Below are 225,705 nucleotides of genomic sequence, written 5' to 3'. Positions count from 1 at the left end.
AAAGATCCGCCGCGACGTGACCGAGGACCAGCCCGGCATCCCGCTCACCCTCGACCTCAAGGTGATCGACGCGGACACCTGCAGACCGCTGCGCAACGCGGCCGTCGACATCTGGCACTGCAACGCGACGGGCGTCTACTCGGGCTACGAGTCGACCGGCGGCGGCCCCGCCCCCACGGGCCCGCCCCCCTCCGGCACCCCGACCGGCACCCCCACGGGCGGCCCGCCCGGTGGCGGCGGCGGACACCAGGAACCGACCGACGACGACCGCTTCCTGCGCGGCACCTGGCACACGGACCGGCACGGCCAGGTCACCTTCAGGACGGTGTTCCCGGGCTGGTACCAGGGCCGTTGCGTCCACATCCACGTCAAGGTCCACGTCGACGGCGAGTGGACGGACGCGGGCTACGAGGGCGGCCACACCTGCCACACCGGCCAGTTGTTCTTCGACGAGAAGTCGGTCATCGCGACGTCGGTCCTGGAGCCGTACGTCTCGAACACCGCGACCCGCACGACGCTCACCGAGGACGGCATCTACCCCCAGAACGGCCACGAGGGCGGCCTGCTCTACCTCAAGTACGACCGGCGGCACATCGGGCGGGGCGTGCGGGCGCGCCTGACGCTGGGGGTGGCGCCGGACGAGACGAACGACGGGGAGGGCGGCGGAGGCCCGGGCGGCCCCGGCCCGTCGGCTTCGGCTTCGCCGTCGGCCACGACAGGCTGACGAGCACACTGACCTCGTACGTCCCACCGGCCCCCCGCCATGGAAACCTCGCAGCGGACGCACAGGAATATCGATGTGCCTGCACAGAGGCAGGGCGTGTCATGGACGTACGAGGTCGGACCGCCCGGCCCCGTGGACCATGGGAACGCCGGGAGGAAGCGATGGGATACATCGTGCTCGCACTGCTGTTGATCGTCGGGGCGGCGTTCGCCGTCGTCGTACAGCGGCGCTCGCACCGGGCACGGGGCGTGTCCGACCTGTCCGACCTGGACGCGGAGGTCGAGGCCAGCGGCTGGGTACTGCGACTCGGCGCGAGCCTGTCGGTCCCCGAGGCGAGGATCTGGGCGGGGGCCGGCGAGACGGCGACCCGGGCACTGACGGATGCCGCCGAGTGCCACCGCGCGGCCGGCGCCCAGCTCTCCGCGGCCCACACGGCGGACGAGTACGCCGAGGCGACCCGCGTGGCCAAGGAGGGCCTCGCCCATATCGCCACGGCGCGGGCGGCGCTGGGAGTGGCCGTAGCGGCGTGAGAGATCAACTGCGGTTGCGACGCTGCCACCAGCGGCGTCCGCGCGGTGGCACGACGGGCGCGGCACACGTACTTGCCCCGACCGCCGTTCCTGGACAGCGGCTGCCGGGCCCATGGATCCGCGCAGGCGGCTCCGGGGGCCCGAGCTGAGCACGCGAGCCTCGGGTCACCTTCGCGAGCCGATGCCTGCCAGGAAGTCGGTGACGAGCTGCGCGAGTTCGGTGGGGCGCTCTTCGGGGATCAGATGGCCGCAGCCGGGAAGTATGACGCCCTCTGCTTCAGGGGCGAGTCGCCGGACGAAGTCGATCATGTGCTGTCCGAGTGAGCGTTCACCCGCAATGGCCAGGACCGGAACGGTCAGGGGTACCTGGGCGGCGTCGCGGATCTGGTCGGCGTCGGCCCAGGTGTTGACGTAGTACGCGCAGCTGGACCGCACCGCGTCGTCGTCGCCGTACGCCTTCACATAGACGGCGATGTCCTCATCGGTGAGGGAGCCCGGGGTGGCCCGGCACATCTGGGTGAGTACCCAGGTGAAGAAGGTCTCCTGCCTGCCTCCGCCGATGAGCTGTTGGGGGAGCTCCGGGGTGGCCAGGAAGGGGAAGAACCACAACGGGTTCCAGGACCTGGAGAAGTTCAGAAGATCCTCGCCTCCGGCTCCGGGGATGCTCGCCTCCAGCGCGGTGAACGAGACCACCCGGTCACGTGCGGTGGCGGCCAGGTGGTAGCCGATGGGCGTGCCCCAGTCGTGCCCGATGACATGCGCGCTCGCGATGCCGAGGTGATCGAGCAGGTGGCGGATGTCGGCGGCGGCGGTGGCCACGTCGTAACCATCGGCGGGCCGCTCGGTCTCCCCCCATCCCCGCAGGTCCGGAGCGATCACCAGGTGGCGCTCCGCGAGCACCGGGATCAGGTGGCGCCATTCGTACCAGGTCTGCGGCCACCCATGGAGCAGGACGACGGGATCTCCGGCGCCCGCGGTGACCCAGTGCATCCGTAACTGCTCGATGCCGGCGTAGTGATGCTCAAGTGCCACGAATCGCTCCTCACATCCCGTTGGAAGACCGGTGTCGATCGTACTGAGGCTCCTGGCGCGCCTGCTCGGCATTCACACGCCGGGCCCGGTGGGATACCGCCGCTCCGGCCTTCTCCACCGTCCGCAGAATTCTCCGCAGCCGCGGCAACCTTCTTGATCCGCACGGCCACTGAGGAGTCGTAACCCCCCACACCGCACACGTACTTAAGGACTCCCCGTGGCAACCCCCTCCCACCGCCGCTCCCTCCGCAAGCGCCGCACGATCGTCGTCACCGCCGCCGCGGCCGCCGCGGGCATCGGTGCCGGCATCCTCGTGCTCAACGCGAACGCCGCCAGTACCACCGCGACCGTCGACCTGTACCACCAGACCCTCGCCGCCAAGGACGGCTGGGCGTCGTCCGGGACCGGTACCACCGGCGGCGCGAAGGCCGATGCCGCGCACACCTTCACCGTCAGCACCCGCGCCCAGCTCGTGAAGGCGTTGGGGTCCGCCAGTGACACCACCCCGCGGATCGTCAAGATCAAGGGCACGATCGACGCCAACACCGACGACTCCGGCAAGAAGCTGACCTGCGCCAACTACTCGGCAGGGACCGGGTATTCGCTGTCCGCCTACCTCAAGGCCTTCGACCCCGCCACCTACGGCACCTCCAAGCTGCCGTCCGGTACGCAGGAGAAGGCGCGGGCCGCCGCGCAGACCAAGCAGGGGAAGAACATCATCTTCCGGGTGCCCGCCAACACCACCGTCGTGGGCGTGCCCGGCACCAAGGCCGGGATCACCGGCGGCATGTTGCAGATACAGAGCGTGGACAACGTCATCGTGCGGAACCTGACCTTCGCCGCCACCCAGGACTGCTTCCCGCAGTGGGACCCGACGGACGGGGACAGCGGAAACTGGAACTCGCAGTACGACGCCGTGACCCTGCGCGGTGCCACGCACGTCTGGGCCGACCACAACACGTTCACGGACGCGCCAGGGCTCGACACCTCCGACCCGACGTACTACGGGCGCCAGTACCAGATCCACGACGGCGACCTCGACATCACCAAGGGCTCGGACCTGGTGACCGTCGAGCGCAACCAGTTCACCAACCACGACAAGACGATGCTCATCGGCAGCAGCGACACCGACAGCGTCGGCAAGCTGCGCGTCTCCATCCACCACAACGTGTGGAAGGGGATCGTGCAGCGCGCTCCGCTGGCCCGGATCGGGCAGATTCACATCTACAACAACTTCTACGACACCACGAACCTCAACGGGTACGTCCTCCAGTACAGCGTCAACTCCCGTGCCAAGGCGCAGGTCGTCGCCGAGGACAACTACTGGAAGATTCCCGCGAGTCAGAAGACGAGCAAGCTGTTCAGCGGTGACGGGACCGGGTCCATCGTCGGCGGCGGCAACCTCGTGAACGGAACCGCCACCGACCTCGTCGCCGCCTACAACGCCGCCAACTCCAAGAAGCTGAAGACCACCGTGAACTGGACCCCGACCCTCACCGCCGGACTGGAGACCTCCGCCAAGAACCTGCCGACGGAGCTCGCCACCACGACCGGGGCCGGGGTGCTCAACTAGCCTGAGGCCAAAGGAAGTTGCCTCAGATCAGCCAGAGCAGCCCGTTCCCGCCCAGGGTCGTGCCGCTCTGCTGGGTGAGGCCGACCGTCGGTCCGGTGAACAGCTTGGTGCCCGTGGCCGTCGGGTGGGAGGTACCACCGGGGAAGACCCAGACCGCGCCGGTGGAGTTGTTCTCGCCGGCCGCGCTCACGAACAGCTCCGGCTTGCCGTCCTTGTTCACGTCCCCGACCGAGACCGTCGTACCGAAGAAGTCGTCGGTCTCGGAAGCACCGGGGACGCCCGCGGTGTCCTGGGAGAAGGAGTACGAGCCGCCGCCGAGCGCGCCCGTGCGCCGGCCCGGGATCACCGTCACGTTTCCGGCCCGGCTCTTGCCGGCGAGGCTTTCGAAGGGGGCGCCTACGACGATGTCGGCGAGCCCGTCACGGTTCAGGTCGGCCACGGTCAGGGCGCCGCCGAACTCGTCGCCCTTCTCGCTCGCGCCGGGCACCCCGGTGGTGTCCTGGGTGAGCTGTACGGGCGCGGTGCTCGCCGCGATGCCCTTCGCCGTGCCGTAGTAGAGCAGCACGCGTCCGCCCAACGCGCCGTCCACGCCCGCGACTTCGGGTTCCCAGGGGTCGCCGACGACGAGGTCGGCGTACCCGTCGCCGTTGACGTCTCCCGACGCGGCGATGAGTCCGTTGCCCCGCTTCGGCTGCATGACGGTGGTGGCCGGGTCGACGTAGACCTCGCCACCGCTCAGGTCGCTGAGGCCTTCGGTGGTGAGGGCCAGGTCGAGCACGGTGTCGCCGTCGAAGTCGCCGAGCGCGACACTCGCCGGGGAGGCGGTGTTCTGGTCGGGTGCGGTCGAACCGAAGGTGCCGGTGCGGCTGAACGGTCCCTTGAAGACCAGGGTGCCCTCCGATCCGGCGACCGCGACCTGCGTCCTGCTGCCCGCGCCGATGCTCAGGGCGGCCAGGTCGATGCCGAACCGCTTCAGGTAGTCCGACGGCGCCGGCAGGTCGGTGGCCGTGGTCAGCCCGCTCTTGCCGCCCCACAACACGGTGACCAGGCCCGCGTCCGTGCCGCGGGCCGTGTCCTCGTACGGTGTGGAGACCACGAGGTCCGCGTAGCCGTCCCGGTTGAGGTCGGCCGTCGCGGTGGCGGAGCCGAACCCGTCGCCCGTCTCCGCCGTGCCCGGTACCCCGGCGGTGTTCTGGGTGATCGTCTTACGGTGGGAAGCCGACAGGCCCGACGAGGCCCCGTACAGGATGACGACCGCGCCCGCCCCTTCCTTGCCGGCCACGTTCGCGCCGGGCGCGGGCAGGACGGCGTCGCGGTACCCGTCGCCGTTGAAGTCGCCGGGGACCGCTCCGTGGACCGCGAACGCGGGTGCGGCGGGCAGCAGCGAGCCGCCGGCCAGCGCCGCGACCACCGTCGCCACGGTTCTCCATCTGCCCCTGGCCGTCCGTGACTTGAGCATGCGAGTCCCCTCCCACCCCGGGCGCGTCCCCTGTGCGCCGACAACTGACGCGCAGTGTAAAGGCCCTGGCTGTGCGGGAGTTGGATTCCCAGGAGCAGGTGCTCAGGAGCAGGTGCTCAGGAGCAGGTGCTCAGCTGTCGTACGTGCCGTCCCACGGCGGCCCGAAGCAGTGCCGGTCCGGGTACAGCTCCGCCCAGCTGCCCTCCTCGTCCTCCTCGACCAGCAGGCCGAACAGGACGCCGTCGACGGTGCGTTGGAAGGGGCGGATCGCGATGTCGGTGTAGCTGCGGCGGGGGAGGGCGCGGAGCAGTTTCGCCAGGTGGATGCGGGCCTGGGAGAGGACCGAACCGTCGCCGTGCGGGGCGCGTTGCTGCTCGGCCCAGGTGCCGGCGCACCAGATCTCCGAGTCGCGGTAGCGGCCCGCGGCGTCGAAGGTGTGGAGCACCGTGTAGAGACGTTTCTGCTCTTCCCAGCCGTCGTCGGGACGGAAGCCTTGGGGGAACGCGTAGGTGACCGACGCCAGGAACTGGCCGTCCGCGTAGCGGCCGACGGCGCCGCTGCGTTGGTTCGGCTCGTAGGCGATCGGAATGACCTCGGGGACTGCCATGGCGGAACCTTACGGGTTGGCGCGAACACGTCTACGACGGGGTCGGTCAGCGAGACCGTGCGACCTCGCCGAGTTGCCCCTGGGTCAAGGGTGGCACCTCGATCGGGTGGGCCGCACCGGCCCGCAGACCGTCGAGGAAGAACGCCAGGCAGCGGCGCCAGGCGTCGGGCGCCGTCTCCATCGATTCCCGGATCACCTGGGACATCGCCCAGATCAGGGTGACGAGGTCCTCCGGTTCGAAATCGGGGCGCAACTGCCCGCTGTCCCGGGCCCGTTGGATGAGCAGCTCGGCGAGCTGGAACCCGCGGTGGCAGGCCTTCTCGACCTCCGGCGCCGCTCGGAACCGTTGCGCCAGCGCGTCGTTGAGGCCGCGGTCCTCGGCCTGGAGCGCGAACAGCCCCTCCAGGTACGCGACGAAACCGTCCCAGGCGTCCGGGGCCGCCAGCGCCGTCTCGGTGATCCTCTCCAACGTCGCCAGTCGCTCGGGAAAGATCGCCTCCCAGAACGCCTCCCGGCTCGGGAAGTGGTTGTACAGCGTGCCGATGCTGACCCCGGCCCGCCGCGCGATCTCCTCCAACGGCGCGTCCAGTCCGCGCTCACCGAACAACTCCGTTGCGGCGACGAGCAGTTTGGCGCGGTTGCGGGCGGCGTCGGCCCGCAGGGGTTTGGGAGCGGGCGGGGGATCGGGCTGGTGCATGACGTCATCATACGGAACTTGAGATGGGCCTCAGGTTCCGTGCTACGGTCGGAGAAGTAAGTTGAGGTGTGCCTCAATTTAACGCCTCAGGTCAGCCGTGTCCGTGAACCCGCCCCGGAAGGCTCCGCCATGCCCGCATCACCGCAGCCCAAGATCGCCGTCGTCCTCGGGGTAGGCCCCGGCCTCGGCATGTCCATCGCCCACCGCTTCGGCCGCGAGGGGTATGCCGTGGCCCTGGTGTCCCGCAGCGACACCCGGCACGCCGACTACGTCGCGTCACTCACCGCCGCGGGCGTCGAGGCCGCGTCCTACGTCGCCGACGTGCGCGACACCAAGCAGCTCGGCTCGGTGCTCGACACCGTCGCCGAGCGGTACGGCCGTGTCGACCTCGTCTACTACGGGCCGGGCGCGGTCGACGAGGGCGCCTGGCCGAAGCCGATCACCGAGGCCGAGTCCGCCGACGTCCGGGAGGCGATGAGCTGGATGTATCCGGCCGTCGACGTGGTGGGCAGGGTGCTGCCCGGCATGGTCGAGCGGGGTGGCGGCGCGCTGCTGTTCGCGGGCGGGCTCAGTGCCGTGGTGCCGATGCCCGGCCTCGGGGCGCTCGCCGTGTCGTCGGCCGCCCAGCGCAACTACGCCCTGACGCTCAACGCCGCGCTCGCCGACAAGGGTGTCTACGTCGGCAACCTGGTCATCGGCGGACTCATCGAGCGCGGCGACATCCACCACCTGGTGACGTCGAACCCCGAGCAGTTCGGGAACGTCGGCGACCGGACCCTCGACCCGGACGAAATCGCCGACGGCGCCTGGGAGTTGGTGGCGCGGCGGGACCGGGCGGAGGAGACGTTCAGCGTGCTCGGCTGAGGAGTTCCAGCCGAGCACGCCGGGTCAGGCCTGGTCGCCGCCGAAGCGCTCCTTGTACGTCTCCAGGTCCTCGTCCGTGAGCTTCGCGAAGAGGACCGGGGGGACGGTGAAGGGGGTGCCCGCGGGGACCGCGGACAGGGACTTCGCCTCTTCCTGCGAGACCCAGGTCGCCGTGTCGGCGGGCAGCGCGAACGCCGCTCGCATCGCCGCCGAGGACGACGGGATGAAGGGTTCCGAGACCACCGCGTAGAGGTGGATCAGGTTCATCGCGGTGCGGAGGGTGAGGGCCGCGGCCTCCGGGTCGGTCTTGATCTCCAGCCAGGGGGCCTTCTCCTCCAGGTAGGAGTTGCCGGCCGACCACAGGGCGCGGAGTGCCGCCGCGGCCTTGCGGAACTGGAGGGACTCCATCTGGGTCTCGTACTCGGCGAGCAGGTCCGCGGTCTGTTCGCCCAGCCTGGTCTCCGCCTCGCCCGCTGCCGCGCCGGCCGGGACCTCGTCACCGAAGCGCTTCTTCGAGAAGGAGAGGACCCGGTTGACGAAGTTGCCGAGGGTGTCGGCCAGGTCCTTGTTCACCGTGGCGGTGAAGTGCTCCCAGGTGAACGACGAGTCGTCGGACTCGGGGGCGTTGGCGATGAGGAAGTAGCGCCAGTAGTCGGCCGGGAGGATGTCCAGGGCCTGGTCGGTGAAGACGCCGCGCTTCTGGGACGTGGAGAACTTGCCGCCGTAGTACGTCAGCCAGTTGAAGGCCTTGACGTAGTCGACCTTCTTCCACGGCTCGCGTACGCCGAGCTGCGTGGCCGGGAACATCACCGTGTGGAACGGGACGTTGTCCTTGGCCATGAACTCCGTGTAGCGGACGGTCGCGTCGCTCTCGTACCACCAGGACTTCCAGTCGCGCGTCTCACCGGCGGGGGCCGCGTCCGACCACTCCTTCGTCGCGCCGATGTACTCGATCGGGGCGTCGAACCAGACGTAGAAGACCTTGCCCTCCGCGGCCAGTTCGGGCCAGGTGTCGGCGGGGACCGGGATGCCCCAGTCCAGGTCGCGGGTGATCGCGCGGTCGTGCAGGCCCTCGGTGAGCCACTTGCGGGCGATGGAGGACGCGAGCTGCGGCCACTCCTCCTCGTGGGCCGCGACCCACTCCTCGACCTCGTGCTGGAGCTTCGACTGGAGGAGGAAGAGGTGCTTGGTCTCCCGGACCTCCAGGTCCGTGGAGCCGGAGATCGCGGAACGGGGGTTGATCAGGTCGGTCGGGTCCAGGACGCGGGTGCAGTTCTCGCACTGGTCGCCGCGGGCCTTGTCGTAGCCGCAGTGGGGGCACGTGCCCTCGACGTAGCGGTCCGGGAGGAAGCGGCCGTCGGCCGGGCTGTAGACCTGGCGGATCGCGCGCTCTTCGATGAAGCCGTTCTCGTTCAGGCGGCGGGCGAAGTGCTGGGTGATCTCGAGGTTCTGGGGGGAGGAACTGCGGCCGAAGTAGTCGAAGGCCAGCGCGAAGCCGTCGTAGACCGCCTTCTGCGCGTCGTGCGCCTGCGCGCAGAACTCCGCTACGGGGATGCCCCGCTCCTTCGCGGCCAGCTCCGCCGGGGTGCCGTGTTCGTCCGTCGCGCAGATGTAGAGGACGTCGTGGCCGCGCTGGCGGAGGTAGCGGGAGTACACGTCCGCCGGGAGCATGGACCCCACCATGTTGCCCAGGTGCTTGATCCCGTTGATGTACGGAAGGGCGCTGGTGATGAGGTGTCGAGCCATCGGGGGGCTGCTCCCAGGTCGGTCTGGCTGGTGCGTTCTGTGTCTCGCGAACGCGTCTTGCGAACCTTGAAATCGTATCCGACATGGGTGTGCCGCCCGCCTCCCGTTTTACGGGGTGGGAAGCGGGCGGCACATGGCCTGCGGGTACTGCCCTGTGGTTACGGGCGCCAGTCGATCAGTACGCCGTCGTAGAGCTCCGCGTCCGTGAGCTCCAGGGGGGTCGGGCCCGCGTGGAAGAAGGCCGTGTTGTCGGTCTTCAGCTTGCGGAGGTAGTCGAAGGCCTTGTTGTCGTGGTCGCCGAACGCGACGAACGAGAAGAACACGGAGGCGTGGGACTTCGCGGCGTCCGTGAGGGACTGGGTGGCCGGGGTCTTCGCGTCCGGGGCGCCGTCCGTCTGGAAGACGACGAGGGCGGGGGCGCCGGGGGTGGCGTTCTTGTCGTAGTGCGTGAGTACGGCTTCTACGGCGGCGTGGTAGCTGGTGCGGCCCATGCGGCCGAGGCCGGCGTGGGCCTCGTCGATCGCGTTCTCGGGGGAGGCGGGGGTGAGGTCCGTGGTGCCGTCGACCTCGGTGGAGAAGAAGACGACGTGGACGTTGGGGGTGGGGTCGGGGTCCAGGTGGGTCGCCAGGGCGAGGGTCTGGTCGGCGAGGGCCTGGGCGGAACCGTCCTTGTAGTACGGGCGCATGCTCGAGGAGCGGTCCAGGACGAGGTAGAGCTTCGCTCGGGTACCGGTGAGGCCGGCCTTGGCGAGAGCGGCGGCGGCGGAGCCGGCCCCTTCGGCCTCGGCTACGCCCTCGGCCTCGAAGATTTCCCCACCCGCACCGCCCGTGACGCTCTCGTCGTCGAGTGCGGGTGGCCCCTGTGGGGCGTCCTCGCCGTCGGCGGCCGCGGCCAGGGGGGCGGGCACGGCAGCTTCCGCGTCCACGTCCACGTCTGCGGCGACCGGTTCCGCCGCAGGTTCGGCAACGGGTTCCGCCACCGGTTCCGCGACAGGCTCGGGGGCGCTGACCTCGGCCGCGACAGGCTCGACCACTGGCTCAGCCACCTCGGCAGTCACCGGTTCCGCGGCGGTCTCCGGCTCGGGGGCGGTGTCTACGACGGGCTCGGCCTCCGGCACCGGCGTGACCTCGGCGACCGGCTCGACCTCGGCCTCCGGCGTCACCTCAACCACAGACTCGGCTTCGACCTCGGCCTCGGCGACCGGCTTGGCCTCCGCTTCCGCTTCCGCCTCCGGCGTCACCTCTACTACAGGCGCGACTTCCACCTCAGCCGCGGCAACCGCCTCGGTTTCCGCGACCGTCTCCGCCTCGGCCTCCGGCGCCACCTCAGCCGCAGGCTCGGCTTCTACCTCGGGCTCGGCGACCGGCTCAGCAACAGCCTCAGTCGCCGGCTCAACCACGACCTCGGTCACCGGCTCGACAACAGCCTCAGCGGTCGGCTCAACCACGACCTCGGTCACCGGCTCGGCGACAGCCTCAGCGGTCGGCTCAACCACGACCTCGGTCACCGGCTCAGCAGTCACCTCGGTCACCGGCTCGGCGACAGCCTCAGCGGTCGGCTCAACCACGACCTCGGTCACCGGCTCAGCAGTCACCTCGGTCACCGGCTCGGCGACAGCCTCAGCGGTCGGCTCAACCACGACCTCGGTCACCGGCTCAGCAGTCACCTCGGTCACCGGCTCGGCAACAACCTCCGCAGTCGGCTCGGCAACAACCTCCGTCGCCGTCACCGACTCCCGCTCTGCCGCAGCCCCGGTGCCCTCCGCGCCCTCCGCCGACGTCGTCGGCTTCGGGACCGACACGTTGTCGAAGGCCAGCGCCACGAGCTCGTGCTCGTCGTCGTCCTCCAGCGTGGAGGACGGGCGGGGTTCCGGAACCGTTGCCGCGGGTGACGGCTTCGGCGTCGAGGTGAGGTCGGGTTCTGTGGAGGGGGACGGGACCTTCGCGTCCGGCTCCGCAGCCACCGTGGTCGGCTGCTCTTGCGAAGGAGTGCGTTCCGCACCCTCTGCTCCGGCGGCACGCTCCTTGCGTGACCTGCCGAATGCATTCCGCAGGAGAGTGAGAATGCCCATGTGCGCAACCCTTCGCGTGAGTTGAAGCCGTCAATCCCTGGCCAGGACGGACACGTAAGGTTAGCGGCCCCGGACGGCGATCTTCGGCAGGGGCGGAACCCCTGCCGGGACGATCACCGGGTTGAGCGTGCCTTTTGTGCCTTGCGCGCCCTCCGGATCCGGTCGGGAGCGAAGGCGTCGATGGTTCCAGCGCCCTGTCCCGGGGTCTCGTTCCAGCCGTTGATCGTGCCGGCGAGGTCTCCGAGCCGACGGTCACCGGGTGGTACGTCGATCTGGAAGTGGGACTCCTTGACGGGGCTGAAATCGCCTCCCCAGGCGACGACTTCGCCGCAGTCGGCCAGGATGTCCTGTATGACGACGAGTTCCTGCTCGGTCATGCCGGTGCCCGCCTGCGCGCCGAGCGGGTAGAAGAGCGGCCGTACGGCGATGGCCGTCCCGGAGAGGTAGTTGCTCTCGAAGGCGGCGCCGATCCCGCGCCGGGTGGTGTGCCCGGTGAGGTCGCCGGGGCGCAGCATGTCGACCTCGTAGGCGAAGCGGCGGGCGATGTGGAGCAGCACGGTGGCCACGTCGCCGTGGAGCAGGGGAACTTCCACTCCTGCGGCGCCTTCGACTCTGAAGCGGGTGGCGCGGTCGATCACGGGCCAGTGGTTCGAGGAGGTGGTCCCGGTCCAGGCGGTCGGACCGTTCGCCGGCACGGCGGCCGCGGCGGTGCCGGTGTCGTAAAGAACCGCTCCGGCCGCCAGCCCGGTACCGAGCAGGAGGGCTTGACGGCGGGTCAGCCGGGTTGCAGACGCCTCGTTCACGATGTGTGTCCATTCCTGTGCTTGTCGCGGATGACGATGACGGCGCAGACGAGAGTGGCGGCGATACATGCGTAGATGAGGGGGTTCACGAATGCCGGAACGAAGCTGTAGGTGCGTCCGCTGTTCCAGTGACAGGTGGCCGTGAGCGGGAAGACGCGCTGCTCGAACCAGTTCGCGTTCCGGGGCCATCGGATGGCTTCGTTGCCGCATCCCTTCGCGAAATCGACCGGGACGACGAACCAGAAGAGACTGAAGGCGTAGACGAGCACGGAGGTTCCCGCCGAGAACAGGAGCCCGGGAAGCCGGCGCTTTCCCGCGTGCCACTGCTTGATTCCCCATCCGAAGAGCAGCACCGGTGCGATGAGAGCTGTCAGGACTACGACAGCGAGGAAATTCAGCATGCTGTTGCCTTCCGGGCGGGGCGCTCTAACTCTCCAACTCTGCCCGCGACGCGATCGCTTCGGCGAATCCCTGGCAGAATTCGGTCAGTTTGTCCGTGGGGAGGCCACTCGGCGGCACGAAGAACACGGTCCCCGCGGTGCTCTGGATGAGAAACAGCCGACCGCCGACGACGACGGGGTCGGCTTCCAGGAGGAGTGAGGTCATGGCTATGGCGGTGGCGTTGCCGCGCGTGCCGTTGAACCGCCGGTCGAAATAGTCGGTGAAGCGGGACTTTCCGCCGTTCCCCAGGTAGTGGTCCTGGACGACGGCCGTGATCGACTCCCCGTTCCGGACGCGTTCGGCGATGAGGTAGGCGTCGGCGTCGACGACCATGTCGCTGTAGCCGAAGGTCGAGGCGACGTCGATCTTCCCCAGCCGGTCCTGGCAGTAGGTGTAGCCGGAGGAGTAGCTGTCGCTGTCGCGGCGCCATTCGCCGTAGAAGGTGTAGAGGTCTCCCGCCCATCCTGAGACGTCGCCGGCATTGGGGATGGCGTTGCTCAGTACCGGTTTCAGGTAGTGCCCGTTGACCGAGGCCATGAGGTGCTGGACGTCGAGCGGGAAGCCGGAGAAGGGGTCGACGAAGTCTTTCCTGACGGTGAATCCATGGTCCTCGGCGTACTGCACGAAGTCCCGGTCGACGTCACCGATGAGGGAGGTCCACTTCAAGTTGGCGTAGCTCTCGTGACGCACGTACTCCATGACGAGCCGGTTCGGATCGCCGTTGTTGTACTGCTGCGCGAGTTCGTAGAGTTCGTCGATGTAGGCCGCGAAGCCCGTCGCCGGGTCGGTCGGGCTGTTCACGCTGTCCTGCCCCTTGTCGCCGGTGGGGCGGTGGGCGTCGGCGTCGAGGCCGAAGGAGTCGGTGCCGTTGGTCACCGTGTACTCCTTGATCTGGTTGAACGCCCAGTTCTGCGGCAGCGGGAATCCCAGATTGCCGGAGAAGCCGGTGGACATACCGGATACGAAGGAGTAGCGGGCGTCCGTCGCGTTGGTGACCTGGGCGCACACGTTCCGCGATCCGTAGACGCCCATCACATAGCGTTTTCCTCTGGTCGAGAGGCCGGACTGGACACCCTGGAAATACTCGATGATCTTGGGCATCTCGTCGCTGGTGGCGTCGTAGTCGCAGGCGAAGTAGATGACGGCGCTCCGGTTGAAGCCGAAGTGCACGGCCTGGTCGTGGGCCAGCAGTCCGTCGTCGTATCCGTGGCTCCAGTCGAAGTCGGAGTAGGCGCGGGCGGCGCCCTGGAAGATGGGGAAGACGTGCAGGCCGGCGCCGAAGATGTCGGCGAGTTCGCCCTCTTCGAGGATCTTGGAACCGCCGCCCGGCGATTCGTTGATGTACCGGCCGACGTACCGGTAGCCGTCCGCGTACATCTTGCTGCCGCGGGACGGGGTGATGGTGTACGCGGTGTCCGAGGCGTTGACGGAGCGGTCGGGGTCTCCGGTGGAGATCAGGAGCTGCGCCCAGGTGGCGAAGTCGCCGTAGTGGTTGACCGGCAGGGCGGAGAACGTCTGGAACTGGGTGACGAAGTCGGTGAGTTTGTCGTCGAACGTGCTCTTGAAGGACGTGTTCCAGGGGATGCCCTTCGAGTCGATGACGGGCTGGTTGAAGACGCAGGCGGCGGAGAAGAGCTGGACGAAGATCCCGCTGTCGCCCACGGTGACGGGGTGGGTCTTCAGCGCGGCCTGGGTCGCGGGGCCGAAGGTGCCGGTCGCCTGGTCCTCGGCGATCCCCAACTCCAGTTGGATCGCCTTCATCAGTGCCTGCTGCACGTCGCGGGAGAAGTGGCCGTCGGCGGGGCCGATGGTGAAGGTGCTCTTGGTCCAGTAGCGGCTGTTGAGCCATTGCTGGATGGAGCGCACCTCGTCGGTGCCGCCCGCGAGGACCACGTAGGCGTCCATGTTGAGAACGGCCTTGAACACCTTGGCCTGGGTCGTGCTGTCCTGGGAGAGGCCCATGTCGGACTTCATCCCGTTGATGCCGGCGGCCGCGTCCGTGTCGTAGGAGGAGACGCCGTAGTCGCCGCCCCAGTAGCCCTTGCAGAACAGGCCGTGGCGGAGGATGCGGACGATGTTCGGCTTCGTGTTCCAGCCGAGGGTGAGGTTGCCGAGAGCGGCGAGCCGGCTGAGGGTGCCGGCGCCGAAGTTCGCGACGACGGGGCTGATGCCGAGTTCGGACTGAAGGCCCATGGTGAGGCTGTACATGGTGGCCCAGCCGGTTTTTCCGTCTTCCGGGCACGCCTGATAGCCGGAAACACTCTTGTAGGTGGCATTGACCCATTGCTGAGCTTCGAGGACCTTTTGGTCGGCCATGCGCTGCCTTTCTTGAATTGTCTCGTTCAGGGCGTGCTGATGAACGAGCGGAAAGGGCGGAGCGGAGTGGAACAGCGAATTCCGGATTGTGCCGTGAATTCTGACTGGATGGCGCTGCTTGTCGGTCGTTGAAATTACCGTCGATGATCGTCGCGGTCAACGGATTAATAAAGGGAGGGAATCGCCCGATTCAACTGATGGCTTATTTGTTGCTGTACAGGCGGGGGCAAGTCTGGTCGGGCCGCAGTTCAGTGCGGCGACGCGATCGCCCGTGCCGCCGCCACTTCCTGCCGCAACGGCTCCAGCACGCTCTCCGCAGGGCCCGTGAGATCCGTACGGACCTCCACCAGCACCTCCGACTCGCGTACGCCCTCCGACAACTCCCGGAGTTGGAGCGCCACTTGGGTCACCTCGGCCGGTGACGGTGACGGCGCTCCGTGTTTCACCCGCACCCGCGCCGCCGTCGTCGCGTCGACGATCCGCTCTACGGCCACGACGAGCGGGAGCCAGCCGGCGGCCAGGCGGCCGGTGGGCGGGGGTTCGGTGAGGGCGCGCTGGAACTCCGTACGGATGACGGACAGGTCGCGGTAGAGGCGGCGGCGCATACGGGCACGGGCGGCCGGGTCCACCTCCGTACCGGCAGCGACAGTTCCCGTGTCGGTGCCGGCGTCCGACGTGCCGAACGCCGACTCCACATACGCCGCCGTGTCCGCCACCGCCTCCGCCAACCGGTCCCCCACCCGTGTGTGCCAGCTCTCCGGCCAGAGGAGATAACCGGCCACCAGCGCGATCCCGCAGCCGATCAGGGAGTCCACCAGGCGGGGGAGCAGCAGCGCCGTGCCCTGGTGGTTCAGGACGTCGGAGAGGAGCAGGATCACCGGGGTGATCGCCATCGTCTGGTAGCCGTAGCCGCGCGGGGTCAGGGCCGGGATCAGGGGAGCCAGGAGGAGCAGGACCAGCACGTCCCACCAACCCCGCGGCACCACCGACAGCACCGCCGCCGCGATCACCAGCCCCGCCACCGTGCCGAGCGCGCGCAGCAGCGCCCGGGAGAAGACCGAGCCGAAGTCGGGCTTCAGGACGAAGGTGATGGTCAGGGCGACCCAGTACGAGCGCGGTACGGGGAGGGACGACACCAACACCTGTGCCAGGCCGATACAGACCGCCAGGCGCAGGCCGTAGCGCCAGGAGCCCGAGGACAGCAGGACATTCCGTGCTGCCCTCGCCGTGCGGATGCGCAGCGCCGCCGGGCGGCCCAGGCGGTCGTCGATGCCCCTCGGGTCCACGTCCGGGGCCGTGACGACCTCGGCCGCGTGGCGCAGGGCGTGGTCGACCGCGCGGGTTGTCTCGCCGGTCGGAGTGGGGAGGTCGAGGCCTATCGGGCCGGTGTAGCCCGTCTCCACGGCGTGCGCGAGGTGGCGGACCGCCTCGCGGATCTCGGGTGGGAGCGGTTCGCCGGACTGGTGGACCGCGGGGGCCGCCTCCACCACCGGCGTGATGGCGTTCAACTGGGCCAGCAGGCGGGTCAGTTCGGGGCTGCTGCCGTGGTGGCGGGCTCGGCGGGCGAGGACGAGGTCGTACGACTGGTTCAGGGACTGGGTGACGGCCTGGCGGGCCGCGTCGTAGCCGGCCGTGGGGTCGTCGCCGCATGTTGCCAGGAGGTCGGCGACCGTGCGGTACGTGTTCGCCACCGCCGATCGTTCCGGGATCCCGGAACGCAACGGCCAGGCCAGCAGGGCCAGGAGGAGGACCAGGAGGCCGCCGCCGGACATCAGGGCGGGGGCCAGCCACCACGCGCCGGGGAGCGGAAGTCCCGCGCCGATCACCGAGTTGAGGAGCAGCAGCAGGCCCGATACGGAGGCCACCGCGCCGATCGTCGAGATCATCCCGGAGACGAGCGCGATGCCGGTGAGCGCGGTGACCGCGTACCAGCCGTGGCCGTACACCGCGGAGCCGAGCGTGACGCCGAGCGCGCCGAAGAGCTGGGGGATCGCGATGTTGAGGATGCGCATGCGGTACGCATCGGCGGTGTCGCCGATCACGCCGGAGAGGGCACCCATGGAGGCGAGGGCGCCGTAGGCCGTCTGTCCGACGGCCAGGCCGATGGTGAAGGGGAGGGACATCGCGACGGCGGCGCGGGCGATGGCCGGCCAGTTGAGGGGGGCCTGCTGCGGTTGGAGGTTCCTCACCAGCCAGTCGGGAGGTGTGAGGCCGATGGGGAACTCGCGGGACATGCGCCCATTATGAGCGGCCCCCTCGCCTATTCGTGCTGGTGGAGTGTGATGTCGACCAGCAGCGCGCGGTGATCGCTGTCGGCGATGTCGAGGAAACGGGCGCTGTTCGCGGAGAAGTCCGGGGACAGCAGGACGTGGTCGATCTGGGTGCCGAAGGTGGGGGTGAACCGCTCCGGCCAACTGGGGGTGCGGGGATGCCCGGCCATCCGGGCCGCGTCGCGCAGACCGGTGTCCAGGATGCGGCGGAAGGCCGCGTGGTCCTGGGAGGAGTTGAAGTCACCGGCCAGGATCGTGGGGGTGGCGTGGTCGGAGGCCGCGAAGGTACGGAGCCTGCCCAGCTCGCGGCGCCAGAGACCGACCTGGTTCGGCAACGGGGGCATGGGGTGCGCCAGTTGGAGCCGTACGGAATGACCGGCCACGTCGGCCACCGCGCCCGGCATGCCCATCGTGCCGGTGACGCCCTTCGTGCCCTTGAGCGGGAAGCGGCTCAGGATGACCGAACCGTGCGAACCGGCCGCCGCCACCGCCTGCCGGTACGGGAACTCGGTGCCGAACTCCTTGTGCAGCGTGGCCTGGCAGGTGTACTCGCACTCCTCCACGAACACCACGTCCGGCCGTTCCCGCCGGATCACCGGCACCAGGGAGCCCGTCCCCTGCCCGAACTCCACGTTCGAGGTCAGGACGCGGAGTTCGGCGATCGCCGGCCCGCTCGGGTCGGCGCTCTTCCCGTACGGCTCGATGAACCACGCCAGCAGGCCCAGCAGCGCGACGCCCCAGACGAGGCCCAGCCGCCAGCGGGTGAAGAGCGAGAGGAACAGGCCGAGGCCGGTCGGGGCCAGCAACCAGGGGAGGAACGCGAGGAGTTGGGGGACGGGAGTGATGGCGTCCGTGTCGGCCGTGCGGCAGCCGATGACCACACTCACGCCGATGAACAGCAGCCTGGCGCACCATCGCCAGAAGCGGCGGGCGCGGTGGCGCTCGGGCACGAAGTCGGCGGCGGTCCACTCGGTGGTCGCGGTGCCCAAGGGGTTACCTTCCGCCGGTGGACGCAGATGCCCGAATCATCCCACGTGTGCCAGGAACTCCCCCAGGATCTCGTTGAACTCCTCGGGGCGCTCGAGGTTCGGCAGATGGGCAGCGCCCTCGATCACCCGCAGCGTGGAGTCGGGGAGCGCCGCGTGCATCGCCTCCGCGTCGGAGACGGGGGTGTAGGTGTCGTCGGCGCCCACGACCACCAGGGCCGGGACCGTCACCCGGGTCAACAGGTCGCGGTAGTCGGGGCGTTGGGCACGGGCGCGCAGGGCGGCCGCGGCGGACCCGGGGTCGGTGGCCGTCATCATGCCGTGGACGTGCGCCTTGACCTGCGGGTCCGCGTGCGGCGCCACCATCCGCTCCAGCACCTCGTCGGCGTAACCGCGCATGCCCTCGCGGAGGAGCCGGTCGGCCGTCGTGTTCCGGGTGCGGGCCGCCTCCGGGGTGTCCGCCGACGGGAAGGTGTCGGCGAGGACCAGACCCCGGACGCGGTCGGGGAACCGGGCGTAGCAGTCCATGGCGATCTGGCCGCCCATCGACAGCCCGGCCAGCACGAACGTCTCCACCCGCTCCTTGTCCAGCAGGGCCTCGATGTCGGTGGCGAAGCCCGAGAAGTCGGTGACACCGGGGGACGAGCGGGAGCGGCCGTAGCCGCGCAGGTCGGGGGCGAGGACCCGGCGGGCGGGGGAGAACGCCTCGATCTGCGGGGTCCACATCGTGTGGTCGAAGGGGTGGCCATGGATGAGGACAAGAGGGAGATAGGGGGAAGTAAGGGGTGGCATGCGATCGACCCTAGATCCGCTCAACTCCTCGGTGCAATAAAATCTTTGCTCTCGGTGCAATGCGCCGTGACGAGAGACGTGGAGAGGGGTGGCCCCGTGGGCGACTACCGGCGGATCGCCGACCGCATCGCGGACGACATCGCCTCCGGACGGCTCCGGCCGGGCCAACGGCTGCCCCCGCAAAGGGCGTTCGCCCGTCGGCACGGGATCGCGGGTTCCACGGCGGGGCGCGTCTACGCCGAACTCGTGCGCCGGGGACTGGTGGTGGGGGAGGTCGGCCGCGGCACCTTCGTGCGGGCCGCGGCGGCGCGGCCGTACGGGCAGGCGATCGTCGAGGCGGCGACCACCGCCCCGGTGAACCTGGAGCTCAACTACCCTTCCGCGCCAGGTCAGTCGGAGCTGGTGGCCCCCGCGCTCGCGCCGCTCCTCCGCCCCGACGTCCTGACCGAGGCCCTGCGCCCGGCGGCCGCGACCGGCACCGCGGCAGCGCGCGAGGCCACGGCCGATCTGCTCGCCACGCCCACCTGGCGTCCCGCCCCCGACCGCGTCCTCTTCAGCGGCAACGCCCGGCAGGCCATCGCCGCGACCCTCGCCTCTCTCGTCCGGCCGGGCGGCCGGGTCGGGGTCGAGCCGTTGACGTATCCGCTGGTCAGGGAGATCGCGGGGCGGCTCGGGGTCGTGCTGGTCGCGTTGGAGGCGGACGGGGACGGGCTGCGCCCGGAGTCGGTCGTCGCCGCGCATCGCACCGCGCCCCTCTCCGCGCTCTATCTCCAGCCGACGCTCCACAACCCGACCTCCGTGACGACCAGTGAGGCGCGGAAGCGGGAAATCGCCGATGTGGTGCGGGAGTTGGGGCTGCCCGTCGTCGAGGACCGGATCTGGTCCTTCCTCCATCCGGACTCCCCCGCGCCGCTCGCCGCCTACGCCCCCGGGCTCGTGCATGTCGTCGACGGCCTGTCGAAGCGGGTCGCGCCGGGGCTCACCGTCGGGTTCCTCGTCGTGCCGGAGGGGCGGGCCGAGGCCGTGGGTGCCGCGATTCGGTCGGGTGGGTGGAGTGCGGGGCGGTTCGCGCTGGAGGCGGGGGTGCGGTGGATGGGGGACGGGACCGTGGGGCGGCTGGTCGTGGCCAAGCGGGCGGACGCGGCGGCCCGACAGCGGCTCGTCGCCGAGGAGTTGAGCGGGTTCGCCGTACGGGCCGATCCGCTGACCTATTACGCCTGGTGGGAGTTGCCCGTGCCGTGGCGGGCCGACACCTTCACCGCCGCCGCCGCTGCGCACGGGATCGCGGTCACGCCCGGGACCGCCTTCAGTGTCGATCCGAAGGTGACCCCGGACGCGGTCAGACTTGGGCTCGCGTCGGCTGCTGTGCCCGATCTGCGGCGGGCGTTGCGGACGCTCGCCTCTCTCGCAGGAGGCGCAGGAGCAGGAACTCCCGTACCGGGCGGGCGTATCGGGTGAGCCAGGCCAGCGCGGCCACCGTCAGACCCACGCCCAGCAGGAGCCAGGCGACCTTGCGCAGGGTCGCGGTCAGGGCGTCGTAGATCGCGCCGCCCGCCGCCCCGGAGAGCTCGGCCGGCAGGTCGGCGACGGTGAAGTGGCGGCCGATCGCGAGCGCGAGGCCGAGCAGCGCGCCGCCGAGGGCCGTGCCGAGCGCGGTCGCGGTGATCGCGCGACGGCGGCGCACGGCGACGGCGATACCGGTGACGGCGAAGACGGCGGCGGCCACGGGGAGCCAGAAGCCGGCGACCTCGAGCACGTGGAACTCCCTCCGGAGCGGGCCCAGTTCACCGGCCGGGAGAACCTCGACCCGGGTGTGCTGGACGGGGATGTTGTTCGCCAACGGGAGGTTCTCGTGGGCGAGTTGGTGTTTGACCCGGGCGGTGACGGGGGCGAGGTCGACGGTGACCGTGCCGGACCGTCCCTCGTCCTGCAGGGCGTTCAGTACGGCGTCGTGCGTGACCCGGTTGCCCTCGTCCCAGGCCACGCGGAAGGCCTCGGTCGTGGTGAACGAGCGCATCGCGTCGTGCACGAACGGCGCCATCACGCCCTGGGTCGCGCTCATCCGGACCCCGCCGACCCTGGCTCCGCCGACCTGGACCCCGCCGATCCGCACCTCGCGCAGGATGCCCTCGCCGACGGTGTCCGCGATCGCGTTCCGTACGGCCGGGTCCGCGGCCAGCGGAGCCATCGTCGTGACGTAGCGGCCGGAGTCGGTCAGGCCGTACGCCGCCCAGGCCGCCAGCGCGCCGAAGGGCGTGAGGAGGCAGGAGAGGGCGACGAGGACGGCCGACAGGGCGCTCCGGAGACGTGGGGGCACCTCCTCAGGACACGGCCGGGGGGCGTCGTATGCGAGCGGGTCGCGGCTTTTTGACTGCATATGGGTTAAATGTCAAACCGAATGGGTGGGGGTGGTCCCGGAACCCTTGGCGGAACTGGGGAGTCCGCTCTCGGGTGGAGGCTTCACCCGAACGGGTGTTTCCTGGAGCTGGGGAGAAGGAGGCCGATCATGCGCACCACTCCGGCCCTGCGGACTCTGGCCGCGGCCCTGCTCACCGGTGGCACTCTCGCCGTCGCGGCGGCGGGCACCACGGCAGCGGCAGCACCGACCACGTACGCCGAAGGACATGGCGGTGGCGGCGGTGGCGGCAGTCCGATCTGGGGCACCATCGTGTCCCGCACGGAACTGAACGTGCGGGAGTCGCCCACCACCCACTCACCCGTCGTCGACGCGCTCTCACCCGGCAGTCAGGACCGCGTCCAATGCGTGGTCAGGGGACAGAGCGTCAACGGAAATCCCGACTGGTACTGGCTCGTCGGCGCGCAGGCCTGGGCCAGCGCCGCGTTCGTCGACACCGGCGGCCAGGGCGTGCCGTCCTGCTCGGACCCGTGTCCGGGCTGGAGGGACGGCGGCAACGACTCCAACCGGGGCGGCGACAACTCCGGCTGGAACAACGACAACAGCTCGTCCTCGTGGAGCACGTCGGCCTCCGGGTCGAGCGCCTCGGGCTCCTGGAGCTGGAGCGCGTCCGGTTCCTCGACCGGCGGCGGCATCTGGAGCTGGGCGCCGTAGGGAAGGGATCGTAGGGAATGACGTGGGCCCCGGCACCAACTCGGTGCCGGGGCCCACGTGTTGCTGTCTTGTCCGTGTCGGGTCAGCGGATGCGGTTGCCCTCTCCGTCCTCGCGTGTGTAGTAGCGGTAGAAGAAGACCAGGAAGACGGCCGCCGTGGTCGCGAGACCGATGGCCGTGGAGCGCAGCACGCTCTCGCCGGTCTGGCTGTAGAGGAAGCCGAGCGCCGCGCCCGCGAAGCCGGACTTGACCAGCGAGTGCAGCTCGCGCTTCAGCAGCGGTGCGAACCGCGCCACCGCCAGGCACAGCACGATGAACGCGAGCGCCGTGACGAAGCCGAACAGCAGGTTCCAGCCCGTGATGGGGCCGCCGCTGCGACGGTTGGCCGCCGCCCAGTAGCCGTAGACGAGTCCCAGGACGACCGGGATCGCGATCTTCGCCACGCGGTGGACGCGTGCGTCGAAGATGTCGGGCAGATTGCTCGTGAATCCGCCCCGGCCGGTGGTGTTGCCCGGGCCGGTCATTCCGCCGGGCGTGGGTGCCGCATGAGCCATGAGAGCACTCCTCTCTCTCCCCGTACTACCAATGCACACCCCGGCGGAGGCGGTGGCAAGTCGGCGTGCGCCCTCCGTTGCAGCGTGTTTCGCTGGGGCGCATGAAGCTCGTACTCTTCGGCGCCACCGGCATGGTCGGCAGCCGGATCGCGACGGAGGCGTCGGCCCGCGGCCACCAGGTCCTGGCGGTCAGCCGCTCCGGCCGGTCGCCCGTCCCCGGGGTCACCGCCACGGCGGCCGACGCGACGGACCGGGAGAAGGTCGCCGAGGTCGCGCGCGGCGCCGACGTGGTCGCCTCCGCGTGCGTGCCGCCCCGCGACGGCAGCGATCCGCGCGGCCCCTTCCTCGCCCTGAACGAGGCCCTCGTGGCGGGCGTCCGCGCGGCCGGTGTCGGACGGCTCATGGTGGTCGGCGGCGCCGGCGGCCTGGAGGTCGCCCCCGGCCAGGCCCTCAGCGACCAGCCCGGCTTCCCCGAGGCCTACCTCCCGGAGGCCCACGCCCACCGCGACGTCCTCGCCTACTACCGCACCCTCGACGACCCCGACTGGACCTACGTCTCCCCCGCCGCCGAGATCGCCCCCGGCACCCGCACCGGCCGCTTCCGCGTCGACGGGGACCAGTTCATGACCGACGACCAGGGCCGCAGCCTCATCAGCGCCGAGGACTACGCGGTCGCCTTCGTCGACGAGCTGGAGCGGCACGAGCACCCGCGCGCCCGGATGTCGGTCGCATACTGACACCGTGAGCGGCCGCGGACACAGACCGGTGCGCTACGGCGACCTCGGGCGCTCCCCGCTCGACGGCGACCCCGACGCGATCCGGCGGCAGCACCTGCTGCGGGTGCGCGGGCGGAGCGTCGCCTGGATACCCCCGCTGCTGGTGCTCATCAGCATCCTGCTGGTCGACTGGTACACCGGCGGCGAGTTCCGGACCGTCTCGTGGATCGTGCTCGTGCCCGGGATCGCCGCGGCCATCTGCGGGGTGCGGGGCACGGCCGTGTTCGCGGTGCTCGGCCTCGCCACCTACGTCCTCGCCGACCACGCCTGGCCGCGCCAGTACCAGACCGGGCTGCCCGACTTCATCCTCGTCGGCGTCGGCGGCGCCCTCGCCGTGCTGGCCTGTGTGGTCCGGGTCCGCGGCGAACGCCGGATGCTGCGCATGCGGGACGTCGCCGAGACCACCCGCCGTACCCTGCTGCGCCCGCTGCCGCCGGGCTGGGGCGGCCTCGACCACGCGGCCGTCTACCTCGCCGCGGACGCCTTCGCCCGCGTCGGCGGCGACTTCTACGACATCCAGCCCGGCCTGCACGGCACCCGCGCCCTCGTCGGCGACGTCCAGGGCAAGGGGCTCGGCGCGGTGGAGGCGGCGGCCGCGCTGCTCGGCACGTTCCGCGAGGCGGGGTACCACGAGCGGGAGCTCGCGACCGTCGCCGCGCGGCTGGAGACCCGGATCCACCGGCACGGGCTGCATCTCGCCGCCCTCGACCGCGAGGACGACGACCGCATCGACCGGTTCGCGACAGCCGTCCTGCTGAGCTTCCCCGTCGCCGAACCGGACACCGTCGAGGTCGTCAACTTCGGTCACGAACCCCCGCTGGTGGTCGGCCCGCACGGCGTACGGTCCCTGCCGCCCGGGCACGGACTCCCGCTGGGGCTGGGCGAGTTGGCGCACATGGACGGCCCACCGCCGACGCTACGAGTGGCCCTCGCCCCCGGTGAGACCCTCCTCGTGGTCACCGACGGGGTGACGGAGGCGCGGGACGGGGCGGGCGTCTTCTACCCGCTCAAGTCCCTTGTCACGGAAGGTGTGTCGGCCGATCCGCACCTCGCCGACCCGGACCGTCTGGTCGCCTACGTCCGTGACGGCACCCTGCGTCACAGCGGCGGACATCTCGCCGACGACACCACGATCTTCGCGGTACGGCGGTCCTGACATCACCCTTTGCAGCAGCAGAGGTTGAGCAGAGGTTACGGTGCTGAGGTACGAAGTGAATGATGTGATCGCTGTGTTCGACGGTTCGGGGGAGGGCGTATGCCTGGAACGGTGCTGCTGCTCGCGGCCTCGCCGGTGGGCAAGGGCCGACTGGTGGACGCGGCCTCCGTACTCCCGGTCCTCGCGGCCGTCGACCCCGCCGTCCTGGCCGGCACCGACACCGCCAACGTTGTCGAACTCGCCGACCCGTTGGAGCCGCAGGCCGTACTGACCCGGTTGCGGGCGGCGGCCACGGCACCGGGTCCGTTGACCGTGTTCGTCACCGGTCAGCTCCAACTCGACCGGAAACAGCACCTTCCGCACCTGGCCCTTGCTCGTACGACCCCGGCGACCGTCCGCTACACCGCGTTCCCGTGGGCCTGGGTCCGGGAGGAGTTGCGCCTGCGCGCACCCGGGACGACGACGCTGCTGCTCGACCTGCACACGGATGCGGAGACCTGGCAGTGGCTGCACACGCATCCCCTCGACTCGGGCCGCACGAACGCCGTTTACGGTCGCATCGCCCCGCCTCCCGCTCGGCGTAGCGTGTCTGTCCCCTCGTACATGAAGGCGGTCGCGACGATCCTGCGCAGCGGGTGGCGTCCGCCGGTCGAGCAGTTGCATCAGCAGGCGGTGGAGCGGCTTGGGGCGGAGACGTATGCGGATGTGGTGTTGTCCGCGCCGGGTGTCGGTGCGCCGGGGACCACCGGGGCGGGCGTCCCCGGGGGCTTCGCCCCCAGACCCCCATCGGCCCTGAAGGGGCCTCGTCCTCAGACGCCGGACGGGCTGGTTTTCGCCGGCCTGAGTGGAGAGAGTGCGCCGCAAACCCCGGGGAGTGCAGGGCGAGGCCAGGACGGCGTGCCGCCAGGGCAGGAAGGTGCAGGGCGGAGCCATGACGGCGTGCCGCGAGCTCCGGAGGGTGCGCGGCGTAGCCCTGACAATGCGACGCCGAGCCAGGACAGTGCGCCGCAAACCCCGGAAGGTGCGCGGCGAACCCGGAGCAGCGCGGCGCGAAGCCAGGAGGGTGCACGGCCGGACCAGGAAGGTGCGCGGCAAGGGCGGAACAGTGCGCCGGCAGGCCCAGAGGGTGCGCGGCGAAGCCGATATGGCGCGCCGCCAAGCCCCGGCAGCGCGCCGCCAAGCCCCGGCAGCGCCCCGCCAAGTCACGACAGCACCCCGCCAAGACACGACAACGACCCGCACCTCGCCGTCGCCTCCGCCGCGCAAGACGGGCGTCACCTCGACGCCGACGCCCTCGCCGCCGAGCACGAGGAAGCCGCCGTGCGGGCACACGGCCAGGGTTCTGAAGAAGCGCTGCACTGGACCGAAGTGCGGGCCGATCTCGCGATGTTGGCGGGGGATCCGGTGCGGAGTTGTCGGGCGTGGATTGCGGTGGCGGGCGCGCGGTTGGCGGCGGGGCAGGCGCCCGGTACCGCTGTCGTCGAGGCTGCTGTTGATCGGGCTCATCATCAGTGGGGGTTGATTCAGGAACCCGTACCCGCCCGTGAACTCGGGCTCGCGCTCGCCGAGTTGAGGGGACGCGTGCCGGGACGGCGGAAGGGTGCCCTGGATCATGTGCGTCAGCAGTTGCGGCAATTGCAGTCGCAGCCGCTCAACTCGTGAAGTCTCGTGAAGCTCCCTGAATCTCCCTCCCCTGGAGTCAACTGCGGTGCCATGATGGTGTGTTAAGGCTGAGGGGGATGGAGTGGCCGACCAGAGGATTCGCATACGGCTGGACGGGACCGAGGACGCGCGTGACGTCGGCGCGCTGATGGCGTGGCTGGAGCGGGAGGGACCGCTGGAAGAGCGGTTGCGCGCGGGCGAGTTGCAGGTCCGTGAGGCGCGGCCGAGTGGGGCCGAGCCCGGGGCGCCCATGGGCGTCGGCTCGGAGATCGTCGTGGCGCTCGTCAGTTCGGCCGCTGCGCCCGTCTTCAACCAGCTGGTGCAGGACATCAGTCGGGCTGTCGCGGCCTGGCGGAACAACCGTCGGGAAGTCGAGCACGGAGAACCGCCGCAGGTGGACGTTGATGTGGTGTCCTCCGACGGCAACGGGTAGCCCGGTGTCCGACTTCGACCCGCGGGGGAAGACGAACCGGGCGCTGCTGGTCGGGGTCTCGGAGTACGACATCACCGTGCCGCCAGACGGCGTGCCCGGCCATCTTCCGGCCGTCAAGCTCAACCTGAACCGGCTGCGGGACGTGCTGCCCAGGGGCCGGATCTTCGGCGACCACGAGGTGCGGGTGCTGCGGTCGCCGACGCTCGGCGAATTCCACCGGGCGCTGCGCGCCGCCACCCAGGAGGCCGAGGGCCTGCTCCTGGTGTACTTCGCCGGGCACGGCGCGATCCCCGCCGCGGGCGACGAACTGTTCCTGCAGATGCGCGACGCGACCGTGGTCGCGGGCGGCCCGGCCGTGTTCCCCGACGCCGAGATGGTCACCACGATGCTGACCATGCTCGCCGTCGGCCCCGCCGAGCGGATCGTGGTGATCCTCGACTGCTGCTTCGCCGGCAACGCGGGCTGGATCTGGGAGAACTTCCGGGACAAGCGGCGCGTGCTGCTGCAGATGAGCGTGCAGGCCAACCACCGTATCGACGCGGGGGACGGCACGCGGCCGACGCCGTTCACCGAGCGTCTCGTACGGCTCCTCGACCGGGACGGCGAGGTGCGGTTCGTAGAACTCTCCAGACGATTAGGGGAGTTGATGCGCCAGGACGGGTACGAGACCATGCGCGGTGATCCCTGGGAGCCGCGCGGGCGGTGGGAACCCGAGGAGGACGTCCTGCTGTCGGCCCGGCCGGTCGTGCCGGTCGTGCCGGTCCCGCCGGTCGTGCCGGTTGGGGACGGAGCGACTGATACTTCGGACGGAACCGGTCCTGAGACGGTGGTGTCGGTGTTCCGGCGGGGCTGGGAGGCGCTGCTCGACCTGCTGCGGACCTGTGGCGGTGTCGTCGCCGGATGGGTCGGCCGGCTCTGGGCCCTGTCGAGGGCCGCGACCCGGATCACCCTGGTGCTCGCTCTCGTCGCCCTGGGACTCGGCTCGTACGGCATCTACACCCTCGCCGCCTCCACCCCCTCCTGCGGGCCGCCCCTCGAACTGCGCCTGCTCACCGACCCCGACCTGGAGCCCACCGTCCGTACGGCCGCCGACGCGTATCTCACCTCGGACGCGAACACCACCGGCGACGGCTGCCGGCGCAGCGGCATCACCGTCTACAGCGCGAGCTCCGCCGATGTGGTCACTGCGCTGCAGCGGCAGTCGGACGCCTGGCAGGAACCCCACCACGAGGACACTGATCCGCAGCGCGACATCGGTCCGCAGCCGGACATTTGGATCCCGGCCTCGGTCGCCGACGCCGCCCGGGTGACCGCCAACCAGGACGTGGACTCCGTCGTCGCCCTCACCACGGACGCCAAGCCCCTCGCCTACTCGCCGTTGGTGCTCGCCGTGCCGAAGAACCTTGCCGGCGAGGGCAGTTCGGGTAGCGGCCTGCGGCTGAACGAACTCATCACCGTGTTGCGCGGTCGGGCGCCGGACGTCGAAGTGAGCCGTCCCGACCCGGAGTTCACCGACGCGGCACTGCTCGCGACCATGGGGCTCTACAACCGCTCGGAGCCCCGTACCGCCGAAGGCCTGGTGCGCTCGCCGGGGCCGCCCTCCCCCACGGCCGCCGACCTGCTGTGCACCTTGCCCGACGACTCGGACGCGGACCACCGGACCGCCGCCCTGGTCCCCGAGTTCCTGCTGAAGAGCGGGGTCGGCTGCGACCGGGCGACCCGGGTGGACCGGGTCGCCGAGTACCCGGACGACGCGCCCGGTATCGAGCCTGCCTTCGTCCGCGTCGGCTGGCAGGGCGCCGACCGGGACCAGGAGGCGCGGGGCGCGGCGGTCGAGGACTTCCACCGCTGGCTCGCCGGGAGCGGCGGCCGGGCCGTGTTCGCGGCGGACGGCTTCCGCTCGGCCGGCGGCGACCGCCCTCTGCTCGCGCCCCCCTCGCCCGGCACCGGTGTGGATCCCACGCCCGCGGATCTGTCGGCCGGTGCCCGTAAGCAGCAGGCCATGGAGGACGCGCTCAAGGACTACCGCAGTGCCGACGGGGACGGCCGGGTGCTCTTCCTGATCGACGACTCCGGTTCGATGGGCGCCCTCTGGGACGGGCCGAGCGGTGGCCGCGGGCTGGTGAAGCAGTCCCTCGGCGGGCTCGGCGGCGGCGACAAGTACGGGGTGTGGGGCGTCTCCGGGCTGGCCCCCCATGACCCGCCGTACAAGGTGCTGCTCGCCTTCGGCCCGAATACGCGCACGGCCGCCGAGAGTGCCATCGACAAGGCCAAGGTCCAGGACGCCGAGGCCGACCCGCACGCCGCGCTGCTCGCCGCGCTCGACTACCTGGCCGAGCACAGCGCCGACGACGAGCGGCCCCGGTTGATCGTGTACGTCACGGACGACGAGGACAACAACCGGCTCACTGGCGCGAATCTGGACGCCGTACTGAAGAAGGCGGGGTTGGTGAAGGTGCCGGTGGCGATGGTGTCGTTGGTGAGCGGCGGCTGCGACAAGGGCAAGCCGGACGAGCGGATCTCCGACGTGAGCGGCGGTCGCTGCCTGGACGCCGACACGGATCTCGGCGCGAGCCTGCACGACGAGGTCGCGCGCACCGGAACGGGGACGGAATGATGGCCCGACGGCGGTACGCGGTACTGCTGACCCTGCTGCTGGTCGCCGGGTGCAGCGGCGGCCACTCCTCGGCGGGGACGGTCCCCGACGAGGGGCCGGGCGAGATCGTGGTGGCCAGCGGCCGGGACGTCACCGGCAAGAACGGCATCCGCGAGCAGCTCATCGAGGCCTGGAACGATCAGCAGAACAAGGCGGGGACCGGTTACCAGGCCCGGCTCGTCGAACTCCCCGGCAACGCCGACGAACAGCGCAGCCAGCTGCTCGGCGCCCTGCAGTCCGGGAGCGCCGACTACGACGTGGTGAACCTGGATGTCACGTGGGTGCCGGAGTTCGCCGCCGCGCGTCTCGTCCGGCCGCTGCCGGCCGGCACGCTGGACGCCGATGTCATCAAGTCCGTCGCGGACACGGCCCGTTGGGACGGCAAGGTGTACGCGGAGCCCTTCAACAGCGATGTCGGGCTGCTCTTCTACCGGAGCGATCTGCTGCGGCGGGCAGGTGTGTCGCAGTCCGATCTGAAGAAGGGCATCAGCTGGACGCAGCTCCAGGTCCTGAGCCGTGCCGTCACGAAGAAACTGCCTGGCGTCGCGGGCTGGACCACGCAGCTCGGCGCCTACGAGGGCCGTACGGTCAACGCGATCGAGGCGTTCGCGTCGGCGGTACCGGACTTCGAGTTGACCGACGGCGACGGCCACTACGACGCCTCCGTGGGGGAGTTGACGGCCGGCATCACCGAACTGCGCACCCGCACCGACCCGTCGTACACCCTCCCGGACGCCTTCCACTCCGACGAGGCCGAGTCGCTCGGCGACTTCGCGGACGGCCGGACGGAGTTCCTGCGGCAGTGGCCGTATGCCTACCGCACCCTGTACCAGTCGTTCGGCACGGACCAGCTGGGGGTCGCCCCGCTGCCGGGGCGCGCGGTGCTCGGCGGGCAGAACCTGGCGGTGACCGAGTCGTCCGGACGGGCGGCCAAGGCGGCCGAGTTGATCACGTACCTCACCGGCCGGCAGAGCGAACGCTGTCTGCTGGACGCGGGGTTCGCGGCGACCCGCACCTCCGCCTACGTGGACAACAACGTGACCTGCGGTGTGGGCGGCGCCGGGCAGACGCCGTCCGCCTCCCCCACCGGCGAGAGCACCGACCCGATGCCGCGCGACGCGGCCGGGCGTCCCGCGTACGCCCGGACCACGCTGCTTCTCGCGCTGCGGAAGGCGGTTCAGCGTCCGGGCACTCCGCTCTACGGCGCGTTCACGCAGACGTTCAGCGCGCAGTTGGGCCCGCTGTTCCGGGACGACCGTCCCGGCGACGCGGCGCTGGCACGGCAGTTGGACGCGGCGCTGAAGAAGGCGCTGCCCAACTGACCGGACCGGCAGCGGTCAGTTCGTGAGGTAGGACAACGCGCCCGAGACCAGGGTCCGTACCCCCGGTGCGACCGTCACCAGGTCCGGGGCGAACTCGGGGCTGTGGTTGCTCGGGACCGCGTGGAACTTCTCCATCAGGTCCGTGCCGGGCGCCGCGTCCCACACGTCCGCCGGGGTGCTCGTCACGAACCAGTAGGAGTACGGGACGCCCTCGGGGACCAGCCGGGGGAAGTCCTCGCTGCCCGTCGCCGGGCCGGGGTCGAAGACCGTGCCCGCGCCGAGGACCTCGGTGTGCACGGCGGCGATCCGGCGGTCGGTGTCCGCGTCGTTGACCATCGTGGGGAGGCTGGTGCCGATGGTCACCTCGGGCTCGCGCGGGCAGCCCGCGGCGAGGCACTCGCCGGACGCGATACGGCGGATCGCGGCGATCATCCGCTCCCGCACGTCGTCGGACTGGGTGCGCAGGTTGAGGGAGATCCGGGCCCCGGTCGGGATGATGTTGTGCCGGGTGCCCGCCTCGATACGGCCCACGGTCAGGACCGCGGAGTCACGGGCCGCGATCTCCCGGGAGACGACCGTCTGAAGGCGGGTGACGAGGTACGCGGCGGTGACGACCGGGTCGACCGTCGCCTCGGGACGGGAGCCGTGGCCGCCGAGGCCGTGGACGACGATGTCGATGTCCGTCGAGGCCGACATGATCAGGCCGGGCACGTGCGGGTAGAACCCGGCGGGACCCGGCGCCGCGTGTTGGCCCAGCACCACGTCCGGACGCGGGACGCGCTCGTACAGACCGTCGGCCACCATCGCCGCCGCACCCGAACCCGTCTCCTCCGCCGGCTGCCCCACCAGCACCAGCGTCCCCGACCAGGTGTCCCGCCCGGCCGCCAGCGCCTGCGCGGCACCGGCCAGCCAGGTCACGTGCAGGTCGTGCCCGCAGGCGTGCATCGCGCCGGGGACGGAGGAGGCGTACGACAGCCCCGTCTCCTCCTGCACCGGCAGCGCGTCCATGTCGGCGCGCAGCAGCACGGTCGGGCCGTCGCCGTTGCGCAGCACTCCGGCGACGCCCGTGCCGCCGATGCCCTCGACGGTGTCGTAGCCCGCCCTGGTGAGGCGTTCGGCGAGCTTCGTGGCCGTGCGGTGTTCGAGGCCGGACAGCTCGGGGTGCCGGTGCAGGTCCCGGTAGAAGTCCTCGAGGTCGGCGACCGGGAGGTCGGCGGTGAGGTCCAGTGCGGTGCGCGCGGCGGGGGAAGTGGTCACGGGGGCAGCGTATGCGGGCCGGATGGGACGGGGCCCGGGCGGTCGCGGCCGTGGGGCGGGGACGGGACTGCTCACGATCGGGTTCCAGTCGTCCGGTGTGGGAGATGCCACGACCGGGACGTGCGACCGGAGTACTGCTCGGTACATCCTTCTGACCAGGGCGATCGATCCCGAATTGGGCGGGGGAACCGTCCGGCGTCACCCACCCTTCACCTCGGGGCAACCCTGCAGATTCCTGACCATCCGTATGGTCATCGCTCCCAGAGAGCGCTTTCGCCAGATGTACGGAGGTACCCCCATGGGTCGTCCCGAGCGACCGGTCGACCCGCGGGCGGGTGCCGTGCAGGGGCTCGCGCACGCGTTGCGGGAGCTGCGCCGGGCCGCGGGCGGCCCGTCGTACCGGACGATGGCGAAGGTGGCGGGTTTCTCGGCGACCACGCTGTCCCAGGCCGCGGCCGGCGAACGGCTGCCGACGCTCGCCGTGGTCGAGGGGTACGTGCGGGCCTGCGACGGCGACCCGGCGGAGTGGGGCCCGCGCTGGAAGGAGGCCGAGGCGGAGGCGAACCGCGCCGCCGAGGCGGCGGAGCCGGACGAGGACGCCCCGGCGCCGCCGTACCGGGGCCTGGCCCGCTTCGAACCGGCCGACCGGCACCTCTTCTTCGGCCGGGACCGGATGATCGCCGACCTCCACGCGCTGGTCCGTGACCACCGTTTCGCGGTGCTGTTCGGCCCGTCGGGAAGCGGCAAGTCGTCCCTGCTGCGGGCCGGCCTCATCGCGCGGCTCCAGGAGGAGATCGCGGCCGGCACCTGCCCGGCGAGGCTGCGCATCCTGACCCCGGGGCCGACCCCCGCCACCACCTACGGCCACCTCCTCACCCCCGCCCCCTCCGAACCGGAGAGCTGGGTGGTGGTCGACCAGTTCGAGGAGATCTTCACCCTCTGCCACGACCCGGCCGAACGCTCCCGCTTCATCGACCTGCTGCTGGCCGCCCGCGACGAGAACACCCGCCTTCGCGTCCTGGTCTCCGTCCGCGCCGACTTCTACGCCCGCTGCGCCGAACACCGCGGCCTGGCCGACGCGCTGCACGGAGCCGCGCTGCTGCTCGGCCCGATGACGGCGGAGGAGTTGCGCGAGGCGGTGGTGGGCCCGGCCCAGGCGGTCGGCTGCCTGGTCGAACGCACCCTGACCGCCCGCCTGTTGGAGGAGACCCTCGACGAACCCGGCGGCCTCCCGATGCTCTCCCACGCCCTCGCGGAAACCTGGCGCCGCCGCAAGGGCCGCCTCCTCACCCTCTCCGGCTACGAGGCGGCAGGCGGGGTGAGGGGCGCGATCGCGGCAACCGCCGAGCAGGTCTACGGCACCCTGTCCCCCGCCGAGTCCACCACAGCCCGCCACCTCCTCCTCCGCATGATCGTCCCGGGCCAGGGCACCCCGGACACCCGCCGCCCCCTGACCCGCACGGAACTGTCGGAGTGGTCGAACCCAGCGGTCCCGGCAGTCCTGGAACGCCTGACCCGAGCCCGCCTCCTGACCGCCGACGAGACCGGCGTCCACCTCGCCCACGAGGCCCTGATCACCTGCTGGCCCCGCCTCCACGACTGGATCGAACAGGACCGCGAGCGCCTATGCCACCACCGCATGCTCACGGACGCGTCCCGCACCTGGCTGGACCACGACAAAGACCCAGGCACCCTGTACCGAGGAACACGCCTGTCCCGAGCGGAGGAACTGTTCGGGGAAGGGGCCGGGGGTCGGGACGCGCGGCAAGGTTGGTGGCGTGCGGCCGGAGGTGACGGTGCAGGTCGTGCGACTGGCCAGCCGACCACTTACGCGACCAACACCCTCAGGCCCAACCCCCTCAGGGGCGCGGGGAACTGCGCGACCAGCCCCCACGCTCCGGCACCCGACATCGAACCCAAGCCCACCCCGCCCCACTCCAACACCCTTAGGCCCAACCCCCTCAGGGGCGCGGGGAACTGCGCGACCAGCCCCCACGCTCCGGCACCCGACATCGAACCCAAGCCCACCCCGCCCCACTCCAACACCCTTAGGCCCAACCCCCTCAGGGGCGCGGGGAACTGCGCGACCAGCCCCCACGCCCCGGCACCCGACACCGAACCCAAGCCCCCCACCCCCACCACCCCCCTGACCACCCCCGAACGCGCCTTCCTCACCGCCGCGCTGGCTGCCCGTGATGCCGAACACCGCACAGCCACCCGAACAAGCAGACGCCACCGCATCCTCACCGCGTCCCTCGCCACCGTCCTAGCCATAGCCGTACTGACAGCAATCGCCGTATGCCACGAACGGGCCGACAACGAACGCCAACGCACCCAGACCGCCGCCCGCCGAATCGCCGACGTGGCGGACGGCCTACGGACCACAGACCCCCGTACCGCCCTCCAACTAGGCGTAGCCGCCTGGCGGACAGCCCACTTGCCGGAGACCCGACGCGCGCTACTCGGCTCGCTCGCCCAGGCGGAGACGGACGCCTTCAGCGACCCCACTCCCGGCGACAACCCCCGGCGGGCGCTCGCCGACAACGGCCGCACACTCCTCGGCGCGTCCGGCGACACCTGGCACACCTGGGACGTGACCACCCACCGAGCCACCGGTTCGGGCCGGGTCCCCCGCGGCACGGTGACCGACGCCGACCCCTCCGCCCACATCCTCGGAGTCACCGAGGACGACGGCGGCCTGCGGCTGTGGAACACGCGCACCCGCCGCTGGACCGGCCCGTCCGCCTCCCACGACCTCGCTGACATCCACTTCACCGGCGACGGACGCACCTTCCTCACCACCGAGGGCGACCACGTGCGCCTGCGCTCGGTCGCCGACGGCCACGTCACCTTCGAGGCCCGGGCACCGGACGCGGACCTCACCGCCGTCAGCGCGGACGGCCGTACCGCGGCCGCGTGCTCGGCGGGAACCGTGCACATATGGAACACGGTCAACTCCACTCCGGTGAAAGGGACTTGGCAGCAAGTCCCCGCCCTCTGCGACGCCGACCCCGCCGTCCTCACCCTGTCCGGTGACCGTCTGGCCGCCGCCACCGACACCGGACTGCGCGTCTGGAACACCGCGACGGGCCGCACGGTCGCCGACCTCCCCGACGCCGGTGTGCAGTACGCGTCCTTCAGCCCGGACGGCACCTTCATGGCGACGGCGGACGGTTCGGAACTCCGGGTCTGGCGGCTCACGGCCCCCGCCACCCCCGTCTTCCGCCACGACCTCGACAACCAGAACCTCTACGGCGGCCTCGTCTGGGACCACGACGGCCACACCCTGCGCTACCTGGAGGGCGGCACCGTCCACACCCTCGACCTGGGCGAGGCGGTCACCTCCGCATGGCACCCCACCACGCTGAACGACATCCGCTTCAGCCCGGACGGCTCCACCTACGCCACCACGCGACGCACCGGCGACCACTACCTCTTCCGCCTCTACGACACCGCGACCGACCGCCTCCGCCACACCTTCCCGCCGGTCCCCGTCCCCGTCTCCGCGGACCCCGCCCTCCCGACCGTCCCCGCCGACACCCTGCCCCTGATGGCCTTCGGCCCGGACGGCACCCGGTTCGCGTACGGCGTCTCGGCGCCGGGCCGCACCGCGGTGGCGCAGCCGTTCGGCCTGTGGGACATGACGCACCGGCGGCCCCTGGCCTCGCTGGACCTGCCAGGCGGCGCGGTCGTCGCGATCACGCTCGGGCCGGACGGCGGTCACGCCCTCTACGCCGTCCGAACCTCCGCCATCGGTGAACTCACCGATGAGACCTGGGACTTCGCGCGCGGCCGCAGGACAGCGGTCCTCACCGGCGTCACCGGCAGCCACCTCGCGGTCCGCCCGGACGGCGGGCTCCTGGTCGGCGAGGGCAGGGTGGCCCGGTCGCCCTCGGGCCGGTCCACCGGGCACGACCTCGTGCAGGGCGGCCAGATCGGCGCGCTCGCCTTCAGCGCCGACGGCTCCGCGCTGGCGGTCGGCGACCAGACGGGCCGGGTCGACCTGTGGGACGGACAACTGCGCCACCGCGACGGCATCCTGCGCAACGTCTTCCCCGCCGCGATCGGCACCCCCCTCCTCGGCACCGCCCCGGAAGGCGTCTCGGCCGTCGCCTTCAGCCCCGACGGCCGCACCCTCGCGGTCGGCGGTGGCGGCGGCAGCCTGCAGCTCTGGGACGTGGCCACCCAACAGCCGCTCAGCAGCGCCCCGTTGACGACCCCGGGCGAGGCGATCACGTCGCTGGCCTTCAGCCCGGACGGCAGCACGGTCTACGCCGGCAGCGCCCACGTCCCGCTCCAGCGCTACGCCGTGGACCCGGCCCGGGCCCTGGCACGGGTCTGCGCACGCACCGGGAACGCGGAGCTGACGCGGGCGCAGTGGCGGACGTACGTACCGGACGCGCCGTACCGCCGCATCTGCTGATCCGGCGGATACCTCTCACCCGTACGGCCCAGCTCACCCGGCCACGTCCGCACGGCGCTGATCCACTGATGAGGAACGAAGAAAACAAGGGGGCCGGTAGTACCCACTAGGACCCACCGAAGGAAGTGCCGCCCATGGCTGTTCCCGAAGCCACCCTCGCCATCAACTTCACCCAGGGGCTGAACGACGCCTGGTCGAAGGTCGCGCAGTTCGTGCCGAAACTCGTCGGCTTCCTGGTCATCCTGGCCATCGGCTGGTTCGTGTCGAAGATGATCGCGCGCGTCCTGGACCGGGTGCTGCGCAAGGTCGGCTCGGAGAAACTCTCCGAACGGGCCGGTACGGAACGGTACTTGCGGGACTCCAAGTACGACATGACCGGCATCGTCTGCAAGATCGTCTACTACGCGCTGATGCTGATCACCCTCCAGCTCGCGCTCGGCGTCTTCGGCTCCAACCCGGTCAGCACGATGATCAACGGCATCGTCGCCTGGCTCCCGCGCGGCATCGTCGCGGTCGTCCTGGTCGTCGTCGCGATGGCCATCGCCAACGCGGTCCGGGGCATCGTGGGCAGCGCCCTCTCCTCCATGTCGTACGGCAAGATGCTCGCGACCATCGTCTGGGCCTGCATCATGGCGCTCGGCGTGATCGCGGCCCTCGGCCAGGCGGGCATCGCCACCTCGGTCACCCAGCCGGTGCTCTACGCGGCCCTCGCGACCGCGGCCGGCATCCTGATCGTCGGCGTCGGCGGCGGCATGATCACCCCGATGCGCCAGCGCATGGAACGCATGCTGATGGCCGCCGAACGCGAGACCACCAACGCCAGGGGCAGCCTCACGGCCTACCAGTCGGGCCGCCAGGACGCGATGACGAACCAGCCGGCGCGGGAGCGGACGGACATGGGGACGGACATGGGGACCGATGGACGACGGGACATGCCCGGGTCGTCGGGCATGCCGGGATCGTCAGGCATGTGACCTGCGTAGATCTGTAGAGATCTGTGGGGAGCCCTACGGGGCCGCGTGGAGATGCAGAACCCGCGTGGCCTGGTGGGCCGGACCGGGCTCGGCCGCTTTGGCCGGGCTCGCGTTCGCCGCTCCGATCAGGGCGGCTACGGCGATGACGGCGGCGCAGAATCCTCTGACGTAACGCGCGGACATACCTACCTCGCAACGACAGTGACAGCGACGAATTAAACACGCTTAATGCGTGCCTAACTTAGAGGGTCCGGGTGCGCAACGGGAAGGGCTTCAGGGCGAGTTGAGTCACCGGAAACCCTTTTTCAGTCACCACGGCGCTGCTCGGGGAGCAGCCCGTGCCGGTGCACAAGCCAGCTGATGGCGGTCAGCCTGCACACCGCGTAGTCGTGGCCGACCGGCTCCCGCCAGTCCAGTTCCGCGAGCGCGTCCAGGAAGCCGAGCGCGTAGTCCGTGAGGTCGGCGTGGTCCGGGGGCGGGGGCGTCAGATCCGGGCCGCCGGCCGCGAGGCGTTCACGCAGTTCAGCCACGTGCTGATCTACGGCGGCCACGAAGGCGGGCTCGAACGCGAACTCCGCGAAGCGCGGCGCGTACGAGTCGCTGATCTTGGCCAAAGGGGACATTTCTCCACCGTACGTTACGGACGTTATGGAGAGTTCGTGATTCTCATCACCCGGGCGGGGTCAAGTAGTTACTCTCGGCGACAGGCCGGTAACTACTCGGAGGTGACTGTCGCATGGTCCACGTTCGCCAACTCGACCCGAGCGCATCCCCGTTGGACTACTTCGGCTATGAATGCCGTCGTTTGAGGGAGGCGGCGGGTCTCACGCTGGAGGGCCTCGGCAAGATCCTCTTCTGCACCGGCTCGCTCATCGGACAGATCGAGACGGCGCAGAAGGTCCCGACCCGGAACTTCGCCGAACGCCTCGACGCCGCGTTCATGACGGACGGGTCCTTCACCCGCATGATCGGCATGGTCCTGCGGAGCCAACTCCCCAACTGGTTCCAGCCGTACGCGGAGATGGAGGCGAAGGCCGCCTTCATCTCCACGTATCAGTGCCAGGTGGTGTACGGACTGCTTCAGACGCCGGAGTACGCGGCGGCGGTGCTGGCCGTCGACTACCCGGACAAGCTTGAGGAGATGGTCGCGGCACGGATGGAGCGGCAGCGCATCCTGGAGAAGAAGCAGCCGCCTGCGGTCTGGGTCGTCCTGGACGAGGCCGTACTGCTCCGGGAGATCGGCGGCCGTGAGGTCATGCGCAAACAACTCGCCCGTCTGGTGAGCTTTCGTGAGAACCCCTGGGTGAACATTCAGGTGCTGCCGTTCTCCGCAGGCGCGCACGCCGCGACTATGGGTTCCTTCAATCTCCTGCGCTTGGACGACGACCCCGACATCTACTACTCCGACGGCTACGACCAGGGGCACATGACCGCCAACCCGGAAGTCATCAGGGAACGTTCGGTCGGATACGCTCGCTTGCAGGCCACTGCCCTCTCGGTGGAGGACTCGGCCGACCTGATCGCGCGCGTGATGGAGGAACGTTATGGAGACCGGGCGGAAGACGTGGCGTAAGTCCAGTTACAGCGGCAGCAACGGCGGTGACTGCGTCGAGTGCGCCCCCATCGGTGCTACGGAGTGGCGCAAGTCGTCCTTCAGCGGCACCAACGGCGGCGAGTGCGTCGAGGTCGCCGCCAGTGCTCCTTGCGTCGCGATCCGTGACTCCAAGAACCCCGGCGGAGCCGTTGTCACCATCAACCGCGCCCACTTCGAGGAATTCATCAACTCACTCTCGATGTAACTGAGTTACCAGCCAGTCTGTAACTCGGCTTACTGGCATCATTAACCGCATGGTGAGACGGGACGACCCGGAAGTCATCGGGCGCAGGGTCCAGCAGTTGCGGCACGAACGCGGGCTCACCCAGCGGCAGTTGGCCGAGCCCGCCTACACGCCCGCGTACATCTCCACGCTTGAGGCCGGCCGGGTCCGCCCCTCCGACGACGCGTTGCGCCACCTCGCCGAGCGACTCGGCGTCGCCTACGAGGAGTTGGCGACCGGCCGCCCCGCCCACCTCGCCACCGAACTCCGCCTGCGGCTCACCGAGGCCCAACGCACCCTGGCCACAGGGGAGTCGGAGGAGGCCACCGAGCAGTACGCCGACCTCCTGGAGGAAGCGGTGTCGCTCGGGCTGGCGGACGAGGAGGCGGTGGCGCTGCTGGGACTCGGCGAATGCGGCCTGGACACCGGCGACTTGACCGCCGCCCGCGAGTACTTCGAGCGCGCCGAACACCGCCTGGCCGACGAACCGCTCCCGTCCCGCGTCCCGGCGATCCGGGGCCGCGCGGTCGCCCACTACCTCACCGGTGAACTCCGTTACGCCGTCTACCTGTTGGAGTCGACGCTCGACGAGCTGAACAGGGGCGGCCTGCACGACCCCGACGCGCTCCTGCTGCTCTACGCGAGCGCGATAGGCCCGTACATGGACATGGGCGCGCACGCGAGGGCGGCCCAGGCGGCGGAGTTGGCGCTGGCACTCGCGCCGCAGGTGGCGGACCCGGCACTGCTCGCGCGCATGCACCGCTCGGTGGCGCGGACACTGATAGCGGAGGGCAAGGTGGCGGAAGCGGACGCCTCCCTCGCGAAGGCCGCCGATCTGTACCGTCAGCTCCAGTTCCGTACCGAACTCGCCAACTGCCACTGGATGCGCGGCTACGTCTACGCCCAGGACGGCGAACTGGAGCGCGCCGAGGTCGAGTTGAGACAGGCGCTGGCCATGCTGACGGCGAAGCGCGCCGCGCTCTACAGCAGTCAGGTCGCCGTGGAGCTGGCCGACGTACTCCACAAACGCGGCAAGTCCGACGAGGCCGCCGCCCTCCTCCACGACGTCCTCAGCGACCTCAGCTCCGAACGCGGCGCCCTGCACTCCGCCGCCGCCCACCGCCTCCTCGGCATCATCGCCGAGGACTCCCGCGACACGGACGCGGCCGAGGAGCACTACGTCCGCGCCCTCAGCCTGCTGGAACGCGCGGGCGCCGCCGGCGACCTGGCCGACCTCTGCCGCATGCTCGGCGACCTGCTCCGCCGCACCGGCCGGGTCGAGGCAGCCCTGGACGCCTACCGCACCGGCCTCGGCCACCGCACCGCCCCCGGCACGACAACCCTCGGCCCGGCCCCCGCACAGCCTCCTCTTTGACAAATCGGGGATACCGCACAGCGCCGACGGTTACCGTGCGACGGACGAGTCGTAGCCGTAGTGGTGTGAAACGGGATGAGACAGGCGCGTGCGGGTGCAGAACGAACGGACGGTCGCCGACGGCCTGCGCCTGGCCGTACGCGCCATGGTCTACGCGGTCCTGGGCGGCGTGGCGCTGATCGCGATCGCGACGGTCGTCTCGGTCCTCGGCCCGATGGTGGCGATCGACCTCTACACCCCTGCCGTAGCGGCCTGGTGGACGGTCTTCACGGCGGTCGCCGTCCAGGGCGTCCCCTTCCTGCTGCTGGGCACGGTGGTGTCGGCGGCGATCGGAGCGTTCGTCCCGGAACGGGTGTTCACCCGCCTCCTCCCGCGCAACCAGGCCTTGGCGGTCCCGATCGCGGGCGCGGCAGGCGTCGTACTCCCCGGCTGTGAATGCGCATCGGTACCGGTGGCGAGCAGCCTGATGAGACGGGGCGTGGCTCCGGCGGCGGCTCTCGCGTTCCTGCTCTCGGCCCCGGCGATCAACCCGGTCGTCCTGGTCGCCACATCGATCGCGTTCCCGAACCAACCGAAGATGGTGCTGGCCCGCTTGGTGGCCTCGCTGGCGACGGCGGTGGTGATGGGCTGGCTGTGGGCGAGATTCGGCAGGGAGGAATGGCTACGCCTCCCAAAGCGCGCGCAGACGACCTCCTCCTCCCCGACGGGCGTGAAGGCCTTCGTGGCAGGCCTGCAGCACGACTTCCTGCACGCGGGAGGCTTCCTGGTCCTGGGTGCGGCAGCGGCGGCGACCTTCAACATCGCCGTACCCCGCTCGATCCTGGACATCTTCACGGGTTCGTCCTGGCTGTCGCTCCTGCTACTGGCCCTGCTGGCAGTGGTGTTGTGCGTATGCAGCGAGGCGGACGCGTTCGTGGCGGCCTCGCTGAGCGGCTTCTCCCCGGCGGCGAAACTGGCGTTCATGGTGGTGGGCCCGATGGTCGACCTGAAGCTGATCGCCCTCCAGGCAGGCACGTTCGGCCGCGCCTTCGCCTTCCGCTTCTCTTCGACGACGTGGCTGGTGGCGGTGGTCAGCAGCACGCTGGTGGGTTGGTGGTTGCTGTGAGGCGCTACGGCTCGGCGGTCCTGCTGCTGCTGATGGGCGGAGCGGTCCTACGGATCTCCCTCTTCAGCGAGCTGTATCTCCGGTATGTGCAGGCGGCGTTGAGGCCGTACCTGGTCGTGTCGGGAGCGCTGCTGATCCTGCTGGGTCTGGCAGCGGCGGTGAGGGGGATGCGGCAGAGGGAGCACGAGGAGGAGGGCGAGGAAGAGGAGGGGGAGGAAGAGAAGGGAGAGGAGCACGCCCACGACCACTCCCACGGCGGCCCCCGCATCGCCTGGCTGCTGACGCTCCCGGCCCTGGCGCTCCTGCTGTTCCCTCCCCCCGCACTGGGCTCGTACAGCGCGTCACGCGAGGAGGCACAGCGTGCGGCGCAGGGCGTGGGCACGTTCCCCGCCCTCCCCGCCGGAAAGGTGCTGGACATCTCGGTCGCCCAGTACAGCTCCCGCGCGATCTACGACACCGGCCGCTCCCTCAAGGGCCGCACCCTCCGCATGACCGGCTTCGTCACCCACGGCTCCAACGGCACCTGGTACCTCACCCGCCTCCTCGTCACCTGCTGCGCGGCCGACGCGACGATCAGCAAGGTCGAGATCCGGGGCGACGAGGCCGACGGCGCTCCGCAGACGGACAGTTGGGTCACGGCCACAGGCACGTGGATCCCCAAGGGCAAGCTCGGGACGGACGGCGCGTGGCCACCGATCCTCAAGGCGACGACGGTGAAACAGGTGAAGGAACCGGCTGACCCGTATGACAAGCGTTGACGCATTCTGGAGGTTCGGGTGATTCCTGCGCGTTAAGGTGCCTCTGATGCGCTGGGTGTGGAGCGTGTCACGCATCGCTACGAAACAAAGGCCGCCGGGAGTGCTGTGCGGCCGTGCATCTGGGGGGCCTCATGCACGAGATGGTCAAGGGTGGGAACGTCGGTCTGGCGTCGCTGAGCGAGGACGTCGGCTCGGTGATGATGAGCCTGAGCTGGGGAAGTCCGACGGGAGAGGGCGACGCGGACGTCTCCGTACTGCTGCTCACCGCGGACGGAAAAGTGCGCAGCGACGGGGACTTCTACTTCTACAACAACCCCGTCGCAGCCGACGGGAGCGTCCAGTTGCTCGGCAAGGCGCCGACGGCGGACGGCAGCGAGGACCGGATCACGTTCGATCTGACCGCTATTCCGGCGGGTGTTGAGCAGATCGTTGTAGCGGCAAGCCGTTATGAGAGCGCCCGTTTCTCCGAACTGCAGGATCTGCGGCTGACGTTGGCCGACGGCTCCGGTGAGAGCCTGCTGCGCTTCTCGATCGATGATCCCGGCGAGGTCAGCGCGCTGCTCTTCGGCGAGTTCTACCGGCGGGGCGGGGACTGGAAGTTCCGGGCGATCGGACAGGGCTACGAGTCCGGACTGGCGGGCGTGGCAACGGACTTCGGCGTCGACATCGACGACGACGCGGGCGAGGAGAGTGCGCCTGACACTGAGGTTGAGGCCGAGGTTCTTACGCCGGAAGCCGTCTCCGTGATTCCCGCGCAGCCGTCCAGTCCCGCGGTCGAATCGGTACCCGAGGTGGGGAGCGGGACCGAGGCAGCTCCGCGTCCCGCCCGTCCTCGTACGGCCAAGAAGAAGGTCACCCTGCCGAAGGTGGCCAAGAAGTCCCTCGCCGAGAACGACTCCTGGCGGGGTGCCCGGCTCTTCCCGGCCTCCGCGCTCAAGAGCGACCACGAGCGGGAGACGCGGGCGACCTCCGTGCTGCTGTCGGTGATGGCCCAAGTGCCGGAGTTCGGGCGGCGGTTGACGGCCGCGTTCGGGGCACCGGTCGGGCGGATGGAGACGTTCACCGAGGTCACGCTGCCCAACGGCGAGTCGCCCCGGCGGCCCGACGGGGTGATCCGGGTCGAGCGGGCGGGCAAGCTGTGGACGGCGCTCGTCGAGACGAAGACGAACGGCAACCCGCTCAAGCCGGACCAGGTGCAGGCCTACGCCGACATAGCGGCCCGGCGCGGATACGAGGCCGTCATCACGCTCTCCAACGACGTGGAGCTGGAGGGCAGCCCGCTGGTGGAGGTCAAGCTCGACGGGCGGCGCAAGCACAAGGTGGCGCTCTGGCATCTGTCCTGGGCCGAAGTCGCCCACCAGGCACAGCTGTTGATCCGGCACGAGGGGGTCGGCAACGCGGCGCACGCCTGGCTGCTCCAGGAACTGCTGCACTACCTCCAGCACGAGAACTCCGGTTGCCACGGCTTCCAGAACATGGGCCGCTCCTGGGTCCCGGTGCGCAACGCGATCGACGCCGAGACCCTGTGCCAGGGAGACCCGCGTGCGGTGGAGGTCGTGGAGAGCTGGGAACGGCTGGTCCGGCAGGTGTGTCTACGGCTGGGCGGCGAGCTGGGGGAGAAGGTACTGCCGGTGCAGCGGGCCAAGCGAGGTACCGACCCGGCATCGCGACGGGCGGCGTTGGCCGACCGGCTCTGCTCCGAAGGCCGACTCGACGCCGAACTCCGTATCGAGGGCACGCCCGGTGTCCTCGCCCTCTGCGCCGACCTGCGCACCGGCAAGCTGCGCACGTCCATCGAGATCGACGTACCCGACCAGGGCTACCCCCTCACCTGGGCCAAGCGGTTGGTCCGTCGGCTCGCCGAGGCACCGGCCGACCTGCACGTCGAGACCCTCCTGGAGGGCCAGACGGGCGGCCCGCGCGGCACGCTGGAACGCCTGCGCCCCGAACCGGCCGACATCCTCCCCAAGAACGGAGCACAGATCAGCGGCTTCCGGCTCTCCCTCTTCAGGGGCATGGGCAACACCCGGGGCACCGCGGAATCAGGCTTCATCCGCAGCGTCGACGAATCCGTGGACCGCTTCCACGCGAGCGTGGTGGTGCATCTGGAAGGGCGTTCGGCGCGGGCCCGTCGACCCGTCGACGCCTAGATGGTGCGGGTCAGGGCGTTGATGACGGCGCATAGTGGTGGGCCAGGCTGGTGGCGAGGTCGCGGAGGTGAGCCCTGGCCTCGGTGGGGCCGTGCACGGTGATGGCGCTCCCGAACGGCAGGAGTGCTCGCACGTCCTCCAGATGCAGGAAGCGGATCGTCACCTTGTGGCCGGTGGCGGATTCTTCGCGGTCGTGGTCATGGTCGTCCGGGACGAGTCGTAGGCCGAAGATCCGTTGCGCTCGCGCGATCTGGGTCTGGTCGATGGTGGCGCTGACCTCAACCGCGTGGTTGTGCTCCCACTGATCAACGAGCGCTGCGGCGACGGTGGCCAGGGTCTGGCTCTCGCGGATCCGTCGTGGCCGGTCGACTTCTTGCCACGTCGTGATCCGTTCGAGTCGGTACATCCGTGGCACGCCGGCACGGTCGGCGACGAGGTACCAGATGCCGGCCTTGGCGAACAGCCCGTAGGGATCCACGACCAGGTCGCGTGGGCATGACTCGCGTGGGCTGTCGTACTCGATCCGTAGCCGGCGACCTCGCCGCACCGCGCCGATCAGCGAAGCCGGAGTCGTGCCGGAAGCTCGTGCCTGACGCCAGGGACGGCTGTCCACGTGCACGACGTCGGTGAGCGGCAGGAGCTCATGAACTCGACGTGACTGTGCGGCGGCGATCTTGGAGAGAGCGCGCCGGCTCTCGACCGATGCGTCGAGCTCCGCACGTTGCTTCTCGTCCAGCCCGGTGAGCGACAGCTGATCACGCTCGCCCGGTGTGAGTCGCGTGAGGTCGAGCCCGGACCCGGGCAGCATGGTCACGCCTCCGAGGCGGCCCCGGTGTGCGGTCACCGGCAGACCGGCGTCGCGGAGCCAGTTCAGGTCTCGGGTGACGGTTCGAAGTGACACCCCGAGCGCCGAGGCGAGTTCCCGCGTGGTCACGGCATCCCTCGACTCGAGGAGCAGCATCAGGGAGAAGAAGCGGTCCGGGGTCACCCACCGATTTTTTCAGGAATTGCGACATGATGCGGCGCATATCCCGGTCAGGCTGATGGACGCGTACCTACGACCTGCGAGAAGGAACAACCATGACCACCACATCCGTCGTGTCCATCGTCTATGTGAACGACGCTCCCGCCGCAGCTCGCTTCTACGGCGACCTCCTCGGCATGAGCCCCTCGTTCGAGACTTCGGGATACATCACCTTCGACCTCGGGCCGGGCGCTGACCTCGGTCTGTGGTCCGGCCAGTTCGAGGATCTGGCACCGGACGTCCCGCGCACCAGCGAGGTGTGCGTGGCCATCGACGGTGGACCCGACGAGCTCGACGCGATCTTCAAGCGGTGGCAGGCCAAGGGGGTCACGATCCTGCGCGAGCCTCATGACGCGGGGTTCGGGCCGACCTTCCTCGCAGCCGATCCGGACGGGAACCGCATCCGCGTCGCACCGCGGGGCTGAAAGGCCGCAACGCGGCTCGTGAAGCGGTGCCGGACAACTACACCTAGATCTGCACCCGCCCCTGCTTCTGCACATCCGTCAGCCGCTGCGCGCCGATTTCCGACGCCTGGCCCATCGCGTCCACCGGCACGTTCCCCAGGCCGCCGTTCGTGACGGTGATGGTGTCGTCGCCGATGCGGACGGCGGCGGTGTCGAGGGTGAGGGTGGACCGGTCGCCCTCGGGGGTGGTGCCGGTGAGGGTGAGGTGGAGGCCTTCGCGGGCGTCGCCGACGTTGGGGAGGGTGGCCTCCGTGACCGTCACGGTCTGGGTGCCGGAGCGGGTGGTCGTCGCCGTGAAGTTCGCGCACTTCTGGGGGAGGGTGCGGAGCCAGTCCAGGGTGCGGTTCACGTCCTTGGGGGCGAACGCGGCCACCTGGTAACGGAGTTGGGCCTCGTCGTCGAGGTCGTCCAGGGTGGTCACCGCCTGGGTGGTGGCGGGGGTGCCGAGGAGTTCGTCGGCGTAGAGGGCGTCCAGGAGGCGTTGGCAGTCGGGGGTGTTCGTCTTCGCCTTCAGCAGGGTGTCCCGCCACGTCGCCGTGCCCTGGGTCGGGGTCCAGGGGGCGCCCAGGTCGGCCTCCTTGATCAGCGCGGCCTGCGCCTGGGCCGGGGTGAGGACGGGGGCGGCGGCCGGGGACGCGTGGGCGGCGGGAGTCGTCCGCACGGCCGAGGGGGAGGGGGCGGTCGTCACCTCGTGCAGGATGGCCTCGTTCGCACAGCCGGCCGCGGTCAGCGGGGTGCCCGCGGCGAGTATCGCGGTGAGGAGGAAACGGGCCGGGGTACGGGTCATCGGGGGTCCCTCCTGGGGCACGGGGTGCGTTCCCCCAACGGCACCACCGCCCCGGCCCGCCCACCAGCGCGCCGGGCCGTCCGGGTGAGTGCCAGTACGTCGGTCGGGGGTCGGGTGCGGCCCGGTGGGGGCTGGCCGCGCAGTTCCCCGCGCCCTTAAAAACAGGGCATCAGCGCCACCCCCCCCAGGGGCGCGGGGAACTGCGCGCCCAGCCCCCACGGTGCCGCACTCGAAATCCGCAGGGTGCCGGCGCTCAAGTCGCCCCAAGCGCCACCCCCGTAGGGGTGCGGGGAACTGCGCGCCCAGCCCCCACGGTGCCGCACTCGAAATCCGCAGGGTGCCGGCGCTCAAGTCGCCCCAAGCGCCACCCCCGTAGGGGCGCGGGGAACTGCGCGCCCAGCCCCCACGGTGCCGCACTCGAAATCCGCAGGGTGCCGGCGCTCAAGTCGCCCCAAGCGCCACCCCCCTAGGGGCGCGGGGAACTGCGCGGCCAGCCCCCACCGGGCCGCAGCCATTCGAATCGTCATTAGCCGACCTGCCGCGTCCCGCCTACTGTCGGAGACACCCGCAGCGAGCCCACGCCCCCCTGGAGACCCCCATGTCGAAGATCCTCTTCGTGCTGACCGGCGCCGACCACCTCACCCTGGCCGACGGCACCCAGCACCCCACCGGCTACTGGGCCGAGGAGGTCGTCACCCCGTACGAGGCATTCAAGGCGGCCGGTCACGAGGTCGTCGTCGCCACCCCCGGCGGTGTCGTACCGCCCGTCGACCGCGGCAGCCTCGCCCCCGACTACAACGGCGGCCAGGAGAACGCCGACCGGGTCGCGGGCGTCCTCGCGTCGAGTCCCGAGCTCCAGCACCCGGTCAAGCTGACCGAGGTCGACCTCGCCGACTACGCCGCCGTCTACTACCCGGGCGGCCACGGCCCGATGGAGGACCTCGCCGTCGACGCCGACTCCGGCCGCCTCCTCACCCTGGCCCTCGCCTCCGGCAGGCCCCTCGGCGTGGTCTGCCACGGGCCCGCCGCGCTGCTCCCGGCCACCGAGGAGGACGGTACGAACGCCTTCGCCGGGCGGCGCCTCACCGGGTTCACCAACGCCGAGGAGACCCAGGGCGGCCTCGCCGCAAAGGTGAAGTGGCTGCTCCAGGACCGGCTCGTGGAACTCGGCGCCGACTTCCAGGAGGGCGAGCCCTGGGCCCCGCACGTCGTGGTCGACGGCAACCTCGTCACCGGCCAGAACCCGGCGTCCTCCGCCCCGGTCGCCGACGAACTCCTCAAGAAGCTCGGCTGACGGATCTCGGCTGACTAATTCCGTCGCCGAAGCCGTCGTACGACTGCTACCGTCCGCCGCATGAAGCGCGCCAAGCCGTTCCCGTCCTCCTGGACGACGACGCCGGACCCTGTCCCGGCGCGCTGACTGCTGACTCAAGTCGAAGCCCCGGGGCGAGTGCCCCGGGGCTTCGTCGTCGCCGGATTCCTCGCCCCGCCCGTCGTAGAGCGAGGTACCCATGAGCGAGAAGAACCCGATCGAGAAGAACCCGCACGACCACCGACGTCTCGGCCGCGAGCTCGACCTCTTCGACACCGACCCCCTGATGGGCGCGGGCCTGCCGTACTGGCTGCCCGACGGCGCGACCGTACGGCATGAACTGGAGGAGTACGTAAGGGAGTTGGAGCGCGCCGAAGGGTACCGACACGTGTACTCGCCCGTGCTCGGCAAGCGCGAGCTGTACGAGATCTCCGGGCACTGGTCGCACTACAGCGTGGACATGTTCCCGCCGATGAAGCTGGGTGGTGAGGAGGTCGTACTACGGCCCAGTCTCTGTCCCCACCACGCCCTCATCTACCGCTCCCGGTCCCACAGTTACCGCGAACTACCCCTCCGTATCGCAGAGTTGGGCGGCATGTACCGCTCCGAACCCTCCGGCGTCCTCGGCGGCCTGACCCGCGTCCGAGCCATCCAGCTCAACGACGCCCACATCTTCTGCACCCTGGACCAGGCGGTGGACGAGGCCCGCTCCGCCCTCGCCCTCATCACCCGCGCCTACGCCGACCTCGGCATCCACGCCTCCCGCCACCGCCTCTCCCTCCCGGGCGAAGGCGGCAAGTACGTTGCGGATCCGGCCCTTTGGCAGCGAGCCACCGCACTGCTCCGCGAGGTTCTCGACGACTCCGGCATCGCATACGAGTCCGCCGAGGGCGAAGCCGCCTTCTACGGCCCGAAGATCGACGTCCAGATCACCGACGCGGCCGGCCGCGAGGCCACCCTCTCCACCGTCCAGATCGACTTCCACCAGCCCGAACGCTTCGACCTGCACTACATCGGCGCCGACGGCGCGAAACACCGCCCGGTGATGGTCCATCGCAGCGTCATCGGGAGCGTGGAACGGGCGGTGGCGCATCTGCTGGAGGAGCACGGGGGTGCCTTTCCGGCGTGGCTGGCGCCCGTGCAACTGGTCGTGCTGCCGGTGTCGGACGCGCAGGCGGGACCGGCGTACGACCTCCTCCGCCAAGCCGAACTCCTCGGTCTGCGCGCCGAGTTGGCCTCCCCCGACCAGGGCAGCCTCGGCGCCCGCATCCGAGCCGCACGCCTCGTCCCGTACCAAGCGGTGATCGGCGAACGCGAAGCCGCCGACGACCTGGTCGCCGTACGACTGCGGGACGGGCGGCGGATCGAGCCGCTCGCGCCCGCCGAACTGCTGCACCACATCGCCACCCGGGTCGAGGCGCGCGGCACCGCGCTGTGGCCGGATGCGTAAGGTCACCCTTGAACCGCCTTGAACCGGCTCAGCTGCCTTGAACTGCCTTGATTCGCCGAACCGTCCCCGAGAGGAGCCTGACGTGACCGGTCAGCCCATCCCCGTGATCATCGACTGCGACACGGGGGTCGACGACGCCCTGGCGCTGCTGTTCGCCGTCCGCCACCCGGGCCTGGACCTGCGCGCGGTCACCTGCGTCGCCGGGAACACCGATGTCGACCAGGTCGTACGGAACACGCTGATCGTGCTCGACCACGCGGGCGCCGGTGACATCCCGGTCGCGCGCGGTGCGGCCCGGCCGCTGATCGAGCCGGCGCGTTCGGCGGCGCACGTCCACGGGCAGGACGGCATGGGCGACATGGGGCTGCCCGACTCCACCCGCACGCCCGTCGACGTGGACGCGGTGACACTGCTGCGCCGCGAGATCCTCGCCTCGCCGACCCCGGTCACGCTCATCCCGACCGCGCCGCTGACGAACATCGCGCTGCTGCTCCGTACGTTCCCCGAGGTCACCCGCAACATCGAGCGGATCGTGTTCATGGGCGGCGCGGTCGCGGTCGGGAACGCCACACCGGTCGCGGAGTTCAACGTGTGGCACGACCCGGAGGCCGCCGCGATCCTGCTCACCGCCGGGGTGCCGATCACGATGTACGGGCTGGACGTCTTCGAGCGGGTGCAGGTACCGGCCGCCGATGTGCAGCGGCTGAGGGAGAGCTCGGAGCCCCGGCTGAAGCTGGCCGGTGACCTCCTCGCCCACCGCGACCCGGCCGCGTCCGGCGACCCCACCCCCACCGGCGGCCTCGGCGACGCGGGCGCGGTCTGCGCGGTCGCCGACCCGGGCGGCCTCACCACCCGGCTGCTGCCGGTCGAGGTCTCCCTCGCTCCGGGACCGGGCCGAGGCCAGACGATCGTCGACCGGCGTGCACGGCACGGAGAGTCCGAGATCCATGACGGCGCGCGTGAACAGGCCCTGGTGGACGTGGGGTTGGACGTGGACGTGGAGCGGTACGTGAAGCTGTGGCTGGAGACGGTCGAAGGGTAAAGGGCTCGGTCGGCTCACCGGGAGTGCGGAGGAAACGGTTAGGGATACACTCCTTAGGGGTGTATCCCTAACCGTTTCCGTTCAGGAGGGCGCGTGCCGCGTCACGCAAGGCCGGACAAGCCGTCGCGTCTCTTCGACCGTGGTGCCGAATGGGACGCGCTCAGCGCTTTCGTGAACCGGCCGCTGCCCCACGCCATGCTCGGCATCGTCAGCGGCCGACGGCGCATGGGGAAGACGTACCTCCTGCGGGCTCTCGTCGAGCAGTGCGGGGGCTTCTACTTCGGGGCGACCGCCGGGACCGAGGCCGAATCGCTCCGGCAGTTCAGCGCGGCCCTGGCCGAGCACCAGGGTTCTCCGGTGCCCTTCACCTTCGCGACCTGGGACGACGCGATCTCGTTTCTCTTCGGTCTCGCCGTGCCGGGGCGCGGGGACAACCCGTTCCTCGTCGTCATCGACGAGTTTCCGTACCTGGTGAAGGTGGCGCCGGAGCTTCCCTCGCTCATCCAACGTGTGATCGACCGCTTCCAGGTGGACGAGAGCCGCATGAGGCTCCTTCTCTGCGGTTCGGCGATGTCCGTCATGGGAGGGCTGCTCGCCAGCACCGCTCCCCTGCGCGGCCGGGCCCAGCTCGAACTCGTCGTACGTCCCTTCGGCTACCGGGCCGCGGCGGACTTCTGGGGTGTCTCCGACGATCCCGCGCTCGCCGTAAGGCTGCACGCGGTGGTCGGTGGCACCCCCGCGTACCGCCGTCAGTTCCTGGCGGACGACATCCCCGCCGGTCTGGGGGACTTCGACGACTGGGTGTGCCGGACCGTCCTCTCGCCGTTCAGTCCGCTCTTCCGTGAGGCGCGCTATCTGCTCGCCGAGGAGGCCGACATCCGGGACACCGCGCTGTACCACTCGGTCCTCGCGGCGGTGGCACAGGGCAACACCACACGAGGCGGCATCGCGGGCTACATCGGCCGTAAGTCCGTCGACATCTCGCATCCGCTGAACGTCCTGGAGGACAGCCATCTGCTGGCACGCGAGGCGGACATCTTCCGGGCCGGAAAGTCGCAGTACCGCATCACCGAGCCGCTGATCAACTTCTATGAGGCGGTCATGCGTCCGGCCTGGGCGCGGCTGGAGAGCGGACAGGCCGCCGAGGTCTGGGGACAGTCGGCGGAGCGCTTCGCCGCGCAGGTCGCGGGACCGCATTTCGAGGCGGTGTGCCGGGAGTACGTGCTCGGACCCGGGCGCTCCCTGCTGAGTACGTCGTTGGGGGAGGTCGGCTGCGGTGTGGTGGCCGACCCGAAGGAGCGCCGGCAGATCGAGATCGATGTGGCCGTCGTCGAATCGGGGTCCGGAGCCGGCAGTCCCGCGGTCACGCTGCTGGGTGAGGTGAAGTGGGGGACCGTCATGGGGGTGAACCATCTGGAACGCCTGGGTCGGGCCAGGGAACTCCTTGCCGGCCGGGGCATGGACACGACACGGTGCGGGCTGGCGTGCTTCAGCGCCGTCGGCTTCAGCGACGCTCTCCGTGCCCGGGCCGAAGGAGGCGGTGTGCTGCTGATCGGCCTCGACGAGTTGTATGGCCGTGCGACGCCGACGGCGCTGATGCCCTGAACGAACCCCGCCACTCACCAACCCTGAGATGGGCGCAAGCGGCGGGGGTCCGGAGAGGTACGACTACCGGGATACGGCTGTCCGGATACGGCTACGACTGCGAAGCCCGCCGGCGACGAGTGGCGACCACGATCGCCGCGCCGCCCGCCAGCAGGACCGCCGCGCCGCCGACCAGCGTGCCGGTGTTGCTGCCGCCACCGGTCTCCGCGAGGTCACCGCCTCCGCCGCCGTTGGGTGAGGGGGCCGCCGCCGGAGTGGTCGACTCGGAGGTGGCCGGGGTCGGGGTGGCGGACTCCGGGGTCGACTCGGAGGCGCTCGGGGTCGGGGTCGAGGAGTCCGAGGCCGGCGGGGTGGACTCCGGGACCGACGGGGGGACCGAGGCCGGGGCCGACGGGGACGGGGGCTGGGACTCGGTGGTCGTGCAGTCCTTCGTGCCGCCGTTCCAGGCCGCGATCAGTTTGTCCTTGATGACCGTGTGGTCGGGGCCCTTGGGCAGGTCGCCGTGGACGAGGCCGTCGCCGGCGGCGGGGTTGCCGTCGAACTTGACCGCGCCGCGGTAGAGGTCGATCTGCGCGAAGCAGCCCTCGTCCGGCACCGCGATGTCGAGCGAGTCCGTCTGGCCCTTCTTCACGGTCACCGTGTCGAAGTCGACGAAGACCTGCTGCCCGGAGGTCGCGAAGGTCGCGCCGTGGGCGATGTACGAGGCGAGCGAGGCGGTGCAGGTGGACGCGTCACCGGCGGTGCGGACCTTGATGTGGATCTTGCCGTCGTCGGTGGGCTTCAGGTTCTGGTCGTCGACCTTGACCGAGGGGAAGAAGTCCGTGCCGTTCAGCGAGAACTGGCAGCCCTCGGTCTCGGTGACCGTGCCGGCGCCGGAGCCGGGCCGGTAGTGGCCACCGGACTCCCAGCCGTCACCGCCACCGCCGTGGGCCCAGGCGCCGGAGGCGGCGCCGACGGAGGCTGCGGCGAGGGCGAGGGAGGCGGCGCCTGTCCCCAACAGGCGACGCACGGTGACACGACTCGCTATGGACATACTTATCCCATCTTGGCCTGGCAAGGAGTGGAGGAGCTGAGCAGCGAAGGAAACACTGGGCTCATAGGTCACATGCGCCACAGCGTGTGCACATCGTGGGTCTACCGGAAGTTGACTGTCAACTTCCGTCAGCGCAGCGGGAATTCATAAGGAGACCACGTGCCCGACCTGTCCTCCCGTGACCCGGACTGGTGGCGGCAAGCCGTCGTCTACCAGGTCTATCCGCGCAGTTTCGCCGACGCCGACGGCGACGGACTCGGGGACCTCCAGGGCATCACCCAGCGCCTCGGTCATCTCGCCGCGCTCGGCGTCGACGCGCTCTGGCTCAGCCCGTTCTACCCGTCCGAACTCGCCGACGGCGGCTACGACGTCGCCGACTACCGCGATGTCGACCCGCGCCTGGGCACCCTCGACGACTTCGACGCGATGGTCGCCGAGGCGCACCGGCTCGGCCTGAAGGTCATGGTCGACATCGTGCCCAACCACACGTCCCGGCTGCACAGTTGGTTCCAGGAGGCGCTCGCCGCCGCGCCCGGTTCCGCGGCCCGCGACCGCTACGTCTTCCGGGACGGGCGCGGCGAGGACGGCCAACTCCCGCCCACCGACTGGCCGTCGGTGTTCGGCGGCAGCGCGTGGTGGCAACTCCCGGACGGGCAGTGGTACTTGCACCTCTTCACGCCCGAACAGCCCGACCTGAACTGGGACAACGAGGAGGTGCGGGAGGACTTCCGCACCACGCTCCGTTTCTGGTCCGACCGGGGTGTCGACGGCTTCCGCGTCGACGTCGCCCACGCGCTCGCCAAGGACCTCACCGAGCCGCTCCGCGACGTGGGCCCCATCGCGGCGAACTCCGAGGACGTCCTCGACTCGATCCCGCCGGGCAGCCACCCCTACTACGACCGCGACGCGGTCCACGAGATCTACCGCGACTGGCGGCGTACGGTCCTCGACACCTACACCCCGCCCCGCATGGCGGTCGCCGAGGCCTGGGTACCGGCCGCCCGCCGTGCCCTGTACGCCCGCCCGGACGAACTCGGCCAGGCCTTCAACTTCGAGTACCTGGAGGCGGGTTGGGACGCGGACGAACTCCGCGAGGTGATCACCGGCTCGCTCGCCACGGCCCGCGCGGCGGGCGCCTCGGCCACCTGGGTGCTGTCCAACCACGACGTCGTACGCCACGCCTCGCGCCTGATGCTGCCGGCGGGCACGGACCCCAACACCTGGCTCCTGTCGAACGGCCATACGCCACCGGTCGATACGGCGGCGGGCCTGCGCCGGGCCCGCGCCGCGACGCTGCTGATGCTGGCGCTGCCCGGTTCGTCGTACGTCTACCAGGGCGAGGAACTCGGTCTGCCCGAGGTCGCCGACCTGCCCGTAGAGGTCCTCCAGGACCCGATCTGGGAACAGCAGGGCCACACCCACAAGGGCCGCGACGGCTGCCGGGTACCGCTCCCCTGGACGTCGACCGGTCCGTCGTACGGCTTCGGGGCGGGGCCCGCGTGGCTGCCGCAGCCGGCGAGTTTCGCGGCGTACGCCGTGGAGGCACAGGACGGGACGGAGGGCTCGACGCTGGAGCTCTACCGCACCGCGCTCCGCCTGCGCCGCAAGCTGCTCGACGGGGAGGAGCTGACCTGGGCCCCGGACAGCGTGCCCGGGGTGCTGCACTTCGCGCGCTCCGACGGCTGGCGGTGTGTCACCAACCTGTCGGACGTGCCGGTCGCCCTGCCGCCGGGGGAGGTGCTGCTGAGCAGCGAACCGGCGGCGGGCGATGGGCAGTTGGGACTGCTGGCGCCTGACACGACCGTGTGGCTGGGGTTGTAGCGGGTTCACCCCACGGTCGGGGTCTGGCTGGCGCTGGGTGACGCCTCGCCCGGGAGGACCGGCGGCTGGGTGGTGCTGTTCACCGGCGGGGTGAGCACCACCTCCGGCTGGCCCGCGGCCGGGGGCGGCGGGGTCAGGTCCACGGCAGGCAGCTTCGGCGGGGTCGTCTCCTGGAAGAGGACCTGGCTGAAGTTGACCAGGCCGGTGTCCTCCATCACCGTGATGTGGTCCAGAACCGTCGCGTTGGCCTGGTTGGCCAGGACCCGCACCAGGGTGTTCTCGGTCGTTCCGCGGATCTTCGCGATGGTGGCGAAGATCGAACCGTGCGTCACCCGCAGGATGTTGGCGAAGTCCGTGTCGAACTGCTTGCCGCTGTCCCCGTTCAGGGTGTTGATGAACCCCTGCTGCTGCGGGCTGGGCTGGTTCGGGATCGTGATGTTGAGCATGGGGGCGATCTTGCGGACGGTGGAGTCCAGCGCCGCGTGCCCGTCGATCAGGTGCTTGCTCGCGGTGATGACCGCAGGGCTCGCCCCCTTCTTCAGTCCCATCTGGCCGACGGGGTACTCCCACAGCCCTGCCGCACGCACCTTGACCACGAAGTCGCGGTCGGCCTCGGTCAGCGGCCCCCACTGCGTGTTGGCGATCACGCGTGCGGGAGCGCTGGAGACCGTGGTCACGCCCAGCATTGCCGGATAGGCGAGGGCGACGAGGGTCAGGCTGAGGGCGCCGCCCACAACCATCGTTCCCGTCGCGTTCCGCGAAAAGCGCACCGTACCTCCTGTGTCGTGGACCGCCCGTCGGCGGTACGGACAGTCAGAAGTACGGATCGGGGAAGCGCGCGAAGTCTTTGGTTTTGGTAAAGCCCGAGTGGGGCGCGTCACAAGTGACGGGGGGTGGCTCCGGTTGTCGGGGCATCAACTCCGGGCGCGGGCGCGGGCGCGGGCCCGAGTCCTGGGTCTCCACCCCAACCCGGTGGACTACCGCCTGGCCCGCGTCGCCGAGCTGACGGGTCTGGACCCGGGCACACCCCGGCACGCGGCCCTGGCGGGCTCGTGTCAGGCGAACTGACCGGGCTGGTAGTCGCCGGCGGGCATCGTGAGCATGACGTTCATCCGGTTGAAGCTGTTGATGAGGGCGATCAGCGAGACGAGTGCCATGAGCTGCTCCTCGTCGTAGTGCTTGGCGGCGTTCGCCCACACGTCGTCCGACACCCCGCCGGCCGCGTCCGCGATCCGGGTCCCTTCCTCGGCCAGCTCCAGCGCGGCGCGCTCCGCCTCGCTGAACACGGTCGCCTCCCGCCAGGCGGCGACGAGGTTGAGCCGCACCGCCGTCTCACCCGCGGCGGCCGCGTCCTTGCTGTGCATGTCGGTGCAGAACCCGCACCCGTTGATCTGGCTCGCCCGCAGCTTCACCAGCTCTTGCGTGGCACGGGGCAGCGACGAGTCGTCGATGACCTTGCCCGCGGCGATGAAGTGCTTCAGCGCCTTGCCGGCGAGCGGACTGCCGAAGGGGTTCAGTCGAGCACCCATGGTGGGCTCCTCTGTTCTGTCGTGGCTGGTGGTTACACAGCTCTGACGGAACGGGGGGCCGTGAATGTGACAGGGGCTGAATGTGACCTGGGTCTCGGGGCGAGGTCAGGGGCGGGGGTGGAGGGCGCCGGTTCGTATCGCCTGGAGGAGGTGGGTGAGGGAGGTGGGCGTGGTGGTGAGGTGGGTGGTGGGGGTGTCGGATTCGCGGAGGCGGATCGTGGTGGGGGTTGCGGCGAGTTCGACGCAGTCGTTGCCCTCGCCGCCACCGGAGTAGGACGACTTCTGCCAGCCGATTTCCACGCAGGCCTTGCCTTCACCGCCGCCGGAGAACGATGACTTCTGCCACTGGGCGGGGCTGGTCATGGCTGATCCTCACAAGTCCTTGGCCAGTTGGTGAATGAGGTCGCGAGACTGCTTGGGAGCGAGCGACTCTCCCTTCACCTTACGGAAGAGCCTTCGAAAGTGCTCCAGTTGGGCTTCGGAGTAGAGGAACGCGGTGCCGTGCGGAGCGTCGCGCACGACGGTATCCAGCCGGGGCACCACTCCGCCCAGGTAGACCATCGCGCCACCGGCCCCTGCGAAGGCGTCCAAGTCGAAAGGGATGACCCGCACTGTGACGTGTTCCGCCTCCGACAACTCCAGGATTCGGGTCAGTTGGGCGCGGAAGGCGAACCGGCCAGCCACCCGGATGCGAAGCGCAGCCTCGTGGATCACGGCCTCGTAGGGGAGGGGGTCGGGCCCCTCGATGATGACCTTCCGCCTCATCCTGTGGGCCACCCGGTGATCCAGCTCGTTCTCTGGGAACTCCGGGTTCATGTACGAGAACAAGTCCCTTGCGTAGGCCTCTGTCTGGAAGAGACCGGGTACGTGCATGACTGCCACGTCGTGGCGGAACGTCGCGTGGTGATCCAACTCGGCGAGGTCGGAGTAGGCGGTGGGAAGGACGCCCCGGTACTTCTCCCACCAGCCGTCGGTCCGGTCTGTCGCCATGGCCACGAGCGCACCGACCAATTCGCTGTCCGCACAGGCGAAATTGGCGGCAAGCCGGCGCACGGTCTCTTCGCTGACCCCGGCGACGCCGGACTCGATCTGGCTCAGCCGCCCCGCGTCGGTTCCCAGCGCCGCCGCCGCTTCGCGTCCCGTGAGCCCGGCTGCCTCGCGGAGTTTCTGCAGTTCGGCGCCTAGGCGCGCCTGGCGCGCGGTGGGTTGCCTTCTGCGCGGCATGGGCTCTTCCCCGTTCCTCAACGGCCGTGGGGCGGTGCCCCGTTCGGGGGCAGATTACGGCAACAGCTTGCGGAGGACCAATGTTGGACCCTACTGTCAGTGACGCGCCGCACACGTTGCGAAACGCCGAGTCACCGGAAGCGCACCGCTCCGTCCTGCCATGGCGGCTGCGGCACTGCCACCGCCACCCCGAACGTCAACTCCCCACCACCCAAACGGAGTTCACGCGTGCCCGAAACCGAACACCCCGCCCCCTGGGAGTACTCCCTCAACATCCCCAACGACCCCCGCTCAGTCACCGTCTGCCGCCGCACCCTCCGCCTGATCCTCACGATGCGCGGACTGATCGCCCTGGTCGACACCGCCGAACTCCTCGCAACGGAGCTGGTGGGCAACGCTGTTCGCCACACGGAGGGCCCCGCCGCGCTACGAGTCTCCTGGTCGCCCAGCGTCCTCCGCATCGGCGCCTGGGACGCGAACCCCGAACTCCCGGAGCTCCCACGTGAGTTGACCGCGATCACCGACCTGGAGGAGGGCCGAGGCCTCGCCCTGGTCAAGGCCTGCGCCGACATCTGGGGCTGGCAACCCCTGTCCAGGAACGGCCACCGGGGCAAGTACGTCTGGTGCGAACTGGGCCGCTCGGTTTGATCGTCCCGCTGCTGAAGACAAACGAAGGAGCATCATGGGTTTCGTCAACTACTTCCCTGGCCGAGGCCACCTCATGGAGAGGGCGTATCTCGAAGGTCAGGCCGAGGGCAAAGCCGAAGGGCAGGCCGCAGGCGAGGCCGCGTTGATCCTGCGCCTGCTGGAGAAGCGTGGAGTCCTTGTCTCCGAGGGCGTCCGGGAGCGTGTCACGTCCTGCATCGACCTCGACACCCTCACCCTCTGGTTCGACCGGGCCCTGACGGTCACAGTCGCCGAGGATCTGTTCGTCGAAGAGGTGGAGGGCGCGGAAGGTTCAGTGGACGCCAACCCCTGACCCGCCCCCCTGGCCTTGACCGTCAACTACCCGTCGTTGACGGAATGTTGACCGGTGTATGGCACAGCATTGGCGAACCCCCGCTATACGTTCGGCCCCATGCCACCACTCCCCCCACACCCCCAGCAGCGGGCCCGCCAGCAGGCCCCCCTCCCCGTCCTCCCGTACCGCAAGCCCACCAAGGGCCGTGACTACTGGGTGCTGAACGACGTGCTTCCGGACGCGGATGCCGTACGGGAGCGGTGTCTCGCGAAGGACGACTGGGTCAAGGGGTATCCGTACACGTCGGAGACCTGGCCGGGGCTGCGCACCATGCCGGGGCTCGAGCCGGCCGAGTTGGGGCGGATCGAGCGGCTGGTGAAGCAGGCGATCGGGGTCAAGGAACTGTGGGTGGAGAAGGCGCCGGGTGGTGGCACCCTCAACCACAACTGCATCCAGGTCGTGGGAAAGGGCGAGAGCGAACCCCGCCCGCACACCGACTCCCGCGCCCTGTGCCGGTACGCCGCCGTGCTGTACCTCAACCCCTCCGTGCCGAAGGACTGCGGCACCAGTTTCTACCGGCAGCACCTGCCGGGCGGACGCCTCGGCGGCAACGTCGTGCAGGCCCCGCACAACAACCTCGTCGAGGCGTTGGGTACGCGGTTCGTGGCGCCGGACGCCTTCGAGGAGGACGTGCGCGTGCCGCACAAGTACAACAGCCTGCTGCTCTACCACGCCAACCTCGTGCACAGCGCGACCGGTTACCACGGCAGCACGCTGGAGGAGAAGCGGATGACCGCCGTCTTCTTCTGGATGGCCTGAGTACCGCATGGCCTGACCCCAACACCCCCGTTCCTACGGCGACTTCCGCCCTCGCCCCGCCGTCAGCGCCGCCCCGAACACCATCCCCACCGCGATCGCCGTGACGATCGTGACCAGTTTCAGCAGGTCGCGGAAGCCCTCGATGACATGCCCGCCCGCCAGCGTCGTCAGGCCGCGCATGCCGAGGGAGCCGACGGTGAGGGTGAAGAAGCCGGGGAGGAGCAGGACCAGGCGGGGTGGGCGGTGCTCGGAACGGGCCAGCAGTGTCGCCGCCGCCGACAGCACCGCCGCCGCCACGAACGTTCCGCCGACCTCCCCCACCAGCTTCGTGAACAGCGACTGCACGCCCACCGTGACGTAGACGAGGACGAGCAGCGGCCAGTACAGGCGGCGCGGGACGGCGAAGGCGAGGACCGTGCCGGCGGTGAACACGATCCAGCCCAGGAACAGTGCCCAGCACGCCATGTCCGAGTCCGCCGCGATGTCCCAGAGGGCGTGCGTGGAGGTGCCTGTGGCGAACACGCCCAGCAGCACGCCCAGATACAGCTGCACCAGCAGGAACACGGCGTAGACGAGGCGGATCGCCCCGGTGGTGATGAGGCCGGCGGCCAACTCGGCCGTGGCCGCGCTCAGATAGTCGCCGGGGACGAAGAAGAAGAGGGCCGGCAGCATCAGCAACACCGGGCCGCCGTGGGACGGTTCGCGGGCGAACACCTCAAGGGCCACCACCGACACGACCGTTGAGACGACCAGCGGCAACACCTTGGCCAGGCGCGGGAGTCGGTCCGCCGTGATCGCCAACGCCGCTGCGATCGTGGCCAGTACCGCCGTCGCCCCGACCTCGTACCAGGTGGGCTGCATCAACGGCGCGAAGCCCAGCGAGAACAGCACGATGCCGAGGAACTTCAGCGGCCAGGGGTAGGGGGCGGGGGCGTTCTCGATCCCGGTCAGCCGTCGGTCCGCCTGCGTGACACCGAGGTCGCCCTTCTCGATGTCCGTCAGCAGGGGCTTCAGCGCCGTGACCTGGTCCAGGCGGAACACCTCGGGGAAGCCGCGCACGGTCACCGTCCGTGTCCCGCCCCCGGCGGTGACCGTGAGCGCCGCCGCGTCCGGGACCAGCAGCAGAGACGCCTCACCACCCAGCGCCCGGGCCGCCGAACGCACCGAGTCCTCGATCAACTCGGCGCCCTCACCGCTGGACCGGAGCAGCAGACGGGTCAACCGGGCCAGGAACGTGGTGAGTTCGTCGAGCGCGGCGGGGGCCGTGCGCTGTTGCTCCACGACCGCCTCCGTTACGCAGCCCCCCGGCGCGACACCTGTGTCCAGAAAGTGTGACACTTCCGGTGAAAGTGTCACACTTTTTCGAACCACCCCCCCAGCCTGTACGGTCCGGACCCGCCCGGCATCCCGGCCCCCGCCCCTCACCCGAACGGCGCACCCGACCTGCGCCCGCGCCCGCCGCCGCAGAGCCTTGCGACACCAGCCGGAAGTCACCCCCGAGGGAGGGCCCGTGGCCTCGATGGACGTCCCCGCCGACCTGCCGAGACCGGTGCCGGCAGCGCGTACGGCGACGAGAGCCCGGCCCGCGCCCACCCTGACCTGGGTCACCCTGGCGCTGATGACGACCTCGTCGGTGGCGAGCCTGCGGGCCGCGCCGACGATGGCCGTGTACGGCCTGGCCTGCGTGTTCCTCTACCTCGCCCCGGCGGTCGTGTTCCTGCTGCCGACCGCGCTGGTCTCGGCGGAACTCGCCTCCGGCTGGAGCGGCGGTGTCTACCGCTGGGTCAGCGAGGGGCTGTCGAAACCGCTCGGATTCCTCGCCGTGTGGTGCCAGTTCGCGATGACGATCTTCTACTACCCGAGCCTGCTCGCCTTCGTCGCGAGCACCATCTCGTACGTCATCGACCCGGCCCTCGCCTCCAACGGCCTCTACAACAGTTCCGTACGGACGCGGGCGTCCTGGACGGCCTACGGCTGACCGGCACCGGAACCGTCGCCGACCGCCTCTGGTCCCGCCCCGCCGTCACCGTCCTCGGCATCGACTGTCCGCCGGTGGTCGGCTCTGCGGCGGCCGTACCGGCGACCGCCCGCGCCCGCGTCAGCCTGCGCGTCCCGCCCGGCACGGACCCCGGCGTCGCCCGCGAGGCACTCACCAAACACCTTACGGACGCGGCCCCTTGGGGTGCGAGGGTGACGGTCGAGACGGAGGGCACCGGCTCCCCGTTCCGCGCGGCCGCCGACGGCCCGGCGTACACCGCGCTCGGCACCGCGATGGAGCAGGTCTACGGCAGACCCCTCGCCTTCCTCGGCCAGGGCGGCTCCATCCCGCTCTGCAACGTCCTCGCCGAGACCTACCCCCGCGCCGAGATCATCCTCATGGGCGTCGAGGAACCCCGCTGCCTCGTCCACGCCCCGAACGAGAGCGTCGACCCCTCGGAGATCGAGCACATGGCGCACGTGGAGGCGCTGTTCCTGCGGGAGTTCGCGAAGGCGCGGCAGCGGTAGGGGACTCAGTACCGCAGCGCCGTCCCGACGTCCGCCTTCACGCCGCCCGACAACTCGCGGTTGCTGCGGGCGGTCGCCGTAGCGGACTTGTGGGCCGGGACGTGGGAGACGATGACGACGACGGTGTCGAGCAGATTGCCGCCCTCGTCCTTGAACTCCACTTGCACGGCGAAGGACTTGGCCGAGCCGTCGGTGTTGTCGACGGTGACCTCGACGGTGCTGCGTCCGCCCGAATCCGTGGCGGGGAGGCCGAGTTGTACGGCGTCCTTCGCGTCGACGCCGTTCTTCACGTTGTCCAGCTTGCGGCCGGCCTCGGCGGTGGCCGACGCGATCGCGCCGGTGGCCTGCGCGCCGATGGACGCGACGGCGGAGGCGGCCTTGCCGGCGACGGAGGAGGGGGTGCTGTCGTCGGAACAACCGGTCAACCCGGCCAGACCGGTCACGCCGAGGGTGACAGCTGCCGCCGCCCGCACCGCACCGCGCCTGTTCCAGGCCATGTCGCCTCCATGAGTCGGGTCGTCCCTCCAGTGAAGGGCCGATGCGGTACGGCCGCATGCCGGCGTCACCCGAACGGCACCGCACTGCTCGCGGCCCCGGGCCGTCGGGGATGCGCTGGAAGTCACACGCGCGGAGGAGGCAGGGGTGACGGAACTCGACCGGCTGCGGGCGCGGGTGGCCGAACTGGAGGCGGAGCGGCGGCCGCGGCACCGGGTGCGTTCGCTGGTCGCCGTGGTGCTGGTGATCGTCGGGTGTGTCCTCGCTCCGCTCGGCGTCGTGGCCGCTTGGACGGCGGACACGGTGGGGGACACGGACCGGTATGTGAGGACGGTCGCGCCGCTCGCCTCCGACCCGGACATCCAGAACGCCGTCGCGAACCGGGTGACGTCGGCGGTGATGGGCCACCTCGACCTCACCGCCCTGCTGTCCGGTGCGGCGCCCGACCAACGCCCGCTGCTGGAAAAGGCGTTGGGGGCGCTGGGCGGTTCGCTGGAGGACTCGGTCCGCGCCTTCGTCCACGACAAGGCGCAGGCGGTCGCCGCCTCGGACGCCTTCGCGACCATCTGGAAGGACGCGAACCGCCGTGTCCACAGCGCTGTGGACAAAGCTCTGACCGGCAGTGGCGGTGGTGCGGTACGGCTCGACGACGGCGCGGTGACGCTCGACGTGGGGCCGGTGGTGGACCAGGTGAAACAGCGGCTGGTCGACGAGGGGATGACGGTCGCCGGGAAGATCCCCGCGATCCACACGTCGATCACCCTGCTCAGGAGCGACGACCTCGACACGTACAAGACGTACTTCCGTCTTCTCCAACTCGCCGGTACCTGGCTGCCGTTGGTGGCCGTGCTGCTGGTCGCGGCGGGCGTCCTGCTGGCGCGACGGAAACGCCGGGCACTGGTGACGGGCGCGCTGGGCGTGGCCGCCGCGACGGCCCTGCTGGGCATCGCGCTACGGATCTTCCGCGCCGTCTACCTGGACGCGCTCCCGGCGGGAGTGTCACCGGGGGCGGCCGCCGCGGTGTACGACGCGCTGACCCGTTTCCTGCACACGACCGTACGGATGGTCGTGGCGCTGGGTGTGGTGGTCGCACTGGGCGCCTGGCTGACTGGCCCGGGCCGCCGGGCCGGTCTCGTACGACGGCTGTGGACGTCCGGGATCGGGGCGGTGCGGGCGGTGGCCGACGGGGCGGGGCTGCGGACCGGGCCGGTGGGGCCGTTCGTGCGCCGGTACCGGGCGTGGATCGGCTGGGTGCTGGTGGGCGGGGCGCTGCTGGCGTATCTGCTGTGGTCGCGTCCGACGGGGTGGGTGGTGGTCGGGCTGGGCCTTGCGGTGCTGTTCGCGCTGGCGGTGGTGGAGTTCCTGGCGGCGGAACCGGGGCCGGGGCCCGAACCGGGTGCCACGCCGGGTGTCACCCGTATGGCGTAACCCCCCTGGTGGAGGGGGTGCGGCGGCCGGATGGTCGAAGCACCACACACCACAGAGAGGTGGGGTACGGCCATGACCCAGCAGCCGCACTCGACGCAGCAGCCGCACTCGCCGTCCGCCGGCGGCCAGGAGCAGCCCCCGGCCTGGAACGACTCCGGCCAGGCCCCCGGCACCCGGGGCCACGGCGCGCCCCCGTCCGGCAGCGGCCTCGCGGCCGGCGGCGCGGTCTTCGCCGGTGTCCTGATGCTGATGAACGGCGTCATCGCCATCCTCCAGGGCATCTCCGCGCTGGCCAAGGACGACGTCTACACCCGCGTCGGCGACTACATCTACAGCATCAACCTCACCGGCTGGGGCGTCATCCTGATCTGCCTCGGCGCGGTGGGCGTGATCACCGGCTGGGGCATCCTCAGCGGCATGAGCTGGGCCCGCGTCTGCGGCATCGTCCTGGCCGGCCTCAGCGCGATCCTCCAGTTCATGTTCCTCCCGTACGCCCCGGTCTGGTCGGTGATCATGATCGCGGTGGACGTGTTCGTGATCTGGGCCCTGGCGGTGTACGACCCGGCGGCTTCCGGGGCTAGGCGCTAGAGACCCGCGCCGCCACCCCCGCCCGTCCCGCCGCCACGGCCTGAAGCAGGCCGTGGCTGCGGGACGGGCGGGCGGCCGTGGCCTGCTTGTTGTGGGCGTGCCCGCCGCTGTCCTGGCGTGTGCGGCGGGCGGGTACATCGCGCTTTTTTCGGTCCGCAGGCCGTTCGGCCGAGGCCGGCGGATCTTACGAAACACGGACGTTCGGTGCCCGGAGCCGGTGCGGGCGGCACGCCGGTGACGTCGTGGTGCGAGGCTGGCCCCATGCAGCAGTCGTACGAGAGGGCCGGGAAGGCCGAGGGGACGGTCGGCGCCCGGGTGCTGGTCGTCGACGACGACCCCACCGTCGCCGAAGTCGTCTCCGGGTATCTCGACCGGGCCGGGTATGTCGTGGAGCGGGCCGCCGACGGGCCGGAGGCGCTGGCCCGGGCCGACGCGCACTGGCCCGATCTGGTCGTGCTCGATCTGATGCTGCCGGGGATGGACGGGCTGGAGGTCTGCCGGCGGATGCGCGGGCGCGGGCCCGTTCCGGTGATCATGCTGACCGCTCGGGGGGACGAGGACGACCGGATCCTGGGGCTGGAGGTCGGGGCCGACGACTACGTCACCAAGCCGTTCAGCCCGAGGGAACTGGTGCTGCGCGTGGAGTCGGTGCTGCGGCGGTCCCGCTCGCCCGTCGGGTCCGCGACCCCGCTCAGCGCCGGCGGACTGACCCTCGACCGCGCCGCCCGCCGGGCCAGCAAGGACGGTGTCGAACTCGCCCTCACCCACCGGGAGTTCGACCTTCTCGCCTTCTTCCTCCGGAATCCGGGGCGGGTGTACGGGCGGGAGGATCTGATGCGGGAGGTGTGGGGGTGGGACTTCGGTGATCTGTCGACCGTCACCGTGCACGTGCGGCGGTTGCGCGGGAAGGTCGAGGACGATCCCGGGCGGCCGCAGTTCATCCAGACGGTGTGGGGGATCGGGTACCGCTTCGATCCCACCGGCACCGAGGGGGACTGACCGGCCATGCGTGACGCCCTGCTCATCGCGCTGTTCGCCTTTCTCGGAGCCGCTGCCGCCGGGGTCCTCGGCGCCGGTGCCCTGTGGTTGCTGCGGCGGCGGTCGCTCACCGCGTCCGTGTCCGTCGTCGCCGCGGTCGCCGTGACCGCGATGCTCGCGGGGACGCTCGCCGTGGCACAGGCGATGTTCCTCTCCCGGCACGATCTGTCCGTGGTCACGACCGTGGTCGCGATGGCCGCCGTCGTCTCCCTGCTCACCGCCCTGCTGCTCGGCCGCTGGGTCGTCGCCCGCAGCCGTGAACTCGCCCTCGCCGCCCGCGACTTCGGCGACGGCGGCGACTACTCCGCCCCCGCACGCCCCGCCACCGCCGAACTCGCCGACGTCAGCCGCGAGTTGGCCGCCACCAGCGCCAGACTCGCCGAATCCCGCGACCGCGAACGGGCGTTGGAGTCGTCACGGCGCGAACTCGTCGCCTGGATCTCGCACGACCTGCGCACCCCGCTGGCCGGTCTCCGCGCGATGTCCGAGGCCCTGGAGGACGGGGTAGCCGCCGATCCCGGCCGCTACCTCCGCCAGATCCGCACCGAGGTGGAACGCCTCAACGACATGGTCGGCGACCTCTTCGAACTCTCCCGCATCCACGCCGGCTCGCTCGCCCTCACCCGCTCCCGCATGTCCCTGTACGACCTGATCGGCGACGCCCTCGCCGGCGCGGACCCGCTCGCGCGCGAGCACGGCGTACGGCTGGTCGGCGACCGGATCGAACCGGTGCCCGTCGAGGTCGACGGCAAGGAGATGAGCCGCGTGCTGGGGAACCTGCTGGTCAACGCGATCCGGCGGACGCCCGCCGACGGCACCGTGGCCATTGCCGCCGAGCGGTCCGCCGACGGGGTCGTGCTGTCGGTGACGGACGGGTGCGGCGGGATCCCCGAGGACGATCTGCCGCGCGTCTTCGACACCGGGTGGCGCGGCACGCACGCCCGGACCCCGCCCGCCGGGGCCGGGCTGGGCCTCGCGATCGTGCGCGGGATCGTCGAGGCGCATCAGGGTCGGGCCGCCGTACGGAACGTGTCGGGCGGCTGCCGGTTCGAGGTGACGCTGCCCGCGGCGGAGGTGTGAGGCCACGTGGGCACACCAGCACGCGGCCACACCGTCACCCAGTGGTCACACGTGGCCTATGCCGCCCCCGCCGAAGGAACCGCTCCTCCCGGGCAGCCAGCGCAGCCGGCTCTGGTCCTTGCCCGTTCGGGTCCCGGAGTGATGGAGCTGGTACGGCATCAGCCGCTCCTTCTCCTCCGAGGCCACGGGCATCTCGTCGGGTTCCCGCATCTCGCTCATCTCGTGGACGGCGCCGCCTGCGGGGAGGTGGGGCTGCTCCTCGGGGAGCGGCCGTGGAAGTTCCTGGTCCCGGACCTTCATGCCGAAATAGATGGCCCAGACCAGCGCGCCCGCGATCAGCAGGCCACCGAGAAAGGCTGCGCCCAGGTCGAGTGCGTTGTGCGACGCGGCCAGCAGTTCGTACGTTGCCATGCTCATACTCCGAGTATCACTCTTTCGGGGGGAATGTGGTGATTCGGGTTAGATAGTCCGCTACTTTCACCGGGTCCCGGGTCAGCAGTGCCATGTGGTTGTCGGGGCGGACCAGGGCGAGGGCGGGGGCGGAGGTCCTGATGCCGTACGCGCGTCGGGCGTGGCCCTCGTGGTCCCACAGGTCACTGTCACCGCCGTCCACCGTGAACGCCTGGAGCAGGTCGGCGTGCTCGGCCCCCAACTTGCCGACCGCGTCCGCGACTTCGGTGCCGAAGCCGAGCAGGGTGAAGCGCGGGTCCGCGTACACCTGGAAGAGCCGGACCGGGTGGCCGGAGGCGTCCAGGCAGGGGGCGTCGGGGGCGCGGTCGCCGGGGCGCAGGACGGCGGGGTCGCCGGTGGTGGCGGGGGCGGCGAGGGAGCTCCAGCGGTAGCCGGTGCCCATCGGGGGCGGGGCGGCGGCCTCGACGCCGGTGCCGGGTTCCTTGACCGCTTCGCGCACCCGGGCGTACAGGTCGGTGCTGATGCCCAGGGTCCAGGCGGCCACCTGGAGGCGCTCCTCCTCGTAGGTGTCCAGGAGGCCGGGGGCCGCCTGCCCGGCGGTCGCGAGGGCGAGTTTCCAGCCCAGGTTGTAGGCGTCCTGGATGCCGGTGTTCATGCCGAGGCCGCCGGCGATCGGATGGATGTGGGCGGCGTCCCCGGCCAGGAGGACCCGGCCGACGCGCATCCGGTCGACCATGCGGACGTTGACCCGCCAGAGGGAGAGCCAGGTCGGCTCGGCCAGTGTGATGCCGGGCACCTGTGCGTACCGGTCGAAGATCCGCTGGAAGCTCTCCAGCGACGGCGGCAACGGCTCACCGCTCGCGTCGAGTTCGGGGCCGGCCTGGAACTGGAAGGAGTTCGTGCCGGGCATCGGGCAGAGCATCACGCCGCTCCCGTCCGACGCGAACCACTGATGCCAGACGTCCCGGCTGATCCCCTCGGCCTCGACGTCACCGACGACCATCGACTGCGTCTCGTCCGTCGTACCGTCGAAGCGCACCCCCATGGCCTTGCGCACCCGGCTGCGCCCGCCGTCGCAGCCGACGAGATGGCCCGCCCTGATCCGCCCGCCGTCGGCGAGGACGGCCGTGACACCGCCCTCGTCCTGCTCGAACCCGGTGACCTCCGTGCCGCCTTCGACGCCGACGCCGAACTCCGCGAGCCGCTCGCGCAGGAGTTTCTCCACCTGCCACTGCCCTATGAGGACCCCTCGTTCGTACGGCGCGTCGGGGGTGGGGCGGGCGTCCGCGAACGGGTCCGTGTCGTTCACGTGCGCGCCGTCGAAGTACTTGCGGAACGGCAGCCGTGTCGTCCCGGCCGCGAGGGCGCGCTCGGTGACGCCGACGTCCTCCAGGACCTCCAGGGTGCGCGGCTGCAGGCCCTTGCCCCGGGACTCCCGGTGCGGGGCCGGGGCCGCGTCCACGATCCGCACCCCCGCACCGCGCCGGGCCAGCTCGATGGCGAGCGTGAGGCCGGTCGGTCCGGCGCCCACGATCAGCACGCCTTCGTCGGTCATGAGGGGTCCTCTCGTCGTCGTGCGTCCATGGAACCTCGGCTGACGAGAAAATGCAACCCGGTCTCAGAAGATTTCCGGTCTCATTCAATCCCGAGCCTCATCTCCGTGTAGACTGGCTCGCATGGACGAACCCGCCGGTCTGCGCGAGCGCAAGAAGGAACGCACGCGGAACCTCATCGCTCAGGAAGCCCTGCGTCTCTTTCGCGCGCAGGGTTTCGACGAGGTGTCCGTCGTCGAGGTCGCGGCGGCGGCCGAGGTCTCCAAGGCCACCCTGTTCCGGTACTTCCCGACCAAGGAGGACCTGGTCCTGCACCGCTTCGCCGACCACCTCGGCGAGGCGGCCCGCGTGGTGCGGGAGCGCCCGGCCGGCCTGACCCCGACCGCGGCCCTGCGCGACCACTTCCTCGCCGGACTCGCCGACCGGAACCCGATCACCGGCCTGAACGACCACCCCGAGATCCTGTCCTTCCAGGACCTCATCTACCGCACGCCCAGCCTCCGCATCGGCATGAGACAGCGGTACACCAGCCAGGACATCGACGCGCTCGCGGACGCCCTCCCGCCCGGCTCCGGCGATGCGCCACCGATCGTCAGACGCCTGGCCGCGGCCCATCTGATCGCCGTACAGCAGGAGTTGGGGCAGGAGAACTGGCGGGCGATCACGTCAGGACGGACCGCCGACGAGGAGTACGACGACGCGGTCGCGGCCGCGGAGGGGGCGTACGGGCAGCTCATGACAGGGCTGGACGCGGTGTAGTCGGCGGACATGCGAACAGCCCCGCTTCGAGGACACACGGTCCTCGAAGCGGGGCTGCCCTGCACCCGGTGAACCCCAACGCCTGGGGAAACCAGGGCTAGTTGGAGAAGTACAGGTACTTCCACCCGGTGTACGTCGTCGAGTTGACGTTGTCGCCGGACGAACCGTTGATGTACGCGGCCCGGATGCGGGCCTTGATGCCGGACTCGCCGGGGGCGCCGAGGTTCACCGCGACCTTGCCGTTCGTGTTCAGGGCGAAGTACTCGGAGTCGGAGTCGTACCACTTGCCGTTGTAGTAGACCTGCAGGTCGAGCCGCTCCTGGCGGTTCTTGTAGTAGGTCATCGTCGTGGTGACGACCGGCGCCGAGTTCTTGTGGAACCAGTAGTACGACGTCGAGCCGATCTTCGCCGTCTTGTAGTGCTTGCTGATCGCGGTGGAGACCTTGACCTTGGCGTACGCCGTGGCCTTCACCGTCTTGGACGCGTACCGGGCGTCGCCCGCGAAGACCGCGGAGACGGCCGTGTCGCGGGTCATGTCCACGGTCACCGTGATGTTGCCGCTGGAGTTGACCTTGCCGGTCTTGACGAGCTTCTTCGGCTTGTCGCTGCCGAAGGGGTCCGAGTAGATCGCGACCGTGCGGTTCTTGTACGTCTTGCCGAGGTGCGCGGTGAACTTCACGTCGGCGCCGTACGAGTAGAGCTTGCCGTTGTTGTTCAGGCTCAGGGTGGTGGCCGAGCGGGAGACGGCGACCTTGTCGGAGGCGCTGACCGCCGCGTGCCCGGCGTCGCCCGCGTAGCTCACCTTGTACGTGACGGTGCCGCCGGCCGGCGGGGTGTCTGTGAAGGAGTAGGTGCCGTTCGCCTTCACCGTGACGGTGGGCAGCGCCTTGCCCTTCGTCGACTCCAGGTCGGTGCGCGTGACCTGGAGCTTCACCCCGGCCGGGAGCGCGACCGTCGCCGAGAGCTTGCCGGTGACGGTGAGCTTCTTGGCGCGGGGGGCGGAGGAGGGGGCGCTGACCGTGAGGGTCGGGACGTTCTTGTCGGGGTCGGTCAGCACCTTGAGGCTGTACCTGCCGGTGGACGTCCCGACCAGCGCGAAGACGCGGGAGGAGTCGGGGGCCCAGGTCAGGTCGGCCGTGCCGTAGGAACCGACGGTGTACGTACGGATGGGCTTCGTCGCGTTCGGCCGGTACGTCGTGACCTTGTTGCCGTCGACCTGGGCGACGAATCCGACCCGGGAGATGTCGGCCTGCTGGCCCTCCGGGAGGGTGCCGGACTGCGTGAACTTGCCGTCCGCGTAGGCGTCCAGGACCTGGCCGTCGATCAGTACCCGGTCGGCGCCCGCGGCGAGGTCGATGTCGCCGATGCCGCTGTTCAGGGTGTAGTCGCCGTGGTACCAGGCGGTCAGCGCGGGCGTACCGCTCGATACGTCGAGCACGGCCATGGAGTCGGTGGAGAGGCCGGTCTCGCCGACGGCCAGGACGCCGGGCCGCAGCGGGTCGGTGTCCAGCAGGGCCTGGCCCCAGATGTCGACGGCGGTGCCCGAGTTCGGGAACTGCGCCATCGTCACCGGGTCGGTGCCGCTCGCCGGGTCCACCGCCGGATCCACGGAACCGAGGTCGCCGTCCCACTGGTCGCCGTAGGTGAACCACACCTTGCCGCCGCTGAAGGCGATGTGGCCCGGGCCGGTGTCGGTGGGTATCGCGTAGCGGGTCTTGACGTCGAGGGTGGCCGCGTCGATCGCCACGATCTCGTGTGTGTTCTGCACCGCCGCGTACACGGTGGCCCCGTCGTCGGAGACGGCCAGGCCGGTGACCGAGCCGATGCCGCCCACCGAGGCGAGGACGTTGCCCGAGTAGTCGGTGGCCGTGACCGTGCCGGCCGAGGTGTCGCCGACGAAGACCCGCTTGACGGCGTCGTCCGCGACCAGGCCGCCGGGCGAGGTCACGTTGGCGGTCGCCGCCGAGGCCGTACCCGTCGCCACGACGCTGAGCGCCGCCGAACCGAGAAGGACCGCGAGCGCTGTCGCGGTCGAGATGCTGCGCATTCGCACGTGCTGTTCCCCCACAAGGAAAACCGGTCAGGAGACCGGGAGTTGAGAGCGCCGCGCAACACCCGGACGTGACCGCGGATGAGAGACGCGGTGACGCGCGGGGCGCGGCTGCTGGGAGCAGCGTATGACATGCCTGTGACAGCAGGGAAAGGAGTTAACGGTTTGTCGTGTTCGCGCGTTGCCCGGGAGACTCCCGCTCGCCATGACGAGGGGGCGTTGATGTACCACTCCACGGCCGCGAACGGCACCCGCGTCGACGTCTCCGTGGAAGTGTCCACGGTGTACGACGACGCGTTCCGCTTCCCGGCCCGGCCCGGGCCGTGGTCAGCTGCACCACGCCCTGAGCCGGTCCTCCGACGTCGGCGTGCGTCAGTTCTGGTGGACGACGTTCCGGCCCGGTCCGCCCGACAGGACGTCCGTGCCCGCGCCGCCCCACAGGGTGTCGTTGCCGGAGTTGCCGTAGATCGTGTCGGCGCCGGCATCGCCGTAGAGGACGTCGTTGCCCGTGCCGCCGTAGATGAAGTCGTTCCCGGCGCCGCCGTGGATCCGGTCGTTGCCGGTGCCGCCGGTCAGGCTCTGGGCGGCCGCGCCACCGGTGATGACGTCGTTGCCGGCCCCGCCGTCGGCCGCGTCGCCGGTGGTGGTGATCGTGTCGTTGCCGTTGCCGCCCTGGGCGATGGTGCCCGCGGCGGCCTTGAGGATGTCGTTGCCGTCGTCGCCCCAGCCCACCGAGTACTTGCCGAGGGTGAGGGTGTCGTTGCCGGTCCCGCCCGAGACGTAGTTGCCGTCGACGCTGCCGTCGTCGGTGGCCTTGTCGTTGCCGGCGCCCAGGTCGACCGAGGCGAAGTAGTACGTCTGGTTCGTCTTGTTGTGGTAGGCGAGCGTGTCGTTGCCGTTGCCGAGCGTCAACTGCACGGTGGGGTACGGGTCCTGGCTGTCCAGGGTGGTGACCGTGCACGAGACCTTGCTGTGGTCCGAGGCGCTCGGGTACGAACAGCCCGTGCCCGCCTTGATGGTGACGACGTCGTCGATGACGTAGGTGATGGTCGAGAGGTTGGTCGTCGATGCGGTCACGACCACCTTGTTGGCTTGGCCCGCGGCGGCCGTGTACAGGACCTCGTTGCCGCCGTTGCCGAGCGCGGCGGTGGCCGGCGCCGTGGCCGCGCCCGCCGTCCCGGCCAGGAGCGGCGGGGCGAGAAGCGCGGTGCCGAGCGCGAGCGTCAGCGCCGAGGCGGAACGCAGCGTACGGCGACGGGAAGAACGAGAGGACATCGCACAACCTCCGTGGAACGTAAGGGAGTTGACCAGAAACCGAGGTGACCGAAACCGAGGAACCCGGATTCCGGCACAGCGTCTGACCCTCCCTCTCGGTCCTTGGTTGTGCGTCCTTTCGCGCGGGTGGCGTATCCCCGTGAAGTGTCAGCCGTGATTCAGCGCGAATTCATGAACTGGCCCGCCGATCACCTACAACCCTCGCTAAGGGGTACGGGCCAGTTCGTCTGCGTCACGACGGAAAGCCCACCGCAACTCCGGTTCCATCACGCCCCGGAAGACTCGTCGCACCGGTGGGGTGCACAGCGCGGTCACGACGACGGCGGCGACCACGGTCACCGTGACCTCGCCGAGGGGGCCCCGCATCCACGAAGGGTCGTACCAGCCCCAGGACTTGGCGCCCTGCGCGACGAACCCGTGCAGCAGATAGCCGTAGAGCGTGCCCGCGCCCAGGGCGGTGAACCAGGTGCGGCGGCGTGGCACCCAGGCGAGGAAGCAGGCGACCAGAAGCGTTGAGCAGACGAACAGGGCCAGCGTCATCAGCGGCCCTTCCCAGTCGGGCGCGCCGAGTTGCTCCGCGCTCGCGTTGTGGAACAGCCAGGCGTAGTCGAAGCGCGGGACCGCCCAGTACGCCACGGCGAGCGCGACGACGAACACCGGCACCGCCAACTGCCGTACCTCGGGCCGCCGTACGAGCTGGAAGTGCTCCGGCTTCAGGCACAGCCCGAGCACGAAGTACGGCAGGAACTGCAACACCCGTTGCAGATCGAGGTCGTTGCCGATGGAGGGGGAGAGCGTCGCCAGCATCGCGATGACCAGCGCCACCGGCAGCGGGTGCCGTACGTGCTTCCAGATCGGCGTCGTGAGCCGCCAGACGAACAGCGCCGCCAGGAACCACGTCAGGTACAGCGGGTCCAACAGGCTGATGGCGCGGTCGGGTTGGTGGTCCGTCCAGCGCGTGTAGAGCGTGTACGCCGTCTCGAAGACGACGTACGGCACGACAACTCCCCCCAGCAGCCGCCTGATCTGCGGCGGGGTCGCCCGGAAGCTGCGCGAGAAGTACCCGGAGATCACGATGAACGCCGGCATGTGCACGGCGTACACGAGCGTGTACAACGCGGTGACGCTACGGCTGCCCGAGCGCAGCGGCTCCCAGGAGTGGCCGATCGCCACCAGCACGATCGCCAGGTACTTGGCGTTGTCGAAGAAGGGGTCGCGTTGCTTTCCCGGGCCGCGCTCCGCCGTGGGGACGGCGGTGGGGGTGGGGGACGGCTGGGTGGAACCGTGGGCCTGAGGGGCGCCGGAGGTCTCGGCGGAGGCGGTGGGAGAAGCACGCATTCGGCTCGCCTCACCGCTCCGCGGGCGGTTCAAACATCTCGCGCGCCTCTTTTTTCTCACCTCCCTCTCGCCCTCTTCCTGCCTCCCGCGGGCAGCCTGGCCTGCCGGAACTCTGCCGGAGATCGCACAAGCGCCTGCCGCACCGGCCGAGGCAGAGTTCGGGTCATGACCGACGTCCCTGAGGTGACCTGCCGTCCCGGGGCCCGGACCCGCCGGCGCTGTCCCTCGGCGGGTCGCTCGCGCTCATCGCCGTCGTCACGCTCCACGTGGCCACCGCCCGGGTGGACGCGGACGCCCACGGCCTGCGCTCCCGAACGCTGCTACGACGCTGGAGCGTGCCCTGGTACGAGGTCGCCGACCTGCAGATACGGCTGAGACACAGGGGTTCGCGGAGCGGGGAGCGCGCGACCCGCGTCCGCCCACCGCGACCTGCCGAAGTGACGTCCGCACTCCCGGAGTTGGACGGTGAGGTGTTCCTGTCCGCCCGCTTCCTGGAGGACACCGACTACAACCCGCACGGCTTCGGCACCCACATCGCCCTCGGCGACGGCCCGCCCGCGGTGACCCCGGGCCCGGCGACTGGCACATCGCCGAACTCGACGACGGGGGGCGGCTGGTGAGGCTGGCTGCGGCGCCGGCGACTTGGCGCGCGTGCTGCGTGAGCTGAGGGTGGTGCAAGAGCCGTCGGTGCGCGAGCCGTCGTAGGAAGGGGGTGTCGTAGAAGAGGTTTTTTGCCAGGAGATGGCATTCCCGCTGGTCAGCTGGTCACTTGCGGGAGTTATCGTCCGACCTGCTTGTTCACTCTTTTCACAGGAGCTTCATGCGCCTCAAGCAGGTCTCGCTCACGGCGGCGATATCGGTCGTCGCCGGGCTGACCACCGCAACCGTCGGCCTCACCGGCACCGCCGCCTGGGCCGACAGCACGGCCGCGCTGCCGTTGTCCCACTACGCGCACCTGCTGGTCGACAACGCTCACCAGCACCTCTTCTTCAGCCAGGGCGCCGGTTCGACCGACATCGTGGTGACGGACCTGGCCGGCAACCCCGTCACCACCATCACCGGCGAACAGGGCGCCACGGGGCTGGCGTTGTCGCCGGACGGCGGCACCCTGTACGCGGCGCTCGCGGACGGTGACGCGGTCGCGGCGATCGACACGGCGACGCTGACCGAGTCCGCGCGCTACGCGACCGGCACCGGCAGCGGTCCCGTCTCCGTCGCGGTGGCGGGCGGGAAGGTCTGGTACGGCGCCATGGTGGACGGCAGGGGAGCCGTCGGGTCCGTGGACCCGGCCGCCGCCGAGCCGGTCGCAACACCCCAGGCCGTGCTGTCCAATTGGTTCTTCGCGCCGCAGATCGCGACGGGCGGCGGTGTCCTCGCGGCCGAGGAGACGAGCCCGGGCAACACCGACGTGGCCACCTTCGACGTCTCGTCCGGCACGGCGACCGCCATGACCCACCTGGGAGTCTCCGGCGGTCCGACCCCCGGGTTCCAGGTCAGCGGCGACGGCAAGAAGGTGCTGCTCGCCACGTCCAGCGACATCGTCCTGCGGGCCTACCGCACGGCGGACATGGCGATCGCCAACCCCGACGTGTACTGGGTCGGCGGAAACCCCTCCGCGCCCAACTCGCTCAGCCTCGACACCGACGGCACGATCGCCGTCGGCAGCACCCAGGGCTCGGCGCCCGGGGTGTACCTCTACACGGGTACCCGCGACATCGAGAACTACGTCAAGTTGCCCGCCGGGACCCTGGCCCCCGACGGTCTGAAATGGGGAGGCGACGACGTGACGCTCTACGGCGTCACACAGGACTCCTCGGGCGCCTACACCCTCAACGTGCTGAGCGGGCTCAAGCTCACCGACACCCAACTGGTCCTGCGCCTCACGGGGTGGGAATCGGGAAGGACGTTCGCGGTTCCCACCCGCCCGTTCACGCTCGAAGGCTCACTCACCACCAAGGGCTTCGTCCCGGTCGGTGCGAAGCTCCAAGTCACCCGTGACGGCACGGAGTTGCCCGACGCGACGGTCGGCGCGGACGGCACGTTCTCGATCACCGACACCCGGCCCGACGAGGGCGACTACACCTACCAGGTGTCGTACGCCGGGGACGCGACGCACCGGCCCGTGACGCTCTCGCAGACGGTGGGCGTGGCGCGGCTGTCGACCAGCCTCAGCTATCCGGAGCCCAGTTCGGCGAATCCCCGCTCGGTGGTCTTCACCGGCACCCTGAGTTCGGCGGACCTGCGCACCTTCCCCCAGGGCACGACACTCCAGGTGTCCCGGACCGACATGGACACCCAGGAGACGGTCCAACTCCCGTCCGTCACAGTCGATCCGACCTTCTCCCAATACACGGTCACCGACGCCCCGGGCACCACGGGACGGTTCACCTACGACGTCTCCTTCGCGGGCGACGCCATGCACCAGCCCTCGACCGTCGAGCGGTCGCTGATCGTCTCGCCGTACACCCCGACCCTGACGCTCAAGGCCCCGACGACCGCGACGCGCGGCGCCGCGCTGACCTTCGGCGGCACCCTGGGCGACGCCCCGTACCCCGCCGGCGAGACGGCCACCGTGTCCCGCACGGACCTGGCCCACACCTCAACTCCCGTTGCGTGGACGGTTCCTGTCGGCACGGACGGCAAGATCACGGTCAAGGACACCCCGTCCATCGGCGGCGCGAACACCTACCAGGTCGATTACCCGGGCGACGCCACCCACCAGGCGGCCACGGCCTCCTCGACCGTCCAGGTTTCCCGTGCCGCGTCGGCCGTCTCCGTCACCAGCAACGAGTCGACGTACACCTACGGCGCGACGGCCACCGTCACCGCCCACCTCGGCACGACGTACAACAGCCGTACGGTGTCGATCTGGGCGACCCCTGCGGGCGGCACGAAGACGCTGGTGAAGACCGCGGCCGTCGACAGCAAGGGCAACCTGAAGGCGACGTACAAGCTCACCCACAACACGACGTTCACGGCGTCGTTCGCGGGCGACTACCGCTACGCCCCGGCGACGGCGACCCGTGCCGTCCACGACCAGGTGGGGATCGCCGAGAAGCTGGGCGGCTACTACACCAGCACCAAGTACGGCACGGTCACCTACCGCGTCTACCACCACACGGTGAAGCCCCAGGTGACCAGCACGGTGACACCGGACAAGTCCGGGCAGTGCCTGCGGTTCCAGGCCCAGGAGTACTACAACAAGGCCTGGCACACGCTCACCACGTCCAGCTGCTTCACCTTGGCCAAGGGCAGCATCGCGGCGACCGGCCTGAGCCTCACTAACGCGGTCAACCAGAAGTTCCGGGTGCGGAGTGAGTATGTGGCGGGGGCTAAGGATGGGAGCAATGTGAGTACTTGGGGTGGGTGGTTGTACCTGACGGTTAGGAAGTGACGGTCGGGAACTAACGGTCGGGAACCGGTAGTTGGGACCCGACCGTCAGGCAGAGGGCCGGTCAGCTCTCCTTGGGTCCGGCCTGCTGCACCACCTCGAACGTCCACAACGTCGAGTCCGTCGCGGCAGGCCTCGGCCGCTCACCCTGAGGGGAACCCTCGGCGGACCCCTGCGCGCCGCCCTCCTGGGATGCACCCCGGTGGGCGGCCTGCCCCATCCCGGACATCCAGTTCTGAAAGTCCTCCTCGGCACGCCAGCGCGTGTACACGAGGTAGGTGTCGGTGCCCTCGACGGGCCGGAGCAGCTCGAACCACTCGAACCCGTCCGAGCTGTCCACTGTCCCGGCCCGGTTCGCGAACCGCTTCTCCAGCGTCTCGCGCTGCTCCTCGGGGACGGTGAGTACGTTGATCTTGACGATGCTCATGGGTTCATTCTCCCAGTCGGCGTCGGCCCGGTTCCGTCGCGGGTCACCCGGCGCACCAGGTCCACCCGGGTGGCCTGGAGTCGGGCGACCGGATCAGGTGGGTGCCGGCCGACTGATCATCCGTAGGCTCCTTGCCCGAGATATCTCGCAACAACGCCCCCGGACTTAACTCCGGCAAGACTTGCGGTAGTTGGGGCGAAGCCCGGCCGGCAGGGGGAACGTCGGCCGGGCTTCGCGCTGTTGGGGCGCCTACAACTTGCGCCGCTTGACGGCTCTCCACATGACCCGGGCCTCGGCGCACATGGCCTTCACGCACGCCTGGCACGACTGCCCGTGATCAAGGAGCCTGCGATACGCGGCAATGTCGTACGACGCCGACGACGTCACCTTGCCGACCGGCGCGCTCACAGCCCACTCCGGCTGCGGGAGTTGGCCACGGCCACGCCCGCCGACAGCCGCTCGGCATCGGTGGGCGGCCGGATCGGTCCCTCGGCGTCCCACTCGCGGCCCCCGCCGACCGGCCGCAGTTGCCAGTGCCGCCCCTCGTGTCCCATGGCCTGGCCGACCTTGCCGGTCGTCCCGTCGTACACAAGATCGCCGATCTCCGGAATGAACACGTTCATGCGCACCCACTCCCCTGATGCGTCCGCATTTCGATGTTGAGGTCCGTGACCTTGGACAGGTCGCCGTCCCGACGTGCCGTCTCCCGGTTCCGCGCGAGCACCGCGCAGACGTCGCAGTCGTCGGCCAGCACCGGCTCAGGGTCTGGCAGTCCCAGGTGGACGGGGCCGGTCTCCGTCGTCTTCGTGATCATGATCTTTCACTCCCCTCGCAGGTCACCCAGCCTTACGGCGGACGTCGGCCGTTCCCATCCCGTGGCCCTATAGGAGCGCCCTATATTCGATCCATGGAGAACATGCGGCCCGATCTGTGGACGCATCCGCAGCTCATCGCAGCCGTCGCGGCCGGGGACTGGGGTGCTGTCCTTCGCACCTACCGGAAGCTGACCGGGCTGTCGCAGACCAAGATCGGGGAACGCGTCGGCCTGGTGCAGCCGGACGTGTCCGAGATCGAGCGGGGCCGCCGCAAAGTGACGTCCGCCGAGGTGCGACAGCGGATCGCAGCCGGGCTCGGAATTCCGGCCGACCTCATCCGTGCGGGGGCCATGGCCCCGGCTCAGGCGGTCGCCGGTCTGGTCCTCCCGGGGCCGGGCCCCGACGAGGATCTGCTGACCCGGGTGACGACCGTTGTCGGCAACGGACACAAGGTCGACGCCCCCACTCTCGACTGGCTGGACCGACTCCTGGCCGAACACCGCAGGGCGGAGGACGAGATCGGATCACGCCCGCTGGTCGGGATCATGCGGCAGCAACTCGGCACGGTGGTCGACCTGTACGCGAGCGCCCGGGGCCCGCTGGCCGATCGCGTTGTCCGGCTGGCCTCCGAACACGCGCAGTTCCTCGCATGGATGGCGCAGGACCAGGGGCAGACGGCCGCCGCGCTGGCGTGGTACGACCGCAGTCATGAATGGGCGCTGGAGGCCGGGGACGCCAACATGGCCGCGACCACGCTGTCCATGAAGGCCCACATGGCGTGGTCCGGCGGTCGCGGAGACCGGGCCGTCCGGCTGGCCGACGCGGCGCGTTGGTCGGCCCCTGGCACGTCCCTGGGGATTCAGGGCATGGCCGCACAGATGGCCGCGCGGGGGCACGCCCTCAACGGCGACGGCGACGATGCGGAACGCCTCCTGGACGAGGCGCAGGACATGATCAGCCAGGCGGCCGAACACCCGGAGGACGAACCGCCGTGGATGTACTTCTACGGCGAGACGTGGTTCACGTTGCAACGAGGCATGGCTGCCCTGCACTTGCGCGACTGGCAGACGGCCGTCGATCACCTGACGGTCGGTCTGGCCGCTCTGCCGGATGACTACCGGCGCGACCGGACCTGGTACAAGACGTGCCTCGCGCACGCCTTGGCCGGGGCAGGGGAAGCCGCTCAGACCCTTGCGGTGGCCGCGGAAGCGGTGCCGGACGCCGACGCCATCGGCCGTCCGCACGCCTGGAACGAACTCCACACGACGGCCGCCGTGCTGCTGCGCCGTGGGGCGCGAGAGGGGCGCCAACTCGTGACCATGCTCAGCGAGTTCGACTGACGCTCCACACGCCTGCCGGGATGGTTCAGGGCCGTCGTGGTCTCCTGGACGCTGATCGACAAGACGAACTCCAAGAGATCGCCCAGCGCTACGGTGAGAGCAAAACGATCCTCCATCCCGCCCTCGGCCGTATCGACGTCGACGCCCAGGTCCTGTTCACCGAGAACCGCGCCCGAACTGCCTTTCCCATTAAGCCCGTTGGCGCCTAGCCGACATCGAGGCCACCTGCGCCCACGCCCGACTCCACGAACTGACATGACCCCGTGGGCGGTTGTGCGTCGAACGGCCGCCCCCAACCGCCCTCTTTCGGGTGATCTGCGAGCTACATAACAGACGTAACGTTTCCTCACTTCGCTCTCTGAGCTGCGCTTTTGTCGAAAATCGACCCGAACTGGTCACGTGTTCGAATCGCGTCACGCGCCCGCCCCGATCTTGATCCGATCTACAGTCGTGCACGCTCGTCCAAGATCACTTCCCCATCGAGGCGTGTGTGACCTTCCGACTGCCCAGCGCAGCCCCGCTCTTGAGAACACCGCAGACGGCGGTCCTCGAGGGCATCGCCGGTTTCGTCCCCCCGGACGCGGTGCCGAACCACGCCCTGCCCGCCGCGTGGGACGTCGACGACGCCTGGGTCCGCCGACGCACCGGCATCGGCGAACGCCGCCGCGCGGCACCGGGCGTGACCACCGGCGACCTCGCGCTGGAGGCGGCACGCCGCGCGCTCGCGGTCGCCGGCGGCCCCCTGGTCGACGCCGTGATCGTCGCCACCTCGACCCCCGACCGCCCGATGCCCGCCATGGCACCCCGGCTGACCACCCGCCTCGGCCTCGGCGAGATCGCCGCGTGGGACGTCTCCGCCGCGTGCACCGGCTTCGTCTACGGCCTCGCCGCCGCCGTCGGCACCCTGACCTCGGGATGCGCCGACCGGGTCCTGCTGGTCGCGGCCGAGGTGTACTCGACGTTGCTCGACCCGCAGGATCGTTCCGCCGGAATCGTGTTCGGCGACGGTGCGGGGGCGGTGGTCCTACGGCGCGGTGAGCGCGACGAGCCGGGCGCCGTCCTGGCGCTGGACCTCGGCGGCGACGGTTCGGGCGAGGAGCTGATCCAGGTGCCCGGCGGCGGTGCGCGGGAGCGTTCTCGCCCGGGCGAATTCGGGCCGGACGACCGTTACTTCCGTATGCGGGGGCGTGAGGTGTTCCAGCATGCGGTGACCCGTATGACCCAGTCCGCCCACACCGTGCTCAAGCGCGCGGACTGGGCGGCCGAGGATGTGGACCGGTTCTGCGCCCATCAGGCCAACGCCCGCATCCTGTCCGCCGTCGGCGACCGCATCCCGGTACCCGCCGAACGGCACGTCACCAACATCGCGCGCGTCGGCAACACCGGCGCCGCGTCCGTCCCGCTGGCCCTGGCCGACGCCGCCGCGCGGGGTGAACTCCGCGCCGGGGAACGGGTGTTGCTGACCGCCTTCGGCGCCGGACTCACCTGGGGCTCGGCGGCCCTGGTGTGGCCGGAGCTGCCGACCGTGCCGCGCGTCGACACACCTGGCGCGGATGCCGCGGCCGTACCCGCCGCCAACCCGGTCGAACCCGCGATCGACTCGGCCGTACCCGCTGCCGACCCGGGCGAACCCGCGATCGACTCGGCCGTACCCGCTGCCGACTCGGCCGTACCCGCTGCCGACCCGGCCCTGCGGACCCAGATCGCCTGAGACCAGCCCCGCCCGACACCCACCTCACCTGACTGACACCCACCTCGCCTGACTGGCACCCGCCTCGCCTGACACCAACCTCGTTCGAGACCGGCCTCGCCCGTCCCCAGGCGTGCCCGTCGCCCCCGCCCACCGACGTCTGCTCCGCAAAAAACAGGTCGGACGACTCGGTTCCGGAAACCCGCCCGCCCCGCTCACCCCGTCGAAAGGAACCCCATGTCCCCCGCCCAGACCGCCGTGACCGCCGTACTCACCGAGAAGTTCGAGGTCAGCGCCGAGAGCATCCGGCCGGAGGCCACCCTGGAGAGCCTCGACCTCGACTCCCTCGCGCTGGCCGAACTCGCCCTCGCGCTCCAGGAGGAGCTGGGGGTTCCGGTTGCGGAGGAAGAGGCCGCCAAGCACAGCACCGTGGGTGAGCTGGTCGCCGCGCTGAACGCCAAGCGGGAGCGATGAAGGCGGCGTCCGCGCCCGTGTCCGTCACCGGCCTGGGGCTCATCACCCCGGCCGGGGTCGGCCGGGAGGAGACCTGGAAGGGGGTCCTGAGCGGGCGGTCCGCCGGTGCCACGGACCCCGAACTCAAGGGCTGCGCCGTGGATTTGTCCTGCCGCATCCCGCTGATGACCCCGGAGCAGGCGCGGATCGGCGGCGGCAAGGCCTGGCGGATGGGCCGGTTCAGCCAGCTCGCCGTGCTCGCGGCGCGCGAGGCCGTCGCCGACGCCGGGCTCGACCCGGCCGGGTGGGACGGGGCGCGGGTCGCCGTGGTGATCGGTTCGGGGCTGGCCGGGGCCGCGCATCTGGAGGACCAGACGATCCGCCATCACCAGGGCGGTCCCGAGCTGGTGTCGCCCGCGCTCGTGCCCATGCTGATCTCCAACATGGCTGCCGGGGAGGTGTCGTTGGACCTCGGCGCCCATGGTCCGTCCCTGGCGACCGAGACCGCGTGCGCGTCCGGGGCCAGTGCCCTGGCCGTCGCCCGGGGGCTGCTGCTCGCCGGGCTGTGCGACATCGCGGTGGCGGGCGGCGCGGAGGCGGCCGTCACCCCGGTGATCACGTCCGGCTTCCAGCGGATGGGCGCACTGTCCTCCCGGATCGACGAACCCGCCGCCGCCTCACGGCCGTTCGCCGCGGACCGGGACGGGTTCGTGATCTCCGAGGGCGCCGCGATCCTCGTCCTCGAACGTGAGGCGGACGCGCGGGCGCGTGGAGTACGGCGGTACGCCCGGCTCGCGGGCGCCGGTCAGACCTCCGACGCGCATCACCCGACTGCCCCTGCACCAGGGGGAGTTCACGCCGAGGCGGCGCTGCGGTCGGCGCTCACGGAAGCGGGGCTCGGTCCCGGGGACATCGATCACGTCAACGCGCACGGGACCTCGACCCCGCTCAACGACCTGACCGAGGCGGAGTTGATCGCGCGGGTGCTGCCGCACCGGCCGAGTGTCACCGCCGCCAAGGGAGTTATGGGGCACAGTCTCGGCGCGGCCGGTGCGATCGAGGCGGCGCTCACCGCACTCACCATCCACCGCTCCGCCGTCCCGCCGATCGCCAACCTCACCCCGGACAACCTCCCCTTCGACCTGGACTGCGTCACGGGCGAGCCCCGCGGACAGCGCGTCCGGGCCGCCGTCAGCCACTCCTTCGGGTTCGGCGGGCACAACGTGGTGCTGCTCCTCACCGCCGAGGACTGACCGCCGAGGACCGACCACGACCCAGGAGGGACCAATGACCGTTCACAGCACCATCGTTCACGCCACCGTCCACATCCCCGAGGGACGCCAGACCGTGGCCGCCGTGGAGGACCGCTTCCGGGCGGGCAGCCCCGCCGTACCGTTGTCGCGCGGGGTGCTCCAGCGCATGTACGGCCTGGCCGAACGCATCGTGGCCGACGACCTGGAGCAGCCCTCCGACCTGGCCGCGCACGCGGCCCGGCGCCTGTTCGAGGACACCGGCACCGACCCGGGCGCCGTCGACCTGCTCCTCTACGCCGGCATCCTCGCCGACATGGAGGAGCCGGCCACCGCCCATGTCGTCGCCGACAAACTCGGCCTGGGCTGCCCGGTGTTCGACCTGAAGAACGCCTGCAACGGCGTCCTCAACGCGCTGGAGGTCGCCGACGCGTTCATCCGCAGCGGGCAGTACCGGCGGGTGCTGGTGACCACCGCCGAGGTCAGCACCCGGGAGAGCCGCTGGCAACTGGACGACCCGGCCGACCTGTTGACCGCGCTGCCCAGTCTCAGCACCGGCGACATGGGCTCGGCCCTGCTGGTGGAGGCGGGTGACCGGCCCGGCATTCTCGGTTCCCGGTTCTTCGCCAACTCCTGGGGCTGGCGCGCGGCGACCCTGCCCAACCCGTACGCGCAGCACCGCACACTCGGCCATCTCCGCATCGACTCCGCCCAGTTGGTGGGCTCGTTCGAGGGGCTGCCCGGCAAAGTCCGGGGCGCGCTGCGGGAGTTGGGCGTCGAGGGCGACGACCTCGACCTCGTCTGTGTGCACCAGCCGTCGGTGCCGTTCACCAAGGTCGTCTGCGACTGGGTGGGCGTGGACCCGGGCCGCATCCTGGCCACCTTCCCCACCCACGGCAACGTGGCGACCAACACCATCCCGCTCCAGCTGGCCGCCGCCCTCGACAGCGGCCGCCTCCAACGCGGCGACCTGGTGGGCATGTTCGGCTTCGCGAGCGGGGCGAGCGCGGGGGTGGTCGTGTGCCGCTGGTGAACGCCCCTGGCGAGAGCCGCCGGTGAACCGCGACACCCCCCAAGCCTCCGACACCGTACGAACGTGAAGGCACACGGCACCATGACCACGACCCGCACCCCCAGAACCCCCCACTCCCCCCGCATTCCACCCCTCCCGCCCGCCCAATGGCCCCCGGTCCTGCGGTCGTTGCTCGCCGACTCCCGGCAGGACGGCCCCGGCCGGGAGAACCTGTTCGGCACCCTCGCGCACCACCCCGTCCTCGCGCACGCCTGGCTCTCCCTCGCCCGGGTCCTCACCCACGAAGGCACCCTCGGCCACCGCAGACGGGAGTTGATCGTCCTGCGGGTGGCCCATCGGCTCGACGCGCCCTACGTCCACGGCCGGCACCGCACCCCGGCCGAGGACGCGGGACTGACGGCCGTGGAGATCGACGCGACGGCGGCCGACCTGGCCGTCCACCCCTGGCAGCCGGAGGACCGCGCCCTCCTGGAGGCGGCCGACCTGCTGGCCGTCAACTCCTCCGTTCCCGAGGGACTTTGGGAGCGACTCGCCCGCGCCCTCACCCCCGAGCAACTCGTCGAACTCCTGGTCCTGGCCGGCCAGACCGCCACCATGTGCACCACCCTCAACACCCTCCGCACCCCCTCCGACCGGCAGCCCACGCTCACCGTGCTCCTGGAACGGGACCGCTGTTGCAGCGCGGGCCAGTGCGTGGGCGTGGCGCCCGAGGTTTTCGAGCAGGACGAGGCGGACGGCCGGGTCGCGCTGCTCGTGCCGGAGCCGGACGCGCGGTACGCCGACGAGGTGCGCTTCGCCGCCGACCTGTGCCCCAGCGGGGCCATCACGCTCGTCGACCACGAGGAGACAGCCCACCCATGACCGCGACCGTGACCACCCTCAACCTCCCAGCCCCCTACGACGGTTGCCCCTTCGACCCGCCACCCGCCTACACCGCCGCCGCCCGCGATGCCGCCGTCACCCGTGCCGTGCTGCCGGACGGCACCGCGTGCTGGCTGGTCACCGGGTACGACGAGGTCCGTGCCGTGCTGGCCGACGCCCGCTTCAGCGCGGACGCGCGCACGCCGGGGTTCCCGTTCCTGTCCGCCGGACAGCGTGAACTGGCCACCGCCAAGCCGAGTTTCATCCGCATGGACGACCCCGAACACGCCCGCCTGCGCCGCATGGTCACCAAGGACTTCCTGGTCAAGCGCATCGAGGAACTGCGTCCTGGCATCCAGGACATCGTCGACCGGGCCGTGGACCGCATGACCGAGGGGCGTACCTCGGCGGACCTGGTGGCGGACTTCGCGCTGCCGATCCCGTCGCTGGTCATCTGCCTGATGCTCGGGGTGCCGTACGAGGACCACGACCTGTTCCAGTCGCTCAGCCGCACGCTCCTCGACAACCGCACCAGCCGACCGCAGGCGGAGCAGGCGCATGCCCGACTGATGGGCTATCTGGCGGAGTTGGCGGAGCGCAAGCGGCGTGAGCCCGGTGACGACATCCTCAGCCGGCTCGCCGCCCGCGACGACCTGACCGACCAGGAGACCGCTTCACTCGGCTTCCTCCTCCTGGTCACCGGGCACGAGTCCACCGCCAACATGGCCACCGTCAGCGTGCTCGCCCTGCTGCGCCGCCCCGACCAGGCAAAACTCCTGCGCGAGCAGCCGGAGTTGGTGCGGGGCGCCGTGGAAGAACTCCTGCGGCACCTCACGATCATCCACCTCGGCCTCGGCCGGGCGGCGACCGAGACCGTGCGGGTGGGCGAGGTGACGATCCCGGCGGGCGAGGGGGTGATCTGCATGCTGTCCACCGCCAACCGCGACGAGCAACTCTTCGCGTCCGGCGCCGACTTCGACCTCACCCGCGACGCCCGCCGCCATGTCGCCTTCGGCTACGGCATCCACCAGTGCCTGGGCCAGACCCTGGCCCGCGTGGAACTCCAGATCATCCTCACCACGCTGCTACGACGCCTGCCCGGTCTGCGCCTCGCCGTCCCGGCGGACCAACTCACCTACAACCAGGACAACATCGTGTACGGCCTGCGGGAACTCCCGGTGGCCTGGGCCTAGTTCAACGTCAGAACACCCGGCCCAGGTCCTGCTGCACGATCGTCCGCATGCTGTGTTCGGCGAGTGCGGCGATCGTCATGGACGGGTTGCAGGCACCGGTGGAGCCGGGGATGCGGGCGCCGTCCAGGACGTAGAGACCCTTGTGGCCCAGGACGCGGCCGTAGAGGTCGACGGCGTCTCCCATCGGGACGCCGCCCAACGAGTGCCAGGTGGAGGGGGCTTGGGCGTTGGTGTCGATCATGAGGCCGCCGCCTGCCGTGGCGATGTCCTGCATGCGACCGGCGATCAGCTCCTGGAGCGCGGCGTCCGTGTCCGTCGGCCAGGTGAGGACGGCGTCGTCGGTCGAGGCGTCGTAGGCCCACGTGCCCGCGCCGTCGACGATGCCGAAGCCGACGACGGTGAGGGCCGTAACTCCCGGCTGCTGTATGGGAGATCCGGCGTGCACGACCGTCAGCGGGATGGAGCTGCCCGGGTCGCGGCCGCCTACGCAGGCCGGGCCGCCCTGTTGGGTGCCCGCGTCGCCGGTCGGGTTGATCCAGGCCCAGATGCGGTCGCCGTTGTTGCCCCAGCCGGTGCCGATGGCGTCGGGCAGGTCCGGAATCAGGTTCTTGGCACGGGACTTGACCAGGAGACGGGTGGTGCCGGGCGAACCGGCGTTGAGGAACACCGCGTCCGCCGTGATGCGGATCTGCTCCTGGACGGTGCCTGCCGTGTTGATGCGGTCGACGGACAGCACCCACTTCTTGTTCGCGTCCATCGCGAGGTCGCGGACGATGTGGAGGGGCGCGACCTGCACGAGGCCGGTCGACTCCGCCTGCGCGAGATAGGTGACGTCGATGGAGTGCTTGCCGCCGTTGTTGACGCCGAAGGCGATGTCGCTGGTGGTGTAGGTCGGGTCGTACAGGCCCTCCAACTCGCCCCGGGCATAAGCCCAGTCGATGGGCAGCGGGACCTTGAACGGGGTCAGGCCCGCCTTCGGCGCGATGTTCTGGAAGAGCCGGGACGACTTGTAGGGGTCGGAGGCGAGCACGTCGTAGGGGATGGTGGAGATGCCCAGCATCCGGGCGACGGTCGGGTAGGCCCAGAGGTCGAGGTCGTCGTAGAGGCCGGCCGCCTGCGGGATGGAGGTCGCGAAGTCGGCCTTCGTGGGCTGCAGGGTCATGCCGTGGTACATGATCGATCCGCCGCCGACGGCCGCTCCGCACATGGCGGTCATGCCGTTTCCCACGACGGCTTCGAGCACGCCGGTGTAGGGGGTCCAGGTCTGGGTGCCGCCGCCGACGATGGCGTGGTCGGTGAGCCAGGCGGAGCGGTTGTCCATGGTGGCGAAGCGGCAGAACGTCGTCGCGTTCGGGCCGGTCGGCCAGCGCTTTCCGCGCTCCAACACCAGGGTGGAGACGCCGGCTTGGGCCAGTCGTAACGCGGTGACTCCGCCGCCGAAACCGGTGCCGACGACGACGGCCCGTTCGCGGAGTTCGGTGACGGCGGGCGCGGTCGCTGCCTGTGCCTTGGTGGTGCCGGCCAGGGTGGCCGCCGCGCCGATCGCCGTCGCGGCGAGCAGGCCGCGGCGGCTGAGGGTGGGGTGGGGGGAGGTGGGTTCGGGCATGGGGGGACTCCGGCAACCGTAGGGGGAGTGCGAGTCGCCGGGAGCGTAGCGCGGTTGAGCATGCCACTGTCAATAAATGGAAATGTAATTCTCAGATTGGAGAGTCACGCTGTCGACAATTGGTGTGGCGGTTCTGAGTGGGTCCCCATCACGTCCGGTGAAGCCGATCACTATGAAGTGCCGGATCTGTACACTCCGTTACCCGTCAGAACCGTGATCGAGGGGTGGGACGGTGTCGGTGACGCCAGCGGCCGGGGACAGGATCGACGGCCGGTATCTCCTGCACGAACCCATCGGCACCGGCGGCATGGGCGTCGTCTGGCGGGCGTGGGACGAGCGGCTGCAGCGCTGGGTCGCGGTCAAGTGCGCACGCCTGGACGACGATCGGGCCACGCGACGGCTCATGGGCGAGGCGCGCAACGCGGGGCGGCTGCACCACCCGAACATCGTGGCCGTCTTCGACTACATCGACGAGGGCACCACCTGCTGGATCGTCATGGAGTACGTCCCCTCCCGCAGCCTCGCCCAACTCATGGCGGAACGCGGACCGTTGGCGCCCGAGGAGGCCGGGTCGATCGGCTGCCAGATCGCTGACGCGCTGGTGAAGTCGCATCGCGCGGGTGTGGTGCACGGCGATGTGACACCGGAGAACATCCTCGTCACCGACGAAGGCGTCGCCAGACTCACCGACTTCGGGATCTCCCGGGCCCTGGGAAACGACGCCACGCAGAACACGACCGGCACCGTGCGCGGCAAACCCCGTTACCTGGCTCCCGAGTTGGCGAAGGGGCAGCCCGCGGGTGAGAAGTCGGACGTGTTCTCGCTGGGTGCCTCGCTGTTCGCGGCGGTCGAGGGGCAGTCGCCGTACGGCGAGGCCGAGCACCTGATGACGTATCTGGCCCGGGCCGTCGAGGGACGCATCGAGCCCACTCGACAGGCAGGTCAACTCACCGGGCCACTGGCCGCGTTGCTGGAGGTGGAACCCGGGGACCGGCCCGACGCCGCGCACGCCCGGAAGCTGCTGACGCGGGCCGCGCCGCCGCCCGCGCACATCCAGGAGCAGTTGGCCGACCGTCGCACCCTGGACCTGGAGTCCTCGACCCTCCGGCTGGGCCCGCTGTCCCGCCGTACCCGGGACGTCCTCACCCTCTCGCTGCCGCGCCGGGTACGCCGCCGTCCGCTGGCGGTCACGGCGGTCGCGCTGGTGACGGCCGGTGCGGTCGCGGGCGGGCTCGTCCTCTTCGGCCTGTGGGACTCAAAGGGTGGGAGCGACAAGGGTGTCGGCCTGGCGGACGCGAAGTCCTCGGCCGGCGCACGGGCCGGAACCATGGGCGACGAACGGACGGCGGACCCCTGCGGGCTGGTGGACGCCGCCTCGCTCAGCCGCTTCGGGCACACCGAACTCGACCCGGACTACGGGGAGATCGACCGGTGTGACGTCCTCGTGGACAACGCCGGCGGTGACGACATCGCGGACGTGCAGGTCAACCTGGACGCGGACCGGGACGAGTTCGACGACATCCAGTCCACCCGCCTGGTCGGCGGCCTCACGGTGGTGACGATCAAGCGGGACGACAAGACCTGCGAACGGGCCGTCCTGCCCACCGACGGCACGCAGATCCGGGTCATCGGGCAGCAGTTGGCCAAGTCGTCGCCCGACCCGTGCCAACTGGCCGACGCCGCCACCGATCAGGTGGTCGGCGTCCTGGCCGACGGCCCGGTACCCAGACGGACATCGGCGCCGGCCGTGAACTCCCTGGCCCGGCTGAACGCCTGCACGCTCCTCGGCGCCGCCGACCTCAAGCAGGTGCCCGGCGTCCGACTCGCCAACCAGGACCCCGGGTTCGGGCGCTGGGACTGCGACTGGTCCAGCGACGACGGCAAGCGCGAGGTGGAGATCCAGTTCAGCCGGGACAACTCGCTCGACGCCGACGACGGCACGCTCGTGAACGTCGCCGGCACCAAGAGCTACTCCATCGCGGACGAGGCCGAGGACGACAGCTGCACCGTACGGACCCCGCACCGCACGTACACGGACCCGGTCGGCGAGGAGACCACCGAGCTGTTCCAGCTGACCGTGTACGCACCGCGGCCGAGCAGCCAACTGTGCGACACGGCAGCGGAGTTGGCCGGGACCGTCGTAGGGAACATCGCGAAGCGACTTCCGGCGCACTGACGGCTGGACCCGTCCGGGCGGTCTCAGGGCTGCACCGGCATGGTCCAGCAGTTGGAGGCGGTGGGCCTGCCCGCGAGGCGGTCGGTGAGCCAGGAGATCGCGTCGCCCTGGTCGGTGAGCAGCGGCGCGAAGTGGTTGAGGAGCGCGCTGCCGACACTGGGCAGGACGACGGCCTTGTACGTGACGTCGCCGCCCAACGCGCACCAGTCGAGGGCGAGTTGGCGAGCCTGCGCGTGCGGGACGAGGTTGTCGCTGACGCCGGTGGCGAGCCGGACGGGCCCGGACGGTTTCAGCCTGCCGATGCGCTGCTCGTCGAGGAACTTCTGGAGCGCGGGAGTCGAGGCGATGATGTCGCCGATGGACTCCCCATCGGTGGTCCAACTGCTGCTCCGCGTATAGCCGTAGCCGAGGAGCGCGTCCGCGACGCACATCGTCGACAGATCGGTGAGCGCGGCCTTCCCGGCGTCGTTGAGATGTGCCTCCGCAAGGGGCTTCAACTCCGGGTCGGACTGCAGGAACCCGTTGAGCGACCAGCCCAGCGCGCCCGCGAGTTCGCTGCCGTCGATGGCCTTGGTGACGGAGGTCAGATCGGCGGGCGGGGCACCGGCGTACGTTCCGGAGAGGGTGACGTCGGGGGCGTAGGAGGACTGGAGTTCGGCGGCGGCCGCGGTCGCCCCGCCGCCCTGGCTGTAGCCGTAGAGACCGACTGGTGAGTTGGCGCTGACGGATGCCCCGCTCACGGAACGCGCGGCGCGCACGGCGTCCAGCACCGCGTGTGCCTCGTCGATCCGGTTGACGTAGGTGTGCAGCCGGTCGGTGGCACCCAGCCCCACGTAGTCGGTGACGACGACGGCGACACCTTCGGCGAGGAGCCGGTAGATCGCCAGATCCTCGTAACCCACCGAAACCGTCTGGCTGTTGAGGGACAGCGGGTGCTCCAGCCCCATGGACGCGGAGCACTGGTCGCCCTGTCCCAGGGTGCCGGGGGCGACGGCGACGAGGGGGCGCGGGCCGGCGCCGGACCAGTCGGCGGAGGGTTCGACGTAGGCGCCGGTGACGGCGACGGGCTGCCCGTTCGAGTCGGTGGACTTGTACATCAGGCGGGTCGCGGTGCCGGGCAGGGTGCTGCCGTCGAGGCCGGGCAGGCTCAGGGCGAGGGGGAGGGGCTCGCTGCGGACGAGGGTGCCGTCGGCGGCGGGCAGGGTGGTGGGCGGGTTGTAGAACTCGGGGATGGTGACGCCTCGGGAGACGACCTCGTCCGAGGCGGTCGCGGCGGTGGCGGTCGTGAGGGCGAGGGCCTGGGCGGTGAGGCAGGCGGCGGCGGTGATCGCGGCGGCGAGCAGGTCTCGTGTGCGTGCGGGCATGCGTGCGGGCATGGCGAACCTCCTGTGGAGCGGCCGTCCGGAGAATGGTTCGCCTGGAACTTACCTGCGGGTAAGTTACTCGTGATACCCGTCGGTAGGTTACGTTTCGGTAATGTGACTGACTGTCAGCCGATCCTGTGAGCCGGTTGTCAGCCGATGCTGTGAGCCGGTTGCCGGCCGGCCGTCATCGCGCCGCCGTCATCGCCACCGCCACCCGCTCCAGCAGCTCGGCCACGGCCTGCGGCTCGCTCACCATCAGGTCGTGACCGGTGTCGATGTCCCACAACCGCCCGACGGCGCGCGCCGGTTCGAGGTCCGCCGGAGCGCGGTAGGGCAGCGTCGAGGTGCATACGATCTGGGACTGCGGAAGCGCCCGCACGCCCGCCTCGTTCGTGAGCCGCAACGGCTGCTCGAAGCACTTCCAGGGGTGGGGCGTGATCTTCGGCGCAAGCCAGGCGATGTCGTCCGGGTCGGTCAACCCGTAGTGGGGCATGGGCCCTTCGCCGGGAAAATTGACGAGCTCCACCCCGTCCACGACCCGCCCCATGGCGCGGGAGGCGCCCATCAGCTCCGGTGCCAGTTCGGCGAGGGACTGTCCGTCGGACGGAGTGGCCGCGTCCAGGTAGACGAGGTGGCCGACGCGGTCGAGGGCGCGGTCGGCGACACCGGTGATGACCATCCCGCCGTAGCTGTGCCCGACCAGAACGGCGTCGAACAGCCCCTCATACACCAGGAGTTGGACGACATCGGTGATGTGGGTGTCGAGATCGACCCCGGGCGTGAGCAGATGGGCCCGCTCACCGAGCCCGGTGAGGGTCGGGGCATGGACGTCATGCCCGGCCGTCCGCAGGATCCGCGCGACGCGCTGATAACACCAACCGCCGTGACTGCCGCCGTGCACGAGAACGTACGTGGCCATGAGGCGCTCCTGTCCAACAACTGTCGGATATCCGTCAGGTGTTGGGGAGAATAGTGTTACCGCATGCCAGCGCAACCCCCCGAACGCCACGGAGTTCCCGACCCCCGCGTCGCCCGCTCCCGAGCCGCCCTCGAAGCGGCCCTGCGCGACCTGGTCACCGAGCGGGACCTGCGCCAGATATCCGTCGCCGACCTCACGAAACGCGCCGGCGTCAACCGCTCGACGTTCTACGAGCACTACGTCGACGTCCACGACCTGGCGGTGGCGGCATGCACGGCGACGTACGACGAGTTGGTGGCCGTAGCGCCGATCCCGCACGGCCAACTGACCGCCGACGGCGCCCCGTTGCCGAACCCCCTGCCCGCCCTCTTCACCCATGTCGCGGCCAACGCCCCCCTCTACCGCGCCCTCCTCTGCGACGAGGGCAGCGCCCGGATGATCAACCACCTCCTCCACCGGATCACCCTGGCGGCCCGTACGAGCCGAGGCCTGCCCGCGAACACCGACACCACCGACCCGGTCTCCGCCTTCCTCGCGGGCGCGGTCCTGGGCACGATCATCGACTGGCTACGGGGTGACTGTCCGGGGACGCCGGAGGAGATCGGGGCGGCGATATGGCCGTATGCGGTGGCTTGCGCGGAGGTCTCGGACATCCCCTCGATCTGACCAACTCCCGGGTGCGGACTGGGGTGTTGCGGTCCTTCTCCATGGCATGTACTTTCCATCATGGAAAGTACATGCCATGCCATGCGGTGGAGGTTGTCATGAACGACGGCTCGCGGGACCTGGATCTGCTTCAACAGCAACGGACGGCGTTGGCCCAGCGGTTGAGGCTTCCGTGGTGGTATCTGGCGGCGACCGCCGCGCTGATGGCTGTGCTGCTGGGCCTGCCGTTCCTGCAACCGCGCTACGTTTCCGACGATGCGGGCCAGGCCACTTCGCTGGTGTTGATCCTGATCCAGTTCGGCTTGAGCCGCCTGCTGGAGAACACGACCGGTGTGAAGTACCGGAGCCGGAACATGTACTACCCGTCGGCCCGACCCGTCATGTGGGTCACGTGCGCGGTGGCGGCGGCGTCCGTCGCGGGTGAGGGCGTGCTCCTCAGGAGCGGGGACACCGTGCTCGCCGTCACGGTGGTGGTCGTCACGGTGGCGGCGCTGGTGGGCATTCTGCTGTGGCAGAACGCGGCGATCCGTCACGACATCCGGCAAGGACGAGCGGTTTCGCGATGACCGGACATGAAGGGCGCGGGCGACTGGACGAGATCATCCATCCGGTGACCCGGCTGTCGATCTGCGGACTGCTCGCCGCCGGCCCGCAGTGGGTGGAGTTCTCCGTCGTGCGGGACACCGTGGGGGTGAGCGATTCGGTGCTGTCCAAGCAGTCCCGGATCCTGGAGGACGCCGGCTACCTCGCCGTACGCAAAGGGGCGATCGGGCGACGGCCACGCACCTGGTTCCGGCTCACCGACGAGGGCCGCACCGCGTTCACCGAACACCTCACCTGGCTGCAGAACGCCGCCCGACTCACCGCCGGCCAGGCACCGGCCGACGACGGCGACCCGGAGAGCTGAGGAAGGGGGCGAGGCCCTTGCGGTTCGGGTCGGGCCCGGCCGAGCCATGCCGGCCCCCTTGGCGAAATCGACGGGCTCGCAGTGGCTATACATCGAGAGTATACGTCATGTGTATAGTGCGGGGGCATGGCTACCGTAACCGCGTCCCGTTGCGACACCCCTGTCACCGTCCTCACCGCGACCGCGGCCTTCGGGCTGCTGCTCGGCTGGGCGACGTACGGCCTGCACGGGACGACGCCCCTGTTGGAGCGGGCGACCAACTCGGTGTCCACCTGGATCATCTGGACTGCCGCGGCCGGTGCGCTGATCCGTGCCCGGCGGCTCGCCCTCTGGGGCGGGGCGGTGATGATGCTCGCCACCTGTGGCGGCTACTACGCGGCGTCCACGCTCGGGGACACGTTCGGGGCCGGGGGGCTCGGAACCGCCGCCGTGTGGTCGGTGGCGGGGCTGGCCGGCGGGCCGCTGCTGGGGTGGGCCGGGTGGACGCTGCGGCGCGGGCGGGGGGACGTGCGGGCAGTGGCCGGGGCGGTCATCGCGACGGTGGTGCTGGGGGAGGCGCTCTGGCTGGCTCTGGCGCTCCACTACTGGGGGGAGGCGGTCGTCTTCCTGGCCGCCGGCGCGCTGCTCACCGTTCTCCTGACCGTCTACCTGGCGCGCGCGGGAGTGCACCGCTACTGGCTGTGCGCCGCGCTCGCTCCCGTGGGCGGCCTCGCCTTCTACCTCGCCGAACAGGGCATCCTCGGCGCCCTGCTCGGATCGGTGTGACTCTGTCCAACTCCGCACTCGGTCACATGTGTTGGTCTTGCGGGAGGCGTACGCCTTCGCGCTGTCCCGCGTCACTCGACGACAACCGCCGGGTGATCCGGTCGAACAGTTCCGACAGCGGTTCGCCGACCTCCCGGCCGAACTCGGTGAGCCCGTACGTGACTTGGGGCGGTGTCGTCGGCTCGACCTCGCGCCAGAGCAGGCCGTCCTGGACCAGGGTGCGGAGGGTCTGGGCGAGCATCTTCTCGCTGATGCCCTGGATGCTCTCGCGGAGTTCGTAGAAGCGGAGGTTGTTGGTGCGCAGGGAGATCAGCACCCAGACGCCCCACCTGCTGGTCACGTGGTCGACCATGTCGCGGGCGAGGCAGTCGGTGTGAAACACCTCATACCGCGGACCCGGCTCGACCCTTCTCTCCTGCACGCCTTCCGTCATGTTATGAGCTTACCTCGGGGTATGTACTTACCGAAAGTTAGCCCTGCTCCTAGCGTGAAGGCCGTAGAAGTACAGGCGACAAGGGAGCTGAACATGATCGTGGTGACCGGGGCTACCGGGAACATCGGCCGGCCGTTGACGCGGGCGTTGGCCGGGGCGGGGCAGCAGGTGACGGCGGTGTCACGGCACGCGCCGACGGCGACGCCGACAGGGAAGGCGTCGTTGCCGGACGGGGTTCGCCATGTGGCCGCCGATCTCGCCGAACCGGCAGGTCTCGAGCCCGCGTTGGCCGGAGCGAAGGCGCTGTTCCTGCTGCTCTCCGGCGATCTGCACGCCACCGGGGCCAACCCGGCCGACATCATCGGCGTGGCCGAGGCCGCCGGGGTCCGCAGGGTCGTCCTGCTCTCCACCCAGGGCGTGTCGACCAGGCCGTTCGGTGCGACGCGGGTCGCCATGCGCGCGCTGGAGGACGTACTGCGGGAGTCCGGCCTGGAGTGGGCGATCCTGCGGCCGGGCGGCTTCGCCTCCAACGCCCTGTGGTGGGCCGAGTCCATCCGCGCGCAAGGGGTCGTAGCCGCGCCCTTCGGCGACATCGGGGTGCCGATCGTCGACCCGGCGGACATCGCCGAGGTCGCGGCGGCCTGTCTGCTGGACGACCAACACACCGGCGGGGTCTGCGAGTTGACCGGCCCGGAGGTGATCACGCCGCGCGGGCAGGCGGAGGCCATCGCCGCCGCGCTGGGTTCGCCGGTACGGTTCCACGACCTCACCCGCGAGGAGGCCAAGGCCGCCATGTCCCGGAGCATGCCGGCGGAACTCGCCGAGGACACCCTGACCATCCTCGGTTCCCCCAGCCCGGCCGAACTGCGCATCAGCCCGGACGTCGAGCGGGTCCTCGGCCGCGCCCCGCGCCCGTTCGCGGACTGGGCCGCGCGCCATGTCGACGCGTTCCGCTGACACCTGCCCCGGACGTGTCCTGAGCGCGCGCTCTAACCCCGGTCGCGCAACGCCTGCGCCAGCGCGTTCATGCTGATGTCGACGATCGCGCCGAGCTGCTTCCCGCTCGCTCCGGCCCGGCTCATCACGGCCAGCGACTGATTGACCGCTGTGATGTGCGTGGCGTGGTCCTCGGCGTCACCCTCGGTCAACTCGGCTCTGCGCAGGGCGGTTTGGAGCCGCGCGCGCTGCAGCCCCACGGCTTCGATCGCGCGCGCGGCGATGGCGGGGCTGAGCACGGGTATCGCCATCGCGGTCTGGGCGACCAGGCAGCCGTCCGGTACGGCGGGGTCGGCGATGCGGTGGAGGGTGACGTCGAAGAACGCCCGGATCGCCGGCAGCGGTTCCCCGAACACCCCGGAGGAGAGCGCCTGTTCGTACTTGTCCCCGTACCGGAGGGCGTACCGGTCCAGGCATCGCAGATAGAGCGACTCTTTGTCGCCGAACGAGGAGTAGAGCGAACTCCGGTTCAACCCGGTCGAGTTGGAGAGATCGTCGAGCGAGGTGTCGGCGTACCCGTCCCGCCAGAACTGGACCATCGCCGCGTCGAGCGCGACCTCCACGTCGAACTGCTTCTTCCCGGCCATCCCACACACACCCCGTCCTCGACCCGGCCCATCCTATCCTGAACCAAACGGTTCAAGATGAGCTAGCCTGGATACATGACCGAAGCCGACAGCACCCCGAACGGCTCACCCGACCGGAATCCGGCCCCCACCTCGGTCGCCGTAGCCGCTCTCCCGCTGCGCGACCTCCCCGGCTTCACCCACCGCTGGGCCGACGCGGACGGAATCCGCCTGCACGCCGTGGAAGGCGGCAGCCCGAGCGCCCCTACGATCGTGCTGCTCGCCGGATTCCCGCAGAACTGGTGGGCCTGGCACAAGGTGATGCCCCGCCTCGCCGAGCGCTTCCACGTGATCGCGGTCGACCTGCCGGGCCAGGGCCACTCCGACCGTCCCGCAGAGGGCTACGACAGTCACACCCTCGCCGCGCGCGTCCAGGCCGCGCTGACCGCGCTCGACGTACCGAAGTACTGGCTCGCCGCCCACGACATCGGCGCCTGCGTCGCCTTCTCGCTCGCCCTGAAATACCAGGACCACCTGCACGGCGTAGCCCTTCTCGACGCCGGCATCCCCGGAATCACCCTCCCGGACACCATCCCCACGGACCCCGAACGCGCCTGGAAAACCTGGCACTTGGCCTTCCACCAGGTCCCCGAACTCCCCGAAACCCTGATCACCGGCCGCGAACAGGCCTACGTGGGCTGGTTCTTGAGAACCAAAACCCTCTCCCCGACGACCTTCGACACCGCCGAGATCGACTACTACGCCGCCTCCATCGCAGCAGAGGGAGGTCTCCGAGCGGCCCTCGCCTACTTCCGCGACGCGTCGGAATCAGCCCGCGAGAACCGAGCCGCTCTCGCTTCCCTGGGCGGCCACCTGACCATCCCGGTCCTCGGAATCTCCAGCTCCCACGGCTCCATCCCCGACATGGCCGCGTCCCTCAGCCCCTGGACGAAGAACGTGACCGGCGTGGTCGTCCCGGACGCCGGGCACTTCATTCCGGAGGAGCAACCGGGGGCGGTTGTGGGGGCGTTGAGGGCGTTCGTCGATGGCGCGGGGGTCGGGTAGGCCGGACTTGCGAACGAGGGCACCGGGAGCGGCACGGCATGGTCTGGCCCGGTCTGGCTTGGCTTGGCTTGGCCGAACGGTGGCACCTTGTCGAAGACGCCCTAGTGGTGGGGCGATGTGCCGGCTGCTCGGACCAGGGCTCGGGCCAGGGCGGTGCTCTCCGGGAGGCTGTCGAGCGAGAGGGGCTGCGTGGCGATCGCACCCTCGTGCAGCACGAGGAGTCGGGTGGCGAGGGTGGTCGGGTGCGAGCAGCCCGCTGCGACGGCGAGTTCCTCGAACAGGTTCAGCAGCCAGAGCTTCTGGTTCGCGGCGATGCGGTGTGCGGGATGCGCGGGGTCGGGGAGTTCGGCGAGTGCGTTGATGAAGGCGCAGCCGCGGGTGTTGGTCTCGCTCCAGGTCCGCAGCGCCTCGAAGGGTGCGGTGACGGCCTGGGCGGGAGTGTCGGCGGCGTCGACCGCGGCACGGACGAGCGACCGCCAGCGCTGGTCGCGTTCCGTGAGGTAGGCCGCCACGAGGTGGTCCTTCGAACCGAACTGGTTGTACAGGGTCCGCTTGGTCACCCCCGAGTGCTCGGCGATCAGATCCACGCCGACCGCGGTGATTCCGCGGTGGTAGAACAACTCCTCCGCGGCCGCCACGATCCGGCGGCCGGCCGGCGTCAACGGCCGAGTCTCCTGCACTGCGGGCCCCTTCACTGATCGGTGTACGGTGAGGCATGTTCACCGATCAGTATACCTGCGAGGAGGCTCAGGCGATGAGTACGTCCCGGTTCATGCGAGCGGTACGCATCACGGGCCACGGAGGACCCGAGGTCCTTGAGCTGACGGAGGTCGCCGTCCCTGCCCCACGGGCGGGAGAGGTACTGGTCCGGGTCGGTGCCGTAGCCCTGAACAACACCGACCTGTGGACCCGGGAGGGTGCCTACGGCCGTCCGGGAGACCCCGAGGCACTGTCGGGCTGGCGCGGCCCGATCGACTTCCCGCGTATCCAGGGCGCCGACGTGGCCGGCCGCGTCGTGGCCGTCGGGACCGGGGTGGAGGGGAGCCTGGTCGGACGCCGGGTGGTCGTCGACCCCGCGATCTACGACACCGACGGGCCGGACGCCAACCCGGTGGGCCTGATGGGGAGCGAACGCGACGGCGGATACGCCGAGTACGTGACAGCGCCGGTGGAGCGAGTCCATGACGTGACGGAATCCCCGCTCACGGACGACCAGTTGGCGACGTTGCCGACCGCCTATGGCACGGCACTGGGCATGATCGAACGAGGCCGGCTACGGAAGGGGGAGACCGCCCTGGTCTCGGGCGCGTCCGGCGGCGTCGGTCTCGCCCTGGTGCAGATCGCCCGTGCGCGCGGCGCGAGGGTGCTCGCCGTCAGCAGCGGACCCAAGGCCGGCGCGGTGCGCGAGGCGGGCGCGCACGAGGTCGTCGACCGTGCGGGAGATGTCGCCGAGCAGATCCGCGCCGCCGCCCCGGAGGGTCTCGACATCGCCCTCGACGTCGTGGCCGGCGAGTTGGTGGGTGAGGTGCTGCCGCTGCTGCGCGAAGGGGGCCGGTGGGTCGTCGCCGGCGCGCTCGGCGGCCACGAGGTGACCTTCGACGTGCGCCGCCTCTACCTGCACAACGCCCAGGTCATCGGGTCCTCGATGCACACGCCCACCCACTTCGACCTCCTGATGGACCTGGCCCGCCGCGCCGAGGTCCAGCCTGTCATCGCCGCGACCTTCCCCCTGACCCAGGCCGCCCGGGCGCAGGAGGAACTCTCCCGCAGGGAGCACGTGGGCAAGATCGTCATGCACCCCTGAGCTCCTTTCGCGGGCGGGCCACGAACGGACCGCGGTCACGGTGGTGACGGCGGTGGGGCGTTCACCTGGGTTCATGGGCGGGTGGTCGTCGGAGCCGGGATGGTTGTGGGTCTCGCCTGAACGGTCGTGAACGGGGCGGAATGGTACGGAAACTGAGTCGACGTCAGCATCTCGGACGTTCTCCTTTGCCCTGTTGCTGGTCAACCCTTGGGTGCCTCGGCCGCGAGCGGGGTGGTGTCCTTGGCCGGCGGTGCCTTGATGGTCACGGGCTGGTTGACGTCGAGGAAGGTGACGGTCAGGTCGAGTGGCCCGTCTCCGGTGCCGACCATGCTGTCGTTGTGCTCGGCCCGCATACGGAACTGTTCGGTGCGGCCGTCGCCGTCTATCCACACGTCCATGGTGAGCGGGTCGGAGACCTCCAGCATCATGAACTGATCGAGGCTCCCTCGAATCAGGCTCTTGCTGTCGACCGTCCCCTTGTAGTGCGTGGTCTTGGCGCCGTCGACCGTCTCGGTCCCGATCAGCCGCAGGTCCTTGGACCCGGTCAGCAACGTGGACTGCGCAATGGGGCTTGCCTGCAACTGACTTGGCAGGATGCCGTAGGACTGGTTGTCCACTCCACCGCGTCCCCATACGGCCGGCGCGACCCTGAGCCAGCTCTTGCCGTTCAGCTTCTCGGGACGCACCGCACTCCCGCCGACGTACATCACCTTGTCGACGAACCGGATCTTCATCCGGCCGTTCCCACCCTGGTCGGCCGCAGCGGTCGTCTTCATATTCATACTCATCGCCAGCGGTTGGGTGCTCATGGAGGCATCGGCCTCCAGACGGTCCTTCCCCGGCACGGTCCCGCTGATCCGATAGTGCAGCGACGTGATGTCCTCGGCGTTCTTCCCTGCCTTCGCCACGGCCGCCGCGGGAGTCACCGTGTGCGGGTTGGCAACCGCGGAGCTGCTCTTGGCACCTCCACCGCAAGCAACCGATCCCCCCGCGAGCAGTACGGCCACGAAGGCCACGCTCGTCACTCTGCGCGGTACGGAAACAAGGACGGACATTCCCACAACCCCCCAAGGCAGATGGCACATTCATGCCAAGGCCGTGAGCCTAACGCGGGGTGTGTCCTGAGGCTTGCCGGGGCTTGTGAGGCATGCCCGTCGGGCGGGTTGGCGCCATGTTCGGGGGCCGGATGGGTGGTTGGGCTCTTGGCTTGGGAAGCTGCTGGCATCTGCGGCTACTTCGAGCGTTGACCTGTGTGAACGGCTGTGTGAACGGCTGTGTGACGCCCTCTTCGGCCCGGCGCTCCTTCGTCGTGATTCCCCGCTGTTTCCCCACCCGGTCCGGTGCGGCTGTGGCGCGGTCGTAATGCAGGAGAAGGCCGCAGCATCGACCGTGAAGTCCGCGGTCACGGGATCAGGAGAGCCACCCGGCCTCGTGCAGCGCGTCGAAGACCATCTCGTCGACGGCCGAGACTCGGTTCCGGTCGGCATAGCGGAACCACGCCTTCTCGGCGATCTCCCTCGACGGGGTCAGCTCCCCGCGGTGATCGGCGGTGTAGCAGATCATCCGGAAGGCGCCGTGATCCGGATGGCCCTCGCCGATCTCGAACGTGCCGAAGTGCACCATGGAACCGGGGTCGATCGCCGCCCGCAGTTCCTCGTCGATCTCCCGCACCAGGGTCTCGGCGTCGGACTCGCCCGGCTCACGACGACCGCCCGGGAGGTAGAAGCGGTCTCTGCCGTGGCTACGCGTCACCAACACCTGGTCGTCCCGGACCAGGATCCATGCGACCTTCTCCGGCACTCCGTTGCCATCCGCCATGGCTCGGGACCGTATCGGAGGGCATGGTCTGCGTCAGCACTGTCCGCGCACTTAGCTCGGGAAGCTCGGGTTCTCTGAGGAGGGTAAGTGTTCTGACCTGCGGTGGATCTGGTCCGGTACGCAGGCGGTCGCCGACTTGTTTCCCGCTGTTTCCCGTGGTTCTCCGCAGGATCTGGCACACATCTGGCATGTCCGGCCGCTCTGGGCCGAGAGTCTGAGCCGGTGTCTGATGATGAGGTTGTCGAGGCGTTGCGGACCGTGCCAGAGCGGGGACTTTGCCACCGCCCGCAACACCGGATGCTGTTGCCGCGGCGGAAGAAGTCATCGGGTTCCCCTTGCCGCCTCTCCTACGGCGCTTGTACGTCGAAGTCGCCAACGGTGGATTCGGCCCGAACGAAGGAATTCTGGGTGTGAGCGGCGGGTCCGCGCAGGGCAACTTCGCGGACATCGCTGAGCTGTACCAGGACGGCCCGGATCCGTCCGGCCGCATCTCGGCCGGCCTGGTGCTGATCTATGACTGGGGCTGCACGGTCTGGTCACTGGTCGACTTCCGCGACCCTGCGGGCGCCATGTGGTGCAACCACGAAGGCGAGCAATGGCCTCAGGGTGTGAACCTCACGGAATGGCTGACCAGCACGCTGGCAGGAACCCTAACGGTGGAAACGCTGCTGGAGAGTCAACCCACTTCGTAGGCCAGCCGCGTGGCTGCTCTGCGGCGGCACTTCTCCGTCGGGGCTGCGGGATGAAGCCCCACGACCTCTTTGTCCCGAAGCAACTTGGGTGGGGACACTGCCTTGGGCTGGTGTGCCTCTCACCTGTTGCAACGGCCCGCAGGCGTCCGCGCTTGTGCGCCGCTGTCCGCCTGCGTTGTCACGCAGTTGGACACTCACGGCCACAGCGACTTGCCAGCACTCGCGGCAGCCCCGGGCCGGGGGATGACACAAGGATGCCTGAGTCGCGGAGGCTCGAAGAGCCGCTAGTAGTAACTGCTGTGTACGGCCCAGACGTCGATGACGACCATCGTCAGGACCCACAGGGCCGCGACACCGAAGACGGAACGTTTGACCAATCGGGTCCGCTGCCGCACCACGGCGGTGAGCTGTTCTGTGCCCCTGCCGTCAGGTCGTGGATAGTCCCGCCATCGGCCTGTTCCTATCCAGACTGCCGCCAAAGCCAAGGCGATCCAGACAGTCCACTCTCCTAGCCGTTCACCCAGTTGGTACAGCGTCATCTCTAACCCCCATCCCCAGCACAGAAGGACCCTACTGCGGTCGCGGGACAACAATTCAGTGGGGGCAGATAGCCGATTCGAGGCGGAGAACTTCTGATCTGCAGCTCTCTGGAGATCGGTCGTTGATAGGCCAGAGAGGACGTAGGCAGTGGCCTGTGGGCCGGCGTTGGGCGCTGCCGGTTGCTGGATTTCGTTGGTGTACAGCAGGATCGAAGGATGTCCCGATCAGTAGGCGCGCACACTGCCGATCCGTGCCCTCGGTGCCGGGCTGAAGCGGTCCGTCCGGGCAAGCCGATGACTGTCGGGGGATGCGATGCGGTTGGCTACCACTGCGATCACTGCGCGCATGCGTGGACTCGGCAGGTTGAGGATGACCTGGACGTCTACGACATCGTCAGGGTGGACCTCCCCGACGCCACGCTCTACGGCACCGTCTGGCAGGTGGACGCCGATCGCGTCCAGGTGCGCGGTGCGGGCGGTGGTTGGCTGCGGTGGGTCGAGCGCTGGAGGGTGATCGTCTACTGAAGCCCCTCCTCGCCTGTGTCCAACTGATCGACCGCACTCGGGAATCACCTGGCTTGCTGGCGTCGGCCGCGCTGCGGATGACTGCCGCACGCGCCGGGGGTGCGTGCACTCTTTCCAACTGTGGTGGTGGACCCGGGGGCCTCGAATCGGGCCGTTCACGTGTGCTCATGGGCAGTCGGCTGTGGGAGCGGCTACCGGCTTCGGTCTCGTCTGAACGACCGTGAACGGCGCTGAACAAGACGGACTGAGACGGCGCGGCAGGCTATGGCGGCCGCACAGACTCTGGTACTCAGGCCTGTGCGTCGCCGTGTTCATCGTGGCTGGATGCCAAGGGGATGAACGGGAGCTCGGGGATGCCAAGCTCCTCACGCATGGCCGCTGCTGCGGCCTGGGTGGCCTTGTAGTACGTGTGTTGTGCCGTCTGGAAGGCCCCGTCAGTGACTTGCGCACCATCTGCGAGAAGGTCACGCAGCGTACGGACGACGCGGAACGCGTCGACGCCCAACTCCACTACCCGCGGCGGAGCGAGCATCGTCAGGCCGAAGCGCTGCTCGAACAGACCAGACTCGGAGAATGCCGCACGGACTGCACGCCTGCGTTCCTCCGGTATGGCGTATGTTGCCTCGGCGGCAAAACGCATCCCTTCGGTCGCGCGGGCCAAGTGGGCGAGGTAGGTCACAAAGGTTTCGCGCAGAACGGTCTGCGCGTCGGCCTTTTGGGCGCGTTTCCAGCGGTCTCGGTCCACGACGAACGTTGCGACGATGCCGGCAAGTGCACCGGCTATGGCACTCAGGGGTGCAGTCCAGTCCATGAGAGGCACTGTATTGACTCCCTGAGAGGTGTGTGCCGAAGTAAGAGCGGCACCTGCGAGTGACGCTTTCAGCTTGGAAAACCGCGATCGCCGGGGGCCTGAGGGAACGGCTGGACTGTGGTCCCGTCGGACTTGGCTGCACCCTGTCGGTGGGCCTCCTGCAGCGAAGGACTCCTTTGAGGGGCGGCTATTCGCCCTGAACCTCTGATCGGATCCGATTGATCAGGGCTGTATCTACGGAATGTGCTGACGCGGAGACTTCAGCCACTCTTGAGTTGAGTTGCGAAATTCGTTCAGTGGAGGTGGCACTTCCGTCATGATGGGCTGTAGCTTCCTGCCTGTCCCGGGTCGACTGCAGCCATATGAGGTGTGCCTTTCTGCTGGCCTTGAGGAGTTCCAGCACCTCTGTGGAGCCGAAGGCATTCGTGCGGACGTTCAGGTTTCTCCACTGCTCGGGTGTCGGGGCGTACTCCCCATCGCATTCCGGGTCGTCGATGTCGTCCCGGAATTCTGACCTGCGCTCCAGGTCGTCCATTATCTCCAGGTATACATGTTTTCGCTCCGTCCAGAGCCGCTGATCCTCGGCCAGCTTGCGCTGAGCCGTCAGAGCGGTCTCGGAGACACTGCGTTGCGTGGTGACTGCAGCAGCAGAAACGTCGCGCTGCGTCCGCCCGTTGATACGCGCGCCTAGCCACGCACCGGTCAGGGTGCCACTTATCCCTAGCCCGGCTATTTCGCTGGGTGTGAAATGAAATGCCCCCATCCGGTCCCCCCCCGTGTGCTGCGCCGTCCAGGGCTCTCATCCCAGATCGGCGTCGGTTTTCTTGAGTGTCATGGACAGATCCCGACTCAGTACGTGTACCGCAGAGCTGACGCAGAGACCGCGAATGCAGATCTCGAACGGGTTCGCGTCCGGGAAGAGGAACTGTGCGTCACGTCGCTGCCAGGAGGTCATCAGGTCCTGCCGATCGATCCACGTAATCTGGGAATAGCTGGCGGAATTACCTTCTAGGCGCTTTCCGCCCTTTTCGCACTCGGCCACGATGGTGACCATGAGTGTGGGCTCGATGGCCCCGTCGCGACCCGTAGGGTCGTCGACGTCTGCCTTCGACACGCACCGAACGGAACAGGTTCCCTGAATCTCCCCGGATTCCAGCATGCTCCCGGAGATGATCTTCTTGGAGAGGATGGACTCGACGAGCAGTCCCTCGATCGAGGTTCCCGCGCCGGCGGTTCCGAAGGTGTGGTAAGGCCCCAAAAGGTCCAGATAGCCCCCGTCTTCCGGGATTTCTCCCCGAGTCAGCTGGTCAGCCAAAGCCAGAGGGATTCGCATGGTGGGCACGCTCACCACGCCGGGGTGACGAGGATTCGTCTCCTGTGCGCGCACTGCTACCAGGACCTGAGGCTCGGGTTCACGGCGCAGGAAGGCAACCGAGAGGACGGCCGCGGGGTTCTCGCTCAATGACCTTGCCTTCCACACACCGCACTCATGTTGCACCTCGATCAGGGAAAAGCGCTGAAGGGTTGCGAGAGGATCGTATCCTTGAGCCACTCCTCGCGCCGGTCCAACAGCCGGTTTAGTCTGCCCCGGTGCTCGCTATCATACAGTGATTCCTGAGCCACTTGTGTAATTTTATCCTTATTCCAGGCCAATGCCGTGGCGAGTTCATCCGCGATTCCGCGGGCGGTGGATGCGATTCCTCGGCGAAATAATACAACCTCGAAAATGCAAAAGAATATTTGTTCGCTGGTCCCTTCCCGGTCGATAACCTGGCATCCATGAAAGATAAATCTGTCCTCTGTGAGGTCCAGTCCGCAACTGAAGAATAGTTCGCGCTGGGCGGCCCGGATAAATGCGCTCTGTGGTACGGTCAGCGGCCCGCGTGTGCCATTTGTATTGTAGTTTGCTACCCACATTTCGTCGATCGCTTCAGGGGCCGACTTTCCTTCGGAGAGAGGTATCCTCAGCGCGTCAGCGACCTCCTCCTCAAGTACCCGCGAGCTGAGTAGGGAAAGCTTTCCCAGGTCGTCTGTGCTGTTGGCGGCTGTACGTTTCTTAAGTAGCAGTATTTCCTGGTTTTCGTATGCCGAGCGCACGACGCATATCGCTGTCGGTAGGCAGGTCGGATAATTTTGCAGGATGGTTCCGTGCGGGACGAGTGTGCTGATTCTCAGGTCGGGCCAGTGCTGTGATGCGTCGTCGGTGAACTGCGCCGCCGTGGTCCGGTTGACGGAGTTTGCACGCTCCTGCGGCAGGGGTGCACAGAGAACCTGACGCGTGGTCAGCTCCCGGCTGTCCTTGAGTAGTCGGTGGACCATCCCGCAGGCTGATGGATATGCCGGATGATCTTCGTCCATGGTGACGTACACGTCATCGCCCTGGTCTTTAGTGGGGCCGACCGTGTCCCACAGCCGCCAGTGCTTGCTCCGTAGATCCCTGACTAGCATCGTCATTTCGAGGTAGAGGGCTTTGGTCGCCTTCATGTGAAACCCCGAACTGGAGCTCTGCTCGAATCCGCCAGCCTGGATCGGCCGGATGACGGTCTGGTTGTAGTGGTGGGCACAGTTTCCCATGCGCCGTTGGGCGGTTTCCCAGCGCTGCACTACAGAACCCAGTTGTGACTCACCGCGGTTGGCCAGGATCGATGTTCGCTCGGGGGTGACGTAGACGAAGCGTTCCCACGGGAATGTGAATCCGCTTAGCGCGGCTTCATCGGTCATGGCCTGTATCGCAGTCACCAGGGCATGGGATGCGACACCGCACACGATTACTTCGCTGGCCTCTCTCAGTGATTCTTTCATCTTGGTGAGGGCATCCTCCCCGTGGAGGATTTCCGACAGCGGTTTACTTCCGATTGATAAATCGCTGGTATTGGCGACAAGAGCCCGTCGCCTCATCCGCTCGTCCGAGGCGTCGTTTCCCCCTGTGGATGCCATCGCCCCCCGCTCCTCCGAATCATGCATGCGAACCCGTTTCAGATGTTCCCGGTCCCGCCATGCACGAACCCGGATCCCGCGAGGGCCGTCGTCCACCCGCGCTTCGGCCTTCTGCCCGCGTGGCCTCATGGGCGGCTGGCCATTCGTAGGTGCGTTCGCCGCCACCAACTGCAGTGCTGCTTCACCATTGCCGCTGTTCAGAGGCATATTTTTGAGCATATCGGGCTGATGATTGATCAGTAGCGTGTTTCGGTGGACAGGTTGGTGCAGCAGGCGAGGCGGCGCACCCTCGACCACTTCGACGAGGAGATACGTGCCCGGATGCCCTCGCCCACCGAGGTGGCCGTCGACGCGTACGTCCTCTTCCTCCAACTCCCCGCTTCCTGACCGCGGATTGGGCCACGAGTGGGGGAGCGTGGACGGGTGGTGATCGCGAACACATCGACGCGTGTCACGAGCGCTGGTTGCAGATGCATAACAAGCTCACTCGCCAGCCTGGATATCGGGATGAGTAGTACGACGCGCAGTGCGGCGGGTGTCGTTTCTGGGTCGCGTTGAGTGGGGAGTTGGGGCAGGACTGGGGAGTCTGCACTCACGCCGGCTCGGTGTTCGACGTGCGGGTCCGGTTCGAGCATGACGGGTGCGAGGTGTTCGTCAGCCGGGAGGACGGTTCCTTCGGGTGAGCCCGGTTCGGTCCGGGTAGTGCGCGGTTCTCTTCTCCGAACTCGTATATTTCGGCGGGCTGAATGCGGTACCAGTTACGGCCGACAGGGCCCAGGTCACTGACCCGGGCCCTGGCCGTCCGTGCGGCTGAAGCAACCTCAGTCCGTCTCGCCCGGCTTCACCACCGTGCTCACGAAGTTGCCGATCGCTCCCAGCGTCGCCCCCAGCGCCTCGATCTGGGGGAAGTGGGCCGCGTCCGGGATCGGGGCGAAGTGGCCGTTGGGGAAGGAGTCGGCGTAGCCGCGGCCGTACTTCAGGGGGGCTATGCCGTCTTCCTCGCCCCAGACGACCAGGACCGGGACCGTTACGCGGTGGAGGCGGCCGCGGAGCTTCGGGTCGTAGGTGAAGTGGTCGCCGCCGTAGACCGCGAGGGTCTTCTGGTTGGCGCCGGCCGCGGCGCGCTGCTCGTCGGAGAAGGAGGCGAAGTCGGGGCGGAACTTGGCGTTGGCGAAGGAGAGTTGGCTGACGTCGGAGGGGGCCATGGTGCGCGGGTCGACGACGCGGTTCTCGACCATGTGGGCGTGGATGCCGACCGCGTTCAGAAGGGTGAGCGCGCCGATGCGGCCCTGGTTGTCGCGGAGGGCCATCTCTGCCGCGATCCAGCCGCCGACCGAGTTGCCGATCACCATGACGTCCTTGAGGTCCAGCGTGTCGAGCAGGTCCAGGTAGGCGATGGCCAGGTCGGCGACCGTGTCGAAGCGTTCCGGGCGGGGTGTGCCGTCGAAGCCGGGGTGGGTCGGCGTGACGACGTACACGTGCTCGGAGAGGGCGGCGGAGATGCCGGCGACCGTTCGCGGGCCCGCGCCGCCGTGCAGGACCAGGACGCCGGTGCCTTCCGTGTTCTCGCCGAACTCCTGGACGGTGACGGTGAGTCCGCCGGGGAGGGCGACGGTGCGGGCGGGGGCGGGGGTGGAGGCAGGGGTGGTCATGGTGAGGAGTCCTTGTCGCTTGTTCTCGCTTGCTGAGAGCTGGCTCTCATTAAGGTAGGGGGTGGACTCTCTTTATGCAAGCTCACTCTCATTACGAGGGTTGCGTATTGGTGGGAGTGGGTGCGCGAACGCTCTTGGGGTTCGATGACAAGTACGGGGTGAGACCGTCGTCCGGCGGTCGGAAACGGAGACTCGGTGAAACCGGATGAACCGGGAAGCGAGGCCCAGTTGACGCGGTCGGCGCGCGGCGACTCGGCGGCCTTCACCCACCTCGTGAAGACGCATTCCTCCGCCCTGCACGGGTACTTCGCCCGGCGGATGCCCGCCGCGTCGGAGGATCTGCTCGCCGAGACCTGGTTGCAGGCGTTCGCCGCCCGGCGCACGTTCGACCCGGCGCGCGGTTCGGCGCGGGGCTGGCTGTTCGGGGTGGCCCACAACGTGCTCGCCCAGCACCTGCGGCGGGCGGGACGGCAAGAGCCCGCACCGGGACCGGATGTCACCGACCCCTGGCAGGTGGTGGACCAGCGGCTTGACGCCGCTGCGATGGCCCCCGCACTACGACGGGCACTTGCCGAACTGCCGCCAGAGGAACGGGAGTTGCTGCTCCTGATCAGCTGGGAGCAGCTCACCCCGACCGAGGCCGCCGCGGTCGTGGGCATCCCGGCGGGCACCGCCCGTTCGCGGCTGCACCGGGCCCGCGGCCGACTGCGCGACCGCCTCACGCTGCCCCGCGCGGCGGGACGGAACCTGACCGCGACGGGAGAGCTCGCATGACCACGTACGACGACACGGAGGCGAACGGTATGAACGAGCGAGGCGCACTGCTGGACTTCCCCGGCGCAGATGAACTGGCGGCGGCGGGTCACGTCGAGCCGCTGTCGGAGCGGGCGTTGGCCAGGGTGCTGGCGGAGGTCGAGGCGGCCGTAGCCACGGAAGGGGTGACCGTGACCGGCACGGGGGCGGACGTAACCACCAAGGAGGCGACCGGTGTTGTCGTCGCGATGCCGGAACGGCGGCTGTTCGGGCGGCAGTTCGGGCGTCGCCGGGCCCTGATCGGGCTGCTGACCACGGCCGCGGTGGCGACCGGCGTGGTGACGTACGCCAACAGCGGTGCGACCTCCGCGGGCACGGGTACGCACAGCGAGGCGCGCGTGAACACCGCGACCGTCTTCCTGGACCACATCTCCACGGTGGCCGCCAGCCAGTCGGCTTCCTCGGGGAAGTACTGGAGGGACCGGACGACGGTCGGAGACTCGTATATCTCGCAGTCCATGGACCAGTACTTCGTGATCAACGGCAAGACCTCCAAGAAGGGGCAGCACCCCGACTGGCAGTTCGGGCCGAAGGACCTCGACTGGAAGGGCCTGGACCAACTCACGACCGATCCCGCGAAGTTGCTCGCGCTGCTGCAGACTCCGCCGCGGCCCAAGAGCATCTCGCCCTTCGACCAGGCGGCCAGTCTGCTCACCGAGTCCCCGGCGGGCCCGAAACTGCGGGCGGGAATCTTCAAGGCGATGGCCGGGCTGAAGGGCGTCAAGCTGGTCGGCCAGGTCAAGGACAGCACCGGACGCGGTGGTACGGCTGTGGAGTTCGCGGAGGCCAGGAGCGTCGGCCGGGTGATCATCGACCCGAAGACCAGTGCGATCCTGGAGTACACCTTCACGTGGACGGCCGGGCCCAGCAAGGGCAAGGTCACGTACCACACGGTCCTGTCGGCGGGTTTCACCGACAAGATCGGCTGATCCGGAACGGGTGGGCGGGGGCGTCCTCTCCTCGCCCACCCGTGTCGGCCGGATGCGGATACCTACGGCTGTGCGACGCGGGCGGGCGGCCGGGCCGGGAACGCGAACGGCTGCTCGCCCCCGAGGGCTCAGCCGGTGAATTCGTCGACGCCGAGGGCGAAGTCCCAGTGGCCGACCCCGTTGTTGGCGAGGGTGACCGTGACCAGGCCCATTCCTTCCAGCCAGTGCGCCATTTTCAGGCCGCCGACGTCCAGCGGGCGCAGCCCGAGGCTCTCGATGAATGCCGCCACGTCCGTCTTGGCCTGCGCATCGTCGCCGGCGATGAAGACGCTGGGGCGGCCCTTCTCCAGGACGTTGCGGAAGATGGTGTTGAACCCCTTCACCACACCGGCGCCGGCCGGGGCCACCTTGGCGACTTCCTGCGCGACCGAGGTCTCCTCGCTGTGGGCCAGTCCGTCGAACGTGGCGTTGAAGGGGTTGCTGATGTCGACGATGACCTTGCCCGCGAGGGCGTCTCCGTAGTGGGCGACGGCCGGAACGACGCCGTCGTACGGCAGGGCCGTGATGACGATGTCCCCGGCCGGGACGGCGCCCCACTTGCCCGCCGTCGCGCCGCCGCCCAGATCCTTGGCCAGGTCAGCGGCCTTGGACTGATCGCGACCCATGACCTCGACGGTGTTGCCGCCCGTCACTGCGAGCGTGCCGATGGTACGGGCCATGTTCCCCGTACCGATGAGGGTGATGCTGCTCATGAGGTGTGCTCTCTTCCTGTTGCATTCCTGGTGGGTGGTTCAGATGGCGGTGGTGCCGCCGTCGGCGACCAGTTCCAGGCCGTTGACGTAGCTGGAGTCGTCGGAGGCGAGGAACAGGGCGACGGTGGCGATCTCTTCGGGGCGGCCCATCTCTCCGCGGGGGATGAGGGACTCGAACGCGGTCTTGGTCGCCTCGTCGAACAGTTCTTCCTGTTTGGCGGTGGCGACCTGGCCGGGGGTCAGGACGTTGACCCGGATCTTGCGGTCGCGCAGTTCGTTGAGCCAGACGCGCGCCCAGGCCTGCTGGACGGCCTTGCTTCCCGCGTAGAGGCTCCAGCCGGGGAAGGCGCCGAGGGAGGCGTTGGAGCCGGTCATGAGGATCGAGCCGTTGTCGTTCATCAGCGGCAGTGCCTTCTGCACGGTGAACAGGGTGCCGCGCGCGTTGAGCCAGAAGGCGCGGTGGAACTGTTCCTCGGTGATCTCGCCGAGGACGCCGGGTTCGCCCATCCCGGCGCTGGCCCACAGCACGTCGATCGAGCCCTTCTCCCGCTTGACGGTGTCGTACAGGCGGTCCAGGTCCTCCAGTTCGGCCGCGTCACCCTGGACGGCGGTGACGTTGCGGCCGATCAGCTTGACCGCGTCGTCCAGTGCTTCCTGCCGCCGGGCCTGGATGAAGACGTGCGCTCCTTCCTCGACGAACAGCTTGGCGCCGGCCAGTGCCATGCCGGTGGATCCGCCGGTGATGACCGCTACCTTGCCATCGAGCTTTCCCATGACCACTCCAATGAATTGACAGGTATCCGAATCGGGTATCCGGATGAATTGATGAGTATCCGAAACAGTGAACCCTTGTCATTTCCCGAATCGCTGCGATTCGGGTCCGCGCCGTCAGCCGGCGGGGAAATAGTGGCCGTTGTCCAGATCGGCGAGCAGGCCGGGCTGAGCGGGTTCCCATTCGAGGGTCCGGCGGGTGACGAGATTCGACGCCGGGTAGCTCTGCGTGACTATGTTCGCGAGGAATCCGAAGTATCCCGGCACCATCAGTACGTCCACGGGAACGCTGACGACGGGCAGGTCCAGACGGCTGCCGATGGCCTCGGCGATGTCGCGGAACGGGATGCCCCCGTCCCCGACCGCGTGCCAGTACTTGCCGGCCGGCCCCTTCTCCAGCGCCAGGCGGAACAAGGAGGCGACATCGCGGATGTGCACGGCGTTCCACAGGTTCGCGCCGTCGCCGGGGTAGCCGACGTAACCCTTCTCCTTCGCGAGCGCGATCAGCACGGGGAGGAAGCCGGCACGATCGGTCGTGCCGTGCGCGATGTTGGCGATCCGCACGATCGAGGACCGCACCCCCTGCTCGGCGAGGCCGACCACGGTGGTTTCCACGACGTTGCGAACCCGCAGGGTGCCCTTGTACTCGTCGCCGCCGGGAAGGGCCGGGTCCTCCTCGGTGACCGGTCGGCCCAGGTCCCCGCCCGAGCCTATGCTCCCCGCCGCGACCAGCGGCTTTCCGGTTCCCGCGAGTGCCTCGCCGTACGCGAGCATGATCGGGACCTCCGCGGCGGCCACGGCGTCGAGCCCGCCGGAGGGGAGGAGGTCCTGCCGGTGCGCGACGTGGATGACGCCGTCGGAGTCCGCGGCCGCCTCCTTGAGTCCGTCGAGATCCTGGAGGTCGCCGCGACGCACCTTCGCGCCGAGCGCGGACAGCGCCGCCGCGGCGGTGTCCGACCGGGCCAGGCCGGTGACCTCGTGCCCGGCGGCGATGAGCTCGGGGACGATGTACGAACCGGAATGGCCGGTCCCGCCAGTGACGAAAACGCGCATGCTGCTGCTCCTTGTGAGAGTGGGTGGGGGCCGTTCTTCTCGTGCCGTGGATCGACCGCGTGATGTGGCGTGACGGGGCGCGAGCGGCGGTGGTGCGGGTGCGGTCAGCTGAGAATGCTGACGCCGAGGGCGAAGTCGGTGTGCTTGACGGAGTGGGCGACGAGGCCCAGCTGCAACAGGGCGACGTTCTCCAGTGCCCGCGCCATCGGCAGCTCCCCGGTGTCCATCGGGCGCATCCCCAGGCTCTCGATGAACGCCGACACGCGTGCCTTTGCCCGCGCGTCGTCGCCGGCGACGAACACGTCCAAGGGGCGACCCTCGGCCGGGCCGGCCGCCAGCACATGGGAGAACAGGGCGTTGAACGCCTTGACGACCTGCGCGTCGGCGGGGGCTGCCTTGGCGATCTCCTGCGCGCCGGAACTGCCGTCGGGGGTGACGAAGCTCCGGAAGTCGGGGGTGATGGGGTTGGTGATGTCGATGACGACCTTGCCGCGCAGTGCGTCCCCGTACTCGCTCACCACCGCGGCCGCGGCGGCGTACGGCACGGCGAGGACGACGAGGTCCCCGGCCGGGGCGGCGCCGGCCGTCCCGACAGTGGCGCCGTCGAGCGCGGCGGCCAGTTCCCTGGCCTTGGCCGGGTCGCGGCCGATGATCTCGACGGCGTTGCCGCCGGCCAGCGCCCGGCCGGCCAGGGCGCCGGCCATGTTCCCCAGGCCGACAATGCTGATGCTGCTCATGGGTGTGCCTGCTTTCCGGAGCTGGACAGGACGCCATGCCCACCCCGTCGTTGTCGACGGTCGTTTCGTGGGAGCCGTCGAATGACGCCGTTAAATGACGCGAATTCCTGTGCCGAATTCTTGTGCCGAATTCGCTTCGGCCCCGTTGGGTACTTATTCAGGCTGCCATTGTCCTGAGTCGGTGTCCAAGACTTCTTTTAGGCATGGTGATACCCTGAATGCATCACCGGACCGGGAGGCGGCATGGATCTGGACCTGGACCTGCGCAAACTGCGTTACTTCGTCGCGGTGGCCGACCGGTTGCACTTCGGCCACGCCGCCGATGAGCTGCACATCGCGCAGCCGGTGCTCAGCCGGCAGATCCGCGCGCTGGAGCAGGATCTCGGCGCCTCGCTGTTCACCAGGGACCGCCACGGCGTGGCGCTGACCGACGCGGGCCGACAGCTGCTGGCCGACGCCGGTCCGCTGCTCGCCTCCACGCACGCGGTCCGCCGCCGGGTGTCCGTGGCCGCTCGCGGTAGCCGGCGGCTGATGGTCGGTTTCCGGGCCGGCATCCCGGTCACCCCGGCGGCGCGGGCGTTCGAGGCCCGGCACCCGGACGTGGTCGTGGACGTGCAGCGGATCGAAGAGGACGAGCAGGCCCCGATGCTGCTCGACGGCCGCATCGACGTCGCCTATGTGAGGCTCCCCATCGACGAGGCCGGCCTGCGCGTCACCCCGCTGTACACCGAGCCGCGGGTGGCGGTGCTGCCCGCCGGCCACCGGTTGGCAGGCAAGGAGGAGGTCACCGAGGCCGACCTGGCCGGCGAGTCGCTGGTCTGGCATGCCGACCCGAGCACACAGCCCACCAAGCGCCCGCACCCCAACGCCGGGTACCGGGTGCGCGGGGTGGACGAGACGCTCGAGCATGTCGCGGCCGGCCGGGGCATCTCGTTCCTGGCCCGTTCGGCGACCGTGTTCTCCTCACACCCGGACGTCGTCTATGTGCCCATCCCGGATCTGGCGCCCGACCAGGTGTGCCTCGCGACGGCGACATCGCACACCTCGCCGGTGGTCGACGACTTCTTCGCCGCGGCTCAGGCGACGGCCGAGATCACGGCAGACTGCGGGAACTACGAAATGTGGCAGCTCGGAAGCGATGCCATTTCCTAGTGCCAGGCGTCAGGCAGCTTCCTAGTGCCAGGCGTCGGGCAGCGAAGCCGCCAGATCCTCCCACGCCGCGTACACGTCCTCCCCGACCATCCCGAACTGGCTGATGACAGCGACGCATTGACCGTCCGCGTCGTCGAGTTCGAGCGCCGACGTCGGACCGTGCGCCGCCGCGGAGCGCACGAGACGGCACGCCCGGACACCCGCCAGGTCGATCTCCACCGAACTCTCCGCGAGCGCCGCGAACACCCGCCCGCCCACGGTCCGATCGGTGACGTGCACCCGGCCGGCGCAGGCCTGCATGACCGCCGGGGCGAACACCGCGACCCCGATGGGCAGTCCTACGGAGCAGACGTGGTCGAGGACCGACGCCACTACGTCCACCTCGATCGGCCGGTGATCGCCCCCGCGATACCGGTGGAACGCAGCGCGCCGGGCTACCCCGCCGTCCGCCAACACCGCATCCAGCTGGGCCAGTTGATCGCCGCTCTCCCACGCCGGGACCTCGGGAGACATTGCCGCTACGGCGGCCCGCGCGCCGGCGTGGACCGTGGGCGCCAGTCCGACCAGCAGCCGGTCCCCCTCGGACAGCAACCGCCCCTGGTGCACGGTCCGCCCCTCCGCGTCGAGCAGGCGCAACGCGACCGCGCCCGTGTCAGCGTCCCGCGCGACCACCGCCGTGTCGATCCCGTCGCCGTCGAGCCGCAGCGCGATCGAACCCGGCGGGACGGCGAACGCCTCGCCGCGCAGGCTCGGTTGGGCGTAACCGCCCGCCTGGTCGATCCGGGCGACCGGGCCTCCGGTCACCGCCTGGACGTACTGGAAGAGCGTCAGGCACCGCGCCAGCTCCGGCATCCGCGCGTCGATCAACCGCACACTGCCGCCCCGGCGCGCGCCGCAGCACCCCTCGAACGCGCAATGCCGGTAAGGGTTGTTGTGGTTCGCCATGCTCAATACACGTCCCGTACATAGCGCTTGGCCCGCCGCAGGGCCGCGAGGTACTCCGCCGCGTCGTCGTCCCCGCGCCCGCGCTGCTCGGCCACGACACCCAACAGCGCCGCCTCCACGTCCTTGGCCATGCGCGAGGCGTCGCCGCAGACGTACACATGCGCGCCGTCCTCCAGCCAGCCGTACAACTCCCTTGAGCGTTCCCGCATACGGGTCTGTACGTAGACCTTCTCGGCCTGGTCGCGGGAGAACGCGAGATCGAGTTCGGTGAGCACGCCGCGCGTCCGGAGTTCGCTCAGCTCGTCCTCGTACACGAAGTCCGTCTCGCGGTGACGGTCGCCGAAGAACAGCCAGTTGCGGCCGGAAGCGCCCCGCGCGGCCCGTTCGTGCAGGAAGCCGCGGAACGGTGCGATGCCCGTGCCGGGGCCGATCATGACCATCGGCGCGTCGTCGTCCGCCGGGACACCGAAGGAGGCGTTGGGCTGGACGTACACGCCAACGGCCGTTCCCTCGCCGCCCGTTCGGTCCGCGAGGTACGTCGACGCGACGCCCTCGTACCGGCGCTGCCCGCTGCCGTACCGCACCGACGCGACCGTGAGGTGGATGCGGTCCGGGTGGGCGAGCGGGCTCGACGAGATCGAGTACTGGCGGGCCTGCAACGGCCGGAGGAGAGGGAGGAGTTCGGGCAGCGTCGGTACGGTGGCCGGGTCGGTGTCGCGCAGCAGGTCCAGTACATCCCGGCCCCAGAGCCAGGAGTCGAGGTCGGAACGGGTGCCTTGTGCCACGACCGCAGCCAGTTCACCGGAGGGCGCTCGCTCGACCAGATCGGCGATCAACTCCTTGGACGGGGTGCGGATTTCGCGTTCCGTGCGCAGGAGCCGAGCCGCCTCCTCGTCGCCGCTCGCGCCGAGGTGCCCCAGCAGGGCGCCGACCAGCCGCTCGTCGTTCAGCGGTACGACGGCCAGCGCGTCGCCCGCCTCGTAGGTGATGCCGCTGTCGCCGAGGTCGAACTCGTAGTGGCGGATCTCCTTCGCGCTGTGCGGGGAGGAGAGGAGTCGGTTCACCGCGAGCCGGGAGCGGTACGGGGTGCGCTTGTTCCAGGGGGAGCGGGGCGGGGCGGCGGACGTAGGCACCTCCGCGTTCGTGCCCGTTGCGCCGGTCTCGGCCGCCAACCGGTCCAGGACCGTCGTCGTCCACTCCGCTGCCGGTTCCTCGAAGTCGACGTCGCAGTCGACGCGTTCGTGGAGGCGGGCCGCGCCGAGCTGTTCCAGCCGGGTGTCGATGAGCTTCGCGGCCTGGCAGAAGTCGTCGTAGCCGCGGTCGCCGAGGCCGAGGACGGCGTAGCGCACGCTCTCCAGTCGCGGTGCCGTGTCGGACTGGAGGGCCTCCCAGAACAGGCCCGCGTTGTCGGGGAGTTCGCCCTCGCCGTAGGTCGAGGTGATCACCAACACGTGGGTCATCGCGGCGAGTTGGTCGGGGGTGACGGCGTCGAGCGCGCTCGTCCTCCCGGCCAGGCCGCGTGCTCGTGCGCCGGCGACCAGCTCGTCGGCGAGGAACTCCGCGTTGCCGGTCTGGGTGCCGAACAGGACGTCGATCGTGGCCGTGGGCGCGTCGGCCGTCGCGCTCGCCCGGCGTCCGGCGGCCGCGATACCGGCGATGAACCCGGCCAGCCAGGACTCCTGTTGGGCGGAGAACGGTGCGTCGGCCGGGATGAGGGCGCCGGTCGGGGGCATGAGGGTCACGCGGTCACCGTCTCGGTCGGGGCCTGCGGGATGTGGGCGTGGCGCGCGGCGATGTCGTCGAGCGCGGCCGTCGCGAGCAGCTCGTCGAAGCGGGCGGCGCGGACCCGGTCGGCGTTCTTCGTGGTCTGGTGGACGATCCAGCCGTAGGTGCCGGGGGCGTCGACGCTCAGGTTGTTGCGTTGCCGGAGCGCCCGCTTGTAGTCGTCGAGGCGCTTGCTCGCGATGAGGGTCGCCAACTCTCCGTCGTCGAACCGCTCCAGCGTCCCGCGCAGGTACTTCACCACCCGCTGCTTCACGAAGAAGTCCTCGGTGAGAACGAGGTTCCGGACGGCCTCGGTGACCCGTGGATCGTCCGGGCCGCTCGCGCCCGGCACTCGCTGGAGCGCCAGGTCCTGCGCGACGCCGAGCACCGTGTACGACGACAGGAGCGAGAACATGTCGTCGCTGCCCTGATCGCCGAACGCCGGTGCACGGCCGCCCAGTACGGTGCGGTGATCGCGGTAATCGACCTTGAACGCGCGGAGTTTGTCGGTCGCGATCGAGGTGGCCAGCTCGTCCAGCAGCTCGTTGCGGGTCGCGGCGGCGAGGATCTCGCCCGCGTCCTGGTAGAGGAGGAGCGACCGGGGCATCCCGCAGTACACGTACTGCCGTTGGGCCTCCCAGTCCTCCAACAACCGTGCCGCGAGCGGAGAGTTGGTGGCCTCCACATGCCAGGCCAGCAGCAGGCGTACGGCCTCCTCGTGGAAGGCGCCGTGCGCGGTGTCGGTGACGGAGAAGACGAGGAGGGAGTCCGCGCTCACCTGGCGGCTCAGCTCGCCCGAGGGGTCGTACTGGTAGAGGAAACCGCCGCTCATCCCGTTGCCGAGGCCGTTGCCGAAGCCGCCGAGGTTGAGGACCGTACCGCCGGTCATGTACTCGCAGCCGAAGTCGCCGAAGCCCTCAACCACGGCCGTGGCACCGGAGTTTCGGACGGCGAACCGGTCACCGGCCTCTCCCTGGACGAACGTTCGCCCGCCCGTCGCGCCGAACAGCGCGAAGTTCCCGACGAGCACGTTCCCACCGCGCTCGGTGCTGCCGCCACCCGGGGCGCGGACCACGATCCGGCCGCCGCTCTGGCTCTTGCCGACCCCGTCGTTCGCGGTGCCGGTGTGTTCGAGGGTGATGCCGTCGTTGCAGAACACGCCGTACGACTGCCCGGCGGAGCCGGTGGTGCGGATGCGGACGGCGTCGTCGACGAGACGGCGACGGCCTCGGTCGTCGGTGGTGGTGGCGGGCCGGGCGTCGTCCAACTCGTGGTTGAGCAGGCGCTCTACGTCGATCGACAACTGCCCGCCCACCGACTTGTCGCTGTTGCGGAGGTGGATGTCCTCGACGAGGAGGGCCGGTTCGCGTCGGTCGACGAGTGCGGCGCGGACGCGCTCGATGAGGGCGTCGTCGGTGGTGAAGTCCTTCTCCAGGTACTCCGGTTCGGCTACGACCTTCTCCGGCACGCGGGCGAGGAGGCGCCGTACGTCGAGGCGGCCCACGCTCGCCGGGTGGTCGAGGAGTTGGAGCAGGTCCGTGCGGCCCCGGGCCTCGCGCAGGGAGCGCAGGCCGAGGCGGGCGAGGATCTGGCGGACGTCGTGCGCGATGTTGAGCAGGTACTGGGCGAGGGCTCGCGGATCGCCCTCGAACGCCTCGGAGTTGGTGGTCAGTCCGGCCGGGCACTTCACGTTGCAGTTCTTCGCCATGACGCAGCCGAGCATCATGAGTGCCGTCGTACCGAACTCGAAACTGTCCCCGCCGAGAAGCGCGGACGTCACGACGTCGCTGCCTGTCTGGTGTGCGCCGGAGCAGCGCAGGACGACCTTCTGCCTCAACCCGTTGGCCACCAGGGCCTGGTGGACCTCGGCGACGCCGATCTCGGCCGAACGGCCCGCGTACTTCAGGCTGGTGACGGCGGCGGCACCCGTACCGCCGGTGTTTCCGGCGACGTTGATGACATCCGCGCCGGCCTTCGCGACGCCGACCGCGATGGTGCCGATGCCCTCGGAGGACACGAGCTTCACGATCACCCGGACCCGCGCGGCCTTGCAGTCGTGGATGAGCTGGGCCAAGTCCTCGATGGAGTACGTGTCGTGGTGCGGCGGTGGGGAGATCAGTTCGATGCCGGGGGTGCCGCCGCGCGCCGCCGCGATGTCGACGGTGACCTTCGGCGCGGGCAACTGGCCGCCCTCGCCCGGCTTCGCGCCCTGCCCGATCTTGATCTCCAGTTCCTGGAGCATCGGGTCGGCGAGATACCCCGCCCAGATGCCGAACCGTCCCGACGCGAACTGCTTGATCCGCGAGCCCCGGATGGTGCCGTAGCGGGAGCGGTGTTCGCCGCCCTCACCGCTGTTGGACATCGCGCCGACCATGTTGGTGCCGTGCGCGACGGCCTCGTGCGCGGTCGCGACGAGCGCGCCGTGGCTCATCGCACCGGAGGCGAGGGCGCGGGTGATCTCGTGCGCCGGTTGCACGTCGGGGAGTTGGAGGCTGTCGGGGGCGCTGCGGAGGAGGGTGAGGAGGCGGGCGGCGGTGCCGGTGGCGGTGACGAGGACGTCGGTTTCGTCTACGCCCAGCGTCTCGACCTCGCCCGGGTGCGCGAGGGCGAGGCCGTCGGCGAGGGATGTGTGCAACTCGACGCTGGGGGAGGTGAGTTGGAGGCGGACTGTCACCGTGGCCGTGTCCGCCGACCGGTCGGTGACGGTCGCGACGACGCCCCTGACCGTGACGCTCGCGTTGCCGTCCGTCGAGAACCGGCCCAGTTCGCGGGCGAAGTCGTCCGCCGTACGCAGGCCGGTGACGTCGGCGGGGAGTGCCAGTACGTCACGGAGCGCGGACGGGCGACGCGAGCGTTCCTCGTGGGTGGTGCGGAGGAAGGCGCGGTAGCCGGGAGTGATCCGGAAGGCGTCGATCTCGTCGTCACTGAGCTGGTCGTAGCCGGTGTTGCGGTAGGCCGCGTCGGTGATGCCGAAGGCGTCGTCGAGCTGGCCGAGGGTGAGGAGGCGGAGTGCATCCGGGTCGCTCTCGCGCCCGAACTCCGGCTGTTCTTCGGCCATGTCACCGAAGCCGCGCACGGCCGAGACGCCGAAAGAGTGCCCGGCGCCGTCGGACCGTTCCTTGAACAGGCCCAGCAGCGGCACCTGTTGCTCGGTCTCTACGGCACGGGCCCGCTCGTGCCACTCGGTCGCGGCCTGCGCGATCCGGGCGAACCCGACCCCGCCGACCGGGGCTTCCATGTGCGGGAAGGCCCGTGCGAAGACGTCGTCGCGGGTGTCGAGATAGTTCGGCTCGAAGAACGCGCCGCCGATGTAACTCTCGGCCGTGCACAGTCCGACCCGGCCCATCGTCTTGGCAAGGGCCTTCTCGGCCGCCTTGCGGAACCGCGCCAACGCCCGGTCGGTCTCGGTGACTTCACCTGCGGGGGCCGGTGCGCTCGGGTGCTTCTCCTCGGCACGCAGGCGTGCGCTGAGGCTGTAGACGGCGGACGCGCCGAAGCCGAGCGCGGTCGCGACGTGGTGCGAGGACGGCAACTGACCGCTCTCCGCGACGATCGAGACGCGCAGCCGCAGCCCGGTCTCGATGAGCCGCTGGTTCACGGCGGCGACGGCGAGGACGACGGGGAGGGGTGCGCGGGTGGACGAGATCGAGCGGTCGGTGAGGACGGCGATGCCGCCCTGCCGCGTCGCGAACTGCTCGACGTCGTCGCAGAGTTGGGTGAGCGCGGTGCGCAACGAGTCGGCGTTGACGGTCTCGTCGCCGACCACCGGGTCGTAGAGCATGTCGAAGCGTTCGAGCGGAACGATGCGCTGGTCCCGTAGCCGCACCATGTCGAGGTGCCCCAACACGGGTGAGGAGACGACGAGTTGGCGCCCTCCGGCGCTCCCGACGTTGCCCGTGCCGTCGGGCTTGGGGCCGAGGGCGACGCGCATGCTCATGCCGTCGGCCTCGCGGATGCTGTCCAGCGGTGGGTTCGTGACCTGGGCGAAGCGCTGCGAGAAGTACTTCGCCATGCCGCCCTCGGTGTCGCTGAGCGCGTTGATGGCGTTGCCGTAGCCCATCGCGGAGATGCGCTCGGAGCCGTTGGCGAGCATCGGGTCGAGCAGGAAGCGGAAGCTCTCCTGGTTCAGCGAGTACGCCACGTACCGTCCGGCGAGGGCGAGATCGCCGTCGTAGCCGAGGGTCGTCGTGCCGCGGTAGTAGTCGGGGGCGGGCAGGTCGTCGAGGTTCACCCGTGCCGCGTCGAGGAGTTGGGAGTACGGGCGGCGGGAGGCGAGGGCGTCGAGGACCTCGCGGGTGCGCATCCGGCGCCCGGTGCGGTGGTCGACGACGAGCATGCCGCCGGCCTCGATCCGGCCCCGGTGCACAACTTCCCCGTCCGGGAAGGCGACTTGACCGGCCTCCGACGCCACCATCAGGTACTCGGCGGTCTCGACGGTACGGAGCGGCCGCAGCCCGAGCCGGTCGAGGCGGGCGCCGATCACGTCCCCGTCGCTGAAGATGACGGCGGCAGGACCGTCGTTCTTCTCCTCGTAGAGGGAGAAGTACTCGAGCATGTCCCGTACGGCGCCGGGCAGCGTGCGGTCGTTCTCCCAGGCGGGCGGCATGAGCGACACGACGGCCTCGACGAGGTCCAGGCCGTCGTCGAACACCCGGCTCTGCAGGGTCTGGTCGAGCCGGCTGGAGTCGGACTGGCCGGGGGGCCGCACGATGCTCCGGGTCCGGGCGCGCGCGAGAGCTTCATCGCTCAGCCGGTTCTTGCGATCGGTGTTCAGCTCGCCGTTGTGCGCCATGAGGCGGAACGGCTGTGCCATGGTGGGGTGCGGTTCGGTGTTGGTGGAGAACCGGGTGTGGAAGTACAGCGATCGGACGGAGTGCCGGGGGTCGCCGAGATCCCGGAAGTACCCGATGACCTCACCGGAGTTGAGGCGCCCCTTGAGCACCTGGGTCCGGGCGCTGAGCGACAGCGGGTACAACCCGGCACAGGTGTCGTCGGCGTAGGCGACGGCCTCGATCGCGAGCAGGGCGCGGTGGGCGGCGGCGTCGACGTCGGCGCGGGTCCAGTTCTCCGGTGCCTTGAACACCCACTGCACGATGGGCAGTTGATGCGGCTCGGCGGCGGGGCGGGCGACGCTGTGATCGACGGGTACGTCGCGGACGAGCAGGACGTCGAAGCCCTGGTCGGCGATGCTGCGGCCGACGAGGTCCAGGGCGGCGGCGCGGTCGGCGGAAGTACCGGTCGGTACAAAGCAGTTGGCGACACCGAAGTGCCCTGCGCGCAGCGCCTCCCCGGTGATCGCGCCGAAGAACTCCACCGACAGGTCGACACTCACACCCGCGCCGTCGCCGACGCCCTCCGCGGATGTGCCGCCCCGGTGCGGGATGGCGCGGAGTGCCTCGTCGCCCTTGATGACGACGTCATGGCTCGGTACCCCGTCGAGACGGGTGAGAAAGCCGACGCCGCAGTCGCTGTGGTCGCGGGCAGGGTCGTAGAGACCGAAGGTGGAGTGATTCACGGGCCCGTCCTGTGAGCGGTTCCGGCGGAGGACGGCCAGGCTGCGTCGGTGGAGCGCTTGCCGCGGGCGGACCGGTGGGGTGGTCGGGGCCCTGAGTGGTGCGAGGATCTACGGTAAGGGTTACCTAACTCACTCTGCAAGTGTGCAGCCTGCACATATCTGGTGGGTGAGCCGGGCCGGGTGGCCGGGCAGCCGGGGCCGACCTTGGCAGCCCCCGGAACTTCGGCACCCCTCGGAATTCAGGTGCGGGGACATCGTTCGCCGCTCTTCACCACGGTCACCGCGACCAGGGTGGTCACGGCGTGCGTTCCGGGACCCGGTATCTGGGAGCACACCTTCCAGTCGCCGGCGAGCAGTTGGGGCCGGGCCTCAGGGCCGGCGTCCTGGGACTCGACACGGTTGAAGCCCTGGGCGCGGGCCCGGTCCTGGGCGTGGGACAGCGTGAGGCCGCGCAGGTCGGGCAGGGTGGCCCGTTGCTTCTTGCTGTGGTTGGACAGGGCCAGCAGAGCGGCGATGATCACGACCGCGACGAGAAACCTGCGCATCGGGCGCTCTCCCGGTGTTCATCCGGCGGGTGACTTCGAACCTACGAGTCGGACAGGCCGGATCCCTGCGCCCTGAGGCGGCACTTCGCCGTGCGCACCGGTACTGCGGTACTGGTGACTCTCATCCTCGGGGGCGCCCTGCTCCGGGTCGGCCGACCCGGGATCCGGGGTCCGGGGTCTGACGCCCGGGATGTGCCGGCAGGCGCCATGTCCCGGGCCCGGAGGGGGAGTTGATCGAGGCGGTCTCCCGTGCCGTGGGTGACGTCCCCGACTTCACCGTCCACAACGCGGGCGTCCGCCACCAGTGCATCGGCATGGTCTACGGCGTCCACCACCACCCCGAACGCCGCGTTCACCGACCTCGCCGGCCGTGTCGACGCCGCCGTCACCCCCCTGGAGACACCGGCCCCGAACCCCGCCAGCCACCCCTTCGACGCGGCCACCTACCGGGCACACCTGTCGCTGGTCTCCCACGACATGTACGTCCGCCCCGACCTCTTCGAGGAGGTACGGGACTACGTCCTAGGTCTCCCGGTCCCGTCCGCCTTCCCCGGCGACACCGGCCACACGTGGCGACTGGCGCGCTGAGCATTCCGGGTGGGGGCAACGGCCGTGCTGCGAAGCCGAGTTCAGTGCTCGTTGAGGCCGCACTCGGCCGAGAAGAGTGTGGAGCCCGGGACGACCGTCCCGGAAGGAGCCGGCGCGAGGTGGAGGCACGCGGCGCCGGACGCGTCGGTGGTCAGGGCGTCGATACGTACCGTCAGAACCGGTTGCGCGAAGGGCGGGATGTGCAGTTCGGCCTCGACCGGTGTCGGGGAGGGCGTGCCTTCGAGCGCGGCGATCGCGGTCAGGCCGCCGTCGGGCTGGAGCTCTGACTCCTCGATGGTCAGCCGCCAGTGCAGTTCGGCTTCCGCGAGGAGTTTCCTGCCGTAACGTCCGTGGGCGAGGAGCGCGGCGGGGTGACGGGTGCGGATGTGCCGCGCTATCGCGCAGCAGAGCGGGACGTTGCGGCCGTGGTCGGTGTCCACCCGGTTGAGGCCGGCGAGCGGCAGGAAGCACAGTGCGTCGAACACGAGCCCGAGGGCCGCGGCTCTGATGCGCGGTCGTCGGCCGTGCTCGACGAGGTGGAGCAGGATCGGGGTGGCCGCGCAGGCGGCCGGGAACACCATCCCGGAGTGCTCGTGCACGAAGCCCCCGCCGGCGAGAAGGCTTGCCGCGTCACCCGTCTCGTTGGCGGTGGTGGACACGGTCAGCAGCCGCAGCGCGTGGGCGACGCGCTGCGGATCGTCGCTCGGGTCCCCCGTCGGGTTGGGTATCGCCGACCAGTTCACGGCGTCTATGGCGGCGATGGGGTCGATGTCGTCGAGGGACACGCCTGCATTCTGCCGGAGCGGCCGGGGGCGAGGAGGCCGCCTCCGGTCGGCCGAGGCCCTTGCCGTTCTCGGCGGCTGTGCAACGGCCGGTGCACGTTGATCTTTCCGCGGTGGCACCGGGTCAGTACTGTTCCTCCGGCGTCTAGCCGATCGGTGGGGGACATGTCGGGAGAGCTGTTCACTTTGATGGGGGTGCTCGTCGGCGCAGTCGCTTCCTACGTCGGTGGAGCGTTGATGGAGCGGGCCCGATGGCGTCGCCAGCTCTCGACGAGGTGGGACGAGCGCCGCTTGGACGCCTACCTCCGATATGCCGACGCCATCAAGAAGTTCACATCGGTGGCCGGCCGTCTGGCAGCGGGCAAAGGGCTCTTCGACCTGCCCCAACCGCTCGCTCAGGATGTCGGTCTGGAGCGCCTGGCCGACGCTGAACTGGAGCGCGGGTATGCCTTCGAGGCCGTCCTCCTGATGGGCGACGCCGAGACCATCTCGGCCGCGAGGACACTGCAACGCCATGCGTGGGTCCTGGAGCAGTTCGTACGTGACATGCGCTCCGGTACGGCGGAAGACTGGATGCGGGCGTTCAGAGAATTCCAGGAGAAGCGCGACGAGTACTACATCGCCGCGCGCAGGAGCCTGGGCGTGTACGCGGCGTTCCGGCTGCGGACCGAAGACCCGGTCATCCTCGGACAGGACCCCCGCCAGCTGTAGCGCAGCCGAGGCGGAGCGTGGACGGATCGGTCGGCTGCACACGCTTTCCACCTGTGCTGTGCTGGGAGCGGCCTCGGACGGCGGCCCAGGAACGCGCCGGTGTCACCGACCGGAAACTGCTCGCCGCGTTCGGTGACACACCCGCGCTCGTGGACGCCGCCGACCGAGCTTCCTCTACTTCCCACCTGCGGCGCAGAGTTCCGTGTCGATCAGCGCGTTCTGTGCCATCTCCGTGGACAGGTCGGACGCGCCGTCGCCCGTTGCCTCCAGGACCACGGTGTGGCGGCCGTCCGGGCTGACGCCGTCGCGGGTGGTGTAGCCCATCAGGTCGCCGGCGTGGCTGTAGTAGACGCCGCCGCAGCTCAGGGGGATCTGCATCAGGCCCAGGCCGTAGCGGGCGCCGGGCCAGACGGGGTCGAGGGAGGCGGCTCGTACCGTCGTCTTCATTTCTGCCAGTTGGGCCGGGTGCAGGAGCCTGCCGCCCAGGAGGGCCGAGAAGAAGCGGGTGAGGTCGTTCGTCGTGCTGATCATCGCCCCGGCGGAACCAGCCGCCGTCGGGTTGAGGTCGGTGACGTCGATGGTCGCGCCGGATCCGCCGAAGCCCGAGTAGCCGTGCAGGTGTTGGCCGGGGATGCGGGACGAGGTGTCGGGGGCGGAGGTGTCGCGCAGGCCCAGCGGGCGGATGATGCGCCGGGTGACCTCCTGCTGCCAGGTGTGGCCGGTGGCCTTCTGGATGATCATCCCGGCGAGGATGTAGTTGGTGTTGGAGTACTCCCACTGCGTGCCCGGCGCGAAGTCCGGGGCGTGGCGCATCGCGACGGCCACCAACTGCTGCGGGGTCCAGGTGGTGTAGCGGTCGGCCTCGAAGTCCGCCACCGTGCTGATCTCGGGGAAGTCTGCGGTGTAGTTGAAGAGTCCGCTGGTGTGGTTCAGCAACTGCCTTACGGTGATGGCGTTTCCGTCGTTCCCGTTCCCGGACACCGTGCCGGGCAGCCAGTGTTCGACCGTGTCGTCCAGCGACACCCGTCCCTCGCCCACCAGTTGGAGCATCACCGTCGACACGAAGGCCTTGGTGCTGCTCGCGATCCGGAACCTGTCGGTCACCCGGGCCGCCCGGCCCGTGGCGGTGTCGGAGACTCCGGTGGTGGCGTAACGCCGTCCGTTTGGACCCGTCGACTGGGCCACGACAGCGACGGTGCCCGTCTTCTCGATCGCGTCCACGCTCTGCTGGAGGGTCGGGGTGGTGCGCTGCCGGGATTCCGTGGCGCTCGCCATGGGCGTCGCGAGGCCCAGTCCTACGGCGGCCAGTGCTGCTACGGCGGTGAGGTGACGGAGCGTCAACATGTGCTGTCTCCCTGGGTGTTGGTGGTTCGGAACACCGGACTCACGGTGTGTTCCGGCGTGTTCACCAACCTAGGGAGACGGCGCGCGGTGATCGATCCAGTGCGCGGGCCGGTCCGGCGTACAGCCTGCTGTACCGAGGGACTGGGGAAAACCTCAGCCCAGCCGTCGTAGGTCCTCCAGGTAGCGCAGGACGGCGGCGACCCGGCGGTCCACCTGGTCCGTCGGGGACAGGTCGAGCTTGGCGAAGATGCTGCGGATGTGTTTGTGGACGGCGCCGTCGGTGACGACGAGCTTCTCGGCGATGGCGGAGTTGCCCAACCCCTCTGCCATCAGGGCGAGTACGTCCCGTTCGCGGGGGCTGAGCCGGTCGAGGCGGGTGTCCTGGCGGGAGCGGGTGAAGAGCTGGGCGACGACCTCCGGGTCGATGGCGGTGCCGCCGGCCGCCACGCGGTGCAGGGCGTCGAGGAACTCCTCGACCCGGCCCACCCGTTCCTTGAGCAGATAGCCGAGACCGCTCACCCCGCCGCCGAGCAGCTCGGTCGCGAAGCTCTGCTCCACGTACGCCGACAGCACCAGCACCGCCAGGTCGGGCCGTCGGCGCCGGGCCTCGACCGCGGCGACGATGCCCTCGTCGGTGTGGGTCGGCGGCATCCGTACGTCGAGGATGGCGACGTCCGGTTTGTGTACGTCGATGGCGTCGAGGGCTTCGTCGGGGGTGCCCGCGGTGGCCACCACGTCCAGGCCCTCCGCGCGCAGCAGCAGGGCGAGGCCCTCGCGCAGCAACGGGTCGTCCTCGGCGATCACGATCCGCATGGCAGTCACGCTCCACAGTTCGAGTAACTCAAGTTCCGCATTGCAGGCCCCCGTTGCTCGTCACGGTCCCCAACTCACCGGCCACAAGGGAGATCCACGGTGAGGACGGTCGGGCCGCCCGGTGGGCTGGTCAGGGTGAGGTCGCCGTCATGCGCGGCGATACGGCGGCGGATGCCGGTGAGGCCCGAGCCGCCCTCGGCGTCGGCACCGCCCCGGCCGTCGTCCTCGACGCGCAGGACGAGGCGGCCGCCGTTGCCGCGTGCCGTGATCGTGGCGTGCTGGGCACGGCTGTGTTTGGCGATGTTGGTCAGGGCCTCGGCGACGACGAAGTAGGCGGTCGCCTCGACGGAGGCCGCGCAGCGGGCGGGTACGTCCACGTCGATCCGGCACGGCACCGCGCAGTCCGCGGCGAGGCCGGAGAGCGCGCCCGCGAGCCCCCGGTCGGCGAGCACCGGCGGCAGGATGCCCCGCGCGACCGTCCGCAGCTCGGCCAGCGCCGTCTCGGCGGCGGACTGGGCGCGTTCGAGGAGTTCGTCGGCGCCGGCCGGGTCACGGGCCACCATGCGGCGGGCCGCTCCGAGCAACACGGCCACGGAGACAAGGCGGTTCTGCGCGCCGTCGTGCAACGAGCGCTCGATGCGCCGGAGTTCGGTGGCGTGCGCGTCGAGCGCGGCGGCTCGGGTCGCGGTCAACTCCGCTACACGCAGGGAGAGATCGACGTCAGGACCGGCCGCGAGGAGCCGTCGCCCCGGCCCCGACTGCAGCCGGGCCATGCCGGGCGCCAGCCCCAGGATGATCGCGACCCAGCCCACGCCCAGCAGCGCCACGGCGAGGGCGTCCGGCCAGGTGTGCGCGTTGCCGATGCCGAGCGACGTGGCCGTGGTGTTCTCCGGCATGAACGTCCAGTACAGCGGGAACGCGCTGTCCCGCACGGCCGTGATCGGCAACAGGACGCCGAGCAGCCCGAGCAGCAGGCCGAGGGTGGAGTGCCGTAGCAGCCACCGCAGTTCGCGGTGGGTGGTGGGGTCCACGAGGGCGGCCCGCAGCCGCGTGGGCGGGGGCTGCGGGGCTACGACCTCGGGGCCCCAGCGGGCGAGCCGGTCACGTTCGCGGCCGGCCAGGGCGTGCAGGGCGCGCAGCGACGCGGGGGCCGTCAGCAGCCCGACCCCGGCCACGCTCGTCACGGCGGTGAGGGCCAGCAGGAGCAGCAACAGGGCTGCCAGCACAGCGGTGTTGAGGCCGGAGGCGAGCTGGCCGACGGCCCGGCCTGCGGCGCTCAGGGTCCGTAGCGCGATGTCCTTGAAGCTCTCGCGTCGGGCGGCCGCCCCACCGCCCGCCTCGTTCGTGCTCGCTGTCATGCGAACGACCTTATGCCGTACGTGAGTTATCCGTGGGCGGAGGAAGAGGGGAGTACAGCCTGCTGTACCCCGAACCGGGCGGGCTGCGGGATCGGCCGCGAGGGGTGCTGATCCATAGCGTCGACGACGACAGCCGGACCCCCGGAACGCACCGCTCAGCACCACGGGAGAAGCCCCATGACGTCGCAGACGACGACCACCGAACCCGACCGTCTCACCCGGGGTGAGATCGCCCGCACCCTGCTCTGGACCGTGGTCGTGGCCAGCGCGCTCACCAACATGGCGGCCTCCTTCGGCGGTGCCGACACCTGGGTGCACCTGGTGTGCGGCGCGGTCACCGTCCTGTGCGCGGGCACCCTCGTCGTACGCAACCTGCGGGGCCGGCGATGAACACCACAGCAACCACCATGACCGCCGCCGCGATCGCCCTGGAGGGCGTCAGCAAGGCCTACCCCGGAGGCGTACGGGCCCTGGACGACGTGTCGTTGACCGTGGAACGCGGCACCTTCCTCGCCGTGATGGGGCCTTCGGGTTCCGGCAAGAGCACGCTGATGCACTGCGCCGCCGGGCTCGACTCCCCGACGTCGGGCAGCGTCCGCATCGACGGTCACGAGATCGCCGGGCTGAACGAGACCAAGCGCACCCAACTCCGCCGCGAGCGCGTGGGGTTCGTGTTCCAGGCGTACAACCTGATCCCCTCCCTCTCCATCGAGGACAACATCACGCTGCCGCTCCGGCTGGCGGGCCGTAGAGCGGACCGCGACTGGCTGCGCACGCTGGTGGAACGGGTCGGGCTGGCCGACCGGCTGTCCCACCGCCCGGCCGAGCTGTCCGGCGGACAGCAGCAACGGGCCGCAGTCGTACGGGCGTTGGTGGCCCGACCGGCGGTCGTGTTCGCCGACGAACCGACCGGCGCGCTCGATCTGCGCAGCGCCCACGAGGTCCTGGACCTGCTCCGCGACCTCGTGAACGACCTGCACCAGACGGTCGTGATGGTCACCCACGACCCGGCCGCCGCCGCCCGCGCCCACCACGTGCTGGTGATGGCCGACGGTCGCGTGGTCGACGCCCTCAAGGCGCCGACCGCCGACGAACTGGCTGCTCGTCTCGTTGAGTTGGGGAGGGTCTGAGCCATGTTCCGTCTCGCGATACAGATGGTCGGGCACCGCGTCACCGCGCTGATCGCCGTGGCCTGCGCGGTCCTCGGCGGTGCGGCACTGATCACCGCCACCGGTGTGCTGGCCGAGTCCGGCCTCCGTTCCCACCTGCCCGCCGGGCGCCTCGCCGGAGCGTCGGTCGTCGTCGCGGCCGACCAGGAGTTCCACCCGCCCGGCGATCTCCCGCTCGCCCTGCCGGAACGCCGTAGGATCCCGGCTCAACTGGTCGGCGAACTGGGCGGGTTGCCGGGCGTGACCACGTCCGTCGGCGACATCGGCTTCCCGGCCGCTCTCGTCGACGCGCACGGTCGGGTCGTGGCGTCGTCGTCCGGGGATCCTCAGGTGGCGGGGCACGGCTGGTCCTCGACGAAGCTGCTGGCGGGGGCGCGGGTCACCGGCAGCGCGCCGACCGCTTCCGGCGAGGTCGCCGTGGACAGCGCGACCGCCGCCGCGGCCGGTATCAAGCAGGGCGACCGTGTCCAGGTCGTCGTCAACTCCCGCCCCGCGAGCGGCTATCGCGTGTCCGCCGTGGTCGACGCACCAGGCGCGGGCGTCTACTTCGCCGACCAGACAGCCGTAGGGCTCGCTGCTCACTCCGGCCGTGTCGATCTGGTCGGCCTCCGCACCGCGCCCGGTGCCGAGGAGCGGGTCGCCGCCGAGGTCCGTACGAAGCTGAAGGGCACCGGACTGCTGACCGTCACCGGTGCCGAACGGGGCGACACGGCCGCACCCGGGGCCGGAGCCTCACGCTCGCTGCTCGTGCTGCTCGCCGGGTCGCTCTCCGGGATCGTTCTGCTGATCACCGGGTTCGTGATGGCGAGCGCGCTGGCCGTGGCGATCGGTGGGCAGCGGCGGGACCTGGCGTTGATGCGGGCCGTCGGCGCGACCCCGAAGCAGATCCGCAGGCTGGCCGCCGCGCAGTCCACCGTCGTGGCCGCGGTCGCCGTGGCGCCCGGAGTGGGGCTCGGCTATCTGCTGGCCGGACAGTTCCGCGGGCTGCTCGCGGACCGGGGCGTCATCCCGTCCCAACTCCCCCTGACCTTCAGCCCGTTGCCCGCGCTGGCGGCGATCGTGCTCATGATCCTCGCCGTGCAGGTGTCGGCCCGTTGCTCGGCGTGGCGCACCTCGCGGATGCCGGCCACCGAGGCGGTCGCCGAGTCGCGGAGCGAGCCGCGGAATCCGTCGCGGGTCCGGACCCGTATCGGCGTGGCCGTCATCGTCGTGGCGACGGTCATGTCGGCCCTGCCGCTGTTCTCCCGCACGGTCATCGGCGCCACGGCCACCTCGCTCGCCGGGATCATCGGGGCGATCGGGCTGGCCATGGCGGGACCGGCGCTGGTGCGGGGCATCGGCGGTGCGGCGGCGCGATTGACCAGGTCGGGGGCCTCCGCGCCGACCTGGCTGGCGATGGCCAACCTGCGCGCCTACGCCCTGCGCAACGCGGGGATCGTCTCCACGCTGGCCATGGCGGTCGTGTTCGTGCTGACGTACACCTTCACGCAGACGACTGTGCTGGCCGCGACCGCCCAGGACACCAGCACCGGGACGCTGGCCCAACTGCGCCTGAGCGCACCGGCGTTGGGCGGACTTCCCGCCGACACCCTCGCCGCCGTACGCAGGACGGCCGGGGTGAAGGCCGCCGCTCCCGTCGGGACGAGCACCGTGGTGTGGGAGTACCGGCAGTTCGGTGACCCGGCGGTCGAGTCGGGTTCGGCGACGATCCTCACGCCGGACGCGGCGGGCGTTCTCGACCTCGACGTACGGGAGGGCAGCCTGAGTCGGCTGTCCGGTACGACGGTCGCTGTCAGCAGTGATGTGGCGCGGACGCGTTCCGCGGGGGTGGGGCACACGGTGGATCTGGTCCTCGGGGACGGAACTCGCGTCGCCGCCAAGGTCGTTGCCGTGTACGGGCGGGGGCTCGGCTTCGGCACGGTGGTGCTGTCCCACGACCTGGCCGCCGGGCACACGACCACGGCCCTCGACCAGTCCCTCCTGATCCGTACGGACGGCTCGGCGAAGGCACGGCAGAACCTCACGGCCCTCACCGCCGCCCACCCCGGCCTGACCCTCGGACCCGCCAACTCCCCTTCCACCGGCGGCCTCAAGGACGCTCCGCCCGAGGTGTGGATCAACCTCGCGACGATTGTGGTGCTCCTCGTCTATCTGCTGCTGAGCATCGCCAACAAACTGGTCGCGGCCACCGCCCAGCGGCGGGTCGAGCTGGGTGCCCTCCGCCTCAACGGCACGACCCCCCGCCAGATCCGCGCGATGATGCGCCGCGAGGCCGCGGTGACGGCGGCCACCGCGCTCACCACGGCACTCCTGCTCTCCGCGATCCCGCTGGCGCTGTTGGGCCAGGGCTTCCTCGGCCACCCCTGGCCTGCGGGTCCGGTCTGGCTGCTGCCCGGACTCGCGCTCACGGTCACCGTCATCGCCTTCCTCACCATCGAACTGCCCACCCGGCAGGCGCTGCGGACTCCGCCGGCGGATGCGATCCGGGCTCAGTGAGTGGGTATGGCGGGGTGAAGATCCCGTTATGGGAGCGTTTGTGCGGGTTCACGTGCCACAGGCGAACATCGGTCCGAACGAGTGGACTCGCCGGGATGGGTGCCGCAGGAGGACCTCCCGCCCGACTCCGGATGGTGCCGTGGCAGCCCCACCCCCGATCCGGAAGAAGCGCCCCCACATGCGACGTACCCCCTCCCGACGACTCCTGGCAGCCGCGCTGCTGATGGCGTCCGTACTGGCCGCCCCGGTGATGGCGACCTCCGCCGACGCCACCGCGGTGGTCCACCCCGACCCGCGCGACCAGGACCACTGCTCGTCCGACGGCCTCGGCCGTGGTGTGAGCGCCCGGCTCGACAAGGCGATCGCGGACGTCCGCAAGAAGGCCGCCATCCCCGGTGTCGCCGTCGGGCTGTGGATGCCGGGCAAGGGGTGCTACGTCCGGGCGACCGGTGTCGCCGACAAGGCCACGCGGCAGCCGATGAGCACCGACTTCTACTCGCGGATCGGCAGCGAGACCAAGACCTTCACGGTCACCGCGCTGCTCCAGCTCGTCGACGAGCGGCGGATCGGCCTGGACGACCCGATCTCGCGCTACGTCCACGGCGTGCCGAACGGCCGGCACATCACCCTGCGCCACCTGGCCGAGATGCGCAGCGGCCTGTTCCCGTACAGCGCCGACGCCGGCTTCGCGCACGACCTGCTGAGCGACCCGACCCGCACGTTCACCCCGCAGGAGCTGCTCGCGTACGGCTACAAGCACCGCAACACCGGCGCGCCGGGCAAGGTGTTCGTCTACAACAACAGCAACCTCGTCCTGCTCGGCCTGGTGATCGAGAAGGTCACCGGCCATCACATCGCCGACGTCATCAACCGGCGGGTGCTGCGCCCGGCCCACCTGGACCAGACGCTGTTCCCCGACGGCCCGAACGTCCGTGAGTTCCCCGAGCCGCACGCGCACGGTTACACCAACCAGACGCTGACCGGCGCGGTCGCCGACTCCACCGACTGGAACCCGAGTTGGGCCTGGTCGGCCGGCGCGATGATCTCGACCATGCACGACCTGCGCAGCTGGGCGAAGACCGTCGCCACCGGCGAACTGCTCAGCCCCGAGACGCAGAAGCAGCGGCTGAAGGTGCTGCCGACCGGATTCCCCGGCCTCGACTACGGCCTCGGCATCTTCGAGACCGGCGGCTGGATCGGGCACAACGGTTCCATCCCGGGCTACGAGTCCGTGACCGTCCACCTCCCCGCCCTCAAGGCGACCCTGGTCGTGCTGATCAACACCGACATCACCACCGGGGGCCAGGAGCCGTCCACCCTGCTCGCCCGCGCGATCACCCAGATCGCCACGCCCGGTCACGTCTACGACGGCTCGACCCCCACGCGCTAGAGACGTCCCGCCCGCTCGACACCACACCCCCGGGTCATCGACCTGGGGGTTTCGTGTCGGTCCGGGTGGCCCACCACCCGTTTCGACATTCGGCCAATCCGCCGCCCGACCTGATCCGGATTACGCGTGAACCCCTGACCGGCGGGAGGACACGTGACGGAGATGGCGATGGAGCGGACAGTGCGGCACGGGCGCCGGACCGCCGTGATCGGTTCCGGGGTGGCGGGGCTGACCGCCGCGTACATCCTGGGCCGGGCCGGTCACGTCACCCTGTACGAGGCGGACGACCGGCTCGGCGGGCACGCGCACACCCATGAGCTGACGTCGGCGCACGACGGGCGGGTGCACCGCGTCGACTCCGGGTTCATCGTGCACAACCGGCGCACCTACCCACGCCTGCTGCGGCTCTTCGACGAACTCAGCGTCCCCACGCAGGAGTCGGAGATGAGCATGTCCGTGCGCTGTGAGGGGTGCGGGCTGGAGTACGCCGGTGCGCGCGGCCCGGCCGGGCTCTTCGCGCAGCCCCGCAACCTCCTGCGACCCCGCTATCTGCGGCTGCTCGGCGAGGTGCCCGTCTTCCACCGCGCGGCCCGCCGCCTGCTGGCCCGGGGCGGTCAAGAGGCCCTCACCCTGGGGGAGTTCCTCGACCGGGAGGGCTACTGCGCCTATTTCCGCGCCCACTTCGTCACACCGATGGTGTCGGCCGTGTGGTCCTGCGACGCCGAAACCGCCCAACGCTACCCGGCCGCCCACCTGTTCCGCTTCCTGGAGCACCACGGCCTGCTGTCGGTGAGCGGATCACCGGTGTGGCGCACGGTCACCGGCGGCTCGGGCACCTACGTCGACCGGATCGCCAAGCACATCGGCGAGATCCGCACGTCCACCCCCGTGCGGTCCGTACGCCGTCACGCCGACCGCGCGGACATCACCGCCGAGGACGGCAGCACCGAGTCCTACGACGCCGTCGTGATCGCCGTCCACCCGGACCAGGCGCTCCGGCTGCTCGCCGAACCGACCGATCTGGAGCGGGAGTTGCTGGGTGCGTTCCCGTACTCCCGCAACACCACGCTCCTGCACACCGACACCCGGCTGCTGCCCCGCGCCCCGGGCGCCCGCGCCTCCTGGAACCATCTGATGCCGTCCTGCACGGCCGACTCCGGCCAGGTGCAGGTCAGTTACGACATGAACCGGCTCCAACGCCTCGACGCCACCGAGACGTTCGTGGTCACCCTCGGCGGCGAGGACCGCGTCGACCCCGGCCGGGTGCTGGCCCGCATGGTCTACGAACACCCCGTCTACAACCCCGAGTCGGTGGCCGCGCAGCAGCGGCTGCCCGAACTCGCCGGTGACGTCTGCGTGTTCGCGGGCGCCTACCACGGCTGGGGATTCCACGAGGACGGCTGCCGGTCGGGTGTCGAGGCCGCGGCGGCGCTGGGGGTGCGGTGGTGAACGCCGTTGCCGTGCGGGGGAGTTCGGTACCGGCGCTGTACTCCTGCACCATCGCGCACGTCCGCACCACCCCGAGCCGCTACGCGCTGCGGCACCGCACGTACATGTGGCTCATAGATCCCGACCACCCGCCCCAACTCCCGCGCCTGCTCCGCCCCTTGGCTCGGTTCGACCCGCGCGACCACTTCACCGGCGGCGACCTGCCCTCGATCCGGGCCGGCCTCGACGCCTTCCTCGCCGAGCACGGCGTGCACCTGGACGGCGGCCGGGTGGTGATGCTGGCCCACGCTCGAGTGTTCGGGTACGTCTTCAACCCTCTGACCCTGTACTGGTGTTACGGCCCCGACGGGGAACCGGAACCGCGCTGCGTGGTCGCGGAGGTGCACAACACCTACGGCGGTCGGCACTGCTATCTGCTGCACCCGGACGCCTCCGGCACCGCGCGCGCCGAGAAGAAGCTCTACGTCTCGCCCTTCTTCCCGGTCGACGGCGGCTACCGCATGCGACTGCCGACGCCCGGTCCCCAACTCGCCCTGACCGTCCACCTGGACCGCGAGGGCGACCGTGCCTTCACCGCGACGGTACGCGGCACCCGGCGCGAGGCGAGCACCGCGCGCCTGCTGCGGCTGGCGCTGCGCCACCCCTGGTCCACCCTCGCCGTGTCGGCCGCGATCCGCTTCCACGGCATACGGCTCTACCTGCGGGGACTGCCCGTTCAGCCCCGAACCGACGACCACCGCGCCCCGGAGAACGTGACATGACGACAGCAGAACCCCGCACCACCTCCCGTGTGCGTACCGCCGCCGTCGACCCCGCCGACTGGCCCGACGTCGCCGCCGTACCGCCCGCCTCCCGCCTTCGCACGGCCCTCACCGCGGCCCTCGTCCGACGAGCCCTCGCCCAACTCCCGCTCCGGGCACGGTTCGCGGGGTCCCCGGACGTCGGCAAGGGCGGCCCGCTGATCGACGTCCGCGACCCGGCCGCGTTCCACGCCCGCGTCGGCACCCAGGGCCTGGTCGGGTTCGGCGAGTCGTACATGGCCGGTGAGTGGGACGCCCCCGACCCGGTGGCCGCCCTGACCGTACTGGCCGGGCACATGGCCGAGTTGATCCCGGCCCCGCTGCAACGGCTGCGCGCACTGTGGGCACCGCGCCACCCGCACGCCGAACGCAACACACCCGACGGCTCCCGCGCCAACATCAGCCGTCACTACGACCTGTCCAACGACCTCTTCGCCCTCTTCCTCGACGACACCCTCACCTACTCCTCGGCCGTCTTCCGGGGCTTCCCCGCGAGCCACGACCTCCTGGCGGCGGCCCAACACCGCAAGATCGACCGGCTGTTGGACCTCGCCGACGTGGGCGAGGGCACCCGGCTCCTGGAGATCGGCACCGGCTGGGGCGAACTCGCCCTGCGGGCCGCCGCCCGGGGCGCCCGCGTCACCTCGCTCACCCTCTCCCGCGAACAACGGGACCTGGCCGTGGAACGGGTGCGCGCCGCCGGTCTCGGCGAGCGGGTCTCCGTCGAACTGCGCGACTACCGCGAGGCGTCGGGGACGTACGACGCCGTCGTCAGTGTGGAGATGATCGAGGCGGTCGGCGCCGAGTTCTGGCCGGTGTACTTCCGCGCCCTGGACCAACGGCTCGCGCCCGGCGGCCGGTTGGCGCTCCAGGCCATCACCATGCCGCACGACCGGATGCTCGCCGCCCGGGACACCTTCACCTGGATCCACAAGTACGTCTTCCCCGGCGGCCTCGTCCCCTCCACGGAGGCGATCGAGGAGACCGCCCGCGACCACACCGGCCTGCGCCTCGCCCGCCGCGACGCCTTCGGCGCCCACTACGCCGAGACCCTGCGGCTGTGGCGCGAACGGTTCACCGAGCGGGCCGGGGAGGCGGCGGCGCTCGGCTTCGACGCGGTTTTCCACCGCCTGTGGACGTTCTATCTCGCCTACTCCGAGGCCGGGTTCAGGTCCGGCTACCTCGACGTCCAGCAGTACCTGTTCACCAAACCGAACTCCGCCGAGGGTGTGGTCCGGCCGTGAACGATTTCCCCTGGAGCGCGTTCGCGCTCAACCTCGCCTGGTCCGCCGCCGCGGCTCTCGCGGTCATGCTCGTCACCTTCGCCGTGGCGGTGCGTGCGGGCCTGCACCGGATCGTCGACGTCGCCTGGGGCCTCGGCTTCACGGCGGTGGCCGTCGTGACCTTCGCCGTCTCCGCCGGTGAGGGCGATGTCGTACGACGACTTCTGGTGACGGCGCTGACGGCGGTCTGGGGGCTGCGGCTGGCGGTCCACATCGTGCGCCGGGGCCGGGGGCATGGTGAAGACCCGCGCTACGAACGGCTGTTGGCCAAGGCGCCCGGCAACCGGAACGCGTACGCCCTGCGCATGGTCTATCTCCTCCAGGGCGGGCTGGTCTGGCTGGTGTCCCTGCCGGTGCAGGCCGCGCAGTACGTGCCCGGCCGGCCTGCGGTGCTCAACTACGCCGCCGGTACGGCACTTTGGGCGGTGGGCATCGGGTTCGAGGCGGTCGGGGACGCCCAACTGGCCCGTTTCCGCGCGGATTCCGCGAACCGGGGTCGGATCATGGACCGGGGGCTGTGGGCCTGGACCCGGCACCCGAACTACTTCGGCGACTTCTGCGTGTGGTGGGGCCTGTTCCTGCTCGCGTGCGACTCCCCGGCAGCCGCCGCCGTGTCCGTCGTGTCGCCGCTGGTGATGAGCCTGTTGTTGACCCGGGGCAGTGGACAGCGCCTCCTGGAACGGCACATGGCCGACCGGCCGGGATACGCCGAGTACCGTGCCCGCACCAGCGGTTTCCTCCCGCGTCCGCCGAGGCGGTCGGAGCGGTCGGGGCGGGAGTGAGGAAGGGGTACCTCATCGAGGCACAGCACGACAGCACCCACCATGCCGATCGGCACGCTCCGTTGAAGGTGCGCCGACGTCCGGCGCACCCCCGGGCAGCCGTCCTCGTCCTGCACGGCGGCCAGGAGACGAGCGAACGGCCGGCCCGGCCCCGGCAGTTGGCCGCGCTGCGCATGAACCCCGTCGTCCGCGCGGTGATCGCCGAACTGCCGTTCCAGGACGTCCTGGTGGCCCAGGTCCGATACCGCCTCCGCGGCTGGAACGGCAACCGCGCGGACGCCGCCCAGGACACCCTGCGCGCACTGGACGCCCTGGCCGAACTCACCGGCCCCGTACCGACCGTGCTGCTCGGCCACTCCATGGGAGGCCGGGCCGCTCTGCGTGCCGCCGGTCACCCGCTGGTGACGGGCGTGGTCGCCCTCGCCCCGTGGTGGCCGCGGGGGGAACCCGTCGAGCAGGCGGCGGGGCGTCACGTCGTCGCCCTGCACGGCGAACGCGACCACGTCACCTCGCCCGCGGAGACGGCGGACTGCGTACGCCGGGCGCGGGAGGCGGGGGCGACGCGGGCGGGCCTGGCGTTCATCGCCGACGGCGACCACGGGATGCTGCGCCGCCACGGCCTCTGGCATCACACGGCGGCCGCACTGGTCGCCCATCTGCTCGACCCTGGGTCCTCCCCGGACCCCTTGCCTGCGGGGGGTTATGAGGCGGGGGAGATTCCGGTGCTCTGAGCGGTGTTCCCGCCATAGGATCATGTCCATGACTGAGGCTGTGCTCCCCGGCTCAGGCGGGTCCGGCGTGATCGACTCCACGACACACATCCGTGTCGCCCGCCCCTCGCGGGACCTCGCCGCGGCAGAACGCTTCTACGTGGACGGGCTCGGGCTCGACGTCCTGTGGCGGACCACTGAGCGCGTCCGGGGCGAGCACGATCTCCTGATGGTCGGCCCGCCCGGCGGGTCCTGGCACTTCGAGCTGACCCACGACCCCGAGGATCCGCTGGAACCGGCCCCGACCGAGGACGACCTCTTCGTGGTCTACCTGGGCACGCCCGTGGAAGAGGCCCTGGTCGAGCGTCTGGTGGTCACCGGCGGTACCCGGGTCCCCGCGCACAACCCGTACTGGGACGAGCACGGAGTGACCATCGCCGACCCGGACGGCTACCGCCTCGTCCTGTGCTCCCGCACCTGGGGTTAGTCACGCCTCGCGGGTCTTGGCCAGCTCCGCCGCGAACTGCGCCCCGCTCAGCAACGCCAGGTTGGACAACCACAGCCAGATGAGGAACACGACGCTGCCGGAGAGGGAGCCGTAGAGCCTGCTGTAGGCGCCGAGCGTCGTGGCGTACGTCGAGAAGCCGGCGGAGACGATCAGCCAGAGGGCTGCCGCGAGGACGCCGCCGGGGAGGCTGTGGCTGCGGCGGCGGGCGCCGGTGGGGCCGGTGTGGAAGACGACCACGACCAGGAGGGCCACCAGGCACAGGAGGACCGGCCAGCGCAGGAGGTCCCAGGCCCAGGCCGCGGTTTCGTCGACGCCTGCCATGCGGCCCACGGCCTCCGCGAGCGGGCCGGTCAGCAGCAGCGTGAGCGAACCGACGAGGAGCAGGCCGAGCAGCACCAGCGCTGTCAGCACGATGCGCGGCGCCTTGCGCCAGGGCGAGCGGCGGTCCTGGGTGCCGTGCATGCGGTGCAGGGCTCGGCGGAACACGGCCAGGTAGCTCGTGGACGACCAGAGGGCGCTCACGCTGCCCGCGACCAGCAGGGGCCAGGCCGTGCGGTCCGTGCGCAGGACGTGGGTCAGGGCCGCGTGCAGTTCGGTGCCGGAGTCGGCGGGGGCGTACGCGGTGACGTGGGTGACGAACTCCTCGGCCGTCTCCGGGCTGATCATGCCGAACGCGATGACGGTCGCCAGCATGGCGGGAAGCACCGCGAGGATCGCGTAGTACGTCAGCGCCGCCGCGTAGTCCGAGATGTCGTCGTTCCACAGGGACACCGGGGTGCGGCGCAGCGCGGGCCACCAGGCCGCCGGGGGCCGGGCCCCCGCGATGCGGCGGACCCGGCCGATGTACGACTCAGCGGACATGGGGCGCGCGGTGCGAGGTGGCGCTCAGCCGGAGCCTGGTGTGCGCGGTGTACGGGGCCGCCGCCGCGTCCGCCTCGGCGGTCACCGCGCGCAGGGCGGGCAGCACGGCGTCCGGGGAGGTGTCCGGGGTCAGCCAGACCCGCAGCTCCACCTCCAGTCGCCTGCCGCGCCGGGGCAGTAGCTTCGCGTGTCCGCGTGCCACCCCGGGGACGGCCGCCGCCCTTGCCGCCAGCGCCTCGGCCAGCGCCTGGGGGCGCACCGTGCAGCCGGGGGAGGGGAGGGTCAGGCGCCGGGCCGGGGCCGTGCGCAGCTGCCCGAGCGTCCAGAGCGCCAGCAGCACGGTCAGCCCGATCGACGCGGCCAGCACCGTCGGCGTCCACCAGCCCTCACCGCGCAGCCGCGGCAGTCGGTCCGGGTTCAGGAGGACCGTGCCCGTGGCGGCGGTGGGCCACCAGGACGGCAGGTGGTGGGCGAGGGTGCGGTCCGTCGCGGCCAGCCACGATCCGGTGAGGAGGAGAGCGAGTCCGGTGGCGCCGAGGACGGTCCGGTTGACGGCTGTGCGGGCGGTGCGCATCACTGGTCGACTTCCTTGGCGACACGAGGGGTTGTCGGTGGTGCGGGCGGTTGCCACACCGGGTCCGGGGTGACCGTGACCCGTAGGCGGGGTTCGCGTCGTAGTCGGCAGGATGTCACGGCGGCGCGGGCGGCGGTCGTAGCGGCGGCGTGTGCGATGGTCCGGTCGCCGAAGGCCAGTCGCGTGCGGACGGTGATCCGGCGGCGGCGGGCCCGCACCCGTACCGACGCGAGGCCGGGTACGTCCCCCACCGCGTCCCGGACCAGGGACTCCACCGCCGAACGGTCCACCGCCGCGTCGACCCGCCCGTCCGCCGTACGGACGGTGGACCGGTGGCGGAGTCCGGGGGTGAGGGCCAGGACGACCATCCAGACGCCGAGCAGTCCCGTCAGCGCGCCCGCGACCACGACCGCCGGGTCGCCGGGGCCGTGTCCCGACAGCCAGTGCACCGCCGACATGCGCCAGGCCGCCGCCGGCCGGTGCGCGGTGTGCACCTGGATCAGGTCGAGGGCGAGGGCTCCGCAGGCCACGGTGGCGAGCAGGGTCAGCAGGGTGACGGGCGTCCGGCGGCCGGACCACCAACGCCGCGCCGTCGTAGGGGAGTTGGTGTCCTCGGCCGGGGACACCGGAGTGCGGGAGCACGTCGGCGGCGCGAGCGCGGTGACGTCGACGTGTGCGGTCGGTACGTCCAGGCCCGTCAACTCCCTTGTCCGGTCCACCACATGACGCTGGACGTCCCGCGCGCCCTCGGCCAGCGGGGCCGGATAGGGAAGCGTCACCCCGAGCGACACCTCCGCCCTTCCGCCCCGTACGGTCGCCGTCGCCCTGGCCGTACGGCCGGGCAGCGCCTCGGCGGTCGCCCGCTCGGCGATCCTGCGCACGGCTCGCTCGGAGACGGTGGTGGTGCCGCGCAGGGAGGCGGCGGGAGATGTCAACTCCAGGGCGGTGGTGGTGTGTTGGGGTGAGGATGTCAACTCCGGTGCGGTGACGCCGTGTTGGGTCGGCGGCGGGTTCGTCTCCCGCTGCGCGGCCGTGGTCATCGACGGCCCCGTTCGAAGGCGTCCCGTACGTCCTGGACGGTGCCGCCACGGTCGAACCACCGGCCCACCGCCCAGCCCAGGCCGCCGAGCGCGGCCACGAGCAGGAAGGCGCCGAAGCCGCCGAACCAGCCGGCGAACGCCAGGGCCATGCCCGCGATCATCCCGACGAACGGTGTGCTCATGCCCGTCCACCTCCACCTGTCACCCGATCCACCACTCCACTCCTGCCCGTGCCCCTGACCGGCCGCCCTACTCCACCCGGGCCTCGCCGGTGTGCGCGGGCTCGTCGTCGTCGGGCAGATGGACGTCGTTGACGGTGACGTTCACCTCGACGACCTCGAGGCCGGTGATGCGTTCCACCGCGGAGACGACGTTCTCCCGCACGTCCTGGGCGACGTCCATCACGGACACCCCGTACTCGACGACCAGGTCCAGATCGATGGCCGTCTGCCGCTCGCCCACCTCGACCTTCACGCCGCGCCCCACGTTCGGCCGGCCACCGGGGACGCGGTCGCGCACGGCGCCGATGCTCCGCGAGAGACCGCCGCCCATGTCGTGGACGCCGGGGATCTCGCGGGCGGCGATGCCCGCCACCTTCACGACGACGACATCGGCGATCGACGTACGGCCGCGGTCGGCGGCGGGCTGGTCGGCGCCAGTGGTGCCGCCGGACACGGCGGTGGTGGCCGGGTCCTTGCCGGTACGGCCGGTGCCGGTCCGGTCGTCCGTGGCGAGCGGTGCTGTCTGAGTGGTCATGGTGTGCCCTCTCTTCGCTGCTTCGTCTGTCGCGGCTTCTTCTGTCGCGTTCGCCGGTTCGTGTCCGGTGTGCTCTCACTTCTTCAGACCCGTGCCCGCCGCGTCTGTGACGCGGCGGGCACGGGAAATCCTTCGGGGCGTCAGCCGATCGGCGTCACGCCGTCGGCGTCAGGCGGTCGGCATCAGCACCGTGTCGATGATGTAGACGTTGGCGTTGGCCGTCTTGACGTTGCCGCAGACGACCTTCGCGGAGTCGTTGACGGTGTACGACTCACCGGAGCCGGAGGTGGTGAGCTTCGACTTCTCCAGAGTGTCGAAGGAGCCCTTCTCCAGGTTCGCGGGCGTCAGCTTCTGCCCCACCACGTGGTACGTGAGGATCTTCGTCAACTGGGCCTTGTCGGCCAGGACCTTGTCCAGGGTGGCCTTCGGGATCTTCGCGAAGGCGTCGTTGGTCGGCGCGAACACGGTGATGTTCTGGGCGTTGTTGAGGGTGTCGACGAGCCCCGCCTTCTTCACCGCCGCCACGAGCGTGGACAGCGCCGGGTTGTTGGACGCGGCGGTGGCCACCGGGTCCTGCGCCATACCGTCGAAGGAACCGGAACCGCTCTTCGGGACGGCCGCGCAGCCGGTGCCGAAGGGCTGGTCGGCCGTGGTGGCGTCGGAGCCGCTCATGCTGTTGTCGGTGGCGGCGGCGGACGCCTTGGTGGAGGCGTCGGACTTCGCGGAGTCGCTGCCGCTGCTGCCGCAGGCGCTGAGGACCAGCGGCAGCACGGCGGAGGCGGCGAGGACGACCGCGGTACGGCGGATACGAGTACTCATGGTGTTTCTCCTGCGGGTCGGTGCAGCCTGAGCTGCGGTGATAAGGGGAAGGGGAAAAGTGGCTTGTGGGGTCAGCCGACGGTCACGACCACGGAGTGCCATCCGCTCGCGCCGTCGGGGATGGTCCTGGTCCGTCGGTCGGTCTGCACCGCGCCGGTGCGGTCGGTGGCGCGGACGGTGAGGGTGTGGCCGCCCTTGGCCGCCTGCCAGGGGAAGGACCACTGGCGCCAGGTGTCGCGGGTGTCCTCCGCGGCCAGCCGGGCCTCCTGCCAAGGGCCGTCGTCGACGCGGACCTCGACCCTGTCGATGCCGCGGTGCTGGGCCCAGGCGACCCCGGCCACCATCACCGTCCCCGCTTTCGGCCGGGCGAACGGCTTCGGGGTGTCGATCCGCGACTCGGTCTTGATCGGCGCCCGGCGGGCCCAGCCCCGCTTGACCCAGTAGGGGTCGTAGGCATCGAAGGTCGTCAGCTCGATGTCCTTGATCCACTTGCAGGCCGAGACGAAGCCGTACAGGCCGGGCACGACCATGCGGACGGGGAAGCCGTGGGCGAAGGGCAGCGGTTCGCCGTTCATGCCGAGGGCGAGGAGGGCGTCGCGGCCGTCCATCACGTCCTCGACCGGGCTGCCGATCGTCATGCCGTCCACGGAACGCGCCACCAACTGGTCGGCCGTACCGCCCTTGGAAGGCGGTTTGACCCCCAACTCGGCGAGCAGATCCGCAAGCTGTACGCCGATCCAGCGCGCGTTGCCGACGTACGGGCCGCCGACCTCGTTGGACACACAGGTGAGCGTGATGTCGCGCTCGACCAGTTCGCGCCGCAGCAGGTCGTCGAAGGTGAGGGTGAGAGGGTGTCGTACGCCCTGCCCGTGGATGCGCAGCCGCCAGGTCGTGGCGTCGACCTTCGGCACCACGAGGGCGGTGTCGACGCGGTAGAAGTCGCTGTTGGCGGTGACGAAGGGGCTGACGCCCGGGACGCGCAGCCGGGCGCCCTTCGGTACGGCCCGGGCCCGGGAGGCCGGCGCCGGCAGGACCAGGTTCCGGCGGGAGGCGACCGCGTCCCGGCCGCCGGCACCGCTCAGCGAACGGCCGAGCAGCCCGGCACCGGCGGACCCGACGGCGGCGGCACCCGCCGCGATCACGAAACCGCGCCGGTCCCATCCCGCAGCAGGCGCGGAGGTGTGGACCCGGGGCCGGAGGCGACCCACGAGCACGTACAGCACCACGGCCCCGACGACGGCGCCGGCCACCGAGGGCAGCGCGTCCGTGATCCCGGTGGAATCCGGGCGGCCGGTCGCCGCGAGGGCGCCGACGACGCCGAACAGCAGCACACCGGCCGCCCCCGTACGCCGGAATCGCAGCGCGAGAATTCCCAGGGCCAGCGCGAAAAGCGCGAGTACCGCGAGAATTCCCAGCTGGAGAAAGAGTTTGTCGTTCGTGCCGAAATGGCGGATCGCCCAGTCCTTCACGGCGGCGGGCGTACGGTCGATCGCCGCGCCCCCGACCGCGACGACCGGCCCGGCCTGCGGACGCACCCCACCCGCCACGGCCTCGGCGACCGCGAGCGCGGCGAGACCCGCCAGCACGCCGCTGAGCGCGGCGAGCGGCAGCAGCAGTGCGGTGGCGGATTTCTTCTCGTTCTCGGTCACGGGGGGAATCCGGCACCGAATGGGGTGAGGATTGGTCGCCCGCCCGATCGGATGAATTTCCTTTTCCGACCCATCCGCGGCCCCTTCGGCTCCGGAAGGAGAAGAAGCGGGCGCACCCGCGTCACAGACGCCGCGCGGCCGTGTCCAACCCGCAGACAGACCGGACGAGAGGAGCCGCCCAGTGGCGGGGCCCCGCACACCCGAAGCACCACCGGACACCCGGGCCGAGACGGATGACGCCTTGCTGGCGGTCCGGGCCGCGGAGGGGGACGAGGACGCCTTCGCCGTGCTCGTGCACCGGCACGCCCCCGCGCTGATCCGGCTCGCCACGAGCCTGCTCGGTACCGGCGCGGAGGCCGAGGACGCCGTACAGGACGCGTTTCTCAGTGCCTGGCGGCGGCTCCCGGAGTTCCAGGGGCGGTCCGCCTTCGGCACCTGGATGTACCGCATCGTCACCAACCGCTGCCTGAACGTGCTGCGTTCGCGCAGACCCGTGGCCTCGCTGGAGGCGGCCGGTGACGTGGCCGCCGCCGAACACACCACCTCCCCGGCCCGGATCGCCGAGGGCCGCGACGCGGTCCGCGGACTGCGCGCCGCCCTCGACCTCCTCTCGGCCGAACAGCGCGCGTGCTGGGTGCTGCGCGAACTGGACGGCCGTTCCTACGAGTTCATCGCGGACGCGGTCGGCATCAGCCAGGAGGCCGTCCGCGCCCGGGTGTTCCGCGCCCGCCGATCTCTGACCCAAGCACTGGGGGCCTGGCGATGACCGACCGCACCGACCAGCCGAACACCACGCCCGCCGCCCCGGCCGACGACGAACTCCTGCCCTGCGGACGGCTGTTGTCGCGGACCTGGGACGACTGGGAGCGGGGCACGGACGACCCGCACCTCCGCAGCTGCCCGCACTGCCGCCAGGCCGTGCGCGGACTCGACGATCTGGAGTCCGTGGTGCGCGGCCTGCAGGCGGAGACGGACACCACCGCCGCCGCCTACGACACCGAGCCGCTGACCCGGCGGATCATGGACGTCGTACGCCTCGAACTGCGCCCGGGGCGCCCCCTGCCCCTCGGTGAACCCGCCGAAGACCTTTGGATCATGGAGGCGGTCGCGGCCCGCGCGCTGCGCGCGGCGGCCGAGTCGGTCCCGGGCGTCCGGGCCGGTTCCTGCCGGCTCCGCGACGGCGGCGACCCCGGCACGGTCGAGGTCCGCCTCGACATCCACGCCCCGGCCGATGCCCCGCTGCCCGGGCTCGCCGCCCGGGTCCGCGAACGTGTGTGGGAGGCGGCGGACCGTGAACTGGGCATGGGGGTCACGGCGGTCGACATCCGCGTGACGGACCTGGTGTCCACCCCGATGCCCGACGACAACGATGACGACGACGACGACCAGGAAGGCGGTACGGCATGACCGCGCAGCGCTCCGAGGATTCCGCGCCGTACGGGCAGCCCGCGCACGCGACGCTCGCCGCGGAGGTCGCCGCCGCCGTCGAGGGTGTCCCGGGGGTCGCCTTTCTCCGGCCGGGGCTGACCGACCGGCTGCGGTCGGTGGTGTCGCGGCCCGGGGCGGCGCCCGCCGGGGTGCGGATGACCCCGCCGGACGGTGACGGTCCCTGGCGGGTCGAGATCCACGTCGTCGCGCTGCGCCGGGCCAGGACCGTGGACGTGGCACGCGGTGTCCGGGCCACCGTCGAGCGGCGCCTGGACACCCTGGCACCGGCGCGGTCCGCGCCGAGGGTCACGGTGACGGTCACCGGGCTCGTCTGACGGGTCGTGCCGGTGTTCTGAGGTGGGCGTGGCTTGGTTGGGGAGGGGTTTGAGGGCGAGCGGGGTGTTGGACGTCCTGGCACCGGCGCGGTCCGCACCGAGGGTCACGGTGACGGTCACCGGGCTGGTCTGAGGGGTCGTGCCGGTGTTCTGAGGTGGGCGTGGCTCGATTGGGGAGGGGTATCAGGGCGAACGGCGTCTGGACGTCCTGGCACCGGCGCCGTCCGCGGTCCGGGTCACCGTGACGGTCACGGGTCTCGGCTGACCGGCCCGCCTCAGCTCGGGAAGGTCAGCAGGGCCAGCGGCGTGGAGGTGGGGTGCGGGGAGCCGCCGGCCGGTTCGACGGTGATGCCCATGCCGGACGAGCCGTCGACGGCGCCCCGCAGCAGGACGGCCTGGTCGGTGCGGGCGGGGTTCATCAGACCGGCCGACCGCATGGTCCCGGCGTCGTCGAACCACAGCTGGTAGACCTTGCCGCCCGGCGGCCGGGCCATCCCGGAGACGACGAACACCGCCCGGTCCCGGCCCTGCGAGACGACGACGGTCCCGGTGGCACCCCCGGCCAGTCCGGCGGCCCGGATCCTGGCGTCCGGCGCGGCCAGCACGGCGGCGATCTCGTCCGACGCCTGCACGGCCTGACGCGCCCGGTCGCGGGCGTCCTCGGCCCGCTGGTGCTGCCAGACGGCCGTACCGCCGAGCGCCGTGGCCGCCGCGAGACAGGCGGCGAGCGCCCAGCGGGAGAGCGTACGGGTCCGCCGGCCGGCCGGCGCGGTGCGGTTCCGGGGGTGCCTGCCGGGGGTCTCCTGGCGGACGGCGGTGATCCGGCGCAGCACCTGCTCGCGCAGCGCGGTCGGGGGCGTCGAGGCGACGGCGAGGCCCAGGCGGGCGGCGGTGGCGCTCAGCTCGGCGGTCTCCTCCGCGCAGGGTTCACAGCCCGCGAGGTGCCGTTCGAACGCCGTGCTCTCCTCGTCCGGCAGCGCGTGCAGGGCGTAGGCGCCCGTCAGCCGGTGCAGATCGACGGTCGTCACGCGGTCACCCCCGGGTGGTCGGTCGGCGTGGGTGCGGCGTTCGGGCCGGTCTGGCGCTGGGGGTCGGTGGTGGTCGTGCGGTCGCGCGGTGTGTGCGGGGCGGGTGGGCTGGTCAGCCGGTGCAGGTCGGTGGTGGTCACGCGGTCACCCCCGGGTGGTCGGGCAGTGTGGGTGCGGTGTTCGGGCCGGTCTGGCCGTGGGGGTCGGCGGTGGTCGTGCGGTCGCGCGGTGTGTGCGGGACGGGTGGGCTGGTCAGCCGGTGCAGGTCGGTGGTCGTCACGCGGTCACCCCCAGGCAGTCGCGCAGCCGGATGAGTCCGTCGCGCAGCCGGGTCTTCACGGTGCCAAGCGGCAGCGCCAGCGCCTCCGCCACCTCGCGATAGGTCAGGCCCCGGTAGTACGCCAACGTGACGGACTGGCGCTGGAGTTCGGTCAGCGTGCGCAGACACCGCCGTACCTGTTCGCGCTCCAGCCGGGCCTCGACGCGCTCGGCCACCTCGTCGTACTCGGGGAGCTGTGCCAGCAGCGCGGCCTTGTGGTCGCGGGCCGCCGCGGCGTCCACCGAGCGCACCCGGTCCACCGCCCGGCGGTGCGCGAGGGTGAGGATCCAGTTGACGGCGGTGCCGCGGTCGCGCCGGTAGCGGGGAGCCGTCCGCCACACCTCCACCAGCACCTCCTGCGTCACCTCCTCCGACTGCGCCTGGTTGCGCAGCACCGCCCGCACGACACCCAGCACCGGCCCCGCCACGGCGTCGTAGACACCCGCGAAGGCGTCCTCGTCCCCGAGGGCCACCCGGCCGACCAGTTCCTCCAGGTCGGGCCCAGCTGCCGGGTTCCTGCCGATATGCACTGCTTCTTTCACCGAGGGCCTCCGCGGTCGGGACATGTCCGGGCGTAATCCGTTCCTGCCGGGACCCTGGATTGGATGCGGTGCCAACGAAAACACGAGGAGAGGGGGTACGGGTCCGGGCCCGCCGCCGTGTACGGACGGCGAGCCCTCGTTCGGTGCTGCCCGGTGCCGGTCAGCCCGCGGTGATGCCCTCGCCGCCGACGGCGCCCGGTACGACGACCGAGCCGATCGCGGTGAGCGACCCCTTCGGGCCGACCCGGAACTCGTCCACCGTGCCCTGGACGCCCGTCTGGACGTACAGGTACCGGCCGTCCGAGGAGGCCGCCGCGTCCACCGTGCCGGGGTGGGTGGCCGTGTTGCCGAGCGCGGTGAGCCCGCCGCCGGCGCCGACCCGGTAGCCGGACAGGGTGCCGCTGCCGGCGTTGGAGACGTAGACCTGGTCCCCGGCGGTCACCGCCCAGCAGGTGGCGGTCTGGCCCGTCGGGACGGTCCCCTTGGCCGTCAGTCTGCCGTCGCGGCCGACCGTGAAGGTGCCGACCGAGTTGGTCCCGGCCTCCGTCACCAGGATCCGCCCGGCGGAGTCGAAGGCGAACCCGAACGGCACGGCGCCCGGGGTCGAGGTCACCACGGGACGCGCGGACGGACCGCCGTGCACGCCGCCGAGCGGGAAGACGTCGATGCTCTGCCCCGAGGCCTTGGTGGTGACGACGAGCTTCGAGCCGTCCGGGGTGAAGGAGATCTGCCCGATCACCGAAGTCCCCTTGTCCAGACCGAGGTTGCGGTTCCAGGACGGAACCTTCACCAGCCGCTCGCCGGTCCGCACGAAGCCCTGGACGGAACCGCCGCCGAGTGTGTTGGCGACGTAGACCCGGTTGCCGTGGAAGGTGACGCTGACCGGGAAACTCCCGCCGCTGGAGATCTCCTGGACCCGCCGCAGGTGTGTGCCGTGCACGGCGAAGACGGTCACGGTGTCGCTGCCCGCGTTCACGGCGTAGAGGAGCTGGTTGTGCCGGTCGTAGGCGAGCGACCCCTGCGAGGCGAGGTGGTCGGCGACGGTGCCGGGCAGCATGCCGCCCTTGCCTCCGGTGGAGTGGACGCCCGTGCGGGCGAGGGTGCCGTCGGCGGCGCGGGCGTAGGCCACGACGGTGTTCGCGTCCGTGTTGTCGCTCTGCACGAACACGGTTGAGCCGCCGCGCAGTTGAGCACGGGAGTCGGGGGCGTGGTGCGCCTCGGCGGCGACGGCGGCGGGCGCGGCGAAGAGGGCGGCCGCGGCGAGGGCGGCGCCGGTGGCGCCGGTGGCGAGGATGCGGGTGCGGGTGGCGAGGGTCATGCGTGCGTACTCCTCTTGTGGAAAAGGGGAATGGGGGCCGGCGGGGTTTTCACGCTCGTCGCCGGACGATTCGCAACGCTAGACCGAGATCAGGGGGACGAAACGGCTATAAGGCGCACTCTGGGTCGACGTCCCGGGTTCGTAAGAAGATCAGTGGGCGCCGAACTGCCGTGCCTGTCGGGTGGCTGCTTGCACGCTTCCGGTGAAGGGCTCGCCGTGACCGGGTAGCAGCAGTTTTGCTGTCAGTTCGTCGAGGCGGTCGAGGGCGTCGAGCGCGGCCCCGCTGTCGTGGGTGAAGCAACGGCTCACGATCGTGGGTCCGGTGTGGTCGGTGAAACCGTCCGCGGCGACCAGGGCGTCGCCGGTGAAGAGGAGCCCGCGGTCGGCGAAGAGGTACGCGGTACTGCCGGGCGTATGACCGGGCAGGACGACGGCCCGCGGGGCGCCGGGAACGTCCGGGCGTCTCCCCCGAGACGGTCTACAAGTCGTTCGGCGGCAAACCCGGCATGGTCAAGGCCCTGTGGGACATCACCCTGGCCGGAGACGACGAACCGGTCCCCATGGGAGACCGCCCCCAGATGCAACAGATCCTCGGGGCAAGGGAGTTGGGCACGACATTGCGGCTCCACGGCGTGTTCGTGCGCGGCATCCACGAACGGGTGGCGCCGCTCTTCGCCCTGCTGTCCCAGGCGGGCCCGGACGTCGGAGAGATCCTGGAGCTCAGCGAACGCGAACGCCTGACCGGCGTCACCGCCTTCGTCACCCACCTCGACAAGGCCGGCGCACTGGCCCCGGCCGCAGCCCCGGCCCACCTGGCGGACGCGGTCTGGGCCCTGACCGGTCCGCAGCTGTACACCCAGCTCACGGCGGGCCGGGGCTGGTCCGCCGACACGTACGAGGAATGGCTGGCGGACACCCTCACGGCCGTGCTCAGGCCGTAGGACGGGGGGCAGCCGTGCGGCTGTCCCGGCGGAAGAAGAAGCTCAGCACGACCATGACGGTGAAGGCGACGGCCAGCCGCAGCGCCCACGCGGCGGCGGAACCGTCCTCGATCGCGGACGTGAAGTCGGGCCCGTGCAACAGCGCACTCCCCAACGGGAACGACCCCGCACAGCTCAACAGACAGACCCACAAAGGCGGTTCATTCGAAACGACGAGCACCGAGGCCGCGACGACCGCGATCACACTGAGTACGACGGTGAGCGAAGCGATGTCCATGGCCGTAAGCATTCCGCCGCGGGGGCGACGAATCGTCGACGCTACGGAGGAACGGGGTCTCTATCCAAGGGTGGAGAAGGCCCCGCCTATCCCGTCCCCGCCGTGGCCAGTCGCCAGATCTGTGCCGCGGTCTCCTCCGCGGACTCGGCCGGTGGTGGGTCGTTCGGGAGTTGGGCGGGTGTCGTCGTGTTCTTTTTCTTGCCGGGGCGGTCGGCGAAGAGGGTGACCGTCAGGGTGAGTTGGGGGTCGAGGGTGGTGGACCAGATGGTTCGGCGGGTGATGCCGCCGCCTGCTCCGGCTGTGAAGGAGGTCTGAGGGGTCTTCTGGGCGGTGGGGGGTGATGAGATCCCCTCCGCGAATGGCTTCGACATCTGCGCGTTCACCATGAACGCGTCCCGTTCGTCCAGCAGGCGCCGTGTGTCGGGGTGGGCGGTGTACACCTGTCGGCCGTTCCGGGTGATCTTCGTGATCGTGTACGGGGCCGCGTAGACGCCGTTCGCCGCTACCGTCGCGTAGGCCGAGGCCAGTTTCAGTGGGGTGGGGGCGGGGGTCTTCCGGAGGTCGGTGAGGGGGGCGGTGAGGCGGACCTTGTTGAAGGGGTCCAGGGCCGTTCCCGCTTCTACGGCGCCGCCCACCGCGTCGTTGAACGGTTGGCGGGCGTAGTCCGAGCCGCCGTAGAGGAGCTTTACCGCTCCGTCGCCGGGTTTGATCGCCACCACCGCTGTGTGCAGCGTGGTGGCCTTGCCGCCCTTGCTGGTCTTGCCGGCTTTGAGGTTCTTCACCGCCTCCGTCGTGGCGTCCTGGAGGGTCAGGTCGAACGTGGTGTGCACGGTGTAGCCGCCGCGGGCCAACTGGTCCTCGGTGATGCCCAGTCGGTCCGCGGCCTCCTTCGCCGCCACGTCGATCATGTACTGCCGTTGCCCCTCGGTCGTGCCCGGCGGGTAGAAGCGGAAGGCCGGGAAGGCGGCTTCGGCGCGTTGCCTCGCCGTGATGGTGCCGCTCGCCGTCATCGCGTCCAGTACCCATGTCCAGCGTGCCTTGAGGGTCGCGGTCACCGTCGGGTCGGAGCCCGCCTTCTCGTAGTACGACGGGATGTTGACGATCGACGCGAGCGCGGCGCCCTGGGAGACGGTCAGGTTTCGGGTGTCCACGCCGAAGTAGTTGCGGGAGGCGGCCTGGATGCCGGCCGAACCCCGGCCGAAGTAGACCGTGTTGAGGTAGCCCGCCAGGATGTCGTCCTTGGACCGGGTGCGGTCGAGCTTGATCGCGATCAGGGCCTCGCGGGCCTTGCGGGACAGGGACTGTTCGGGGCTCAGCAGGGCGTTCTTCACGTACTGCTGGGTGATGGTCGAACCGCCCTGCCGTTCGCCGCCGGTGAGGGAGGCCAGTACCGCTCGGGCGATGGCTCGTGGCGAGACCCCGTCGTCCGTGCGGAAGGAGCGGTTCTCGGCCGCGATCACCGCGTCCTGGACGTACCGCGGGACCTGCGACAGGGGCACCTCCTGGCGGTCCACCGGGCCGCGTCGGCCCAGGTAGGAGCCCTTGTCGTCCACGAAGACCGTGCTCTGCGTGACGGTCTCCGGGTGCGGCTCGGGGATGTCCGTCAGGCGGTACGCGACGACCGCCGCCGTACAGAGTGACGCGATCAGGAGGACGGCGGCGATGAGCAGCCGGCGCAGCAGACGGCCCCGGGTGCGGCGGAGGCGCAGGCGGAGCGGGACGCGCCGCAGGTGGGCGCGGGCCCGGGTGCGGATGCGGCGCTTCACTCGGCCGCCCCGCCCCGTGCGACGGCCTTGCCTGCCGCGTCGTACACCGTGACGGTCGGGCCGCCGTCGACGGAGCTCGCCTTCAACTCCTCCGGTGACAGCGGTGCGCGCGCGTACCAGACGCCCCAGCCGGGGCTGCCGGCCAGCGTGAGGACCGTACCGGTAATCCTGTGGTCGTCGACGGTGACCTCGACGCGGGCCGGGTCGGCGGACAGGCCTCGGTACAGGCCCGACAGGAAGTACGACGTGTTGTTCAGCGGGTCGGGTTGTACGGAGACGGTTGGTTTCCCGCTCTCGACGCTGACCTTCCTGCCGCTCCCGTAGCCGTCCTTGTACTTGTCCTGGTACTTGTTCCTGTAGGTGTCCTCGGCACTGGCGTCGGTCAGGCCGAGGAACTGGTTGGGCGCTTCCGGCGTCGACCAGTGCTTGCCGTCGGTGGTCAGCCAGACCTGCGCTCCCGGTACGGCGTCCACCCGTTCGCCGGGTGCGACGATCCGTGTCGGGCTCTGCGCCACGTCGGCGGCCCCGCCGCCCGAACCGTCCGTGGAGCCGCCGGTCATGAAACGGTTCCCGCCGAACACGATTCCCGGCACGAGCAGCAGCGCGCAGACTGCTGCGACTGCTCCTCTACGGCGCCGTCGTAGCGCACGGCCGCGTTGTTCCACGGCGTCGAGCTGAACGTCCAACGGGACAAGGCCGGTAGCGGCCTTGGCGAAGAGCCCGCGCAGGTGCTCGGCATCATCCCCGTGAACCGCCAACCCCCGCCGGGCCCGGCTCCTGACCGCGCCCGCCGACCAGCCGAGCAACTGCGCGATCTCCGCCTCGCGCAGGCCCTCCCAGTGCAACAGCACCAGCACGGCCCGTTGGGCCTTTGCGCGGCGTGCCCGTCCCCGTGACCCGCGCAGGTACTCCTTGACCAGGAACCGGCGTACGTAGAAGTCCACGTCGTCCCGGGGTATCCGGCGCCACCGCGCGCACACCCGCACCAGGGTTCTCCGTACCAGCTCGGTCGGCTCGCGGTGGTCGCCGGGGGCGCCGGAGAGCAGGTGGGCGGTGGTGAGCAGTCGGGGCAGGCTCGTGTGTGCGTAGGGGGCGAAGTCGTCGGGGGAGTGCGGCACTTCGGGGGTCCTCCGGTACGGCTGTGGGGGAAGTGGATCCAGGGGCGCGTGTTTGTCGTCTTTCCTGTGGGGCGTGTGGTGAGGACGCGGCCATCGGGACCTGTACGCACGGCGAGGGCGGTCAGGTTGCACGGGAATTCCAAGACTCCGGTGAGGTCATGACCGAGGACGAGTTCGACGCTTTCTACGCGGCCGCGTTTCCCCGTCTGACCGGTCAGCTCTCGGCGTTCACCGGGGACAGGGAGGAGGCGCAGGACGTGGTCCAGGAGGCGTTCGTACGGGCCTGGGACCGGCGCGGGGACTTCCTCGCGGACGAGGCGCCCGAGGCGTGGATCCGTACGGTCGCCATGCGGCTGGCGGTGAGCCGGTGGCGCCGGGCCAGGCGCTGGCTGGAGTTGGTGCGCCGTACTCCACCGCCCGGGGCGGTGCCGGGACCCGACCCTGATCACACGGCACTTGTCGCCGCGCTGCGCCAACTGCCCAAGGCGCAGCGGATGGTGATCGTCCTGCACCATCTGTGTGACGTGAGCGTCGAGCAGATAGCCTCCGACACGGGTGCGCCGGTGGGGACGGTCAAGGCGAGGCTGTACCGGGGGCGAGCGGCGCTGGCGAAGCATCTGGCGGTTGACGAGGCCGACGGGGGCGACAGGGTCAACGGGGCTGCCAATACTGGCAAGTCGGGCAAGGCGGACGTGCCGGTTCGGAAGGAGAGCGGCCGTGTCTGACGAACTCTCCAAGGACGAACTCTCCACCGCCCTGCGTGAGTTGGCGGCTCACCAGGAGACCTTCCCGGTTCTCACCGGCGCCGAGGTCCGCGGTCGTGCCGTGCGTCGGGGGCGCCGTCGGATGGCGGGCACGCTGGGCGCGGGTGCCGTGGCTCTCGCCGTGGTCGCCTTCGCGCTGACCGTGGGTTTCACGGACTCCGCGGGGGAGGGGAACGGGCGTCAACTCCCGGCCGCCACGCACGCCGCCCCGGTCCCGTCACCCCGTGTCACCTCCGGCGAGACGTCAACTCCCCTGCCGCGCACGTCCGTCACCGGCACGGTCGTCCTCGGCAAGCGTGTCCTGATCGTCGGGGGCCGGGTCATGCCGATGACCTCCGGCCTTCCCGACAGTCCCGGGTTGGTGGGGCCGTTGACCGTCTACAAGAAGCACGAGACCAAGGTGGTGACCGTCACCGATCTGACCGGCGGGGTCGCCTACACAACGGAGGTCTCGCTCGCGGTCGAACTGCGCGATGTCAACAACGAACCGGTCTACGTCGGCATCGCCTTCTCCTCCAAGGAGAAGAGCACCGGTAAGCAGGACACCGGGGCCGGCTGGATCGGTCTGGGCTCGGCCGACGCCAAGTGGTTCTACGAGGACGCGAAGATCGGGAGCGTCCTTGCGGTCACCGGCGCCACGTCTTGAGACGAGGAGATTCAAGGGGACCTTCTGCCCCGGACCGCCTACCGCCTCGGCCCCGCGAGGGCATAGGCCGCGGTGCCAACACCCAGGAGAACCAGGGCAGTCCAGGTACCCGCCGCCGTGCCGGCCGGCAACAGCATCCAGGTCGCCACCCGCGTCGCCGTACCCGTACCGGCCGGGGTGACGAACGAGAACGACAGCCACGCGAACGGCAGCGCCCACGCGTACCGCCCGCCCGAGAGCGCCGCGCCCAGAGCGGCAAGCCCCGTCAGCCCCGCGCTGTCCCGCACGACGAACCCGGCGTCGGCCACGGACGTCCCCCCGCGCGCGCCCACCCCCTGCGCGGCGAGCAGCACGGCCGCGACCACCACCCCGGCGAGCAGCACATGCGCAGCCCTGCGCGGCACCCAGCGGATCGCGGCCGCCCGGTCCAGCGCGAGATCCTGCCCGCCGAGCCCGATCGAGGCCGCCATCACTCCGGTGACGAGAACGAGCACGGCCAACCGTGGATCACCGGTCCCCTCGCTGCCGTCCCCGCCGAGTGCCCGCATCACCGCCGCGCCGATCATCAACGCGGCGAAGGACGCGGGGACTTGACGCGACCGCACGTACAGGGTGAGCCACCTCATCGGCAGCGGTGTCACCGGGCCATGTCTCCCTGGGACCCCCGTCACCGGACGCACCTCCCCGACACCCACGTCACGGGCACCCATCTCCCCGGGACGCACCTCCCCGAAAGCCACCTCATCGCAAGCCGTGTTACCGGCACCCCCGTCACCGGGCCGCATCTCCCTGAGACCCACCTCACCGGAAGACACCGCCCCCGCACCCACGTCACGGGCACCCATCTCCCCGGAACACACTTCCCCGCCCCCCGTCTCCCGGGACGCACCTCCCCGACCCCCGTTTCCCCGATTCCCTCCTCCCCGCCTCCGCCCCCTCCTCCCCGCCTCCGCCCCCACCTCACCGAGACGCCCGCCCCGACAGCACGTCGAACGGGTCGCCCTCACAAGTCAGCGCAGCGCCCCGCATCGCCTCGATCCGTGAGAGCTGCTCGGCCCGCGGAAGCGTCATGAGCTTCTTCCACACCGGGCGGGCCTTGGTGTCGACCTCGGCGCGCATCTCCGCCGTTGGGCCAGGCAGTGGCTTCAACTCCCCGAGGACCCAGCCCACCGCGACAGCCTGCGCGTACTGGTCTCCCCCGAACCCGCTCCACCCCACCGGAGTACACCCCGGTACCAGCCCCTTGGCGAGCAGGGCCCAGGTCAGTTGCTGCTCACCCCGCGCCGCCGCGACGAGGTCGTCGTCGAAGTCCAACAGCACAGTCGTACGGGACCACTTCGGAGTCGAACCCTCCGCCTGCACGGCGGTGTTCTCCCGCACCGAGACCGGTGCCCGTCCGCCCAACGCGCCCTGCAGCAGGCGCAGCGCCTCTTTCCCGGGACTCGCCAGGTCACCGAGCCGGTCCTGATGCGCCCTCGTCACGCACACGGGCCCCTCGCACACCAACTCCGCGGCGGCCTGGTCGACGACGTACATCCGGTCCGGGTCGGAGGGGAGGACGAGCAGGGCGAGGAGCGCGCCCGCCAGGACGGGGGTCAGGGCGAGCAGCCGGGCGCGGCGGGTCGCGGCGACCAGGAGCGCGAAGCCGGTCGTGGCCATGCCGAGGACCCAGATCGTCTGCCCGATGTGGACGGAGGCGGAGAGCGTGACGAGGGTGCTGTGGACCTCGTCGACCTCCGGTGACAGGAGGGAGAGGCGGTTCGGTTCCGTGGTCGTGAAGCCCGTCGCCGGGTCGATCGTCGCCGTCCGGCCGAGCGACATGTGCATGAGGGCGGTGAACGCGAACGCGCCCATGGCCAGCAGCGGCGGGGTGAGCGCGGACGGCAGGGCCCGCCCGGCGCCCATGCCCAGCACGGCCCCCGCGACGAGGAACAGCGCCCCCACGGACGAGATCGGCAGCCAACCGGCGTGCGTGTACTCGGTGTTGGCCAGTACCTGGACCCCTCCGACGAGGACGAGGAGCGCGTAGGCCGAGGCCAGCGTGATCGCCGTCGCGCCCGCCGGTACGGCCGCGCGGTGCCGGGCGGGACGCGGTGTGCTGGTCAGCAGCTCGACCATCCTCGAACGGTGGTCGCGCAGCCCCTGCAACGCCCCGAACCCCACGGCGAGCGGCCACAGATAGAACAGCAGGCTCCGGGTCCACAGGGCCAGGGACGTCCACTGGGCCGTCCACGCCGTGGTGCCGTTCCACCAACTGCCGTTCACCAGGTACAGGAACGCCAGCGCGCTCGTCAGGATCACGCCGCCGGCCCAGGGGGCGACGGAACGTCTCAACTCGGTGCGCAGGACACGGAGGTTGATGTCGAGGCGCGGGACGCGGACGTTCAAGTCGGCAGGCGGGACACGGCTGTTCACCAGGAACCCCTCTCCCGCTCGGGGTCCGACAGCAGTGCCGAGTAGCCGCGCTCCAACGGGCTGTCGCCCACGTGCTCGGGACCACCCGCCGCGGCCAGCTCGTCCGGGGTGCCCTGGAAGACCAGCCGCCCCTCGGCGAAGAGCACCACATCGCCGCAGGCGGCGGCGACGTCCTCGACCAAATGGGTCGACACGACCACACACGTGTCCGTGCCCAACTCCTGCAACAGCCCCCGGAACCGCAGCCGTTGGGCCGGATCCAGCCCGGCCGTCGGTTCGTCGAGCAGCAGGATCGCCGGATCGTTGACGATGGCCTGCGCGATCCCGACCCGGCGCACCATCCCACCCGAGAGCGCCTTCATCCGCTCCTCCGCCCGGTCGGCCAACCCCACGCGTTCCACGGCGCGTTGCACCGCCCCGGGGATGTCCGCCTTCGGCACTTCCTTCAACCAGGCCATGTACTCGACGAATTCACGCACGGTGAACCGCTTGTAGTACCCGAACTCCTGCGGCAGATAGCCGATCCGCCGGCGCAGCGCCCGATGCTCCCCCATCCCGCCCGCGGACTCCCCGAGCAGCTCCAACGTCCCCTCGGCGGGCCGCAGCACGGTGGCCAACGCCCGTATGAGGGTGGTCTTCCCGGCCCCGTTGGGCCCGAGCAGCCCGTGCACCCCGGTCCCCAGCGACAGGTCGAGCCCGTCGACGGCCATCCGCCTCCGACCGGCCCTGACCTTCAACCCGGCGGCCCGGATCTCCCAGGCGTAGGGCGTGGGCGCGATGTCGGCCGCGCTCACGGCGGGCATCATGTGATGGTCCTTTCCAACGGGTTCCCCCATGGCTCTTCTCGTCGATCTCTCGCCGGTCACCGATGGGCTCCCAGCACGGAGTACGCGCCCCTGCGGGCGATCACGGTCCCGACGCCGAGCGCGAGGACCAGCCCCCACACCGGCAGCCCGCCCGCCTGCAGCGCGAAGGTCGCACGGCTGGCGGCCACGGTCGGTGTCACCACCACGGCGGCCCATACGGCCACGACCGCGACGGCGGCACGGGTCACCCCGACGACACCGCCGAGCGCCAGGGTCGTGGAGGTGAAGGCCAGACAGGGCAGCAGCCACTGCACGGCCGTCACGCCGGGCACCCCCGTGGCCCAGCCGCCGACCAGCAGCGCGGGAACGACCACACCGAGCACGGAAGCCGTACGCCGCAACACCAATTGAAGTCCGGCCCTGGGCACGGAAGCCGTCAACTCGTAGGCCGGGTCGAGTCCTTGGGACCACGACGCCGCGACCCCGAGCACCGGCAGCACCGGCGCGAGCAGCAGCACCACCGACACACGGCCGGCCCCGAACCCGTAGCCGCCCCCGACCAGATCGAGCAACAGCGCGAGCAGAGTGACACTCACGACCATCCCCACCCACGGCACCATCGCCGGCGTCAGCCGACTCGACACCCGCACCGACCGGTACCGCCGCCGCGCCACCGGCACACCCAGCCGGGGCTCGAGCCCGTCCCACACCCTCCCGACGAGCGCCGCCACCCCCGGCACCTCCGCGGCGACGACCGCCGCGAGCCGGTCCCGACAGACCCGACACGTCTCCAGATGGGCTTCTACGGCCCACACCTCGTCGGCGGTGAGGTCGTTGCCGCCGGGTCCGCGCGCGTAACTGTCGATGATCCGGGTCGACGCATGTTCCACGCTCATGTCAGTGCCCTCCGCATCGCGATCCGGGCCCGGCGCGCACGGGTCTTGACCGTGCCCTCGGGCAGCCCGAGCAGGACGGAGGTCTCCCGGACGGACAGCCCGTCGAGCACCAAGGCCTGCAGTACTTGCCGGAGTTCCGGCGCGAGACGCCGTAGCGCGTCACCGACGTCCCCGCCGACGGTGGCCGCGAGCGCCTCCTCCTCGGCGGCGGGCGCCGCGTCGGCGGGAGCGGCGGCCGGCGGCGGCTCGGCGTGGTGGGCCCGGCGCCGGAAGGCGTCGACGAGTCGCCGCGCCGCGATCGTCCACAGCCACCCGACGGCCGTACCGCCCACCGAGGCCCCCGCGAACGCCCCCGCCGCCCGCCACACCGCCAGATACGTCTCCTGCATCACCTCGGCGACGATCTGCTCGTCGGCACAGCGCCGGCGCAGCCGCACGGCCAGCCACGGCGCGGTACGCCGGTACAGCTCGTCGAACGCCGCACGGTCACCCCTGGCCACCAGCCGCACGAGACGCTCCTCGTCCGGCTCGCCGGGTGCCTTCCTGACTGATCTCACACCGGCTAGACGCGGGGCGCGGACCGCCGGTTTTCACTTCGACGTGAGCCGCGTCACATGGCCGGGCGGCGGTTCGGTGCGCGGTCGGCTTCGCCCAGGTGGTGCGACCGTCGGTAGATCGACGTCCGATGCTGGAAACCCGTCAACCGTCATCGCCGAGCTCCGAGCCGATCCTCCAAGGCGGCGCGTGGCTCCCGCACGGCCACCGGCTCGACCCCCACTCGCACGTCCAGGGCCAGCTCGTGTACGCCGCCGCCGGCGCGCTGGCCACCGTGACCCGACGCGGGACCTGGGTCGCCCCGGCCAACCGTGTCACCTGGACACCACCGCGCTTCGCCCACTCCCACCGCTTCTACGGCGAGACCGACGTGCGTCTCGTCGTCGTCCCGCTCGATCTGTGCGCGCAGCTGGTGGACCACCCCAGTGTCTTCGCGGTGAGCCCCCTTCTGCGCGAGGCCCTCCTCGCGCTCACCGACAGGCCGGAGCGGCGGTCCGGCGCGCACCGCAGACTGCTCACGGTGATCGTCGACGAACTCGCCGATTCCGCCGAGCAGTTCCTGCACCTGCCCGAGCCCGGTGACGACCGGCTGCGCGCCGCCACCGCCCTCCTGTACGAGGACCCCGCCCGGCCGGTCACCCTGGCCGAGCTGGGCCGCACGGCAGGAGCGAGCGAACGCACCCTGAGCCGGCTGTTCCACACGGAACTGGGCATGAGTTTCCACCGCTGGCGGACCACCCTGCGTATCCATCACGCCCTGGTCCACCTCGCCGACGGCAGGTCCGTCACGGCGACGGCGGTGGCCTGCGGCTGGTCCAACCCCTCCAGCTTCATCGACGCCTTCACCGGACACGAGGGGGAGTTCCGCAAGCGGATCGCCCGCGCCGAACTCCAGCGCCAGTTCACCTCGGACGCGGCGAACAGGCTCTTCGGCGAACTCACCGCCGGAACCAACCAGCCCGGCGGGAGCCGTCGCTCAACTGCCGTCCCTGCACCGGGTGATCGAGCTGCACCCGCGCGAGTAGCCGTTCGCGGTGGGGGAGTTGAGGGCTGTGTCGTAGGTCCAGTCGGCACTGCGGTCGGTGGCGGGGTCGTAGGTGATGCGGGTCTGGGCGTGGTGCGGGTTGGCCACGAACTGGTCGTACTGGAACGTGATCGTGGACGGTACGAGGAGGCCGCGGTTGTAGCGGGCGGTCATCGTGTAGATGCGGGCGCCGGTGATCGCCCAGTTCGGGATGTGCCGGACATAAGCCCACTCGTTCTGTGTGTGGTAGTGGTTGTAGAGGTCCGTGTTGCTGCGGATCTGGTCAGGGACGTACAGCGCGTTCCGCGCGTACGCCGGGTCGATCGTGTAGACGAACGTGCGGGCGGTGATCGTGCCGCGCAGGCAGCGTTCCATGAGGAACGGGCCGATCCCCGGAAGGACCGCGTAGGCGACGAGGCGGCCCGTGGAGCACTGGTTGTTCAGGGCGATCGAGGCCAGGTTGTTCACGCCCTGGCTCCGCGCGAAGTCCTCGGTCACGCCCAGCGTTCCCGAGGTCGAGATGTACTCGCTGTTCAGGGAGCGGTCGCCCTGGACGTGGGACACGATGTCGGAGTTGGTGCCCCGGGACCAGAAGCCGGTGTTGAAGATGCCCTGGTTGTTGTCGGCGATCGGGGGCCGGGAGTCGCCGCGGTACAGGGTGGCGGGCATGGCGGCCTCGGCCACGATGTCCCGGTTGTGCAGGGTGGGGCAGTTCGACCCGGAGGAGGACGCCCCCGAGGAGGGGCCGCCCGGGCAGGGGTAGGTCTGCGCCTGGGCGGTGGACAGCGGGCCGAAGAGGGTGGCGATCAACGCCAGCACGGCCGCGGTCACGGTCGACGCGAGCGTGCGTTTCGCACGACGGGTTCCGTTGGACATGACTCTGACTCCAGCTTCCGGGTGCTCGCTCGGCACCCGCACGACCCAGCCTGGGCGCCCGGGAGTTGTTCGCCACCTCCCTCCACCAGGGCAATCAACCCGGGAAGCGACGGCGCCCGCGCGGACGGTCCGGGCGATCGGCGCGCCGGGCCGTCCCCGTACAACGTTCCGCCGGGACCGGGGGTCAAAGGGGTTCTGGGCCGTGGACCGGTTCGGCGGCCCCGTCGCCTACCTCACCGACGCGGGAGACGTGACGGTCAAGTGGCCGCGGGTCGCCACCTTTCCCCTTGCCGTCATCGCCACCGACAGCCCCGCCGCCGTGGATCTGCGTGCGGACGGTGGTCAGTACACGGGGGTGTGGCACCTGTCGAGGCCGGCGGCGGGCTGGAAGCTGACGATCACCGCCGGCAGCGGGAAGACCGTCCGTACCCTCACCGGTGGCCGGGCCGACGGCAGGATCTCCGCGACGTGGGACGGCACCGGCACCGACGGCGGGAAGGTCCCCACGGGCACCTACCGCTGGACGCTGACCGCGCGGGCCGCCGCCCCCACGGGCAAGTCCGCGACCGCGACGGGTTCGCTGGCGGTGCGGTCGTCCGTCGCGCCGCGCACGACTTCCGCAAGGACGGTGTCGGCGACGTCGTGACCATGGACCGGTGACGGGCACGGCGGCATCGACGCGGCGCACAAGGCACTGGCGGGCGGCTGGCCGAAGGGCTCCTACCCGGTCCCCTTCGGCGACCTGACCGGCGACGGCCGCCCCGGCCTGGTCGCCCGCGACACCGCCGGCCGGTTGTGGCGGCCGAACGGCACGGGCGCGGGCTCCTTCGCGGTTCCGGCCGCGTGCCGTACGGCCGGAACCGCGTGGGCCCGCATGGGGTGGCCGGGGTGCGCGACGAACGTGTGCGGAGACTGCCCCGGCCGGTCAGGTGGGTCGGTCAGCTGGGCCCGGCGGGGCTCCGGGAGAAGGCCGTGTCGCCCGCCGTCGCCACGATCGCGTCCTTGACGAGCAGCACGCGGGGCGGATAGCTCTGCACTTTGTCCCCGGGGTCGTCCAGCGCGGAGGTGCGCCAGATCTCCGCTCCGGTACGGCTGTCCAGCGCCAGCGGCCGGCCGAAGCGGTTGGCGAAATAGACCCGCTCGTACGTCGCCGAGACCGCGGGCGCGGACAGGCTCTCCACGTCCGTCGTCCTCTGCCAGAGTTGCTTGCCGCTGTCCGCCGACACCGCGGTGACCGTCCCGTCGGACCGGACGAAGTAGACGACGCCGTCCACGAGGGTGGCCGCGCCGGTCAGCGCATGCGCCAGCGGTATCCGTGTGACCTGCCCGGTTGCCGGGGACACCCGCAGCAGCGCGTCGTACGGCCGCTCGTACCCCGCTTCGTACACGTCCTTCGCGGTCTGGGGCGCGAGGAACAGGGGCTGCCTGCCGACGGCGCCGAGTGCTTCCGCCTTCTGGGGCAGCGTGGCCGTTTCGGCGAGGCTGTCGGGGCCGAGTGTCATCAGCTCGACCGGGGCCTTGCCGGGCTCGTTGCCCTTCGAGCACAGGGCGTAGGGGGCGCCTCCCAGTGCCGACGGAGTGCAGTACTCGTCCAGCGAGGGCGCCTGCCAGAGTTCCTTGCCGGAAGGACCGTAGGCCACGAACGACGCGTAGTCGGGAGACATGGTCAGCAGTCCGCCGTCGTACAGGACCGCGTCCTCGGACTTGCTGATGTCGCGCTGCCACCGCCGCTGCCCGGTCGTGGCGTCGACGGCCACCACGCGCCTGGTGCTGTCGTCGGGATCCTCGTACACATAGACCAGCCCGTCGCGGACGCCGATCGGCCGCACCCCCTGAGGGCGGGTGCCGGTCCGCCACCGAGTACGGCCGGAGGCCGCGTCGACCCTGGCGGCGGTGAACCCCGTACCGCCGCAGAACAGGGCGCTTCCCTCCGCCACGCATCCGGGGCTGTTGTAGTCGAGAGGGATGCCTTTCACGTCGTACCGCAACGCCGTCTGCCACGGCCGCCAGCCGGCGGGCAGTGACGGGGTACGGGCGGTGGTGGTGCTGGTGCTGGTGCCGGTGGCCGTGGCGGTGTCCGTATCGGACCCGAAGACGCCCACTCCGACACACAGCCCCGTGACGGCCAGCACCGCGCCGAGGCCGGTGAGCAGCATCCGGACCCGGCGTCGCCTGCCGCTGGCGATGCCGGTCGCGGCGTCCGCGGGGGTGGCGGCCGTGCTCCGGGAAGCGGGGCCGCGCGGGGGTCTCGCGGACCGCCCGGTCTTCGGGGACCCGGTGTCCTCGGATTCCGGCAGGGCCTGGAGCATGCGGTGGATGTCCGTCAGGTCCGGCCGCGCGGCCGGGTCCTTGTCCAGGCAGCGCTCGACGATGCCGAGGAGCGCTTCGGGCACACCGGCGAGGTCCGGGGTCCCGAACACCACCTGATAGCCGGTTATGTACGGGCTGTCGGCGTCGAACGGTCCCGTGCCGACGGCCGCGAACACCAGCAGCGACCCCAGCGAGAACACGTCCGAGGCCGGGGTGACGTCCCGGGGAGAGGACACCTGCTCCGGTGACATGAAGGGCGGGGTGCCGATCATCCGCCCGGTCGTGGTGAGGCTCTGGTGGCCGGAAGCTCGCGATATGCCGAAGTCGATGACGCGCGGCCCGTCCTCGGTCATCAGGACGTTGCCCGGTTTGAGGTCCCGGTGCACCAGGCCCGCCCGCCGGATGTCGCGCAGCGCCTCGGTGAGCCCCAGCCCCAGCGCGCGCAGTTCCCGCAGGCTCAACGGGCCGTCCTTCTGCACGACTTCGGCGAGGTTGAGCGCCGGCACGTAGAGCGTCGCCATCCACGGCTGGTCGGCGTCCGGGTCGGCGTCCACGACCGGTGCGGTGAAGGCGCCGCTCACCCTGCGCGCCGCCTCGATCTCCTGCCGGAAGCGCGTCCGGAACTCCTCCTCCTGGGCATACGGCCCGCGCACGAGCTTGACCGCGACCTGCCGTCCCGAGGGGGAGACCCCCAGATAGACGACCCCCATGCCGCCCGACCCGAGCCGACCGAGAAGGGTGTAGCCGCCTATGGACTCCGGGTCCCCGGTGTTCAGGGGCGTCATCGCCGATCACCCTTCCCAACGCCGGCCTGCCTCACGGGGATCAGAGTAGGGCCTGAGCGGTGCGACGGGTTCGCCGTCCGGATGAGCGCCGGCCCCGAATCGGTCCAGACAGCAAATAACCCCCAGGCCCCTGACCTGCGGGCGATTTCTGGAGCGGGTGACGAGAATCGAACGCGCACTCCCGGCTCGGGAAGCGAGGTTCCGGTTCGGGGCATCCTTCACGCGATGCGGTGAAGACGCTGTTGCCTTCTCCGCGGCCGGCTGCCGTCAGCGGAGCGGGCGCCGACCGCGCCGGGACAGCCGTACGGCGGCGAGGGCCACATCGGCCACCAGGACCACGATGCCGACGGCCAGCAGATAGCCCAGGCCCTCGGCTGCCACGCCGATGATTCCCAGGACGACGGCCACGAGGACCAGCAGCAGGAAGAGCACCACGACTCGAACACCTCCCTCGGGCCCGGCTCCGTCGCTCGCGATCAATATTACAGGGTTCCAACATTACAGGGGTCGAGACCATTCGGCCCATTATGCATTTCTATGCATTTCGCGAATTGCTCGTCAATTCCAGTGAATTCACTCGAATGGATCGTAGCTCGATTCTATTCCTGCGTAATATGCCAGCGACAGATAACAGGAGATTTCCCCGCGACCGAGAACCACCGAACAGGCACCATCCCCTGACAGGAGTTGGCCCCCTCGATGACGCTGAATATCCCTGACGCTCCCCTACGGCGCAGCATGTCGGTCTGGCTCGCGGCGCTGACGGCCGTGGTGATCGCCGCCGTCGTGCTCGCGATGACACCGACAAGCGCAAGTGCCGTTGCCACACCCGTACCTCTCGGTACGGCGACCAGCTTCGCCGTACTGGCCGGTTCACAAGTCACCAACACCGGGCCCTCGTCGATCACCGGTGATCTCGGTGTGTCACCGGGAACGGCCATCACCGGATTCCCGCCCGGCACGGTGAACGGGGCCATGCACTCCGCGGACGCGGTGGCGCTCCAGGCCAAGAGCGACCTGGTCACGGGGTACAACAACGCCGCCGGTCAGGCGCCGGACGTCACCTACCCCACCGCTCCCGACCCCGTGGAGCTCGGTGGCAGGACGCTGGATCCGGGCGTCTACAAGGCACCCATCTCCGCGGGTATCACCGGCACGCTCACGCTCGACGCGCACGGTGACCCCAACGCCGTATGGGTCTTCCAGATCGGTTCGACCCTGACGACGGCGTCCGGCAGCGACGTGTCGCTCGTCAACGGTGCCTCGCCGTGCAACGTGTACTGGCAGATCGGCAGTTCGGCCACCCTCGGCACCAACTCCGCGTTCGTGGGCACGATCATGGCCCAGGAGTCGATCACCGTCACGACGGGAACGACCATCGCCGGCCGGGCGCTGGCCCGTACCGGCGCGGTGACGCTGGACAACAACACGATCAACCGCGGTACGTGTGCCGCCGGCGGAACCACCGGTGGTCTGATCACCGGTGGTGTCGTGGCCGGTGCCACGTCGGGCGGCGCCACGGCGGGCACGGCGGGCACGACGGGAAGCACCACGGTCGGCGTCATCGGCGGTGTGCCGACGGGCGGCGGAACGGGCGGTCTTCTCGGCGGTGTCCTGACGTCGGGCGGAACCACCGGCGGCGTGCTGGGCGGCGTCATCGCGGGAGCCACCACGAGCGGCACCACGGGCGCGACCACGGCCGGTACGAACGGCGGTGCGACAGTCGGCTCGACGGGCGGCTCGACCGGTGGCTCGACCGGTGGGAACGGCCATCACGATCACGATCACGGCCACAAGCCCGGCGGCCACGACCACGGCGGTAAGCCCGAAGAGCACGGTGGCTACGGCCAGGATCACGGCAAGCCCGCCAAGCCCGAGGGCTACGGCAACGATCACGAAGGTCACCACAAGAAGTCTGCCTAGCTCCAGCTCCCCTGGAGCGGGCAGGACGAGCAGGACGAACGGCGCGCGACGGATCGTTGTCGATTCCGTCGCGCGCCGTTGGCGAAATCTCAGGAGAGACAGTGAGAGAAGCCAGGACGGACAGGACGGAAAGGCCGGGTGGGGCCGTGCCGGGCGGCATCGAAACGGTGGACGTCGACGAACCGGACCGGAGCCGGGACCGGGGCGGGGACGGGGACGGGGATCGGGGCGGGACCGTCCTTCCCCGCCAAGGGAGTTCGAAGCCTCCGCCACTCCTGCTGAGGGCGGGGCTGAGGGCGGGGACGAACGCCGCCGTGGCCCTGTGTCTGGCGACGGCCCTGGTCCACGTACTCCTCGTGTTTCTGCACGTGGCGCCACCGAACCCCCTCTCCCGGCAGTACAGCCGCCAGGTCAACGCGTGGGTCTTCCCCCTGTTCGAGCAGAACTGGCGGCTCTTCGCACCGGATCCGGAGTCGGTCAACCGGCAGATCTCGGCACGGACCATGCACACCGCCCAGGACGGCAGGGTGCGGGTGAGCGGCTGGTTCGATCTGAGCGGCGTCGACGACTCGGCGGTGAGGCACGACGTCTTCCCGAGCCACACCGCGCAGAACATGCTGCGGCGGGCCTGGAGTTCGTACCTCGAAACCCACGGCGGTGACGACCGGCCTCGCTCGGAGCGGGCGCTGATGATGCAGAAGTACCTGACCGACATCGCGGCGGACCGCATCACCGACCACCGCGGCGGCACGTTCGAGTCCGTCCAGCTGCGGGTGATCACCATCCCCATCGCCGCGCCGGCCGAGGGGCCCGGCCCCGGCTCGTCCGCCGCCGCGCCGAAGTCTGTCGAGACGCGGTATCTGCCCTGGTGGAAGGTGACCTCCCATGAAAACTGAGCAGGCACGCGCTCCGCACCGAGGTGTCCCGCGTAACCCCGACAGGGCGGACGCGGGCCCGCCGCGCCGCGGACCGGAGCGGGTCGGCGCGTACCTCACCGTCCTGACGGAGCGGCCGGTCTCCCTCTACGCCGCGGCCGTTCTTCGCATCGGCTACGGCCTCCTCTACCTCGTCTTCCTGCTGCGCGAGTTCCCGCACCGCGACGAGATCTGGGGGCCCGGGTCACCGTGGACGCCCGAGCTGGCCAGGGAGCTGTTCGACCAGACCGGGTGGGCCAGCGTCCTCACCCTGTCCGACAGCCGGCCGTACTTCGAGACGTGCTACGCGCTGGCCCTCGTCACGTCCGCGCTGTTCATGCTGGGCTGGCGGACCCGGGCGGTGTCCGTGCTGTTCGCGGTCGTGGTGGCGTCGTTCCACGCCAGGGCGATCTTCATGACCGACGGCGGAGACAACCTCATCCTCCTCATGGCGATCTACCTCTCCTTCACCGCATGCGGCCGACGCTGGTCCCTGGACGCGCGCAGAACCCGTCGCCGGGCCTCCGCGGGGAAGGGAGCCTCTGCGGGGAAGGGAGCCTCCGCGGGGAAGGAGGAGAGCGGCTCGACGGACTCGGGAGCAGACGACCTCCGGCACCAACTGGCCATGTCCCACAGGACGTTGACGGCTGTACTCCACAACTGCGGCATGTTCGTCATCGCGGTCCAGGTCTGCTTCCTCTACGGATCCGCGGGCCTCTACAAGGTGCAGGGCGCCTCCTGGGGCAACGGCACAGCCCTCCACTACGTCCTGAACCTCGACCTGTTCCGGCCCTGGCCCCAACTCTCCCTCCTGGCGGACGAGCACGACGTGCTGATCGCCGTCGCCTGCTACCTGACCGTGCTGGTGCAGGTCGCCTTCCCGTTCGTCCTGTTCGGACGGCTCAAATACCCGGTCCTGACCGTGCTGCTGGGCATGCACCTGGGCATCGCCGCCCTCATGGGCCTGCCGCTCTTCTCCGGCGCGATGATCATCGCGGACGCCGCGTTCCTGCCGGACCGCTTCTACCGGTCACTGGGACGATTTCGGCGGCACACCGGTCGGCGGACACGCGCGAGTGAGACCGACGAACCGTCCCGCGGGGAAAGGGTGCGCGTGCCCCCACAGTCCGCACCGGCAGGCCAGGGCGGCTCGGCGGTGAACTGAACAACTCGGGGCAACGGAAGAAGGGGCGCGGCGGTGCCGGGTCGGCAGGCCACCGCGGAGGAGAACACACGGCTGCTCGCCGTACTCGCCATGGCGCTGCTTGCCGGCCGACTCCGCCTGTGAGCCCGTGACCCGTCTGTCGCCCTCCCCTGGTTGGCGGAGGGGGCCGCAACGTCAGCTGTTCGGGCTGGGTTTCCGCGCGACGGTGTCGCCCGCAGGCAGGGCGCGGAGCATGGCCCTGTAGAGGTCGTCGTGCGCGGGCGAGGCGGGAAGGGGGGCCCGGGCCGGGGCCTCGAAGGACTGGATCATCAGGGCTACGACGCGTCGCCAGGCGTCGGGAGCGGCGTCACCGCAGGCGTTGACGACGCCGAGGTTGGCCATGTGCAGCAGTACCAGGTCCGAAGGGTCGAAGTCCGCGCGCAGTCGGCCCGTGGCCTTGGCGCGGCCGATGAGTTCCACCATGCCCTCGTACGCCTCGTTCCGGCGCTTCTCCATGACCTTGGCGGTGGGGAAGGTCATGGTCAGTACGTCGGCGAAGCCGTTGTCGGCGGCCTGCATCGCGCAGGCGGCCTCGATGTAGCCGGTGAAACCGTGCCAGGGGTCGGGGTCTTCGAGGGCGGTGGCGACCGCGTCGGCGTAGGCGTCCATGCGGTCGGAGAAGACGGCTGCGACCAGCGCTTCCTTTGTGGGGAAGTGACGGAAGACGGTGGCGATCCCGACACCTGTCTCGCGGGCCACCGAAGCCATGGAGGCGCTCAGTCCGTCGCGTCCGAACACGGTGCGCGCGGCGGCGAGGATCCGCCCCCGGTTGCGCTCGACGTCACTGCGCACAGGCTGGGCGGCGGGGGCGTCGGAGTGCTGGTCGCCGGGGTTCATGAGAGCAGTCTAGCAATCGGAAAGCCCTATCCATTTCCTGTGCTACGGTGGTGGGAGTGAACCGGAAAGGGCTATCCGGATCTCGAAACGGATAGCCCGTTCCGTATCTCTTCGCCGCTTCAGCGCCGCTCGTGCCTCCTCGACGGCGTTCTACGAAAGGATCGCTGTGACCAGCATCGCCATTGTCGGAGCCGGCCCTCAACTGGGTCTGGCCATCGCCCGCACGTTCGGCTCCCAGGGCTACGACATCGCCCTGATCTCCCGCAACCGCACCAAGCTCGACGACCTCGTCGACACCCTCACCGCCGAGGGCATCACCGCCGCCGCGTTTCCCGCGGACGTACTCGACCGAGACGCCCTCACCCAGGCGCTCAAGGACGCCGCATCACGGTTCGGCGGGATCGACGTCCTGGAGTACTCCCCAGTGGGCACCTTCGGCAGCACCGCGCTGACGACTCCCGCCGGAACCGAACCGTCCCATGTGGAGTTCGAGATGAACTTCCAGCTGTACGGGGCCATCACTGCCACCAAGGCGGTGCTGCCCGCGATGCGCGAGGCCGGCGCGGGCACCCTGCTCTACACCACCGGCGCCGGCTCGATCCGGCCCGACCCGCGGGTCGCCAACGTCAACGCCGCCGCCGCGGCGCTGCGCAACTGGGCGATGAACCTGCACAAGGAACTGCTCGGCACCGGCATCCAGGCCGCCCACGTCGGTATCGACTCCTCGATCGGCGTCTCCGTCATCCCCGGCGTGGAGGCTGCCCGGCCCGAGCGGATCTCCCCGGTGTACTGGGAGCTGCACACCACCAGGCGCGACGAGGACGAGCTCGTCTTCAAGCTCGACGACAAGGGCTTCCCCCGCGGCTGACACCGCACCGGCTCCCCCGACGAACCCTGATCGCGCCGCGGCCTGCCACGCCACGGCGCGATCCCGGAAAAAGGGCAGGTCGGCTCGCCAGTGTGACCGTCTCCGCGCCGGACCGGGGTTCCGTGGTCGGCGCACAGCCTGTTCCTGCGCGACCTGCCCATCACAAAAGAAACGGTCATTCTGTTAGTGTCCCCCCACAAGCAGAATGGGTGTTCTTTTTGTGAGGGGGTGTGGTGCCGCGACTCACCGACGCGCGCAAGGAACTCCGGCGCGCCCAGATCGCCGAGGCCGCTGTCCGCTGCTTCGGCCGCAACGGCCTGGAGCGGACGTCGATCGCCGACATCATCGCCGAGTCCGGCCTCTCGGCCGGCTCGATCTACGCGCACTACCGCAACAAGGCCGACCTGGTCCAGGCAGTCGCCCGCGGGGATCTCGCCGAGCGCGCCAGGGTCCTCGGCGAGCACGCCGCGAGCGACACCCCGCCGGACCCCGACGAACTGCTCGCCCGGCTCGTCGCGGCGATCGACCCCGTCAGGGCCCGGCTCGGCGTACAGACCTGGGGCGAGGCGACCACCAACCCGGCCGTCCGCGACATCGTCGTCGACATGACCGACCGGATGCGCGCGATGCTGCACGACTGCGTCACGGCGTGGCTGGTCAAGGTCGAGCACCACGACCCGGCCGGGGCCCGGGAGAGCGCCACCCCGATCGCCCACCGGGTGATGGCGCTCTACCAGGCCGAACTGCTCTACACCGCCCTGCGGTCACCGCCCGAGGAGACAGCGCCATGACCACTCCCACCGCCTCGTTCGCCGGCCGCACCGTCTCCCGGATCGGCTACGGCGCGCTGCAGCTGGAGCGCCTGCACGACCGCCGCGACGAGGCCGTCGCGCTGCTGCGGCACGCGGTCGAGCTGGGCGTCGACCATGTGGACACCGCCGAGTTCTACGGCTTCGGTTTCGCCAACGCCGTGATCCGCGAGGCACTGCGCCCCGAGGACGACGTCCTGGTCGTCACCAAGGTCGGCGCCGACTCCGACCCCGGCGGTCACCCGCCGCTGCGTCTCGCGCAGCGGCCCGAGCAGCTGCGCGCCGGCGTCGAGGACAACCTGCGCAGCCTCGGCGTCGACCGGCTCCAGGTGGTCAATCTCCGCCGTCTCGACTCCGGCCCCGGGCTGCGTCCCGAGGGCGACCAGGTGGTCGACCTCGACGACCAGCTCGCGGTGCTGACCGCGCTGCGCGACGAGGGCAAGATCGGTGCGATCGGCTTGAGCAGCGTCACTCTCGACGTCCTGCGCCGCGCCCTGCCGACGGGCATCGTCTGCGTACAGAACGCCTACAGCCTTGTCTCCCGCGACGACGAGGACATGCTGGACCTGTGCGTGGCCGAGGGCATCGCCTGGGTGCCGTACTTCCCGCTCGGCGGGGCCTTCCCGGGCCTGCCCAAGGCGACCGACGAACCGGCGGTGCACGCGGCGGCCACCCACCTGGGCGTCACGGCCGCTCAGATCGGACTTGCCTGGCTGCTGCACCACGCCCCGAACGTGCTGCTCATCCCCGGCACCGCCGACCCCGCCCACCTGGAGGCCAACATGGGCGCCGGTGAGATCACCCTCGACGCCGCGACCCGCGCCGCTCTCGATGCCGTCGAGTCCCGTTCCAACGAGGTCCCCATCGGCTGACCGGAGCCGACGACACCCCGGGCGCGACCACCCGCCACCGGACACCCCGACGGAACTCCCGGCCGCGCCGGGAACCACCCCTTCTTCACCCTTCTTCACCAGGTCCTGAGGATGAATCATGAAGGCCATCATCTACCGCGACGCCGGCGGCCCCGACGTTCTTCGACTCGTCGACCGTGACCTGCCGGCGCCCGGCCCCGGCGAGGTACGCGTCCGGGTGGCCGTGTCCGGGGTCAACCCGACCGACTGGCAGGCCCGCTCCCGCGCCGCCCACCCCAGGCACTTCCAGGAGGTCACCCCGCACCTCGACGGCGCCGGCACGATCGACGCCGTAGGGGAGGGGATCGACCGGAACCGGGTCGGTCAGCGGGTCTGGCTGTTCATGGCCGCCGCGGGGCGGCCCACCGGTACCGCCGCCGAGTTCACCGTCGTGTCCGCCGAGCGGGCCGTACCGCTGCCCGACGAGGTCGGGTACGACGCCGGCGCCTCACTCGGAGTCCCCGCGCTCACCGCGCACCGCGCGCTCACCGTCGCCGAGGACGGGCCGCGCCGTCTACAGCCCGGAGCGCTCGACGGCAGGGTGGTGCTCGCCGCCGGCGGCGCCGGAGCGGTCGGGCACGCGGTGATCCAGCTCGCCCGGTGGGCCGGCGCCACCGTGATCAGCACGGTCAGCAGCCCGGAGAAGGCCCGGCTGGCCACCGCCGCGGGGGCCCACCACGTGCTCGACTACCGCGAGGGCGATCCGGCCGCGGAGATCCGCGGGATCGCCCCGGACGGCGTCGACATCGTCGCCGAGGTGGCGCTCGGCACCAACCTCGCACTGGACCTGGCCGTGCTGCGGACCCGCGGCACGATCTCGGCCTACGCCAACGACGGTGGCAGGCCGGTCGAGTTGGACGTGTCGCAGACCATGGTGCTGAACGCCCGCCTGCAGTTCCTGGTGCTCTACACGGCCGGTCCGGAGGCACTCACCGTGGCAGTCGACGACGTAGCCGCCGCAGTACGCGACGCCGCGCTGCCGGTCGGCGAGGACCACGGCCTGCCGCTGCTCCACTTCCCACTCGCCCGCACCGCCGATGCCCACCGGGCGGTGGAGAACGGAGCCGTCGGCAAGGTCCTGGTGAGCACCATGCAGTGACACCCCGCCGGCTAGTGACACCCAGCCGGTCGCGGTGCGAACAGCGGACAGCAAAAAGGCCCGGGTCAATGACCTGGGCCTTCGTCCTGGAGCGGGTGACGAGAATCGAACTCGCACTCTCAGCTTGGGAAGCTGATGTTCTACCACTAAACTACACCCGCGAAAACGCCGGTTGAACCGGTGTCGGAACGCCTCGTCACTGTACCGCATGTCAGGTCCCCGGCGCTGAAGCCGTGGGGGCGCGGCTGCGTTCCGTAGGGCGGACGGGGCTGCGGCGGGCCGGAGTTGGGGCGTACGGTGGAGGCGTGGAAGAGGGTCTGGGTGGGACCGGAGTGCCGCCTGGAGAGTCGTTCCTTTCATCCCGTAATGTGGCATTTGGCGTCCGGCGAGCAGCAGTCGGGCGCGGCTCTTGGGGAAGGGACTCATGGACTTGATGGAGCGCACCGTCGTCCGATGTGCCGATGGGCACGTGTTCAGTACCGCTTCGTTCCCGATGCAGCAGGCGGAGCGGCTCGGCCCCGGCCGACTCGTGAGGTGTCCACGGTGTGCCCGGCTCCGCAGTGTGGTGCTGGTGACCTTGGAGAAGCAGTAGAAGTAGCCGTAGAACTGGCAGGAGAAGCAGCGGTATCGCAGTAGTCGTCGCTGGCGCGCGGGTCCGTCCGATTGTGGTCGGTCCGCGCGTCTTGCGTATCCTCGGGGCGTGCTTCTCTCAGACAAGGACATCCGGGCCGAGATCGACGCCGGGCGGGTCCGGATCGATCCCTACGACGAATCCATGGTGCAGCCGTCGAGTGTCGACGTGCGCCTCGACCGCTACTTCCGGGTGTTCGAGAACCACCGCTACCCCCACATCGACCCGTCCGTCGAACAGGCGGATCTGACGCGGCTGGTGGAGCCGGAGGGCGACGAGCCGTTCATCCTCCACCCCGGCGAGTTCGTGCTCGCCTCGACCTACGAGGTCGTGACCCTCCCCGACGATCTCGCCTCCCGCCTCGAGGGAAAGTCCTCCCTCGGCCGGCTCGGGCTCGTCACGCACTCCACCGCCGGGTTCATCGACCCCGGGTTCTCCGGCCACGTGACGCTGGAGCTCTCCAACCTCGCGACCCTCCCGATCAAGCTCTGGCCGGGCATGAAGATCGGCCAGCTGTGCATGTTCCAGCTCAGCTCGGCGGCCGAGTTCCCCTACGGCAGCGAGCGCTACGGCTCCCGCTACCAGGGCCAGCGCGGCCCGACCGCCTCCCGTTCCTTCCTCAACTTCCACCGGACGCAGGTGTGACCGTGGCCGGTGCGCGGGAGAACCTGACCTACGAGGCGTTCGGCGTCGCCGTGCGCGAACTCGCGCAGACCATCGCCGACGACGGCTACGAGCCCGACATCATCCTCAGCATCGCCCGCGGCGGAGTCTTCGTCGCCGGCGGCCTCGCCTACGCCCTCGACTGCAAGAACATCAGCCTCGTGAACGTCGAGTTCTACACGGGCGTGGGCACCACCCTCGACATGCCCGTCATGCTCGCGCCCGTCCCGGACGTGATCGACTTCTCCGACAAGAAGGTCCTGATCACCGACGACGTCGCCGACACCGGCAAGACCCTCAAACTGGTCCGCGACTTCTGCCTCGACGCCGTCGCCGAGGTCCGCAGCGCGGTCGTCTACGAGAAGTCGCAGTCGCTGGTGAAGTGCGAGTACGTGTGGAAGCGCACCGACGAGTGGATCAACTTCCCGTGGTCCGTGCAACCCCCGGTCGTCCGTCGCACCGGGCAGGTCCTCGACGCCTGAGCGGTGGCGACTGCATCTCCTAGGACGACGAAGGGCTCCCGGTGCGCACCGGGAGCCCTTCGTCGTCGTAGCGGAAAAACTGTCGTAGCCGGGAAGCCTCTAGAACGTGCCCAGCTTCACGATCGACAGCAGGGCGATGAGTTGGATCGCCGATGCGCCCAGGGCCTTTGGCCAGGGGAGGTCGTGGGAGCGGCTGACCATCATCGTGAGGAGGGCGCCGGCCGCCACCCAGGTGGCCCAGCCGAGGGCCTGGACGAAGGTCGCGTCGCCGCCGAAGAACATGGCGAAGATCAGGCGGGGGGCGTCCGTGAGGGACATGATCAGCATGGAGAGGCCGACCGTGGGCTGCCAGGCTCCGTCGCCGCCGAGCTGGCGGGCCAGGGTGTGGGTGACCACGCCCAGGACGAAGGACGACAGCACCATCGCCACGGCCGTGATCAGGACGATCGGGACCGCGTTCGCCAGGGTGGCGTTTATCGCGTCCGCGCGGGCGCCGTCGAAACCGAAGACCGCGAGCAGGCCGTAGAGGAACGTCACGATCAGGGCGGGGCCCCACATCGTGTAGTCCCGCATCTGGAGGAAGGTCTGCTGGGGGGCGAAGACGATGCCTCTGAGCAGGTCCTTCCAGTGCAGGCGGGGGCCGATCGGGCCCGTGGGGGCTTGGGTCGAGCCCGCGCGGTACGTACCGCCCTGGGTGTACGGGTCCTCCCCTACGGCGAAGGCCTGGGTGCTGCCCGGGTTGTTCGCCGCGTACGGGTCCGGGGTGCCCGGGTGGGAGCCCTGTCCGTACCCGCCGCCGTCGCCGAAGTACTCCGGCTCGTCTCCGTAGGCGCCGTTGCCACCGCTGCCGGCGTTCCCCTGGGACCACTGCCGGCCACCGCCCGCAGCGCTTCCGTACTGCGGTTGCTGCTGCGGGTACGACTGCGGGGCCGCGGGGTAGCCGTACGGCTGTCCCTGCGGCGCAGGGGGTGCCTGCTGCCCGTACGGAGGTTGTTGAGGGCGCGCTTGCGGGGCCCTGCCGTCCCGGCCGCCGCGTCCGATCCTGAATCCAGCCACGTCATCGAACGTACCTGGTTCCGCGGAGACACGTGTCGGGCCGGGGGTTCTGGGTGGGGCTTTGCTGCTGAGCTGTGACATCCCCTAAGGGGCGGACACAAGGGTCCCGGTGGTGATGCCGGTGGCGTAGCTCTTGAGGAGGGCGACCGGGCCGACCTGCTCGTTCTCGCCGTGCGCGACGGTGACGAGGTCCGCCTTGCCGTCGCCCGCTCTGGGGGAGGGGACGGGGGTGCGGGTGCGGGGCTGGGCGTGCGTATATGTAGGTGCGGGCCGGGACCATGACGAATCGTCATGGTCCCGGCCCTGCAGGCTAGTTGGGGGCTAGTCGGCGAACAGGGCGCCGAACTGCGGTGTGCCCGAGGTCGATACGCCCGAGGTGCTGGGGGAGATCGTGCGGGAGCCGGTGGTGGTGATCTTTGTGCCGTTGGAGGGGAGGTAGGTGACCGCGCCGTTGCCGTCGTTCTCGTACGAGCCGACGAGCAGGTCCGCCTTGCCGTCGCCGGTGACGTCGTCGAGCTTGACGTCGGCGCCGAAGAGGTCGTTCTTCTCGTCCGCGCCGGGGACGCCGGCCGTGCTCTGGGCGAAGGACTGGACGCCGGTGGTGGTGTTCACGCCGGTCGCGGAGCCGTAGACGACCGTGACCATGCCGGCGTTGGTGGCGGCGCCGAGGTCCTCGTTCGCGGCGGAGACGACGACGTCCTGGTAGCCGTCGCCGTTGACGTCGCCGAGGTCCAGGTCCCAGCCGAAGGCGTCGCCCTTCTCCGAACTGCCGGGTATGTTCCCGGAGTTCTGGGTGATGCCGGTGGTGGAGGCGGGGCCGGACGCGGAGCCGTAGGTGATGTTGACCTTGCCGCCGTTCGACGAGTCCGGGACGGTCGTGCCGTCGCCGGTCGTGGCGTCCCAGCCTGCGCCGGTGACGATGTCGCCGTAACCGTCGCCGTTGATGTCGCCGATACCGGTGACGATGCCGGCCTTCAGGGTCTTCACGCCCGCGATGCTCAGGCCGCTCGCGGCGCCCGGCACGTAGTAGTTGGTGTTCCAGCCGTTGGACGTCTGCGTCTCGAAACCGTCGACCACGAGGTCGGTGCGGCCGTCGCCGTTCACGTCGCCGGCCGTGAGGTGCTCCGGGCCGTACGGGAAGCCGGTCGTGCCGGAACGGATCGGGGGCTTGATCGTGTAGCGGCCGCCGGGCTTGCCGGTGGAGCTGCTGAAGCCGCCCTTGTAGACGTAGAGGGTGGCGGCCGAGCTGCCGACCGCGAGGTCGGCCTTGCCGTCGCCGTCGAAGTCGCCCGCGGCCAGGGTCTGGCCCCAGTTGTCGTGCCCGGACACGGCCGGGTCCGGTACGTCGCTGCTCTTGCCGGTGAGGCCGCTCTTCGAGCCCCACAGGATCGCGAGCGCGCCGCCGTCGGTGTCGGTGCCGACCTTCTCGTACGGCGAGGCCACGGCGAGGTCGTCGTAACCGTCGCCGTTGAAGTCGGCGTACGCCGTCGTGTAGCCGAAGTAGTCGCCCTTCTCGGCGGTACCGGGCACGTTGCCGGAGTTCTGGCTCAGCGTCGAACGCTTCGCGGACGATACGCCGGTGGCGGTTCCGTACAGCGCGACTACCTGGCCCGCGTTGGCCTGGCCGGTGACGTACGCGCCGGGCGCGGAGACTACGGCGTCGCCGATTCCGTCGCCGTTGAAGTCGGCCTTCGCGACCTTGAAGGAGTCGGCGGCGGTCGCTGTCGTCGCCGAGAGCGTGAGCAGACCGCCGGTCAGTGCGGCCGCGGCGGCCGTTGCGAGGGTGAGTCGCAGGTGTTGCTGCATGCGGGGTCTCCTGCGGCATGCGGGGGATGCGTGGCGGGCATCCGCGTCGGTGAGGTGTTGAGGGGGTGTCGAGGGGGTGCGTACCGTCCGTGTTTTCCGGGAGTTGTCCTCGGCTTCACGGGTGGTTGGCGATCAAGAGACCTGTGGTGGTGCGTAAGGGTTGTACGTGAGGTCGGTAAAACCCTGAGGTGAGCGGGTGAGGGTGGGGGTGGGGGTGCCCAGGGGGATGGGTGGCCAGGGTAGTAATCCCCTTGCCTGTACTGCGTACTGGGCCGGTGTGGAGGGGCGCGTTCGCGTCTCGGCAGCACGCCGGGTGGGGACTCACTGCGCAACAGACCAACAGGTGAAGTGGCCAAGAGGTCAGGCGCGTGGGGGAGTTCGTGGCGGCGGTCCGAGCGATCGCCTGGGTGGTGGCTCCCGTCTGTCGATCGGCTCCCCTCTCGCCGACCCTGCCCCCTCTGGAAGCTGGGGTCATTTCTAACCGGTCATGTGCTGTTGCAGCGGTTAGATTTACCCCCGGCTTGCAGCACCCCCTACCGGAGTTGGCCGCTGAGCCGAGGGGATGGGGTGGCCCGGATCTGCGTCGTGCTGGGCTGGTTGGTGCAGGTTCACATTCGGGATTTGAGTACGTCGACCTCGCAGCCCGGTGCGAAGGGGTCGAAGCCGTGGTCGGTCAGCCAGCGGATCACCAGCAGGCTTCGCAGGGACCACCAGCCGCGGATCACGTCGAGGTCGACGTCGGTGCCGTAGCCGGCGATGACGTCGGGGAGGTGTTCCTCGTGTCCGAGTGTGAAGGTGGCGAGGTCGTAGAGGGCGTCGCCCGGGCCCGCCTCGGACCAGTCGATGATGCCGGTGACCTCGTCGCCGTCGACGAAGACGTGCGCGATCTGCAGGTCGCCGTGCGTGAACATCTCAGTCCATGGGCGGAGCGCGGCCTCGGCCACCTGGCGGTTGCGGGTGACCAGGGAGGCGGGCAGGACGCTGTGCGATATGAGCTGCTCGCATTCGGCGTCGAGTTCCGCCGTGAGCTCCTCGATGGGCTTTCCCCGGGCGGGCCAGGGCGGCAGGGGGGCTTCGTGCAGTTTCCGGATGGCGGCGCCCGCCGCGGCCCACGCCGCCGGTGATCCGGTCGACGGTCCGCCTAGGCGCCCGAGCGTCGTCCCCGGGACTGCCGCGAGGGCGAGCACGGGCGGCTTGTGCCACAGGACCTCCGGGGTCGGGACCGGCACCAGGGCCATCGCCTCGACCTCGGTGTCGAGACGCGCCTGATCCGCGTCCACCTTCAGGAACACGTCACCGACGCGCAGAGTCGCCCGCTCGGAATGCGCGACAACGACCTCGACCTCCACCTCATCCATGGGCCACCAGTATTCCGGGGGCGGTCGACCGCGTCGCCACGTTTATCGCTCGCGGTCACACGGCCACCGCCTCCCCTCACACCGGCCCGCGACGCAGTACAGGCACGGGGCTCCCCACCTTGGCCACCCGTTCACTCGGGCCGTGGAAGGCCGACACTGGCCGAGAAGCGAGTGGCCCAACGGTCACGTATCGAGCCGCGTTCGCCTTCCCCACGTGGCGTCTCTTACGGCGTGCAGACGTTCTTGAGTTGGGTCGCCGCCGCGTCGATCTTGCTGGAGTCGGGGTTCGTGTCGCCGTTCAGGATGGACTTGTTGTAGTCGGAGATCGCCTTGTTGAGGTTGTCGACCGCCTTGTCGACCTTGGTGTTGTCCGAGTCGGCGTCGATCTTGGCGAGGGATTCGTGGGTCCGGGTCGGGTCTACTGCCGCGTCGTGGATCGCCTTGAGGCTGTCGGAGATCGTGTCCCAGTTCTGCAGGCAGTTCAGGGAGTTGGAGACGTCCGAGGTGTCGGAGGGGTCGGTCGGGTCGCAGGCCGTCAGCAGTCCGGCCGTGAGGGCTATGGCTGCGGCTGTGGTGGCCAGGGTGGCCGTACGGCGGATGCGGTGGCGGCGGTTCGGAGGCATGGCAGGGTCCTTCGGGGTGAGTTCCGGCTGAGGGGACTGCGGGGTCATCGGGGTGGGGTCGGGCGGGGTCAGGCCCAGGGCTCTTCCACCCGCGCCTTGGCGGCCGACTCGCGGCGGCCCGATATCAGGCCGCCCGCCGCGCCCAGGGAGACCAGGCCCATCCCGGCCGCGGTCGCGATGCCCTTGACGCCGTCCATCGAGAGGTAGCAGAACGCGGCCACACCGCCGTTGAAGAGGAACAGGAACCACAGCGTCGACCGCTTCGACAGGAACGCCTTGATCTTCGGCTTCTTCGCGATGCGCGAACCGGCCAGGAGCGAGACGGCGATACCGGTGTAGGTGGCGGCGTTCTTCGCCGTACCGTCCAGCACCGCCCCGGAGGCCGTGCTCGCGGCGAGGCCGCCGACGAAGAACGACCACAGCAGCAGGTTGGCGACGAACGACTTCACGGTGGCGAGCAGCGACTTCACGGGATGTCCTCGGGGAGGTGTAGGGGGCTTGCTCTCTGCCCTCCACGATTCCGTCGCGCGCTCGCCGTCACGAGGGACCGCTCTCCCGGATCCGGGGTGTAGCCCGCTACACCCCCCTCCCTACGACGATGCCCCGCAGCCTCCGGTGAGGGTGCGGGGCATCGTCGTAGACGAACGGGTTGTTACTTCACCGGCTGGGGCTCCGGGGCGTTCTCCGGTTCCGAGGTGCCTGCCGGGGGCTCGTCGTCGGTCGGCTTCCTGACCGAGTCGAGGAGGAGCTGGGCCACGTCGACCACCTGGATCGATTCCTTGGCCTTGCCGTCGTTCTTCTTGCCGTTGACCGAGTCGGTCAGCATCACCAGGCAGAAGGGGCAGGCCGTGGACACGATGTCCGGGTTCAGGGAAAGGGCTTCGTCCACGCGCTCGTTGTTGATGCGCTTGCCGATGCGCTCTTCCATCCACATGCGCGCGCCGCCGGCACCGCAGCAGAAGCCGCGTTCCTTGTGGCGGTGCATCTCCTCGTTGCGCAGGCCGGGGACGCTGGCGATGATCTCGCGCGGGGGCGTGTAGATCTTGTTGTGGCGGCCCAGGTAGCACGGGTCGTGGTAGGTGATGATGCCCTCGACCGGGGTCACCGGCACCAACTTGCCCTCGTCGACGAGGTGTTGGAGCAGCTGGGTGTGGTGGATGACCTCGTAGTCGCCGCCGAGCTGCGGGTACTCGTTGCCGATGGTGTTCAGGCAGTGCGGGCACGTCGCGACGATCTTCTTCGCCGACTTGGGTTTCGCCGACTCGGCCACGACCTTGCCGTCGTCGTCCAACTCCTCGCCGAACGCCATGTTCAGGGCCATGACGTTCTCCATGCCGAGTTCCTGGAACAGGGGCTCGTTGCCGAGCCTCCGCGCCGAGTCGCCCGTGCACTTCTCGTCGCCGCCCATGATCGCGAACTTGACGCCCGCGATGTGGAGGAGTTCCGCGAAGGCCTTCGTCGTCTTCTTGGCGCGGTCCTCCAGCGCGCCCGCGCAGCCGACCCAGTACAGGTACTCGACCTCGGTCAGGTCCTCGATGTCCTGGCCGACGACCGGGACCTCGAACTCGACCTCCTTGAGCCACTCCAGGCGCTGCTTCTTCGCCAGGCCCCAGGGGTTGCCCTTCTTCTCCAGGTTCTTGAGCATCGTCCCGGCCTCGGACGGGAACGCGCTCTCGATCATCACCTGGTAGCGGCGCATGTCGACGATGTGGTCGACGTGCTCGATGTCGACCGGGCACTGCTCGACGCAGGCGCCGCAGGTGGTGCAGGACCACAGGACGTCCGGGTCGATGACGCCGTTGTCCTCGAAGGTGCCGATCAGCGGGCGTTCCGCCTCCGCGAGAGCCGCTGCGGGGACGTCCTTCAGCTGCTCCTCCGTCGCCTTCTCCTCGCCCTCCATCGACTTGCCGCCGCCCGCCAGCAGGTACGGGGCCTTGGCGTGCGCGTGGTCGCGGAGGGACATGATCAGGAGCTTGGGGGAGAGGGGCTTGCCGGTGTTCCAGGCCGGGCACTGCGACTGGCAGCGGCCGCACTCCGTGCACGTGGAGAAGTCCAGCAGGCCCTTCCAGGAGAACTGCTCGACCTGGGAGACGCCGAAGACGTCGTCGTCGCCCGGGTCGGTGAAGTCGATCGGCTCGCCGCCCGACGTCATCGGGAGCAGGGCGCCGAGCGAGGTCTCGCCGGTCGCGTTGCGCTTGAACCAGATGTTCGGGAACGCGAGGAAACGGTGCCAGGCCACGCCCATGTCCGTCTTCAGGGCGACCGTGATCATCCAGATGAAGGAGGTCGCGATCTTCAGGCCGGCGAAGAAGTAGGTGAGGTTCTGGAGCGTGGAGACGTCCAGGTGCCGCAGGGCCGAGACCACCGGGTACGAGATGAAGAAGGACGCCTCGTACGCGTCGACGTGGTGCTGGGCGCCCTCGAGCGCGTGCAGCATGAAGATGCAGACGCCGACGATGAGGATGACGGCCTCGACGAAGTACGCCTGGCCGAAGTTCGAGCCGGCGAAGCGGGACTTGCGGCCCGGCTTGTTCGGCTTGCTCAGCTGGCGGATCACGATCAGGGCGAGGATGCCGAGGACCGTCATCGTGCCGATGAACTCGACGAAGACGTTGTACGGCGCCCACTCACCGATGATCGGCAGCAGCCAGTCGGCCTGGAAGAGCTGGCCGACGGCGTTGACGATCGTCAGCAGCAGCGAGAAGAAGCCCACCGCCACGAACCAGTGCGCGACGCCGACGACACCCCAGCGGTTCATCCGGGTGTGGCCGAGGAACTCCTTGGCCACGGTGACTGTGCGCTGGACGGGCTCGTCGGTGCGGGTGCCCTTGGGCACGTTCTGGCCGAGTCGCATGAAGGTGTAGATCTGCAGGACGGCGCGGGCGAACAGCGCCACACCGACCACGATCAGAACCAGCGACACGATGATCGCGGCGAGTTGCATTTCAGGGCTCCTCGGGCCTGCGAGGGGTCATGGCATTACCACCTAGCACATTACTAAGCGGTAACTTAATCGGTTCGACCGAGACTACCCCTATCTTGCGTCGCACTGTAGCCAGCCGTGCGGTGATGTGTGTCGCTGAGGGTTGCCTAAAAAGACCTGCTCCGGGCTTGTTCCCAAGCTTGTTACGGTCTGATCGTGTTATTCGTACTGAATTGGTACATTTGCGTCTAATTTGGATCCGTGCTCTACGGGATTCTCGCCGCCACGACCGCCCTGCTCCTCGCCGCCGTCCTCGCCGCACTGCTCCGGGTACCCGCACTGCGGGCGAGGATCGTCGACCGCAGACGGCGGACGCGTCCGGTACCGCTGCTCGGGGGGCTGGCCGTCGTGCTCGCCGTCGTGTCGGTGACCTGGGCGTGCGACTGGACCGGCGTCGCCCCGCTCGGTGACGGCGTCGGCGGACTGCTGGGTGCCGGGTCCGCCGTCGCCGCGCTCGGGCTCGTCGCCGATGTGTGGCGGCTGAAGACCCGGTTCCTCGTCCTCGGTACGGCTGTCGCGGCGGCCTGTGTCGTGCCGTACGGGGAGATCGGGGTGCCCGGAGGGGTGTTGGCGGCGGTGTGGATCGTCTTCGTCGCCGGTGCCTTCAAGGGGCTCGATCACGCCGACGGGCTCGCGGGGACCGTCGGGGTGGTCACCGCCTTCGGGGTCGGGGCCTGTGCCGCGATGGAAGTCATGGACGGGCTCGCGGTGTTGCTGAGTGTGCTGGCCGCCGCGCTCACCGGGTTCCTGATGCACAACTGGCATCCCGCGCGGATCGCGCTCGGCGCGTGCGGCTCGCTGTTCACGGGGTTCGTGCTCGCCTCGGCCGCCGTCGTCACGCAGGCCGGGCGCGGGTTCGCGTCCAGTGCGGGGGTGCTGTTCGCGCTCACCGCCGTTGCGAGTGCGGATGCCGTACTCGTGCTGCTGTCCCGACGGCTGGCCGGGCGGGCCCTGTTGCGGGGCGGGCCCGACCATCTCGCCCATCGGCTGCGGAGGTTGGGGCTCACTCCGCAAGGAGCGGTGGTTGTTCTGGGGGTCGGAGGGTTCTCCGGAGTGCTCGTCGGGGTGCTCGTGCACAACGGGTGGGCGGGCGAATCCGCCGTCGCGTGGGTGGGGGGCGGGGCCCTTGTCGTCGTGTTCGGGCTGCTTAAAGTCTCTGTCTACGGGGGACGGCGTGCCGCATCCACGCAGGTCAGGGCGCAGTTGCGTGTAAGGAACGGATAAGAGTTGAGCCTGGTCGACTCAGCTCTGTTGACCGAGCGGTGAGTGTCGTGCACACTTGAGTCCGTTCCACTCAAGTCATTGCTGGAGGAATCAACCATGGCACGTGCGGTCGGCATCGACCTGGGCACGACTAACTCCGTCGTCAGCGTTCTTGAAGGCGGCGAGCCCACCGTCATCACCAACGCAGAGGGCGCCAGGACCACGCCGTCCGTCGTCGCCTTCGCCAAGAACGGCGAGGTGCTCGTCGGAGAGGTGGCCAAGCGCCAGGCGGTCACGAACGTTGACCGGACCATCCGTTCCGTGAAGCGCCACATGGGCACGGACTGGAAGATCGAGCTGGACGGCAAGAGCTTCAACCCGCAGCAGATGAGCGCCTTCATCCTGCAGAAGCTGAAGCGCGACGCCGAGGCCTACCTGGGCGAGAAGGTGGCCGACGCGGTCATCACCGTCCCGGCGTACTTCAACGACTCCGAGCGTCAGGCGACGAAGGAGGCCGGCGAGATCGCGGGCCTGAACGTCCTGCGCATCGTGAACGAGCCGACCGCCGCGGCGCTGGCGTACGGCCTCGACAAGGACGACCAGACGATCCTCGTCTTCGACCTCGGTGGCGGCACCTTCGACGTGTCCCTCCTGGAGATCGGCGACGGCGTCGTCGAGGTGAAGGCCACGAACGGCGACAACCACCTCGGTGGTGACGACTGGGACCAGCGGGTCGTCGACTACCTGGTGAAGCAGTTCGCGTCCGGCCACGGCGTGGACCTGGGCAAGGACAAGATGGCCCTGCAGCGTCTGCGTGAGGCTGCCGAGAAGGCCAAGATCGAGCTGTCCAGCTCCACCGAGACCTCGATCAACCTGCCCTACATCACGGCGTCCGCCGAGGGCCCGCTGCACCTGGACGAGAAGCTCACCCGCGCCCAGTTCCAGCAGCTGACGGCCGACCTGCTGGAGCGCTGCAAGACGCCGTTCCACAACGTCATCAAGGACGCCGGGATCTCCATCAACGAGATCGACCACGTCGTCCTCGTCGGTGGCTCCACCCGTATGCCGGCCGTCGCGGAGATCGTGCGCGAGCTGACCGGCGGCAAGGACGCCAACAAGGGCGTCAACCCGGACGAGGTCGTCGCCATCGGCGCGTCCCTCCAGGCCGGTGTCCTCAAGGGCGAGGTCAAGGACGTCCTGCTCCTCGACGTGACCCCGCTGTCCCTCGGTATCGAGACCAAGGGAGGGATCATGACCAAGCTCATCGAGCGCAACACCACGATCCCGACCAAGCGGTCCGAGATCTTCACCACCGCCGAGGACAACCAGCCCTCCGTGCAGATCCAGGTCTACCAGGGCGAGCGCGAGATCGCGGCGTACAACAAGAAGCTCGGGATGTTCGAGCTGACCGGTCTGCCGCCGGCCCCGCGTGGTGTCCCGCAGATCGAGGTCTCCTTCGACATCGACGCCAACGGCATCATGCACGTCACGGCCAAGGACCTCGGCACCGGCAAGGAGCAGAAGATGACCGTCACCGGCGGCTCCTCGCTGCCGAAGGACGAGGTCGACCGCATGCGCCAGGAGGCCGAGCAGTACGCGGACGAGGACCACCGTCGCCGCGAGGCCGCCGAGTCCCGCAACCAGGGCGAGCAGCTCGTCTACCAGACGGAGAAGTTCCTCAAGGACAACGAGGACAAGGTCCCCGGCGAGGTCAAGACCGAGGTCGAGGCCGCCGTCGAGGAGCTGAAGGCCGCGCTCAAGGGCGAGGACACCGCCGAGATCCGCACCGCCACCGAGAAGGTCGCCGCGGTCTCGCAGAAGGTCGGCCAGGCCATGTACGCGGACGCCCAGGCCGGTCAGGCCGCGGGCGGCGACGCCCCGGGTGCCGAGGCGCCCAAGGCGGACGACGACGTGGTGGACGCCGAGATCGTGGACGACGAGCGCAAGGACGGTGCCGCGTGACGGAGGAGACCCCGGGCTTCGACGAGAAGCCTGATGTCCCTTCCGGCGCCACCCCCGACGACGCCGAGCCGCAGGCCGCCTCCCCCTCCAGCAGTGGGGAGGGGGCGGCCCCGGCAGGGGACGCAAGCAGCGCGCAGATCGCCGGTCTGACGGCCCAGCTGGACCAGGTGCGCAAGGCGCTCGAAGAGCGCACCGCGGACCTCCAGCGGCTCCAGGCCGAGTTCCAGAACTACCGCCGCCGGGTCGAGCGGGACCGCATCGCGGTCAAGGAGATCGCCGTGGCGAACCTCCTGACCGAGCTGATGCCCACGCTCGACGACATCGGCCGCGCGCGGGAACACGGTGAACTCGTCGGCGGTTTCAAGTCGGTGGCGGAATCCCTGGAGACCGCCGCGGCGAAGATGGGACTGCAGCAGTTCGGCAAGGAGGGCGAGCCCTTCGACCCGACGATCCACGAGGCCCTGATGCACTCGTACGCGCCGGACGTCACGGAGACGACCTGCGTGGCGATCCTGCAGCCCGGGTATCGCATCGGCGAGCGCACCATCCGCCCCGCGCGGGTGGCGGTCGCGGAGCCGCAGCCCGGTGCCGCGGGGACCGGCAAGGCGGAGTCCTCGGACGCCGCCGAGACCGCGGACGACGACAAGGAGAGCGGTGGCCCGGACGAGGGCTGACATCGCACCCCACGGGACCCGCAAGGGGAGTAGCACCAAAGGAAAGGAGGGACGTCGAGGATGAGCACCAAGGACTTCATCGAGAAGGACTACTACAAGGTCCTCGGCGTCCCCAAGGACGCCACCGAGGCCGAGATCAAGAAGGCGTACCGGAAGCTCGCCCGCGAGTTCCACCCGGACGCCAACAAGGGCAACGCCAAGGCCGAGGAGCGCTTCAAGGAGATCTCCGAGGCCAACGACATCCTCGGTGACCCCAAGAAGCGCAAGGAGTACGACGAGGCCCGCTCCCTCTTCGGCAACGGCGGCTACCGCCCGGGGCCGGGCGGCGCGGGCGGCGGCAACTTCAACTTCGACCTGGGCGACCTCTTCGGAGGCGGCGCCCAGGGCGGTGGTGGCGCCGGGGGAGCCGGCGGCTTCGGCGGCGGGATCGGTGACGTCTTCGGGGGCCTGTTCAACCGCGGCGGCACGGGCACGACCCGTACGCAGCCCAGGCGCGGCCAGGACATCGAGTCCGAGGTCACGCTCAGCTTCACGGAGGCCATCGAAGGGGCCACGGTCCCGCTGCGGATGTCCTCGCAGCAGCCCTGCAAGGCCTGTTCGGGCACCGGCGACAAGAACGGCACACCGCGCGTGTGCCCGACCTGCGTCGGCACCGGCCAGGTGGCGCGCGGCTCCGGCGGCGGCTTCTCGCTCACGGACCCGTGCCCCGACTGCAAGGGCCGCGGCCTCATCGCCGAGCACCCCTGCATCGAGTGCAAGGGCAGCGGACGCGCCAAGTCGTCCCGGACCATGCAGGTCCGGATCCCTGCGGGGGTCACGGACAGCCAGCGCATCCGGCTCCGCGGCAAGGGCGCACCGGGTGAACGGGGCGGTCCCGCAGGGGACTTGTACGTCATGGTGCACGTCGACGCGCACCCCGTGTTCGGCCGCAAGGACGACAACCTCACGGTGACGGTCCCGGTGACGTTCGCCGAGGCGGCACTCGGCGGCGAGGTCAGGGTGCCCACCCTGGGCGGCCCGCCGGTGACGCTGAAGCTGCCCCCGGGCACGCCGAACGGCCGGACGATGCGCGCCCGCGGCAAGGGCGCGGTCCGCAAGGACGGCACCCGGGGCGATCTCCTCGTCACGGTCGAGGTGAGTGTCCCGAAGGACGTCACGGGGAATGCTCGTGACGCACTGGAGGCGTATCGAGAGGCGACCGCGGGCGAGGACCCGCGGGCGGAGCTGTTCCAGGCCGCGAAGGGAGCATGAGAGTGATGGACGGCCGTCGGCGTAACCCTTATGAACTGACCGAGGAGACCCCGGTCTACGTCATCTCGGTGGCGGCCCAGCTCTCCGGCCTGCACCCGCAGACGCTGCGTCAGTACGACCGCCTCGGCCTGGTCTCCCCGGACCGTACGGCCGGGCGCGGCCGGCGCTACTCGGCCCGCGACATCGAACTGCTGCGCACCGTCCAGCAGTTGTCGCAGACCGAGGGCATCAACCTGGCCGGCATCAAGCGCATCATCGAGCTGGAGAACCAGGTGGTCGCGCTCCAGCAGCGCGTCGCCGAGCTCCAGTCGGCGGTCGAGGGCGCGGCGGCCACGATGCAGCAGCGCGAGGCCGCGGTGCACGCGTCGTACCGGCGCGACCTGGTCCCGTACCAGGAGGTCCAGCAGACCAGCGCGCTGGTGGTGTGGCGGCCGAAGCGGCAGCAGTCCTCGGACTGACGCACGGCACAGGCATCCCGAAGGGGCCCGGAGGTTCACCGACCTCCGGGCCCCTTCCGTGTGTTCAGGACGTTCAGGGCGTCAGGGCCGCCCAGTCGCCCGCCGGCACGGACTCGGTGCCGTCCGCGGCCAGCGTGGTCACCCAGTAGAAGGACGTGGTGCCGCGCGCGGCGCCGGCGTCGTGGTACGTGCCGGCCTCGCTGCCGAGGTCGGCGATCTTCTCGTACGTCCCGGTGGCGGGGTTCCAGCGGTGGACGCGGAAGCCGGTCGTCTCCTGGGAGGCGGAGCTCCAGTTCCAGTCGAGGTCGACCCCCGCGCCGCCCTCCGTCGCGGACGCGTCCAGTTCCAGCGGGGAGCCCTCCGGAGTGGTGACGCTCGGCGTCACGTCGAGTTCCGTCTCCACCACGATGTGGGCCTCGCCGGTCGACTTCCAGGTGGAGAGCCAGTTGTCGTCGTACGCGTCGACGAAGAAGCAGGCCTCTTCGCCGTCGGGCAGGGTCGCGTACGCGTACGACGTGGTGGCGGCGGACAGCCACTCCACCTCGTGGACGGAGCAGACCTTCTCCTCGTCGCCCAGGAGCCGGCCCCGGTAGACGAGGTACCGCCCGAGGTCGGGCGCCGGGTTCGGGTCCCAGGCCAGCGAGAAGCCGTACCCGGTCGGCGTGACCGTCAGTCCGGTCACCGCGGGAGGCGCGGTGCTGTCCGGGCGGGTGGCCCTGAGGGCGGCGGAGCGGGCGGACTCGTTGCCCGCCGCGTCCAGGGCGGTCACCCGGTAGGTGTAGGTGCTCTCCTCCGCCGCCGAGGTGTCCAGGTACGAGGCCTTGGCCGTGTCCCCGATCCTGGCGTACGAGCTGCTCCCGTCCGGCGCCCGGTACACGCGGTACGACGTCGCTCCGGCGACCGCGGTCCACTCGACCGGGATTCCGCCCACCGAGAGGGAGGTCTCCAGCCCGGTGGGCACGGCGGGGGCGGTGCGGTCGGCGGTGGTGACGGGCTGGTCGGCGGTGCCGCCGGACTCGTTGCCGGCCGCGTCGAGCGCGCGGAGCTCGTAGTAGTAGGTGTCCTCGCCGGTCACCGGGAGACCGGTGTCGGTGTACGAGGTGGAGGCGGTCGTGGCGAGCGGTGTGCCGCCGAACGCGGTCCCCTTCGGGCGCCGGTAGACCCGGTACCCCGCGAGGTCCATCTCCGTGTTCTTCGACCAGGTGAGCTTCGCCCTGCCGGTCGCGGAGGAGTACGACACCGCCGTGCCCGTCGGGGCGAGCGGCTCGACCTTGTCGACGGTGGCCGAAGTCCGGGGCGTGTACGTGAACTTGACCTTCGCGGCGCCCGTCCAGTTGGCGTAGTCGATCCGCAGGGTGTGCTTGCCCTTGGGGATCGTCACGTTGGCCGTCCTGCTCACGGTCGTGGAGGTGTTCTTCCACAGGTCGACCTTGCGGACGCCGTCGACGTACACGCGGATTCCGTCGAGCCCGGACGCGGCGAGGGCGAACGGACCGCCGGAGCCGAAGTCCCGGGTCACGCTCCAGCGGACGCCGAAGGTGTCCTTCGGGAGGCCGGAGGCGGGGGCGCCGGTCCAGGTCCGGTCGATCGCGTTGTCGCAGTCCGTCTTCTTGGGGGTGCCCGAGAAGGAGGTGTTCGCGAAGAACTGGCGCTTGAAGACGGGCGAGGTGCAACTGGCCGCCGCGGAGGCGGAGATCGTCGCGCCGGCGAGCAGGCCGCCCGCGACGGAGAGCACGACGGCGACGGCGGTCGTGTGTCTGGCTGGGTTCATGCGGTCCCTTGTCGGATCGGTCTCGGCGGCACTGGCCGCCGATGATCACGACTCGTGGGGAAAGGAGTTGGTTGTGCTGATCTTTGCCTTCCCATGAACTCCCGTTGAGTGGAGGGTCCGTAAAGAGCGTTTGGATGGGGTTCCGCAGCCTCTCCACATACCAAACGGAACGTGGCGTTGCCATCTCGTTAAGTAGTTCCGCTTGACGCCGGTGGTCGTGGCCGCGTTGGCTTTTCAGTCACCTGGGTTGCAATGCTGCACCCACGTCCGCACGGCACCAGAAGTGAGCACCCAATGCGTCGTATCGCCATATCCGTGGCCGCGTCCTCGCTGGCCCTCCCCCTGGCCGCCTGTGGCGTGCTGAACTCGTCGGGGAGCAGCTCGGACGCGACTCCGGCGAAGGGCAACGACATCACGGTCGGTGTGCTCATGCCGGAGAAGACGAACACGCGGTACGCGGAGTTCGACTTCCCGATCATGAAGGCGAAGATCCGGGAACTCACCGCGAACAAGGGCAAGGCCGAGTACGAGAACGCCGGCGGCGTCGCGGCCACGCAGGACAAGCAGATGCAGGCGATGATCGACAAGAAGGTCGACATCATCGTGCTCGACGCCGTCGACTCGCACGCCATCCGCACCATGGTGGCGAAGGCCAAGACCGCCGGCATCCCGGTCATCGCCTACGACCGGCTCGCCGAGGGCCCGATCGACGCGTACGTCTCCTTCGACGGCGAACTGGTCGGCGAGGTGCAGGGCCGCTCCCTGCTCGAGGCGCTGGGCGGCGACGTGGACACCTCCGACAAGATCGTCATGATCAACGGCTCGCCGACCGACCCGAACGCCGCGGTGTTCAAGGGCGGGGCGCTGTCCGAGTTGCAGGGCAAGGTGACGATCGCCGAGAGCTACAACACCAAGGCCTGGGACCCCGACATCGCGAAGTCGGAGATGACCGAGGCGATCAACAAGCTCGGCAAGAACAACATCGCCGCGGTGTACTCCGCCAACGACGCCATGGCCGGCGGCATCATCAAGGCCCTGAAGGCGTCGGGCCTGACGAAGATCCCGCCCGTCACCGGCCAGGACGCCGAACTCACCGCCGTGCAGCGGATCGTCTCCGGTGAGCAGTACATGAGCGTCTACAAGCCCTACCCCGACCTCGCCGAGGCCGCAGCGAAGATCGCGGTCGCCAAGGTGCAGGGCAGGGACATCGAGTTCGACGCGCTGACCCGTGACACGGTCGACAGCCCCACGAACAAGAAGATCCCCTCGCAGCTGGTGTCCGTGGTCGCGCTGACGCAGGACAACATCAAGTCGACGGTGGTCGCGGACGGGATCTACAAGATCTCCGACATCTGCACGGCCGACTACAAGACGGCGTGCGAGGCGCACGGGCTGAAGTGACCCGCCCGCCCCGCACGGGAGTTCACGCCACCCGCGTGAACTCCACCGTCACCTCCGGCGGTCCGCCCGCCACACCCCGGTAGATCCCCTTGTGCGGGGTCACGTCGTCGTAGTCGCGCCCCCGCCCCACCACCACGTGGGACTCGTCGGGCCGGGTCCGGTTCGTGGGGTCGTAGCCGCACCAGTCGCCCGCCCAGTACTCGATCCAGGCGTGGCTCTGCCCGGCCACCGGGCGGTGCAGCTCCGCTTCGCGCTCGGGGTGCAGGTAACCGGAGACGTAGCGCGTGGGCAGGCCGAGCCCCCGCAGCAGGGCGATGGTCACGTGGGCGATGTCCTGGCAGACGCCGGCGCCCTGTTCCCAGGCCTCGGTGGCGGAGGTGTTCACGCCCGTGACGCCGGGGAGGTAGGCCACCCGGTCGGCTACCAGAGCGGAGACCGCGATCGCCGTCCCGTGCGGATCGAGTCCTACGGCCGCCTTGCGGGCCTTCTTCAGCAGCTTGGGCGGGACCGTCGTACGGACCGTGGGGCCGATGAACTCCAACAGGCGTGAGTTCGTGGTCCGTTCGGTCACCTCCTGCCAACTGGGGGAGGGGCCGAGCAGCTCCGGCGGGGACGTCTCGACGAGGCTCGACGCGGTGATCGTGAGGTTCGCGTGCGGGTCCATCAGGTCGAAGCCGGTGACCTGGGTGCCCCAGTAGTCCCAGTACGACCACGTCGGCGTCGTGGGGTTGACGGTCACGCGCGCGTCCAGCGTGGTCTGGCCGGGCAGCGTGAGCGGGGTCATCCTCACCTCGTTGTGGGAGGACACGGCCGCCTGGGCGTACGACACGCGGGTGGTGTGGCGGATGCGAAGCCTACGGGTCATCTCAGGCTCCTTCCTGGGCCCACTCGACGGGCCCCTGGTACGGGAAGAACAACTCCGCTACCGCCTCCGCCGAGTCCATGCAGGCGTGCTGCAAGTCCTTGAGGAGGGCGGGCAGTTGCTCTTCCAAGGCGTGCGAGTCGAGGTATTCGAGACGGGTGCGCAGCCGGCCGATGGGACGCCGCGCCGGGTCCTGCCGCTGGCGCCCGAGCGCGGTGAGGCACTCCTCGGCCGTCGTCAGCGCGTGCAGCGCCGAACGCGGGAAGTCCCGGTCCAGCAGCAGGAATTCGGCCACGCGCGGGGTGTCCCCGAAACCGCCGTACACCCGCGCGTACGCCTCGTCGGCGCCCGAAGCGCTCAGCAGCGTCGGCCAGTCGGGCGCGTGCGCCGCGTCCAACACCCGTACCGACAACAGCCGTACGGTCATGTCCACCCGCTCGAGGCTCCTGCCGAGGACGACGAAACGCCAGCTGTCGTCACGGCTCATCGTGGAGTCGGCGAGACCGAAGAACAACGCGGCACGTCTGCGCACGAGTTCGAGATAGGCGTAGGGGCCCGTACGGCGGGCCGCGAGGCGTTGGTCGGCCAGGGCGTGCCAGGTGGAGTTGAGGCACTCCCACATCTCCGAGGAGACGGCTTCCCGGGCGCTGCGGGCGTTGAGGCGGGCGGCGCCGAGCGCGCCCTCGATGGAACAGGTCGAGCGGGCGTCGAAGGCCAACTGGTCCAACACCTGCTGCATGTCCACGCGTTGACCGCCCGCGTCGACCCCGAGGATCGCGTACAGCGACCGGCACGCCACGTCCTCGTCGCGCCAGGGGTCCTCCAGCATGCGGTGGAGGTAGGCGTCGAGGATGCGCCCGGTGTTGTCGGCGCGCTCGACGTAACGGCCCGTCCACGTCAGGGCCTCGGCTATCCGGGAGAGGATCACGTCGTTCACTGCTGCGCCCCTTCCTGTACGACCATGGGGTTGCCGTCGGGGCCGAGTTGACGGGGTGCCACCTCGGGCAGTCCGCCCTCCGGGAAGAGCGACGCGGGCTGTTCGGTGGGGCCCTCCGCGAGCACCCAGGTGTCCTTGGAGCCGCCGCCCTGGCTGGAGTTGACGATCAGGTTGCCCTCCTGGAGGGCGACGCGGGTGAGGCCGCCGGGCAGCACCCAGACGTCGGTGCCGTCGTTCACGGCGAACGGGCGCAGGTCGATGTGGCGCGGTGCCATGCGTTCGCCCGCGAGGGTGGGGGAGGTCGACAGGGCGACCGGGCGCTGGGCGATCCAGCCGCGCGGATCGGCGGCGACGGCTTTGCGAGTGCGTTCGAGCGTCTTCGCGTCGGCCTTGGGTCCGATGACGATGCCCATGCCGCCCGCGCCGTCCACCGGCTTCACGACCAGCCGGTCGATCTGGTCGAGGACCGCCTCCAACTGGCCCGGCTCGTCTGGGCGGTAGGACTCCACGTTGGGGAGAATCGGTTCCTCTGAGAGGTAGTAGCGGATGAGGTCGGGGACGTAGGTGTAGAGGAGCTTGTCGTCCGCGATGCCGTTGCCGACCGCGTTCGCGAGTGTGACGTTCCCGGCCTGGGCGGCGTTCATGATGCCCGGGCAGCCGATCACCGAGTCGGGGCGGAAGTGCAGCGGGTCGAGGAAGTCGTCGTCGAGCCGCCGGTATACGACGTGGACGGGCACCTCGCCGCGCGTGGTCCGCATCCACACCCGGTTGTTGCGGCAGGTGAGGTCGTGCCCCACCACCAACTGCACGCCCATCAGCCGGGCGAGCAGGGCGTGTTCGAAGTAGGCGGCGTTTCCCGGTCCGGGGGTGAGGACCACGACGCGCGGGTCCTGGGCGCCCGCGGGCGCGGCGGCCCGCAGCGCGGCGAGCAGCTTCTGCGCGTACCCGTCGACGGGGACCACGTGCTGCTCGGCGAAGAGGGAGGGGAAGATCCGGGTCATGGCTCTGCGGTTCTCGATGACGTACGAAACCCCGCTCGGCACCCGGACGTTGTCCTCGAGGACCCGGAAGTCCCCGGCCTCGTCGCGCACGAGGTCGATGCCGGCGACGTGGATGCGGACCCCGCCCGGTGGCTCGACCCCCTGCGCGGCCCGATGGAAATGAGCCGAGTTGAGGAGCAGCCGCCAGGGCACCACACCGTCCTCGAAGGCACGGCAGTGCGAGTAGGCGTCGGAGAGATAGGCCTCCAGCGCCCGCACCCGTTGCGCCACCCCGCGCTGGATGAGATCCCACTCCAGCGCGTCGATGATCCGGGGCACCAGGTCCAGTGGCCAGGGCCGTTCCTCGCCCGCGAAGGCGTAGGTCACGCCGCGGTCGGTGAACGCGCGGGCCATCTGGTCCGCGCGGAAGCGCAGTTCACTCGGCTCGATGGGCTGGAGTGCCGCCAGTACCGGCTCGTAGGCGGTTCTGACCTCACCCGGCCGCACAAACATCTCGTCCCACGCATCGGCCAATGCGTATGCGTCAAATATGTCCGCCATGAGGGGACGTTAAGTGCGATACGTAACACGGTGATCTCTGAGTGATTTCCGGCAGCTCACGCGGAAAGTGATACGACGAGGGACTCGGAGCTACTGGCCGGACACCCCCCAGCTTGTTGCAAGGTGAGGCGGGGAGGCCGGGATATAGCGGGTGTTATCGGCGGTTTTCGGGGGCTGTTCGAGGGGAAGCCGTGTTGCGGAGCAGGACCTGTCCGCGCATAGTTGCGCTGCAAAGAGCCGGGAACCGGGGGTGGGATGGGCGATGGCCGGGCACGGGACGGACGAGCATCCCCACGGTGCTGACCGACTCTGCGGCCCCGGGGACCGCGTGTACTCCCGGGCCGTACGGCGGGGCCGCGTACCGCGCACGGAAGCCGAACCGGTGCCGTGCCTGTTGGAGCTGGCCCTCCTCCACCCGGACCCCGACGACATGGACTGGCTGGTCCCGACCGCCCCGCAGGAGGTCATGACCCGGCTGCTGCGCGGGGTCTACGACGAGGTCAGCGAGAGCCACCGGCGGGTGGGTTCGGCGGTCGCCGCCTTCGAGTGGTACGCCGGTCTCGGCCGCCGTATCCAGGCGTCCGCGATGGCGTCGGCGTCGCTGGAGGGCGGTGCCGCGATCCGCGTCCTGGACGGGCTCTCCCGTATCCAGGCGGCGATGGACGACGCGACGGAGGCCTGCACCCGCGAGGTACTCACCGTCCAGCCCGGCGGCATCCGCCGCGAACCGGAACTCACCGAGGGCCTGCACCGGGCAGTCACCCTGCGCTCACGCGGGGTCCGGATGCGCGACCTGTACACGCACGTGGCCCGGCACGGCCAAGGCCTGCTCAACTACCTGGAGTTGATGGGCGACGCGGTGGAGGCGAGGACGCTCGACGAGGTCGTCGACCGCCTGATCCTCTTCGACCGCACGGTCGCCTTCATCCCCGCCAACGCCGACCACACGATGGCCCTTGAGCTGCGCCACCCGGCTCTGATCGACTACTTCGTCACGGTCTTCGACCGCCTGTGGCGCCTGGCGATACCCGTGGCCGCCCCCCTGCCCGACACCGGCATCGAGGGCATCTCCCACCGCGAACAGTCCATCGCCGCCCTCCTCGCGGACGGCCACCAGGACGCGGTGATCGCGGAACGGCTCGGCATAAGCGTCCGCACCTGCCGCGCCCACATCGCCCGCCTCTCGGAGACCCTGGGCGCGGCCAGCCGCACCCAACTGGGCGTCCGCATAGCCCAGGTGGGCCTGGACGGCACCTCGTCCCACCACCCGGACGTCCCGGTCCAGCTCACCCCGGCGGATCGAGAATCCCCGACCGCCCGATGAGATAGCCGAGTTGGGCCCGGCTCTCGCTGCCGAGGGTGGCGGCGAGTTTGGCGATGTGGACGCGGGCGGTGCGGATGTTCATGCCCAGGCGGTCCGCGATGACGGCGTCGGTGTAGCCCTCAATGAGCAGGCTCGCTATGGCGCGTTGGCGGGGGGTGATGCCGTTGTGGGAGGGCTGCTTGACCGCTTCCGGGTACATGGGGGTGGCCAGGTGCCAGAGGCGGTCGAAGACCGTGACGAAGTAGGTGATCAGGGCCGGGTGGCGGACTTCCAGGGCGAGGGTGCGGTCCTCGTTGGCGGGGATGAAGGCGACCGTGCGGTCGATGGCGATGAGGCGGTCGGTGACCTCGTCGAGGGTGCGGGCCTCGGCGTCGCCCCTCAACTGGTCGTAGCGGGTGAGGACGGCGGGCTGATGGCGGAGCGCGTGCGGGTACAGGGTGCGGATGCGGCCACCGCGGTCGAGGAGGGCCTGGTCCTGTTTCAGGGCGTTGAGGTTGATGTCGAGGGACTCGGGGTTCCGCCGGCGCGGCTGTATCGCCAGCACCTCGTGGGAGGCCGCGGCCACGGCCTCCGCGATGGCCGAGTTGATCCGGTCGAAGCCGTGGAGGACGCTGATCGTCGCGCTGTCCGTCGTTCCCGTCCGGCGGCCGTCGATGCGCATCAGCGGCTCGAACGCCTCGGCCAGCCGCTCCTCGCGCCGCCGTTCGTCCGCGATCCGCGCCCCCGAGGCGCGCAGCATCCGGTGCAGGGCCACGGCGGGGGCGACCGGCTCCAGCCGGTCCGGGTCGGCGGCGGCCGGATGCAGCAGGCCGTGGTCGAGCAGGCACGGAGCCGCGTCGGCGTCCGCGGGGCGCACCCATCCGTCGCGCAGGGCGTGTGCGTAGAGCTCCGATCCTGCGGGGCACAGGTCTTCCACACCGTGCTCCGGGTGGGACGGGGATGTCACTCCGCCGCTCCCTCCTGTCTGAGGATGCCCGACTCCGCGATGAGATAGCCGAGTTGGGCCCGGCTCTCGCTGCCGAGGGTGGCGGCGAGTTTGGCGATGTGGACGCGGGCGGTGCGGATGTTCATGCCGAGGCGGTCGGCTATGACGGCGTCGGTGAGGCCCTCGACCAGCAGGCCGGCTATGGCTCGTTGGCGGGGGGTGATGCCGTTGAGGGAGGGCTGCTGGACCGTCTCGGGGTACATGGGGGCGGCCATGTGCCAGAGGCGGTCGAAGGTGATGGCGAAGTAGTCGATCAGTACCGGGTGGCGTACTTCGAGGGCGAGCGTGCGGTCCCTGTTGGCGGGGATGAAGGCGACGGAGCGGTCGATCACGACGAGGCGCTCGGTGACCTGGTCGAGGGTCCGTGCCTCGGCGTCGCCGTCCAGCTGCTCGTAGCGGGCCGTCACGGCGGGCGAGTAGCGCTGTGTGTGCTGGTAGAGAGTGCGGATGCGGCCGCCGCGGTCGAGCAGGGCCTGGTCGCGGCCCAGGCTCCTGGCCAGGCGGGAGGCAGGATTGTGGCCGTCGTACGGCTGAATGGCCAGGAGCTCGCTGGAGGCGTCGGCCATGGCGGTGGCGATGGCCTCGTTGATCCGGTCGAGTCCGCCGAGGAGGCTGATGACCGGCGGGTCCGTCGTGGCCGTGCGCCGGCCGTCGATGCGCATGAGCGGCTCCAGCGTCTCGGCCAGCCGCTGCTCGAGCTGCCGCTCGTCGGCGATGCGGTCCGCCGAGGCGCGCAGCCGACGGTGGAGAACGAGGGCCGGAGCGACGGGCTCCAGGCGGTCCGGGTCCGTGACGTCGGGATCCAACAGGCCGAAGCCGACGAGACAGGGAGCCGTCCGGACGTCCGCACTGCTGACGTGCCCCTCACGCAGCGCCCGGCCGTACAGCTCCAAGCCCTCATCGCACAGTTCCTCCGGACCGTGCCGGTGTGGCTGTGTCGTCACGTGTGACCTTCTTCTTCCTGTGGGGTCAGGGCTCCTGCTTCAGGATCCCCGACTGCGCTATGAGGAACCCGAGCTGGGCGCGGCTGCCGCTGCCCAGAGCCGTCGCGAGCTTGGCTATGTGGGCGCGGCAGGTACGGACGTTCATCCCCAGGCGCCGGGCGATCGCCTCGTCGACGTGGCCCTCGATGAGGAGCTTGGCGATCGAGTGCTGGATCTCGGTGATGCCGTCCGGGGCGGTCTCGTACGGCGCGCCGGCGCTCAGCGGGACCGCGCGGTTCCACATGAACTCGAAGACCTTGATCAGGTAGCGGACGAGCCCCGGATGACGGAGTTCGAGGGCGATCTCCCCGTCGTCGCGGGTCGGGATGAAGGCCACGGTCTCGTCGCAGATGATCAGCCGCTCGACGAGTTCGTCGATGGTCCGGTACTCCACCTTGCCGTCGGTGAACTGGGCCACGTAGGCCAGCGTCTCGGGGCTGTAGCGGGCCGGGTGCTGGTAGAGCGTCCGGATGCGGCAGCCGCGTTCGATCAGCGGCCTGTCGCGGTTCAGCCCCTGCGCGAGGGTGTGCTCCAGCCGGCGGCGGCTCGGCTGCACGGTGAGCATCTCGGTCTGGCACTGGGCGGTGGCCAGATCGAGTGCCGCGTTGATCCGGTCGAGGCCCTCCAGCACCGTGATCGAGTGCGTGGTCGCCGTCGACTGGGCGCTGAGGGCCATGAACGGCCCGAAAGCGTCGGCGAGTTCGATGGACATCCGCCTGCGCTGGGTGATCTCGCTCTCGATCGGGTTGAGCCGCTGGGCGAGGGCGATCGACGGGGGCACCGGGCGCAGCCAGTTCGGATCGTCAGGATCGGGATGAAGGAGGGCGAACTCCATCAAGCAGGGCGCGGGTTCCACATCCTTACGGGCGACGCGCCCAGTCCGGAGAGCGTTCCCGTAGAGGCGACGCCCGTCCTCGCACAGATCGGTCAGCTCGTGAGGATGTGTCTGATTAGTCTCGTTAATCACCAAATCTCCACCCCCCAGGGTCCTGAACGTGCAGGAACATGATGCATCGATTGTGTGGCCACGACGTGCCGGAATGCGCCATCGTCGTAGTCGACGGGGGAGAGGTGACCTTCAAATGAGGACGAAGCCGACTATGCATAAGAGAATGCTTCGCTCGGCGCTTCTCGCCGCCTTCTCCGCCGTTGTGGCTTTCGGGGCGCTGAGTGGCCTTGCGGCGACCGACGACAGTACCTGGCGCACGACCAACGTGACCGCCGACGACAGCACCTGGGTCGTCACGGCGTCCGACGTCCCGGGCGACAGCACCTGGGTCGCTCCGAGCGACAGCACGTGGGTCGCCGAGTCATGACCACTCCCCCCGACGACCGTTCCTTCCGGCGCGAGATGGCCACGGCCTACCGCTCCGGCTGGCACTTCATCGATCTGGCCACCGCCATCCCCCACAGCGGTGACTCGCTCATGGTGACGGTGTTCGGAGAGCCGGTCGTCGTGACGCGGGACGAGGACGAGGACGTACGGGCCTACCGGTGTCTGCGGCGGCCTCGGGGGGCGCCGCAGCCAGTGCGATGCGCCATCCGGTACGGAATGATCTTTGTGAATCTTGACCAGCGAGACCACCGGCTGGTGGAAACGGATGCCCCCGACGTCCAGACCATCTCAGCCACCCCCCGCAGTGCCTGACGCGATTCCCCCGTCGTAACAGATCGCTCAGGTGCTTCCCCCCGCAGCGGCGTCACCGTGACCTGAACACGGTGACGCCGCTGCAGTTTGTGCGCAATCTCCGGGTATCGACCGATCCCGGGTGGCTGAAAATCGGCGCTTCAGCTTTTCCCCGGCACCTTCCCCACCGCCTTCCCCATCGCCCGCGTCAGCTCGATCTCGATCACCACCCGGGACGGGTTCGGCGACGGCGCCCGCTCATAACGCTCCGCGTACCGGCGCTCCGCCTCGGCGACCCGGTCGCGTTCGACGCGTACGACGGCCCGGCCCTCCAGCGTGGCCCAGCGCCGCCCGTCCACCTGGCACACGGCGACCCGGGCGCCCCGGGGGCCGGCGGCCAGGACGTTCAGCACCTTCGTGCTCGACTTGTTCGCGATGACCCGAGCAAGCCGTGTCTCCGGGTCGTATGTCACTCCGACAGGGACGACGTGCGGGGTGCCGTCGGGGCGGAGGGTGGTGAGGGTGCACAGGTGCCGTTCCCGCCAGAAGCTGAGATACGACGGGTCGGGATCGCCCGGGTCCACCGGATATGCGGCCATGGTCCCGGAACTTAGTCCCCCGATCCTCCCCGCCACTGCCTTGAGTGGAATAGACTCAACTTTGTGCACGTTGACCGTGTCATTCCGTGCACGAAGATCGTAGGAGGAGGAGTACCGGAACGTGGACGCCGAGCTGACCAACAGGAGCCGGGACGCGATCAACGCGGCCAGCAACCGTGCCGTGACCGGGGGGCACGCGGATCTGACCCCGGCGCATCTGCTGCTCTCGCTGCTGGAGGGGCAGGACAACGAGAACATCACCGACCTGCTGGCCGCCGTCGACGCGGACCAGGCCGCCGTACGGTCCGGGGCCGAGCGGGTGCTCGGTTCGCTGCCCAGCGTGACCGGGTCGACCGTCGCGCCGCCGCAGCCCAGCCGCGAGCTGCTCGCGGTGCTCGCGGACGCGGGTGAGCGCGCGAAGGAGCTCGGCGACGACTACCTCTCGACCGAGCACCTGCTGATCGGTATCGCCGCGAAGGGCGGCGCGGCCGGGGACGTACTCTCCCAGCAGGGGGCCAGTGCGAAGAAGCTGCTGGACGCGTTCCAGAAGAGCAGGGGAGGGCGCCGGGTGACCACACCCGACCCCGAGGGGCAGTACAAGGCGCTGGAGAAGTTCGGTACGGACTTCACGGCCGCCGCGCGCGAGGGCAAGCTCGACCCGGTCATCGGGCGGGACCAGGAGATCCGGCGGGTCGTCCAGGTGCTGTCCCGCCGCACGAAGAACAACCCCGTGCTGATCGGCGAGCCCGGCGTCGGCAAGACCGCCGTCGTCGAGGGGCTGGCGCAGCGGATCGTCAAGGGGGACGTGCCGGAGTCCCTCAAGAACAAGCGGCTGGTCTCGCTGGACCTGGGCGCGATGGTCGCGGGGGCGAAGTACCGGGGTGAGTTCGAGGAGCGGCTGAAGACCGTCCTCGCGGAGATCAAGGACTCCGACGGCCAGATCATCACCTTCATCGACGAACTCCACACCGTCGTCGGCGCGGGTGCCGGGGGCGACTCCGCGATGGACGCCGGCAACATGCTGAAGCCGATGCTCGCCCGCGGCGAACTGCGCATGGTCGGCGCGACGACCCTCGACGAATACCGCGAACGCATCGAGAAGGACCCGGCGTTGGAGCGCCGCTTCCAGCAGGTGCTGGTCGCGGAGCCGAGTGTCGAGGACACGATCGCGATCCTGCGCGGACTCAAGGGCCGCTACGAGGCGCACCACAAGGTCGTCATCGCGGACAGCGCGCTGGTGGCGGCCGCGACCCTCTCCGACCGGTACATCACCTCCCGCTTCCTCCCCGACAAGGCGATCGACCTGGTCGACGAGGCGGCCTCCCGCCTCCGCATGGAGATCGACTCGTCCCCGGTCGAGATCGACGAACTCCAGCGCTCCGTCGACCGGTTGAAGATGGAGGAACTGGCCCTCGACAAGGAGACGGACGCCGCCTCCATCGAGCGTCTGGAGAAGCTGCGCCGCGACCTCGCCGACCGCGAGGAGGAGCTGCGCGGCCTCAACGCCCGCTGGGAGAAGGAGAAGCAGTCCCTCAACCGCGTCGGCGAGCTGAAGGAGAAGCTCGACGAACTCCGCGGCCAGGCCGAACGGGCCCAGCGCGACGGCGACTTCGACACCGCGTCCAAGCTGCTCTACGGCGAGATCCCCTCCCTGGAGCGGGACTTGGAGGAGGCCTCCCAGGCCGAGGAGGAAGCCTCCAAGGACACGATGGTCAAGGAGGAGGTCGGCCCCGACGACATCGCGGACGTCGTCGGCTCCTGGACCGGCATCCCCGCAGGCCGTCTCCTGGAGGGCGAGACGCAGAAACTCCTGCGCATGGAGGAGGAGTTGGGCCGCCGCCTCATCGGCCAGCGAGAGGCCGTACAGGCGGTCTCCGACGCCGTACGACGCACTCGCGCGGGCATCGCGGACCCGGACCGCCCCACCGGCTCGTTCCTCTTCCTGGGTCCGACGGGCGTGGGCAAGACCGAACTGGCAAAGGCGCTCGCGGACTTCCTCTTCGACGACGAGCGGGCGATGGTCCGCATCGACATGTCGGAGTACGGCGAGAAGCACAGCGTGGCCCGACTGGTCGGTGCCCCGCCCGGATACGTCGGCTACGAGGAGGGCGGCCAGCTCACGGAGGCGGTGCGCAGGCGGCCGTACTCGGTGATCCTGCTCGACGAGGTCGAGAAGGCGCACCCCGAGGTCTTCGACGTGCTGCTCCAGGTGCTGGACGACGGCCGGTTGACGGACGGTCAGGGCCGCACGGTCGACTTCCGCAACACCATCCTGATCCTCACCTCGAACCTGGGCAGCAACTTCCTGATCGACCAGACCACGGGCGAGGACGAGAAGAAGGAGCAGGTCCTTCAGGTGGTCCGGGCGTCCTTCAAGCCGGAGTTCCTGAACCGGCTGGACGACCTGGTGGTCTTCTCCGCCCTGAACAGGGAGGAGCTCGGCCGCATCGCCGCCCTCCAGATCGGCCGCCTCGCCAAGCGCCTCGCGGAACGCCGCCTCACCCTGGAGATCAGCGACGAGGCCCTGACCTGGCTCGCGGACAACGGCAACGACCCGGCGTACGGCGCGCGACCGCTCCGCCGCCTCGTCCAGACCGCGATCGGCGACCGGCTCGCCAAGGAGATCCTGGCGGGCGAGGTCAAGGACGGGGACACGGTGCGGGTGGACGCGTTCGGGGAGGGGCTGATCGTGGGGCCGGCGACGGGGAAGACGCTGTAGGTGGCACCGTAGGAACCCGGGCCGACCGGATCGACCGGATCCGGATCGACCCGGTCGACCGGATCAGGTCAGCCCAGGGCGGACAGTCCCGGCAGGGGTTGCCACCCCCCTCCCCGCATGGGGGAGGATGGCGGAATCCGTACGAAGGGAAATACACGGTGAGCATCGACCCGTCCTCGATTCCGAACTTCGGGGGCCAGCCCGAGCCGAACCCCCAAGGACCGGCGGGCCCCGTCGTCCCGGATCAGGACCTCGTGAAGCAGCTCCTCGACCAGATGGAGCTGAAGTATGTCGTCGACGACGAGGGTGACCTCGCGGCGCCGTGGGAGCAGTTCCGTACGTACTTCATGTTCCGCGGCGAGGACGACCAGCTGGTCTTCTCGGTGCGGACGTTCTACGACCGTCCGCACGACATCGACGTCAAGCCGCAGCTCCTGGAGTCGATCGACGACTGGAACCGCCGCACCCTGTGGCCCAAGGTCTACACGCACACCCACGACGACGGCACCGTCCGTCTCATCGGTGAGGCGCAGATGCTGATCGGCACCGGCGTCGACCTGAACCACTTCGTGTCCTCGACGGTCAGCTGGGTGCGCGCGGCGATCGAGTTCGACCGCTGGCTCGTCGAGCAGCTCGGCCTCACCGAGGAAGTCGACGAGGCCGTCGAGAAGCCCGAGGACGACGAGGAGTAGTTCTCGTCAGTACCGCTCAGTCCCGCAGGACCACGTATGACCGGCGCCCGTCCACAGCCTGTGGACGGGCGCCGGTCTTTTCGTCTCTCAGACCGCCAGCTTCTTCAGCCGGTCCACCGCTTCCTCCAGCACACCGACCCGCTTGCAGAACGCGAACCTCACGAAGGGCGCGCCCTCCTCCCGGTGGTCGTAGAAGACCGCGTTCGGGATGGCGACGACCCCGGCGAGTTCCGGCAGCGCGCGGCAGAAGGCGAAGCCGTCCGTCTCTCCGAGTGGGCGGATGTCGGTCGTGACGAAGTACGTGCCCGCCGGGCGGAAGACCTCGAAGCCCGCCTCCGCCAGGCCCGTCGCCAGGACGTCCCGCTTGGCCAGCATGTCCGCGCGGAAGGCGTCGAAGTACGAGTCCGGGAGCGCCAGGGCCTCCGCCACCGCGTACTGGAACGGGCCCGACGCCACGTACGTCAGGAACTGCTTCGCCGACCGTACGGCCGTGACGAGGGCCGGCGTCCCCGTCACCCACCCGACCTTCCACCCCGTGAACGAGAACGTCTTGCCCGCCGAACCGATCGACACCGTCCGCTCCCGCATCCCCGGGAAGGACACCAGCGGAATGTGCTCGGCCTCGTCGAACACCAGGTGCTCGTACACCTCGTCCGTGATCACCAACAGATCGCGTTCTACGGCGAGTTCGGCGATGGCGGCGAGTTCCTCGCGGGTGAGGACGGTGCCGGTCGGGTTGTGCGGGGTGTTGATCAGGAGGAGGCGGGTGCGGTCGGTGACGGCGGCGCGCAGCTCGTCCAGGTCGAGTCGGAAGCGGCCCTCGGACGGGCGGAGCGTGACCGGTACGCGGGTGCCGCCCGCCATCGCGATGCAGGCCGCGTAGGAGTCGTAGTACGGCTCCAGGGCGATGACCTCGTCGCCGGGTTCGACGAGGGCGAGCAGGGCCGCGGCGATCGCCTCCGTCGCGCCCGCCGTGACCAGGACCTCGGTGTCGGGGTCGTAGGGGAGGCCGTAGCGGCGCTGCTGGTGGGCGGCGATCGCGGTGCGGAGTTCGGGGACGCCGGGGCCCGGCGGGTACTGGTTGCCGCGTCCGTCGCGCAGTGCGCGGACCGCCGCCTCACGGATCTCCTCGGGGCCGTCCGTGTCGGGGAAACCCTGGCCGAGGTTGATCGAACCGGTCTTCAGGGCCAGGGCGGACATCTCGGCGAAGATCGTCGTCCCGAACTCGGCGAGCCGGCGGTTGAGGAGGGGGCGTGCACTGGAGGTCATGCCCGTCATCCTGCGCCGAAGCCGCGACGTTCCTCAACTTTCCGTGCCGGACCTCACCTCCGGCCGGGCCGCCGGGACGGCGGCGGGTTCGTGGCGGAGGGCGCCCCCGGGGGGCGTCCTTGGCGGCTTCCTCGCTGTTCGTTCGCGGGACCGGGGCGCGGGGAGTTCGCTGAATTCAGGTATCTGGTCGCCTCCGGCGAGATGGGCGGCACAGCCGTCCAGGAAGGCCCGCCTTCCCCGTTCGACCGCAGTCCGGCCGCGAGGGCCCGCTCTTTTTCCTGATGCGCGTACACGTAGTAGCCCTCGACCGGCTGCGGCACGACGGGCTGTTGCGGAGCCATCGGTTCCGGCCAGGGGCGGGCCATGTCCAGGTGCGCCTCGTACGACATGGGCACCGGTCCGGGCCCGGGGCCCCACCCGGCCGCCTGCTCCTTCCGGGCCTGGCGCCCCTGCATGTACAGGGCCCCGCCGGCGAGGATCATCCCGACGCCGATGCCCGCTCCGAACCCGCTGGCGATCAGCGCGCCGGCCACCGCGAGCCCGCCCACCGCCAAGGTGGCGCCGATCATCTTCCGGCCTCGGGGCGTCTTGGCCAGCCGTACGGCGTTCGACGCCGCGCCCCGCACCCGTCCGGCGCAGCAGGCCACCGTCTCCGTCTCCGTTGCGCCGCCGCCTGCTCCCGGCGGCGCCGTACACCTGGTTGTCGTCGGACATGGTGCGCTCCTGGGTTCTGGCGGTCCCGTGGGAACCGGGTGCGGCGCCGGTTCGCCCGAGCCGGTCATGCCCGGTCACGGCCGTGCGGGAGAACCTCGTGGAGGGACAACGGCCGTGCACCCCCGGCCGGTTCAGTCCGCGGGTTCCCCGGGGCAGCCTCAGAAGTTCCTCAACTCTGCTTTGGCAGGTGAGACGGCCGGGCATCCCTGTGTCACGCACCACACGAGGCGCCCACGGGGGGCCGCTTCGGGGGAACTGGAAGGAGGGTGACGTCATGTTCTTCTTCGTCATCCTGGCGGTGATCGCAGTCGCCTTCATCGGAATGATCGTCCGCGCGGGGCGCAAGGACAAGCTCGGCAAGGGATCGGGCCGTCGGGGCGGGTTCTACGGAGGTAGCGCCGCCGGTACGAGCAGCAGCTGGTGGGCGGGGGACGGGGGTTCGTCGTCCTCGGGTGGGCACTCCGGGGGGCACCACGGGGGCCACCACTCCTGCGGTGGCGGCGGGCACTCGTCCTGCGGGGGCGGCTCGTCGTGCGGCGGGGGATCGTCCTGCGGGGGTGGGGGCGGCTGCGGCGGCGGCAACTGAGCCGGACGCGGTGACCGGGTGAGCCGGACGCGGTGACGGCTGACACGGGGCAGCCGAGCGCCGCGGAGGGATCGAACGGGCAGGGCGAAAGGGCTCGAACGGTATCGAAAAGTATCGGACGGGGGGTCGGAGCGCCCGCCGGGAGACCGCTCCCGGCGGGCGCTCCGGCGCGCGCCTGACACGCCTGGGCGTACGCCTTGGTTGAACAGTTGAGCTGTGCAGCCCCCTGAGGGATGGAAACCCCACGAAGTTGGGTAAAAACGCTGTGGTGGCGCCACCGCTCATGATTCCCTCTAAAACACCAAAGCAGCCCCAACGCAACCCCTCGGGCGCCTGCAGACACCTTCTCCTTACTGGGCCGACCGGGCCGATGTCCTGGTGTCGGCCGGGGTGTGCCGGACCCCCACACCTCCCCTCACCTCCCCTTTCTTTGCGTGCTAGCGGAGCCGATCCATGCTCACGACCCTGAAGACCTCCTACACCGATACGCGCGCGGCCGACCTCGCCTGGACCCTGGGGCGCGAGCCGCTTCCCGCCCTGGCCACGCTCGATCTCGAACTGGCCGGTGCGAAGCTCCAGTTGAGACTGCTCGGCGCGTCCCACCAGGTACTCCTGGACGAGGAGCGGGGCAGCTGTTCGGAGACGGTCGCGTGCATCCCGGGTTCCAGCACACCGCTGCCGCTCGGGGTGGCCAAGCGGGTCGGCGACTGGGAGTACGAGTTCGCGGCCCGGGTCGAGGTGCTGTCCCCGGGGCAGTTCGCGGGCCGCGCCCAGGAACTGCTGGCCCTGGTCGCCGACCATCCCAACGGTCTCGCCGGGGTCTTCCCCGGCAGCCCGCACGCCTTCACCGCGATGCTCGCCCAGCGGCACGAGGGGCAGGTGCACTGGCGCACCTGGCACGCGTATCCGCAGGACGGGCAGCTGGTGGCGACGCGGACACGGGTGGGGGTGCGGGTGCCGGTGGGGCACGCGATGCCGTCGCCGGTATAAACCTGGACGGGTCCGGATGAGGCCGTGTGGCCGACACCGACCCCGGTCGCTGTAAACACATTCCACACGTGTGGGTGACGAAGCGTGCCCATCATGTGACGTAACGTCGCAGCGTGATCGAACCGCACGCGCCGGCCCGGCCGGGTACCCAGCCACCGTGGGCAGGCCCCGCGCGGCTGCCCGTACGGCCGGGCACGGGCCGGTTCCTGGTGCTCGCGGGCGTCTTCGTCTGCGCGGCCTGCGGACTCGTGTACGAACTCGAACTCGTCGCCCTCGCCTCGTACTTGATCGGCGACTCGGTCACCCAGGCGTCCGTCGTCCTCTCCGTGATGGTGTTCGCGATGGGCATCGGCTCGCTCGCCGCGAAACGGCTGCGCTGGCACGCGGCGGCGGGGTTCGGCGCGGTCGAGGCGGCGCTCGCGCTGATCGGCGGGTGCAGCGCGATGGCCTTGTACGCGGTCTTCGCCTGGACCGGGAACTGGGGCGGGCTGTGGGCCCAGGGCCCACGCTGTCTCCTGGTCGCCTTCTCGCTCGCCATCGGGCTGCTGATCGGCGCGGAGGTTCCGTTGCTGATGGAGCTGATCCAGCGGATCCGTCGTCAGGACGCGGGGGGTGCGGTCGCCGATCTGTTCGCGGCGGACTACGTCGGTGCGCTGGTCGGTGGCCTGGCGTTTCCCTTCCTGCTGCTGCCGTTCCTGGGCCAGCTGACCGGCACGCTGCTCACCGGCACGGTCAACGTGGTCGCCGGCGGCTCCCTGGTCCTGGGCCTGTTCCGCCGCGACCTCTCCCGGCGGGGGCGCTGGCTCCTGGTCATCACCAACCTCACGGTGCTCGGCCTGCTCGCCTCCGCCGCCGTCCTGGTCGACGACTTCGAACGGGCCGCGCGGCACGCGGTCTACGGCAAGGACGTCCGGGTCGCGCTCCAGACCGACGTCCAGGAGGTCGTCCTCACGGGTGGCGACCACGGCCGTCCTCTGGATCTCTTCCTCGACGGTCGCCTGAGGGTGAGCGGCCGCGACGAGAACCGTTACCACGAGGCCCTCGTCGCCCCCGCGATGAACGGTCCCCACGCGCGCGTGCTCGTCCTCGGCGGCGGGGACGGTCTCGCGGCGCGGGAAGTACTGCGCCACCAGGGCGTGCGCCGCGTCGACATCGTCGAACTCGACGCCGGCGTCGTCCGGTTGGCCCGTCACGACCCCGGCCTGTCCGCCCTCAACGGTCACGTCTACGACGACCCGCGCGTCCACGTGAGTACGGGTGACCCCTTCGACCGGCTGCGCGCGGTGCGCCCGGGGTCGTACGACGTGGTCGTCGCGGATCTTCCGGACCCCGGCATCACCGCCAGCACGAAGCTGTACTCCCAGGAGTTCTACGGCCTTGCGCGCCGCGCGCTCACGGAGCGGGGGCGGCTGGTCGTGCACGCCGGTCCGGTCTCCTCGCGGCGCCATGTCTTCTGGACGGTGGTCTCGACGGTCCGTGCGGCCGGGCTGCACCCTGTTCCGTACCGGGTGGGCGGCCGTGCCTCGGGGTTCGCGGCGGGGCCCGACCGGGCGACCGGGACGTCTCGGGCTCCGCGGGACTGGGGGTTCGTGCTGGCGACCCGGGGGGTGGCCCCTGCCGAGCCGCCGGGGCTCGAGAGCGAGGAACGGGCGGCGGAGCGGACGCGGGTGGCGGGGCTGGCGGCTTCTACGTTGGTGCATCCGCGGTACTGATGGTGGGTTCGCCCGCCGGGGGTGGTGGGTGGGTCGGGGTCGTGGCGGTACGGCGAGGCCGCCGCTTGCGGGGTCCTTCGGTTTGTCACCACGGCTGGACGGGTTGGTGCCGGGTACGCGGCGGGCTGCGCCGTACCGCCACGACCCGCTCCCGTCTCGTCGGCGGCTGCGGGGGCGCCCGCCTTTTCAACGCAGGTCGGCATTCATCAGCCCGTCCGGCGTTGGAGGACGAGGCCGTTCAGGCCGAAGCGGGGGTCTGGGGGCGCAGCCCCCAGGGGCGCCCGCGTCAACACGCCAGCACTTCTGGGCAACGGCAGGTGTACCCCCGGTCAACCTAGGTAGGCTCGGCAAGCATGGAGCATGAGGTGTACGTTCCGGTTCCCGCCGAGCGACTTCGGGCCGCGCTCGCAGCGCCCGCTCGGGTCGCCCGCGCCGTCCCCGGCTTCCAGCAGGACGCCGGTACCGAACCCGTCGCCGGACGCCTGAAGGTCCGCGTCGGCAGCCACTCCATCACCTACCGGGGTTCCGTGCGCGTCTCCGCGCAGGACGACGGCACGTACGCCGTGGAGGGTGACGCGACCGAGGCCCGCGGTACCGGTTCCGTGAAACTCGCGCTCACGTTGCGCGTCCGCGAATCCGACGGCGGCTCCACCCTGGTCTTCGACGGTACGGCGACGGCGGACGGCCGGATCACCGAACTGGCGCCGGACGCGGTGAGGTCGGCGACGACCAGGCTGCTGGACCGGTTCGCGGAGAACCTGGGGGCGGAAGCGGATGGGGATGAGGAAAGGGGGGTGGAGGAACCGGGGTCGGGTGAACTCGCCGAACCCACCGCCATGTTGGAGGCACTGGACACCGAGGTTCCGCCTCCGCCCACGGATCCGCTGGCCGACGAGCTCGATGAGATCGACGACATCGACGACCCCGTGGGCGACATCGGTGGCCTGGACGAACCCGGACCCCATGTCTCCGAGACCTTCGCCGACACCCCCGAACCTCCCGCCGAGGCCGCGCACGCGCGCCGCACGATGATCGGGCGCAGCGCGGAGGAGGTCGACCACGCGCCCCCGCGCGGCCGTTACGCCCCGGTCCCCGCCCCGCAGACCGTGGCCACGAACGCCACCCTCCGCTGGGCGGCCCCCGCGGCGGCGGTGATCGTGGCCTCGGCGATCGTGGTCAACAGGGTGCTGCGCAAACGCCGTTGACGGGTCGCCGTTCGCCCTCTTGATCCGCCCAGTAGGGTCGTGCCGTGAGTAACGAAGAGATCACGCTGACCGCGGGCGACGCGGAAGTGACGGTGCAGCCGGGCAACGGCGGCCGTATCGGAGGGCTCCGTGTCGGCGGCACCGAACTCCTGCGCCAGGGCGAGCGGTTCGGGTGCTTCCCGATGGTCCCCTGGTGCGGGCGGATCCGCGACGGGCGATTCCGGGACGGTACGACCGTCCGGCAGATGCCCCTCAACTCCCCGCCGCACGCCATCCACGGCACCGTCCGCGACGGCGCCTGGCGCACCGCCCGCAGGTCGGCCGACGAGGCGGTCATCACGTACGACCTGGTCGAGCCCTGGCCCCACCCGGGCCGCGTCACCCAGGTCGTCGCGCTGACCGGGGACGCTCTGACGCTCACGATGGCGGTGGAGGCGCACGACGACTCTTTCCCGGCGCAGATCGGCTGGCACCCGTGGTTCCACCGCAACCTCGGCGGCGAGGACGTGACCGTCGACTTCAGCCCCGCCTGGCAGGAGGAGCGCGGCGACGACCACCTCCCCACCGGCAAGCGCATCGACCCTGAGCCGAGCCCCTGGGACGACTGTTTCGGCATGCCGGGCGGTGTCGACGTCACGCTGACCTGGCCGGGGCAGCTGGAGCTGAAGGTGACGAGCCCGGAGGAATGGGTCGTCGTCTACGACGAGCAGGAGGCCGCCGTGTGCGTGGAACCGCAGACCGGCCCGCCGAACGGCCTGAACACCCTGCCCCGCCTGGTCACCCCGATCGAGCCGCTCGAAGCCACGATGACCTGGGCGTGGACCCGCCTCTAAGCTGGGCGGCATGACGGACGTACGCGGCGTGGTGCTGCAGCAGATCAAGGACAAGGCCGTGGTGCACGGCAAGGTGACCCTGTCGTCGGGGCTGGAGGCCGATTACTACATCGACCTCCGCCGCGTCACCCTCGATGGGGAAGCCGCTCCGCTCGTCGGGCAGGTGCTGCTGGATCTGACCGCCGACCTCGACTTCGACGCGGTGGGCGGGCTGACCATGGGCGCCGACCCGGTCGCCACGTCGATGCTGCACGCCGCCGCCGCGCGCGGCCGGAGGCTGGACGCCTTCGTCGTGCGCAAGGCCGCGAAGGCGCACGGCATGCAGCGTCAGGTGGAGGGGCCGGAGATCGCGGGCCGCCGGGTGCTGGTCGTCGAGGACACCTCCACCACCGGCGACTCCCCGCTCACCGCCGTCGAGGCCGTGCGCGCGGCCGGCGCCGAGGTAGTCGGCGTCGCGACCATCGTGGACCGGGCGACCGGTGCCGCCGAGAAGATCGAGGCCGGGGCCGGGGTGCCGTATCTCTTCGCCTACTCCAAGGACGAGCTGGGCCTGGACTGACCGCCCACTCTTAGCATCCGGCCGCGTCTGGAAAGATGGGGCCGACGATGACGTCGCACCCAAGGTCTAGGTCAGGGCCGTAGCACGCAGATCGCGAAGATCGCCAACCCGCACATACCAAGGAGCGGACAGATGCCCATCGCAACCCCCGAGGTCTACAACGAGATGCTCGACCGGGCGAAGGCAGGCAAGTTCGCCTACCCGGCCATCAATGTGACCTCGACCCAGACCCTGCACGCTGCGCTGCGCGGCTTCGCGGAGGCCGAGAGCGACGGCATCGTCCAGATCTCCACGGGTGGCGCGGAGTTCCTGGGCGGCCAGTACGCCAAGGAGATGGTCACGGGTTCCGTGGCCCTGGCCGAGTTCGCGCACATCGTCGCCGAGAAGTACCCGGTCACGGTCGCGCTGCACACCGACCACTGCCCCAAGGACAAGCTCGACGGCTACGTCCGTCCGCTGATCGCCGTCTCCGAGGAGCGCGTGAAGGCCGGCGGCAACCCGCTGTTCCAGTCGCACATGTGGGACGGCTCGGCGGAGACCCTCGCCGACAACCTCGCCATCGCGCAGGAGCTGCTGGCCCGCGCCGCCGCCGCGAAGATCATCCTCGAGGTGGAGATCACCCCGACCGGCGGCGAGGAGGACGGCGTCTCGCACGAGATCAACGACAACCTCTACACCACGGTCGAGGACGCGATCCGTACGGTCGAGGCGCTCGGCCTCGGCGAGAAGGGCCGCTACCTCCTGGCCGCGTCGTTCGGCAACGTGCACGGCGTGTACAAGCCGGGCAACGTCGTGCTCCGCCCCGAGCTGCTCAAGGAGCTGAACGAGGGCGTGGCCGCGAAGTACGGCCAGCCGGCCGGCAGCAAGCCGTTCAACTTCGTCTTCCACGGCGGCTCCGGCTCCACGCCGGAGGAGATCGCCACCGCGCTGGAGAACGGCGTCGTGAAGATGAACCTCGACACGGACACCCAGTACGCGTTCACGCGCCCGATCGCGGACCACATGTTCCGCAACTACGACGGTGTCCTGAAGGTCGACGGCGAGGTCGGCTCCAAGAAGACCTACGACCCGCGCACCTGGGGCAAGCTCGCCGAGGCGTCGATGGCCGCGCGCGTCACCGAGGCGTGCGCGAACCTGCGCTCCACGGGCACGAAGGTCAAGTAGTCAGGGCCCTCCGGGGCGCCTTTTCGCGAGCCCGGTGCTACGGCACCGGGCTCGTTGTATACCTGGGGCATGTCCTCCGACGTCCGGCTCGCCTCGCCCCAGGGCAAGTGGATCCTGCTGACCACGGTGCTCGGCTCCAGCATGGCCATGGTGGACTCCACCGTCGTCAACGTCGCCCTGCCCCGCATCGGCCGGGACCTCCACGCCGACCTGGCCGCCCTCCAGTGGACGGTCAACGCGTACATGCTCACGCTGGCCGGCCTGATCCTGCTCGGTGGTTCCCTCGGCGACCGTTACGGCCGCCGCAAGATCTTCGTCCTGGGTGTGGTGTGGTTCGCGGCGGCGTCACTGCTGTGCGGACTCGCCCCCAATGTGGGTGTCCTGGTCGCGGCCCGCGCGCTCCAGGGCATCGGCGGCGCGCTCCTGACCCCCGGCTCCCTCGCCCTGATCCAGGCCTCCTTCCACCCCGACGACCGGGCCAAGGCGGTCGGCCTGTGGTCCGGCTTCGGTGGCATCGGCGCGGCGATCGGCCCGTTCCTGGGCGGCTGGCTGGTGGACGGCCCCGGCTGGCGCTGGGTGTTCCTGATCAACGTCCCCATGGCCCTGATCTGCGCCCCCGTCGCCGTACGCCACGTCCCCGAGTCCGCGGACGGCCGCAAGCACGGCCGCTTCGACGTACTGGGCGCGGCACTTGGGGCTGTGTCGCTCGCGCTCGTGACGTACGCCCTGATCGAGGCGCGCAACGGCTCGCTGGTGGTCGTACTGACCGCCGTCGCCGGTGTGGCGGCAGGCATCGCCTTCGTCTACGTCGAGAAGCGCGACCCCGACCCGATGATGCCGCCGGACATCTTCGCGTCACGCCAGTTCACCGCGGTCAACCTCGTCACCCTCTGCGTCTACGCGGCCTTCGGCGGCTTCTTCTTCCTGACCGCGCTCCAACTCCAGGTGGTGGCGGGCTACTCGGCGCTCCAGGCAGGCACGGCCCTGCTCCCGACAACCGCCCTGATGCTGCTCTTCTCGGCCCGCTCGGGCGAACTGGCCCAGCGCATCGGCCCCCGCATCCCTCTCACGGTCGGCCCGCTGCTCTGCGCGACGGCGATGCTGCTGATGCTGCGCGTCGGCCCGGACGCCTCCTACCTCGCCGACGTGGTACCGGCCCTCCTGGTTATGGGCACCGGCATGGTCACCCTCGTCGCCCCCCTCACGGCCACCGTTCTCGCCTCCGTGGACACCGCGAGGGCGGGCCTGGCCAGCGGCATCAACAACGCGGCGGCCCGCGCGGCGGGTCTGATCGCGGTAGCGGCCCTGCCCCTGCTGGCGGGCATGGGCCCGGACGCGTACCTCTCGGCACCCGCCTTCGACCACGCCTTCGACCGGGCGATGCTGTGGTGCGCGGGGGTGCTGGTGGTGGGGTCGGTCCTGGCCTACGCGACCGTACGACGCCCGGCCCCGGACTGCCGCCGCCCGGAATGCCTCACACACGGGTGGGTGACGGCTCCGCCGCTGGAGCCGCGGGTGGGGAAGGGGCCTCTCGACGCGGGGTAGGGGCTCGGCAGGAGTCGGCGCTGTGCGGGTACGCCCGGCCGTTGCCTGTCGGGGTACGCCCGGCGACGGCTTGTCGGGGTACGCCCGGCGACGGCTTGTCGGGGTACGCCCGGCGGGGTACGCCCGGCCATGGCTCGTCGGGACTGCGGGCTTGACCTTGACGTCGGGTCAACCCTCCATCCTTCCGGCAGGAGCTTCCTCGCACTCGCCTGGAACAGCTCCGCGAAGGAGGCGGATGACCATGACGACCCAGACGATCGCCGGTCCGGCGATGCGCGTGCGGGGTCTGGAGAAGTCGTACGGGAAGCTCGAAGTGCTGCGCGGTGTGGACTTCGACGTGGCGCCGGGCAGCATCTTCGCCCTGCTCGGTTCCAACGGGGCGGGCAAGACCACGACCGTGAGGATCCTCGCCACGCTCCTGAAGGCCGACGCGGGCACGGCGCGCGTCCATGGCTTCGACGTCGCCACGCAGCCGGCGGACGTGCGGGAATCCATCAGCCTCACCGGGCAGTTCGCGGCCGTCGACGAGATCCTCAGCGGCCGGGAGAACCTCGTGCTCGTCGCCAGGCTGCGCCACCTCGAGGACCCGGGCGCGGTCGCCGACGACCTGCTGAGGCGTTTCTCGCTGAGCGAGGCGGGCGCGCGGAAGGTGTCGACGTACTCGGGCGGGATGCGCCGCCGGCTGGACATCGCGATGAGCCTCATCGGGAACTCGCCGGTGATCTTCCTGGACGAGCCGACGGCCGGACTCGACCCCGAGGCGCGCATCGAGGTGTGGGACGCGGTCAAGGAGCTCGCCGGCCACGGCACGACGGTGCTGCTCACCACGCAGTACCTCGACGAGGCCGAGCAGTTGGCCGACCGGATCGCGATCCTCCACCAGGGCCGGATCATCGTGAACGGCACCCTCGCCGAACTCAAGCGGCTCTTTCCGCCGGCCGAGGTCGAGTACGTCGAGAAGCAGCCGACTCTGGAGGAGATCTTCCTGGCGGTCATCGGCGGCGGCGACAAGAGCGGCACCACTGGCACGACAACCGGGGGACAGGGATGACCGCCCACTTCTTCAGCGACACCGCCGCGCTCACGGGGCGGACCCTGCGCCATGTCACACGCAGCCCGGACACCATCATCACGACCGTCGTCACGCCGGTCGCCATGATGCTGATGTTCGTCTACGTGTTCGGCGGCGCCATCGACACCGGGTCGGTCCCGTACGTGGACTACATGCTGCCCGGCATCCTGCTCATGACCGTCGCGTCGGGCGTCTCCTACACCGCGTACCGGCTGTTCACCGATGTGAGGAGCGGGCTCTTCGAGCGGTTCCAGTCCATGCCGATCGCGCGGTCGGGGGTGCTGTGGGCTCATGTCGTCACGTCTCTGGTCGCCAACCTGATCGCGCTGGTGCTCGTCGTGGGCGTCGCCGTGCTCATGGGCTTCCGCACCGGGGCCGGGGTACCGGCTTGGCTCGCGGTCGCCGGCATCCTGCTCCTGTTCACCCTGGCCCTGACCTGGCTCGCCGTGATCCCCGGCCTCTCCGCGTCGTCGGTCGAGGGCGCGGGCGCGTTCGCCTACCCGCTCATCTTCCTGCCGTTCGTCAGCTCGGCGTTCGTGCCCACGAGGACGATGCCCGGCCCGGTGCGCTGGTTCGCCGAGCATCAGCCGGTGACGTCGATCGTCAACACGATCCGTGCCCTGTTCACCGGGCAGCCGGTCGGCGACGACATCTGGATCGCGCTCGCGTGGTGTGTGGGCGTCCTCGTCGTGGCGTACGTCTTCGCGATGATCGCCTACCGCCGGAAGATCGCCTGAGGCAGGCTGACACCCATGCTCACCATCAGCCGGCTGTCGGCGTATGCCGGCGTGACCGTACGGGCGGTACGCCACTACCACCACATCGGGCTGCTGCCCGAGCCCGAGCGCGACCGGTCCGGGTACCGGACCTACGACGCCGCCGCGGTCGTACGACTGATCCGGATCCGTGCCCTGGCCGATGCCGGCGTGCCGCTCGCCAGGGTGCAGGAACTCCTCGACGCCGGCCCGGAGGAGTTCGCCGGGGGCGTCCAGGAGATCGACAAGGATCTGCGCGCCGAGATCCGGCGGCTGCAGGACACCCGCAGACGGCTCGCCCGGCTCGCCGCCGGAGAGCAGCTGGCGCTCCCGCAGAGCGTCGTGGACTACCTCGACCGGCTGCGCGGACTCGGCGTCGGGGAGCGGTACATCGAGCTGGAGCGGGATGCCTGGATCATGATCGCCGCGCAGGTACCGCACCTGATCGACTCCGTGATCGCCCAGAAGCACGAGGAACTGGACGACCCCGACATGGTGAGGCTCTACGGCTTCTTCACCGGGGAGCTCGACTGGTCGGCCGGTGATCCGCGGATCGTCGAGGTCGCCGACATCCTGGAGCGCCTGATGACGCGGGCCGTGGAGGCCGGCGAGGCGGGTACCGACGGCCTCGACGACCAGTTCGTCGCCCTGATGGACTCGACGATGCTCGAGTCCGCACCGGGCGCCGAACTGGTGCTGGCGATTCTGCAGGAGCGCGGCTGGCGGGGCTGGACCCGCGTCGAGCGGCTGCCCGCCGAGCGACTCGACACCGAGCCGCCGCCGCCCGAAGGCGACGCGCTCACGTAGGCGGGTGCCGCCGCAGGACAGCTCGCAGGCGTGATGCCGGTCAATCGCCGCCCCTGGGGGAGACTGGAACCCATGACGATTCACGAGAACCTCCTCGGGGGACCGCCCCCGACCCACCTCCCCGAAGACCCCGGGCCGCGTGACCTCCTCGCGAGCGGTGCGACGCCCGCCGATGTCGCCGCGAAGTACCCGACCTCCTCGCTGGCCTGGGCGCTGCTGGCCGACGACGCGTTCGAGCGCGGCAGCGTCGTCGAGTCGTACGCCTACGCCCGTACGGGCTACCACCGCGGGCTCGACTCCCTGCGGCGCAACGGATGGAAGGGGCACGGCCCCGTCCCCTGGGAGCACGAGCCGAACCGCGGGTTCCTGCGGGCCCTGCACGCCCTCGCCCGTGCGGCGCAGGCGATCGGGGAGCAGGAGGAGTACGCGCGCTGCTCGCAGTTCCTGAAGGACTCCTCGCCCACGGCGGCCCAGACGCTCGGCTAGTCCGGGGACGTTGATGCAGGTCCGCCTGGTGTGACCAGGCGGACCTTGCGGTCTCGGGGGACGATTGTGGAGGATGCCCGGTGGGGACCGGGGCCCCCGTGTCGATAACGGCAGGGGCGGACCGCTACCCGGAGTACGCATCAGGAGACAGCGATGTCCCAACCGGCTCAGGAAATCCAGGAGCCCGAGGCCCCGCATCTCGACTTCCAGGGGACGACCCCGTACGAGGACTACGTCCAGGCCGACGTCCTCACCCACCTCCAGCACACCCGCTCCGACGACCCCGGCGAGATGGTCTTCCTCGTCACCACCCAGGTCATGGAGCTGTGGTTCACCGTCATCGTCCACGAGTGGGAGACCGCCGCGCGGGCCCTGCGTGAGGACCGGGTGCCGGTCGCGATCGACGCGCTGAAGCGTTCCGTACGGGAACTCGACGCGCTCAACGCCTCCTGGCGGCCCCTCGGCCAGCTCACGCCGGCCCAGTTCAACTCCTACCGTGCCGCCCTCGGCGAGGGCTCCGGCTTCCAGTCCGCGATGTACCGCCGCATGGAGTTCCTGCTCGGCGAGAAGTCCGCGTCCATGCTCGTCCCGCACCGCGGAGCGCCGCGCGTGCACGCCGAGTTGGAGAAGGCCCTGCACGAACCCAGCCTCTACGACGAGGTGTTGAGGCTCCTCGACCGGCGCGGGCACGCTGTCCCCGAGGCCGTGCTGACGCGTGACGTGACGCTGCGGTACGAGCCGTCGGAGGCCGTCGAGGAGGTGTGGACCGCCCTCTACTCCGGAGACGCGGACGACGAACTCGCCCGGCTCGGCGAGGCGTTGACCGATGTCGCCGAACTCGTGTGGCGATGGCGCAACGACCATCTCGTCGCCACCCGGCGCGCGATGGGCGCGAAGACCGGGACCGGCGGCTCCGCGGGCGTGGCCTGGCTGGAGAAGCGCGCGCAGAAGAACGTGTTCCCCGAGCTGTGGACGGCGCGGTCCCATGTCTGAACTTGCCCTGAAGGCCGAGAAGTTGGACGCCGGTGACGAACTGGCCGGTGTGCGTGCGCAGTTCGTCCTCGACGACGTCGTCTACCTCGACGGGAACTCGCTCGGCGCGCTGCCGGTCGGTGTTCCGGGGCGGGTCGAGGACGTCGTACGGCGTCAGTGGGGCGAGCTGCGTATCCGCTCCTGGGACGAGAGCGGCTGGTGGACCGCGCCCGAGCGGATCGGCGACCGGATCGCCCCGCTGGTCGGGGCGGCGGCCGGCCAGATCGTCGTCGGCGACTCCACAAGTGTCAATGTCTTCAAGGCACTTGTGGCGGCGGTGCGGATGACGTCCGGCTCGGGGCGGGACGAGATCGTCGTCGACGCCACGACCTTTCCCACGGACGGCTACATCGCCGAGTCGGCCGCCCGGCTGACCGGGTGCACGCTGCGGCCGGTGACCCCGGCCGACGTGCCGGGCGCGCTCGGCGACCGTACGGCGGCGGTGCTCCTCAACCACGTCGACTACCGCACCGGCCGGCTGCACGACCTGCCCGCGCTCACGGCCGCGGTGCATGCGGCGGGTGCCGTGGTCGTCTGGGACCTGTGCCACAGCGCGGGCGCGCTGCCGGTCGGGCTCGACGAGCACGGGGTCGATCTCGCGGTGGGCTGCACGTACAAGTACTTGAACGGCGGCCCGGGTTCACCCGCGTATCTGTATGTGCGGCGGGAGTTGCAGGACCGCTTCGACTCACCGCTGCCCGGCTGGAACTCGCACGTCGAGCCCTTCGGTATGCGGTCCGCGTACGAACCGGCGGCGGGCGCGTTGCGCGGTCGCGTGGGTACGCCGGACATCCTGTCCATGCTCGCCCTGGAAGCGGCCCTCGACGTGTGGGACGGCGAGGGCGGTGGCGTCTCGATCGAGGCGGTGCGCGCCAAGTCCCTTGCCCTGACGGACTTCTTCCTGGAGTGCGTGGCGTCGTACGTCCCCGACGGGCGGGTGGAGTCGGTGACTCCGGTGGCCCACGCGGAGCGCGGCAGCCAGGTCGCGCTGCGGTGCGCCGACGCCGGGGACGTGATGAAACGGCTGATCGAGCGGGGCGTGGTCGGCGACTTCCGGCATCCGGACGTGCTGCGGTTCGGATTCACGCCGTTGTACGTCGGGTTCGGGGATGTGGAGCGGGCGGCTCGGACCTTGGGAGACGTGGTCCGCTAGAAGCTGTACCTCGATCTAACCGTCGTAGGAGACGGGAGCGGTTAGATCGGCGGAGAGGCTGATGACATACACCCCTGCCACGGCGGCGGCTCGCGCGGCTCGCGCGGCGCGCTCCGCGGCGGGGGTGTCCGGGGCGGTCCCGGTGGTCAGCAACTCGTAGTAGAGGGGCGCCGACACGGCCCGTACGACCTGGGAGGGATCGGTGCCGGCGGGCAACTCCCCGCGTGCTACGGCCTGTTCGACGCAGGGCGCCCACTCGGCGACCCGGACCTCGTAGAAGTGGCGCAGGGCCTCGGCCGTACGGACGTCGCAGGTCGCGGCGGCGATGACGGCGCGGAACAGGGCGCCCTGGCGGGGATCGGCGAGGGTGCGCTGCACGAGCAGGGCGTTGGCGCGCAGGTCGCCGAGCAGCGAGCCGGTCTCCTCGCGCGGCAGCGACTGTTCGGCCATGTCGACGAGGAGGTCCGCGACCAGCGCGGTCACCGAACCCCAGCGCCGGTACACCGTGGTCTTGCCGACCTCCGCCCGCCGGGCGACGTCCGAGAGGTCGAGCCGGTCGACGCCCTGCTCGGCCAGCACGTCACCCGCGGCCCGCAGCACCGCCGTACGCACGCGTGCCGTGCGGCCGCCGGGGCGCAGGGTGCCGGGTTCGGGGTCGGGCTGGGGGCTGTGTTCGTGCTCGTCCTCGGCGGACATGATGGGCTCCTGAGGGTGCTGATGAGGTGCCGTGACGGGCACGGCGTCAGCGTAACGAAACAGCAGAACCGTTTAACCCTCACCCAGCGTGACATCCGCGTGTCCGCGCACGTCACCGGCCTGGTAGCGTCCCGCCCACGGCCGCAATCTTCTCCAGGTCCGCCACATCCGAACCGTCCAAATCCTCCCCCAGTGCCGAAAGCCTGGGAGGTGCCCCCATCGTCGCTGAGAGGTTGGAGCATGCCGGACGACGCAGCCGCACGTGCCGCCGCAGAAGAGGAGTCGGCCTTCTCGCACCCCGCCGTCGACCCCGACAGCACCGCCGCGTACGGCGACCACCCCGATCAGGTGATCGACTTCTACGCCCCGCGCGGCGAACGCATGCCGGGCGAGGCCGCACCTCTGGTCGTAGTACTTCACGGGGGCGCGTGGCGCGCCCCGTACGACCGCAGGCACATCACCCCGTTCGCGGACTTCCTGGCGCGTCGGGGGTTCGCGGTGGCCAACGTCGAGTACCGGCGAGGGCCCGCGAGTCCTGCGGAGGGCGCCTCAATTCCGGCGCAGGGCAGTGCGATTGGCGCTACCGGAGGCGCGCTCGCCGGGCGTTGGCCGGACACCTTCGACGACGTCGCGGCAGCGCTGGACGCACTCCCCGCACTCGTACGGGAGGCGCTGCCGCAGGCCGATCCGCGCCGCACGGTGGTCACCGGGCACTCGGCGGGCGGCCACCTCGCCCTGTGGGCCGCGGCCCGGCACGTCCTCCCGAAGGACGCCCCCTGGCGCACCGCCGCCCCCGCCGCGCTGCGCGGTGTCGTCGCCCTCGCCCCGATCGCCGACTTCGCGGTCGCCGAGAAGCTGGCGGTGTGCGACGGAGCCGCCGCTCAACTCCTGGGCGGAGAAGCCAAGTTCGCCGAGCGCCTGCCGTACGCCGACCCGTCGCTCCTCCTCCCCACCGGCATCGCGACCACCCTGGTCCAGGGCCGCGCCGACATCGACGTCCCCGAGGCGGTCGCCGAGTCGTACGCGGACGCGGCGGCGAAGTCGGGCGAGGTCGTGGGCCTCACGCTGCTGGAGGACGTCGGCCACTTCCCGCTGATCGACCCGGCGGCGGACGCGTGCGCGGTGGTGGCGGAGGAGATCGCCCAGCTGGCGTGGTGAGCGGCCTCCACCTGGGCGTCTGTCCGTCCCGGTCATACCCGTAATACCTGAGAGCTACGACGCAGGTGAGTTCCCTGGTGTGACGCGGACGACGACCCCGGATCCGTAATTTTCCTTCCAGATGATCCAGCCCGACAACCGGGCGGACCGGGAGGGGAGACGGGGATGGGGACGGGGACGGGGACGGGATTTGATACGGGGCTCGATACGAGGGTGGCCGAGACAGCAACTGCCGATCTGAGTGCGGAAGTTGCCGCAGGTTCCGCGCCGCGGGTGGGCTGGCGCCGCCGCACCGGCAGATGGCGTCGCGCCCTGCTCGCCGCCCTCGTCACCGGCGCCGTCGTGATCCCCCTCTCGGCCGCGGCGCGGCCCGAGATCCCCGCGCCCGCGCCCGCCGCCCTCGCCCCGCTCGCACCGGCCACGCTGGACGAGGTGTACGCGGCGAACCGGGCCAACGCCCGCCAGGCGTCCCGGATGGCCGCCGCCAACGGCGACGACCGTCGCGCCGCGGTGGACCGCGCGATGGCCGGCCCGGACCGGGACTTCCTCACCTTCGACGGTCGGGGCGAGGGCCAAGCGACCGAGGTCTTCGGTGACTTGGCGCACGCCGACCGCGTGGCCGTCCTGGTCCCGGGCTCGGACACCACGCTCGACACCTACGACCGCTTCCGCGCGACCGCGCTCAACCTGCACCGCCAACAGACCCGGGACGCCCCCAACTCCCGCACGGCGGTGGTCTCCTGGCTCGGTTACGAAACGCCGCGCACGGTGAGCAGCACCGTCCTGACACCGGCCAGAGCGGACCAAGCGGCCCCGCGCCTGAGGGAGTTCATACGCCGGCTGCACGCCGTCACCGGCCGCGGGACGCACGTCACGCTGGTGTGCCACTCCTACGGCACGGTGGTCTGCGGCCGAGCCGCCCCCGGCCTCGCCGTGTCCGACATCGCCCTGATCGGCAGCCCCGGTACGGGAGTCGACTCCGCCGCCGGTCTGCACACCCCGGCCCGGGTCTGGGCCGCACGCGGCGCCGACGACTGGGTCGGCGGTGTCCCGCACGTCAGCGCGGACCTGTTCGGCACGACCGTCGGCTTCGGCACCGACCCGGTGTCCCCGGCGTTCGGCGCTCGTGTCTTCGCGGCCGGCGACGTCGGCCACAGCGACTACTTCACCCCGGGCACGGCCTCCCTGGCCAACCTCGCCCGGATCGTCCTGGGCGAGACCTCGGAGGTGACCCATGCGTGACCGGACCCTGAGCGGTACGACGGGCGGGACCGGGATACGGCAGGGTCTGCACGGCCTACGGCGTGGCGCTGCCCGCCTCGACGCCGCGACCCCGCCCGACCGGGACCGCGCCGTGGACGCCCTGCGCGCGCTCGCGATCCTTGGTGTCGTCCTGGGCCACTGGCTGGTGACGGCCCTGGTCGCGGACGGCGGCACGTTGCACACGGCGAGCCCGTTGCGGCACATGCCGTGGCTGGCGCCGATCTCCTGGGTGTTCCAGACGCTGGCGGTGTTCTTCCTGGTGGGCGGCCATGTGGCGACCCGCGGTTACGCCTCCGCACGCGCCCGGGGCATGACGTACGGGCAGTGGCTGACCGCCCGGCTGGCCCGGCTGTTCAGACCGGCGGCCGCTGTCCTCACCCTGTGGACGGTGACGGCGATCGCGCTGCTGCTGTCCGGCGCGGACTTCGAAACGGTGCGCGCGTTGGTCAAGTTGGCGCTGTCACCGATGTGGTTCCTGCTCGTGTTCGCGGGCCTGACGGCCGCGACTCCCCTCGTCACCAGGCTGAACCCGTTGTGGCCGCTGGCCGTCGTACTCCACGTGGACCTGATCCGTTTCGGACTCGGCGGCCCGTCCTGGCTCGGCTGGGTGAACGTGGCGGCGGCCTGGCTGGTGCCGTACACCCTGGGCGCGGCGTGGACCCGGGGCGAGTTGGACCGCGCCCGCGCGGGCTGGGTCCTGCTGACGGGCGGTACGGCGGCGACGGCGGCGCTCGTCCTCTGGGCGGGCTACCCGGCGTCGATGGTGGGCGTCCCCGGCACCACGATCTCCAACCTCGACCCGCCGACCCTGGCCGCGGTCACCTTCGGCCTGGCCCAGTGCGGCCTGGCCCTGCTCCTCCGCGACCGCCTGCGCCGCGCGATGCGCCGTCCGCTCGCCTGGTCGGCGGTGGCCCTGGTCAACCTCTCCGCGATGACGATCTTCCTCTGGCACCAGACAGCCCTGATGGCCACCACGGCCACCACCCTCCCCGCGGGCCACCTGCCCGGACTGCACACCCACCCCGACGACCTGACCTGGGTCGCGGCCCGAGTCGCCTGGCTCCCGGTGTTCGCCCTGGCCCTGACGATCTGCTGGACGGCGTTCCGGACGTACGAACAGCCCCGGCGTCCGCGCCCGGTCAGCACCGGTTTCCGTACCCGCCTCCGAGCGAAGTCCCCTCACCGTGCCTAGGGTTGACCAGATGACCGCAACCGCCGGCGGTGCCGAGCCCCCGCCCACCGTCCCCACCCTGTTCCCCGGACACCGTCGGCTGCGCCTTGTCACGTACGCCCTCGTCTCCCTCGCCGCCCTCGGCCTCTCCCTGTCCGGCATGGACGAGATGATGCACGAGTACGAACTGGGCGTGCTCCAGGGCTTGTTGGCGGGTTTCGGGCAGGGTGTCGCCCTGGTCCTCGCACTGCGTCGCCCGTTCCCCGCCTGGGCGCTGTCCCTGACCACCGCGGCCGTCACCGCGCTGGCCGCGCGTGCTGCCCTGGACCCCCGTCCCGCCCTAAACCACGGCCCGTACCCTGTCCCCAACTGGCCCTGGAGCAGCACCGAAGTCATCGTCCAGGCCGTCGTACTCCTGCTGCTGGCGCTGCGCGTACCCGCCCGCAGAGCCCTCGCCGCGCTGGCCGCGACCGGGGTGACGACGTTCGTCATCCAGGGGGTGCTCGGCGCTCAGAGCCACTCCTCGACGGGCACGGTCGCGGTCGCCGTCTGCGCGGTGGCCGTCCTCGTCGGCACCGCCCTGCGCGGCCGCAGCGAGGCCCGTACCCAACTCGTCGAGCAGGTGACGATCACGGCGGAGGAGCGGCACCACCGCACCCTCCTGGAGGAGCGCAGCCGTATCGCCCGC

General features: G+C 70.4%; 216 protein-coding genes, 1 tRNA gene and 5 pseudogenes (2 of these 222 running past the window's edge). 119 read left to right on the top strand and 103 right to left on the bottom strand.

Annotation, left to right across the window (positions count from 1 at the left end; all coding sequences use genetic code 11):
* A protein-coding gene (locus tag OG504_RS26480) for an intradiol ring-cleavage dioxygenase (RefSeq protein WP_405992061.1) crosses the window boundary here: on the top strand, positions 1-724 show its 3' portion. The gene continues 239 nt to the left of window position 1, outside the view; the window shows 724 of its 963 coding nt (coding positions 240-963); the start codon falls outside the window, past its left edge; it ends in the stop codon at positions 722-724.
* Positions 725-885: 161 nt separating this feature from the next.
* Positions 886-1,254 (top strand): hypothetical protein, encoded by a 369-nt coding sequence (locus tag OG504_RS26475; protein WP_405992060.1) that lies wholly within the window; start codon positions 886-888, stop codon positions 1,252-1,254.
* 165 nt (positions 1,255-1,419) lie between these two features.
* Here the strand turns inward: OG504_RS26475 and OG504_RS26470 are convergent, their stop codons facing one another.
* A complete protein-coding gene (locus OG504_RS26470; protein WP_405992059.1) occupies positions 1,420-2,286 on the bottom strand; it encodes an alpha/beta fold hydrolase in 867 nt (288 codons plus the stop codon).
* Positions 2,287-2,503: 217 nt separating this feature from the next.
* Between OG504_RS26470 and OG504_RS26465 the strand changes: the two genes are divergently transcribed.
* Positions 2,504-3,859 carry a polysaccharide lyase family 1 protein gene (locus tag OG504_RS26465; RefSeq protein WP_405992058.1) on the top strand — a complete coding sequence of 452 codons (1,356 nt, stop codon included), beginning with the start codon at positions 2,504-2,506 and terminating at the stop codon, positions 3,857-3,859.
* A 22-nt stretch (positions 3,860-3,881) separates the two neighbouring features.
* Here the strand turns inward: OG504_RS26465 and OG504_RS26460 are convergent, their stop codons facing one another.
* The 3 genes from OG504_RS26460 to OG504_RS26450 all read right to left on the bottom strand — a co-directional run bounded on the left by OG504_RS26460 (position 3,882) and on the right by OG504_RS26450 (position 6,622).
* On the bottom strand, positions 3,882-5,279 hold the full coding sequence (locus OG504_RS26460; RefSeq protein WP_405992057.1) for a VCBS repeat-containing protein: 1,398 nt from the start codon (positions 5,277-5,279) through the stop codon (positions 3,882-3,884).
* Positions 5,280-5,448: 169 nt separating this feature from the next.
* The gene (locus tag OG504_RS26455; RefSeq protein ID WP_355922017.1) at positions 5,449-5,925 is read right to left on the bottom strand and encodes a hypothetical protein; all 477 of its coding nucleotides are present in this window, start codon (positions 5,923-5,925) and stop codon (positions 5,449-5,451) included.
* Between the two features lie 46 nt (positions 5,926-5,971).
* The gene (locus OG504_RS26450; RefSeq protein WP_405992056.1) at positions 5,972-6,622 is read right to left on the bottom strand and encodes a TetR/AcrR family transcriptional regulator; all 651 of its coding nucleotides are present in this window, start codon (positions 6,620-6,622) and stop codon (positions 5,972-5,974) included.
* Positions 6,623-6,751: 129 nt separating this feature from the next.
* On the opposite strand from OG504_RS26450, the gene OG504_RS26445 reads away from it, so the two are divergent.
* Positions 6,752-7,486: an SDR family NAD(P)-dependent oxidoreductase gene (locus OG504_RS26445; protein WP_405992055.1), complete on the top strand. Its 735-nt coding sequence runs from the start codon at positions 6,752-6,754 to the stop codon at positions 7,484-7,486.
* 24 nt (positions 7,487-7,510) lie between these two features.
* On the opposite strand, the gene metG is transcribed toward OG504_RS26445, so the two are convergent.
* The 8 genes from metG to OG504_RS26405 form a co-directional block, all read right to left on the bottom strand.
* On the bottom strand, positions 7,511-9,232 hold the full coding sequence (metG, locus tag OG504_RS26440; RefSeq protein WP_405992054.1) for a methionine--tRNA ligase: 1,722 nt from the start codon (positions 9,230-9,232) through the stop codon (positions 7,511-7,513).
* 158 nt (positions 9,233-9,390) lie between these two features.
* Positions 9,391-11,196, bottom strand: coding sequence for a VWA domain-containing protein (locus OG504_RS26435; RefSeq protein WP_405992053.1), 1,806 nt, complete (start codon positions 11,194-11,196; stop codon positions 9,391-9,393).
* A gap of 221 nt (positions 11,197-11,417) precedes the next feature.
* Positions 11,418-12,107: a hypothetical protein gene (locus OG504_RS26430; protein WP_405992052.1), complete on the bottom strand. Its 690-nt coding sequence runs from the start codon at positions 12,105-12,107 to the stop codon at positions 11,418-11,420.
* On the bottom strand, positions 12,104-12,508 hold the full coding sequence (locus OG504_RS26425) for a hypothetical protein (protein ID WP_405992051.1): 405 nt from the start codon (positions 12,506-12,508) through the stop codon (positions 12,104-12,106). Before OG504_RS26425 ends, OG504_RS26430 begins: the two co-directional genes overlap by 4 nt.
* A 25-nt stretch (positions 12,509-12,533) precedes the next feature.
* The gene (locus OG504_RS26420; protein ID WP_405992050.1) at positions 12,534-14,864 is read right to left on the bottom strand and encodes a glycoside hydrolase domain-containing protein; all 2,331 of its coding nucleotides are present in this window, start codon (positions 14,862-14,864) and stop codon (positions 12,534-12,536) included.
* Between the two features lie 248 nt (positions 14,865-15,112).
* Positions 15,113-17,098 carry an FUSC family protein gene (locus OG504_RS26415; protein ID WP_405992049.1) on the bottom strand — a complete coding sequence of 662 codons (1,986 nt, stop codon included), beginning with the start codon at positions 17,096-17,098 and terminating at the stop codon, positions 15,113-15,115.
* A gap of 26 nt (positions 17,099-17,124) precedes the next feature.
* Positions 17,125-18,123: an endonuclease/exonuclease/phosphatase family protein gene (locus OG504_RS26410; RefSeq protein WP_405992048.1), complete on the bottom strand. Its 999-nt coding sequence runs from the start codon at positions 18,121-18,123 to the stop codon at positions 17,125-17,127.
* 36 nt (positions 18,124-18,159) lie between these two features.
* The gene (locus tag OG504_RS26405) at positions 18,160-18,912 is read right to left on the bottom strand and encodes an alpha/beta fold hydrolase (protein WP_405992047.1); all 753 of its coding nucleotides are present in this window, start codon (positions 18,910-18,912) and stop codon (positions 18,160-18,162) included.
* A 96-nt stretch (positions 18,913-19,008) separates the two neighbouring features.
* Between OG504_RS26405 and OG504_RS26400 the strand changes: the two genes are divergently transcribed.
* Positions 19,009-20,370, top strand: a complete 1,362-nt coding sequence (locus OG504_RS26400; RefSeq protein ID WP_405992046.1) for a PLP-dependent aminotransferase family protein — start codon at positions 19,009-19,011, stop codon at positions 20,368-20,370.
* On the opposite strand, the gene OG504_RS26395 is transcribed toward OG504_RS26400, so the two are convergent.
* Positions 20,252-21,229 (bottom strand): hypothetical protein, encoded by a 978-nt coding sequence (locus tag OG504_RS26395; RefSeq protein ID WP_405992045.1) that lies wholly within the window; start codon positions 21,227-21,229, stop codon positions 20,252-20,254. The two genes, OG504_RS26400 and OG504_RS26395, sit on opposite strands and share 119 nt — an antisense overlap.
* A 189-nt stretch (positions 21,230-21,418) precedes the next feature.
* Between OG504_RS26395 and OG504_RS26390 the strand changes: the two genes are divergently transcribed.
* A complete protein-coding gene (locus OG504_RS26390) occupies positions 21,419-21,982 on the top strand; it encodes an SH3 domain-containing protein (protein ID WP_405992044.1) in 564 nt (187 codons plus the stop codon).
* Between the two features lie 82 nt (positions 21,983-22,064).
* Here OG504_RS26390 and OG504_RS26385 read toward each other — a convergent pair whose 3' ends face one another.
* Positions 22,065-22,535 (bottom strand): hypothetical protein, encoded by a 471-nt coding sequence (locus OG504_RS26385; protein WP_405992043.1) that lies wholly within the window; start codon positions 22,533-22,535, stop codon positions 22,065-22,067.
* 101 nt (positions 22,536-22,636) lie between these two features.
* Here OG504_RS26385 and OG504_RS26380 point away from each other — a divergent pair, with 101 nt between their 5' ends.
* The 6 genes from OG504_RS26380 to OG504_RS26355 all read left to right on the top strand — a co-directional run bounded on the left by OG504_RS26380 (position 22,637) and on the right by OG504_RS26355 (position 30,540).
* Positions 22,637-23,272: an NAD(P)-dependent oxidoreductase gene (locus OG504_RS26380; protein ID WP_405992042.1), complete on the top strand. Its 636-nt coding sequence runs from the start codon at positions 22,637-22,639 to the stop codon at positions 23,270-23,272.
* A 4-nt stretch (positions 23,273-23,276) separates the two neighbouring features.
* The gene (locus OG504_RS26375; protein ID WP_405992041.1) at positions 23,277-24,467 is read left to right on the top strand and encodes a PP2C family protein-serine/threonine phosphatase; all 1,191 of its coding nucleotides are present in this window, start codon (positions 23,277-23,279) and stop codon (positions 24,465-24,467) included.
* 99 nt (positions 24,468-24,566) lie between these two features.
* The gene (locus OG504_RS26370; protein WP_405992040.1) at positions 24,567-26,129 is read left to right on the top strand and encodes a hypothetical protein; all 1,563 of its coding nucleotides are present in this window, start codon (positions 24,567-24,569) and stop codon (positions 26,127-26,129) included.
* An 82-nt stretch (positions 26,130-26,211) separates the two neighbouring features.
* On the top strand, positions 26,212-26,562 hold the full coding sequence (locus OG504_RS26365) for a hypothetical protein (RefSeq protein ID WP_405992039.1): 351 nt from the start codon (positions 26,212-26,214) through the stop codon (positions 26,560-26,562).
* Between the two features lie 4 nt (positions 26,563-26,566).
* A complete protein-coding gene (locus OG504_RS26360; RefSeq protein WP_405992038.1) occupies positions 26,567-29,179 on the top strand; it encodes a substrate-binding domain-containing protein in 2,613 nt (870 codons plus the stop codon).
* The gene (locus OG504_RS26355) at positions 29,179-30,540 is read left to right on the top strand and encodes an extracellular solute-binding protein (RefSeq protein WP_405996434.1); all 1,362 of its coding nucleotides are present in this window, start codon (positions 29,179-29,181) and stop codon (positions 30,538-30,540) included. Before OG504_RS26360 ends, OG504_RS26355 begins: the two co-directional genes overlap by 1 nt.
* 15 nt (positions 30,541-30,555) lie before the next feature.
* Here OG504_RS26355 and OG504_RS26350 read toward each other — a convergent pair whose 3' ends face one another.
* Positions 30,556-31,797 (bottom strand): amidohydrolase, encoded by a 1,242-nt coding sequence (locus OG504_RS26350; RefSeq protein WP_405992037.1) that lies wholly within the window; start codon positions 31,795-31,797, stop codon positions 30,556-30,558.
* 298 nt (positions 31,798-32,095) lie between these two features.
* Here OG504_RS26350 and OG504_RS26345 point away from each other — a divergent pair, with 298 nt between their 5' ends.
* Complete coding sequence (locus OG504_RS26345; protein ID WP_405992036.1) at positions 32,096-36,220, top strand: hypothetical protein; 4,125 nt, start codon at positions 32,096-32,098, stop codon at positions 36,218-36,220.
* Positions 36,221-36,354: 134 nt separating this feature from the next.
* Positions 36,355-37,194 (top strand): mechanosensitive ion channel family protein, encoded by an 840-nt coding sequence (locus tag OG504_RS26340; RefSeq protein ID WP_390166907.1) that lies wholly within the window; start codon positions 36,355-36,357, stop codon positions 37,192-37,194.
* A gap of 33 nt (positions 37,195-37,227) precedes the next feature.
* On the opposite strand, the gene OG504_RS26335 is transcribed toward OG504_RS26340, so the two are convergent.
* Both OG504_RS26335 and OG504_RS26330 read right to left on the bottom strand, forming a co-directional pair.
* Positions 37,228-37,377: a hypothetical protein gene (locus OG504_RS26335; RefSeq protein ID WP_390166905.1), complete on the bottom strand. Its 150-nt coding sequence runs from the start codon at positions 37,375-37,377 to the stop codon at positions 37,228-37,230.
* A 122-nt stretch (positions 37,378-37,499) separates the two neighbouring features.
* Positions 37,500-37,817 carry a DUF6401 family natural product biosynthesis protein gene (locus OG504_RS26330; protein ID WP_405992035.1) on the bottom strand — a complete coding sequence of 106 codons (318 nt, stop codon included), beginning with the start codon at positions 37,815-37,817 and terminating at the stop codon, positions 37,500-37,502.
* A 113-nt stretch (positions 37,818-37,930) separates the two neighbouring features.
* On the opposite strand from OG504_RS26330, the gene OG504_RS26325 reads away from it, so the two are divergent.
* From OG504_RS26325 to OG504_RS26300, 6 genes are all read left to right on the top strand, one after another.
* Positions 37,931-38,767 carry a helix-turn-helix domain-containing protein gene (locus tag OG504_RS26325; RefSeq protein ID WP_405992034.1) on the top strand — a complete coding sequence of 279 codons (837 nt, stop codon included), beginning with the start codon at positions 37,931-37,933 and terminating at the stop codon, positions 38,765-38,767.
* The gene (locus OG504_RS26320; protein WP_405992033.1) at positions 38,739-38,993 is read left to right on the top strand and encodes a DUF397 domain-containing protein; all 255 of its coding nucleotides are present in this window, start codon (positions 38,739-38,741) and stop codon (positions 38,991-38,993) included. The genes OG504_RS26325 and OG504_RS26320 overlap by 29 nt, the downstream gene beginning before the upstream one ends.
* A 49-nt stretch (positions 38,994-39,042) precedes the next feature.
* Positions 39,043-40,386 carry a tetratricopeptide repeat protein gene (locus OG504_RS26315; protein ID WP_405992032.1) on the top strand — a complete coding sequence of 448 codons (1,344 nt, stop codon included), beginning with the start codon at positions 39,043-39,045 and terminating at the stop codon, positions 40,384-40,386.
* Between the two features lie 145 nt (positions 40,387-40,531).
* Positions 40,532-41,491, top strand: a complete 960-nt coding sequence (locus OG504_RS26310) for a permease (RefSeq protein WP_405996433.1) — start codon at positions 40,532-40,534, stop codon at positions 41,489-41,491.
* Positions 41,488-42,249, top strand: a complete 762-nt coding sequence (locus tag OG504_RS26305; RefSeq protein WP_405996432.1) for a TIGR03943 family putative permease subunit — start codon at positions 41,488-41,490, stop codon at positions 42,247-42,249. The genes OG504_RS26310 and OG504_RS26305 overlap by 4 nt, the downstream gene beginning before the upstream one ends.
* 131 nt (positions 42,250-42,380) lie before the next feature.
* Positions 42,381-44,399, top strand: coding sequence for a TerD family protein (locus OG504_RS26300; RefSeq protein WP_405992031.1), 2,019 nt, complete (start codon positions 42,381-42,383; stop codon positions 44,397-44,399).
* Between the two features lie 10 nt (positions 44,400-44,409).
* On the opposite strand, the gene OG504_RS26295 is transcribed toward OG504_RS26300, so the two are convergent.
* Positions 44,410-45,387 carry a helix-turn-helix transcriptional regulator gene (locus tag OG504_RS26295; protein ID WP_405992030.1) on the bottom strand — a complete coding sequence of 326 codons (978 nt, stop codon included), beginning with the start codon at positions 45,385-45,387 and terminating at the stop codon, positions 44,410-44,412.
* 92 nt (positions 45,388-45,479) lie between these two features.
* Between OG504_RS26295 and OG504_RS26290 the strand changes: the two genes are divergently transcribed.
* Positions 45,480-45,848 carry a VOC family protein gene (locus OG504_RS26290; protein ID WP_405992029.1) on the top strand — a complete coding sequence of 123 codons (369 nt, stop codon included), beginning with the start codon at positions 45,480-45,482 and terminating at the stop codon, positions 45,846-45,848.
* 43 nt (positions 45,849-45,891) lie between these two features.
* Here OG504_RS26290 and OG504_RS26285 read toward each other — a convergent pair whose 3' ends face one another.
* Complete coding sequence (locus OG504_RS26285) at positions 45,892-46,674, bottom strand: hypothetical protein (protein ID WP_405992028.1); 783 nt, start codon at positions 46,672-46,674, stop codon at positions 45,892-45,894.
* A 598-nt stretch (positions 46,675-47,272) separates the two neighbouring features.
* On the opposite strand from OG504_RS26285, the gene OG504_RS26280 reads away from it, so the two are divergent.
* From OG504_RS26280 to OG504_RS26265, 4 genes are all read left to right on the top strand, one after another.
* Positions 47,273-47,968, top strand: coding sequence for a type 1 glutamine amidotransferase domain-containing protein (locus OG504_RS26280; protein WP_393033236.1), 696 nt, complete (start codon positions 47,273-47,275; stop codon positions 47,966-47,968).
* Positions 47,969-48,185: 217 nt separating this feature from the next.
* Entirely contained in the window at positions 48,186-49,436 is a 1,251-nt protein-coding gene (gene thrS, locus OG504_RS26275) for a threonine--tRNA ligase (RefSeq protein WP_405992027.1), read from the top strand.
* A gap of 82 nt (positions 49,437-49,518) precedes the next feature.
* A complete protein-coding gene (locus tag OG504_RS26270) occupies positions 49,519-50,478 on the top strand; it encodes a nucleoside hydrolase (protein WP_405992026.1) in 960 nt (319 codons plus the stop codon).
* 93 nt (positions 50,479-50,571) lie between these two features.
* Complete coding sequence (locus OG504_RS26265) at positions 50,572-52,083, top strand: ATP-binding protein (protein ID WP_405992025.1); 1,512 nt, start codon at positions 50,572-50,574, stop codon at positions 52,081-52,083.
* Positions 52,084-52,174: 91 nt separating this feature from the next.
* Here the strand turns inward: OG504_RS26265 and OG504_RS26260 are convergent, their stop codons facing one another.
* Positions 52,175-53,116: an LAETG motif-containing sortase-dependent surface protein gene (locus OG504_RS26260; RefSeq protein ID WP_405992024.1), complete on the bottom strand. Its 942-nt coding sequence runs from the start codon at positions 53,114-53,116 to the stop codon at positions 52,175-52,177.
* A gap of 159 nt (positions 53,117-53,275) precedes the next feature.
* Between OG504_RS26260 and OG504_RS26255 the strand changes: the two genes are divergently transcribed.
* Positions 53,276-54,937: a glycoside hydrolase family 13 protein gene (locus OG504_RS26255; RefSeq protein WP_405992023.1), complete on the top strand. Its 1,662-nt coding sequence runs from the start codon at positions 53,276-53,278 to the stop codon at positions 54,935-54,937.
* A gap of 5 nt (positions 54,938-54,942) precedes the next feature.
* Here the strand turns inward: OG504_RS26255 and OG504_RS26250 are convergent, their stop codons facing one another.
* Positions 54,943-55,671: a DUF4142 domain-containing protein gene (locus OG504_RS26250; RefSeq protein WP_405996431.1), complete on the bottom strand. Its 729-nt coding sequence runs from the start codon at positions 55,669-55,671 to the stop codon at positions 54,943-54,945.
* A 169-nt stretch (positions 55,672-55,840) separates the two neighbouring features.
* On the opposite strand from OG504_RS26250, the gene OG504_RS26245 reads away from it, so the two are divergent.
* Positions 55,841-56,005, top strand: a complete 165-nt coding sequence (locus OG504_RS26245; RefSeq protein ID WP_405992022.1) for a helix-turn-helix domain-containing protein — start codon at positions 55,841-55,843, stop codon at positions 56,003-56,005.
* Here OG504_RS26245 and OG504_RS26240 read toward each other — a convergent pair.
* From OG504_RS26240 to OG504_RS26230, 3 genes are all read right to left on the bottom strand, one after another.
* A complete protein-coding gene (locus OG504_RS26240; RefSeq protein WP_390166884.1) occupies positions 55,993-56,466 on the bottom strand; it encodes a carboxymuconolactone decarboxylase family protein in 474 nt (157 codons plus the stop codon). The two genes, OG504_RS26245 and OG504_RS26240, sit on opposite strands and share 13 nt — an antisense overlap.
* 105 nt (positions 56,467-56,571) lie before the next feature.
* On the bottom strand, positions 56,572-56,829 hold the full coding sequence (locus OG504_RS26235; protein ID WP_405992021.1) for a DUF397 domain-containing protein: 258 nt from the start codon (positions 56,827-56,829) through the stop codon (positions 56,572-56,574).
* A gap of 9 nt (positions 56,830-56,838) precedes the next feature.
* Positions 56,839-57,690, bottom strand: a complete 852-nt coding sequence (locus OG504_RS26230) for a helix-turn-helix domain-containing protein (protein ID WP_405992020.1) — start codon at positions 57,688-57,690, stop codon at positions 56,839-56,841.
* A 228-nt stretch (positions 57,691-57,918) separates the two neighbouring features.
* Between OG504_RS26230 and OG504_RS26225 the strand changes: the two genes are divergently transcribed.
* The 3 genes from OG504_RS26225 to OG504_RS26215 all read left to right on the top strand — a co-directional run bounded on the left by OG504_RS26225 (position 57,919) and on the right by OG504_RS26215 (position 59,470).
* The gene (locus OG504_RS26225; protein WP_405992019.1) at positions 57,919-58,338 is read left to right on the top strand and encodes an ATP-binding protein; all 420 of its coding nucleotides are present in this window, start codon (positions 57,919-57,921) and stop codon (positions 58,336-58,338) included.
* A 34-nt stretch (positions 58,339-58,372) separates the two neighbouring features.
* The gene (locus tag OG504_RS26220; protein WP_405992018.1) at positions 58,373-58,669 is read left to right on the top strand and encodes a hypothetical protein; all 297 of its coding nucleotides are present in this window, start codon (positions 58,373-58,375) and stop codon (positions 58,667-58,669) included.
* A 99-nt stretch (positions 58,670-58,768) separates the two neighbouring features.
* The gene (locus OG504_RS26215; protein ID WP_405992017.1) at positions 58,769-59,470 is read left to right on the top strand and encodes a DUF6445 family protein; all 702 of its coding nucleotides are present in this window, start codon (positions 58,769-58,771) and stop codon (positions 59,468-59,470) included.
* A 33-nt stretch (positions 59,471-59,503) separates the two neighbouring features.
* On the opposite strand, the gene OG504_RS26210 is transcribed toward OG504_RS26215, so the two are convergent.
* The gene (locus tag OG504_RS26210) at positions 59,504-60,751 is read right to left on the bottom strand and encodes a threonine/serine exporter family protein (protein WP_405992016.1); all 1,248 of its coding nucleotides are present in this window, start codon (positions 60,749-60,751) and stop codon (positions 59,504-59,506) included.
* A gap of 229 nt (positions 60,752-60,980) precedes the next feature.
* Between OG504_RS26210 and OG504_RS26205 the strand changes: the two are divergent.
* Both OG504_RS26205 and OG504_RS26200 read left to right on the top strand, forming a co-directional pair.
* A pseudogene (locus OG504_RS26205) lies at positions 60,981-61,436 on the top strand (amino acid permease); the annotation flags it as partial.
* Positions 61,397-61,975 (top strand): annotated as a pseudogene (locus OG504_RS26200) (M20/M25/M40 family metallo-hydrolase); the annotation flags it as partial. The pseudogenes OG504_RS26205 and OG504_RS26200, both read left to right, overlap by 40 nt.
* A gap of 5 nt (positions 61,976-61,980) precedes the next feature.
* On the opposite strand, the gene OG504_RS26195 reads toward OG504_RS26200, so the two are convergent.
* On the bottom strand, positions 61,981-62,472 hold the full coding sequence (locus OG504_RS26195; RefSeq protein WP_405992015.1) for a hypothetical protein: 492 nt from the start codon (positions 62,470-62,472) through the stop codon (positions 61,981-61,983).
* Between the two features lie 145 nt (positions 62,473-62,617).
* On the opposite strand from OG504_RS26195, the gene OG504_RS26190 reads away from it, so the two are divergent.
* The 4 genes from OG504_RS26190 to OG504_RS26175 all read left to right on the top strand — a co-directional run bounded on the left by OG504_RS26190 (position 62,618) and on the right by OG504_RS26175 (position 66,604).
* On the top strand, positions 62,618-63,898 hold the full coding sequence (locus OG504_RS26190) for a hypothetical protein (protein ID WP_405992014.1): 1,281 nt from the start codon (positions 62,618-62,620) through the stop codon (positions 63,896-63,898).
* Positions 63,899-63,970: 72 nt separating this feature from the next.
* Entirely contained in the window at positions 63,971-64,486 is a 516-nt protein-coding gene (locus tag OG504_RS26185) for a hypothetical protein (protein ID WP_405992013.1), read from the top strand.
* A gap of 261 nt (positions 64,487-64,747) precedes the next feature.
* Positions 64,748-65,485 carry a response regulator transcription factor gene (locus OG504_RS26180; RefSeq protein WP_405992012.1) on the top strand — a complete coding sequence of 246 codons (738 nt, stop codon included), beginning with the start codon at positions 64,748-64,750 and terminating at the stop codon, positions 65,483-65,485.
* Between the two features lie 6 nt (positions 65,486-65,491).
* Complete coding sequence (locus OG504_RS26175; protein ID WP_405992011.1) at positions 65,492-66,604, top strand: sensor histidine kinase; 1,113 nt, start codon at positions 65,492-65,494, stop codon at positions 66,602-66,604.
* Between the two features lie 45 nt (positions 66,605-66,649).
* Here the strand turns inward: OG504_RS26175 and OG504_RS26170 are convergent, their stop codons facing one another.
* Positions 66,650-67,021 carry a DUF6479 family protein gene (locus OG504_RS26170; protein WP_405992010.1) on the bottom strand — a complete coding sequence of 124 codons (372 nt, stop codon included), beginning with the start codon at positions 67,019-67,021 and terminating at the stop codon, positions 66,650-66,652.
* A gap of 10 nt (positions 67,022-67,031) precedes the next feature.
* Positions 67,032-68,570, bottom strand: coding sequence for an FAD-dependent monooxygenase (locus tag OG504_RS26165; protein ID WP_405992009.1), 1,539 nt, complete (start codon positions 68,568-68,570; stop codon positions 67,032-67,034).
* Positions 68,571-68,691: 121 nt separating this feature from the next.
* Between OG504_RS26165 and OG504_RS26160 the strand changes: the two genes are divergently transcribed.
* A complete protein-coding gene (locus OG504_RS26160; RefSeq protein ID WP_405992008.1) occupies positions 68,692-69,327 on the top strand; it encodes a TetR family transcriptional regulator in 636 nt (211 codons plus the stop codon).
* 97 nt (positions 69,328-69,424) lie between these two features.
* Here OG504_RS26160 and OG504_RS26155 read toward each other — a convergent pair whose 3' ends face one another.
* The 3 genes from OG504_RS26155 to OG504_RS26145 all read right to left on the bottom strand — a co-directional run bounded on the left by OG504_RS26155 (position 69,425) and on the right by OG504_RS26145 (position 73,990).
* Positions 69,425-71,374, bottom strand: a complete 1,950-nt coding sequence (locus OG504_RS26155) for a YncE family protein (RefSeq protein ID WP_405996430.1) — start codon at positions 71,372-71,374, stop codon at positions 69,425-69,427.
* Positions 71,375-71,749: 375 nt separating this feature from the next.
* Entirely contained in the window at positions 71,750-72,652 is a 903-nt protein-coding gene (locus OG504_RS26150; protein WP_405992007.1) for a calcium-binding protein, read from the bottom strand.
* A gap of 204 nt (positions 72,653-72,856) precedes the next feature.
* Positions 72,857-73,990, bottom strand: a complete 1,134-nt coding sequence (locus OG504_RS26145) for an acyltransferase family protein (protein ID WP_405992006.1) — start codon at positions 73,988-73,990, stop codon at positions 72,857-72,859.
* A 401-nt stretch (positions 73,991-74,391) separates the two neighbouring features.
* Here OG504_RS26145 and OG504_RS26140 point away from each other — a divergent pair.
* Together OG504_RS26140 and OG504_RS26135 are read left to right on the top strand one after the other, a co-directional pair.
* Positions 74,392-74,695, top strand: a pseudogene (locus OG504_RS26140) (PH domain-containing protein); the annotation flags it as partial.
* A 115-nt stretch (positions 74,696-74,810) separates the two neighbouring features.
* The gene (locus tag OG504_RS26135) at positions 74,811-77,384 is read left to right on the top strand and encodes a hypothetical protein (protein WP_405992005.1); all 2,574 of its coding nucleotides are present in this window, start codon (positions 74,811-74,813) and stop codon (positions 77,382-77,384) included.
* Positions 77,385-77,445: 61 nt separating this feature from the next.
* Here OG504_RS26135 and OG504_RS26130 read toward each other — a convergent pair whose 3' ends face one another.
* The 3 genes from OG504_RS26130 to OG504_RS26120 form a co-directional block, all read right to left on the bottom strand.
* Entirely contained in the window at positions 77,446-77,808 is a 363-nt protein-coding gene (locus OG504_RS26130) for an antibiotic biosynthesis monooxygenase family protein (RefSeq protein WP_405992004.1), read from the bottom strand.
* A 404-nt stretch (positions 77,809-78,212) separates the two neighbouring features.
* On the bottom strand, positions 78,213-78,431 hold the full coding sequence (locus OG504_RS26125; protein WP_405992003.1) for a hypothetical protein: 219 nt from the start codon (positions 78,429-78,431) through the stop codon (positions 78,213-78,215).
* A complete protein-coding gene (locus tag OG504_RS26120) occupies positions 78,428-78,622 on the bottom strand; it encodes a hypothetical protein (protein ID WP_405992002.1) in 195 nt (64 codons plus the stop codon). The genes OG504_RS26125 and OG504_RS26120 overlap by 4 nt, the downstream gene beginning before the upstream one ends.
* A 102-nt stretch (positions 78,623-78,724) precedes the next feature.
* Between OG504_RS26120 and OG504_RS26115 the strand changes: the two genes are divergently transcribed.
* The 7 genes from OG504_RS26115 (at position 78,725) to OG504_RS26085 (ending at position 86,443) form a co-directional block, all read left to right on the top strand.
* On the top strand, positions 78,725-79,963 hold the full coding sequence (locus tag OG504_RS26115; protein WP_405996429.1) for a helix-turn-helix domain-containing protein: 1,239 nt from the start codon (positions 78,725-78,727) through the stop codon (positions 79,961-79,963).
* 490 nt (positions 79,964-80,453) lie between these two features.
* Positions 80,454-81,674, top strand: a complete 1,221-nt coding sequence (locus OG504_RS26110; RefSeq protein ID WP_405992001.1) for a beta-ketoacyl-ACP synthase 3 — start codon at positions 80,454-80,456, stop codon at positions 81,672-81,674.
* Positions 81,675-81,890: 216 nt separating this feature from the next.
* On the top strand, positions 81,891-82,127 hold the full coding sequence (locus OG504_RS26105) for a phosphopantetheine-binding protein (RefSeq protein ID WP_405992000.1): 237 nt from the start codon (positions 81,891-81,893) through the stop codon (positions 82,125-82,127).
* A complete protein-coding gene (locus OG504_RS26100) occupies positions 82,124-83,359 on the top strand; it encodes a beta-ketoacyl-[acyl-carrier-protein] synthase family protein (protein ID WP_405991999.1) in 1,236 nt (411 codons plus the stop codon). Before OG504_RS26105 ends, OG504_RS26100 begins: the two co-directional genes overlap by 4 nt.
* Before the next feature lie 34 nt (positions 83,360-83,393).
* Positions 83,394-84,389, top strand: coding sequence for a 3-oxoacyl-ACP synthase III family protein (locus tag OG504_RS26095; protein ID WP_405991998.1), 996 nt, complete (start codon positions 83,394-83,396; stop codon positions 84,387-84,389).
* Between the two features lie 81 nt (positions 84,390-84,470).
* Positions 84,471-85,250: a ferredoxin gene (locus OG504_RS26090; RefSeq protein ID WP_405991997.1), complete on the top strand. Its 780-nt coding sequence runs from the start codon at positions 84,471-84,473 to the stop codon at positions 85,248-85,250.
* Positions 85,247-86,443, top strand: coding sequence for a cytochrome P450 (locus OG504_RS26085; protein ID WP_405991996.1), 1,197 nt, complete (start codon positions 85,247-85,249; stop codon positions 86,441-86,443). Before OG504_RS26090 ends, OG504_RS26085 begins: the two co-directional genes overlap by 4 nt.
* Before the next feature lie 7 nt (positions 86,444-86,450).
* On the opposite strand, the gene OG504_RS26080 is transcribed toward OG504_RS26085, so the two are convergent.
* On the bottom strand, positions 86,451-88,049 hold the full coding sequence (locus tag OG504_RS26080; protein ID WP_405991995.1) for a GMC oxidoreductase: 1,599 nt from the start codon (positions 88,047-88,049) through the stop codon (positions 86,451-86,453).
* Positions 88,050-88,281: 232 nt separating this feature from the next.
* Between OG504_RS26080 and OG504_RS26075 the strand changes: the two genes are divergently transcribed.
* Positions 88,282-90,225 carry a serine/threonine-protein kinase gene (locus OG504_RS26075; protein ID WP_405991994.1) on the top strand — a complete coding sequence of 648 codons (1,944 nt, stop codon included), beginning with the start codon at positions 88,282-88,284 and terminating at the stop codon, positions 90,223-90,225.
* Positions 90,226-90,248: 23 nt separating this feature from the next.
* Here OG504_RS26075 and OG504_RS26070 read toward each other — a convergent pair whose 3' ends face one another.
* Positions 90,249-91,589: a lipase family protein gene (locus OG504_RS26070; RefSeq protein WP_405996428.1), complete on the bottom strand. Its 1,341-nt coding sequence runs from the start codon at positions 91,587-91,589 to the stop codon at positions 90,249-90,251.
* A gap of 184 nt (positions 91,590-91,773) precedes the next feature.
* Positions 91,774-92,508, bottom strand: coding sequence for an alpha/beta fold hydrolase (locus tag OG504_RS26065; RefSeq protein WP_405991993.1), 735 nt, complete (start codon positions 92,506-92,508; stop codon positions 91,774-91,776).
* A gap of 63 nt (positions 92,509-92,571) precedes the next feature.
* Here OG504_RS26065 and OG504_RS26060 point away from each other — a divergent pair, with 63 nt between their 5' ends.
* The 4 genes from OG504_RS26060 (at position 92,572) to OG504_RS26045 (ending at position 94,846) form a co-directional block, all read left to right on the top strand.
* Complete coding sequence (locus OG504_RS26060; RefSeq protein ID WP_405991992.1) at positions 92,572-93,174, top strand: TetR/AcrR family transcriptional regulator C-terminal domain-containing protein; 603 nt, start codon at positions 92,572-92,574, stop codon at positions 93,172-93,174.
* 98 nt (positions 93,175-93,272) lie between these two features.
* Positions 93,273-93,740 carry a hypothetical protein gene (locus OG504_RS26055; RefSeq protein ID WP_405991991.1) on the top strand — a complete coding sequence of 156 codons (468 nt, stop codon included), beginning with the start codon at positions 93,273-93,275 and terminating at the stop codon, positions 93,738-93,740.
* Positions 93,737-94,081 (top strand): winged helix-turn-helix domain-containing protein, encoded by a 345-nt coding sequence (locus tag OG504_RS26050; RefSeq protein ID WP_405991990.1) that lies wholly within the window; start codon positions 93,737-93,739, stop codon positions 94,079-94,081. Before OG504_RS26055 ends, OG504_RS26050 begins: the two co-directional genes overlap by 4 nt.
* A gap of 126 nt (positions 94,082-94,207) precedes the next feature.
* Entirely contained in the window at positions 94,208-94,846 is a 639-nt protein-coding gene (locus OG504_RS26045; protein ID WP_405991989.1) for a DUF6518 family protein, read from the top strand.
* 22 nt (positions 94,847-94,868) lie between these two features.
* On the opposite strand, the gene OG504_RS26040 is transcribed toward OG504_RS26045, so the two are convergent.
* The gene (locus OG504_RS26040; RefSeq protein WP_405991988.1) at positions 94,869-95,279 is read right to left on the bottom strand and encodes a winged helix-turn-helix transcriptional regulator; all 411 of its coding nucleotides are present in this window, start codon (positions 95,277-95,279) and stop codon (positions 94,869-94,871) included.
* Positions 95,280-95,372: 93 nt separating this feature from the next.
* Between OG504_RS26040 and OG504_RS26035 the strand changes: the two genes are divergently transcribed.
* Positions 95,373-96,236, top strand: a complete 864-nt coding sequence (locus OG504_RS26035; RefSeq protein ID WP_405991987.1) for an SDR family oxidoreductase — start codon at positions 95,373-95,375, stop codon at positions 96,234-96,236.
* A 32-nt stretch (positions 96,237-96,268) separates the two neighbouring features.
* Here the strand turns inward: OG504_RS26035 and OG504_RS26030 are convergent, their stop codons facing one another.
* Positions 96,269-96,862 (bottom strand): TetR/AcrR family transcriptional regulator, encoded by a 594-nt coding sequence (locus tag OG504_RS26030; RefSeq protein ID WP_405991986.1) that lies wholly within the window; start codon positions 96,860-96,862, stop codon positions 96,269-96,271.
* A gap of 75 nt (positions 96,863-96,937) precedes the next feature.
* Between OG504_RS26030 and OG504_RS26025 the strand changes: the two genes are divergently transcribed.
* Positions 96,938-97,906 carry an alpha/beta fold hydrolase gene (locus tag OG504_RS26025; protein ID WP_405991985.1) on the top strand — a complete coding sequence of 323 codons (969 nt, stop codon included), beginning with the start codon at positions 96,938-96,940 and terminating at the stop codon, positions 97,904-97,906.
* Positions 97,907-98,007: 101 nt separating this feature from the next.
* Here the strand turns inward: OG504_RS26025 and OG504_RS26020 are convergent, their stop codons facing one another.
* The gene (locus OG504_RS26020; protein ID WP_405991984.1) at positions 98,008-98,586 is read right to left on the bottom strand and encodes a TetR/AcrR family transcriptional regulator; all 579 of its coding nucleotides are present in this window, start codon (positions 98,584-98,586) and stop codon (positions 98,008-98,010) included.
* 74 nt (positions 98,587-98,660) lie between these two features.
* On the opposite strand from OG504_RS26020, the gene OG504_RS26015 reads away from it, so the two are divergent.
* Positions 98,661-99,710 carry a zinc-binding dehydrogenase gene (locus tag OG504_RS26015; protein WP_405991983.1) on the top strand — a complete coding sequence of 350 codons (1,050 nt, stop codon included), beginning with the start codon at positions 98,661-98,663 and terminating at the stop codon, positions 99,708-99,710.
* Between the two features lie 200 nt (positions 99,711-99,910).
* Here the strand turns inward: OG504_RS26015 and OG504_RS26010 are convergent, their stop codons facing one another.
* Both OG504_RS26010 and OG504_RS26005 read right to left on the bottom strand, forming a co-directional pair.
* Entirely contained in the window at positions 99,911-100,765 is an 855-nt protein-coding gene (locus tag OG504_RS26010) for an LppX_LprAFG lipoprotein (protein ID WP_405991982.1), read from the bottom strand.
* Between the two features lie 355 nt (positions 100,766-101,120).
* Positions 101,121-101,528: an NUDIX domain-containing protein gene (locus tag OG504_RS26005; RefSeq protein ID WP_405991981.1), complete on the bottom strand. Its 408-nt coding sequence runs from the start codon at positions 101,526-101,528 to the stop codon at positions 101,121-101,123.
* 275 nt (positions 101,529-101,803) lie between these two features.
* On the opposite strand from OG504_RS26005, the gene OG504_RS26000 reads away from it, so the two are divergent.
* Entirely contained in the window at positions 101,804-102,220 is a 417-nt protein-coding gene (locus tag OG504_RS26000; RefSeq protein ID WP_405991980.1) for an SMI1/KNR4 family protein, read from the top strand.
* Positions 102,221-103,158: 938 nt separating this feature from the next.
* A complete protein-coding gene (locus OG504_RS25995; protein ID WP_405991979.1) occupies positions 103,159-103,284 on the top strand; it encodes a hypothetical protein in 126 nt (41 codons plus the stop codon).
* A 289-nt stretch (positions 103,285-103,573) separates the two neighbouring features.
* Here the strand turns inward: OG504_RS25995 and OG504_RS25990 are convergent, their stop codons facing one another.
* The 4 genes from OG504_RS25990 to OG504_RS25975 all read right to left on the bottom strand — a co-directional run bounded on the left by OG504_RS25990 (position 103,574) and on the right by OG504_RS25975 (position 107,239).
* Positions 103,574-104,095 (bottom strand): hypothetical protein, encoded by a 522-nt coding sequence (locus tag OG504_RS25990; RefSeq protein ID WP_405991978.1) that lies wholly within the window; start codon positions 104,093-104,095, stop codon positions 103,574-103,576.
* A 187-nt stretch (positions 104,096-104,282) separates the two neighbouring features.
* On the bottom strand, positions 104,283-104,858 hold the full coding sequence (locus tag OG504_RS25985; protein ID WP_405991977.1) for a hypothetical protein: 576 nt from the start codon (positions 104,856-104,858) through the stop codon (positions 104,283-104,285).
* 36 nt (positions 104,859-104,894) lie between these two features.
* Positions 104,895-105,557: a hypothetical protein gene (locus OG504_RS25980; RefSeq protein WP_405991976.1), complete on the bottom strand. Its 663-nt coding sequence runs from the start codon at positions 105,555-105,557 to the stop codon at positions 104,895-104,897.
* A gap of 41 nt (positions 105,558-105,598) precedes the next feature.
* Entirely contained in the window at positions 105,599-107,239 is a 1,641-nt protein-coding gene (locus OG504_RS25975) for a hypothetical protein (RefSeq protein ID WP_405991975.1), read from the bottom strand.
* Between the two features lie 45 nt (positions 107,240-107,284).
* Between OG504_RS25975 and OG504_RS25970 the strand changes: the two genes are divergently transcribed.
* The gene (locus OG504_RS25970) at positions 107,285-107,419 is read left to right on the top strand and encodes a hypothetical protein (RefSeq protein ID WP_405996646.1); all 135 of its coding nucleotides are present in this window, start codon (positions 107,285-107,287) and stop codon (positions 107,417-107,419) included.
* Between the two features lie 146 nt (positions 107,420-107,565).
* Positions 107,566-107,715 (top strand): annotated as a pseudogene (locus tag OG504_RS25965) (DUF3027 domain-containing protein); the annotation flags it as partial.
* Between the two features lie 138 nt (positions 107,716-107,853).
* On the opposite strand, the gene OG504_RS25960 reads toward OG504_RS25965, so the two are convergent.
* Positions 107,854-108,684 carry an alpha/beta fold hydrolase gene (locus OG504_RS25960; protein ID WP_405991974.1) on the bottom strand — a complete coding sequence of 277 codons (831 nt, stop codon included), beginning with the start codon at positions 108,682-108,684 and terminating at the stop codon, positions 107,854-107,856.
* 195 nt (positions 108,685-108,879) lie between these two features.
* On the opposite strand from OG504_RS25960, the gene OG504_RS25955 reads away from it, so the two are divergent.
* Together OG504_RS25955 and OG504_RS25950 are read left to right on the top strand one after the other, a co-directional pair.
* Complete coding sequence (locus OG504_RS25955) at positions 108,880-109,458, top strand: RNA polymerase sigma factor (RefSeq protein ID WP_405991973.1); 579 nt, start codon at positions 108,880-108,882, stop codon at positions 109,456-109,458.
* Positions 109,455-110,426, top strand: a complete 972-nt coding sequence (locus OG504_RS25950) for a hypothetical protein (RefSeq protein WP_405991972.1) — start codon at positions 109,455-109,457, stop codon at positions 110,424-110,426. Before OG504_RS25955 ends, OG504_RS25950 begins: the two co-directional genes overlap by 4 nt.
* A gap of 128 nt (positions 110,427-110,554) precedes the next feature.
* Here OG504_RS25950 and OG504_RS25945 read toward each other — a convergent pair whose 3' ends face one another.
* From OG504_RS25945 to OG504_RS25930, 4 genes are all read right to left on the bottom strand, one after another.
* The gene (locus tag OG504_RS25945; protein WP_405991971.1) at positions 110,555-111,178 is read right to left on the bottom strand and encodes an NADPH-dependent F420 reductase; all 624 of its coding nucleotides are present in this window, start codon (positions 111,176-111,178) and stop codon (positions 110,555-110,557) included.
* Between the two features lie 39 nt (positions 111,179-111,217).
* Positions 111,218-111,952, bottom strand: a complete 735-nt coding sequence (locus tag OG504_RS25940) for an SDR family NAD(P)-dependent oxidoreductase (protein WP_405991970.1) — start codon at positions 111,950-111,952, stop codon at positions 111,218-111,220.
* Positions 111,953-112,066: 114 nt separating this feature from the next.
* A complete protein-coding gene (locus tag OG504_RS25935; RefSeq protein WP_405991969.1) occupies positions 112,067-113,002 on the bottom strand; it encodes an SDR family oxidoreductase in 936 nt (311 codons plus the stop codon).
* A 104-nt stretch (positions 113,003-113,106) separates the two neighbouring features.
* Positions 113,107-113,739 carry an NADPH-dependent F420 reductase gene (locus OG504_RS25930; RefSeq protein ID WP_405991968.1) on the bottom strand — a complete coding sequence of 211 codons (633 nt, stop codon included), beginning with the start codon at positions 113,737-113,739 and terminating at the stop codon, positions 113,107-113,109.
* A gap of 249 nt (positions 113,740-113,988) precedes the next feature.
* Between OG504_RS25930 and OG504_RS25925 the strand changes: the two genes are divergently transcribed.
* On the top strand, positions 113,989-114,891 hold the full coding sequence (locus OG504_RS25925; protein ID WP_405996427.1) for a LysR family transcriptional regulator: 903 nt from the start codon (positions 113,989-113,991) through the stop codon (positions 114,889-114,891).
* A gap of 21 nt (positions 114,892-114,912) precedes the next feature.
* Here the strand turns inward: OG504_RS25925 and OG504_RS25920 are convergent, their stop codons facing one another.
* The 4 genes from OG504_RS25920 to OG504_RS25905 all read right to left on the bottom strand — a co-directional run bounded on the left by OG504_RS25920 (position 114,913) and on the right by OG504_RS25905 (position 123,660).
* Positions 114,913-115,836, bottom strand: coding sequence for a hypothetical protein (locus OG504_RS25920; protein ID WP_405991967.1), 924 nt, complete (start codon positions 115,834-115,836; stop codon positions 114,913-114,915).
* Positions 115,837-115,838: 2 nt separating this feature from the next.
* Positions 115,839-117,569 (bottom strand): sulfite reductase flavoprotein subunit alpha, encoded by a 1,731-nt coding sequence (locus tag OG504_RS25915; protein WP_405996426.1) that lies wholly within the window; start codon positions 117,567-117,569, stop codon positions 115,839-115,841.
* 5 nt (positions 117,570-117,574) lie between these two features.
* Positions 117,575-123,115, bottom strand: a complete 5,541-nt coding sequence (locus tag OG504_RS25910) for a glutamate synthase-related protein (protein ID WP_405991966.1) — start codon at positions 123,113-123,115, stop codon at positions 117,575-117,577.
* Between the two features lie 239 nt (positions 123,116-123,354).
* Positions 123,355-123,660 (bottom strand): PASTA domain-containing protein, encoded by a 306-nt coding sequence (locus OG504_RS25905; RefSeq protein ID WP_405991965.1) that lies wholly within the window; start codon positions 123,658-123,660, stop codon positions 123,355-123,357.
* 258 nt (positions 123,661-123,918) lie between these two features.
* On the opposite strand from OG504_RS25905, the gene OG504_RS25900 reads away from it, so the two are divergent.
* Positions 123,919-124,248 carry a hypothetical protein gene (locus OG504_RS25900; protein ID WP_405991964.1) on the top strand — a complete coding sequence of 110 codons (330 nt, stop codon included), beginning with the start codon at positions 123,919-123,921 and terminating at the stop codon, positions 124,246-124,248.
* Between the two features lie 41 nt (positions 124,249-124,289).
* Here OG504_RS25900 and OG504_RS25895 read toward each other — a convergent pair whose 3' ends face one another.
* Positions 124,290-125,033 (bottom strand): hypothetical protein, encoded by a 744-nt coding sequence (locus OG504_RS25895; protein WP_405991963.1) that lies wholly within the window; start codon positions 125,031-125,033, stop codon positions 124,290-124,292.
* Between the two features lie 234 nt (positions 125,034-125,267).
* Between OG504_RS25895 and OG504_RS25890 the strand changes: the two genes are divergently transcribed.
* The gene (locus OG504_RS25890) at positions 125,268-125,741 is read left to right on the top strand and encodes a hypothetical protein (protein WP_405991962.1); all 474 of its coding nucleotides are present in this window, start codon (positions 125,268-125,270) and stop codon (positions 125,739-125,741) included.
* Between the two features lie 174 nt (positions 125,742-125,915).
* On the opposite strand, the gene OG504_RS25885 is transcribed toward OG504_RS25890, so the two are convergent.
* The 3 genes from OG504_RS25885 to OG504_RS25875 all read right to left on the bottom strand — a co-directional run bounded on the left by OG504_RS25885 (position 125,916) and on the right by OG504_RS25875 (position 129,256).
* Positions 125,916-127,085, bottom strand: coding sequence for a serine hydrolase domain-containing protein (locus OG504_RS25885; RefSeq protein WP_405991961.1), 1,170 nt, complete (start codon positions 127,083-127,085; stop codon positions 125,916-125,918).
* A gap of 153 nt (positions 127,086-127,238) precedes the next feature.
* The gene (locus OG504_RS25880; protein ID WP_405991960.1) at positions 127,239-127,898 is read right to left on the bottom strand and encodes a response regulator transcription factor; all 660 of its coding nucleotides are present in this window, start codon (positions 127,896-127,898) and stop codon (positions 127,239-127,241) included.
* Positions 127,899-127,972: 74 nt separating this feature from the next.
* Complete coding sequence (locus OG504_RS25875) at positions 127,973-129,256, bottom strand: sensor histidine kinase (protein WP_405991959.1); 1,284 nt, start codon at positions 129,254-129,256, stop codon at positions 127,973-127,975.
* A 177-nt stretch (positions 129,257-129,433) separates the two neighbouring features.
* Here OG504_RS25875 and OG504_RS25870 point away from each other — a divergent pair, with 177 nt between their 5' ends.
* The 10 genes from OG504_RS25870 to OG504_RS25825 all read left to right on the top strand — a co-directional run bounded on the left by OG504_RS25870 (position 129,434) and on the right by OG504_RS25825 (position 139,822).
* Positions 129,434-129,646 carry a hypothetical protein gene (locus OG504_RS25870; RefSeq protein WP_405973107.1) on the top strand — a complete coding sequence of 71 codons (213 nt, stop codon included), beginning with the start codon at positions 129,434-129,436 and terminating at the stop codon, positions 129,644-129,646.
* Positions 129,643-130,386 carry an ABC transporter ATP-binding protein gene (locus OG504_RS25865; protein WP_405991958.1) on the top strand — a complete coding sequence of 248 codons (744 nt, stop codon included), beginning with the start codon at positions 129,643-129,645 and terminating at the stop codon, positions 130,384-130,386. The genes OG504_RS25870 and OG504_RS25865 overlap by 4 nt, the downstream gene beginning before the upstream one ends.
* 3 nt (positions 130,387-130,389) lie before the next feature.
* Complete coding sequence (locus OG504_RS25860; RefSeq protein ID WP_405991957.1) at positions 130,390-132,921, top strand: FtsX-like permease family protein; 2,532 nt, start codon at positions 130,390-130,392, stop codon at positions 132,919-132,921.
* Between the two features lie 178 nt (positions 132,922-133,099).
* The gene (locus OG504_RS25855; RefSeq protein WP_405991956.1) at positions 133,100-134,311 is read left to right on the top strand and encodes a serine hydrolase domain-containing protein; all 1,212 of its coding nucleotides are present in this window, start codon (positions 133,100-133,102) and stop codon (positions 134,309-134,311) included.
* Positions 134,312-134,473: 162 nt separating this feature from the next.
* Positions 134,474-135,760 carry an NAD(P)/FAD-dependent oxidoreductase gene (locus OG504_RS25850; RefSeq protein ID WP_405996425.1) on the top strand — a complete coding sequence of 429 codons (1,287 nt, stop codon included), beginning with the start codon at positions 134,474-134,476 and terminating at the stop codon, positions 135,758-135,760.
* Positions 135,757-136,521, top strand: a complete 765-nt coding sequence (locus OG504_RS25845; RefSeq protein WP_405991955.1) for a DUF1365 domain-containing protein — start codon at positions 135,757-135,759, stop codon at positions 136,519-136,521. The genes OG504_RS25850 and OG504_RS25845 overlap by 4 nt, the downstream gene beginning before the upstream one ends.
* Entirely contained in the window at positions 136,518-137,804 is a 1,287-nt protein-coding gene (locus OG504_RS25840; protein WP_405991954.1) for a class I SAM-dependent methyltransferase, read from the top strand. Before OG504_RS25845 ends, OG504_RS25840 begins: the two co-directional genes overlap by 4 nt.
* The gene (locus OG504_RS25835) at positions 137,801-138,625 is read left to right on the top strand and encodes a DUF1295 domain-containing protein (RefSeq protein ID WP_405991953.1); all 825 of its coding nucleotides are present in this window, start codon (positions 137,801-137,803) and stop codon (positions 138,623-138,625) included. The genes OG504_RS25840 and OG504_RS25835 overlap by 4 nt, the downstream gene beginning before the upstream one ends.
* A gap of 62 nt (positions 138,626-138,687) precedes the next feature.
* Positions 138,688-139,356, top strand: coding sequence for an alpha/beta fold hydrolase (locus OG504_RS25830; protein WP_405996424.1), 669 nt, complete (start codon positions 138,688-138,690; stop codon positions 139,354-139,356).
* Positions 139,357-139,384: 28 nt separating this feature from the next.
* Entirely contained in the window at positions 139,385-139,822 is a 438-nt protein-coding gene (locus OG504_RS25825) for a VOC family protein (RefSeq protein WP_405991952.1), read from the top strand.
* Here the strand turns inward: OG504_RS25825 and OG504_RS25820 are convergent, their stop codons facing one another.
* The 7 genes from OG504_RS25820 to OG504_RS25790 all read right to left on the bottom strand — a co-directional run bounded on the left by OG504_RS25820 (position 139,823) and on the right by OG504_RS25790 (position 145,542).
* The gene (locus tag OG504_RS25820; protein WP_405991951.1) at positions 139,823-140,704 is read right to left on the bottom strand and encodes a YihY/virulence factor BrkB family protein; all 882 of its coding nucleotides are present in this window, start codon (positions 140,702-140,704) and stop codon (positions 139,823-139,825) included.
* On the bottom strand, positions 140,694-141,278 hold the full coding sequence (locus tag OG504_RS25815; protein WP_405991950.1) for a hypothetical protein: 585 nt from the start codon (positions 141,276-141,278) through the stop codon (positions 140,694-140,696). The genes OG504_RS25820 and OG504_RS25815 overlap by 11 nt, the downstream gene beginning before the upstream one ends.
* Complete coding sequence (locus tag OG504_RS25810; protein ID WP_405991949.1) at positions 141,278-142,318, bottom strand: DUF6286 domain-containing Asp23/Gls24 family envelope stress response protein; 1,041 nt, start codon at positions 142,316-142,318, stop codon at positions 141,278-141,280. Before OG504_RS25810 ends, OG504_RS25815 begins: the two co-directional genes overlap by 1 nt.
* A complete protein-coding gene (locus OG504_RS25805; protein WP_405991948.1) occupies positions 142,315-142,500 on the bottom strand; it encodes a hypothetical protein in 186 nt (61 codons plus the stop codon). The genes OG504_RS25810 and OG504_RS25805 overlap by 4 nt, the downstream gene beginning before the upstream one ends.
* 67 nt (positions 142,501-142,567) lie before the next feature.
* The gene (locus OG504_RS25800; protein WP_405991947.1) at positions 142,568-143,074 is read right to left on the bottom strand and encodes an Asp23/Gls24 family envelope stress response protein; all 507 of its coding nucleotides are present in this window, start codon (positions 143,072-143,074) and stop codon (positions 142,568-142,570) included.
* A 168-nt stretch (positions 143,075-143,242) separates the two neighbouring features.
* Positions 143,243-143,893, bottom strand: coding sequence for a fasciclin domain-containing protein (locus OG504_RS25795; protein ID WP_405991946.1), 651 nt, complete (start codon positions 143,891-143,893; stop codon positions 143,243-143,245).
* Between the two features lie 71 nt (positions 143,894-143,964).
* Positions 143,965-145,542, bottom strand: coding sequence for a sulfite oxidase (locus OG504_RS25790; RefSeq protein ID WP_405991945.1), 1,578 nt, complete (start codon positions 145,540-145,542; stop codon positions 143,965-143,967).
* A gap of 181 nt (positions 145,543-145,723) precedes the next feature.
* Between OG504_RS25790 and OG504_RS25785 the strand changes: the two genes are divergently transcribed.
* Genes OG504_RS25785 through OG504_RS25775 form a run of 3 tightly spaced genes read left to right on the top strand, consistent with a single transcriptional unit; the run spans position 145,724 to position 147,305 of the window.
* Positions 145,724-146,308, top strand: a complete 585-nt coding sequence (locus tag OG504_RS25785) for an RNA polymerase sigma factor (RefSeq protein WP_405991944.1) — start codon at positions 145,724-145,726, stop codon at positions 146,306-146,308.
* Positions 146,305-146,949, top strand: coding sequence for an Asp23/Gls24 family envelope stress response protein (locus tag OG504_RS25780; protein ID WP_405991943.1), 645 nt, complete (start codon positions 146,305-146,307; stop codon positions 146,947-146,949). The genes OG504_RS25785 and OG504_RS25780 overlap by 4 nt, the downstream gene beginning before the upstream one ends.
* Complete coding sequence (locus OG504_RS25775) at positions 146,946-147,305, top strand: hypothetical protein (protein ID WP_405991942.1); 360 nt, start codon at positions 146,946-146,948, stop codon at positions 147,303-147,305. Before OG504_RS25780 ends, OG504_RS25775 begins: the two co-directional genes overlap by 4 nt.
* Positions 147,306-147,580: 275 nt before the next feature.
* On the opposite strand, the gene OG504_RS25770 is transcribed toward OG504_RS25775, so the two are convergent.
* The 6 genes from OG504_RS25770 to OG504_RS25745 all read right to left on the bottom strand — a co-directional run bounded on the left by OG504_RS25770 (position 147,581) and on the right by OG504_RS25745 (position 150,938).
* Entirely contained in the window at positions 147,581-148,333 is a 753-nt protein-coding gene (locus OG504_RS25770; RefSeq protein ID WP_405991941.1) for an anti-sigma factor domain-containing protein, read from the bottom strand.
* Positions 148,330-148,473 (bottom strand): hypothetical protein, encoded by a 144-nt coding sequence (locus OG504_RS25765; RefSeq protein ID WP_405991940.1) that lies wholly within the window; start codon positions 148,471-148,473, stop codon positions 148,330-148,332. Before OG504_RS25765 ends, OG504_RS25770 begins: the two co-directional genes overlap by 4 nt.
* Positions 148,470-148,613 (bottom strand): hypothetical protein, encoded by a 144-nt coding sequence (locus tag OG504_RS25760; protein ID WP_405991939.1) that lies wholly within the window; start codon positions 148,611-148,613, stop codon positions 148,470-148,472. The genes OG504_RS25765 and OG504_RS25760 overlap by 4 nt, the downstream gene beginning before the upstream one ends.
* Positions 148,610-149,194 (bottom strand): ECF RNA polymerase sigma factor SigK, encoded by a 585-nt coding sequence (gene sigK / locus OG504_RS25755; RefSeq protein ID WP_366494571.1) that lies wholly within the window; start codon positions 149,192-149,194, stop codon positions 148,610-148,612. Before sigK ends, OG504_RS25760 begins: the two co-directional genes overlap by 4 nt.
* Before the next feature lie 160 nt (positions 149,195-149,354).
* Positions 149,355-150,512: a lactonase family protein gene (locus tag OG504_RS25750; RefSeq protein WP_405991938.1), complete on the bottom strand. Its 1,158-nt coding sequence runs from the start codon at positions 150,510-150,512 to the stop codon at positions 149,355-149,357.
* 150 nt (positions 150,513-150,662) lie between these two features.
* The gene (locus OG504_RS25745; protein WP_405996423.1) at positions 150,663-150,938 is read right to left on the bottom strand and encodes an MBL fold metallo-hydrolase; all 276 of its coding nucleotides are present in this window, start codon (positions 150,936-150,938) and stop codon (positions 150,663-150,665) included.
* 80 nt (positions 150,939-151,018) lie between these two features.
* Between OG504_RS25745 and OG504_RS25740 the strand changes: the two genes are divergently transcribed.
* Positions 151,019-151,453: a TetR/AcrR family transcriptional regulator gene (locus OG504_RS25740; protein ID WP_405991937.1), complete on the top strand. Its 435-nt coding sequence runs from the start codon at positions 151,019-151,021 to the stop codon at positions 151,451-151,453.
* Here the strand turns inward: OG504_RS25740 and OG504_RS25735 are convergent.
* From OG504_RS25735 to OG504_RS25725, 3 genes are all read right to left on the bottom strand, one after another.
* Complete coding sequence (locus OG504_RS25735; RefSeq protein WP_405991936.1) at positions 151,443-151,730, bottom strand: hypothetical protein; 288 nt, start codon at positions 151,728-151,730, stop codon at positions 151,443-151,445. The genes OG504_RS25740 and OG504_RS25735 overlap by 11 nt on opposite strands.
* Before the next feature lie 86 nt (positions 151,731-151,816).
* Positions 151,817-153,496: a transglycosylase domain-containing protein gene (locus OG504_RS25730; protein ID WP_405991935.1), complete on the bottom strand. Its 1,680-nt coding sequence runs from the start codon at positions 153,494-153,496 to the stop codon at positions 151,817-151,819.
* Positions 153,493-154,614 (bottom strand): sigma factor-like helix-turn-helix DNA-binding protein, encoded by a 1,122-nt coding sequence (locus OG504_RS25725; RefSeq protein ID WP_405991934.1) that lies wholly within the window; start codon positions 154,612-154,614, stop codon positions 153,493-153,495. Before OG504_RS25725 ends, OG504_RS25730 begins: the two co-directional genes overlap by 4 nt.
* A gap of 158 nt (positions 154,615-154,772) precedes the next feature.
* On the opposite strand from OG504_RS25725, the gene OG504_RS25720 reads away from it, so the two are divergent.
* Positions 154,773-155,339 (top strand): SigE family RNA polymerase sigma factor, encoded by a 567-nt coding sequence (locus OG504_RS25720; protein WP_405991933.1) that lies wholly within the window; start codon positions 154,773-154,775, stop codon positions 155,337-155,339.
* A complete protein-coding gene (locus OG504_RS25715) occupies positions 155,332-156,024 on the top strand; it encodes a hypothetical protein (protein ID WP_405991932.1) in 693 nt (230 codons plus the stop codon). The genes OG504_RS25720 and OG504_RS25715 overlap by 8 nt, the downstream gene beginning before the upstream one ends.
* Positions 156,025-156,062: 38 nt before the next feature.
* Here OG504_RS25715 and OG504_RS25710 read toward each other — a convergent pair whose 3' ends face one another.
* The 6 genes from OG504_RS25710 to OG504_RS25685 form a co-directional block, all read right to left on the bottom strand.
* Positions 156,063-156,650, bottom strand: a complete 588-nt coding sequence (locus tag OG504_RS25710) for a hypothetical protein (protein WP_405991931.1) — start codon at positions 156,648-156,650, stop codon at positions 156,063-156,065.
* Between the two features lie 334 nt (positions 156,651-156,984).
* Complete coding sequence (locus OG504_RS25705) at positions 156,985-158,385, bottom strand: hypothetical protein (RefSeq protein ID WP_405996422.1); 1,401 nt, start codon at positions 158,383-158,385, stop codon at positions 156,985-156,987.
* A gap of 50 nt (positions 158,386-158,435) precedes the next feature.
* Positions 158,436-159,245: an ABC transporter ATP-binding protein gene (locus tag OG504_RS25700; protein WP_405991930.1), complete on the bottom strand. Its 810-nt coding sequence runs from the start codon at positions 159,243-159,245 to the stop codon at positions 158,436-158,438.
* A 56-nt stretch (positions 159,246-159,301) separates the two neighbouring features.
* A complete protein-coding gene (locus OG504_RS25695; protein ID WP_405991929.1) occupies positions 159,302-160,141 on the bottom strand; it encodes a zf-HC2 domain-containing protein in 840 nt (279 codons plus the stop codon).
* Positions 160,138-160,698 carry an RNA polymerase sigma factor gene (locus OG504_RS25690; RefSeq protein WP_405991928.1) on the bottom strand — a complete coding sequence of 187 codons (561 nt, stop codon included), beginning with the start codon at positions 160,696-160,698 and terminating at the stop codon, positions 160,138-160,140. Before OG504_RS25690 ends, OG504_RS25695 begins: the two co-directional genes overlap by 4 nt.
* A 149-nt stretch (positions 160,699-160,847) precedes the next feature.
* Entirely contained in the window at positions 160,848-161,420 is a 573-nt protein-coding gene (locus tag OG504_RS25685; protein WP_405991927.1) for a hypothetical protein, read from the bottom strand.
* On the opposite strand from OG504_RS25685, the pseudogene OG504_RS25680 reads away from it, so the two are divergent.
* Positions 161,409-161,498 (top strand): annotated as a pseudogene (locus tag OG504_RS25680) (AraC family transcriptional regulator); the annotation flags it as partial. The gene OG504_RS25685 and the pseudogene OG504_RS25680 sit on opposite strands and share 12 nt — an antisense overlap.
* Positions 161,499-161,672: 174 nt before the next feature.
* Here the strand turns inward: OG504_RS25680 and OG504_RS25675 are convergent.
* Entirely contained in the window at positions 161,673-162,596 is a 924-nt protein-coding gene (locus OG504_RS25675; RefSeq protein WP_405991926.1) for a hypothetical protein, read from the bottom strand.
* 202 nt (positions 162,597-162,798) lie between these two features.
* Here OG504_RS25675 and OG504_RS25670 point away from each other — a divergent pair, with 202 nt between their 5' ends.
* Positions 162,799-163,242 carry a FlgD immunoglobulin-like domain containing protein gene (locus OG504_RS25670; protein ID WP_405991925.1) on the top strand — a complete coding sequence of 148 codons (444 nt, stop codon included), beginning with the start codon at positions 162,799-162,801 and terminating at the stop codon, positions 163,240-163,242.
* 292 nt (positions 163,243-163,534) lie between these two features.
* Here the strand turns inward: OG504_RS25670 and OG504_RS25665 are convergent, their stop codons facing one another.
* Together OG504_RS25665 and OG504_RS25660 are read right to left on the bottom strand one after the other, a co-directional pair.
* Positions 163,535-165,691 carry a protein kinase domain-containing protein gene (locus tag OG504_RS25665; RefSeq protein ID WP_405991924.1) on the bottom strand — a complete coding sequence of 719 codons (2,157 nt, stop codon included), beginning with the start codon at positions 165,689-165,691 and terminating at the stop codon, positions 163,535-163,537.
* A gap of 267 nt (positions 165,692-165,958) precedes the next feature.
* Complete coding sequence (locus OG504_RS25660) at positions 165,959-166,126, bottom strand: hypothetical protein (protein WP_405991923.1); 168 nt, start codon at positions 166,124-166,126, stop codon at positions 165,959-165,961.
* Between the two features lie 264 nt (positions 166,127-166,390).
* On the opposite strand from OG504_RS25660, the gene OG504_RS25655 reads away from it, so the two are divergent.
* The 3 genes from OG504_RS25655 (at position 166,391) to OG504_RS25645 (ending at position 169,693) form a co-directional block, all read left to right on the top strand.
* Complete coding sequence (locus tag OG504_RS25655; RefSeq protein ID WP_405991922.1) at positions 166,391-167,614, top strand: ice-binding family protein; 1,224 nt, start codon at positions 166,391-166,393, stop codon at positions 167,612-167,614.
* A gap of 146 nt (positions 167,615-167,760) precedes the next feature.
* The gene (locus OG504_RS25650; protein WP_405991921.1) at positions 167,761-168,510 is read left to right on the top strand and encodes a DUF5819 family protein; all 750 of its coding nucleotides are present in this window, start codon (positions 167,761-167,763) and stop codon (positions 168,508-168,510) included.
* Entirely contained in the window at positions 168,500-169,693 is a 1,194-nt protein-coding gene (locus OG504_RS25645) for an HTTM domain-containing protein (protein ID WP_405991920.1), read from the top strand. Before OG504_RS25650 ends, OG504_RS25645 begins: the two co-directional genes overlap by 11 nt.
* A 174-nt stretch (positions 169,694-169,867) precedes the next feature.
* On the opposite strand, the gene OG504_RS25640 is transcribed toward OG504_RS25645, so the two are convergent.
* Positions 169,868-170,569: a TetR/AcrR family transcriptional regulator gene (locus OG504_RS25640; RefSeq protein WP_405991919.1), complete on the bottom strand. Its 702-nt coding sequence runs from the start codon at positions 170,567-170,569 to the stop codon at positions 169,868-169,870.
* Between the two features lie 166 nt (positions 170,570-170,735).
* Here OG504_RS25640 and OG504_RS25635 point away from each other — a divergent pair, with 166 nt between their 5' ends.
* The 4 genes from OG504_RS25635 (at position 170,736) to OG504_RS25620 (ending at position 174,256) form a co-directional block, all read left to right on the top strand.
* Positions 170,736-171,437, top strand: a complete 702-nt coding sequence (locus OG504_RS25635; protein WP_405991918.1) for an SDR family NAD(P)-dependent oxidoreductase — start codon at positions 170,736-170,738, stop codon at positions 171,435-171,437.
* A gap of 233 nt (positions 171,438-171,670) precedes the next feature.
* Positions 171,671-172,228: a TetR/AcrR family transcriptional regulator gene (locus OG504_RS25630; RefSeq protein ID WP_405991917.1), complete on the top strand. Its 558-nt coding sequence runs from the start codon at positions 171,671-171,673 to the stop codon at positions 172,226-172,228.
* Positions 172,225-173,118, top strand: a complete 894-nt coding sequence (locus tag OG504_RS25625; RefSeq protein WP_405991916.1) for an aldo/keto reductase — start codon at positions 172,225-172,227, stop codon at positions 173,116-173,118. Before OG504_RS25630 ends, OG504_RS25625 begins: the two co-directional genes overlap by 4 nt.
* A 118-nt stretch (positions 173,119-173,236) precedes the next feature.
* Positions 173,237-174,256 carry an NADPH:quinone reductase gene (locus tag OG504_RS25620; RefSeq protein WP_405991915.1) on the top strand — a complete coding sequence of 340 codons (1,020 nt, stop codon included), beginning with the start codon at positions 173,237-173,239 and terminating at the stop codon, positions 174,254-174,256.
* Positions 174,257-174,343: 87 nt separating this feature from the next.
* Here OG504_RS25620 and OG504_RS25615 read toward each other — a convergent pair.
* A tRNA-Gly gene (locus OG504_RS25615) sits at positions 174,344-174,417 on the bottom strand.
* A 539-nt stretch (positions 174,418-174,956) separates the two neighbouring features.
* Between OG504_RS25615 and dcd the strand changes: the two genes are divergently transcribed.
* Entirely contained in the window at positions 174,957-175,532 is a 576-nt protein-coding gene (gene dcd / locus OG504_RS25610) for a dCTP deaminase (RefSeq protein WP_033284765.1), read from the top strand.
* A 2-nt stretch (positions 175,533-175,534) separates the two neighbouring features.
* Complete coding sequence (locus OG504_RS25605; protein ID WP_405991914.1) at positions 175,535-176,032, top strand: phosphoribosyltransferase; 498 nt, start codon at positions 175,535-175,537, stop codon at positions 176,030-176,032.
* 99 nt (positions 176,033-176,131) lie between these two features.
* Here the strand turns inward: OG504_RS25605 and OG504_RS25600 are convergent, their stop codons facing one another.
* From OG504_RS25600 to OG504_RS25575, 6 genes are all read right to left on the bottom strand, one after another.
* Entirely contained in the window at positions 176,132-177,169 is a 1,038-nt protein-coding gene (locus OG504_RS25600) for a Yip1 family protein (protein ID WP_405991913.1), read from the bottom strand.
* 240 nt (positions 177,170-177,409) lie between these two features.
* Positions 177,410-178,894, bottom strand: a complete 1,485-nt coding sequence (locus tag OG504_RS25595) for an FG-GAP and VCBS repeat-containing protein (RefSeq protein ID WP_405991912.1) — start codon at positions 178,892-178,894, stop codon at positions 177,410-177,412.
* 608 nt (positions 178,895-179,502) lie between these two features.
* On the bottom strand, positions 179,503-180,252 hold the full coding sequence (locus OG504_RS25590; protein WP_405991911.1) for a phosphotransferase family protein: 750 nt from the start codon (positions 180,250-180,252) through the stop codon (positions 179,503-179,505).
* 224 nt (positions 180,253-180,476) lie between these two features.
* The gene (locus tag OG504_RS25585) at positions 180,477-180,875 is read right to left on the bottom strand and encodes a hypothetical protein (RefSeq protein ID WP_405991910.1); all 399 of its coding nucleotides are present in this window, start codon (positions 180,873-180,875) and stop codon (positions 180,477-180,479) included.
* Between the two features lie 68 nt (positions 180,876-180,943).
* Positions 180,944-181,345 (bottom strand): hypothetical protein, encoded by a 402-nt coding sequence (locus tag OG504_RS25580; protein WP_405991909.1) that lies wholly within the window; start codon positions 181,343-181,345, stop codon positions 180,944-180,946.
* Between the two features lie 182 nt (positions 181,346-181,527).
* Positions 181,528-183,819: a (Fe-S)-binding protein gene (locus tag OG504_RS25575; RefSeq protein ID WP_405991908.1), complete on the bottom strand. Its 2,292-nt coding sequence runs from the start codon at positions 183,817-183,819 to the stop codon at positions 181,528-181,530.
* A gap of 240 nt (positions 183,820-184,059) precedes the next feature.
* Here OG504_RS25575 and OG504_RS25570 point away from each other — a divergent pair, with 240 nt between their 5' ends.
* From OG504_RS25570 to OG504_RS25550, 5 genes are all read left to right on the top strand, one after another.
* Entirely contained in the window at positions 184,060-185,082 is a 1,023-nt protein-coding gene (locus tag OG504_RS25570; protein WP_405991907.1) for an MraY family glycosyltransferase, read from the top strand.
* 96 nt (positions 185,083-185,178) lie between these two features.
* On the top strand, positions 185,179-187,023 hold the full coding sequence (gene dnaK / locus OG504_RS25565) for a molecular chaperone DnaK (RefSeq protein WP_405991906.1): 1,845 nt from the start codon (positions 185,179-185,181) through the stop codon (positions 187,021-187,023).
* The gene (grpE, locus tag OG504_RS25560) at positions 187,020-187,697 is read left to right on the top strand and encodes a nucleotide exchange factor GrpE (RefSeq protein WP_405991905.1); all 678 of its coding nucleotides are present in this window, start codon (positions 187,020-187,022) and stop codon (positions 187,695-187,697) included. Before dnaK ends, grpE begins: the two co-directional genes overlap by 4 nt.
* Positions 187,698-187,757: 60 nt before the next feature.
* The gene (gene dnaJ / locus OG504_RS25555; RefSeq protein ID WP_405991904.1) at positions 187,758-188,948 is read left to right on the top strand and encodes a molecular chaperone DnaJ; all 1,191 of its coding nucleotides are present in this window, start codon (positions 187,758-187,760) and stop codon (positions 188,946-188,948) included.
* 5 nt (positions 188,949-188,953) lie between these two features.
* Complete coding sequence (locus tag OG504_RS25550; RefSeq protein WP_033284884.1) at positions 188,954-189,406, top strand: heat shock protein transcriptional repressor HspR; 453 nt, start codon at positions 188,954-188,956, stop codon at positions 189,404-189,406.
* A 73-nt stretch (positions 189,407-189,479) separates the two neighbouring features.
* Here OG504_RS25550 and OG504_RS25545 read toward each other — a convergent pair whose 3' ends face one another.
* On the bottom strand, positions 189,480-191,177 hold the full coding sequence (locus tag OG504_RS25545) for a fibronectin type III domain-containing protein (protein ID WP_405991903.1): 1,698 nt from the start codon (positions 191,175-191,177) through the stop codon (positions 189,480-189,482).
* A gap of 294 nt (positions 191,178-191,471) precedes the next feature.
* On the opposite strand from OG504_RS25545, the gene OG504_RS25540 reads away from it, so the two are divergent.
* Entirely contained in the window at positions 191,472-192,578 is a 1,107-nt protein-coding gene (locus OG504_RS25540; protein WP_405991902.1) for a sugar ABC transporter substrate-binding protein, read from the top strand.
* 22 nt (positions 192,579-192,600) lie between these two features.
* On the opposite strand, the gene OG504_RS25535 is transcribed toward OG504_RS25540, so the two are convergent.
* The 3 genes from OG504_RS25535 to OG504_RS25525 are packed head-to-tail and all read right to left on the bottom strand — an operon-like array spanning position 192,601 to position 195,918.
* Positions 192,601-193,443: a transglutaminase N-terminal domain-containing protein gene (locus OG504_RS25535; protein ID WP_405991901.1), complete on the bottom strand. Its 843-nt coding sequence runs from the start codon at positions 193,441-193,443 to the stop codon at positions 192,601-192,603.
* Between the two features lies 1 nt (position 193,444).
* Positions 193,445-194,377: an alpha-E domain-containing protein gene (locus OG504_RS25530; RefSeq protein WP_318017702.1), complete on the bottom strand. Its 933-nt coding sequence runs from the start codon at positions 194,375-194,377 to the stop codon at positions 193,445-193,447.
* Positions 194,374-195,918 carry a circularly permuted type 2 ATP-grasp protein gene (locus tag OG504_RS25525; RefSeq protein ID WP_405991900.1) on the bottom strand — a complete coding sequence of 515 codons (1,545 nt, stop codon included), beginning with the start codon at positions 195,916-195,918 and terminating at the stop codon, positions 194,374-194,376. The genes OG504_RS25530 and OG504_RS25525 overlap by 4 nt, the downstream gene beginning before the upstream one ends.
* A gap of 262 nt (positions 195,919-196,180) precedes the next feature.
* Here OG504_RS25525 and OG504_RS25520 point away from each other — a divergent pair, with 262 nt between their 5' ends.
* Positions 196,181-197,242 (top strand): LuxR C-terminal-related transcriptional regulator, encoded by a 1,062-nt coding sequence (locus tag OG504_RS25520; protein ID WP_405991899.1) that lies wholly within the window; start codon positions 196,181-196,183, stop codon positions 197,240-197,242.
* Here OG504_RS25520 and OG504_RS25515 read toward each other — a convergent pair.
* The 3 genes from OG504_RS25515 to OG504_RS25505 are packed head-to-tail and all read right to left on the bottom strand — an operon-like array spanning position 197,205 to position 200,141.
* Positions 197,205-198,188, bottom strand: coding sequence for a LuxR C-terminal-related transcriptional regulator (locus OG504_RS25515; protein WP_405991898.1), 984 nt, complete (start codon positions 198,186-198,188; stop codon positions 197,205-197,207). The two genes, OG504_RS25520 and OG504_RS25515, sit on opposite strands and share 38 nt — an antisense overlap.
* Positions 198,185-199,171 (bottom strand): LuxR C-terminal-related transcriptional regulator, encoded by a 987-nt coding sequence (locus OG504_RS25510; protein ID WP_405991897.1) that lies wholly within the window; start codon positions 199,169-199,171, stop codon positions 198,185-198,187. Before OG504_RS25510 ends, OG504_RS25515 begins: the two co-directional genes overlap by 4 nt.
* 25 nt (positions 199,172-199,196) lie before the next feature.
* Positions 199,197-200,141 carry a helix-turn-helix transcriptional regulator gene (locus OG504_RS25505; protein WP_405996421.1) on the bottom strand — a complete coding sequence of 315 codons (945 nt, stop codon included), beginning with the start codon at positions 200,139-200,141 and terminating at the stop codon, positions 199,197-199,199.
* Between the two features lie 181 nt (positions 200,142-200,322).
* Here OG504_RS25505 and OG504_RS25500 point away from each other — a divergent pair, with 181 nt between their 5' ends.
* A complete protein-coding gene (locus tag OG504_RS25500) occupies positions 200,323-200,526 on the top strand; it encodes a hypothetical protein (RefSeq protein WP_405991896.1) in 204 nt (67 codons plus the stop codon).
* Entirely contained in the window at positions 200,523-200,858 is a 336-nt protein-coding gene (locus OG504_RS25495) for a hypothetical protein (protein WP_026178811.1), read from the top strand. The genes OG504_RS25500 and OG504_RS25495 overlap by 4 nt, the downstream gene beginning before the upstream one ends.
* Positions 200,859-200,998: 140 nt before the next feature.
* Here the strand turns inward: OG504_RS25495 and OG504_RS25490 are convergent, their stop codons facing one another.
* Positions 200,999-201,436, bottom strand: coding sequence for a pyridoxamine 5'-phosphate oxidase family protein (locus OG504_RS25490; protein ID WP_405991895.1), 438 nt, complete (start codon positions 201,434-201,436; stop codon positions 200,999-201,001).
* 121 nt (positions 201,437-201,557) lie between these two features.
* On the opposite strand from OG504_RS25490, the gene clpB reads away from it, so the two are divergent.
* Together clpB and OG504_RS25480 are read left to right on the top strand one after the other, a co-directional pair.
* Positions 201,558-204,155, top strand: a complete 2,598-nt coding sequence (gene clpB / locus OG504_RS25485) for an ATP-dependent chaperone ClpB (protein WP_405991894.1) — start codon at positions 201,558-201,560, stop codon at positions 204,153-204,155.
* A 158-nt stretch (positions 204,156-204,313) separates the two neighbouring features.
* The gene (locus OG504_RS25480; RefSeq protein ID WP_033284794.1) at positions 204,314-204,847 is read left to right on the top strand and encodes a YbjN domain-containing protein; all 534 of its coding nucleotides are present in this window, start codon (positions 204,314-204,316) and stop codon (positions 204,845-204,847) included.
* 87 nt (positions 204,848-204,934) lie between these two features.
* On the opposite strand, the gene OG504_RS25475 is transcribed toward OG504_RS25480, so the two are convergent.
* Positions 204,935-206,125, bottom strand: coding sequence for a pyridoxal phosphate-dependent aminotransferase (locus OG504_RS25475; RefSeq protein ID WP_405991893.1), 1,191 nt, complete (start codon positions 206,123-206,125; stop codon positions 204,935-204,937).
* 44 nt (positions 206,126-206,169) lie between these two features.
* Positions 206,170-206,763 carry a hypothetical protein gene (locus tag OG504_RS25470; protein ID WP_405991892.1) on the bottom strand — a complete coding sequence of 198 codons (594 nt, stop codon included), beginning with the start codon at positions 206,761-206,763 and terminating at the stop codon, positions 206,170-206,172.
* Between the two features lie 341 nt (positions 206,764-207,104).
* Between OG504_RS25470 and OG504_RS25465 the strand changes: the two genes are divergently transcribed.
* The 14 genes from OG504_RS25465 to kynU all read left to right on the top strand — a co-directional run bounded on the left by OG504_RS25465 (position 207,105) and on the right by kynU (position 220,729).
* The gene (locus tag OG504_RS25465) at positions 207,105-207,416 is read left to right on the top strand and encodes a hypothetical protein (protein ID WP_405991891.1); all 312 of its coding nucleotides are present in this window, start codon (positions 207,105-207,107) and stop codon (positions 207,414-207,416) included.
* Positions 207,417-207,869: 453 nt separating this feature from the next.
* Positions 207,870-208,406: a DUF2617 family protein gene (locus OG504_RS25460; RefSeq protein ID WP_266770094.1), complete on the top strand. Its 537-nt coding sequence runs from the start codon at positions 207,870-207,872 to the stop codon at positions 208,404-208,406.
* A gap of 113 nt (positions 208,407-208,519) precedes the next feature.
* On the top strand, positions 208,520-210,118 hold the full coding sequence (locus tag OG504_RS25455; protein ID WP_405991890.1) for a polyamine aminopropyltransferase: 1,599 nt from the start codon (positions 208,520-208,522) through the stop codon (positions 210,116-210,118).
* A 353-nt stretch (positions 210,119-210,471) separates the two neighbouring features.
* Positions 210,472-211,323, top strand: coding sequence for an SRPBCC domain-containing protein (locus OG504_RS25450; protein ID WP_405991889.1), 852 nt, complete (start codon positions 210,472-210,474; stop codon positions 211,321-211,323).
* A gap of 44 nt (positions 211,324-211,367) precedes the next feature.
* Positions 211,368-212,156, top strand: a complete 789-nt coding sequence (locus OG504_RS25445) for an aldose 1-epimerase (RefSeq protein WP_405991888.1) — start codon at positions 211,368-211,370, stop codon at positions 212,154-212,156.
* A gap of 10 nt (positions 212,157-212,166) precedes the next feature.
* On the top strand, positions 212,167-212,715 hold the full coding sequence (gene pyrE, locus OG504_RS25440; RefSeq protein WP_405991887.1) for an orotate phosphoribosyltransferase: 549 nt from the start codon (positions 212,167-212,169) through the stop codon (positions 212,713-212,715).
* Between the two features lie 132 nt (positions 212,716-212,847).
* A complete protein-coding gene (gene fbaA / locus OG504_RS25435) occupies positions 212,848-213,879 on the top strand; it encodes a class II fructose-bisphosphate aldolase (protein ID WP_405991886.1) in 1,032 nt (343 codons plus the stop codon).
* A gap of 69 nt (positions 213,880-213,948) precedes the next feature.
* Entirely contained in the window at positions 213,949-215,424 is a 1,476-nt protein-coding gene (locus OG504_RS25430; protein WP_405991885.1) for an MFS transporter, read from the top strand.
* Positions 215,425-215,665: 241 nt separating this feature from the next.
* Positions 215,666-216,475 carry an ABC transporter ATP-binding protein gene (locus tag OG504_RS25425; RefSeq protein WP_405991884.1) on the top strand — a complete coding sequence of 270 codons (810 nt, stop codon included), beginning with the start codon at positions 215,666-215,668 and terminating at the stop codon, positions 216,473-216,475.
* On the top strand, positions 216,472-217,233 hold the full coding sequence (locus tag OG504_RS25420) for an ABC transporter permease (protein WP_405991883.1): 762 nt from the start codon (positions 216,472-216,474) through the stop codon (positions 217,231-217,233). The genes OG504_RS25425 and OG504_RS25420 overlap by 4 nt, the downstream gene beginning before the upstream one ends.
* 15 nt (positions 217,234-217,248) lie before the next feature.
* Positions 217,249-218,058 carry a MerR family transcriptional regulator gene (locus tag OG504_RS25415; protein ID WP_405991882.1) on the top strand — a complete coding sequence of 270 codons (810 nt, stop codon included), beginning with the start codon at positions 217,249-217,251 and terminating at the stop codon, positions 218,056-218,058.
* Positions 218,059-218,130: 72 nt separating this feature from the next.
* Positions 218,131-218,544, top strand: coding sequence for a DUF3151 domain-containing protein (locus OG504_RS25410; protein WP_033284811.1), 414 nt, complete (start codon positions 218,131-218,133; stop codon positions 218,542-218,544).
* A 153-nt stretch (positions 218,545-218,697) separates the two neighbouring features.
* The gene (locus OG504_RS25405) at positions 218,698-219,537 is read left to right on the top strand and encodes a tryptophan 2,3-dioxygenase family protein (protein WP_405991881.1); all 840 of its coding nucleotides are present in this window, start codon (positions 218,698-218,700) and stop codon (positions 219,535-219,537) included.
* On the top strand, positions 219,530-220,729 hold the full coding sequence (gene kynU / locus OG504_RS25400) for a kynureninase (protein WP_405991880.1): 1,200 nt from the start codon (positions 219,530-219,532) through the stop codon (positions 220,727-220,729). The genes OG504_RS25405 and kynU overlap by 8 nt, the downstream gene beginning before the upstream one ends.
* Before the next feature lie 15 nt (positions 220,730-220,744).
* Here the strand turns inward: kynU and OG504_RS25395 are convergent, their stop codons facing one another.
* Entirely contained in the window at positions 220,745-221,425 is a 681-nt protein-coding gene (locus tag OG504_RS25395; protein ID WP_405991879.1) for a TetR/AcrR family transcriptional regulator, read from the bottom strand.
* A 240-nt stretch (positions 221,426-221,665) separates the two neighbouring features.
* Between OG504_RS25395 and OG504_RS25390 the strand changes: the two genes are divergently transcribed.
* From OG504_RS25390 to OG504_RS25375, 4 genes are all read left to right on the top strand, one after another.
* A complete protein-coding gene (locus OG504_RS25390; protein ID WP_405991878.1) occupies positions 221,666-222,583 on the top strand; it encodes an alpha/beta hydrolase in 918 nt (305 codons plus the stop codon).
* Between the two features lie 213 nt (positions 222,584-222,796).
* The gene (locus OG504_RS25385; protein ID WP_405991877.1) at positions 222,797-223,825 is read left to right on the top strand and encodes an alpha/beta hydrolase; all 1,029 of its coding nucleotides are present in this window, start codon (positions 222,797-222,799) and stop codon (positions 223,823-223,825) included.
* On the top strand, positions 223,818-225,038 hold the full coding sequence (locus tag OG504_RS25380; protein WP_405991876.1) for an acyltransferase: 1,221 nt from the start codon (positions 223,818-223,820) through the stop codon (positions 225,036-225,038). The genes OG504_RS25385 and OG504_RS25380 overlap by 8 nt, the downstream gene beginning before the upstream one ends.
* A 10-nt stretch (positions 225,039-225,048) precedes the next feature.
* Positions 225,049-225,705, top strand: partial view of a sensor histidine kinase gene (locus tag OG504_RS25375; protein ID WP_405991875.1) — the 5' end (the start) only. Its footprint extends 714 nt past the window's final position; the window shows 657 of its 1,371 coding nt (coding positions 1-657); its start codon is at positions 225,049-225,051; its stop codon lies off the right edge, out of view.

It is taken from the genome of Streptomyces sp. NBC_00986 (assembly GCF_045162565.1).
In the GTDB taxonomy this organism is placed as follows: domain Bacteria; phylum Actinomycetota; class Actinomycetes; order Streptomycetales; family Streptomycetaceae; genus Streptomyces.
The sequence above is the reverse complement of the archived record's forward strand: the minus strand, read 5'-3'. Positions and strand labels throughout refer to the sequence as shown.

Excerpts from the sequence above, each read along its gene's own strand:
- OG504_RS26475 (WP_405992060.1), top strand. The coding sequence starts at position 886 with ATGGGATACATCGTGCTCGCACTGCTGTTGATCGTCGGGGCGGCGTTC.
- OG504_RS26455 (WP_355922017.1), bottom strand. The coding sequence starts at position 5,925 with ATGGCAGTCCCCGAGGTCATTCCGATCGCCTACGAGCCGAACCAACGC.
- OG504_RS26450 (WP_405992056.1), bottom strand. The coding sequence starts at position 6,622 with ATGCACCAGCCCGATCCCCCGCCCGCTCCCAAACCCCTGCGGGCCGAC.
- OG504_RS26445 (WP_405992055.1), top strand. The coding sequence starts at position 6,752 with ATGCCCGCATCACCGCAGCCCAAGATCGCCGTCGTCCTCGGGGTAGGC.
- metG (WP_405992054.1), bottom strand. The coding sequence starts at position 9,232 with ATGGCTCGACACCTCATCACCAGCGCCCTTCCGTACATCAACGGGATC.
- OG504_RS26425 (WP_405992051.1), bottom strand. The coding sequence starts at position 12,508 with ATGCTGAATTTCCTCGCTGTCGTAGTCCTGACAGCTCTCATCGCACCG.
- OG504_RS26420 (WP_405992050.1), bottom strand. The coding sequence starts at position 14,864 with ATGGCCGACCAAAAGGTCCTCGAAGCTCAGCAATGGGTCAATGCCACC.
- OG504_RS26415 (WP_405992049.1), bottom strand. The coding sequence starts at position 17,098 with ATGTCCCGCGAGTTCCCCATCGGCCTCACACCTCCCGACTGGCTGGTG.
- OG504_RS26405 (WP_405992047.1), bottom strand. The coding sequence starts at position 18,912 with ATGCCACCCCTTACTTCCCCCTATCTCCCTCTTGTCCTCATCCATGGC.
- OG504_RS26390 (WP_405992044.1), top strand. The coding sequence starts at position 21,419 with ATGCGCACCACTCCGGCCCTGCGGACTCTGGCCGCGGCCCTGCTCACC.
- OG504_RS26385 (WP_405992043.1), bottom strand. The coding sequence starts at position 22,535 with ATGGCTCATGCGGCACCCACGCCCGGCGGAATGACCGGCCCGGGCAAC.
- OG504_RS26380 (WP_405992042.1), top strand. The coding sequence starts at position 22,637 with ATGAAGCTCGTACTCTTCGGCGCCACCGGCATGGTCGGCAGCCGGATC.
- OG504_RS26370 (WP_405992040.1), top strand. The coding sequence starts at position 24,567 with ATGCCTGGAACGGTGCTGCTGCTCGCGGCCTCGCCGGTGGGCAAGGGC.
- OG504_RS26355 (WP_405996434.1), top strand. The coding sequence starts at position 29,179 with ATGGCCCGACGGCGGTACGCGGTACTGCTGACCCTGCTGCTGGTCGCC.
- OG504_RS26345 (WP_405992036.1), top strand. The coding sequence starts at position 32,096 with ATGGGTCGTCCCGAGCGACCGGTCGACCCGCGGGCGGGTGCCGTGCAG.
- OG504_RS26340 (WP_390166907.1), top strand. The coding sequence starts at position 36,355 with ATGGCTGTTCCCGAAGCCACCCTCGCCATCAACTTCACCCAGGGGCTG.
- OG504_RS26335 (WP_390166905.1), bottom strand. The coding sequence starts at position 37,377 with ATGTCCGCGCGTTACGTCAGAGGATTCTGCGCCGCCGTCATCGCCGTA.
- OG504_RS26330 (WP_405992035.1), bottom strand. The coding sequence starts at position 37,817 with ATGTCCCCTTTGGCCAAGATCAGCGACTCGTACGCGCCGCGCTTCGCG.
- OG504_RS26325 (WP_405992034.1), top strand. The coding sequence starts at position 37,931 with ATGGTCCACGTTCGCCAACTCGACCCGAGCGCATCCCCGTTGGACTAC.
- OG504_RS26320 (WP_405992033.1), top strand. The coding sequence starts at position 38,739 with ATGGAGACCGGGCGGAAGACGTGGCGTAAGTCCAGTTACAGCGGCAGC.
- OG504_RS26315 (WP_405992032.1), top strand. The coding sequence starts at position 39,043 with ATGGTGAGACGGGACGACCCGGAAGTCATCGGGCGCAGGGTCCAGCAG.
- OG504_RS26310 (WP_405996433.1), top strand. The coding sequence starts at position 40,532 with ATGGTCTACGCGGTCCTGGGCGGCGTGGCGCTGATCGCGATCGCGACG.
- OG504_RS26300 (WP_405992031.1), top strand. The coding sequence starts at position 42,381 with ATGCACGAGATGGTCAAGGGTGGGAACGTCGGTCTGGCGTCGCTGAGC.
- OG504_RS26290 (WP_405992029.1), top strand. The coding sequence starts at position 45,480 with ATGACCACCACATCCGTCGTGTCCATCGTCTATGTGAACGACGCTCCC.
- OG504_RS26285 (WP_405992028.1), bottom strand. The coding sequence starts at position 46,674 with ATGACCCGTACCCCGGCCCGTTTCCTCCTCACCGCGATACTCGCCGCG.
- OG504_RS26280 (WP_393033236.1), top strand. The coding sequence starts at position 47,273 with ATGTCGAAGATCCTCTTCGTGCTGACCGGCGCCGACCACCTCACCCTG.
- thrS (WP_405992027.1), top strand. The coding sequence starts at position 48,186 with ATGAGCGAGAAGAACCCGATCGAGAAGAACCCGCACGACCACCGACGT.
- OG504_RS26260 (WP_405992024.1), bottom strand. The coding sequence starts at position 53,116 with ATGTCCATAGCGAGTCGTGTCACCGTGCGTCGCCTGTTGGGGACAGGC.
- OG504_RS26240 (WP_390166884.1), bottom strand. The coding sequence starts at position 56,466 with ATGGGTGCTCGACTGAACCCCTTCGGCAGTCCGCTCGCCGGCAAGGCG.
- OG504_RS26235 (WP_405992021.1), bottom strand. The coding sequence starts at position 56,829 with ATGACCAGCCCCGCCCAGTGGCAGAAGTCATCGTTCTCCGGCGGCGGT.
- OG504_RS26230 (WP_405992020.1), bottom strand. The coding sequence starts at position 57,690 with ATGCCGCGCAGAAGGCAACCCACCGCGCGCCAGGCGCGCCTAGGCGCC.
- OG504_RS26220 (WP_405992018.1), top strand. The coding sequence starts at position 58,373 with ATGGGTTTCGTCAACTACTTCCCTGGCCGAGGCCACCTCATGGAGAGG.
- OG504_RS26215 (WP_405992017.1), top strand. The coding sequence starts at position 58,769 with ATGCCACCACTCCCCCCACACCCCCAGCAGCGGGCCCGCCAGCAGGCC.
- OG504_RS26195 (WP_405992015.1), bottom strand. The coding sequence starts at position 62,472 with ATGGCCTGGAACAGGCGCGGTGCGGTGCGGGCGGCGGCAGCTGTCACC.
- OG504_RS26185 (WP_405992013.1), top strand. The coding sequence starts at position 63,971 with ATGACCCAGCAGCCGCACTCGACGCAGCAGCCGCACTCGCCGTCCGCC.
- OG504_RS26180 (WP_405992012.1), top strand. The coding sequence starts at position 64,748 with ATGCAGCAGTCGTACGAGAGGGCCGGGAAGGCCGAGGGGACGGTCGGC.
- OG504_RS26175 (WP_405992011.1), top strand. The coding sequence starts at position 65,492 with ATGCGTGACGCCCTGCTCATCGCGCTGTTCGCCTTTCTCGGAGCCGCT.
- OG504_RS26170 (WP_405992010.1), bottom strand. The coding sequence starts at position 67,021 with ATGAGCATGGCAACGTACGAACTGCTGGCCGCGTCGCACAACGCACTC.
- OG504_RS26165 (WP_405992009.1), bottom strand. The coding sequence starts at position 68,570 with ATGACCGACGAAGGCGTGCTGATCGTGGGCGCCGGACCGACCGGCCTC.
- OG504_RS26160 (WP_405992008.1), top strand. The coding sequence starts at position 68,692 with ATGGACGAACCCGCCGGTCTGCGCGAGCGCAAGAAGGAACGCACGCGG.
- OG504_RS26155 (WP_405996430.1), bottom strand. The coding sequence starts at position 71,374 with ATGCGCAGCATCTCGACCGCGACAGCGCTCGCGGTCCTTCTCGGTTCG.
- OG504_RS26150 (WP_405992007.1), bottom strand. The coding sequence starts at position 72,652 with ATGTCCTCTCGTTCTTCCCGTCGCCGTACGCTGCGTTCCGCCTCGGCG.
- OG504_RS26145 (WP_405992006.1), bottom strand. The coding sequence starts at position 73,990 with ATGCGTGCTTCTCCCACCGCCTCCGCCGAGACCTCCGGCGCCCCTCAG.
- OG504_RS26135 (WP_405992005.1), top strand. The coding sequence starts at position 74,811 with ATGCGCCTCAAGCAGGTCTCGCTCACGGCGGCGATATCGGTCGTCGCC.
- OG504_RS26130 (WP_405992004.1), bottom strand. The coding sequence starts at position 77,808 with ATGAGCATCGTCAAGATCAACGTACTCACCGTCCCCGAGGAGCAGCGC.
- OG504_RS26125 (WP_405992003.1), bottom strand. The coding sequence starts at position 78,431 with ATGAACGTGTTCATTCCGGAGATCGGCGATCTTGTGTACGACGGGACG.
- OG504_RS26120 (WP_405992002.1), bottom strand. The coding sequence starts at position 78,622 with ATGATCACGAAGACGACGGAGACCGGCCCCGTCCACCTGGGACTGCCA.
- OG504_RS26115 (WP_405996429.1), top strand. The coding sequence starts at position 78,725 with ATGCGGCCCGATCTGTGGACGCATCCGCAGCTCATCGCAGCCGTCGCG.
- OG504_RS26105 (WP_405992000.1), top strand. The coding sequence starts at position 81,891 with ATGTCCCCCGCCCAGACCGCCGTGACCGCCGTACTCACCGAGAAGTTC.
- OG504_RS26100 (WP_405991999.1), top strand. The coding sequence starts at position 82,124 with ATGAAGGCGGCGTCCGCGCCCGTGTCCGTCACCGGCCTGGGGCTCATC.
- OG504_RS26095 (WP_405991998.1), top strand. The coding sequence starts at position 83,394 with ATGACCGTTCACAGCACCATCGTTCACGCCACCGTCCACATCCCCGAG.
- OG504_RS26090 (WP_405991997.1), top strand. The coding sequence starts at position 84,471 with ATGACCACGACCCGCACCCCCAGAACCCCCCACTCCCCCCGCATTCCA.
- OG504_RS26085 (WP_405991996.1), top strand. The coding sequence starts at position 85,247 with ATGACCGCGACCGTGACCACCCTCAACCTCCCAGCCCCCTACGACGGT.
- OG504_RS26080 (WP_405991995.1), bottom strand. The coding sequence starts at position 88,049 with ATGCCCGAACCCACCTCCCCCCACCCCACCCTCAGCCGCCGCGGCCTG.
- OG504_RS26070 (WP_405996428.1), bottom strand. The coding sequence starts at position 91,589 with ATGCCCGCACGCACACGAGACCTGCTCGCCGCCGCGATCACCGCCGCC.
- OG504_RS26065 (WP_405991993.1), bottom strand. The coding sequence starts at position 92,508 with ATGGCCACGTACGTTCTCGTGCACGGCGGCAGTCACGGCGGTTGGTGT.
- OG504_RS26060 (WP_405991992.1), top strand. The coding sequence starts at position 92,572 with ATGCCAGCGCAACCCCCCGAACGCCACGGAGTTCCCGACCCCCGCGTC.
- OG504_RS26055 (WP_405991991.1), top strand. The coding sequence starts at position 93,273 with ATGAACGACGGCTCGCGGGACCTGGATCTGCTTCAACAGCAACGGACG.
- OG504_RS26050 (WP_405991990.1), top strand. The coding sequence starts at position 93,737 with ATGACCGGACATGAAGGGCGCGGGCGACTGGACGAGATCATCCATCCG.
- OG504_RS26045 (WP_405991989.1), top strand. The coding sequence starts at position 94,208 with ATGGCTACCGTAACCGCGTCCCGTTGCGACACCCCTGTCACCGTCCTC.
- OG504_RS26040 (WP_405991988.1), bottom strand. The coding sequence starts at position 95,279 with ATGACGGAAGGCGTGCAGGAGAGAAGGGTCGAGCCGGGTCCGCGGTAT.
- OG504_RS26035 (WP_405991987.1), top strand. The coding sequence starts at position 95,373 with ATGATCGTGGTGACCGGGGCTACCGGGAACATCGGCCGGCCGTTGACG.
- OG504_RS26030 (WP_405991986.1), bottom strand. The coding sequence starts at position 96,862 with ATGGCCGGGAAGAAGCAGTTCGACGTGGAGGTCGCGCTCGACGCGGCG.
- OG504_RS26025 (WP_405991985.1), top strand. The coding sequence starts at position 96,938 with ATGACCGAAGCCGACAGCACCCCGAACGGCTCACCCGACCGGAATCCG.
- OG504_RS26015 (WP_405991983.1), top strand. The coding sequence starts at position 98,661 with ATGAGTACGTCCCGGTTCATGCGAGCGGTACGCATCACGGGCCACGGA.
- OG504_RS26010 (WP_405991982.1), bottom strand. The coding sequence starts at position 100,765 with ATGTCCGTCCTTGTTTCCGTACCGCGCAGAGTGACGAGCGTGGCCTTC.
- OG504_RS26005 (WP_405991981.1), bottom strand. The coding sequence starts at position 101,528 with ATGGCGGATGGCAACGGAGTGCCGGAGAAGGTCGCATGGATCCTGGTC.
- OG504_RS25990 (WP_405991978.1), bottom strand. The coding sequence starts at position 104,095 with ATGGACTGGACTGCACCCCTGAGTGCCATAGCCGGTGCACTTGCCGGC.
- OG504_RS25985 (WP_405991977.1), bottom strand. The coding sequence starts at position 104,858 with ATGGGGGCATTTCATTTCACACCCAGCGAAATAGCCGGGCTAGGGATA.
- OG504_RS25975 (WP_405991975.1), bottom strand. The coding sequence starts at position 107,239 with ATGCCTCTGAACAGCGGCAATGGTGAAGCAGCACTGCAGTTGGTGGCG.
- OG504_RS25960 (WP_405991974.1), bottom strand. The coding sequence starts at position 108,684 with ATGACCACCCCTGCCTCCACCCCCGCCCCCGCCCGCACCGTCGCCCTC.
- OG504_RS25950 (WP_405991972.1), top strand. The coding sequence starts at position 109,455 with ATGACCACGTACGACGACACGGAGGCGAACGGTATGAACGAGCGAGGC.
- OG504_RS25945 (WP_405991971.1), bottom strand. The coding sequence starts at position 111,178 with ATGAGCAGCATCACCCTCATCGGTACGGGGAACATGGCCCGTACCATC.
- OG504_RS25940 (WP_405991970.1), bottom strand. The coding sequence starts at position 111,952 with ATGGGAAAGCTCGATGGCAAGGTAGCGGTCATCACCGGCGGATCCACC.
- OG504_RS25935 (WP_405991969.1), bottom strand. The coding sequence starts at position 113,002 with ATGCGCGTTTTCGTCACTGGCGGGACCGGCCATTCCGGTTCGTACATC.
- OG504_RS25930 (WP_405991968.1), bottom strand. The coding sequence starts at position 113,739 with ATGAGCAGCATCAGCATTGTCGGCCTGGGGAACATGGCCGGCGCCCTG.
- OG504_RS25920 (WP_405991967.1), bottom strand. The coding sequence starts at position 115,836 with ATGGCGAACCACAACAACCCTTACCGGCATTGCGCGTTCGAGGGGTGC.
- OG504_RS25915 (WP_405996426.1), bottom strand. The coding sequence starts at position 117,569 with ATGCCCCCGACCGGCGCCCTCATCCCGGCCGACGCACCGTTCTCCGCC.
- OG504_RS25905 (WP_405991965.1), bottom strand. The coding sequence starts at position 123,660 with ATGCGCAGGTTTCTCGTCGCGGTCGTGATCATCGCCGCTCTGCTGGCC.
- OG504_RS25890 (WP_405991962.1), top strand. The coding sequence starts at position 125,268 with ATGGAGCGGGCCCGATGGCGTCGCCAGCTCTCGACGAGGTGGGACGAG.
- OG504_RS25885 (WP_405991961.1), bottom strand. The coding sequence starts at position 127,085 with ATGTTGACGCTCCGTCACCTCACCGCCGTAGCAGCACTGGCCGCCGTA.
- OG504_RS25880 (WP_405991960.1), bottom strand. The coding sequence starts at position 127,898 with ATGCGGATCGTGATCGCCGAGGACGACCCGTTGCTGCGCGAGGGCCTC.
- OG504_RS25875 (WP_405991959.1), bottom strand. The coding sequence starts at position 129,256 with ATGACAGCGAGCACGAACGAGGCGGGCGGTGGGGCGGCCGCCCGACGC.
- OG504_RS25870 (WP_405973107.1), top strand. The coding sequence starts at position 129,434 with ATGACGTCGCAGACGACGACCACCGAACCCGACCGTCTCACCCGGGGT.
- OG504_RS25865 (WP_405991958.1), top strand. The coding sequence starts at position 129,643 with ATGAACACCACAGCAACCACCATGACCGCCGCCGCGATCGCCCTGGAG.
- OG504_RS25860 (WP_405991957.1), top strand. The coding sequence starts at position 130,390 with ATGTTCCGTCTCGCGATACAGATGGTCGGGCACCGCGTCACCGCGCTG.
- OG504_RS25855 (WP_405991956.1), top strand. The coding sequence starts at position 133,100 with ATGCGACGTACCCCCTCCCGACGACTCCTGGCAGCCGCGCTGCTGATG.
- OG504_RS25850 (WP_405996425.1), top strand. The coding sequence starts at position 134,474 with ATGGCGATGGAGCGGACAGTGCGGCACGGGCGCCGGACCGCCGTGATC.
- OG504_RS25840 (WP_405991954.1), top strand. The coding sequence starts at position 136,518 with ATGACGACAGCAGAACCCCGCACCACCTCCCGTGTGCGTACCGCCGCC.
- OG504_RS25825 (WP_405991952.1), top strand. The coding sequence starts at position 139,385 with ATGACTGAGGCTGTGCTCCCCGGCTCAGGCGGGTCCGGCGTGATCGAC.
- OG504_RS25820 (WP_405991951.1), bottom strand. The coding sequence starts at position 140,704 with ATGTCCGCTGAGTCGTACATCGGCCGGGTCCGCCGCATCGCGGGGGCC.
- OG504_RS25815 (WP_405991950.1), bottom strand. The coding sequence starts at position 141,278 with ATGCGCACCGCCCGCACAGCCGTCAACCGGACCGTCCTCGGCGCCACC.
- OG504_RS25810 (WP_405991949.1), bottom strand. The coding sequence starts at position 142,318 with ATGACCACGGCCGCGCAGCGGGAGACGAACCCGCCGCCGACCCAACAC.
- OG504_RS25805 (WP_405991948.1), bottom strand. The coding sequence starts at position 142,500 with ATGAGCACACCGTTCGTCGGGATGATCGCGGGCATGGCCCTGGCGTTC.
- OG504_RS25800 (WP_405991947.1), bottom strand. The coding sequence starts at position 143,074 with ATGACCACTCAGACAGCACCGCTCGCCACGGACGACCGGACCGGCACC.
- OG504_RS25795 (WP_405991946.1), bottom strand. The coding sequence starts at position 143,893 with ATGAGTACTCGTATCCGCCGTACCGCGGTCGTCCTCGCCGCCTCCGCC.
- OG504_RS25780 (WP_405991943.1), top strand. The coding sequence starts at position 146,305 with ATGACCGACCGCACCGACCAGCCGAACACCACGCCCGCCGCCCCGGCC.
- OG504_RS25775 (WP_405991942.1), top strand. The coding sequence starts at position 146,946 with ATGACCGCGCAGCGCTCCGAGGATTCCGCGCCGTACGGGCAGCCCGCG.
- OG504_RS25750 (WP_405991938.1), bottom strand. The coding sequence starts at position 150,512 with ATGACCCTCGCCACCCGCACCCGCATCCTCGCCACCGGCGCCACCGGC.
- OG504_RS25740 (WP_405991937.1), top strand. The coding sequence starts at position 151,019 with ATGGTCAAGGCCCTGTGGGACATCACCCTGGCCGGAGACGACGAACCG.
- OG504_RS25735 (WP_405991936.1), bottom strand. The coding sequence starts at position 151,730 with ATGGACATCGCTTCGCTCACCGTCGTACTCAGTGTGATCGCGGTCGTC.
- OG504_RS25720 (WP_405991933.1), top strand. The coding sequence starts at position 154,773 with ATGACCGAGGACGAGTTCGACGCTTTCTACGCGGCCGCGTTTCCCCGT.
- OG504_RS25710 (WP_405991931.1), bottom strand. The coding sequence starts at position 156,650 with ATGAGGTGGCTCACCCTGTACGTGCGGTCGCGTCAAGTCCCCGCGTCC.
- OG504_RS25700 (WP_405991930.1), bottom strand. The coding sequence starts at position 159,245 with ATGATGCCCGCCGTGAGCGCGGCCGACATCGCGCCCACGCCCTACGCC.
- OG504_RS25695 (WP_405991929.1), bottom strand. The coding sequence starts at position 160,141 with ATGAGCGTGGAACATGCGTCGACCCGGATCATCGACAGTTACGCGCGC.
- OG504_RS25675 (WP_405991926.1), bottom strand. The coding sequence starts at position 162,596 with ATGTCCAACGGAACCCGTCGTGCGAAACGCACGCTCGCGTCGACCGTG.
- OG504_RS25665 (WP_405991924.1), bottom strand. The coding sequence starts at position 165,691 with ATGACGCCCCTGAACACCGGGGACCCGGAGTCCATAGGCGGCTACACC.
- OG504_RS25655 (WP_405991922.1), top strand. The coding sequence starts at position 166,391 with ATGACGCTGAATATCCCTGACGCTCCCCTACGGCGCAGCATGTCGGTC.
- OG504_RS25645 (WP_405991920.1), top strand. The coding sequence starts at position 168,500 with ATGAAAACTGAGCAGGCACGCGCTCCGCACCGAGGTGTCCCGCGTAAC.
- OG504_RS25640 (WP_405991919.1), bottom strand. The coding sequence starts at position 170,569 with ATGAACCCCGGCGACCAGCACTCCGACGCCCCCGCCGCCCAGCCTGTG.
- OG504_RS25625 (WP_405991916.1), top strand. The coding sequence starts at position 172,225 with ATGACCACTCCCACCGCCTCGTTCGCCGGCCGCACCGTCTCCCGGATC.
- OG504_RS25620 (WP_405991915.1), top strand. The coding sequence starts at position 173,237 with ATGAAGGCCATCATCTACCGCGACGCCGGCGGCCCCGACGTTCTTCGA.
- OG504_RS25600 (WP_405991913.1), bottom strand. The coding sequence starts at position 177,169 with ATGTCACAGCTCAGCAGCAAAGCCCCACCCAGAACCCCCGGCCCGACA.
- OG504_RS25595 (WP_405991912.1), bottom strand. The coding sequence starts at position 178,894 with ATGCAGCAACACCTGCGACTCACCCTCGCAACGGCCGCCGCGGCCGCA.
- OG504_RS25590 (WP_405991911.1), bottom strand. The coding sequence starts at position 180,252 with ATGGATGAGGTGGAGGTCGAGGTCGTTGTCGCGCATTCCGAGCGGGCG.
- OG504_RS25585 (WP_405991910.1), bottom strand. The coding sequence starts at position 180,875 with ATGCCTCCGAACCGCCGCCACCGCATCCGCCGTACGGCCACCCTGGCC.
- OG504_RS25575 (WP_405991908.1), bottom strand. The coding sequence starts at position 183,819 with ATGCAACTCGCCGCGATCATCGTGTCGCTGGTTCTGATCGTGGTCGGT.
- dnaK (WP_405991906.1), top strand. The coding sequence starts at position 185,179 with ATGGCACGTGCGGTCGGCATCGACCTGGGCACGACTAACTCCGTCGTC.
- dnaJ (WP_405991904.1), top strand. The coding sequence starts at position 187,758 with ATGAGCACCAAGGACTTCATCGAGAAGGACTACTACAAGGTCCTCGGC.
- OG504_RS25550 (WP_033284884.1), top strand. The coding sequence starts at position 188,954 with ATGGACGGCCGTCGGCGTAACCCTTATGAACTGACCGAGGAGACCCCG.
- OG504_RS25545 (WP_405991903.1), bottom strand. The coding sequence starts at position 191,177 with ATGAACCCAGCCAGACACACGACCGCCGTCGCCGTCGTGCTCTCCGTC.
- OG504_RS25540 (WP_405991902.1), top strand. The coding sequence starts at position 191,472 with ATGCGTCGTATCGCCATATCCGTGGCCGCGTCCTCGCTGGCCCTCCCC.
- OG504_RS25535 (WP_405991901.1), bottom strand. The coding sequence starts at position 193,443 with ATGACCCGTAGGCTTCGCATCCGCCACACCACCCGCGTGTCGTACGCC.
- OG504_RS25525 (WP_405991900.1), bottom strand. The coding sequence starts at position 195,918 with ATGGCGGACATATTTGACGCATACGCATTGGCCGATGCGTGGGACGAG.
- OG504_RS25520 (WP_405991899.1), top strand. The coding sequence starts at position 196,181 with ATGGCCGGGCACGGGACGGACGAGCATCCCCACGGTGCTGACCGACTC.
- OG504_RS25500 (WP_405991896.1), top strand. The coding sequence starts at position 200,323 with ATGCTTCGCTCGGCGCTTCTCGCCGCCTTCTCCGCCGTTGTGGCTTTC.
- OG504_RS25495 (WP_026178811.1), top strand. The coding sequence starts at position 200,523 with ATGACCACTCCCCCCGACGACCGTTCCTTCCGGCGCGAGATGGCCACG.
- OG504_RS25490 (WP_405991895.1), bottom strand. The coding sequence starts at position 201,436 with ATGGCCGCATATCCGGTGGACCCGGGCGATCCCGACCCGTCGTATCTC.
- OG504_RS25475 (WP_405991893.1), bottom strand. The coding sequence starts at position 206,125 with ATGACGGGCATGACCTCCAGTGCACGCCCCCTCCTCAACCGCCGGCTC.
- OG504_RS25465 (WP_405991891.1), top strand. The coding sequence starts at position 207,105 with ATGTTCTTCTTCGTCATCCTGGCGGTGATCGCAGTCGCCTTCATCGGA.
- OG504_RS25460 (WP_266770094.1), top strand. The coding sequence starts at position 207,870 with ATGCTCACGACCCTGAAGACCTCCTACACCGATACGCGCGCGGCCGAC.
- OG504_RS25450 (WP_405991889.1), top strand. The coding sequence starts at position 210,472 with ATGGAGCATGAGGTGTACGTTCCGGTTCCCGCCGAGCGACTTCGGGCC.
- pyrE (WP_405991887.1), top strand. The coding sequence starts at position 212,167 with ATGACGGACGTACGCGGCGTGGTGCTGCAGCAGATCAAGGACAAGGCC.
- fbaA (WP_405991886.1), top strand. The coding sequence starts at position 212,848 with ATGCCCATCGCAACCCCCGAGGTCTACAACGAGATGCTCGACCGGGCG.
- OG504_RS25430 (WP_405991885.1), top strand. The coding sequence starts at position 213,949 with ATGTCCTCCGACGTCCGGCTCGCCTCGCCCCAGGGCAAGTGGATCCTG.
- OG504_RS25425 (WP_405991884.1), top strand. The coding sequence starts at position 215,666 with ATGACGACCCAGACGATCGCCGGTCCGGCGATGCGCGTGCGGGGTCTG.
- OG504_RS25420 (WP_405991883.1), top strand. The coding sequence starts at position 216,472 with ATGACCGCCCACTTCTTCAGCGACACCGCCGCGCTCACGGGGCGGACC.
- OG504_RS25415 (WP_405991882.1), top strand. The coding sequence starts at position 217,249 with ATGCTCACCATCAGCCGGCTGTCGGCGTATGCCGGCGTGACCGTACGG.
- OG504_RS25410 (WP_033284811.1), top strand. The coding sequence starts at position 218,131 with ATGACGATTCACGAGAACCTCCTCGGGGGACCGCCCCCGACCCACCTC.
- OG504_RS25405 (WP_405991881.1), top strand. The coding sequence starts at position 218,698 with ATGTCCCAACCGGCTCAGGAAATCCAGGAGCCCGAGGCCCCGCATCTC.
- kynU (WP_405991880.1), top strand. The coding sequence starts at position 219,530 with ATGTCTGAACTTGCCCTGAAGGCCGAGAAGTTGGACGCCGGTGACGAA.
- OG504_RS25395 (WP_405991879.1), bottom strand. The coding sequence starts at position 221,425 with ATGTCCGCCGAGGACGAGCACGAACACAGCCCCCAGCCCGACCCCGAA.
- OG504_RS25390 (WP_405991878.1), top strand. The coding sequence starts at position 221,666 with ATGCCGGACGACGCAGCCGCACGTGCCGCCGCAGAAGAGGAGTCGGCC.
- OG504_RS25380 (WP_405991876.1), top strand. The coding sequence starts at position 223,818 with ATGCGTGACCGGACCCTGAGCGGTACGACGGGCGGGACCGGGATACGG.